The sequence below is a fragment of the Mesorhizobium sp. B2-1-3A genome (genome assembly GCF_006442655.1).
GTDB lineage: Bacteria > Pseudomonadota > Alphaproteobacteria > Rhizobiales > Rhizobiaceae > Mesorhizobium.
Genome location: NZ_VFWK01000003.1, coordinates 279411 through 508691 on the forward strand (window position 1 = coordinate 279411; position 229281 = coordinate 508691).

The 229281-nt window shown below is 63.6% G+C and carries 214 protein-coding genes and 2 tRNA genes (2 of these 216 running past the window's edge); 113 read left to right on the top strand and 103 right to left on the bottom strand.

Annotated features, from left to right (window positions below):
* Together FJ977_RS12680 and gltB are read right to left on the bottom strand one after the other, a co-directional pair.
* On the bottom strand, positions 1 to 750 hold the 5' portion of the coding sequence (locus FJ977_RS12680; protein ID WP_140771850.1) for a glutamate synthase subunit beta. 705 nt of this gene lie to the left of the window's left edge; 750 of the gene's 1455 nt are visible here — the first part of the coding sequence; the start codon lies at positions 748 to 750; the stop codon falls past the left edge of the window.
* Between the two features lie 143 nt (positions 751 to 893).
* Positions 894 to 5624, bottom strand: coding sequence for a glutamate synthase large subunit (gltB, locus tag FJ977_RS12685; RefSeq protein WP_140771852.1), 4731 nt, complete (start codon positions 5622 to 5624; stop codon positions 894 to 896).
* Positions 5625 to 6116: 492 nt separating this feature from the next.
* On the opposite strand from gltB, the gene FJ977_RS12690 reads away from it, so the two are divergent.
* Positions 6117 to 7169, top strand: a complete 1053-nt coding sequence (locus FJ977_RS12690; RefSeq protein ID WP_140771854.1) for a low specificity L-threonine aldolase — start codon at positions 6117 to 6119, stop codon at positions 7167 to 7169.
* Between the two features lie 68 nt (positions 7170 to 7237).
* On the opposite strand, the gene FJ977_RS12695 is transcribed toward FJ977_RS12690, so the two are convergent.
* A complete protein-coding gene (locus tag FJ977_RS12695) occupies positions 7238 to 7705 on the bottom strand; it encodes an Hsp20 family protein (RefSeq protein WP_013893124.1) in 468 nt (155 codons plus the stop codon).
* Between the two features lie 476 nt (positions 7706 to 8181).
* On the opposite strand from FJ977_RS12695, the gene FJ977_RS12700 reads away from it, so the two are divergent.
* From FJ977_RS12700 to FJ977_RS12710, 4 genes are all read left to right on the top strand, one after another.
* Positions 8182 to 9159, top strand: a complete 978-nt coding sequence (locus FJ977_RS12700) for an alpha/beta hydrolase (protein ID WP_140771856.1) — start codon at positions 8182 to 8184, stop codon at positions 9157 to 9159.
* Positions 9160 to 9322: 163 nt separating this feature from the next.
* Positions 9323 to 9478 carry a hypothetical protein gene (locus FJ977_RS35780; RefSeq protein ID WP_181179803.1) on the top strand — a complete coding sequence of 52 codons (156 nt, stop codon included), beginning with the start codon at positions 9323 to 9325 and terminating at the stop codon, positions 9476 to 9478.
* 3 nt (positions 9479 to 9481) lie between these two features.
* Entirely contained in the window at positions 9482 to 9727 is a 246-nt protein-coding gene (locus tag FJ977_RS12705) for a DUF1127 domain-containing protein (protein WP_140771858.1), read from the top strand.
* A 107-nt stretch (positions 9728 to 9834) separates the two neighbouring features.
* Entirely contained in the window at positions 9835 to 10665 is an 831-nt protein-coding gene (locus tag FJ977_RS12710) for an AraC family transcriptional regulator (protein WP_140771861.1), read from the top strand.
* A 6-nt stretch (positions 10666 to 10671) separates the two neighbouring features.
* Here the strand turns inward: FJ977_RS12710 and hisN are convergent, their stop codons facing one another.
* The gene (gene hisN, locus FJ977_RS12715) at positions 10672 to 11445 is read right to left on the bottom strand and encodes a histidinol-phosphatase (protein ID WP_140771863.1); all 774 of its coding nucleotides are present in this window, start codon (positions 11443 to 11445) and stop codon (positions 10672 to 10674) included.
* Between the two features lie 368 nt (positions 11446 to 11813).
* Positions 11814 to 12755: an N-formylglutamate amidohydrolase gene (locus tag FJ977_RS12720; protein ID WP_140771865.1), complete on the bottom strand. Its 942-nt coding sequence runs from the start codon at positions 12753 to 12755 to the stop codon at positions 11814 to 11816.
* Between the two features lie 163 nt (positions 12756 to 12918).
* On the opposite strand from FJ977_RS12720, the gene FJ977_RS12725 reads away from it, so the two are divergent.
* Complete coding sequence (locus FJ977_RS12725; RefSeq protein WP_006199474.1) at positions 12919 to 13281, top strand: response regulator; 363 nt, start codon at positions 12919 to 12921, stop codon at positions 13279 to 13281.
* A 106-nt stretch (positions 13282 to 13387) separates the two neighbouring features.
* A tRNA-Val gene (locus FJ977_RS12730) sits at positions 13388 to 13462 on the top strand.
* Here the strand turns inward: FJ977_RS12730 and FJ977_RS12735 are convergent.
* On the bottom strand, positions 13451 to 13669 hold the full coding sequence (locus FJ977_RS12735; protein ID WP_140771867.1) for a hypothetical protein: 219 nt from the start codon (positions 13667 to 13669) through the stop codon (positions 13451 to 13453). The two genes, FJ977_RS12730 and FJ977_RS12735, sit on opposite strands and share 12 nt — an antisense overlap.
* Before the next feature lie 1274 nt (positions 13670 to 14943).
* Here FJ977_RS12735 and FJ977_RS12740 point away from each other — a divergent pair.
* Positions 14944 to 16185 (top strand): sulfatase-like hydrolase/transferase, encoded by a 1242-nt coding sequence (locus FJ977_RS12740; protein ID WP_181179805.1) that lies wholly within the window; start codon positions 14944 to 14946, stop codon positions 16183 to 16185.
* Positions 16186 to 16322: 137 nt separating this feature from the next.
* On the opposite strand, the gene FJ977_RS12745 is transcribed toward FJ977_RS12740, so the two are convergent.
* The 5 genes from FJ977_RS12745 to FJ977_RS12765 form a co-directional block, all read right to left on the bottom strand.
* Positions 16323 to 17741: a tetratricopeptide repeat protein gene (locus FJ977_RS12745; protein ID WP_246683047.1), complete on the bottom strand. Its 1419-nt coding sequence runs from the start codon at positions 17739 to 17741 to the stop codon at positions 16323 to 16325.
* Between the two features lie 101 nt (positions 17742 to 17842).
* Positions 17843 to 19279, bottom strand: a complete 1437-nt coding sequence (locus tag FJ977_RS12750; RefSeq protein ID WP_140771871.1) for a hypothetical protein — start codon at positions 19277 to 19279, stop codon at positions 17843 to 17845.
* A 6-nt stretch (positions 19280 to 19285) separates the two neighbouring features.
* Entirely contained in the window at positions 19286 to 20260 is a 975-nt protein-coding gene (locus FJ977_RS12755; RefSeq protein WP_140771872.1) for a GDP-L-fucose synthase, read from the bottom strand.
* Positions 20261 to 20273: 13 nt separating this feature from the next.
* Positions 20274 to 21335 carry a GDP-mannose 4,6-dehydratase gene (gene gmd / locus FJ977_RS12760; RefSeq protein ID WP_140771874.1) on the bottom strand — a complete coding sequence of 354 codons (1062 nt, stop codon included), beginning with the start codon at positions 21333 to 21335 and terminating at the stop codon, positions 20274 to 20276.
* Positions 21336 to 21434: 99 nt separating this feature from the next.
* Positions 21435 to 22589, bottom strand: coding sequence for a dihydrodipicolinate synthase family protein (locus FJ977_RS12765; RefSeq protein WP_140771876.1), 1155 nt, complete (start codon positions 22587 to 22589; stop codon positions 21435 to 21437).
* A 239-nt stretch (positions 22590 to 22828) separates the two neighbouring features.
* Between FJ977_RS12765 and FJ977_RS12770 the strand changes: the two genes are divergently transcribed.
* From FJ977_RS12770 to FJ977_RS12840, 14 genes are all read left to right on the top strand, one after another.
* Positions 22829 to 23887 (top strand): LacI family DNA-binding transcriptional regulator, encoded by a 1059-nt coding sequence (locus tag FJ977_RS12770; protein ID WP_140771878.1) that lies wholly within the window; start codon positions 22829 to 22831, stop codon positions 23885 to 23887.
* Positions 23884 to 24900: a Gfo/Idh/MocA family oxidoreductase gene (locus FJ977_RS12775; RefSeq protein ID WP_140771880.1), complete on the top strand. Its 1017-nt coding sequence runs from the start codon at positions 23884 to 23886 to the stop codon at positions 24898 to 24900. Before FJ977_RS12770 ends, FJ977_RS12775 begins: the two co-directional genes overlap by 4 nt.
* Positions 24897 to 26498: an acyl CoA:acetate/3-ketoacid CoA transferase gene (locus FJ977_RS12780; protein WP_140771882.1), complete on the top strand. Its 1602-nt coding sequence runs from the start codon at positions 24897 to 24899 to the stop codon at positions 26496 to 26498. Before FJ977_RS12775 ends, FJ977_RS12780 begins: the two co-directional genes overlap by 4 nt.
* Positions 26491 to 27267 carry an enoyl-CoA hydratase/isomerase family protein gene (locus FJ977_RS12785; RefSeq protein ID WP_140771884.1) on the top strand — a complete coding sequence of 259 codons (777 nt, stop codon included), beginning with the start codon at positions 26491 to 26493 and terminating at the stop codon, positions 27265 to 27267. Before FJ977_RS12780 ends, FJ977_RS12785 begins: the two co-directional genes overlap by 8 nt.
* A 13-nt stretch (positions 27268 to 27280) precedes the next feature.
* A complete protein-coding gene (locus FJ977_RS12790) occupies positions 27281 to 28792 on the top strand; it encodes an aldehyde dehydrogenase family protein (protein WP_140771885.1) in 1512 nt (503 codons plus the stop codon).
* A 58-nt stretch (positions 28793 to 28850) separates the two neighbouring features.
* Positions 28851 to 30104 (top strand): ABC transporter substrate-binding protein, encoded by a 1254-nt coding sequence (locus tag FJ977_RS12795; RefSeq protein ID WP_056595179.1) that lies wholly within the window; start codon positions 28851 to 28853, stop codon positions 30102 to 30104.
* Positions 30105 to 30257: 153 nt separating this feature from the next.
* Entirely contained in the window at positions 30258 to 31214 is a 957-nt protein-coding gene (locus tag FJ977_RS12800; protein ID WP_140771886.1) for a sugar ABC transporter permease, read from the top strand.
* A complete protein-coding gene (locus FJ977_RS12805) occupies positions 31211 to 32155 on the top strand; it encodes a carbohydrate ABC transporter permease (RefSeq protein ID WP_140771888.1) in 945 nt (314 codons plus the stop codon). The genes FJ977_RS12800 and FJ977_RS12805 overlap by 4 nt, the downstream gene beginning before the upstream one ends.
* Before the next feature lie 21 nt (positions 32156 to 32176).
* Positions 32177 to 33292 carry an ABC transporter ATP-binding protein gene (locus FJ977_RS12810; protein ID WP_140771890.1) on the top strand — a complete coding sequence of 372 codons (1116 nt, stop codon included), beginning with the start codon at positions 32177 to 32179 and terminating at the stop codon, positions 33290 to 33292.
* 88 nt (positions 33293 to 33380) lie between these two features.
* Positions 33381 to 34883, top strand: coding sequence for a GMC family oxidoreductase (locus tag FJ977_RS12820; RefSeq protein WP_140771894.1), 1503 nt, complete (start codon positions 33381 to 33383; stop codon positions 34881 to 34883).
* On the top strand, positions 34880 to 35641 hold the full coding sequence (locus tag FJ977_RS12825; protein ID WP_140771896.1) for a 3-ketoacyl-ACP reductase: 762 nt from the start codon (positions 34880 to 34882) through the stop codon (positions 35639 to 35641). The genes FJ977_RS12820 and FJ977_RS12825 overlap by 4 nt, the downstream gene beginning before the upstream one ends.
* A gap of 11 nt (positions 35642 to 35652) precedes the next feature.
* On the top strand, positions 35653 to 37281 hold the full coding sequence (locus tag FJ977_RS12830; RefSeq protein WP_140771898.1) for a choline dehydrogenase: 1629 nt from the start codon (positions 35653 to 35655) through the stop codon (positions 37279 to 37281).
* 11 nt (positions 37282 to 37292) lie between these two features.
* Positions 37293 to 37610: a Dabb family protein gene (locus FJ977_RS12835; RefSeq protein ID WP_140771900.1), complete on the top strand. Its 318-nt coding sequence runs from the start codon at positions 37293 to 37295 to the stop codon at positions 37608 to 37610.
* Between the two features lie 88 nt (positions 37611 to 37698).
* On the top strand, positions 37699 to 38916 hold the full coding sequence (locus FJ977_RS12840; RefSeq protein WP_140771901.1) for an MFS transporter: 1218 nt from the start codon (positions 37699 to 37701) through the stop codon (positions 38914 to 38916).
* A gap of 6 nt (positions 38917 to 38922) precedes the next feature.
* Here FJ977_RS12840 and FJ977_RS12845 read toward each other — a convergent pair whose 3' ends face one another.
* The 3 genes from FJ977_RS12845 to FJ977_RS12855 form a co-directional block, all read right to left on the bottom strand.
* The gene (locus FJ977_RS12845) at positions 38923 to 39768 is read right to left on the bottom strand and encodes an EamA family transporter (protein ID WP_140771903.1); all 846 of its coding nucleotides are present in this window, start codon (positions 39766 to 39768) and stop codon (positions 38923 to 38925) included.
* A gap of 7 nt (positions 39769 to 39775) precedes the next feature.
* Positions 39776 to 40684 (bottom strand): endonuclease/exonuclease/phosphatase family protein, encoded by a 909-nt coding sequence (locus tag FJ977_RS12850; RefSeq protein ID WP_140771905.1) that lies wholly within the window; start codon positions 40682 to 40684, stop codon positions 39776 to 39778.
* A gap of 216 nt (positions 40685 to 40900) precedes the next feature.
* Positions 40901 to 42454: a sodium:proton antiporter gene (locus FJ977_RS12855; RefSeq protein WP_140771907.1), complete on the bottom strand. Its 1554-nt coding sequence runs from the start codon at positions 42452 to 42454 to the stop codon at positions 40901 to 40903.
* 123 nt (positions 42455 to 42577) lie between these two features.
* Here FJ977_RS12855 and FJ977_RS12860 point away from each other — a divergent pair, with 123 nt between their 5' ends.
* Positions 42578 to 43204 (top strand): glutathione S-transferase family protein, encoded by a 627-nt coding sequence (locus FJ977_RS12860; protein ID WP_140771908.1) that lies wholly within the window; start codon positions 42578 to 42580, stop codon positions 43202 to 43204.
* 20 nt (positions 43205 to 43224) lie between these two features.
* Here FJ977_RS12860 and FJ977_RS12865 read toward each other — a convergent pair whose 3' ends face one another.
* The 9 genes from FJ977_RS12865 to FJ977_RS12905 form a co-directional block, all read right to left on the bottom strand.
* Positions 43225 to 44289: an ABC transporter ATP-binding protein gene (locus FJ977_RS12865; protein WP_140771910.1), complete on the bottom strand. Its 1065-nt coding sequence runs from the start codon at positions 44287 to 44289 to the stop codon at positions 43225 to 43227.
* A 16-nt stretch (positions 44290 to 44305) separates the two neighbouring features.
* The gene (locus tag FJ977_RS12870) at positions 44306 to 45097 is read right to left on the bottom strand and encodes an ABC transporter permease (RefSeq protein ID WP_140771912.1); all 792 of its coding nucleotides are present in this window, start codon (positions 45095 to 45097) and stop codon (positions 44306 to 44308) included.
* Positions 45094 to 45888, bottom strand: coding sequence for an ABC transporter permease subunit (locus FJ977_RS12875; RefSeq protein ID WP_244735529.1), 795 nt, complete (start codon positions 45886 to 45888; stop codon positions 45094 to 45096). Before FJ977_RS12875 ends, FJ977_RS12870 begins: the two co-directional genes overlap by 4 nt.
* A gap of 187 nt (positions 45889 to 46075) precedes the next feature.
* Positions 46076 to 47182 carry an ABC transporter substrate-binding protein gene (locus FJ977_RS12880; protein WP_140771915.1) on the bottom strand — a complete coding sequence of 369 codons (1107 nt, stop codon included), beginning with the start codon at positions 47180 to 47182 and terminating at the stop codon, positions 46076 to 46078.
* Positions 47183 to 47424: 242 nt separating this feature from the next.
* Positions 47425 to 48597 (bottom strand): iron-containing alcohol dehydrogenase, encoded by a 1173-nt coding sequence (locus FJ977_RS12885; RefSeq protein WP_140771916.1) that lies wholly within the window; start codon positions 48595 to 48597, stop codon positions 47425 to 47427.
* Positions 48598 to 48615: 18 nt separating this feature from the next.
* A complete protein-coding gene (locus tag FJ977_RS12890; RefSeq protein ID WP_140771918.1) occupies positions 48616 to 50004 on the bottom strand; it encodes an aldehyde dehydrogenase family protein in 1389 nt (462 codons plus the stop codon).
* Positions 50005 to 50182: 178 nt separating this feature from the next.
* A complete protein-coding gene (locus FJ977_RS12895; protein WP_056577936.1) occupies positions 50183 to 51553 on the bottom strand; it encodes a glutamine synthetase family protein in 1371 nt (456 codons plus the stop codon).
* Positions 51554 to 51640: 87 nt separating this feature from the next.
* Positions 51641 to 53200, bottom strand: coding sequence for an amino acid permease (locus tag FJ977_RS12900; RefSeq protein ID WP_140771919.1), 1560 nt, complete (start codon positions 53198 to 53200; stop codon positions 51641 to 51643).
* Between the two features lie 21 nt (positions 53201 to 53221).
* Positions 53222 to 54040, bottom strand: coding sequence for an N-formylglutamate amidohydrolase (locus FJ977_RS12905; protein WP_140771921.1), 819 nt, complete (start codon positions 54038 to 54040; stop codon positions 53222 to 53224).
* A 136-nt stretch (positions 54041 to 54176) separates the two neighbouring features.
* On the opposite strand from FJ977_RS12905, the gene FJ977_RS12910 reads away from it, so the two are divergent.
* The 3 genes from FJ977_RS12910 to FJ977_RS12920 all read left to right on the top strand — a co-directional run bounded on the left by FJ977_RS12910 (position 54177) and on the right by FJ977_RS12920 (position 59477).
* Positions 54177 to 55004 (top strand): MurR/RpiR family transcriptional regulator, encoded by an 828-nt coding sequence (locus FJ977_RS12910; protein ID WP_135881356.1) that lies wholly within the window; start codon positions 54177 to 54179, stop codon positions 55002 to 55004.
* A gap of 184 nt (positions 55005 to 55188) precedes the next feature.
* On the top strand, positions 55189 to 56349 hold the full coding sequence (locus tag FJ977_RS12915) for an efflux RND transporter periplasmic adaptor subunit (protein ID WP_140771923.1): 1161 nt from the start codon (positions 55189 to 55191) through the stop codon (positions 56347 to 56349).
* Positions 56346 to 59477 carry an efflux RND transporter permease subunit gene (locus tag FJ977_RS12920; protein ID WP_140771925.1) on the top strand — a complete coding sequence of 1044 codons (3132 nt, stop codon included), beginning with the start codon at positions 56346 to 56348 and terminating at the stop codon, positions 59475 to 59477. Before FJ977_RS12915 ends, FJ977_RS12920 begins: the two co-directional genes overlap by 4 nt.
* A 63-nt stretch (positions 59478 to 59540) precedes the next feature.
* Here FJ977_RS12920 and FJ977_RS12925 read toward each other — a convergent pair whose 3' ends face one another.
* From FJ977_RS12925 to FJ977_RS12950, 6 genes are all read right to left on the bottom strand, one after another.
* On the bottom strand, positions 59541 to 59951 hold the full coding sequence (locus FJ977_RS12925) for a GtrA family protein (RefSeq protein WP_140771927.1): 411 nt from the start codon (positions 59949 to 59951) through the stop codon (positions 59541 to 59543).
* Complete coding sequence (locus tag FJ977_RS12930; protein ID WP_140771928.1) at positions 59948 to 60763, bottom strand: ChbG/HpnK family deacetylase; 816 nt, start codon at positions 60761 to 60763, stop codon at positions 59948 to 59950. The genes FJ977_RS12925 and FJ977_RS12930 overlap by 4 nt, the downstream gene beginning before the upstream one ends.
* Positions 60760 to 61746, bottom strand: a complete 987-nt coding sequence (locus FJ977_RS12935; RefSeq protein ID WP_140771930.1) for a glycosyltransferase family 2 protein — start codon at positions 61744 to 61746, stop codon at positions 60760 to 60762. Before FJ977_RS12935 ends, FJ977_RS12930 begins: the two co-directional genes overlap by 4 nt.
* Positions 61739 to 62935: a glycosyltransferase family 87 protein gene (locus FJ977_RS12940; RefSeq protein ID WP_140771932.1), complete on the bottom strand. Its 1197-nt coding sequence runs from the start codon at positions 62933 to 62935 to the stop codon at positions 61739 to 61741. The genes FJ977_RS12935 and FJ977_RS12940 overlap by 8 nt, the downstream gene beginning before the upstream one ends.
* Before the next feature lie 220 nt (positions 62936 to 63155).
* Positions 63156 to 64193 (bottom strand): zinc-binding dehydrogenase, encoded by a 1038-nt coding sequence (locus tag FJ977_RS12945; RefSeq protein ID WP_140771933.1) that lies wholly within the window; start codon positions 64191 to 64193, stop codon positions 63156 to 63158.
* 52 nt (positions 64194 to 64245) lie between these two features.
* On the bottom strand, positions 64246 to 65487 hold the full coding sequence (locus FJ977_RS12950) for an acyl-CoA dehydrogenase family protein (RefSeq protein WP_140771935.1): 1242 nt from the start codon (positions 65485 to 65487) through the stop codon (positions 64246 to 64248).
* A gap of 120 nt (positions 65488 to 65607) precedes the next feature.
* Here FJ977_RS12950 and FJ977_RS12955 point away from each other — a divergent pair, with 120 nt between their 5' ends.
* The 6 genes from FJ977_RS12955 to FJ977_RS12980 all read left to right on the top strand — a co-directional run bounded on the left by FJ977_RS12955 (position 65608) and on the right by FJ977_RS12980 (position 69942).
* On the top strand, positions 65608 to 66423 hold the full coding sequence (locus FJ977_RS12955; RefSeq protein WP_140771936.1) for an SDR family oxidoreductase: 816 nt from the start codon (positions 65608 to 65610) through the stop codon (positions 66421 to 66423).
* A gap of 39 nt (positions 66424 to 66462) precedes the next feature.
* The gene (locus FJ977_RS12960; protein WP_281406818.1) at positions 66463 to 66948 is read left to right on the top strand and encodes a MaoC family dehydratase; all 486 of its coding nucleotides are present in this window, start codon (positions 66463 to 66465) and stop codon (positions 66946 to 66948) included.
* Positions 66945 to 67979: a phosphotransferase family protein gene (locus FJ977_RS12965; protein ID WP_140771938.1), complete on the top strand. Its 1035-nt coding sequence runs from the start codon at positions 66945 to 66947 to the stop codon at positions 67977 to 67979. Before FJ977_RS12960 ends, FJ977_RS12965 begins: the two co-directional genes overlap by 4 nt.
* A gap of 12 nt (positions 67980 to 67991) precedes the next feature.
* The gene (locus tag FJ977_RS12970) at positions 67992 to 68768 is read left to right on the top strand and encodes an SDR family oxidoreductase (RefSeq protein ID WP_140772783.1); all 777 of its coding nucleotides are present in this window, start codon (positions 67992 to 67994) and stop codon (positions 68766 to 68768) included.
* 92 nt (positions 68769 to 68860) lie between these two features.
* Positions 68861 to 69505 carry a TetR/AcrR family transcriptional regulator gene (locus FJ977_RS12975; RefSeq protein ID WP_140771940.1) on the top strand — a complete coding sequence of 215 codons (645 nt, stop codon included), beginning with the start codon at positions 68861 to 68863 and terminating at the stop codon, positions 69503 to 69505.
* A gap of 188 nt (positions 69506 to 69693) precedes the next feature.
* Positions 69694 to 69942, top strand: coding sequence for a DUF680 domain-containing protein (locus FJ977_RS12980; protein ID WP_140771942.1), 249 nt, complete (start codon positions 69694 to 69696; stop codon positions 69940 to 69942).
* A 131-nt stretch (positions 69943 to 70073) separates the two neighbouring features.
* Here FJ977_RS12980 and FJ977_RS12985 read toward each other — a convergent pair whose 3' ends face one another.
* From FJ977_RS12985 to FJ977_RS13025, 9 genes are all read right to left on the bottom strand, one after another.
* A complete protein-coding gene (locus FJ977_RS12985; RefSeq protein ID WP_140771944.1) occupies positions 70074 to 71123 on the bottom strand; it encodes a Gfo/Idh/MocA family oxidoreductase in 1050 nt (349 codons plus the stop codon).
* Positions 71123 to 71908 carry a ThuA domain-containing protein gene (locus FJ977_RS12990; protein WP_140771946.1) on the bottom strand — a complete coding sequence of 262 codons (786 nt, stop codon included), beginning with the start codon at positions 71906 to 71908 and terminating at the stop codon, positions 71123 to 71125. Before FJ977_RS12990 ends, FJ977_RS12985 begins: the two co-directional genes overlap by 1 nt.
* A 78-nt stretch (positions 71909 to 71986) precedes the next feature.
* Positions 71987 to 72220, bottom strand: coding sequence for a hypothetical protein (locus tag FJ977_RS12995; RefSeq protein WP_140771947.1), 234 nt, complete (start codon positions 72218 to 72220; stop codon positions 71987 to 71989).
* 59 nt (positions 72221 to 72279) lie between these two features.
* Positions 72280 to 72864, bottom strand: a complete 585-nt coding sequence (locus tag FJ977_RS13000; protein WP_140771949.1) for a sarcosine oxidase subunit gamma — start codon at positions 72862 to 72864, stop codon at positions 72280 to 72282.
* Positions 72857 to 75865, bottom strand: a complete 3009-nt coding sequence (locus tag FJ977_RS13005) for a sarcosine oxidase subunit alpha (protein WP_140771951.1) — start codon at positions 75863 to 75865, stop codon at positions 72857 to 72859. Before FJ977_RS13005 ends, FJ977_RS13000 begins: the two co-directional genes overlap by 8 nt.
* The gene (locus tag FJ977_RS13010; protein ID WP_140771952.1) at positions 75862 to 76173 is read right to left on the bottom strand and encodes a sarcosine oxidase subunit delta; all 312 of its coding nucleotides are present in this window, start codon (positions 76171 to 76173) and stop codon (positions 75862 to 75864) included. Before FJ977_RS13010 ends, FJ977_RS13005 begins: the two co-directional genes overlap by 4 nt.
* Before the next feature lie 11 nt (positions 76174 to 76184).
* Positions 76185 to 76607, bottom strand: coding sequence for a hypothetical protein (locus FJ977_RS13015; protein ID WP_140772785.1), 423 nt, complete (start codon positions 76605 to 76607; stop codon positions 76185 to 76187).
* A 2-nt stretch (positions 76608 to 76609) separates the two neighbouring features.
* On the bottom strand, positions 76610 to 77863 hold the full coding sequence (locus FJ977_RS13020) for a sarcosine oxidase subunit beta (protein WP_140771954.1): 1254 nt from the start codon (positions 77861 to 77863) through the stop codon (positions 76610 to 76612).
* 127 nt (positions 77864 to 77990) lie between these two features.
* Positions 77991 to 78731, bottom strand: coding sequence for a hypothetical protein (locus tag FJ977_RS13025; protein ID WP_140771955.1), 741 nt, complete (start codon positions 78729 to 78731; stop codon positions 77991 to 77993).
* A 196-nt stretch (positions 78732 to 78927) separates the two neighbouring features.
* Between FJ977_RS13025 and FJ977_RS13030 the strand changes: the two genes are divergently transcribed.
* The 7 genes from FJ977_RS13030 to FJ977_RS13060 all read left to right on the top strand — a co-directional run bounded on the left by FJ977_RS13030 (position 78928) and on the right by FJ977_RS13060 (position 84721).
* Positions 78928 to 79686, top strand: coding sequence for an SDR family oxidoreductase (locus FJ977_RS13030; protein ID WP_140771957.1), 759 nt, complete (start codon positions 78928 to 78930; stop codon positions 79684 to 79686).
* 110 nt (positions 79687 to 79796) lie between these two features.
* Positions 79797 to 80183 carry an SET domain-containing protein-lysine N-methyltransferase gene (locus FJ977_RS13035; RefSeq protein WP_140771958.1) on the top strand — a complete coding sequence of 129 codons (387 nt, stop codon included), beginning with the start codon at positions 79797 to 79799 and terminating at the stop codon, positions 80181 to 80183.
* Between the two features lie 176 nt (positions 80184 to 80359).
* Positions 80360 to 80626, top strand: a complete 267-nt coding sequence (gene rpsU / locus FJ977_RS13040; protein WP_010911429.1) for a 30S ribosomal protein S21 — start codon at positions 80360 to 80362, stop codon at positions 80624 to 80626.
* 192 nt (positions 80627 to 80818) lie between these two features.
* Positions 80819 to 81658, top strand: a complete 840-nt coding sequence (locus tag FJ977_RS13045; protein ID WP_140771959.1) for a tetratricopeptide repeat protein — start codon at positions 80819 to 80821, stop codon at positions 81656 to 81658.
* 206 nt (positions 81659 to 81864) lie between these two features.
* Entirely contained in the window at positions 81865 to 82410 is a 546-nt protein-coding gene (locus FJ977_RS13050) for a DUF992 domain-containing protein (RefSeq protein WP_246683054.1), read from the top strand.
* A gap of 95 nt (positions 82411 to 82505) precedes the next feature.
* The gene (locus FJ977_RS13055) at positions 82506 to 82991 is read left to right on the top strand and encodes a DUF992 domain-containing protein (protein ID WP_140771961.1); all 486 of its coding nucleotides are present in this window, start codon (positions 82506 to 82508) and stop codon (positions 82989 to 82991) included.
* 293 nt (positions 82992 to 83284) lie between these two features.
* A complete protein-coding gene (locus FJ977_RS13060; RefSeq protein WP_140771963.1) occupies positions 83285 to 84721 on the top strand; it encodes an MFS transporter in 1437 nt (478 codons plus the stop codon).
* A gap of 26 nt (positions 84722 to 84747) precedes the next feature.
* Here the strand turns inward: FJ977_RS13060 and FJ977_RS13065 are convergent, their stop codons facing one another.
* The 6 genes from FJ977_RS13065 to kdpF all read right to left on the bottom strand — a co-directional run bounded on the left by FJ977_RS13065 (position 84748) and on the right by kdpF (position 92920).
* Positions 84748 to 85437, bottom strand: a complete 690-nt coding sequence (locus tag FJ977_RS13065) for a response regulator transcription factor (RefSeq protein WP_140771964.1) — start codon at positions 85435 to 85437, stop codon at positions 84748 to 84750.
* On the bottom strand, positions 85437 to 88166 hold the full coding sequence (locus FJ977_RS13070; protein ID WP_140771966.1) for a sensor histidine kinase KdpD: 2730 nt from the start codon (positions 88164 to 88166) through the stop codon (positions 85437 to 85439). The genes FJ977_RS13065 and FJ977_RS13070 overlap by 1 nt, the downstream gene beginning before the upstream one ends.
* Before the next feature lie 58 nt (positions 88167 to 88224).
* Complete coding sequence (kdpC, locus tag FJ977_RS13075; protein WP_140771967.1) at positions 88225 to 88788, bottom strand: potassium-transporting ATPase subunit KdpC; 564 nt, start codon at positions 88786 to 88788, stop codon at positions 88225 to 88227.
* 11 nt (positions 88789 to 88799) lie between these two features.
* Complete coding sequence (gene kdpB / locus FJ977_RS13080) at positions 88800 to 90893, bottom strand: potassium-transporting ATPase subunit KdpB (protein WP_140771969.1); 2094 nt, start codon at positions 90891 to 90893, stop codon at positions 88800 to 88802.
* Between the two features lie 213 nt (positions 90894 to 91106).
* Positions 91107 to 92810, bottom strand: a complete 1704-nt coding sequence (kdpA, locus tag FJ977_RS13090; RefSeq protein WP_140771971.1) for a potassium-transporting ATPase subunit KdpA — start codon at positions 92808 to 92810, stop codon at positions 91107 to 91109.
* Between the two features lie 20 nt (positions 92811 to 92830).
* The gene (kdpF, locus tag FJ977_RS13095) at positions 92831 to 92920 is read right to left on the bottom strand and encodes a K(+)-transporting ATPase subunit F (protein WP_019861144.1); all 90 of its coding nucleotides are present in this window, start codon (positions 92918 to 92920) and stop codon (positions 92831 to 92833) included.
* A 362-nt stretch (positions 92921 to 93282) separates the two neighbouring features.
* On the opposite strand from kdpF, the gene FJ977_RS13100 reads away from it, so the two are divergent.
* Positions 93283 to 93780 (top strand): ferritin-like domain-containing protein, encoded by a 498-nt coding sequence (locus FJ977_RS13100; protein WP_181179807.1) that lies wholly within the window; start codon positions 93283 to 93285, stop codon positions 93778 to 93780.
* A gap of 101 nt (positions 93781 to 93881) precedes the next feature.
* Here FJ977_RS13100 and FJ977_RS13105 read toward each other — a convergent pair whose 3' ends face one another.
* Complete coding sequence (locus tag FJ977_RS13105) at positions 93882 to 94601, bottom strand: Crp/Fnr family transcriptional regulator (protein WP_140771974.1); 720 nt, start codon at positions 94599 to 94601, stop codon at positions 93882 to 93884.
* Between the two features lie 220 nt (positions 94602 to 94821).
* Between FJ977_RS13105 and FJ977_RS13110 the strand changes: the two genes are divergently transcribed.
* Both FJ977_RS13110 and FJ977_RS13115 read left to right on the top strand, forming a co-directional pair.
* Positions 94822 to 95058 (top strand): hypothetical protein, encoded by a 237-nt coding sequence (locus FJ977_RS13110; RefSeq protein ID WP_140771976.1) that lies wholly within the window; start codon positions 94822 to 94824, stop codon positions 95056 to 95058.
* 153 nt (positions 95059 to 95211) lie between these two features.
* Positions 95212 to 95409, top strand: a complete 198-nt coding sequence (locus FJ977_RS13115) for a hypothetical protein (protein ID WP_140771977.1) — start codon at positions 95212 to 95214, stop codon at positions 95407 to 95409.
* Positions 95410 to 95564: 155 nt separating this feature from the next.
* Here FJ977_RS13115 and FJ977_RS13120 read toward each other — a convergent pair whose 3' ends face one another.
* Complete coding sequence (locus FJ977_RS13120; protein WP_140771979.1) at positions 95565 to 95867, bottom strand: DUF982 domain-containing protein; 303 nt, start codon at positions 95865 to 95867, stop codon at positions 95565 to 95567.
* Positions 95868 to 96124: 257 nt separating this feature from the next.
* Between FJ977_RS13120 and FJ977_RS13125 the strand changes: the two genes are divergently transcribed.
* The 3 genes from FJ977_RS13125 to FJ977_RS13135 all read left to right on the top strand — a co-directional run bounded on the left by FJ977_RS13125 (position 96125) and on the right by FJ977_RS13135 (position 98105).
* Positions 96125 to 96958 (top strand): methyltransferase domain-containing protein, encoded by an 834-nt coding sequence (locus FJ977_RS13125; protein WP_140771981.1) that lies wholly within the window; start codon positions 96125 to 96127, stop codon positions 96956 to 96958.
* A gap of 500 nt (positions 96959 to 97458) precedes the next feature.
* The gene (locus FJ977_RS13130; protein WP_140771982.1) at positions 97459 to 97854 is read left to right on the top strand and encodes a metalloregulator ArsR/SmtB family transcription factor; all 396 of its coding nucleotides are present in this window, start codon (positions 97459 to 97461) and stop codon (positions 97852 to 97854) included.
* Between the two features lie 152 nt (positions 97855 to 98006).
* Positions 98007 to 98105 carry a putative RiPP precursor gene (locus FJ977_RS13135; protein WP_140771984.1) on the top strand — a complete coding sequence of 33 codons (99 nt, stop codon included), beginning with the start codon at positions 98007 to 98009 and terminating at the stop codon, positions 98103 to 98105.
* Between the two features lie 246 nt (positions 98106 to 98351).
* Here FJ977_RS13135 and FJ977_RS13140 read toward each other — a convergent pair.
* Positions 98352 to 98441, bottom strand: a tRNA-Ser gene (locus tag FJ977_RS13140).
* Between the two features lie 402 nt (positions 98442 to 98843).
* Between FJ977_RS13140 and FJ977_RS13145 the strand changes: the two genes are divergently transcribed.
* The 4 genes from FJ977_RS13145 (at position 98844) to FJ977_RS13160 (ending at position 102010) form a co-directional block, all read left to right on the top strand.
* Complete coding sequence (locus tag FJ977_RS13145) at positions 98844 to 99527, top strand: hypothetical protein (protein ID WP_246683056.1); 684 nt, start codon at positions 98844 to 98846, stop codon at positions 99525 to 99527.
* Positions 99528 to 99657: 130 nt separating this feature from the next.
* Entirely contained in the window at positions 99658 to 99981 is a 324-nt protein-coding gene (locus FJ977_RS13150; protein ID WP_140771986.1) for a hypothetical protein, read from the top strand.
* A gap of 39 nt (positions 99982 to 100020) precedes the next feature.
* The gene (gene msrA / locus FJ977_RS13155) at positions 100021 to 100683 is read left to right on the top strand and encodes a peptide-methionine (S)-S-oxide reductase MsrA (RefSeq protein ID WP_140771987.1); all 663 of its coding nucleotides are present in this window, start codon (positions 100021 to 100023) and stop codon (positions 100681 to 100683) included.
* A 337-nt stretch (positions 100684 to 101020) separates the two neighbouring features.
* Positions 101021 to 102010, top strand: a complete 990-nt coding sequence (locus FJ977_RS13160) for a BMP family ABC transporter substrate-binding protein (protein ID WP_140771989.1) — start codon at positions 101021 to 101023, stop codon at positions 102008 to 102010.
* Between the two features lie 113 nt (positions 102011 to 102123).
* On the opposite strand, the gene FJ977_RS13165 is transcribed toward FJ977_RS13160, so the two are convergent.
* Together FJ977_RS13165 and FJ977_RS13170 are read right to left on the bottom strand one after the other, a co-directional pair.
* Positions 102124 to 102555 (bottom strand): hypothetical protein, encoded by a 432-nt coding sequence (locus tag FJ977_RS13165; protein ID WP_140771990.1) that lies wholly within the window; start codon positions 102553 to 102555, stop codon positions 102124 to 102126.
* Between the two features lie 17 nt (positions 102556 to 102572).
* Positions 102573 to 102782 (bottom strand): SlyX family protein, encoded by a 210-nt coding sequence (locus FJ977_RS13170; protein WP_056577711.1) that lies wholly within the window; start codon positions 102780 to 102782, stop codon positions 102573 to 102575.
* Positions 102783 to 102998: 216 nt separating this feature from the next.
* Here FJ977_RS13170 and FJ977_RS13175 point away from each other — a divergent pair, with 216 nt between their 5' ends.
* The 6 genes from FJ977_RS13175 to deoA all read left to right on the top strand — a co-directional run bounded on the left by FJ977_RS13175 (position 102999) and on the right by deoA (position 109440).
* Positions 102999 to 104531: an ABC transporter ATP-binding protein gene (locus FJ977_RS13175; protein ID WP_140771992.1), complete on the top strand. Its 1533-nt coding sequence runs from the start codon at positions 102999 to 103001 to the stop codon at positions 104529 to 104531.
* The gene (locus tag FJ977_RS13180; RefSeq protein ID WP_140771994.1) at positions 104528 to 105667 is read left to right on the top strand and encodes an ABC transporter permease; all 1140 of its coding nucleotides are present in this window, start codon (positions 104528 to 104530) and stop codon (positions 105665 to 105667) included. The genes FJ977_RS13175 and FJ977_RS13180 overlap by 4 nt, the downstream gene beginning before the upstream one ends.
* A 1-nt stretch (position 105668) precedes the next feature.
* Positions 105669 to 106739 carry an ABC transporter permease gene (locus FJ977_RS13185; RefSeq protein ID WP_140771995.1) on the top strand — a complete coding sequence of 357 codons (1071 nt, stop codon included), beginning with the start codon at positions 105669 to 105671 and terminating at the stop codon, positions 106737 to 106739.
* Positions 106740 to 106905: 166 nt separating this feature from the next.
* Positions 106906 to 107298, top strand: a complete 393-nt coding sequence (cdd, locus tag FJ977_RS13190; protein WP_140771997.1) for a cytidine deaminase — start codon at positions 106906 to 106908, stop codon at positions 107296 to 107298.
* A gap of 13 nt (positions 107299 to 107311) precedes the next feature.
* Positions 107312 to 108121, top strand: a complete 810-nt coding sequence (locus tag FJ977_RS13195) for a purine-nucleoside phosphorylase (protein ID WP_140771999.1) — start codon at positions 107312 to 107314, stop codon at positions 108119 to 108121.
* A complete protein-coding gene (deoA, locus tag FJ977_RS13200) occupies positions 108121 to 109440 on the top strand; it encodes a thymidine phosphorylase (protein ID WP_140772000.1) in 1320 nt (439 codons plus the stop codon). The genes FJ977_RS13195 and deoA overlap by 1 nt, the downstream gene beginning before the upstream one ends.
* Here the strand turns inward: deoA and FJ977_RS13205 are convergent, their stop codons facing one another.
* From FJ977_RS13205 to FJ977_RS13215, 3 genes are all read right to left on the bottom strand, one after another.
* Complete coding sequence (locus FJ977_RS13205) at positions 109441 to 110004, bottom strand: TIGR02281 family clan AA aspartic protease (protein WP_140772002.1); 564 nt, start codon at positions 110002 to 110004, stop codon at positions 109441 to 109443.
* 120 nt (positions 110005 to 110124) lie between these two features.
* The gene (gene upp / locus FJ977_RS13210) at positions 110125 to 110754 is read right to left on the bottom strand and encodes a uracil phosphoribosyltransferase (RefSeq protein WP_010911460.1); all 630 of its coding nucleotides are present in this window, start codon (positions 110752 to 110754) and stop codon (positions 110125 to 110127) included.
* 148 nt (positions 110755 to 110902) lie between these two features.
* Positions 110903 to 111877 (bottom strand): adenosine deaminase, encoded by a 975-nt coding sequence (locus FJ977_RS13215; protein WP_056577727.1) that lies wholly within the window; start codon positions 111875 to 111877, stop codon positions 110903 to 110905.
* 134 nt (positions 111878 to 112011) lie between these two features.
* On the opposite strand from FJ977_RS13215, the gene ubiE reads away from it, so the two are divergent.
* From ubiE to coaBC, 3 genes are all read left to right on the top strand, one after another.
* The gene (ubiE, locus tag FJ977_RS13220) at positions 112012 to 112788 is read left to right on the top strand and encodes a bifunctional demethylmenaquinone methyltransferase/2-methoxy-6-polyprenyl-1,4-benzoquinol methylase UbiE (protein ID WP_056577729.1); all 777 of its coding nucleotides are present in this window, start codon (positions 112012 to 112014) and stop codon (positions 112786 to 112788) included.
* A gap of 67 nt (positions 112789 to 112855) precedes the next feature.
* The gene (gene ubiB, locus FJ977_RS13225) at positions 112856 to 114430 is read left to right on the top strand and encodes a 2-polyprenylphenol 6-hydroxylase (protein ID WP_140772003.1); all 1575 of its coding nucleotides are present in this window, start codon (positions 112856 to 112858) and stop codon (positions 114428 to 114430) included.
* A gap of 90 nt (positions 114431 to 114520) precedes the next feature.
* Positions 114521 to 115993, top strand: coding sequence for a bifunctional phosphopantothenoylcysteine decarboxylase/phosphopantothenate--cysteine ligase CoaBC (gene coaBC, locus FJ977_RS13230; RefSeq protein ID WP_210243837.1), 1473 nt, complete (start codon positions 114521 to 114523; stop codon positions 115991 to 115993).
* Between the two features lie 63 nt (positions 115994 to 116056).
* Here coaBC and FJ977_RS13235 read toward each other — a convergent pair whose 3' ends face one another.
* Together FJ977_RS13235 and FJ977_RS36665 are read right to left on the bottom strand one after the other, a co-directional pair.
* Positions 116057 to 116635, bottom strand: a complete 579-nt coding sequence (locus FJ977_RS13235) for an invasion associated locus B family protein (RefSeq protein ID WP_140772005.1) — start codon at positions 116633 to 116635, stop codon at positions 116057 to 116059.
* Positions 116636 to 116670: 35 nt separating this feature from the next.
* On the bottom strand, positions 116671 to 124530 hold the full coding sequence (locus FJ977_RS36665) for an autotransporter outer membrane beta-barrel domain-containing protein (RefSeq protein WP_281406819.1): 7860 nt from the start codon (positions 124528 to 124530) through the stop codon (positions 116671 to 116673).
* A gap of 21 nt (positions 124531 to 124551) precedes the next feature.
* Between FJ977_RS36665 and FJ977_RS35785 the strand changes: the two genes are divergently transcribed.
* From FJ977_RS35785 to FJ977_RS13255, 4 genes are all read left to right on the top strand, one after another.
* Positions 124552 to 124869 (top strand): hypothetical protein, encoded by a 318-nt coding sequence (locus tag FJ977_RS35785; RefSeq protein WP_181179809.1) that lies wholly within the window; start codon positions 124552 to 124554, stop codon positions 124867 to 124869.
* A 398-nt stretch (positions 124870 to 125267) separates the two neighbouring features.
* Positions 125268 to 125651 carry a hypothetical protein gene (locus FJ977_RS13245; RefSeq protein WP_246683058.1) on the top strand — a complete coding sequence of 128 codons (384 nt, stop codon included), beginning with the start codon at positions 125268 to 125270 and terminating at the stop codon, positions 125649 to 125651.
* A gap of 127 nt (positions 125652 to 125778) precedes the next feature.
* Positions 125779 to 126255: an NUDIX hydrolase gene (locus FJ977_RS13250; protein ID WP_140772008.1), complete on the top strand. Its 477-nt coding sequence runs from the start codon at positions 125779 to 125781 to the stop codon at positions 126253 to 126255.
* A 387-nt stretch (positions 126256 to 126642) separates the two neighbouring features.
* Positions 126643 to 129141, top strand: coding sequence for an EAL domain-containing protein (locus tag FJ977_RS13255; RefSeq protein ID WP_140772009.1), 2499 nt, complete (start codon positions 126643 to 126645; stop codon positions 129139 to 129141).
* A gap of 16 nt (positions 129142 to 129157) precedes the next feature.
* On the opposite strand, the gene FJ977_RS13260 is transcribed toward FJ977_RS13255, so the two are convergent.
* Positions 129158 to 129691 carry a GNAT family N-acetyltransferase gene (locus tag FJ977_RS13260; protein ID WP_140772011.1) on the bottom strand — a complete coding sequence of 178 codons (534 nt, stop codon included), beginning with the start codon at positions 129689 to 129691 and terminating at the stop codon, positions 129158 to 129160.
* 222 nt (positions 129692 to 129913) lie between these two features.
* On the opposite strand from FJ977_RS13260, the gene FJ977_RS13265 reads away from it, so the two are divergent.
* A complete protein-coding gene (locus FJ977_RS13265; protein WP_140772013.1) occupies positions 129914 to 130369 on the top strand; it encodes a DUF2214 family protein in 456 nt (151 codons plus the stop codon).
* Here FJ977_RS13265 and nth read toward each other — a convergent pair.
* Positions 130363 to 131169, bottom strand: coding sequence for an endonuclease III (nth, locus tag FJ977_RS13270; RefSeq protein ID WP_140772014.1), 807 nt, complete (start codon positions 131167 to 131169; stop codon positions 130363 to 130365). The genes FJ977_RS13265 and nth overlap by 7 nt on opposite strands.
* A gap of 22 nt (positions 131170 to 131191) precedes the next feature.
* Here nth and FJ977_RS13275 point away from each other — a divergent pair, with 22 nt between their 5' ends.
* Positions 131192 to 131686: a DUF2244 domain-containing protein gene (locus FJ977_RS13275; RefSeq protein WP_140772016.1), complete on the top strand. Its 495-nt coding sequence runs from the start codon at positions 131192 to 131194 to the stop codon at positions 131684 to 131686.
* 2 nt (positions 131687 to 131688) lie between these two features.
* Here the strand turns inward: FJ977_RS13275 and FJ977_RS13280 are convergent, their stop codons facing one another.
* Positions 131689 to 132504: a class I SAM-dependent methyltransferase gene (locus tag FJ977_RS13280; protein WP_140772018.1), complete on the bottom strand. Its 816-nt coding sequence runs from the start codon at positions 132502 to 132504 to the stop codon at positions 131689 to 131691.
* Positions 132505 to 132619: 115 nt separating this feature from the next.
* On the opposite strand from FJ977_RS13280, the gene FJ977_RS13285 reads away from it, so the two are divergent.
* From FJ977_RS13285 to FJ977_RS13320, 8 genes are all read left to right on the top strand, one after another.
* Positions 132620 to 133498, top strand: coding sequence for a bifunctional helix-turn-helix domain-containing protein/methylated-DNA--[protein]-cysteine S-methyltransferase (locus FJ977_RS13285; RefSeq protein WP_140772019.1), 879 nt, complete (start codon positions 132620 to 132622; stop codon positions 133496 to 133498).
* Between the two features lie 221 nt (positions 133499 to 133719).
* Positions 133720 to 134190, top strand: a complete 471-nt coding sequence (locus FJ977_RS13290) for a hypothetical protein (RefSeq protein WP_140772021.1) — start codon at positions 133720 to 133722, stop codon at positions 134188 to 134190.
* Between the two features lie 22 nt (positions 134191 to 134212).
* On the top strand, positions 134213 to 134605 hold the full coding sequence (locus FJ977_RS13295) for a hypothetical protein (RefSeq protein WP_140772022.1): 393 nt from the start codon (positions 134213 to 134215) through the stop codon (positions 134603 to 134605).
* Positions 134572 to 135099, top strand: a complete 528-nt coding sequence (locus FJ977_RS13300) for a hypothetical protein (protein ID WP_140772024.1) — start codon at positions 134572 to 134574, stop codon at positions 135097 to 135099. Before FJ977_RS13295 ends, FJ977_RS13300 begins: the two co-directional genes overlap by 34 nt.
* Entirely contained in the window at positions 135074 to 135556 is a 483-nt protein-coding gene (locus tag FJ977_RS13305) for a hypothetical protein (protein WP_181179811.1), read from the top strand. Before FJ977_RS13300 ends, FJ977_RS13305 begins: the two co-directional genes overlap by 26 nt.
* Positions 135557 to 135707: 151 nt before the next feature.
* Positions 135708 to 136613, top strand: a complete 906-nt coding sequence (locus tag FJ977_RS13310; RefSeq protein WP_140772027.1) for a ribokinase — start codon at positions 135708 to 135710, stop codon at positions 136611 to 136613.
* A gap of 1 nt (position 136614) precedes the next feature.
* Positions 136615 to 138060, top strand: a complete 1446-nt coding sequence (locus FJ977_RS13315) for an amidase (protein ID WP_140772028.1) — start codon at positions 136615 to 136617, stop codon at positions 138058 to 138060.
* Between the two features lie 107 nt (positions 138061 to 138167).
* Positions 138168 to 138782: a LysE family translocator gene (locus tag FJ977_RS13320; RefSeq protein ID WP_140772029.1), complete on the top strand. Its 615-nt coding sequence runs from the start codon at positions 138168 to 138170 to the stop codon at positions 138780 to 138782.
* A gap of 154 nt (positions 138783 to 138936) precedes the next feature.
* On the opposite strand, the gene FJ977_RS13325 is transcribed toward FJ977_RS13320, so the two are convergent.
* Positions 138937 to 139878, bottom strand: coding sequence for a nucleoside hydrolase (locus tag FJ977_RS13325; RefSeq protein ID WP_140772031.1), 942 nt, complete (start codon positions 139876 to 139878; stop codon positions 138937 to 138939).
* Positions 139879 to 140181: 303 nt separating this feature from the next.
* Between FJ977_RS13325 and FJ977_RS13330 the strand changes: the two genes are divergently transcribed.
* Positions 140182 to 140607, top strand: coding sequence for an Hsp20 family protein (locus FJ977_RS13330; protein WP_096450220.1), 426 nt, complete (start codon positions 140182 to 140184; stop codon positions 140605 to 140607).
* Between the two features lie 64 nt (positions 140608 to 140671).
* The gene (locus tag FJ977_RS13335) at positions 140672 to 140929 is read left to right on the top strand and encodes a DUF1150 family protein (protein WP_140772032.1); all 258 of its coding nucleotides are present in this window, start codon (positions 140672 to 140674) and stop codon (positions 140927 to 140929) included.
* A 111-nt stretch (positions 140930 to 141040) separates the two neighbouring features.
* Here the strand turns inward: FJ977_RS13335 and ptsN are convergent, their stop codons facing one another.
* The 6 genes from ptsN to lptC form a co-directional block, all read right to left on the bottom strand.
* The gene (gene ptsN / locus FJ977_RS13340; RefSeq protein ID WP_010911486.1) at positions 141041 to 141505 is read right to left on the bottom strand and encodes a PTS IIA-like nitrogen regulatory protein PtsN; all 465 of its coding nucleotides are present in this window, start codon (positions 141503 to 141505) and stop codon (positions 141041 to 141043) included.
* 60 nt (positions 141506 to 141565) lie between these two features.
* Positions 141566 to 142150 carry a ribosome-associated translation inhibitor RaiA gene (gene raiA, locus FJ977_RS13345; RefSeq protein ID WP_027043252.1) on the bottom strand — a complete coding sequence of 195 codons (585 nt, stop codon included), beginning with the start codon at positions 142148 to 142150 and terminating at the stop codon, positions 141566 to 141568.
* Between the two features lie 368 nt (positions 142151 to 142518).
* Complete coding sequence (gene rpoN, locus FJ977_RS13350) at positions 142519 to 144045, bottom strand: RNA polymerase factor sigma-54 (protein ID WP_140772033.1); 1527 nt, start codon at positions 144043 to 144045, stop codon at positions 142519 to 142521.
* A 259-nt stretch (positions 144046 to 144304) separates the two neighbouring features.
* On the bottom strand, positions 144305 to 145123 hold the full coding sequence (lptB, locus tag FJ977_RS13355) for an LPS export ABC transporter ATP-binding protein (RefSeq protein WP_010911489.1): 819 nt from the start codon (positions 145121 to 145123) through the stop codon (positions 144305 to 144307).
* Positions 145123 to 145728: an LptA/OstA family protein gene (locus tag FJ977_RS13360; protein ID WP_140772035.1), complete on the bottom strand. Its 606-nt coding sequence runs from the start codon at positions 145726 to 145728 to the stop codon at positions 145123 to 145125. The genes lptB and FJ977_RS13360 overlap by 1 nt, the downstream gene beginning before the upstream one ends.
* Complete coding sequence (lptC, locus tag FJ977_RS13365) at positions 145715 to 146428, bottom strand: LPS export ABC transporter periplasmic protein LptC (RefSeq protein WP_140772036.1); 714 nt, start codon at positions 146426 to 146428, stop codon at positions 145715 to 145717. The genes FJ977_RS13360 and lptC overlap by 14 nt, the downstream gene beginning before the upstream one ends.
* A gap of 335 nt (positions 146429 to 146763) precedes the next feature.
* Here lptC and sppA point away from each other — a divergent pair, with 335 nt between their 5' ends.
* From sppA to FJ977_RS13385, 4 genes are all read left to right on the top strand, one after another.
* The gene (gene sppA / locus FJ977_RS13370; protein WP_140772037.1) at positions 146764 to 147720 is read left to right on the top strand and encodes a signal peptide peptidase SppA; all 957 of its coding nucleotides are present in this window, start codon (positions 146764 to 146766) and stop codon (positions 147718 to 147720) included.
* An 80-nt stretch (positions 147721 to 147800) separates the two neighbouring features.
* Positions 147801 to 148085 (top strand): integration host factor subunit beta, encoded by a 285-nt coding sequence (locus tag FJ977_RS13375; RefSeq protein ID WP_006200394.1) that lies wholly within the window; start codon positions 147801 to 147803, stop codon positions 148083 to 148085.
* A 53-nt stretch (positions 148086 to 148138) separates the two neighbouring features.
* Positions 148139 to 148507, top strand: coding sequence for a DUF1049 domain-containing protein (locus FJ977_RS13380; RefSeq protein WP_140772039.1), 369 nt, complete (start codon positions 148139 to 148141; stop codon positions 148505 to 148507).
* A gap of 36 nt (positions 148508 to 148543) precedes the next feature.
* On the top strand, positions 148544 to 149509 hold the full coding sequence (locus FJ977_RS13385; protein ID WP_140772040.1) for an ornithine cyclodeaminase family protein: 966 nt from the start codon (positions 148544 to 148546) through the stop codon (positions 149507 to 149509).
* Here the strand turns inward: FJ977_RS13385 and FJ977_RS13390 are convergent.
* From FJ977_RS13390 to FJ977_RS13400, 3 genes are all read right to left on the bottom strand, one after another.
* On the bottom strand, positions 149506 to 149943 hold the full coding sequence (locus tag FJ977_RS13390) for an EVE domain-containing protein (protein ID WP_140772042.1): 438 nt from the start codon (positions 149941 to 149943) through the stop codon (positions 149506 to 149508). The two genes, FJ977_RS13385 and FJ977_RS13390, sit on opposite strands and share 4 nt — an antisense overlap.
* Positions 149940 to 150320 (bottom strand): VOC family protein, encoded by a 381-nt coding sequence (locus tag FJ977_RS13395; protein WP_140772043.1) that lies wholly within the window; start codon positions 150318 to 150320, stop codon positions 149940 to 149942. The genes FJ977_RS13390 and FJ977_RS13395 overlap by 4 nt, the downstream gene beginning before the upstream one ends.
* A 73-nt stretch (positions 150321 to 150393) precedes the next feature.
* Positions 150394 to 151083: a YafY family protein gene (locus tag FJ977_RS13400; protein ID WP_140772045.1), complete on the bottom strand. Its 690-nt coding sequence runs from the start codon at positions 151081 to 151083 to the stop codon at positions 150394 to 150396.
* Between the two features lie 135 nt (positions 151084 to 151218).
* Between FJ977_RS13400 and FJ977_RS13405 the strand changes: the two genes are divergently transcribed.
* From FJ977_RS13405 to FJ977_RS13430, 6 genes are all read left to right on the top strand, one after another.
* Complete coding sequence (locus FJ977_RS13405) at positions 151219 to 152304, top strand: class I SAM-dependent rRNA methyltransferase (RefSeq protein ID WP_140772046.1); 1086 nt, start codon at positions 151219 to 151221, stop codon at positions 152302 to 152304.
* Between the two features lie 17 nt (positions 152305 to 152321).
* Positions 152322 to 153179 (top strand): RNA methyltransferase, encoded by an 858-nt coding sequence (locus tag FJ977_RS13410; RefSeq protein WP_140772048.1) that lies wholly within the window; start codon positions 152322 to 152324, stop codon positions 153177 to 153179.
* Positions 153180 to 153204: 25 nt separating this feature from the next.
* Positions 153205 to 153732 carry a signal peptidase II gene (gene lspA / locus FJ977_RS13415; protein WP_140772049.1) on the top strand — a complete coding sequence of 176 codons (528 nt, stop codon included), beginning with the start codon at positions 153205 to 153207 and terminating at the stop codon, positions 153730 to 153732.
* Between the two features lie 57 nt (positions 153733 to 153789).
* A complete protein-coding gene (locus FJ977_RS13420; protein ID WP_140772051.1) occupies positions 153790 to 154779 on the top strand; it encodes an MDR family oxidoreductase in 990 nt (329 codons plus the stop codon).
* 142 nt (positions 154780 to 154921) lie between these two features.
* Positions 154922 to 157210: a PAS domain-containing hybrid sensor histidine kinase/response regulator gene (locus tag FJ977_RS13425; RefSeq protein ID WP_140772052.1), complete on the top strand. Its 2289-nt coding sequence runs from the start codon at positions 154922 to 154924 to the stop codon at positions 157208 to 157210.
* A gap of 285 nt (positions 157211 to 157495) precedes the next feature.
* Positions 157496 to 158371 (top strand): GNAT family N-acetyltransferase, encoded by an 876-nt coding sequence (locus tag FJ977_RS13430; protein WP_056577807.1) that lies wholly within the window; start codon positions 157496 to 157498, stop codon positions 158369 to 158371.
* A gap of 75 nt (positions 158372 to 158446) precedes the next feature.
* Here FJ977_RS13430 and FJ977_RS13435 read toward each other — a convergent pair whose 3' ends face one another.
* Complete coding sequence (locus FJ977_RS13435; RefSeq protein ID WP_140772054.1) at positions 158447 to 159085, bottom strand: trimeric intracellular cation channel family protein; 639 nt, start codon at positions 159083 to 159085, stop codon at positions 158447 to 158449.
* A gap of 141 nt (positions 159086 to 159226) precedes the next feature.
* Positions 159227 to 159859 carry a nucleotide exchange factor GrpE gene (grpE, locus tag FJ977_RS13440; protein WP_056577811.1) on the bottom strand — a complete coding sequence of 211 codons (633 nt, stop codon included), beginning with the start codon at positions 159857 to 159859 and terminating at the stop codon, positions 159227 to 159229.
* Between the two features lie 227 nt (positions 159860 to 160086).
* On the opposite strand from grpE, the gene FJ977_RS13445 reads away from it, so the two are divergent.
* Positions 160087 to 160287, top strand: a complete 201-nt coding sequence (locus tag FJ977_RS13445) for a hypothetical protein (RefSeq protein ID WP_140772055.1) — start codon at positions 160087 to 160089, stop codon at positions 160285 to 160287.
* Between the two features lie 134 nt (positions 160288 to 160421).
* A complete protein-coding gene (locus FJ977_RS13450; protein ID WP_140772057.1) occupies positions 160422 to 161444 on the top strand; it encodes a fatty acid desaturase in 1023 nt (340 codons plus the stop codon).
* Positions 161445 to 161483: 39 nt separating this feature from the next.
* On the opposite strand, the gene FJ977_RS13455 is transcribed toward FJ977_RS13450, so the two are convergent.
* The 7 genes from FJ977_RS13455 to cysG form a co-directional block, all read right to left on the bottom strand.
* Entirely contained in the window at positions 161484 to 162104 is a 621-nt protein-coding gene (locus FJ977_RS13455) for a DJ-1/PfpI family protein (RefSeq protein WP_140772059.1), read from the bottom strand.
* 184 nt (positions 162105 to 162288) lie between these two features.
* A complete protein-coding gene (locus FJ977_RS13460) occupies positions 162289 to 163896 on the bottom strand; it encodes a GMC family oxidoreductase N-terminal domain-containing protein (protein ID WP_140772061.1) in 1608 nt (535 codons plus the stop codon).
* Between the two features lie 96 nt (positions 163897 to 163992).
* A complete protein-coding gene (locus tag FJ977_RS13465) occupies positions 163993 to 164526 on the bottom strand; it encodes a DUF934 domain-containing protein (RefSeq protein ID WP_140772063.1) in 534 nt (177 codons plus the stop codon).
* Between the two features lie 163 nt (positions 164527 to 164689).
* Complete coding sequence (locus FJ977_RS13470; RefSeq protein WP_140772065.1) at positions 164690 to 165454, bottom strand: phosphoadenylyl-sulfate reductase; 765 nt, start codon at positions 165452 to 165454, stop codon at positions 164690 to 164692.
* Positions 165429 to 167099, bottom strand: a complete 1671-nt coding sequence (locus FJ977_RS13475) for a nitrite/sulfite reductase (protein ID WP_140772067.1) — start codon at positions 167097 to 167099, stop codon at positions 165429 to 165431. The genes FJ977_RS13470 and FJ977_RS13475 overlap by 26 nt, the downstream gene beginning before the upstream one ends.
* Before the next feature lie 45 nt (positions 167100 to 167144).
* A complete protein-coding gene (locus tag FJ977_RS13480; protein ID WP_140772068.1) occupies positions 167145 to 167438 on the bottom strand; it encodes a DUF2849 domain-containing protein in 294 nt (97 codons plus the stop codon).
* Positions 167435 to 168886, bottom strand: coding sequence for a siroheme synthase CysG (gene cysG / locus FJ977_RS13485; protein WP_140772070.1), 1452 nt, complete (start codon positions 168884 to 168886; stop codon positions 167435 to 167437). The genes FJ977_RS13480 and cysG overlap by 4 nt, the downstream gene beginning before the upstream one ends.
* Between cysG and FJ977_RS13490 the strand changes: the two genes are divergently transcribed.
* The 3 genes from FJ977_RS13490 to FJ977_RS13500 all read left to right on the top strand — a co-directional run bounded on the left by FJ977_RS13490 (position 168887) and on the right by FJ977_RS13500 (position 171770).
* On the top strand, positions 168887 to 169117 hold the full coding sequence (locus FJ977_RS13490; protein ID WP_140772072.1) for a hypothetical protein: 231 nt from the start codon (positions 168887 to 168889) through the stop codon (positions 169115 to 169117). It abuts the gene before it with no gap.
* 198 nt (positions 169118 to 169315) lie between these two features.
* Positions 169316 to 169765 carry a host attachment family protein gene (locus FJ977_RS13495; protein ID WP_140772791.1) on the top strand — a complete coding sequence of 150 codons (450 nt, stop codon included), beginning with the start codon at positions 169316 to 169318 and terminating at the stop codon, positions 169763 to 169765.
* A 220-nt stretch (positions 169766 to 169985) separates the two neighbouring features.
* On the top strand, positions 169986 to 171770 hold the full coding sequence (locus tag FJ977_RS13500) for a cation:proton antiporter (RefSeq protein ID WP_140772073.1): 1785 nt from the start codon (positions 169986 to 169988) through the stop codon (positions 171768 to 171770).
* Here FJ977_RS13500 and FJ977_RS13505 read toward each other — a convergent pair whose 3' ends face one another.
* Positions 171771 to 172577 (bottom strand): helix-turn-helix transcriptional regulator, encoded by an 807-nt coding sequence (locus FJ977_RS13505; protein ID WP_140772075.1) that lies wholly within the window; start codon positions 172575 to 172577, stop codon positions 171771 to 171773.
* Positions 172578 to 172681: 104 nt separating this feature from the next.
* Between FJ977_RS13505 and FJ977_RS13510 the strand changes: the two genes are divergently transcribed.
* Positions 172682 to 173602 carry a zinc-binding dehydrogenase gene (locus FJ977_RS13510; protein ID WP_140772077.1) on the top strand — a complete coding sequence of 307 codons (921 nt, stop codon included), beginning with the start codon at positions 172682 to 172684 and terminating at the stop codon, positions 173600 to 173602.
* A 9-nt stretch (positions 173603 to 173611) separates the two neighbouring features.
* On the opposite strand, the gene FJ977_RS13515 is transcribed toward FJ977_RS13510, so the two are convergent.
* From FJ977_RS13515 to FJ977_RS13555, 9 genes are all read right to left on the bottom strand, one after another.
* The gene (locus FJ977_RS13515; protein WP_027023639.1) at positions 173612 to 174364 is read right to left on the bottom strand and encodes an SDR family oxidoreductase; all 753 of its coding nucleotides are present in this window, start codon (positions 174362 to 174364) and stop codon (positions 173612 to 173614) included.
* A gap of 91 nt (positions 174365 to 174455) precedes the next feature.
* The gene (locus FJ977_RS13520; protein WP_056577840.1) at positions 174456 to 176714 is read right to left on the bottom strand and encodes a transglycosylase domain-containing protein; all 2259 of its coding nucleotides are present in this window, start codon (positions 176712 to 176714) and stop codon (positions 174456 to 174458) included.
* A gap of 341 nt (positions 176715 to 177055) precedes the next feature.
* Positions 177056 to 177439 carry a hypothetical protein gene (locus FJ977_RS13525; RefSeq protein WP_140772078.1) on the bottom strand — a complete coding sequence of 128 codons (384 nt, stop codon included), beginning with the start codon at positions 177437 to 177439 and terminating at the stop codon, positions 177056 to 177058.
* 75 nt (positions 177440 to 177514) lie between these two features.
* Positions 177515 to 178564, bottom strand: coding sequence for a lactonase family protein (locus FJ977_RS13530; protein ID WP_246683065.1), 1050 nt, complete (start codon positions 178562 to 178564; stop codon positions 177515 to 177517).
* 274 nt (positions 178565 to 178838) lie between these two features.
* Positions 178839 to 178985, bottom strand: a complete 147-nt coding sequence (locus tag FJ977_RS13535) for a hypothetical protein (RefSeq protein WP_027031097.1) — start codon at positions 178983 to 178985, stop codon at positions 178839 to 178841.
* A gap of 25 nt (positions 178986 to 179010) precedes the next feature.
* Entirely contained in the window at positions 179011 to 179265 is a 255-nt protein-coding gene (locus FJ977_RS13540; RefSeq protein WP_027056594.1) for a GlsB/YeaQ/YmgE family stress response membrane protein, read from the bottom strand.
* Between the two features lie 108 nt (positions 179266 to 179373).
* Positions 179374 to 179577, bottom strand: coding sequence for a hypothetical protein (locus FJ977_RS13545; RefSeq protein ID WP_140772080.1), 204 nt, complete (start codon positions 179575 to 179577; stop codon positions 179374 to 179376).
* A 143-nt stretch (positions 179578 to 179720) separates the two neighbouring features.
* On the bottom strand, positions 179721 to 180341 hold the full coding sequence (locus tag FJ977_RS13550; protein WP_140772082.1) for a ribonuclease D: 621 nt from the start codon (positions 180339 to 180341) through the stop codon (positions 179721 to 179723).
* A 77-nt stretch (positions 180342 to 180418) separates the two neighbouring features.
* Positions 180419 to 181804, bottom strand: a complete 1386-nt coding sequence (locus FJ977_RS13555; RefSeq protein WP_140772083.1) for a M20/M25/M40 family metallo-hydrolase — start codon at positions 181802 to 181804, stop codon at positions 180419 to 180421.
* A gap of 422 nt (positions 181805 to 182226) precedes the next feature.
* On the opposite strand from FJ977_RS13555, the gene polA reads away from it, so the two are divergent.
* Positions 182227 to 185187 (top strand): DNA polymerase I, encoded by a 2961-nt coding sequence (polA, locus tag FJ977_RS13560; RefSeq protein WP_181179865.1) that lies wholly within the window; start codon positions 182227 to 182229, stop codon positions 185185 to 185187.
* A 10-nt stretch (positions 185188 to 185197) separates the two neighbouring features.
* Positions 185198 to 185818: a LysE family translocator gene (locus FJ977_RS13565; RefSeq protein WP_140772795.1), complete on the top strand. Its 621-nt coding sequence runs from the start codon at positions 185198 to 185200 to the stop codon at positions 185816 to 185818.
* Between the two features lie 95 nt (positions 185819 to 185913).
* On the opposite strand, the gene FJ977_RS13570 is transcribed toward FJ977_RS13565, so the two are convergent.
* Positions 185914 to 186318, bottom strand: coding sequence for a Fur family transcriptional regulator (locus tag FJ977_RS13570; RefSeq protein WP_140772085.1), 405 nt, complete (start codon positions 186316 to 186318; stop codon positions 185914 to 185916).
* 245 nt (positions 186319 to 186563) lie between these two features.
* Between FJ977_RS13570 and FJ977_RS13575 the strand changes: the two genes are divergently transcribed.
* The 5 genes from FJ977_RS13575 (at position 186564) to amrB (ending at position 194736) form a co-directional block, all read left to right on the top strand.
* Positions 186564 to 188765 (top strand): caspase family protein, encoded by a 2202-nt coding sequence (locus FJ977_RS13575; protein ID WP_140772087.1) that lies wholly within the window; start codon positions 186564 to 186566, stop codon positions 188763 to 188765.
* Positions 188766 to 188883: 118 nt separating this feature from the next.
* Positions 188884 to 189264, top strand: coding sequence for a hypothetical protein (locus FJ977_RS13580; protein ID WP_140772088.1), 381 nt, complete (start codon positions 188884 to 188886; stop codon positions 189262 to 189264).
* On the top strand, positions 189261 to 189977 hold the full coding sequence (locus FJ977_RS13585) for a hypothetical protein (RefSeq protein ID WP_140772090.1): 717 nt from the start codon (positions 189261 to 189263) through the stop codon (positions 189975 to 189977). Before FJ977_RS13580 ends, FJ977_RS13585 begins: the two co-directional genes overlap by 4 nt.
* A 2-nt stretch (positions 189978 to 189979) precedes the next feature.
* Positions 189980 to 193012, top strand: a complete 3033-nt coding sequence (locus tag FJ977_RS13590) for a caspase family protein (RefSeq protein WP_246683073.1) — start codon at positions 189980 to 189982, stop codon at positions 193010 to 193012.
* A gap of 59 nt (positions 193013 to 193071) precedes the next feature.
* Positions 193072 to 194736: an AmmeMemoRadiSam system protein B gene (gene amrB, locus FJ977_RS13595; RefSeq protein WP_140772091.1), complete on the top strand. Its 1665-nt coding sequence runs from the start codon at positions 193072 to 193074 to the stop codon at positions 194734 to 194736.
* A gap of 154 nt (positions 194737 to 194890) precedes the next feature.
* On the opposite strand, the gene FJ977_RS13600 is transcribed toward amrB, so the two are convergent.
* Together FJ977_RS13600 and FJ977_RS13605 are read right to left on the bottom strand one after the other, a co-directional pair.
* Entirely contained in the window at positions 194891 to 196696 is a 1806-nt protein-coding gene (locus FJ977_RS13600; protein WP_246683075.1) for a hypothetical protein, read from the bottom strand.
* Positions 196697 to 196867: 171 nt separating this feature from the next.
* Complete coding sequence (locus FJ977_RS13605) at positions 196868 to 197962, bottom strand: serine protease (protein WP_140772095.1); 1095 nt, start codon at positions 197960 to 197962, stop codon at positions 196868 to 196870.
* A 400-nt stretch (positions 197963 to 198362) separates the two neighbouring features.
* Between FJ977_RS13605 and FJ977_RS13610 the strand changes: the two genes are divergently transcribed.
* Positions 198363 to 199460 (top strand): trypsin-like serine protease, encoded by a 1098-nt coding sequence (locus tag FJ977_RS13610; protein WP_140772097.1) that lies wholly within the window; start codon positions 198363 to 198365, stop codon positions 199458 to 199460.
* 91 nt (positions 199461 to 199551) lie between these two features.
* Here FJ977_RS13610 and mgrA read toward each other — a convergent pair whose 3' ends face one another.
* From mgrA to FJ977_RS13645, 7 genes are all read right to left on the bottom strand, one after another.
* Positions 199552 to 200598, bottom strand: a complete 1047-nt coding sequence (gene mgrA / locus FJ977_RS13615; protein WP_140772099.1) for an L-glyceraldehyde 3-phosphate reductase — start codon at positions 200596 to 200598, stop codon at positions 199552 to 199554.
* A 136-nt stretch (positions 200599 to 200734) separates the two neighbouring features.
* A complete protein-coding gene (locus FJ977_RS13620; protein WP_140772101.1) occupies positions 200735 to 201877 on the bottom strand; it encodes a Gfo/Idh/MocA family oxidoreductase in 1143 nt (380 codons plus the stop codon).
* A gap of 11 nt (positions 201878 to 201888) precedes the next feature.
* Entirely contained in the window at positions 201889 to 202635 is a 747-nt protein-coding gene (locus FJ977_RS13625) for a sugar phosphate isomerase/epimerase (protein ID WP_140772103.1), read from the bottom strand.
* A gap of 51 nt (positions 202636 to 202686) precedes the next feature.
* On the bottom strand, positions 202687 to 203790 hold the full coding sequence (locus FJ977_RS13630) for an ABC transporter ATP-binding protein (RefSeq protein ID WP_140772105.1): 1104 nt from the start codon (positions 203788 to 203790) through the stop codon (positions 202687 to 202689).
* Between the two features lie 2 nt (positions 203791 to 203792).
* Positions 203793 to 204728 carry a carbohydrate ABC transporter permease gene (locus tag FJ977_RS13635; RefSeq protein WP_140772107.1) on the bottom strand — a complete coding sequence of 312 codons (936 nt, stop codon included), beginning with the start codon at positions 204726 to 204728 and terminating at the stop codon, positions 203793 to 203795.
* Positions 204721 to 205614: a sugar ABC transporter permease gene (locus FJ977_RS13640; RefSeq protein ID WP_140772109.1), complete on the bottom strand. Its 894-nt coding sequence runs from the start codon at positions 205612 to 205614 to the stop codon at positions 204721 to 204723. The genes FJ977_RS13635 and FJ977_RS13640 overlap by 8 nt, the downstream gene beginning before the upstream one ends.
* A gap of 82 nt (positions 205615 to 205696) precedes the next feature.
* Positions 205697 to 206935, bottom strand: a complete 1239-nt coding sequence (locus FJ977_RS13645) for an ABC transporter substrate-binding protein (protein WP_140772111.1) — start codon at positions 206933 to 206935, stop codon at positions 205697 to 205699.
* Positions 206936 to 207330: 395 nt separating this feature from the next.
* Here FJ977_RS13645 and FJ977_RS13650 point away from each other — a divergent pair, with 395 nt between their 5' ends.
* Positions 207331 to 208374, top strand: coding sequence for a LacI family transcriptional regulator (locus FJ977_RS13650; protein ID WP_140772113.1), 1044 nt, complete (start codon positions 207331 to 207333; stop codon positions 208372 to 208374).
* Between the two features lie 58 nt (positions 208375 to 208432).
* Here FJ977_RS13650 and gndA read toward each other — a convergent pair whose 3' ends face one another.
* The 6 genes from gndA to FJ977_RS13680 all read right to left on the bottom strand — a co-directional run bounded on the left by gndA (position 208433) and on the right by FJ977_RS13680 (position 214430).
* A complete protein-coding gene (gene gndA, locus FJ977_RS13655) occupies positions 208433 to 209860 on the bottom strand; it encodes an NADP-dependent phosphogluconate dehydrogenase (protein WP_140772115.1) in 1428 nt (475 codons plus the stop codon).
* A 181-nt stretch (positions 209861 to 210041) separates the two neighbouring features.
* Positions 210042 to 211649: a copper resistance CopC/CopD family protein gene (locus FJ977_RS13660; RefSeq protein ID WP_181179813.1), complete on the bottom strand. Its 1608-nt coding sequence runs from the start codon at positions 211647 to 211649 to the stop codon at positions 210042 to 210044.
* Between the two features lie 74 nt (positions 211650 to 211723).
* Positions 211724 to 212242, bottom strand: coding sequence for a YcnI family protein (locus FJ977_RS13665; protein ID WP_140772119.1), 519 nt, complete (start codon positions 212240 to 212242; stop codon positions 211724 to 211726).
* Between the two features lie 38 nt (positions 212243 to 212280).
* Complete coding sequence (locus FJ977_RS13670) at positions 212281 to 212817, bottom strand: copper chaperone PCu(A)C (RefSeq protein ID WP_140772120.1); 537 nt, start codon at positions 212815 to 212817, stop codon at positions 212281 to 212283.
* Between the two features lie 96 nt (positions 212818 to 212913).
* Positions 212914 to 213270, bottom strand: a complete 357-nt coding sequence (locus tag FJ977_RS13675; RefSeq protein ID WP_140772799.1) for a DUF2946 family protein — start codon at positions 213268 to 213270, stop codon at positions 212914 to 212916.
* A 257-nt stretch (positions 213271 to 213527) separates the two neighbouring features.
* Positions 213528 to 214430, bottom strand: coding sequence for a GntR family transcriptional regulator (locus FJ977_RS13680; RefSeq protein WP_140772122.1), 903 nt, complete (start codon positions 214428 to 214430; stop codon positions 213528 to 213530).
* A gap of 253 nt (positions 214431 to 214683) precedes the next feature.
* Between FJ977_RS13680 and FJ977_RS13685 the strand changes: the two genes are divergently transcribed.
* The 6 genes from FJ977_RS13685 (at position 214684) to FJ977_RS13710 (ending at position 222465) form a co-directional block, all read left to right on the top strand.
* Positions 214684 to 216189 (top strand): altronate dehydratase family protein, encoded by a 1506-nt coding sequence (locus FJ977_RS13685; protein ID WP_140772124.1) that lies wholly within the window; start codon positions 214684 to 214686, stop codon positions 216187 to 216189.
* Between the two features lie 123 nt (positions 216190 to 216312).
* The gene (locus FJ977_RS13690; protein WP_140772126.1) at positions 216313 to 217311 is read left to right on the top strand and encodes an aldo/keto reductase; all 999 of its coding nucleotides are present in this window, start codon (positions 216313 to 216315) and stop codon (positions 217309 to 217311) included.
* Between the two features lie 329 nt (positions 217312 to 217640).
* On the top strand, positions 217641 to 218636 hold the full coding sequence (locus FJ977_RS13695; protein ID WP_056577892.1) for an ABC transporter substrate-binding protein: 996 nt from the start codon (positions 217641 to 217643) through the stop codon (positions 218634 to 218636).
* Between the two features lie 167 nt (positions 218637 to 218803).
* Positions 218804 to 220357, top strand: a complete 1554-nt coding sequence (locus tag FJ977_RS13700; protein WP_140772128.1) for a sugar ABC transporter ATP-binding protein — start codon at positions 218804 to 218806, stop codon at positions 220355 to 220357.
* A complete protein-coding gene (locus FJ977_RS13705; protein WP_056577896.1) occupies positions 220354 to 221322 on the top strand; it encodes an ABC transporter permease in 969 nt (322 codons plus the stop codon). Before FJ977_RS13700 ends, FJ977_RS13705 begins: the two co-directional genes overlap by 4 nt.
* Before the next feature lie 123 nt (positions 221323 to 221445).
* A complete protein-coding gene (locus tag FJ977_RS13710; RefSeq protein ID WP_140772129.1) occupies positions 221446 to 222465 on the top strand; it encodes a zinc-binding alcohol dehydrogenase family protein in 1020 nt (339 codons plus the stop codon).
* A gap of 289 nt (positions 222466 to 222754) precedes the next feature.
* On the opposite strand, the gene phnF is transcribed toward FJ977_RS13710, so the two are convergent.
* The gene (phnF, locus tag FJ977_RS13715; protein WP_140772131.1) at positions 222755 to 223504 is read right to left on the bottom strand and encodes a phosphonate metabolism transcriptional regulator PhnF; all 750 of its coding nucleotides are present in this window, start codon (positions 223502 to 223504) and stop codon (positions 222755 to 222757) included.
* Between the two features lie 121 nt (positions 223505 to 223625).
* Between phnF and phnG the strand changes: the two genes are divergently transcribed.
* The 8 genes from phnG to FJ977_RS13755 form a co-directional block, all read left to right on the top strand.
* The gene (gene phnG / locus FJ977_RS13720; RefSeq protein WP_140772133.1) at positions 223626 to 224087 is read left to right on the top strand and encodes a phosphonate C-P lyase system protein PhnG; all 462 of its coding nucleotides are present in this window, start codon (positions 223626 to 223628) and stop codon (positions 224085 to 224087) included.
* Positions 224087 to 224698, top strand: a complete 612-nt coding sequence (phnH, locus tag FJ977_RS13725; protein ID WP_140772135.1) for a phosphonate C-P lyase system protein PhnH — start codon at positions 224087 to 224089, stop codon at positions 224696 to 224698. The genes phnG and phnH overlap by 1 nt, the downstream gene beginning before the upstream one ends.
* Position 224699: 1 nt before the next feature.
* Positions 224700 to 225812 carry a carbon-phosphorus lyase complex subunit PhnI gene (locus FJ977_RS13730; protein WP_140772137.1) on the top strand — a complete coding sequence of 371 codons (1113 nt, stop codon included), beginning with the start codon at positions 224700 to 224702 and terminating at the stop codon, positions 225810 to 225812.
* On the top strand, positions 225809 to 226228 hold the full coding sequence (gene fosX, locus FJ977_RS13735; RefSeq protein WP_140772139.1) for a FosX/FosE/FosI family fosfomycin resistance hydrolase: 420 nt from the start codon (positions 225809 to 225811) through the stop codon (positions 226226 to 226228). Before FJ977_RS13730 ends, fosX begins: the two co-directional genes overlap by 4 nt.
* Complete coding sequence (locus FJ977_RS13740; protein ID WP_140772141.1) at positions 226225 to 227124, top strand: alpha-D-ribose 1-methylphosphonate 5-phosphate C-P-lyase PhnJ; 900 nt, start codon at positions 226225 to 226227, stop codon at positions 227122 to 227124. The genes fosX and FJ977_RS13740 overlap by 4 nt, the downstream gene beginning before the upstream one ends.
* Complete coding sequence (phnK, locus tag FJ977_RS13745) at positions 227121 to 227897, top strand: phosphonate C-P lyase system protein PhnK (RefSeq protein ID WP_140772143.1); 777 nt, start codon at positions 227121 to 227123, stop codon at positions 227895 to 227897. The genes FJ977_RS13740 and phnK overlap by 4 nt, the downstream gene beginning before the upstream one ends.
* 69 nt (positions 227898 to 227966) lie before the next feature.
* The gene (gene phnL / locus FJ977_RS13750; protein ID WP_140772145.1) at positions 227967 to 228674 is read left to right on the top strand and encodes a phosphonate C-P lyase system protein PhnL; all 708 of its coding nucleotides are present in this window, start codon (positions 227967 to 227969) and stop codon (positions 228672 to 228674) included.
* A protein-coding gene (locus FJ977_RS13755; RefSeq protein ID WP_140772147.1) for a DapH/DapD/GlmU-related protein crosses the window boundary here: on the top strand, positions 228671 to 229281 show its 5' portion. 7 nt of this gene lie beyond the right edge of the window; 611 of the gene's 618 nt are visible here — the first part of the coding sequence; the start codon lies at positions 228671 to 228673; its stop codon lies beyond the right edge, outside the window. Before phnL ends, FJ977_RS13755 begins: the two co-directional genes overlap by 4 nt.

Here is a 229281-nt window from a genome sequence, read left to right on the forward strand (position 1 = left end):
TCCCGGAATATTGGCCGCGCGCGGCGTTTCCGAGCCACCGCAATAGAGCACGGCATCATGTTCGGCGAGCAGTTCGGCGACAGGCTTGTCGACGCCGACATTGACGCCGCAATGGAAGGTCACACCCTCGCCCTGCATCTGCTCGATGCGCCGATCGATATAGTGCTTCTCGATCTTGAAGTCGGGAATGCCGTAGCGCATCAGCCCGCCCGGGCGGCTCTCGCGCTCATAGACATGGACGTCATGGCCGGCGCGGCCGAGCTGCTGGGCAGCCGCCATGCCGGCCGGGCCGGAGCCGATGATGGCGACCCGCTTGCCGGTCTTCTTCTCCGGCGGATAGGGCCTGATATGGCCGGTCTCATAGGCCTTGTCGGCGATCGCCTGTTCCACTGTCTTGATGGCGACCGGAATGTCCTCGAGGTTCAGCGTGCAGGCTTCCTCGCAAGGCGCGGGGCAGATGCGGCCGGTGAATTCCGGGAAGTTGTTGGTCGAATGCAGGTTGCGGATCGCGTTGTCCCAGTCCCGGTTGTAGACGAGGTCGTTCCAGTCGGGGATCTGGTTATGGATGGGGCAGCCTGTCGGCCCGTGGCAGAACGGAATGCCGCAATCCATGCAGCGCGCGGCCTGTTTCTCGACCTCCTTGTCCGACATCGGCAGCGTGAATTCGCGGAAATGCCGGATGCGGTCGGAGGCCGGCTGGTACTTGTGCACCTGCCGGTCGATTTCGAGAAAGCCTGTTACCTTGCCCATAGTCCAGTTCCTGCTGTCCAGATGGTGCGGTTCTCGCCGCACCCGTTAACCTCTTGAGGCAGCCATGGCAACCTTGCCCCGGAGGTCAAACTGTCGATGAAGGTGGGCCGGGAAGCCTGGGCTCCCCGGCAGTTCTCATAGGTCTATTCGGCCGCGACGCCCATGCGCATGCGCTCCATCTCGATCAGCGCGCGGCGATATTCGACCGGCATGATCTTGCGGAATTTCGGCCGGAACGTCGTCCAGTCGTCGAGGATCTCGCGGCCGCGCACCGAACCCGTGTAGTGCACGTGGTTCGAGATCAGCTGGTAGAGCCGCTCCTCGTCATGGCTGGTCATGTCGCCCGTGACATCGACACGCCCCTTGTGGTCGAGGTCGCCGCCATGGTGCAGCAACTTTTCCATCAAATCGTCTTCTTCCGGCACTGGCTCCAGCTCGACCATCGCCATGTTGCAGCGCTCGGCGAAATCACCCGCCTCGTCCAGCACATAGGCGACACCGCCCGACATGCCGGCGGCGAAGTTGCGGCCGGTCTTGCCGATGACGACGACGACACCGCCGGTCATGTATTCGCAGCCATGGTCGCCGACGCCTTCGACGACGGCAGCGACGCCCGAATTGCGCACCGCGAAACGCTCGCCGGCGACACCGGCGAAATAGGCTTCGCCCTCGGTAGCGCCATAGAGCACCGTATTGCCGACGATGATTGAGTCGGCAGCGACGATCCTGGCCTCTTCCGGTGGCCGGATGACAAGGCGTCCGCCCGACAGGCCCTTGCCGACATAGTCGTTGCCGGCGCCGACGAGTTCGAACGAGACGCCGCGCGCCAGGAAGGCGCCGAAGGACTGGCCGGCGGTGCCGGTCAGCTTGACCTGGATGGTGTCCTCGCGCAGGCCCTTGTGCTTGAAGCGCTTGGCGACTTCGCCCGACAGCATGGCGCCCGTCGAACGGTCGACATTGCGGATGTCGACCTCGATCTTGACCGGCTGCTTGGCCTCTAGCGCGGGCCTGGCCAGTTCGATCAGCTTGCGGTCGAGCACGTCGTCGATCGGATGCTTCTGGCGTTCGGTCCAGTGCGCCGCTTCATGCGGCACATCGGGCTTGTAGAACATCTTGGAGAAGTCGAGGCCCTGCGCCTTCCAGTGCTGAATCACGTCGCGCTTCTCCAGAAGGTCGGCGTCGCCGATGATCTGGTCGATATGGGTGAAGCCCATTTCGGCCAGCAGCGCCCTCACCTCTTCCGCCACGTAGAAGAAGAAGTTGATGACATGTTCGGGCGTGCCCTTGAAGCGCTTGCGCAGCACCGGGTCCTGGGTGGCGACGCCAACCGGACAGGTGTTGAGGTGGCACTTGCGCATCATGATGCAGCCGGCCGCGATCAGCGGTGCGGTCGAGAAGCCGAACTCGTCGGCGCCGAGCAGCGCGCCGATGATGACGTCGCGCCCGGTGCGCAAGCCGCCATCGACCTGCAGCGCGACTCTGCTGCGCAGACCGTTGAGCACCAGCGTCTGGTGCGTTTCGGCCAGGCCCATTTCCCACGGGGAGCCGGCATGCTTGAGCGAGGTCAGCGGCGAGGCACCCGTGCCGCCATCATAACCCGAGATGGTGATGTGGTCGGCGCGCGCCTTGGCGACACCCGCCGCGACCGTGCCGACACCGACTTCCGAGACCAGCTTGACCGATACATCGGCCGCCGGATTGACGTTCTTCAGATCGTAGATCAGCTGCGCCAGATCCTCGATCGAATAGATGTCGTGATGCGGCGGCGGCGAGATCAGGCCGACGCCAGGCGTCGAGTGCCGGACCTTGGCGATGGTCGCGTCGACCTTGTGGCCGGGCAACTGACCGCCCTCGCCAGGCTTGGCGCCCTGCGCGACCTTGATCTGCATGACATCGGAATTGACGAGGTATTCTGCCGTCACGCCGAAGCGGCCCGAGGCGACCTGCTTGATCGCCGAGCGTTCCGGGTTCTTGCCGCCGCCAGGCAGCGGCAGATAGCGATCGGCCTCTTCGCCGCCCTCGCCGGTGTTCGACTTGCCGCCGATCTGGTTCATGGCGCGCGCCAGCGTGGTGTGCGCCTCACGCGAGATCGAACCGAACGACATCGCCCCGGTCGAAAAACGCTTGACGATGTCGGCCGCCGGCATGACGTCGTCGAGCGCGACCTTCTTGCGCCCGGTCTCGTCCGCCAGCCTGATCTTGAACAGGCCACGGATGGTCTGCGCGCGGGCCGTCTCGCTGTCGATCTGCGCGGAATAGTCCTTGAACGTCTCCCACGAGCCCTGGCGCACGGCGTGCTGCAAGGTGGCGACCGCGTCGGGCGACCACATATGCGCCTCGCCGCGCATGCGGAAGAGGTACTCGCCACCGACATCCAGGCTGCTGCGCAACACCGGATCGCTGCCGAAACCATCGGTATGGCGGCTGACCGTCTCGCCCGCGACCTCATCCAGCCCGACGCCTTCGATCAGCGTCGCGGTGCCGGTGAAATACTGCTGCACGAAATCGGTCTTGAGCCCGATGGCGTCGAAGATCTGCGCGCCGCAATAGGACTGGTAGGTCGAGATGCCCATCTTGGACATCACCTTGAGGATGCCCTTGCCGATCGACTTGATGTAGCGCGACACGACCTCGTAGGCATCTACCTCTTCCGGCAGCTCGCCGCGCTTGTGCATGTCGAGCAGCGTGTCGAAGGCAAGGTAAGGGTTGATCGCTTCGGCGCCGTAGCCGGCGAGACAGCAGAAATGATGCACTTCGCGCGGCTCGCCGGATTCCACGACCAGGCCGACGGAGGTGCGCAGCCCCTTGCGGATCAAGTGATGATGCACAGCGGCCGTCGCCAGCAGGGCGGGAATCGCGATCCGATCCGGCCCGACCTGGCGGTCGGACAGGATGATGATGTTGTAGCCGCCGGCAACCGCCGCCTCCGCGCGTTCGCAGAGCCGGTCGATGGCGCCCTGCATGCCGGCGGCGCCTTCGTTCGAACCATAGGTGATGTCGATCGTCTTGGTGTCGAAACGGTCCTCGGTGTGGCCGATGGAGCGGATCTTTTCGAGATCGCCATTGGTCAGGATCGGCTGGCGCACTTCGAGCCGCTTGCGGCGCGAACTGCCCACAAGATCGAAAATGTTCGGCCGCGGCCCGATGAAGGACACCAGGCTCATCACCAGCTCCTCGCGGATCGGATCGATGGGCGGATTGGTGACCTGGGCGAAGTTCTGCTTGAAATAGGTGTAGAGCAGCTTCGACTTGTCCGACATCGCCGAGATCGGCGTGTCGGTGCCCATCGAGCCGACGGCTTCCTGGCCGGTGGTCGCCATCGGCGACATCAACAGCTTGGTGTCTTCCTGGGTGTAGCCGAATGCCTGCTGGCGATCGAGCAGGCTCACATCCTTGCGCAGCGCGCGCGGTTCGACCGGCTTCAGATCTTCCAGGATGAGCTGCGTGTTGGCGAGCCAGGTCTTATAGGGATGCTTGGTGGCGATCTCCGACTTGATCTCCTCGTCAGGCACGATGCGGCCCTTGGCAAGGTCGATCAAGAGCATGCGGCCGGGCTGCAGCCGCCACTTCTGGACGATCTTCTCCTCCGGCACCGGCAGCACGCCGGCCTCCGAAGCCATGATGACGCGGTCATCGTCGGTGACGATGTAGCGTGCCGGGCGCAGGCCGTTGCGGTCGAGCGTGGCGCCGATCTGGCGGCCATCGGTGAAGGCGACCGCGGCCGGCCCGTCCCACGGCTCCATCAGCGCCGCATGGTATTCATAGAAAGCCTTGCGGTCGGCATCCATGAGCTTGTTGCCGGCCCAGGCTTCCGGGATCAGCATCATCATGGCGTGGCTGAGGCTGTAGCCGCCCTGGAACAGGAACTCGAGCGCATTGTCGAAACACGCCGTGTCGGACTGGCCGTCATAGGAGATCGGCCACAGCTTCGAGATGTTGTTGCCGAACAGTTCGGAATCGACGGACGCCTGGCGCGCAGCCATCCAGTTGTTGTTGCCGCGCACCGTGTTGATCTCGCCATTGTGCGCGACCATGCGGTAGGGGTGCGCCAGCTTCCACGACGGGAAGGTGTTGGTCGAGAAACGCTGGTGCACCAGGATCAGCGCCGTCTCGAACCGAGGGTCCTTGAGATCCTTGTAATAGGCGCCGACCTGATAGGCCAGGAACATGCCCTTGTAGACGATGGTGCGCGCCGACAGCGACACGCAATAGGCGCCGATATCCTTGTTGTCGTTCTCGGCATAGATGCGGCCCGAAATGACCTTGCGCAGCAGATAGAGCCGGGCCTCGTATTCCTCATCATCGGGAATGTCCGCCGTGCGGCCGATGAACACCTGGCGGTGGAACGGCTCGGACGCCACGATGTCGGGCGCCTTCGACAGTGACGAATTGTCGACGGGCACGTCGCGGAAACCGAGCAGAGGCAGCCCCTCGGACTGCGCCGATTCGGCGATGATGTCCTCGATATGGGCGCGCAGCGCCGCGTCCTGCGGCATGAACCAGTGCCCGACGCCATACTGGCCAGCCGGCGGCAGTTCGATGCCGTTGGCGGCCATTTCCTCGCGGAAGAACTGGTCGGGAAGCTGCACCAGCACACCCGCGCCGTCGCCGACCAGCGGGTCGGCGCCGACGGCGCCGCGGTGCGTCAGGTTTTCGAGCACGGCAAGGCCGTCCTTGACGATCTGATGCGACTTCACGCCCTTCATGTTGACGATGAAGCCGACGCCGCAGGCGTCATGCTCGTTGCGCGGATCGTAGAGGCCCTGAGAGGCAAAACCGGTTCGGCCAATGTCGGTTCGAGGTGTATTTTTGACGGCAGCCGCTTTCGTCTGCGCGGCCTGGCCGTTCGTCGCAGAGAGCGTCATGTCCGTCATTGTCCTGTCCTCCATTCCAGCCCTTCAGGCGCTGGCCATTCTTCGGTCGCTAATTTGCCTCGGCAAGCGCTTGGCTCACCCTGATCCTTGCGGCACGTCTTGCGAAATCCTTGCCGAACCAGGCGGCTTTCCGCATGGTTCGCATCTGGTATCGTACAGGCCAGCGTCTGGCCGTCCACCTGTCGCTCGCGGCAACAGCCGGAGAGGCCAATATTTTACGCCAATCCAGCCTGTTTTGTGCGACAAAATAAGACAGCACTACTGTCCTAAATTTTTATGGCAGAATTCCCTGGCGCACACAAGACCGATTCACAAAAAACTTGAGGCTTCCGCGACATAAAATTACGTGAAGTTGAGAGAAAACGTAAGCTTCAGTCGTCGCTTCCCGCCTGCCGCCACGGCTGGCTTTAACGGTTTTCCAGCATCTGGCTCTTGCGGTTGACGCGTTAAACCGGTCAACTCCGCGCCGATTTCCCCAACACAGGCAGATGCATGTTCTTCGCTTCCGACAATTGGGCAGGCGCCCATCCCAATATCGTTGCCGGCCTGTCGGCCGCGTCCGCCGGCTTTGCCGCCGCCTACGGCGACAGCGCGCTCGACCAGGCAGTCTACCAGCGCTTCAGCGAGATTTTCGAACGCGAGGTCGCGGTGTTCTTCGTGGCGACCGGCACCGCCGCCAATTCGCTGTCGCTGACCACTTTCAACAAGCCTGGTGGTATTTCCTTCGCCCACCGCGAATCGCATGTCATCGAAGACGAGTGCGGTGCACCGGAATATTTTTCCGGCGGCGCGCGGCTGCATGCCATCGACGGCGCGCTAGGCAAGATCGACCCGCACAATCTGGAGCGAACCATTGGCCGCTTCGCGCCCGAAATCGTCCATTGGGGACGGCCGATGGCGGTTTCGATCACCCAGTCGACCGAGGTTGGCACCATCTATGGTCTGAATGAGATCGAGACGATTTCGGCCATCGCCAAACAGCATTCCGTGCCCTTGCACATGGATGGCGCCCGCTTTGCCAATGCGCTGGTTGCGCTCGACACGACGCCGGCCGAAATGACCTGGAAACGCGGTGTCGACATCCTGTCCTTCGGCGGCACCAAGAACGGCTGCTGGTGCGCCGAGGCGATCGTGCTGTTCGACCTCGACCGCGCCAGGGAGTTGGCCTTCCTGCGCAAGCGCGCCGCCCAGCTGTTTTCCAAGTCGCGCTTCGTCGCGGCGCAGTTCGAAGCCTATTTCAAGGACGATCAGTGGCTCGATACCGCGCGCCACGCCAACGCCATGGCCGCACGCCTCGCGGCGGCAATCGAGGATTCGGCCCATGCGAAGTTGGCCTGGCTGCCGCAGGCCAACGAGGTGTTCGCGGTGATCAAGAAAGCCGAAGCCGACAGGCTGCAGGCCGCCGGTGCCGCCTTCTACGACTGGCACAAGCCGCATGGATTTGACGGCCATGTCGGCGAGGACGAGCTGCTCTATCGCTTCGTCACCAGCTTTGCGACGTCAGCCGAGGAAGTCGACCGCTTTGGCCAGTTGATCGCCGGATAGGCGACCTGCGGACAACAAAAAAGCGGCGCCTTTCGGCGCCGCTTCCGTCTCGGGAGGAGACTTAAACGTTAGGCAGCGGTCTTGGCCTCGATCTGCTTGGCCTTGGCCGGGGCCGAGGTGATCGCGATCTTGCGCGGCTTCAGTTCCTCGGGAATGTTGCGCTTGAGATCGACGAAGAGCAGGCCGTTCTTCAGCGCGGCGCCGACGACTTCAACGTGGTCGGCAAGCTGGAAGCGGCGCTCGAAGGCCCTGGAGGCAATGCCGCGATAGAGCAGCTCGGAGCCTTCGCCGGTGCCCTCGTCCTTGCGCTCACCCTTGACGGTCAGCACGTTGCGGTGGGCTTCAATCGAGATCTCTTCGTCCGAGAAGCCGGCGACAGCCATCGAAATTCGGTAGGAATCCTCACCGGTACGCTCGATGTTGTAGGGCGGATAGGTCTGCGCGCCATCCGGCTGCGCAAGCGAATCCAGCATGGTGAAGAGACGGTCGAAGCCGACGGTCGAACGGTAAAGCGGGGAAAAATCAACGTGACGCATGAGGTGTTCTCCTGTTGAGCAACATGGTTTGCGTATGGTCGGTGCGAAACCCTTGAGCGGCGTTTCGGGAAGACCAGCGGCCCCGACATTGGCGACCGCATTCCACATTTGGGGAGCGCCCGAATGCATTTCAAGTTTCGCCGAATGGCAAAAAACCACGCCGCCCGCCCCCTTGATGAACGGCAGATGAACCGGACCTTCGGCGCGCGTTCAGACGTGTGCCGCTAGAGTGACCTCAAGATCAAGGATTGGCGGCGCTAGTTTTCGCAAAGGCGCCGCAACGAGGCCGAACCGGGTGTTAACGTCCCTTCCTCCCGGATCGACAGGGGCCGGAAGTACGCTCTCAAGCGGCTTCCGGCTTTCCCGTTGCCGGTCTCCCCTCGCCCGGAATTCCTTTGCTTTTGACGCATTGGCGTCTATCACCTTGACGAGGCCAGCCGCGAAAGGCTGGTGAGACGCCGAGCACAAAGCGCCGAATGACGGACCTTCTCCACGACACGCCGCTTTTCCACGAAACCGAGGGCAATCCGCGACCGGAAAACGCCACCGGCGGCTTCTTCGTCACGCGCGATCGCAAGAAGATCCGCTATGGCCTGTTCGCGGCGGTGGCGCGGCCGATGCGCGGCACGGTGGTGCTGCTGTCCGGCCGCAACGAGTGCATCGAGAAATATTTCGAGACCATCCGCGACCTTGCCGCCCGAGGCTTTGGTGTCGCCACGCTCGACTGGCGCGGCCAGGGCGATTCCGACCGGCTGATCCGCGATCGCCAGCGCGGCTATGTCAGGTCCTTCCGCGATTATACCGCGGACCTCGAGCAGTTCTTCGAGGAGATCGTGCTGCCTGACTGTCGCGGGCCGTATTATATCCTGGCCCACTCGGCGGGTGCGGTGATCACGCTGCTTGCCGCGCCGTCCATGGTGAACCGTGTGCGCCGCATGGTGCTGATCGCGCCGTTCCTGACCTTGCCCGACCTGCCGGTCTCGATCGGGACGGTCCGCCGTGTGTGTTCGTTTTTCTGTGCACTGGGGCTCGGCCGGCTCTACGCCGCCTGGGGTCCGCGGCCGAGACAGACACTGCCATTCGAGGCCAACAAGGTGACGTCTGACCCTCAGCGCTATCGGCGCAACACGCGCATCTATGAAGAGCATCCGCAATTGGCGCTTGGCGGCCCGACGATCCGCTGGCTGCAGGCAGCGGCGAAGGCGTCGGAAGCGATCAGCGACCCCGACTTCATGGCCCGGATCCAGGTGCCCTTGCTGATCATCGCCGCCGGTACCGACCAGGTCGTCTCGACCAAGGCGGTCGAAACCTATGCCAGAAGCCTGCGGCTCGGTTCCCTGCTGATGATCGACGGTTCCAAGCATGAAATCCTGCAGGAAGTCGACCTCTACCGCGAGCAATTCCTGGCCGCCTTCGACGCCTTCATTCCCGGCTCCGACGACCCGACGGCCTGACCATGGCGCTGTCCTCCATGGGCAGGCATAGCTGACACAGCGTTGTCAGGAAGGGGGCTTCGGCCAGCCGAGCAGCACGCAAAGTGCTAAAGATTCTGACAGCCCGGCCCATCTGGGAATGCTCATCTGAATGCGTCGAATTGAACGCCATGGAGATGAGATCATGACCGAGAAAACCTGCGCCGCCTGCGATTGCCAGCTGGACGCCAACCCGATCCGCGTCAAGGTCGGCGGCAAGACCGTCGAGGTCTGCTGCGAGGAATGCGCCAAGGCGCTGAACGAAGCCGGCGCCTCGGCGTCCGGCGTGAGCGAGGGTTGAGCCATGCGCCCCGATCATGCCGCGGCGCAACTTCTGGCTGGCCCAGGCCCGGCGCCGGCAATCCGCACCGAAACCCTCCGGCGAACCCTGCTCGCCCAATGCGTTGCCGTGGCCAGATGGCTTGGCCGTCAGATGGAGAAACGCCGAAGCCGCCTTGCCTTGCTCGAAATGAGCGATGAACAGCTCAAGGACATCGGCCTGTCACGCGGCCAGGTCTATTCGGAGTTCAAGCGCCAATTGCGGAACTGAGAGGCGTTTTCGAGAAGTCTCCTGACAGGAATGGGCAGGCCGTTCGCGTAAAGTGCCCATCGCGATGCCGGAGTGATTTTTCGGCGTGAGAAGAAAGCGCAACGGCCATGTCGCAATTCACGGTTCAGCCGCTTCTCGATACCGGCATCGTCAAGGTGCGGGACGTCGTCTGCAGCGGCGAATGCCGTCACAGGAGCGATGAGGAATGCACGTCGTCCACGCATTTGGTGTTTCCTTATCGCGGCGTCTTCGTGCGCCATGTCGGCCGCAATGACGCTGTCGCGGAAGCCAACCAGCTGCTGTTCTTCAATGAGGCCGAGCCCTATCAGGTCAGCCACCCCGTCGAGGGCGGCGATGCCTGCCTCGATCTCGTCATGGAGGAAGGCCAGTTGCGCGAACTGGCGCCGAAGGAGCAGTTGCGCCCAGCCGACCGACTGGCGTTTCGGCGCCAGCGCCGGCGCATCGACCCGCGTGCGCAGGCACTGGTGGCAATGCTGCGCCACAGCCTGAGCCGCAATATCGCCGAAACACTGGAAGCCGAGACGCTTGCCCTGACACTGGTGCGGCGCTCGCTCGGCGAGCGCACCTCGCATGTCGCGGGTGCCAGCCCGGGACGGCAGAAGCTGGTCGACCGGGCCAAGCTCGTGCTGTCGTCGGATCTGTCGCGGCGCTGGACGCTGGCCGGGATTGCCGCCGAGGTCGGCGTTTCGCCGGTCTATCTGACCCAGGTGTTCCGGCAGGTCGAGGCCATGCCGCTCTATCGCTATCATCTGCGCCTGCGTCTGGCGCGCGGGCTCGACCTGCTCGGCCGCTACGACAATCTGACCACGCTGGGCATGGACCTCGGCTTCTCCAGCCACAGCCATTTCAGCGCGTCGTTCAAGCAGGTGTATGGCCGTACGCCCGCGGAATTCCAGCGCTCGATCAGATCGCGCTGAAGCCGATCAGCCGCGCAGGGCAGCCATGGCTGCCGCGTGAAGCTCCGGCGTCGCCGCCGCCAGCACATCGCCACCCTTTTCCGCCGGTCCGCCGTCGAAGGTGGTGACGACACCACCCGCCTTCTCGATGATCGGGATCAGCGCCACGATATCGTAGGGCTTCAGGCCGGGGTCGGCGACGATGTCGACGCTTCCCGAGGCGATCATGGCGAAGGCATAGCAATCGGCGCCGTAGCGGGCGAGCTGGACTTGGCTTTCGAACGCGTCATAGCGCGTGCGCGCCTCGCCCTTGAACAGCGCCGGCGTGGTGGTGAACAGCGTTGCCTCGTCGAGCCTTGTCGTCTTGCGGGTGGAAAGTTTGCGCGGTCCGCCCGGCCCTTCATAGTGCGAACCGGAGGCGTTGGCGTAGAACAGTTCGCCGGTGAAGGGCTGCGCCATCATGCCGGCAACCGCGTCGCCGTCGACCGTCAGCCCGACCAGCGTCCCCCACACCGGCAGGCCGGAGATGAAGGCCCGCGTGCCGTCGATCGGATCGATCACCCAGACATGCCGGCTGGAGATGTTCTCGCTGCCGTGCTCCTCACCGAGAATGCCATGGTCGGGATACTGCGCCGATATCAGCGCCCTGATGGCGCGTTCCGTCTCGCGATCGGCTTCCGTGACCGGATCGAAACTGCCCTGCTCCTTGTTGGCCACCGCACCCTGGACGCGAAAGCGCGGCAGGGTTTCCGCCGCTGCCGCCTGCGCGATGCGGCGCATGAAATCGATGCTGACGTCCAACTGATTCTCCCGCATTGCAGAGTGCCCAACCGGGCTCTGCCGACACTTTCCCGCCAAAACAAGCCTGTTTATCGATTTATTCGTCGCGACGGCTGTTGCCCAAATGTCACATCAACGTCATCGAAACGCAGTTTCCACATCACTCTGAATTAAAAAAGCCTGAAGATCGCTTGACATTTGTGCACCGCACAATACCCTCGACCTCGGACAGGTTTTCCTGTCCATGCCCTCCTTGGGCGTTTCCTCCCTAGACTTCGACCGTATCGTGCAAACGATGCGGTCTTTTTTTACACTGCGGTTTCAATGGCATGTCACCCAAGAGCCCCTGGCGGTTTCGGGACAACGACATGCACGGACAAGACCCGATTTCACTCCGCCGCCAGCGGCAGGTCGATGAAGTGATGGTCCGGCATTGCCATCAGATCCGCTGAAAATCGCGTCAGGTCATCGGCCAGCGCGTCGAAGCCGGCGGCCTTCTCAAACGTCCGCTCATTCATGTAGAGCCCGCGGTTGACCTCGATCTGCAACGCATGCAGATGGCGCGCCGGGCGGCCATAGTGCTCGGTGATGAAGCCGCCTGCATAAGGCTTGTTGTGGGCGACGGTATAGCCCATGGCGGTCAGCAGGCCGATCGCGGTCTCGGTCAGGGCAGCGGTGGCCGAAATGCCGAAGCGGTCGCCGATTATGAAATCGGGCCGCAGTCCGCTGTCGCCGACGCGGATGCTCGCCGGCATCGAATGGCAGTCGATCAGCACGGCAAAGCCGAAACGGGCATGGGTCCTGGTCAAAAGCCGCTTCAGCGTTTCGTGATAGGGTTTGTAGACGGCCTCGATGCGGGCAACGGCTTCGGCCAGCGGCAAGCGACCGGAATAGATGTCGAGCCCCTCGCCCACCAGCTTCGGCACGGTGCCAAGCCCGCCCGCCACCCGCGCCGAGCGGATGTTGCAGAAGGATGGCACCGGCTCGGCGAACATGCGCGGGTCGAGTTCCCATGGCTCGCGATTGACGTCGAGATAGGCTCGCGGGAAATTCGCAGCCAGCATCGGCGCGCCCAGCGCCACGGCGCCGCCGAACAATTCATCGACGTAGCAATCCTCCGAGCGGCGGATGGCGTTGCGGTCGAGCCTTGCCATGGCAAGGAAGCGTTCCGGATAGTAGCGGCCGCTATGTGGTGAGTTGAACAGGAAGGGGACGCGCTGCTCGGCGCCCGATCGGATTTCGAAGGGTTGAACGACCGAAAAATCCTCGGCTGCCGTCTTCAATTTGCACGAACCCGAAAACACCAATGCATCATCGCATGAAAGTGCCACCTTGCTGGCCGCATGTCCAGCATTTCGCCATCCTCATCGCCTTGCCAAATGCGGATAATGCTTCGCCGCGTTCACTTGATGTTTACCGTCACCTCCTCATATACAGGATGGTTAACGGGCTGCCCGGGCGGCAGTCTCGGGCGGGTGATTCGGACGGGATATCATGGCACGCATTCTTCTGGCGGAAGACGACGACGATATGCGTCGGTTCCTCGTCAAGGCGCTGGAACGCGCCGGCTACCAGGTCAGCGATTTCGACAACGGCGCCAGCGCCTATGAGCGGCTGCGCGAGGAACCGTTCTCGCTGCTGCTGACCGACATCGTCATGCCGGAGATGGACGGCATCGAGCTGGCACGACGCGCCACCGAGATCGATCCCGACCTCAAGGTCATGTTCATCACCGGTTTCGCCGCCGTTGCGCTGAACCCGGATTCCAAGGCGCCGAAAGACGCCAAGGTGCTGTCGAAGCCCTTCCACCTGCGCGATCTCGTCAATGAGGTCGAGAAGATGCTGCAGGCGGCCTGAGCCGCTTTCCACAAGGGCATCGCCGCTGCGGCGAGACGACGCCTTCTTTCCTTTTTTCCTGCTATTGACGCGCCGGACCAAAAGTGGTGTATGCGCGGCTTCGGATGGGCGTGTAGCTCAGCGGGAGAGCACTGCATTGACATTGCAGGGGTCACAGGTTCAATCCCTGTCACGCCCACCATCCTTTCAGATACTTGGCCAAGACCTTGTGCCGGTTGGCCCAGAAACCCGGTCCAAACCTCGGCCGCGTTCTTCTGAAGATCAACGTGGTGGTGGCCACGGACCTCATCGCCATGCCGCGCCCCATTTGGCTCACGACATTCAGATAGATCGATACGGGTTCACCGGCCTGCCCGGCGGCTTCGTCACGCGCGATGTCGTCGAGCATCTTCCATCGGCGCAAGTGTGCGCTGATTCGCCCTCCCGGCCGCACCGGCGGCTGACGCTTGTTCGTTTCCGCAACGCCCCTCCCCAATGCATCGCGCCGCATTGGCTGCCGACCCGACCCACTCTTTTCGCTTGGGGTCCAGGTAGAGGCGGCTGTCGCGAAAACCAGCAGCCGGGGGATCGCACACCGGCCTCCTTCATATGAATGAAGCTGCGGGTTTCAGATCAGCACATATTGCTGGAACTGAAGGCCCATGAGGCATCAGGTTAGTTAGGCTGCTAAAGGCCCACCCGCCATTGCGTGGCCGCCGGACAACCGCATACGCATGGCAGGTGGCTGCAGACTATGATTACCTGGTGGAGCACGGAGCATACCGGAAGACCAACCTCGCCAACTGATCAAGCGCAATGGCAGCGATCTTGAAACGCTGATGCTACGCCAAGGGATCGGTTCAACGTGGCGAGGAGCATCGCGGCTGGAGTTCAAAGAACTGCAGCGCATGCGAGCGTTTGGCCAATGGTTCCGTCGTCGGTCGACGCACGAACCAAGCTGTACCAGCGAACGCTTCGCTGACCGCCGGTCACCGAATAAGGCCCCGATGCGGGGCGGCAGCTTCTTGGAACGCTGTCTGAACGGCCGTCGTCCAGGGGCGGACGAGTGGGTTGTCCGCAGTTCGGAATCGTCTCCGAGACCGGTGCACGTCCAACGCAACGATCACCGCGGCCTTGTCGTCAAAACTCTACAAAATACGGGGGGTCGTCATGCCTGGCGCGGGTGAACGCATCGATCAGGCTCCGGCCCATCATCGCAGTCGCCGGGGCGTTACAGCCATATGTGTCAAATTGACCATGATCGCCATTTTCGTCGCGGTCACCAATTTCGATTTCTGGGATCGCGTCGGGAATCTGTTCGCCAACGGGCGCTTCACCACGCTGGCTCCATTCCTCGCAATCTGGGGACTGGCCATGGTGGCGTTGTTGTTTGCGTCATTCCAGCCCCGGCTCGTCACACGCCTGCTATGGGCCGTGCCGCTTGCACTGTCGAGCGCGGCAGCCTGGGTCTATTTCCAGGTAAGTCACGCCGATCTGTCGGTCTTCGATATCCTTTCCCTCTGGGCAAGTCGCAATTCCATCGGCGAGGCCGCCGGTTTCTACGATCGGCTGATCTGGCCCGCCGTGGCGATCATGGCCTTTGGCGTGACGTCGATTTCGATTCCACCGGCAGTGACAGGCGCCCGGCTCTCGATATGGGTAAGGCGCATGGCGTGGCTCCCGTTGCTGCCGATCCTGATTATCGCGGCCGTGGTCTATGCCAAGGACGGAGGCGGCTCCTCCGGCCTGCCGAAGCAGTTTGCTCCGCTGGCTCTGTCCGCAATGGCCGCGGAGCGGATCGTGACACAAGGCGCCCCGGAGCGCCGCGCCGTCACATGGAACGCCACGGCGCAGGCCAAGCCTCGCAACATCGTCATGATGATCGACGAAAGCGTTCGCGCCGATTTCGTCGATCTCTCGCCTGGCAATTTGTACACACCGAACATCGCCGCCCTAGCCGACAGATTCGTCGATTTCGGTCCCGCCGTGTCCGGCGGCGACTGCAGTGTTTATTCGAACGCCATACTGCGCCTCACGGCGTCGCGCCGCGATCTCGCCCATTCCGTCAACACCAACCCAACGATCTGGCAGTACGCGAAGAAGGCCGGATACCGGACGGTATATATCGACGCGCAGTCGACCGCCAAGGCAGCCGTCCTCCTGGGGAGCACGAATTTCATGACGGTGCGAGAAAAGCGCGACATCGACAAGACCTATTTCATGGACGACGTACGGATGGACCGCGCCGATTTCCGGTTGATCGACATCCTGCGCGGCGAGCTGGCCGGCAGCCAGCCAGTCTTCATTTACGCCAATAAGAACGGCGCTCATTTTCCCTATGACTGGTCCTATCCTGCATCGGAAGCCGTCTACGGACCGACAGTCGTGTCGGCCGGCAAGGACACGGCCATGACACGCTTGGCGTCGTACCGCAATGCGGTCCGCTGGTCGGTCGACCTCTTCATGAAAAAGCTGTTCGAGAGCGCCGATCTTTCGAATACCGCGATGATCTATACGTCCGACCACGGACAGGCGCTGAACGTCGGCAAATCGACCCACTGCACCATCTATGATCCCGATCCGCGTGTGGGTCTTGTTCCATTGATGGCCTATACCGCGGATCCGGCGCTGAGGGCGCGTTTCGCAGTCGGCGCCGCGGCCAATCGCGACAAGGCGAGCCATTTCCAGATCGTCCCCACCGTGCTGGAGCTGATGGGCTATAGTCCCGCCGACATCGCTTCCGAATACGACGAGTCGCTCTTCGCCGCGACGTCCCGCTCCCCGCAATTCACCAGCGGTGACATCTTCGGGTTGTTCTCCGACTCCGTGCATTGGAATTCGATAGATCTGTCAATGAACTACCTCGAGCCTGACGCACAAAGATTGCTGCCGGATATGGCATCAGCGAAGGCTGATGGCCCCTGACGGGGGTTACATTGCAATGAGCTTGGCAGGCTTGATCCCGGACACCTGATCACGCCAGTGGGCCAGCAGATGGTACCTGTATCGCCTGTCATAGATCGGGTCTCCGATGCGGCGCTCGGCAATCGCACCGTGAGGCGTCAGATCCACAACGTCTTCAGCCGGCCGAGCCGCCACCGTGCCTTCGCCAGCCGACCGGATTTCGGCTTCTTGCCAAGCTCGACCCGCCGCCTGATTCTCCTGAAGATCGCATTTCCAGGCTCGATCTTCACCAGCCTTGCCGCCATCTCCACCGCCGACTTCCTGTCGTCCAGCACTTCGAGCAGGACATAGGCCGAGCACGCCATGGCGTAGGGATAGCCGGCCCTTGCCGCCGCGAGGAAGACCTCGAAATCCCTGGCCATCGTCAGGAAGCCGCCAATCCGGTCGGTCAGGATATCCATCATCGGCAACGGAATTTTGGAGCGCAGCCGGGATTGGCTGATCATCAGCGATTTCAGCATGGCCTCGCCGGCAGGATAGTTGCCTTCGCGGAAATGCGCCGCCGCCAGCTTCAGGTCATAAGCGTCGTTTTCCGGATCCAGCGCCTGGGCCTTTTCCAGCAACTCCCTCGCCCGCGCCGGATCGATCTTGTCTTCCAGCGACAGGAACGACCATTGGTAGCCAAAGGCGGCTTCAAGGGCATGATAGTCGGCTTGATGCGCCTGCAATTCCTGCATGATGATTTCCGACGCGCGTGGCTTGCTGAACAGCGCGCTGATGTCCAGGCACGGGACCTCGCCCATGACGGACGCCACCGCCGCGTAGATACTGTTGCCGGCATGGATCTGCTGGCACCTTGCCATCAGCGCCATCTCGAAGAATGCGCTAAGCGCCTCCTCTCCCTTGAAGTCCGCGGCACCGAAATCGTCAGTCCGCATTGCCCCGGTATGCGCGCTGACATAATCGAGCGTCGCGCGGTCCTGGCCGACAAGGAGCGTCGTCAGGCCCTTCGACGAGAGCTCCGACACAACAGCCTTGGCCAGGGTCGAAGGGATGACCTTGTCGGCGAAAACCAGCCTTCTGCGATGGTGGCCGTAGACGATGTCGCCACTGCGAAGATGCAAGGCGGCCATCGGGCCGGGAAAGCGGCATTTGCCGGCGGCATCCAGGGCCTGCCGCACGGCCGGCGCGAACCCGAAGGCCCGCAGCGCTTCGGACCGATCCGGTTGAACACCCTGGTCACGGAAGAAATCGAGAACGTCGAAGTCGTCGCAGATCCAGCCGCGCAGCTTTCCCCCTCTTGCCGCCGCTTCAAGGTCCGACGGTGCGAAGGCCGTGCCGCCGAGGACACCGAAGTCGGCAGGCTTGATCGTATCGCCCAGCCAGTGCTTGTCGATGAAGTCCGCGGAGAAGATCTTCCCGACGACGTCTACCGTATGCGATTCCTGATCGATGATATCCCGGCTGCTCCAGATGAAACCGAAGCGGTAGCCGAGCCTGTCGGCAAGGGCCTTCGCATTGGCCATCGCCAGCAGTCGGCCGCCCAGCCCATCTTCCCTGTTGACGACAATCAGCATCGATCCTCCGTCACGCGGCCCCGAGCCGGACGTCGCCCTTTTCAATGTGGCGGAGAAACCATGCATATGTCTGTTCCAATCCACCGCGAGGTCCGAACGCATCAACCGCCGGCCAGCTGCCGCACGGACGAGCTGTCATTGGCCGTCGCGCTTGCCCGGACCGCCGATTCGATTTCCTGGAAAAGCCGATTGGCGGGTTCCGCCTTGAGGGACAGCGCAGCCATCGCCAAGGCGGCCTCGGTTCTGCCCAGAGCCGTGTGAAGGATCTGGGCCGAGCATGCCGCGGCATAGGGATACCCTGCCTTGGCCGCGGCAAGGTAGAGTTCGAAGTCACCGGCCATGATGTGGCCACGCGCCGAGGGGCGGGTCAGAACCTGCAGAATCCGCATCGGATTTTCGGCGCGGGCGTCGACCTCCTTGAGCATGAACGCTTTCAGAACCGCCTCGCCGCCTTTATAATTCCGGTCTCGAAAATAGCCGGCCGCCATCTTCAATGCATAGGCGGGGTTTTGTGGATCGAGCGCGGCCGCCTTTTCGAGAATTCCCCTCGCCTGCGCCGGGCTGGTGCTGTGTTCCGTCAGCACGAAGGCCGACTGATAACCAAAGGCGGCCTCCAGCGGATGGTAATCGGATTGCCGAGCCTTCAATTCGTCGAGAATGACCGTCGCTGTCCCGCGATTGCCGAACAAGGCTCTTGGCCTGATGACCCGGATGCCGCCCATCACCGACGAGATCGTCGCGAACACGCTGCTTCCCGCATGGATCTGTCGACACCGAGCCATCAATGCCATTTCGAAAAACGCCTTAAGCGTCTCGTCTTCAAACCGGTTCGCGCCGAAATCGTCGGCGAGGAAGGCTCCGGTCTCCGATTTCAGATAGTCGAGCGTTGCCCGGTCCTGGCCGATCACCAGCGTCGCCAGGCCTTTCGACGCCAGTTTCGATACGATCGCCTTGGCTAGAGGTGCGGGAATGACCTTGTCGCAAAACTCCAGTTCCGAGCGATAATTCCCGTGGATGATGTCGCCGCTGCGCAGATGCAGCGCGGCCATCGGCCGGGAAAACCGAGGCTTGCCGGCGGCGGCGATCGTGGCTCTCACGGATTCGGAAAAGCCAAACGTGCCAAACGTCCGATGCCTCGATCGGGCCGACCTGTTGGCGGGCAGCATCGTCCTGAACCAGCCCTGCCGGAACGATCTCAGGATGCGGAAATCATCGCAAATCCATCCCTGGAAGCCGTTTTGAAGGGCGTCGGCCGCCAGGCTGGACCGGGTAAAGCGGGTTCCATCGAGGACGCCGAACCGGGCAGTGTCGATCTTCTCGCCCAGCCAGTGTCTTTCGATGAAATCGGCCGCAAAAACCTTGTCGACGGAATCGACAATATGGAATTGTATGTCGTCGATGGACCGTCGATTCCAGGTGAAGCCGAAACGGCACCCCATTTTGTCGGCGAGACATTTTGCATTGACCATGGCAAGCAGGCGCCCTCCAAGGCCATCCGCCCTGGTCGCCGCCAATGTCTTCGTCGAGAAATCACTCAAGCGGCATCAACTTTCCAGTGTTGTCAGCCGGACCTGGCCGGCTTCGATATGCCGGAGGAACCATGCATAGGTCTGCTCCAGCCCGCTGCGCAGCGAGTACCGGGGGCGCCATCCCGTGGCAAACAGCCGCGAAACGTCCAGCAACTTGCGCGGCGTGCCATCCGGCTTGGTCGCATCGAACGTGATCTCCACGTCTCCGCCGACGATCGAGGCGACCGTCCTGGCCAATTCGGCGATGGTGATGTCCTGACCCGAACCGACATTGACATGGCTTTCCCCGTTGTAGGTTTTCAGGAGGGAGACCAGGGCATCGGCTGCATCGTCGACATGCAGGAACTCGCGCATCGGCGTGCCCGATCCCCACACCTGCAGGGTCTTGTGGCCGGCCTGCTTTGCTTCATGTGCCTTGCGTATCAACGCAGGTATGACGTGGCTGGATTCAAGGTGAAAATTGTCACCTGGACCATAGAGATTGGTTGGCATCGCCGAGATGTAGTTGACGCCGTATTGACGCCGATAGGCCTGACACAGTTTCAACCCGGCGATCTTGGCGATCGCATACCATTCATTGGTGGGTTCGAGCGGGCCGGTCAGCAAGGCCTCCTCGGGGATCGGCTGCGGCGCCAGTTTTGGATAGATGCAGGATGAACCGAGGAACAGCAATTTGCCCACTTCGGTGCGGAAGGCGCCCTCGATGAGATTGGTCTGCACCGCGACATTGTCATAGAGGAAATCGGCCGGAAATCGGTCATTCGCAAGGATGCCGCCGACCTTGGCCGCAGCCATCACCACGGCATCCGGCCGACGTTCAGCCATCCAGCGCCGCACGCCGGCCTGATCGAGGAGATCGAGTTCGGCGCGCGTCGCGGTCAGGATCTCGCAGTCCTCGACCGCCAGCCTGCGCACGACGGCGGACCCGACCATGCCACGATGCCCGGCCACGAAAACCCGCTTGCCTTTGAGATCGAAGGTCTCGTTCATCGCACTGCCTCCGTCAGGAACGGCCACTGGGCCTGTTGTCGGCGCGGGCCAGATCCGACCGCACCATCTCCGCCACCAGATCCTTGAACCCGGTCACATGCGACCAGCCGAGCCTGGTCCTGGCCTTGGACGGGTCGCCGACAAGCAGGTCGACCTCCGCCGGCCTGAAATAGCGCGGATCGATACGCACCAGAACGGCGCCCGAGCCGGCGTCGACGCCAATCTCGTCCACACCGTGCCCCTGCCAGCGAATGGTCCTCCCGGTCTCGGCAAAGGCCAGTTCGGCGAATTCGCGCACCGAGTGCTCCTCGCCGGTCGCCAGCACGAAATCGTCGGCCTCGTCGTGCTGCAGGATACGCCACATGCCCTCGACATAGTCGCGTGCATGACCCCAGTCGCGCCTGGCATCGATGTTGCCGAGATAGAGCGTTTCCTGGCGGCCATGGTGGATCGAGGCAACTGCTCGCGTGATCTTGCGGGTCACGAAGGTTTCCCCGCGGACCGGGCTCTCATGGTTGAACAGGATGCCGTTGGCCGCGAACATGCCGTAGGCCTCGCGATAGTTTACCGTCGCCCAGTAGGCATAGAGCTTGGCGGCCGCATAGGGTGAGCGGGGACGGAAGGGCGTCGTCTCGCGCTGCGGCACCTCGAGGGTCTTGCCGTAAAGTTCCGAAGTCGAGGCCTGGTAGAAGCGCACCGTCTTTTCCAGGCGCAGGATGCGGATTGCCTCGAGCAGCCTGAGCGTCCCCAGGGCATCGGCATTGGCCGTGTATTCAGGTGTCTCGAAACTGACCTGGACATGGCTCTGGGCGCCGAGATTGTAGATTTCGCAGGGCTGCGTCTCCTGCACCAGCCGGATCAGGTTCGTGGCGTCGGTGAGATCGCCATAGTGCAGGAAGAAGCTGGTGTCGCCTTCATGCGGGTCGACATGGATATCGTCGATACGCTCGGTGTTGAACGAGGACGAACGGCGCTTGACGCCGTGAACGATATAGCCCTTTCGCAGCAGCAACTGCGCGAGATAGGCCCCGTCCTGGCCGGTTACCCCGGTTATGAGGGCCACTTTGTCTGCCATCGGCTACTGGTCCACTGATCCGCGCTTCCCCAATACGGGCTGAGACCAATATCGCAAATCTCCCAAGCGGGGGATACTTCTAGCCGAATTTCATGCGGCTCAGACGCCCGCCACGGCGCACAGGCTCTTCATCCGCGATATGGCAAGGTCAGGATCGGCCAGCAGGCCTGCCTGGTCGGCAAGGCGGAAGACCTCCGCATAGTGGCGGATGCCGCGCGCCGACTGCATGCCGCCGATCATCGTGAAATGATCCTGGTGGCCGTTCAGCCAAGCCATGAAGACGATGCCGGCCTTGTAATATTCGGTCGGCGCCTCGAAGATCTTTCGCGACAGCGGCACCGTCGGCGCCATCAGCGCGTCATAGCCGGTCCGGTCGCCCTCGGCGAGCCTTGCCAGGGCGGCATTGGCGACCGGCGCGATGGCGTCGAAAATGCCGAGCAAAGCGTGCGAATGCCCACGGCCGTCTCCGGCGATCAGTTCGGGATAGTTGAAATCGTCGCCAGTGAACATCACGACGCCGTGCGGCAGCCGATCGCGGAGCGCAACCTCCTTGCCGGCATCGAGCAGCGATATCTTTATGCCTTCGACCTTGTTCGCGTGACGTTCGATGATGGCGACCACCGTATCGAGCGCGGTCTCGAAATCGTCGCTGCCCCAATAGCCCTTCAAGGCCGGGTCGAACATGTCGCCCAGCCAGTGCAGGATGACCTTGCCGGAGGCCTGGGCGAGAATCCGGTCATAGACGGCGGCGTAATCGTCCGGTCCCTTCGCCACCGCCGCCAATGCGCGGCTGGCCATCATGATCGCCTTGCCGCCTTGTCCTTCGATGAAAGCGAACTGCTCCTCATAGGCGGCGATCACATCGTCCAGTGTCCTGGCCGACGCCGGCGCCAGATGGTCGGTTCCGGCGCCCGAGGCAAGATCGGCGCCATCGACCGTGCGGGACTCGGCTATCGACCTGCGGATCAAGTCCCGTGCGCTTGGCCAGTCGAAACCCATGCCGCGCTGCGACGTATCCATCGCCTCGGCAATGCGGAAGCCGAGCCGCCACAGATGATGGCGGAACGCCATCGTCCTGTCCCAGTCGACCACGGGCCGCGACCATGGATCGGTCATTTCATGGGGATTGGCAACGACATGCGCGGCGGCATAGGCGACGCGCGAAAATCGCGCGCCGATTACCGGCTGCACCGGCTGTCCGACAAGCGCGTAGCGGCTGCTGTAGCCACCCTCACCAGGCAAGGCAATATCCATCGAGCTCTCCCTTTACCGCGCCTATAAATGGAACGTTCCAATAAATCAAGAACCTTTAAGATTCACGAGCGGCCGTCTGTAAAATGCTGCATCGCAGCACGCCGCTCGTTGCTGGACAGGGTCTATAGCGCCAAACTATCGATTCTTCAGGCCGGGAAAAAATCCCGATTGACTCTCGATTGGAGCAGTGATTAGAACGTTCCAATAAACTTGAACCGAAACCGGGAGGAGATATCGGGATGGCCAGCCGGGCCAAGGCGACGATCTTCGACATTGCCCGCGAGGCAGGCGTGTCCAAATCGACGGTGTCGCTCGTGCTCCAGGGCAGCGGGCTGATCCGGCCCGAGACGGCGGTCAAGGTGCGCAAGGCGATCGAGGATGTCGGCTATGTCTACAACCGCGGCGCCGCCAATCTGCGCAAGGCCCATTCCAACGTCATCGGCATGGTCATCAATGATCTCACCAATCCGTTCTTCGCCGAACTGGCGGTTGGCATGGAGCGCGTCTTCCAGTCGGCCGGCATCGTGCCCTTCATCGCCAATACGGCGGAGAATCCGGTACGCCAGGAAGAGGTGCTGAAGTCGCTGATGGAGCAAGGCGTCGCCGGCCTCATCGTGTCACCGGCGCGCGGCACCACGCCGGGCGCTTTCCGGCGGCTGGAGATGGCTGGCGTGCCGGTCGTCTTCGCCATGCGCCGCTTGCCTGAAAGCCGTATCCCGGTGATCGCGCCCGACAATCATCGCGGCGCCTATCTTGCCGCTGCTCATCTGATCGGCAAAGGCCATCGCCGGCTGGCCTTCTTCGGCGGCACATCGGACCTGGTGGTCTATCAGGAACGGCTGGGCGGCTTTCGCGAAGCCTGCGAGACGCTGGGCATCGCCACTCGCGACGTGCTCGTCATCGAGGGCGAGACCAGCCGCAAGGGCGGCATTGCTTGCCTGGAAACCGCACTCGCAATGGCCGAGCCGCCGACATCGGCGCTTTGCTTCAACGATGCCGTCGCCTTCGGCGTGATGCTGGCATTGCGCAAGCGCCGGCTTGAGCCGGGACCAGATTTCGCCGTCGTCGGCTTCGACGACGTGGTCGAGGCCGAACATTACATGCCGGCGCTGACCAGCGTCGCGGTTGACACAGCCGGTCTCGGCGAACGCGCCGCACACGTCATGCTCAAGATGATCCAGTCGCGCACCACGCGCGCCGAAGACCATATCGGCGCGGTCAATCTCGTTGTCAGGGAAAGCTGCGGCCCGGATCGCCGCACACGAAACAGGCCTGCAGGAACGGGAGGCGCGGCATGAGCGTCAAGTGGGGACTGATCGGCGCCAGCACGATCGCCAGGCAATTCATGATCAATGCCATTCGTGCGCAAGAGGATGGCGAGGTCGCGACGGTGATGAGTTCCAGCCCGGAACGCGCCACGGCCTATGCGCGGGAAAATGGCATTCCAGCCGCCGTGTCGAGCCTCGATGCCTTGCTTGGATCCGGCATCGACGCCGTCTACATCTCGACCACCAACGAGTTGCATCTCGAGCAGGCGCTTGCCGCCATCAAGGCCGGAAAGCATGTGCTGTGCGAGAAGCCGCTGGCGCTGACCAGCGCCGAAGCGCGCAAGATGGTCGCGGCCGCCAGCGCCGCCGGCGTCGTGCTCGGCACCAACCATCATCTGCGCAACGCCGGTGCGCATCGCGCCATGCGGGACGCCATCGCCACCGGCCGCATCGGCAAGCCGATCGCCGCACGCGTTTTCCATTCCGTCTACCTGCCGGAGAACCTGCAGGGCTGGCGCATCACCAAGCCGGAAGCGGGCGGCGGCGTGGTGCTCGACATCACCGTGCACGATGCCGACACGCTGCGCTTCGTGCTCGGCGACGATCCGGTCGAGGTCTCGACCTTCACGCAAGCCGCCGGCATGGCCGGTAGCGGGCTGGAAGACGGCGCCATGTGCATCTGGCGCTTCAAGTCGGGCCTTATCGCCCAGTCGCATGAGGGCTTCACCACCAAATTCGCCGGCACCGGTTTCGAGGTGCACGGCTCGGAAGGCTCGCTGATCGCCGGCAATGTCATGACCCAGAAGCCGGACGGCTCGGTGCTGTTGCGCACGGCCAAGGGTGAGGAGCAATTGAGCTTCGACCGCGAGGATCTCTACGTCAGGTCCGTGCGTCAGTTCCACGCCGCGATCCTCGGCAAGGGCCGGCCTGCCGCCACCGGCGAGGACGGCATCTGGTCGCTCACCGCGGCCGAGGCGGCATTGCAATCGGCTAGCTCCGGCAAGGCCGTCAAGATCGACCCGAAACTCGGGAGCCTGAAGTGAGCAAGGTCGTTTCCGCAACGCAGGCAGCCAGCCTGATCAAGGACGGCATGGTCGTGTCCGTGTCGTCATCGAGCGGCCTTGGCTGTCCGGACGCGGTGCTGGCCGCCATCGGCGAACGTTTCGACGCGGAAGGTCACCCGAAGAACATCACCACGCTGCACCCGATCGCCGCCGGCGACATGTATGGCATCAAGGGCATCGATCACCTTGCCAAGCCCGGCCTGCTGAAGCGCACTTTGTGCGGCTCCTATCCATCCGGCCCCTCCTCCGCCGAGCCGCCGCAGATCTGGAAAATGATCGGCGACAATTCGGTCGCCGCCTACAATGTGCCGTCCGGCATCCTGTTCGACATGCATCGCGAAGCCGCCGCCAAGCGGCCGGGCGTATTGACCAAGGTCGGTCTCGACACGTTTGCCGATCCGCGCCATCAGGGCTGCGCCATGAACGCGGCGGCAAGCGAGCCGATCGTTTCCGTGCAGCAATTCGACGGCGAGGAATGGCTCTATTTCCGCTCGATCGTGCCGCAGGTGTCGATCATCCGCGCCACCACGGCGGACGAGCGCGGCAACCTCACCTATGAGCATGAAGGCGCCTATCTTGGCGGCCTCGAGCAGGCGCTCGCCGCCCGCAACAATGGCGGCGTCGTCATCGCGCAGGTCAAGCGTGTCGTCGAGAACGGCACGCTGAAGCCGCATGATGTGCGCGTGCCCGGTGTGCTGGTCGACCATATTGTTGTCGCGCCCGACCAGTTGCAGACGACGCTGACGCCTTACGACCCGGCGATTTCGGGCGAGATCTTCCGGCCGCTGTCGACCTTCCGCAATGCCGAGATGAACGTGCAGAAGGTGATCGCCCGCCGCGTCGCCATGGAATTGCGCGATGGCATGGCCGTCAACATCGGCTTCGGTATCTCCGCCAATGTGCCGCGCATCCTTCTGGAAGAAGGCCAGCACGGCAAGGTCACCTGGGTGATCGAGCAGGGCGCGGTCGGCGGCGTGCCGCTGCTCGACTTCAAGTTCGGCTGTGCCTCCAACGCCGAGGCGATCATGCCCTCGCCGCACCAGTTCATCTATTTCCAGGCCGGCGGCTTCGACGCCTCGCTGCTGTCCTTCCTGCAGATCGACCGCCACGGCTCGGTCAATGTCTCGAAGTTATCGGCGCGGCCGCATGTCACCGCCGGCGCCGGCGGCTTTGTCGACATCACGTCGCGGGCGAAGAAGATCGTCTTCTCCGGCTTCTTCAATGCCGGCGCGAAACTCTCATTGGCCGATGGCGGCATCCGCATCGACCAGGAGGGCAAGGTCAAGAAGATCGTCAACGAGGTCGAGCATATCTCCTTCTCCGGCAGGCGCGCGGTCGCCCAGGGTCAGGACATCACCTATGTCACCGAGCGCTGCGTGATAAAGCTGACGCCTGACGGGCTGATGGTGACGGAACTGGCACCGGGGATCGATCTCGAGCGCGACGTGCTGGCGCAGTCGGAAACACCGCTTGGCGTCGCAAACGACCTCAAGGTGACTCCGGCCGCGCTCTACCAGGATCGACCAATCGGCCTGTCGCTCAATGGCGGCGCCTCGCTCGGAGGCGCGCATGGCTGAGCCTCTCGTCACCTTCGAGCAGGACGGCGCCATCGGCATCGTCACCTTGCGGCGGCCGGAAAAATTCAACGCGCTGGATATTCCGATGCTGCGGGCGCTGGAAACGGCGCTCGACACGGCCGAGGCCGCTGAAGGCGTGCGCGTCGTGCTGCTGCGTGGCGAAGGCAAGGGCTTTTGCGCCGGCGGCGACGTCGAGGCCTGGGCGCAGATGAGCGCCGCCGATTTCCAGGTGCAATGGGTGCGCTACGGCCACCGGGTGTTCGACCGGCTGGCGAGGCTGCGGCAACCGACGATCGCCGTGCTGTCGGGCCATGCGCTGGGCGGTGGGCTGGAACTGGCCGTCGCTTGCGATTTTCGCGTCGCCGAGGCGCAGGTGAAACTGGGCTTCCCCGAAACCTCGATCGGCGTCGTGCCCGGCTGGTCCGGCACGCAGCGCGCCGTACGCCGCTTCGGAGCCCAGACAGTGCGCCGCTTGGCTTTGGGTGGCGAGATACTTCTCGCCCCCGAAGCGCTGGCGCTTGGCGTGGTCGATAGGGTGGTTGAAACCGGCAACGGCTTGGCCGAGGCCAAAAGCTGGGCCGAAAAAATCGCCGAGCGTGGGCCGTTGGCGACCGAAGCCGCCAAGCTGATGATCGCCGTGGCCGAAGGCGAGGAAAGTGCGGCGGCAACGGAAGCACTGGCCAGCGGTTTCATCGCGCTCTCCGGAGACCTCAAGGCCGGCGTAAGCGCTTTCAAGACCAAGCAGAAACCAGCATTTTCAAGAAGCTAGAGAAAAAATCCCGATGAATGCCCCCCTCAACATCGCCATGCCCGCCGAGGCATCAGCCGCGCCAAGAAACTATCGGCTGCTGATCGACGGCAAGCATGTCGATGCGCGCGACGGCCGCACGATCGAGCGCAAGAGCCCCGGCCATGGCTTCACCGTTTCGCGCTATGCGCAGGCCGGCGAGGCCGAGGTGGAAGCGGCCGTGCAAGCCGCGCACAGGGCGTTCGAGACCGGCCCGTGGCCACGCATGAAGGCGGCCGAGCGCGCTGCGATCCTGTTCAAGGCGGCGGACCTGATCGAGACGCGGCTGGAAGACATCGCCCGGCTCGATGCACTGGAATCGGGCAAGCCGATCGCCCAGGCGCGTGGCGAGATCGGCGGCGCCGTCGACATCTGGCGCTATGCCGCCTCGCTCGCCCGCACGCTGCACGGCGAGAGCTACGCCAATCTCGGCGACGCCATGCTGGGCGTGGTCGTGCGTGAGCCGATCGGCGTCGTCTCGATCATCACGCCGTGGAATTTCCCGTTCCTGATCGTCAGCCAGAAACTGCCCTTCGCGCTTGCCGCCGGCTGCACGGCCGTGGTCAAGCCGAGCGAGATGACCTCGGCCTCGACCTTCGTGCTCGGCGACATCCTGCTTGAGGCCGGCCTGCCCGCCGGCGTCGTCAACATCGTTGCCGGCCTGGGCGGTGATGTCGGTGCGCCGATGGTCAGCCATCCCCTGGTCGAGATGGTGTCGTTCACCGGCTCGACCCGCGTCGGCAAGATGACGATGGCGTCCGCTGCGCAGTCGCTCAAGAAGGTCTCGATGGAGCTTGGCGGCAAGAACGGCCAGATCGTCTTCCCCGATGCCGATCTAGAAGCGGCCGCCGACGCGGCGGTGTTCGGCGGCTTCTTCAATGCCGGGGAATGCTGCAATGCCGGCAGCCGGCTGATTGTGCACGAGGCGATCGCCGACGATTTTCTTGCCACCGTAAAGGCACTTACGTCGAGAGTAGCAGTGGGAGATCCACTGGACGATCGAACCAAGGTCGGCGCGATGATCTCGTCCGACCATCTGGCCAAGGTGACCGGTTACGTAACGGCAGCTGCAAGCGGCGGCAGCAATGTCTACAGCGGCGGCCGGCAATTGGCCTCCAATGCCGGCCAATATCTCGACCCGACCATCATCCGCGGCGTCACCGAGGACATGGCCGTCGCACGCGAAGAAGTGTTCGGGCCGGTGCTCTCCGTGCTGACTTTTGAAACGATTGAAAAGGCGTTGCACATCGCCAACAACACGCCCTATGGTCTGTCGGCGGGCGTGTGGAGCGCCAGCATCGACACTTGCATGTCGGTGGCGCGTGGGGTGCGTTCGGGGACGGTTTGGGTGAACACATTCATGGAAGGTTATCCCGAGCTGCCTTTCGGAGGCTACAAGCAGTCCGGTCTTGGACGCGAACTCGGCAAACGCGCCGTCGAGGACTATACCGAGGAAAAGACAATCCAGTTTCATCGCGGCCAGCGCACAGGATGGTGGGTCGGCTGAGTTTGGAAGAACCCGGTGGGCTTCCACCGGTCGTGTAATGCAACAAGGGAGGAAGTACATGTTGCGCAAACTGCTTATCGGAACGGCTCTCGCATCGGGTCTGGCCTTCGCCGCCCATGCCGAGGACGTCAAGGAAGTGCAGATGCTGCATTGGTGGACGTCGGGCGGCGAAGCGGCTGCCCTCAACGTCTTGAAGGGCGATCTGGCCAAGGAAGGCTATGCCTGGAAGGACGTGCCGGTGGCCGGCGGTGGCGGCGACGCCGCCATGACCGCGCTGAAGGCAATGGTCGCGGCCGGCAATTATCCGACCGCCTCGCAGATGCTCGGCTACACCGTGCTCGACTATGCGGCGGCCGGCGTCATGGGCGACCTGACCGAGACGGCGAAGAAGGAAGGCTGGGACAAGTCGGTTCCGGCCGCCCTGCAGAAATTCTCGGTCTATGAGGGCAAGTGGGTCGCGGCTCCGGTCAACGTCCACTCGGTCAACTGGCTGTGGATCAACAAGGCCGTCATGGACAAGATCGGCGGCACCGAGCCGAAGACCTTCGACGACTTCGTTGCCCTGCTCGACAAGGCCAAGGCTGCAGGCGTGATCCCGCTCGCTCTCGGCGGCCAGAACTGGCAGGAAGCCACGATGTTCGACTCGGTCGTGCTGTCGACCGGCGGACCCGAGTTCTACAAGAAGGCCTTCAACGACCTCGACGACGCTTCGCTCAAGTCCGACACGATGAAGAAGTCGTTCGACAATTTGGCCAAGCTCGTCACCTATGTCGACCCGAACTTCTCGGGCCGTGACTGGAACCTTGCGACCGCCATGGTCATCAAGGGCGATGCTCTGGTGCAGGTCATGGGCGACTGGGCCAAGGGCGAGTTCCACGCCGCCAAAAAGACCCCGGGCACGGACTTCCTGTGCTACCGCTTCCCGGGCACTGACGGCTCCGTGATCTACAACTCCGACATGTTCGGCATGTTCAACGTTCCGGACGACCGCAAGGCCGCCCAGGTCGCACTGGCCACCGCCACTTTGTCGAAGAGCTTCCAGTCGGCCTTCAACGTCGTCAAAGGTTCGGTTCCGGCCCGTACCGACGTTCCCGACACCGACTTCGACGCTTGCGGCAAGAAGGGCATCGCCGACCTGAAGGCAGCCAATGACGGCGGTACGCTGTTCGGCTCGCTGGCTCAGGGCTATGGCGCGCCTCCGGCGGTCGCCAATGCCTACAAGGACGTCGTCTCGAAGTTCGTCCATGGCCAGATCAAGACCTCGGACGAAGCCGTGACCGAACTGGTCAAGGCGATCGACGACGCCAAGTAAGCGCCGGCCTCGAAAACACCTTCCCCGCTTCGGCGGGGAAGGTTTCATCCCACGATTGGCCGGCTCGACACCATGCCGACCAAGGACCCGTCCGCACGGGCCGCCTTGCCGCCTGACGGCAGCGCAGAGACGACCCGAAAACGGGAGGAGCTCATGAGCACGCTAGCAACAAGCCAGATCAAGCTGACGCCGGAGCATGCACGCCCCCGTGCCTCTGTGCGCTCGCGCCTGCAGGACGCCTTGCCGAAGATCGTGCTGGCGCCGAGCTTCGCCATCACCATCGTCTTCGTCTACGGCTTCATCCTGTGGACGATCTATCTGTCCTTCACCAATTCCAAGACCTTCCCGTCCTATGTCATCACCGGCGCGCGCGCCTATCAGCGGCTGTGGGGCTGGACCTTCGACACCGACCCGCCGTCGAGCTGGTACACGTCGATCACCAACATGGGCATTTTCGGCTTTCTCTACATCCTGATCTGCCTGGCGCTCGGCCTGTTCCTGGCCATCCTGCTCGACCAGAAGATCCGCGGCGAAGGCGTGCTGCGGCCGATCTACCTCTATCCCATGGCGCTGTCCTTCATCGTCACCGGCGTCGCCTGGAAATGGTTCCTCGATCCAGGACTCGGCCTCGAGCAGACCTTGCATCAATGGGGCTGGACGAGCTTCCATTTCGACTGGATCAAGAACAAGGATTTCGTCATCTACACGGTGGTCATCGCCGGTGTCTGGCAGGCCTCCGGCTTCATCATGGCGATGTTCCTGGCCGGCCTGCGCGGCATTGACGGCGAGATCATGAAGGCGGCGCAGATCGACGGCGCCACCACCTTCCAGCTCTACCGCCGCATCGTCATTCCGCTGCTCAGGCCGATCTTCCTGTCGGCCTTCATCGTGCTCGCCCACCTCGCCATCAAGTCCTACGATCTGGTGGTCGCGCTGACCAGCGGCGGCCCCGGCGGCTCGGCCTGGCTGCCGTCCAACTTCATGTATGAGTACACATTCAAGCGCAACGAGATGGCTGTCGGTTCGGCCAGTGCCGTGATCATGCTGATGACCATCGTCGCCATCATCGTGCCCTATCTCTATTCCGAACTCAGGGAGAAGCCGCGATGAGCGCTGTCACCACTCCCGCCCGCCAGGCTTCAGGCGGCGTCAACGTCAAACTCGTCAACCGCATCGTCATCTACGGGCTTCTGGCACTGTTTGCGCTGTTCTACCTGATGCCGCTGTTCGTCATGCTGGTCACCTCGTTCAAGACCATGGACGAGATCCAGAACGGCAACATGCTGGCGCTGCCCAAGGCGCCGACCTTCGACCCGTGGCTGAAGGCCTGGGGCGAGACCTGCGTCGGTCTCACCTGCGCCGGCATCAAGGGCTATTTCTGGAACTCCATCAAGATGGTGGTTCCGGCCGTGCTGATCTCGACCATGCTCGGGGCACTCAATGGCTACGTGCTGACCAAATGGCGTTTTCGCGGCGCGACACTGGTGTTCGGGCTGATGCTGTTCGCCTGCTTCATCCCGTTCCAGTCGGTGCTGCTGCCGATGGCGACGATCCTGGGCAGCCTCGGCCGCTTCGGCGTCTCGCTGCAGAACTCGGTCGGCACCAGCTTCGGCCTCGGCAACCCGACGGTCAACCTTGTCTTCGTCCATGTCGTCTACGGCATCGGCTTCACCACTTTGTTCTTCCGCAACTATTACGAGGCCTTCCCGACCGAATTGATCAAGGCCGCACAGGTCGACGGCGCCTCCTTCTTCCAGATCTTCCGCCGCATCATGCTGCCGAACTCGATGCCGATCTTCGTCGTCACCGTCATTTACCAGTTCACCAACATCTGGAACGACTTCCTGTTCGCTTCCGCCTACGCCGGCACCGGTGACGCCATGCCGATGACGGTGGCGCTCAACAACGTCGTCAACACCTCGACCGGCGTCGTCGAATACAACGTCAACATGGCGGCCGCGATGATCGCGGCTCTGCCCACCCTGATCGTCTATGTCGTCGCCGGCCGCTATTTCGTGCGCGGGCTGATGGCGGGCGCGGTCAAGGGCTGACCACATTCAGAAGGAACGACCATGGCTTTTCTGGAAATTGATGGGCTGAAGAAGCGCTTCGGGAATGTTGAGATCCTGAAGGGCATCAACGTCGAACTCGAAAAGGGCGGCTTCCTGGTGCTGGTCGGCCCGTCAGGCTGCGGCAAGTCCACTCTGCTCAACACCATCGCCGGCCTGGAGCAGATCACGGAGGGCGAGATCCGCGTCGACGGCCGCGCCATCAACGATCTGCACCCGTCCAAGCGCGACATCGCCATGGTGTTCCAGAGCTATGCGCTCTACCCGAACATGACGGTGGCCGGGAACATCTCCTTCGGCATGGAAATGCGCGGCGTGCCCGCCGACGAGCGCCAGAAGGCGATCGACAAGGTGGCCAAGGTCCTGCAGATCGGCCATCTCCTGCAGCGCAAGCCGAGCCAGCTCTCAGGCGGCCAGCGCCAGCGTGTCGCCATGGGCCGGGCGCTGGTGCGCGACCCCAAACTGTTCCTGTTCGACGAGCCGCTGTCCAACCTCGACGCCAAGCTGCGCGTCGACATGCGCATCGAGATCAAGCGCCTCCACGCCACGACAGGCACAACGATCGTCTACGTCACCCACGACCAGATCGAGGCGATGACGCTGGCCACCAAGATCGCCGTGATGCGCGACGGCGAGGTGCAGCAATTCGGCACGCCGGCCGAAATCTACAACAATCCGAGCAATGTCTTCGTCGCCGACTTCATGGGCTCGCCGGCGATGAACCTGATCCCGGCGACCATCGGCGGCAACGGCAGCGATCTGGCTGTCGTGCTCGACCGCGAGGCGCGTCAGCCGATCACTCTGCCGATGGCCAATGCGCCAGCCGGACTGTCGGCGTTCAAGGGCAAGCCGGTCATCTTCGGCGTCCGGCCGGAGGCCCTGACCGATCCGGAGGGCGCGGAGCGCAACGCCTCGCATATCGCCACCGCCGACTGCCACATCGAGGTTGTCGAACCGGCAGGCTCGGACACCTTCGCCGTCACCAATCTCGGCGGCAAGGGCGTGGTCGCGCGTCTGCGCGCCGACGCCAACATCCAGCCGGGCACCAACACGCCACTTGCCTTCAACCTGACCAAGGCTGTGTTCTTCGATCCGGCGACCGAGAACCGCATACGCTGATGTATGCCGCCCAAAAGTGGATCCGGTTTTGGGGCAACGATATGCATCAAAACAAAAACCTGAAGCGCGTCGGGACGCGATTTAGGCCATGACAAATCCGGACATCGTCATCATCGGCTCCGGCATCGGCGGCGCCACGATCGCCTCCGGTCTGGCCGGCAGCGGCGCTTCGATCCTGATGCTGGAGCGCGGCGAGCCCTTGCCGGCAACGCCGCATGCGCGCGACACGCGCTCCATCTTCGTCGACGGCCACTACCGGCCGAAGGAGATGTGGCGCGAAGCCGGCGGAGCCGCCTTCAATCCTGGCAATTACTACTATGTCGGCGGCAATTCGAAATTCTACGGGGCGGTGCTGATCCGCTACCGCAAGGAAGATTTCTCCGCCATGGAGCATTTCGGCGGGGTCTCGCCGGCATGGCCGTTTTCCTATGACGAGTTCGAACCCTGGTATTCGAAGGCAGAGCAGCTCTTTCGTGTGCGCGGCACGCTGGGGGAAGACCCGACCGAGCCGTTCCACTCGATCCCCTACGCCTACAAGCCGGTGCCCGACGAAGCGCCGATCGCGCGTGCGCGCGCCGAACTCAAGGGGCTGGGCCTGCATCCGGCCTCGCTGCCGCTCGGCGTCGACATCGACACCTGGCTGAAAGAAGGCAGAACCGGCTGGGACGCTTTTCCAAACACCGGTCAGGGCAAGATGGACGCCCAGACGGCACCGCTCGCGGCAGCGTTGAAAGACAGCAACATCCGGCTCGAGACCGGCTGCTATGTCGAATATCTCGAGGCGGCCCCCGATGGCAAAAGCATCGCCGCCATCCACTACCGCCAGAATGGCGAGCTGAAGAAAGTGTCGCCCAAGCTGGTCATCCTGTCCGCAGGCGCGGTCAATTCCGCCGTCATCCTGCTGCGCTCGCCCTCATCGGATGGCAAGGGCCTCGCCAACCGTTCCGACCAGGTCGGCCGCAATTTCATGAATCACAACTCCAGCGCCATGCTGGCCATCGACCCGCGCCGCAGAAATGATGCCGTCTACCAGAAGACGCTGATGCTGAACGACTACTACCTCTCGGACGGCAAGGGCGGCAAACCACTCGGCAATGTCCAACTGCTCGGCAAGATCGACGGCAACATGCTGAAGGCCAATGTGAAGACGATGCCGAGATTCGCGCTGGATTACATGGCCGGCCATGCCGTCGACTGGTACCTGATGTGCGAGGACCTGCCCGACCCCGAAAGCCGCATCATGGTCGACGGCAAGGACATCGTCATGCAGTGGCGGCGCTCCAACATGCAGTCGCTCGACGGGCTGACCAAGGTGATGCGCGAAAACTTCCGCGCCTGCGGCTATCCCATCGTGCTGTCGCGCCCCTTCGACAAACGCACGCCCTCGCACCAGTGCGGCACGATCAAGATGGGCGGCGATCCGGCGACCTCGCCGCTCGATCCATTCTGCCGGTCGTTCGACCACCAGAACCTGTTCGTCGTCGACGGCAGTTTTTTGCCGACATCGGCCGCGGTGAACCCGGCCCTGTCGATCGCAGCGCAAGCGCTGCGGGTGGCCGAACATATCCGCAAGAGCGAGCTTGCCGCATGACCCGCCCCGCGGCCATCGTCACCGGCGGCGCGCGCGGCATTGGTCTTGCCTGTGCCCAGGCCCTGGCCGATGCTGGCTTCGACATTCTGGTCGCCGATCTGGCCGAACAGGCGCCGGACGATCTGGCGACCGACATCACGGCACGCGGCGCGAAATTCGCTTATGTCCGTTGCGACATCGCCGATCTTGCCAGCCACGCCGCACTCGTCGATGCCACATTGCTTGCCTTCGGCCGCATCGACTGTCTCGTCAACAATGCCGGCGTCGGTGCCGTGGTGCGCGGCGACCTGCTGGAGCTGAAACCGGAGAATTTCGACCGTACGCTCGGCATCAACCTGCGCGGCACCGTGTTTCTCAGCCAGGCCGTCGCCAAGGCGATGCTGGCCACACCGGGCGACCGCATAAAGTCGATCATCACCATCACCTCGGTCAGCGCTGACATGGCCTCGCCGGAACGCTCCGACTACTGCATCTCCAAGGCCGGCCTTTCCATGTGGGTGAAGAACCTGGCGCTCAGGCTTGCCCCGGAGAACATCGGCGTCTTCGAGCTGCGGCCGGGCATCATCCGCACCGACATGACGGCAGGCGTGACCGCCAAATACGATGCCTTGATCGAGGGCGGACTGGTGCCGGCCAAACGCTGGGGCGAGGCTTCCGACATCGGCTCGGTGGTGGCGACGCTTGCCACCGGCAAGCTCGGCTTTTCGACCGGCTCGATCATCAATGTCGATGGCGCGCTCTCCGTGCCGCGATTGTAGGTGGAAACGACATGACCGATTACATCATCGTGGGCGCCGGCCCGGCCGGCTGTGTTCTGGCCAACCGGTTGAGCGAGGATCCGGGCAATTCCGTGCTGCTGCTCGAAGCCGGCGGCAAGGACTGGCATCCCTACATCCATATGCCGGCGGGCTTCGCCAAGATGACCAAGGGCATCGCGTCCTGGGGCTGGTCGACCGTGCCGCAGAAAAACATGAAGGACCGCGTCTTCTGGTACACGCAGGCCAAGGTGATCGGCGGCGGCTCCTCCATCAACGCCCAGATCTACACGCGCGGCAACGCCCGCGACTACGACGCCTGGGAGAAGGAAGACGGCCTCGCCGGCTGGGGCTATCGCGATGTGCTGCCCTACTTCAAACGCGCCGAGAACAACCAGCGCTACGCCAACGATTTCCACGGTGACCAGGGACCGCTGGGCGTGTCGAATCCGATCTCGCCGCTGCCGATCTGCGAGGCCTATTTCCGCGCCGGCCAGGAGATGGGTATTCCCTTCAATCCGGATTTCAACGGCGCTGCCCAAGAAGGCGTCGGCTATTACCAGCTGACGCAGAAGGACGCCCGGCGCTCATCCGCTTCGGTCGCCTATCTCAAGCCGATCCGCGCGCGCAAGAACCTCACCGTCCGAACCGACGTGCTGGTCACCCGCATCGTTGTCGAGAAGGGCCGCGCTATTGGCGTCGAGATCGTCGACAAACCGGGGGGCGAGAAGAAAATCCTGCGTGCCGAGCGCGAGGTGATCGTCTCGTCCGGCGCCATCGGCTCGCCGAAACTGTTGATGCAATCGGGCATCGGTCCGGCCGATCATCTGAAATCGGTCGGCGTCACGCCGGTGCACGACCTGCCCGGCGTCGGCTCCAACATGCAGGACCATCTCGATCTGTTCGTCATCGCCGAGTGCACCGGCGACCATACTTACGACAACTACGCCAAGCTGCACCGCACGGCCTGGGCTGGCCTGCAGTACCTGCTGCTCAAGAAGGGGCCGGTGGCTTCCAGCCTGTTCGAGACCGGCGGCTTCTGGTACGCCGATCCGACCGCCGCCTCGCCCGACATCCAGTTCCATCTCGGCCTGGGCTCGGGCATCGAGGCCGGCGTCGAGAAGCTGAACAACCCTGGTGTTACCTTGAACTCGGCCTTCCTGCGGCCGCGCTCGCGCGGCACCGTGCGGCTGAAGAGCGCCGACCCGGCCGACCATCCGCTGATCGACCCGAACTACTGGTCCGACCCCTATGATCGGGCCATGTCACTGAAGGGGCTGCGGCTGGCGCGCGAGATCATGCGGCAGAAGGCGCTTGCCCCCTACGTGCTGCGCGAAGTGCTGCCTGGCCCGTCGCTGGCCAGCGATGACGAGCTGGTCGACTATGCCTGCCGCACCTCGAAGACCGATCACCATCCTGTAGGCACCTGTCGCATGGGCCATGATGACATGGCCGTGGTGACACCGGACCTGCGGCTGCGCGGTATCGAAGGCTTGCGCGTCTGCGACGCCTCGGTGATGCCGCGCGTGCCCTCCTCCAACACCAATGCACCGACGATCATGGTCGGCGAAAAGGGCGCCGACCTGATCCTCGGTCGCGAACCGCTGCCACCGGCTGTGTTTTCCGGAAACCGGGCTGCTTGAAAGGAAAGAAAATGATCAGGCACTGCGTCTTCGTCCGGTTTCGCGATGATGTCCCCGACAGCGAGCGCGCGGCGATCCATGCCGACCTGGAAGCGCTGCGACAGGTGATCGACGGCATGGACACCGTCCACTTCAGCGGCAATGTCAGCCCCGAACCTTTCGCGCGCGGCTTCAATCATGGCTTCACCATCGATTTCCGCGATGCCGCCGCGCGCGACGCCTATCTCGTGCATGAGGCGCACCAGCGCGCCGGCGCAAGACTGGTCGCCGCACTCGAAGGCGGCACCGATGGATTGATGGTCTTCGATCTCGATCTTACGAAAAAGTGACCGGCGGCTCTTCGAAAGCCGGCTGATCGCTGTTCTCTTTTGCGAGCAGGGCGACATATCGTTCCTTTGGGGACCAAAGGAGGATGCCTTGAATCTCACTGGCGAGCAGAAGAAAACCGTTCTGGCCTCATTTCTGGGCTGGACGCTCGACGCTTTTGATTTCTTCCTTCTGACATTCCTGCTCACCGATATTGCGAGTGAATTCCACACAGATGTCCCGGCAGTCTCAAAGGCACTGTTCCTGACCTTGGCGACGCGCTTCATCGGCGCGTTCTTCTTTGGCATGCTCGCCGATAAATATGGGCGCAAACCCATGCTCATGCTCAACATCGTCAGCTATTCGGTGATCGGCGCGCTCGCCGCCTTCTCGCCCAATCTCGGCATTTTCCTGGCGCTGCGCGCTCTGTTCGGCATCGCCATGGGCGGCGAATGGGGGCTCGGCAGTTCGCTCGCCATGGAATCCATCCCGCCGAGTGCCCGCGGCATGGTCTCGGGCATCCTGCAATGCGGCTATCCGGCAGGTTACCTCTTGGCGGCGGTGGTCTATGGCCTGCTTTATCAGCAGACCATCGGCGGCTATACGATCGGCTGGCGCGCCATGTTCCTGCTCTCCTTCGTGCCGGCGCTGATCGTGCTCTTCATCCGCTCGCATGTGCCGGAATCGCCCGCCTTCGTCGAGGCGCAGAAATCGGTGAAGCCGGGGCTGCTGGAAACGCTGCAGAAGCACTGGGGCGTCGCGCTCTATGCCGTCGTCCTGATGATGTTCTTCAACTTCTTCAGCCATGGCACGCAGGATCTCTACCCGACCTTCCTGAAGAAGCAGCACGGCTTCGATCCGCACACCGTGAGCTGGATCACCATCGTCGCCAATCTCGGCGCCATTGTCGGCGGCCTGGCGTTCGGCGCCCTGTCCGAGAAGATCGGCCGCGTCAACGCCATCACTCTCGCCTGCCTGATCGCCCTGCCGTCGATACCGCTCTGGGCCTACAGCACGACGCCCTTCATGCTGGCCATCGGCGCCTTCGTCATGCAGGTCGCGGTCCAGGGCGCCTGGGGCGTCATCCCTGTGCATCTCAACGAACTGTCGCCGGGTGCGGTCCGCGCGACCTTGCCCGGCTTCATCTACCAGGCGGGCAATCTCGCGGCGTCCTATGGCGGCCCGTACCAGGCAAGCATAGCCGAGGCGCCCGGCGGCAGCTACGGCTACGCGCTGGCGCTTTTCGCCGGCGTGGTCGCCGTCTGCATCATCGTTGTCATCCGCTTCAGCCCGGAACGGCGCGGCCAGGTGATGACGGTGCTGAGTTAGAGGCGGCTAGCCCAGCCGCAGCGCAATGACACCCGCAACAATGCTGAGCGCGGCCGCGCCGCGCCAACCCGTCATCTTCTCACCGAGCGCGTAGACCGAGATCATCATGGCGAATAGGATCGAGGTCTCGCGCAGCGACGCCACCGAGGCGATCGGCGCCTTGGTCATCGCCCACATCACGATCCAGTAGGCCGCACCGCTGAGCACGCCGGTGAACAGCCCGGTCTTCCAGTCGCGCGCCAGAACCGGAAGCGCCTTGGGCCCACGAAAAATCAGGCACAGCACCAGCGCGCCAAAAGCATCGCAGATGAACAGCCAGGCGGCGTAGCTCTGCGCCGTTACCGCCAGCCGCGCGCCGCTGCCGTCGGACAGAGTGTAGCTGGCGATGAAGACCGAGGTGCCGAAGGCAAAACCGACCGCACGCAAATTGAGCTTCTCCAGATGCGCGCCGCCGCGAAACGACATCACCAGCGTGCCGGCCGACAAAAGCAGGATTCCGACAATGGCGAGCGGCGCGGGCACTTCGGCGACGACGAACATGCCTCCAATCGCGGCCAGCAAAGGTGCCGTGCCGCGCGCCAGAGGATAGGTCTGGGCGAAATCGCCGGCCTGGTAGGCGCCGATCAGGAATGTGCGGTAGCCCATGTGGAAGATGACCGAGGCGATGATGTAGGGCCACACCTCGGCCTTCGGCACTTCGACGAAGGGCAGCACCACGAGTGCGGCGGCACCCATGCCGAGCGTCATCAGCGTGATCGACAGGAAGCGGTCGAGATGGACCTTGACCAGCGCGTTCCAGATCGCGTGCATGGCAGCGGCGGCAAGCACCGCGAAGAAGACGAAAAGCGTCATTTCAGGCTTATCGACCTCCCAAGCCGAAGGGCGTCTCGAGATCGATATCGATCCGGACCGGGAAGTGGTCGGACGCAACCTCGCCTATGTCGGGTCCCACCGAGCGCACCCGTCCGGCGAACACCCCGCCGACGAAACAGTGGTCGAGCCGGCGCTTTGCCAGTCTGCCGTCGATGATCTTCTCATGCGTGTGGAAATCCGCCGCCGGTTCGCTGGCAACGGAAGCCGCATCGACGAAGCCGTCGAGATAGGCGGCACCGCGATGATAGGGCGTGCTGCCGACGATGCGGCGGTATTCGGCGCTGCCCGGCTCCATGTTGAAATCGCCCATCCAGATCGCGGCAAGCGGATTTTCCGGCTCGGCCTCGCCGCTGGTCCAGTTGCGCGAAGGTTCGTCATCAGCGCCGCTCCACGGCCCGCCGTCAGATGGCGCGCGGCGATGCTCGGCGAGCAGATAGTCGATCTGTTCGAGCCGCTCTTCCGCGGCGATATGGGCGAGATGCAGGGAAAACACCCGCACCGGGCCAGCGGGCGTGCGGATCATGCATTCGAGTGCCGCGTTGCGGGTGTTGAGCGGCCGCAGCGTCCGGCGCATCGGCAGCGCATGCAGCCGCGACCACACGATCGGCAGCTTCGACAGCACCATGGTGCCGAACTGCCGGCGCCGGTTGATCAGGCGGCCATCGCGCCGCTCGCTGGCATCCATGTCGAAGGCCGGCCCGTAAACCCAGTGATAGTCGGGCAGCAGGCGCGACAGCAGTTCCGGCTGGTCGTCGAAATTGCTGCGCTGCCAGTGGCGTTCGACCTCCTGAAGCGCAACGATGTCGGCACCGTCGACGATCCGTGCCGCGCGCGAAAGATCGTAGCGCCCGTCGCCGCCGAACCCGTACTGGATGTTGTAGCTGACCAGCTTCATTGCTTATCCGGCTCACTTTCGGTGATGGCAGTAGCGGTTCGGTGGATTGGTTGCAATGTGCAGGAGAATGGAAGCGGCTTGTGCCAGAAGCCTCCCCTGCGCCTGCTGTGCGATCATGCACCGATTCCGGATCGCTTCGGTATTCTCCGCGCGCCGGAAAACGCCGCGAGGCTTCTCGTGCCAACGCCGGCGGGTCAGGTCCGGCGGGGAACCGTCCTAATCCGTCGTCAGCGGCTGGAACCGGCCCGCCGGTGAGGCCGCCAGTTCCGCCCAGTCGATCTCTTCCTCCAGCCGATGATAGGCCTCGTCGCCGATCGTGCCGTTGCGGCGCAACTCCTCCAGCGTGTCGCGCTGGCGATTGATGGCATAGAGGCGCAACCGGTCATATTCGGTTGCCGCCTGTGCGTCCTCCGGGTTTTCCGCGATAACACGCTGGGCCTCGTACTGCTCGCGCACGACAGCCGCCGCGGCTGACGTCTTGCGGCTCAACACGTCGAGTGCGGCCTGCATGACCGCGACGCGCGCTTGCGCCACCTCATTGTCGACCGTTCTGTCCGGATCGAAGTTGAGTATCCGCAGCAAGGGCTTCAGCGTCATCCCCTGCAACACCAGCGTGCCCAAGACCACGGCGAAGGCGGCAAGCACGATCGGATCGCGGCCGGGAAAACCGGCCGGCAGGGCAATGGCCACCACCAGCGTCACAAGCCCGCGCATGCCGCACCAGCCGACAAGCACCGCGCCGCGAAACGTCGGCGCGTCCCGCCTCCGGTCTTCGCCGCCGAAGCGGGCGAACCACCGGATGATGGCAACGTAACTCGCCACCCAGACGAGGCGTGCCACAATGACGACAACCAGCACCGTCGCGGCAAAGAGAAAGGCTTCGCCCTGCCCTTCGCCGGAGAGCCGGCCGACGATCGAACGCGCCTGCAGGCCCATCAGCACGAAGGCGAGCACGTTGAGCACGAACACCGCCGACTCCCAGACCGAATAGGTGCTGACGCGGCGTCTCGCCGACATGCGGCGCGGCGCCCGGCGCGCGATGGTGATGGCGTAGACGACGATGGTGATGATGGCGGAAAGACCGAGCCTGTCGGCCAGGATCCAAACGCCGAATGTTCCGGCAAACTGCACCACGGTGCTGCTCGCCGCATCCTCGATGCGAGTGAGTGTCAGCAGCGAGAGGCGACCAAGCACATATCCCGCGACCAGACTGCCAATGGTCGACAGCAAGATCGTCGGAATGGCGTTGCTCAGCATGATCGAGCCGAGCGCCGCCGAAACGGCCAGCCGGTAGATCAGGAGGGCCGTGGCATCGTTGAGCAGGCTCTCGCCCTGCAGGATGGCGGTGATGCGGTGCGGCACCTTGAATTGCCCCAGTACGGCGGATGCCGCCACCGCGTCCGGCGGCGCGACGATGGCGCCGAGCGCGATCGCCGCCGCTATTGGCAGGCCGGCCATCTTCCAGCCGACGAAGGCAACGACGACAGTGGTGAAGACAACGGCGCCAAGTGCCAGCAGCACCAGCGACAACCTGTAGCGCTTCAGGTCGCGCAGCGAGGTGTCATAGGCGGCATCGAGAAGCACCGGCGCGATGAACAGCGCAAGCGCCAGCTCCGGATCGATCTCGATCATCGGCGCACCGGGCACGAAGGCGATCGCAACCCCGGCCAAGGCCAGCAGCGACGGATAGGGTATCTCCAGCCGCCGCGACAGCGCTGTCAGCGCGACGGCAGTCAAAAGCAGGACAAGCGTCAGTTCGAAAAGAGCCATGAGCGGTACTTCCGTGAGACGGGATTGCCGGCGCGGATATGCCTGCAGGATGCGGTGGATTGGCCATCAAACTCAAGCCCTCTGGCAGTAGGCGGCAAACCACCTCCCGCTTAAAAGACAGGTATGATCCTCATCGGCCAATATGACTCGCCTTTCGTGCGCCGTGTCGGCATCGCGCTGACCCTGTATGGCATCTCCTTCGAGCACCGTCCGTGGTCGGCCTTCGGCGATGCCGAGAAGATCCGTCCCTACAATCCGCTGACGCGGGTACCGACCCTGGTGCTGGACAATGGCGAGGTGCTGATCGAAAGCCATTTGATCCTCGACTATCTCGACAGCCTTGTTCCGGCCGATCGCAGGATGTTTCCGGTGAGCGAGCCCATGCGTCATCAGGCGCTGAAAGTGTCAGCCCTGGCCACCGGGCTCGGCGACAAGGCGGTCAGCCTGTTCTACGAGAAGCGGCTGCACGAGAAGATTTCCCATGTCTGGGTCGGGCGCTGCCGCATGCAGATAGAGGCGGTGCTCGCCGTGCTGGAGGCCGAACGGGCCGAACGTCCGACAGCGTATTGGTTCGGCGACCATATCGGTCATGCCGATATCGCGGTCGCGGCGGTGCTGCGTTTTATCGGCGAGGCGCATCCGGGCCTGGTGTCGCTGGCCGATTTCCCGGCCCTCGGCGCACACGCCAAGCGTATGGAAGCCTTGGCCGTCTTTCAGGAGATATCGCAGCCGTTCATTGCGCCGGCTTGAGGTCAGCGCTCAACGGCATTTCAATGAAGGACCAGCATATCCCCCGACGAGAACGAAATCTCGGCCTTCTCGCCGACAGCGGGCGGCGGGGTGGCGGAGTTGTTAAAGGTGTCGAGCGACACCGTGTTGCCGCCGATGCCGACGCGAACGCGGATCACCGAGCCGAGGAAGTGCACTTCGGAAATCTCTCCGGTCAAGCTGGAGTCTCGGCCGGGCTGGCGGCCGAGCGAGATCGCTTCCGGCCGCAGCGCCAGCGACAGCGTGTCGCCCGACTTCGAGCCGTTGAGCTTGCCCTTGAGCGAGACTTCCTGCGTGTTGACCTGCACCTTGCCGGACGCGGCATCGGTGACCTTGCCCTCGAGCACGTTCAGCGTGCCGACGAAATTCGCCACGAACTTGGTTGCCGGCCGGTTGTAGATCTCGAATGGGGTGGCGACCTGCTCGGCCTTGCCGCCATACATGACGGCGATGCGGTCGGAGATCGACAGCGCCTCTTCCTGGTCATGGGTGACGAAGATGGTGGTGATGCCGAGTTTCTTCTGGATGGAGCGTATTTCCTCGCGCAGCGACACGCGCACCTTGGCGTCGAGCGCCGACAGCGGCTCGTCGAGCAGCAGGAGCTTCGGTTTCGGCGCGATCGCGCGCGCCAGCGCGATGCGCTGCTGCTGGCCGCCTGAGAGCTGGTAGGGATAGCGGTCGGCCATCTGCGGCAGCTTGATCATGTCGAGCATCTCGGCGACGCGCTTGTCGGCATCTGCCTTCGACATGCCGGCGACCTTCAGTCCGAAAGCGATGTTCTGTGCCACGGTCAGGTTCGGGAACAGCGCGTAGGCCTGGAACACCATGCCGACATTGCGCTGGTTGGGCTTCAGCCGCGTAATGTCCTTGCCGGCCACGACGATCTTGCCGGCCGACGGCTCCTCGAAGCCGGCGACCATGCGCAGCACCGTCGTCTTGCCGCAGCCGGACGGTCCGAGGAACGAGACGAATTCGCCCGGCTCGACGTCGAGACTGAAATCCTGGACCACGGTGTTGGAACCGTAGGACTTTCGCACATGCTGGATGGACAGAAATGGCTCGGCCATGGCTTTTTCTCTCAGGTCAGTTCGGTCGGTTCGCCGATTTCGGCGCGAAGCGGGACAGGATCTGGATGAGCGACATGCAGCCCCAGGTAATGGCGAAAGCGATGATGGCAAGGGCCGCGGGCTCATAAGCACGGTTGGCGCCGATGTTCTGCAGGTAAGGACCAAAGGCCGGGCGGTTGAGCAGGCTCGCCATGGTGAACTCGCCAATGACGATGGCAAAGGTGAGGAAGGCGCCCGACAGCACGGCAATCAGGACATTGGGCAGGATGACACGGCCAATGATCGTGCCCCAGCCGGCACCCAGGATTTGAGCCGCTTCCGTCAACGTGCGCACATCGATGGTGCGAAGGCCGGTGTCGACGGCACGATACATGTAAGGCAGCGACAGCGTTGCATAACCGATGACCAGCAGGGCGTTCGCACCCATATTGCTTCCCAGGAACGGCAGCGGCGAATTCGAACCGTACATCCTGATATAGCCGAAAACGATGACGATGGCCGGAATGACCAGCGGCAGCAAGGTGATGAATTCGACGATCGGCCTGAGCTGCGGCAGACGCAGCCTTATCCAATAGGCAGCCGGCACCACGATCAGCACGCCGAGTATGATGGTGAAGATGGCCGCGATCACCGAATACAGGAAGGTCGACTGGAAGCGCGCGTCGCCGAGCACGATCCGATAGGCGTCGAAGGAATGAACGCCGCGGCGCATGCGCAACGAGAACTCGACCGTCGCCATCAGCGGTATGAAGAAATAAGCCGCGCCGACAACGAAGATGACCCAGGCCCAGAACTTACCCGACTTCATTTCAGCCACCTTTCGGAGCGAGTCCGGAACCAGATGTAGAAGACGTTGGCCAAGCCCGTGATGACGATCATGCCGAAGGCGATGGCATAGCCAAGCTGCGGATTGTGCAGCACGTCACCATTGATCTGCGAATAGAGCTTGATGGGAACGATGTTGAGCGCCGGGCCGGCAAACGCGTAAGCTGTGGCGATGGCGCCGAACGCATTGGCGAACAAGAGGATGACGGTGCCGAGAAAGCTCGGCCATATCACCGGGATGACCACCATGCGCCAATACTGCGACTGCGTGGCGCCAAGCGTGGCCGCCGCCTCGCCCCATTCCTTCTTCAATCCGTCGATGGCCGGCACGATGATGACCACCATCAGCGGGATCTGGAAGAACAGATAGACCGCGATCAGGCCCGATGTGGTGAGGAAATTGAAGCCCATCGCATAGATGTTGATATTGAGGACGTCACGCAAAAGCGTGGTGACGATGCCGACGCGGCCAAGCGTTGCCAGGAACGCGAACGCCAGCGGCAAGCCTGCGAAATTCGACGCGACGCCCGAAAAAGTCAGTGTCGCGGAGCGCGTCCAGCTTGGCAGCCCGCCACGCACGATCGCGATGGCTATTGCGAGGCCGGCAAAGGCGCCGATGATGGCCGACCAGAAACTGATCTTGATCGAAACCCAATAGGAGGCGCTAATCGACGGGTCGGTGACCAGCTGCAGGATGTTGTCCAGGGTGAACGAGCCGTCACCGCGTTGAAACGCGCCCAGCACGAGATAAAGCGTGGGCAGGATCAGGAACATCAGGGCAAAGATGAAGAACGGCGCCACGCCGATCCATTGCGTCGGCAGGCGGAAGGCGGTCGCCTCGTTCGGCGGCGCGGGTTTGGTGGCAAGTGCCTGATTTGAAAGCGTAAGATCGGTCATGCGCCGGCTACCGTCTTCGAGGGAAAGCCGGGCGGCCTCGCGGCCGCCCGGTGGATTTCAAGTCTTACTTGACGTTGGCGCCGACAACGGCGTCCCAGTTCTTGCTGATCGCTTCCTTGGCCTTGCCCTGCTCGTCGAGCGTCGGGAACGCGGCCGAGGCATAGGATTCCGCCGGCGGCAGCTTGGCCAGCACGTCCGCGGGGATCTTGCCGTTCTTGGCGAGATCGTTGAAGCGGATCGGGTGGCAATAGCCCTTCAGCCAGCCGATCTGGCCTTCGTCGGAATAGAGGTATTCCATCCAAAGCTTGGCTGCGTTCGGATGCGGCGCAAAGGCGCTGATCGCCTGGACGTAGACACCGGCGACCACGCCGGTCTTCGGCACGATGACGTCGACGGGCGGGTTGCCCTTCAGCGTATCGCGGCCGGCGAGCGCATTGTAGTCCCAGTTGATCAGGATCGGCGTCTGGCCCTGGGCGAGCGTTGCCGGCTTGCCGACGACCGGAACGAAATTGCCGGCGGCGTTGAGCTTCTTGAAGAAGTCGAGGCCAGCGGTGCCGGCGGCTTCACCGGCAGCCGCGCCACCGGAAAGGCCGGCAGCGTAGACGGCCTGGATGGCCTGGTTGGAAGCGCGCGGATCACCGGCAAGCGCCACCGAATTGGCGAATTCCGGCTTCAGGAGATCGGCCCAGTCCTTGGGCGATTCCTTGACCAGGTCCTTGTTCACCATGAACGAGAGAACGCCGTAATAGTCACCGTACCAGGCGCCATCTGCATCCTTGGCGCTATCCGGGATCGAGTCCCAGGTCGACACCTTGTAAGGCAGCAGCAGGCCATCGGCCTTGGCGGTCGGGCCGAAGGACAGGCCAACGTCGATGACGTCGGGTGCCTGCGGGCCCTTGTTGTCCTTGTTGGCCTTGATTGCCTCGACCTCGTCGCCGGAGCCGGCATCGGGGTTGAGCTCGTTGATGGTGATTTCCGGATACTTCGCCTTGAAGCCGGCGATGACGTCGCCGTAGCCGCACCAGTCGTGCGGCAGCGCGATGGTGGTGAGCTGGCCCTCGGCCTTCGCGGCCTTGACGAGATCGTCCAGCGAAGCCGCGGACGAAATCACCGACGACACCATGAGGGTCGCGGCCGAAAGGGAAAGCACCTTCCCCGTGAATTTGAACATGTGTTCTCTCCGTTGAACTGACGCTGTTGAACGCCTGCGATGCGGTATCGTTTTCATGTGACAGCCAGATGAAAGCTTTGTGAAACCCTTGGCCGGCAGCAGAAAAAGTTAACTCTTTTTAACCGACTGTAGCAATTAGCCGTCACTTATTTTTCCGGCTAATCACCTTGTGCCTTGCATTTCATCCTTCCCCCTTGGTTTGCCCTGATTTTCCAGATCAATTTTCTGGCAGTCACACGCCGTCAGATCGTGCCGGCGATCGCGTTTTCCAGCAGCGTCAGCGCCGCCTTCTTTGTCAGCTTGACCGGGTTGCCGCCGGCCGTCGGATCGACCACCGCCATGTCCGCGATCAGCGCCTTGCGCTTCTTGTCCATGTCGAGGCCCTTGATCAGGCCCGGCAGCGCGTGCGGCACCTTCAACTCCTTGCGCAGCTTGATGATGGCCTTGGCAAAGCCATCGAAGCCTCCCTTGATGCCGCAATAGGCGGCGAGCCGGGCAATACGCTCCTCGATGGAGTCGCGATTGAAGGCCAGCACATAGGGCATGAACACGGCATTGGTCATGCCGTGATGGGTATCGTAGAGCGCGCCGACCGGATGCGACAGCGAGTGGATGGCGCCCAGCCCCTTCTGGAAGGCGGTGGCGCCCATGGCGGCCGCACTCATCATATGGGCGCGCGCGACGAGGTCCTTGCCGTTGGCGAAGGCCTTCGGCAGGTTCTCGAACACCAGGCGAATGCCTTCCACCGCGATGCCGTCGGCCATCGGATGGTAGCCCGGCGCACAATAGGCTTCGAGGCAGTGGGCAAGCGCATCCATGCCGGTGCCGGCGGTGATGAAGCCAGGCATGCCAACCGACAGCTCCGGATCGGCGATCACGATCGCGGGCAGCAGCTTCGGATGGAAGATGACCTTCTTGGTGTGCGTCTCCTCATTGGTGATGACGCCGGCGCGGCCGACTTCCGATCCGGTACCAGCCGTGGTCGGCACCGCGATGATCGGAGCGATGGTGTCGGAGTTGGCGCGCGTCCACCAGTCGCCGACATCCTCGAAATCCCATACCGGCCGCGTCTGGCCCGCCTGGAAGGCGATCAGCTTGCCGAGATCGAGCGCCGAGCCGCCGCCGAAGGCGATGACGCCGTCATGCTTGCCCTTCTTGAACACGGCAATGCCGGCGGTGAGGTTGGACTCGACGGGGTTCGGCCTCACCTCCGAGAACACGCCGTAGGGCACCTTGGCATCGTCGAGAATCTTCAGCGTCGAGGCGACGACCGGCAGTTTCGCCAGGCCCGGATCGGTGACGAAGAGCGGCCGCTTGATGCCGGTAGCCGCCAACACCTCAGGCAATTCCTTGATGCGCCCGGCGCCGAAGCGGACGGTGGTGGGGTAGTTCCATTTGGAGATCAGCTTGGACATTGCTTGTCTTTCGAAAAATCAGATGGCTTCGCGCAGGTGGAAGGATTTCGGCCGGGTCAGATTGTCGTAGCCGATGGCTGACAGTGCCGCACCCTTGCCGGTGTCCTTGACGCCGGTCCAGACCAGGGCCGGATCGAGATAGTCGCAGCGGTTCATGAACACAGTGCCGGTTTCGACCCGGTTGCCGATCGCCACCGCATGCTCGGTATCCCTGGTCCAGATCGAGGCCGTCAGCCCATAGGGGCTGTCGTTCATCAGCGCGATCGCCTCCTCGTCATTGCGCACCTTCATGATGCCGACGATCGGGCCAAAGCTTTCCTCGCGCATGACGCTCATCTGATGATCGACTTGCGTCAGCACCTCCGGCGCCAGATAGGGCGAGCCCGCCCTGTCGTTAGCCACCTTCATGTTTATGTGCGCCTTGGCGCCCTTGCGCAGCGCTTCGGCCTTCTGCTCGCGGATCAGGTCGGCGAAGCGCGCTTGCGCCATCGGCCCCATCGTCGTCGCCTGCTCCAGCGGATTGCCGACGACATAGTTCTTGGTCTCGGCGATGAAGCCCTCGACGAACTCGTCATAGACCTTCTCGTGCACATAGACGCGCTCGATGCCGCAGCAGCACTGGCCGGAATTGTAGAAGGCGCCGTCGACCAGATTGGCGACAGCGTGATCCATCTTGGCGTCGGGCAGCACATAGGCCGGATCCTTGCCGCCAAGCTCAAGGCCGAGCGTCATGAAGGTACCCGCCGCCGCCTTTTCGATGGCACGGCCGCCGCCGACCGAACCGGTGAAGTTGACATGGTCGATCTTGCCCGAACCAAGCAGCTTTTCGGTCTGGGCGTGATTGAGCACGATATTCTGGAACACACCCTTGGGCAGGCCGGCCTTCTCGAAGGCTTGGCTGAAGCGCTCGCCGACCAGCAGCGTCTGCGCCGCATGCTTGAGGATAACGGCGTTGCCGGCCATCAGCGCCGGCACGATCGTGTTGACGGCGGTCAGATAGGGATAGTTCCAGGGCGCGATCACCATGACCACGCCGAGCGGATCCTTCTTCACATAACGCCGAAAGCCGTCCTTCGGGTTGGATGCCGGCACGGATTTCAGCGCCGCCTCAGCGATCTCGACCATGTAATTGGTGCGTTCCTTGACGCCGCCGAACTCGCCGCCATAGCGCACCGGACGCCCCATCTGCCAGGCGATCTCGGGCACGATCTCATCGGTCATCGCCACCAGCGCTTCGAGCATCGCAAGCATGTACTTGCCGCGCTCGACGATCGGCGTCTCGACCCATTTCTCCTGCGCCGCCTTGGCGCGCTCGACAGCGGCATTGATCGCCTGGTCCGTTGCCACGGGCCGCTCGGCATAGATCGAGCCGTCTATGGGGGTAATGAGTTTGACCGTTTCGGTCATTTTCTAAGTCCTCGCACTTTTACAACAATCGAAAATCACATTGCTTGGCGCTACCCCCATCCGCCTGCCGGCACCTTCTCCCGCAGTGGCGAGGAAGGTAAGCGCTCCAACGCTGGCGCACCCTTTCCCATTCTCGCCGGGAAAGAGTGAGGGGCAGCGCCAGGCGTTGGCTGCTACCCTAGTACCGCTCGAACCCTCTGTGCAGTTCCCAATCCGTAATGCGGCGGTCGTATTCGAACTGCTCCCATTTTGCCGTGTGGACATAATGTTCGAGCACATCTTCGCCGAGCGCCTGCTTCAGCATCTTCGACTTGGCCAGCGTCTCGGTGGCGTCGCGCAGCGTCTTCGGGATCTCCGGCAAGCGAGATGCCTGATAGGCATCGCCGACGAAAGGCTTCTGCAACTCCAGCTTCTCATCGATGCCGGCAAGGCCGGCGGCGATCAGCGCCGCGAAGGCGAGGTAGGGGTTCAGGTCGGCGCCGCCGATACGGCATTCCATGCGGATGCCCTTGGTGCCCTCGCCGCACAGGCGGAAGCCGGCGGTGCGGTTGTCCTCGCTCCACATGATCTTGGTCGGCGCGAAGGTGCCGGCCTGGAAGCGCTTGTAGGAGTTGATGTAGGGCGCCAGGAACCAGGTGAATTCCTTGGCATATTTCAGTTGCCCGGCCGCCCATTGCTGGCCGAGCGTCGACAGCGTCCAGTCGGCCTTCTTGTCGAAGAACAGCGGCGTCTTGCCGTCGGCGCTCCACAGCGAATTGTGGATGTGGCTGGAATTGCCGGCGAGCCCGTAATTGTACTTGGACATGAACGAGATCGCCTTGCCTTCGGACTCGGCGATCTCCTTGGCGCCGTTCTTCAGGATGACGTGCCGGTCGGCCATGTCGAGCGCTTCGGCGTAGCGCACATTGATCTCTTCCTGGCCCGGGCCCCATTCGCCCTTGGAGTTTTCGATCGGGATACCGGCCGCTTCCATCTCGTTGCGAAGCCGGCGCATGACGCCTTCTTCCTTGGTGGTGATGCCGATCTGGTAGTCGCCGATATAGGGCGAAGCGGTATCGAGGCCCTGCCAGTGCTTCTTGCGAGCGGAATCGTAGGTCTCGTTGAACAGATAGAATTCGAGCTCGGAAGCGAAATAGCCGATATAGCCGCGCTCCTGCAGCCGCTTGACCTGCTTCTTCAGGATCGCGCGCGGCGAATGCGGCAGGTCGTCATGGGTGTGGTGGTCAAGCACGTCACAGATCACCAGCGCGGTCTTTTCCAGCCACGGAATGCGCCGCAGCGTGGCAAGGTCCGGCTTCATGACGAAATCGCCATAGCCCTTCGACCAGCTCGCCGCCTTGTAGCCGGGCACCGGCTCCATATCGATGTCGGCGGCCAGGAGATAGTTGCAGCCATGCGTTTCGTCATGCGCGGAATCGACGAAGTACTGCGCCAGGAACCGTTTTCCCGCCAGCCGCCCCTGCATGTCGACGATGCAGGCCAGCACCGTGTCGATCTCGCCGCTGGAGACCGCTTTCTTCAACTGATCGAACGAGAAATTTCCGGCCATTCCTTTGGCGCTCCAATGCTTGGTCGTTGAAAGGGATAAACGAAACCATGGCCGGCACGATGCCGGCCATGGCCTTGATGGTCGAGATCAGTGACCGCCGGTTTCGCCGACCGCCTGTTCCGCCGCCTTGATCGCTGCCTGGCGCGCCGCGATGATGTCGCCGAGCGGCGGCCCCTGGAAGCGGTTGCGTTCGAAGGCGAACCACACGATCGCCGTCAGAATGAAGAAGCCGACGGTGATGTAGAGCGCCCAGTCGTTCGGCGGCTGGATGCCGATGATGAAGATCAGGATCATCGATACGATCGACAGGAAGGCGAACAGCATGAACACGCCGCGCCCCATGTTCCACGGCCCCATCTTGTCCCACTTCGGCGTGCCCCAGGCCAGCATCCCGAGCACGATCGGCACGGTGAAGGACAGGAACAGGAAGATGACGGTGCAGGACACGACGATGGTATAGGCCGAGGTGCCGGCGACCGAAACCAGCGTCGAGCCCCAGACGAACAGCACCGACAGGATCGATGCCGTCCAGATCGCCGCCACCGGCGTGCGGTAGGTCGGGCTGACCTTGGCGAGTGTCGCCGAGCCGGGCAGGCCGCCGTCACGCGAGAAGGCGAAGATCATGCGCGACGCCGAAGTGACGGTGGCGAGACCGCACAGAAGCTGCGCGATGAACACGACGAGATAGACGAACTCCTTGAGGCCGGAGGGAACGCGTTGGTCGAAGGCCCAGAAGAACACGTTCCAGCCCTGCTTGGCAGCATCGTCCATGTTCGGGATCATCAGCACGAAAGCGGCGAGGAACAGATAGCCGAAGAGGGCCGACCAGACGACCGACATGACCATGGCGCGCGGCACGGAAGAGGCCGCCTTGATGGTTTCTTCCGATGTATGCGCCGAAGCATCATAACCGGTGATCGTGTAGATCGGCAGCAACAGGCCGAGCGCGAACACCCAGGCATTCGACACCGACGGCCAGACACCGCCGCCTGCATCACCGGAGTAGTTGTGGAAGGTGAAGAGACGGCTGACGTCCCAATGCTCGGCGAAAATCAGGCAGACCACCGCGATCAGAATCGCGCCGAAGAAAATCAGATAACCGGAGAAGTCGGTCAGCTTCGCCGTCAGCTTGATGCCGAGATGGTTGATCAGCGCCTGGAGGCCGGTGATGACGACCAGGAAGATCATCTGGTTGGTCAGCGAGCCGTCAATTCCCAGCGCCGGCCCGAAAGCGCCGATGAAGAACGTCCAGGTGCCGACATTGATGGCGCCGAGAACGGTGATCAGGCCCAGCAGGTTAAGCCAGGCCGTGACCCAGCCGGTGCCGCGATTGCCGAGGATCGAACCCCAGTGATAGAGCCCGCCGGCGGTCGGATAGGCCGAGCTGATCTGCGACATGGCGACCGCGAAGGTCAGCGACACGAAGCAGCCGACCAGCCAGCCGATGCCGATGCCGATGCCGCCGGCACCGGAGGTGCCTTGCGCCAGCGAATTGATGCCGCCCGACAGGATGCAGATAATCGAGAAGGAAACCGCGAAATTCGAAAAGCGGCTGAGCCGCCGCTCCAGTTCCTGGGCATAGCCCATGCTGTGGAGGTGCTTTACGTCCTCCGCCTTGTCAACGTCTGTATAACCCGGTGCTGCCATTGGAAGTCCCCTGTTTGTTTTTCAGCTGGCCGATTGGACTGACTTTCTGACTGAATGCGATCTGGGCCGCGTGGCCTCCTCTGGTTCCAGATCCGAAAAAATGCCCGTGAGCAGATCCGCCCATTTCCGCTGCCCGGTCTCGCCGGAGATTTCATCGTTGCGGATTTCGATCATCGCGCAGGGCAGCCCGCGCGAGCGCGCATGCCGTTCCAGCGTGAAATAGACGCGGTCGGCTGGCGAATAGGGTTCGTTGACGCCGACGGTAATGCCGGCAAGCCGCCCGAGCGCCGATATCAGCGGCGAGGCCAGCCGGCGGTCCTCATCGTGGATGATGCCGATATGCCAGGGCCGGTTGCGGCCCTTGTAGACGGGCGTGAAGGAATGCACGGAAACCAGCCGGGTCTCCTGGCCGCGCGCCAGCCGTTCCTCGACGATGCGCTCGATGGCGCCGTGAAACGGCTGCCATGACAGGGCGACCCGCGCCGCGCGCTGCTTGTCGGTCAGGCCGGCATTGCCGGGAATGACCGTCGTTTCGCTGACCGGCGGCACCAGGTCCGGCGCATCGAGCGGCCGGTTGCAGTCGATGACGAGGCGCGAGATTCTGGTTTCGACCAGCGTCGCGTCCAGGGCCTGCGCCATGCGCAGTGCAACCGGCAGCGCGCCGGGATCCCAGGCGATGTGGCGGGACAGGTCCTCGGCGGCAAGGCCGAGCGTACCGAATTCGGCGGGCAGGAAATTGGAAGCGTGATCGCAGGTCAGCACGAAGGGGCTTGATCCGCCAGGGTTTGTCACCCCCACGGTATCAGACGATGCAAGGCTGGCGGGCCGTGCTTTCTCCATAGTCTGCCGTCCCCGGGGAGCGCTGTATCGTATGTTACGTATTTTGCCTCATTGCGTCCCTGTGGATGATTTCATACAGTTTGCCCGGCTTTGTCAAATGCGATCTCGTGGGCAGGGCCAGCGGGTGGGGGAAAACATGATTTCCAGCATTGCCGAACTGATCGCCGACCGCATCGGCGCGATGCCGGCCGGCGAACGGCGCGCGGCCCAGACGCTGATTGCGAGCTATCCGATGATCGGCCTGAAGACGGTCGCCGAATTCTCGGCCGCGGCCGGTGTCTCCTCGCCAACGATCCTGCGCTTCGTGGCCCGGCTCGGCTTCCAGAACTATCCGGAATTCCAGTCGACCCTGCAGGACGAACTGGCGGCGCAATTGCAATCGCCGGCAATACGAACCCTCAACCCGCCCTCGCCCGGCGGCGGCACGGTCTCGCCGATGCTGGAAGCGACGCTCGACAATATGCGCGAGACCTTCCGCCACCTCTCCGACAGGCAGCTTGCCGATATCGCGGCGCGGCTCGCCGATCGGCGTGGCAAGACATTTCTGATCGGCGGCCGCTTCACCGACCCGCTGGCGCGTTACATGGCCGCCCATCTTGCCGTTATCCAGCCCGATGTCTTTCACCTCGCCGGCCAGGAGAGCATGTGGCGCGACCGGCTGATCGACATGGGCAAGCGCGACGTGCTGGTGATCTTCGACATCAGGCGCTACCAGGACAGTCTCGTCCGCTTCGCCGAGAAGGCGCATCAGCGCGGCGTCCAGATCGTGTTGTTCACCGATCAGTGGCTGTCGCCGATCGCCCGGTTTGCCCGCCATGTCATCGCCGGACGAACCGCCGTGCCGTCGGCATGGGATTCTTCGGCGGCACTTTTCGTCGTCGCCGAAACGTTGATCGGCGCCGTCACAAGACAGCTCGAAGCCGACGGTGCCCGTCGCATCCGCGAGATGGAAGGCCTGCGTTAGGCATCCGCTCCAACCGGGCGCCGCGGATTTCACGTTACCGAGATTTAATGTGCACGATTGCGTGATAATTGCCATAAACCGGTGATATCGGGTGTGGCGTGGCCGGTTTTTGCTGCCAGCCCGTATCGTCGCTGCATCCGCTTCCACCTGGAACCGGCAGACGATTCTTGCCGCTGGAGTATCGATGCCGAGCTGGAAACAGATTGTCCTTGCGTTTGTGATCGTGGTCGCCGCCGCGGCCGCGTGGGCGCGCTTCTACCCCGGCGCTCCGCAAGTGCTGGCGCGCTGGGGTATCGACTGGGCCTATGGCGCGACACCTCCAACGAAGGAAACGGCGGCAGGTGGCTCCCGGCAGACGGGGGGCAACCGCGCCCAGATTGCCACCATCGTTGCATCGCCGGCCGCCTCGGCTGTTATCAACGATCGCCTGCAGGCGATCGGCACCGGCCGCGCCAACGCTTCGGTGACCGTCAATCCCTACAGTTCCGGCCGCCTTGCCGAACTGCTGGTCGAGTCCGGCAGCCATGTCGACAAGGGGCAGATCATCGCGACGCTCGATTCCGAGACCGAGGTCATCGCCCAGAACCGGGCGAAACTCGCTTTGCAGGATGCGCAATCCAAGCTCGATCGCGTCAAGTCGCTGCGCGCCTCGAATGCCGCCACCCCGGTGGCGGTGGCCGACGCCGAGGTGACCTTGTCGAATGCCAAGCTGGCGCTCCAGGACGCCGAGCTTGCGCTGCAGCGCCGCTCCATCCTGGCACCGATCGCCGGCACCGTCGGCATCCTGCCGATATCGGCCGGCAACTATGTGACCAACCAGTCGGCGATCGCCACCCTCGACGACCGCTCCTCGATCCTGGTGGATTTCCAGGTGCCCGAGCGCTTCGCCGCCGCCGTCAAGGTCGGCGCTCAATTGACCGCGACGCCGATCGCCAATCCCAGCAACGCCTATACCGGCACGGTTTCGGCCATCGACAACCACATCGACGAGAAGAGCCGCACGCTGCTGGTCAAGGCCAAGATAGCCAATCCCGCCGATTCGCTGCGCGCCGGCATGTCGTTCTCCATCACCATGAAATTCCCCGGTGAGACCTATCCGGCCGTCAGCCCGCTGGCGATCCTGTGGGGGTCGGACGGCGCCTATGTCTGGCAGATCGAGGACGGCAAGGCCAAACGCGTGCCGGTGCGCATCATCCAGCGCAACACCGAGACCGTTCTGATCGACGCGGAGATCGACAGCGGCGACATGGTGGTCACCGAAGGCACCCAGAGCGTCAGCGAAGGCGGTGAGGTCCGCATCGCCGGCCAGGAACAGCGCGCCGCCAACACCGCCGAAGGCTCATGACCGGATCCGCCAACGCCGCCAGCGATACCGGCTTCACCGCCCTGTTCATTCGCAGGCCGGTCATGGCCTTCGTGCTCAACGTGCTTATCGCGGTTGCCGGTCTCGCGGCCTTTTACGGCGTCGAAATCCGTGAATTGCCCGATGTCGACCGCGCGGTGGTCACCGTTTCGACCACTTTCGAGGGTGCGGCCGCCGAGACCGTCGACCGCGAACTGACCGACACGATCGAGGGCGCCGTCGCCCGTGTCTCCGGCGTCAAGTCGATCTCTTCTTCCTCCTCCTTCGGCTCGAGCCGTGTCACCATCGAGTTCAACGATGGTGTCGACCTCAATGTCGCCGCCTCCGACGTGCGCGATGCCGTTGGCCGCGTCGCCAACCAGATGCCGGACACGGCCGATCCGCCCCGCATCGTCAAGGCCGATGCCAATTCCGATGCAGTGATGCGCTTGGCGGTGACCTCGGACAACATGTCGATCCAGGACATGACCGTGGTGGTCCAGGACCAGATCGAGGATGAACTGGCCGCCGTGCCTGGCGTCGCCGACGTCCAGGTCTATGGCGACCGCGACAAGATCTTCCGCATCGACGTCGACCAGAACAAGCTCGCCAGCCTCGGCTTCACCGTGGCCGATCTCAGGGCAGCCCTTGCCTCGGTTGCTTTCGATTCGCCCGCCGGTTCGATCACCACGACCAACCAGGACCTGATCGTCCGCACCACCGCCGACGTGACCACGCCCGAGGAATTCGAAAACATCATCATCGGCGGCACGACGCGCATCCGCGATGTCGCCACTGTCACGCTCGGCCCCGATGTCGGCCAGACCACGCTGCGTTCCGATGGCAAGACCGGCATCGGTATCGGCATCATCCGCCAGGCGGAATCGAACACGCTTGATATTTCGACCGGCGTCCAGGCTGCCGTCGCCAAACTGCAGGAGAACCTGCCCAAGGGCATGGCGATCAAGATCACCAGTGACGACGCCGTCTTCGTCAAGGGCGCCGTGCACGAGGTCGAGATCGCGCTTGGCCTGTCGGTCACCATGGTGCTAATCGTCATCTACGTCTTCCTGCTCGACTGGCGCGCGACGCTGATCCCGGGCCTGTCGATGCCGGTCGCCATGATCGGCACCATCGCCGCCATCTATCTAGCCGGCTTCTCGGTCAACATCCTGACGCTGCTCGCCCTGGTGCTGGCCACGGGCCTTGTCGTCGACGATGCCATCGTCGTTCTGGAAAATATCGTGCGACGGCGCAACGAAGGCATGGGACCACGCGCCGCCGCCGTGCTCGGCGCCCAGGAGGTGTTCTTCGCCGTCGTCGCCACGACGTTGACGCTGGTTGCCGTCTTCGTGCCGATCTCGTTCCTGCCGGGCCAGACGGGCGGCCTGTTCCGCGAATTCGGCTTCGTGCTTGCCATGTCGGTGCTCCTGTCCTGCGTGGTGGCGCTGACGCTTTGCCCGATGCTCGCCTCGCGCATGCTGACAAACGCATCGCTTCACCATGAAGGCGGCCAGGGCATCGGCGCCCGTATCGGCGGTGCGCTGAATGCCGCCTACAAGCGCGCGCTGCACGCCTGCCTCGACGCGCCCTGGATCGTGGTTCTGGTCGCTGTGCTGTTTGCCGGCACCGCCTTCACTTTGTTCGGCACCATCCGCCAGGAACTGACACCAACCGAGGACCGCGCGGCGGTGCTGTTGCGCATCAATGCCCCTCAAGGCGTCAGCCTCGACTACACGACGCAGCAGATGCAGAAGATCGAGAAGCTGATCCAGCCGATGCGCGATTCCGGCGAGATCCGCTCAACCTTCGAGAATGCCGGCCAGAACGGTTCCTACAATTCCGGCTTCATGGTGATGACGCTCGCCCCTTGGAACGAGCGCAGCCGCAGCCAGCAGGAGATCATGGCCGAGATCAGCCAGCTGACCAAGCAGGTGCCGAGCGTGCGCATCTTCCCGGTGCAGCCCAACAGCCTTGGCATCCGAGGCGCCGGCAACGGCCTGCAGTTCGCGCTGGTCGGCAACGACCGCAAGGCGCTTGGCGACGCGGCGGTGAAGATCATCGGCGAGATGCAGAAGGACCCGCGCTTCCAGACGCCGCGCCTGTCGATCGACCCGACGCAGCCGCAGCTGGCCGTCGCCATCGACCGCGAGCGCGCCTCCGATCTCGGCATCGACATTACGGGGCTCGCCAACACGATGCAGGCCATGCTCGACGGCAATGATGTCGTCGATGTCTACATCGCCGACCGCAGCTATGGCGTGAAACTGGTCTCCACCACCAACCCGATCAACGATCCGACCGATCTGGAAAACGTCTTCCTCAAGACGGGCGACGGCCGCTTCGTGCCGATGTCGACCATCGCCAAGCTGACCGAACGCGCCGTGCCGCCGTCTCTGTCGCGCGAGCAGCAGCAGCCATCGGTGGCCATCACGTCCAACCTCTCGGGCAATTTCGCGCTTGGCGACGCGCTGACCCGCGCCGAGGAGATCGCCACGCCGCTGCTGCCGCCGGGCAGCCGCATCCTGCCGCTGGCCGAAGCCGCGACGCTGGGCGAGACCAACAGCGCCATGGTCACCATCTTCGGCTTCGCGCTGGTCATCATCCTTCTGGTGCTGGCCGCGCAGTTCGAAAGCTTCGTCAGCGCCGTCATCATCATGGCGACGGTGCCGCTCGGCCTCGCCTGTGCGATCTTTGCCTTGCTCTTGTCCGGCACCAGCCTCAACGCCTACAGCCAGATCGGCCTGGTGCTGCTGGTCGGCGTCATGGCCAAGAACGGCATCCTGATCGTCGAATTCGCCAACCAGCTGCGCGACCGTGGGCTCGGCGTGCGCGAAGCGATCGAGCAGGCTTCGACCATTCGCTTGCGGCCGGTGATGATGACGATGATCTGCACCATACTTGGCGGCGTGCCGCTGGTGCTGGCCGCCGGCGCCGGTGCCGAGGCGCGCGTGGCGCTCGGCTGGGTGATCGTCGGCGGGTTGGGGCTGGCCACCATCTCGACGCTGTTCCTGACGCCCGTCGCCTACCTCCTGCTTGGCCGCTTCGTCACCCCGAAGACCCATGAGGAGGCACGCCTCAAGCGTGAGCTCGAGGAAGCCGCCTACACCAATATGGAGCCGGCGGAGTAGGCAATATCCGGGAAGCGGGATGGCTGTTTTCCGCCCGCGGCTTCGTCAGACAAGACAGGGCCGCTATTTCAGCAGCCGGCCTTCGATCGACCAGCGCGCGGCGAGGAAATTCAGCACTGCCGCCACGATGACGCCGCCGATCTTCGCCGGCCACACACCGGCGATGCCGGCGAAGAGTGCGATCGACAGGCTGGAAACGCCGAGCGAAATCAGCGCCCCAAGCGAGACGAAACGCAGGAAAGCGTCATGCAGCCGGATGGCGTGGTTGCGCTCGAACGACCAGAAGCCATTGGCCACGAAAGAGAAGACGACGGCGATGGACCATGAGACGACATTGGCCGGCAGCGGCGGGACATGCAGCTTGAGCAGCAGGAAAAAGCCGGCAAGGTCGATGGCCGTGTTCGCCAGCCCGACAATGGCAAAGCGCACGATCTTGCTGCCGGTCGAACGGCGGGGCTGCTCCGCGCCGCTCATCCCTTGCCGTCCATGATCTCGACACCGGCGCGGGCCAGGCTCGCGCCGAGAGCGTCCGAAGCCAGGACCGAGAATTCCACCTCGCGCACGCTTTGCATCGGGTCGCGTGCCCGCAGCGTCTCGTCGACGTGGCCGGGATGGCACATGAACAGGCCCCGTTGCGGCATTGCTTCGACGGCAGCTTGCAGAACCGGAGCAAATCTCTCGGGTTGCCGCCAATCGTAGATGCCGGCGAGCGGCTCGAAGATGATGAAGCCGGCCCGCGCCATCGACCGGTTGAAGCCGGCGGCCAGGGCAGCGATTGCCGCGACTTTAGGCGCCACGGCGGCCTTGCCAATCGCCGGAGCACCGCGCAACGCCGGCCTGGCGCCTTCGGAAAAACGTGCCCGCAGCCATGCGCGCACGGCCGGCAGGAAATGCACGTGCTGGTGCCCGTCTATGAAGTCAGGCTGGCGGCCCAACGCCTCGACGAAGCGGTTGTACTGCGCATCGAGTTCGGCATGGACGTCCCACGCGTCGACGCGGCCGCGCAGGACCGGCAATGCCAGCGAACGCAGCGGCGGCAGCCGGCCTTCCGGCGCCAGGCTCGACCGGCCGGTGATGGCCGGCTGGTCGGTAAGGGTCAGGTGCAGACCGACCGCCGCGCGGCCGCACAGCGGCTTGATACGCGCCGCCGCGTCAGGCCATTCCGGAAAGCCGGTCATGCAGCTGGTGCCGGTCAGGCGGCCGCGATCGAGCAGGTCGAGTATCCCGGCGCAGACGCCGGGCGCCAGGCCGTAATCGTCGGCGATCAGGCGGATGCGCCGCATCATGTTCCGGAAGCGCCCGGCGGCCGGTCGGGGGCCATCTCGCCGCGCATGACATCGCGCACGATATAGACCGGCCGGTCCTTGCTTTCCGAGAGCGTGACCCAGACATATTCGCCAATCAGGCCAAGCAAGGTGAGGTTGAGGCCGCCGAGCAGGACGACGGCGACCATAAGGCTGGGATAGCCGGGGACGGCGATGCCGTAGAACATCACCTCGAAGAAGACCTTGGCTCCGTAGACGAGGCCCGCCAACGCCGCCAGCATCCCGCTCAGGCTGATGATGCGCAACGGAATGACGGAAAAGGAGGTAAACCCTTCCAGCGAGAAGGCGATCAGGTTGAGCCGACTCCATTTCGACGTCCCGGTGACACGGTTCTCCGGCGAATATTGTATGGCTTTCTGGCGGAAGCCGGCCCAGGCGAACAGGCCCTTGTTGAAGCGCCGCTTGTCGCGCAGGCTCGTCAGCGCGCGCACCACGGCACCACGCATGACGCGAAAATCTCCCGCATTCTCGGGAATGTCGAAACGCTGGCTGCTGTTGATCAGGCTGTAGAAAAGCCGCGCCAGCTGGCTGCGCCGCCAGCTCGCCTCGCGGCGGTCGTTCTGCGCGTAGACCACATCGATATCGGGGTTTTCCACCAGCTCTGCGATCATCTTCAGGCTGGTGTCCATCGAATGCTGGAGGTCGGCGTCCATGACCAGCGCCATGTCGCCGCGCGACCGGTCGAGGCCGGCGAGCACCGCGACCTCCTTGCCGAAATTGCGGCTGAGCCGCACGATCTCCCAGGAACCCGACAGCGCCCGCGAAAACCGCTCGGCGCCATCGTCGCGACTGCCGTCGTCGACCAGGATCTTGTGGAGTTCCATGCCGAAACGCTGCGCTACCGCGGCTTCAAGCTTGTCGAGCAATGCGGCAAAAGCCGATGCCGATTGCGCCTCATTGAGGAACGGTGCCACGATATCGAGAACGGGCCGCGACTCAGCCATTTGCGACAGGCCTTTCATTCATCACCTTGTCTCGCCTCATCATGTCTCGCGCCCCCTTGTCACCGGATCTCGCCCAAAACCACCAGATCAGGGAACCGGCGATAAGGGTGACCGCGATCGGCCGGAACCAGGGGTACGTGAAATCCTGGATATGGCGCTCGACGCCCGTCAATCCTGTCAGGAGCAGCATAACGGACAGCACCGAGGCCAACATGCCGCCTCGTTCCTCGCGCCACAACAGGGCAATAGCGAGGCCGGCGGGCACGGCGATCATGGCATAGGTGTTGGGCTCGACGCGCGGGTTGAAGACGCACATGTAGAACGTCGCCGTCAGGAAGATGGCGAGACCAGCCGTTCCGCGTTCGAGCTTGCGGTCAAACCAGATGACGGCTGAGAGCGTAAACAGGGCCATGACGATGCGCACGATCGTGGCGCCGAATTCCGGGATGGGCAGCCCCATTTTGGTGAACGGTGCCGTGAAGTCGGTGGGGACAAAATGGCTGGTGTTGTCGACCGCCATCGCGGTCAGCATCCCGGCGAAAGCACGATATTGGTCGTTGAGATAGCCGGCGGGCGCGAAAGCGTAGGGTAAGGCGAGCACGAACAGTACCGCCAGCACGAGCACCGGTATCAGCCGGAAACGCAGGGCTCCCACCAGCAAGAGCATGATGATCGCGGTCGGTTTGGCTATGATGGCAAGCGAAGCCCAGAAGAAGGTTTCGGCGCGCCGCCCTTCGAGCGCCGACAAAGTGACAAGCCAGCAGGCACCGGTCAAAAGGATTGTCGCCTGGCCGTTACGGATCGCACCCAGAGCCATCGGCAGGGCAAGGAACAGCCCGAAGGAAAGCAGCCACGGCAATTCCCCGCCGCCGAGTTTGCGCACCTGCCGCATCGCGGCGAAGGTCAGCGCCGCGAAACCGATAGTATGCCACACCAGGCCGCCCAGATGCGGGCCGAGCTTCACCACCGGAACATAGAGCGCGGCAAAGGCCGGCGCATAGAGATATCCCATCTCGGACTGGATATTGTAGAGCGGCCGGCGGGCCAGCAGCGCCTCGCTGCCGTCTATATAGGCTTGCCAGACCGTCCGCGTATGGGGTGACCACAAGACCAGGACAAGAACGACCAGGAACGCTCCGATCCACAGGCCAAATCCCAAACGGTCGAAAACCGGCTTGGACATCGTCATCAAGACACCCCAACAACATCCGGGACAGGCTCAGTCCAGCACCGTCCCGGCATTCGATGGCGGCGGCATATCACGGACAAAGCTGCACGGCATAGGGGGCTGAAAGACGCGGCCATCAACTTCGCGGGACGTCGCGGATGGTCGGGCATGGCAACGATCTCGCTGGGAAAGGTGTTCAGAAAGCCTTCTTTTTCGCGCTTTCGCACGCCTTCGAACGGCATCAAGGCCGGATGAAAACCTTGCCGTTAGGCTTGGCGAGTTCCGCCGGCACCCGCGCGATTGCCTCGGCGAGCGGCACGACGGCCGTGACGTCGGTCGACCAGCGTCCGTCGGAAAACCGCTTCTGCGCTTCCAGGATCGCGGGAGCGCGCCGCTCCTTGAATTGCCGCATCCATTCGCTCAGCCAGAAGCCTTCGATATGCTTGTGCTGGAAGATCAGTTGGCCGGGCTCGCGGATGACGGTGGCGTCCGTGTCGAGCCGGCCATAGATGATCCAGCGCGCCCGTTTCGGCATGGCATTGAAGATGGCGGAAGCCAGCGGCCCGGTGACAGCATCGAGGAAGATTCGCGGCTGTTCGGCCTTCATCACCTCGCGCAGCGTGGCCTCGAAATCCGGCGCCTTCTCGTTGAGCACATGGACAGCGCCGATCTCCTTCAACAGCGCGATCTGCTCGTCGCGGCGCACGGTGACGATAGGCCGGAAGCCTTCCTCCCTGGCGAGGCCGATGATCAGCTTGCAGAGCTGGCTGGCGCCGGCGGTCATGACGAAGGCCTTTTCGCCCTCCTGTTTGACGATGTCGAACATGGCGATCGCGGTGAGCGGATTGACGATCATCGCCGCGCCGTCCTCATCGCGCACCGTGTCGAGCAGCGGAATGCAGGCCGCTGCCTCGGCGACGGCATATTCGGCCCACGAGCCCCAGTTGCTGAGGCCGGTGGCGAAGGCGACGCGCTTGCCGACGAGGCTTTTCGGATAAGGCTCGTCGCCACCGGCGACGATGGTGCCGACCCCCTCGAAGCCGGCCGGCCGGCCCTTGGCGCGCGGCTGGCCGTACTGGCCCTTGATGAAGGCGACGTCGGATGGATTGATCGAGGCAAGGCTGACCTTGATCAGCACCTGGCTCGGTCCGGGCGCCGGCACCGCGATGCTACCCGGCTCGAGATAGGGTTCCATCGCCTCGAGCACGCTGCCGCTCGGTGTCCTGGTGTAGCCGTCACCGACCAGGAGCAGCGCCTTCATTTCGGAGGGAATGGTCATTGTCACACTCCTTGTTCGTCGGCGAAATCCGCAAATGCGGCGGCCGAGCTGCTCAGATCTTCTCCTGCGTGTATTTCCTCAGCTCCGTCCGCGCCACCTGGCGGCGATGCACGGCGTCGGGGCCGTCGGCGAGACGCAGCGTGCGCAGATGCGTCCATGAGCGCGCCAGCGGCGTGTCCTGGCTTATGCCTTTCGCGCCGAACATCTGCACCGCCTCGTCGGTGATCCTCAGCGCGACGCGCGGCGCGATGACCTTGATCTGGCTGATCCAGGGGGCGGCCGCGCGCGCATCGCCCTGGTCGATCATCCACGCCGCCTTGAGGCAGAGCAGCCGGGCCATCTCGATTTCCATGCGGCATTCGGCGATGATGTCGAAATTGGCGCCGAGTTTCGCCAGGGGCTGGCCGAAGGCCTCTCGCCGCACCGAACGCTGGCACAGCATCTCCAGTGCCATCTCGGCCTGGCCGATGGCGCGCATGCAGTGATGGATACGGCCGGGGCCGAGCCGTCCTTGCGCGATCTCGAACCCCCTGCCCTCGCCAAGAATGAGGTTCGAGGCCGGGACCCGGACATTGTCGAAGCGAAGGTGCATGTGGCCATGGGGCGCATCATCGTCGCCATAGACCTGCATGGCGCGAACCTTGGTCACGCCCTTTGTATCCGAAGGCACCAGGATCATCGAATGGCGGCGGTGCTGCGGTTCCTCGTCACCACCGGTCCGCACCATGACGATATAGATCGCGCAGCGCGGGTCGCCGGCGCCTGACGCCCACCACTTTTCGCCGTTGAGGACGTAGTCGTCGCCCTGCCGCTCGCAGCGCATCGAAATGTTGGTGGCGTCGGATGACGCCACGTCCGGTTCGGTCATCAGATAGGCCGAGCGGATCTTGCCCTCGAGCAACGGTTCCAGCCACGCTTTCTTGTGGTCGGCCGAACCGTAGCGTTCCAGCACTTCCATGTTGCCGGTGTCGGGCGCCGAGCAGTTGAAGGTCTCGGCACCCAAATGCGCCTTGCCCATCTCCTCGGCCAGATAGGCGTATTCGACAGTGGAAAGACCGTAGCCGCGATCCGAGCCGGTCAGCCAGAAATTCCACAGGCCGCGCTCCCTTGCGGTCTTCTTCAGCCCTTCGAGAATCTCGCTTTGGCGCGCGCTGTAGACCCAGCGGTCGCCTGCCTTGCCCACTTCGCCCAAGAATTCCTTGTCGAGCGGCATGATCTCGTCGCGCACCATGGCCGCGACGCGTGCGTGGATCGGCTTCAGCCGCTCGGTCATGCCGAGATTCATCTCCGTCATCGGTCGCTAACCCTTCATGCAGGCCGGGCATTTTACCCGTGGCAAGGATGACCGTACTTCGGATAGCCTTGTCAACGCGAACTCTTTGCCCGACGACGAGGCGAAGCGTGGAGGATTGGAATGGCCTATCTCGACGAGCTGTTTTCTGTGGCCGGCAAGACGGCTCTGGTAACGGGAGCGGCAACGGGCATCGGCCGCATGGCGGCAACCGCGTTGGTGAGAGCCGGCGCCAGCGTGATGATCGCTTCGCGCAAGGGTGAGGATTGCATCAAGGTCGCCGCCGAACTGAACGAGCTTGGCGCACCGGGCCAGGCCGAGGGCTTTGCCGGCGACGTCTCAAGTGAGGCCGGCATCGCCGCACTCGTCGCCGAGGTCAAGGCGCGGACCGGAAAACTCGATATTCTGATCAACAATGCCGGCGTTTCCTGGGGCGCGCCGCTGGAAAGTTTCCCTTATTCGGCATGGGCGAAGGTTTTCGGCGTCAATGTCACCGCGGTCTTTCATCTGACGCGCGAATTGCTGCCGCTGCTCGAAGCCGCCGCCAGCGATAGCGATCCGGCCCGGGTGATCAATCTGGGTTCGGTGATGGGCACGCAGCCGCTGGCCGACGATGCCTATTCCTACACGGCGTCCAAGGCGGCGGTGCATCACCTGACGCGTACGCTCGCGCTCGAGTTCGCCGCCCGCCGCATCACCGTCAACGCCTTTGCCCCCGGCCCCTTCCAGAGCCGCATGACGGCTTTCGCCACCGGCACGGATGAACAGGCCAGCCATGTCGGCGGCCACGTTCCGATCGGCCGTATCGGCGCACCGGATGACATTGCCGGCGCAACACTCTATTTGTGCAGCCGTGCAGGCAGCTATGTCACCGGCGCCATCCTGCCGATCGACGGCGGGCAGTCGGTGCAGCATGGATTGACCTTGTTCAAGGAATGACATTTTCCGGCCGCAGAAGCCGGAGGTGAACTGGAGGACATGAGCGTGGAACCAATCAGTCTCGATGTGCTTCTGGCCAGTGTCGGCAAGGAAGTCGGCGTCTCACCGTGGCGGGTGGTCACGCAACGCATGATCGACCAGTTCGCCGACGCCACCGATGACCACCAGTTCATCCACTGCGACCCCGAGCGGGCCAAGCGCGAAACGCCTTTCGGCGGCACCATTGCGCATGGCTTCCTGTCGCTGTCGCTGCTTTCGGCGATGACCTTCGAGACCATGCCGCCGCTGGAAAACGGCAAGATGGGCGTCAACCATGGCTTCGATTCGCTGCGCTTCCTGGCCCCGGTGAAGACCGGCGCGCGCATCCGCACCCGTTTCGTGCTGGCCAATGTCAAGGTGAGACCCTCGGGTTGGGTGCAGACGGCGCACGACGTGACGATCGAGATCGAGGGCTCGAAGAAGCCGGCGCTGACCGCTCGCTGGCTGACGCTGACCCTGATCGAACGCCAGCCCGAGACCGCATGAGCGACGCCAACGCGCTCGACCAGGCAGCGCTTGCGCCTTATCTCGAGGCGGAAATCCCGGGCTTTTGCGGGCTCGCGTCAATCGAAAAGTTCAAATCCGGCCAGTCCAACCCGACCTATCTCCTGACGGCGGCCAGCGGCCGCTACGTGCTGCGTGCCAAGCCGCCCGGGCAATTGCTGAAATCGGCGCATCAGGTCGACCGCGAATTCCGCGTGATGAAGGCGCTGGCCGTCACCGCCGTGCCGGTACCCGAAATGCTGCATCTGTCGGCGGAGGACTCGCCGATCGGCCGCATGTTCTACGTCATGGATTTCCTCGACGGCCGCATCTTCTGGGATCCGGCGCTGCCTGAAGCGCGCGACAATGATGAGCGCGCCGCGATCTACGACGCCATGAACTCCACGCTCGCGGCCCTGCACGATGTCGAGGTCGAGGCCGTGGGTCTCGCCGATTTCGGCAGGCCGGGCAATTATTTCGAACGGCAGCTGGCACGCTGGACCAGCCAGTATCGTGCCTCGGAGACCGGCACCATTGCCGACATGGACCGGCTGATTGCCTGGCTGGAGACGCACATGCCCGCGGATGACGGCCGTGTCTCTCTGGTGCATGGCGACTACCGGCTGGACAATCTGATCTTCGCGCCGGACCAGCCAAGGGTTCTGGCGGTGCTCGACTGGGAACTGTCGACGTCAGGCCATCCCTTCGCCGACATCGCCTATCAATGCATGCAATGGCGTCTGCCGCATGCTTCCGGCTTTCGCGGCCTGGGCGGTATCGACCGCGCCGCGCTCGGGCTCCCCTCCGAAGAGGCCTATGTCGCCGCCTATTGCCGCCGGCGCGGGCTGGATGGCATCGGCAACTGGACCTTCTTCCTCGCTTTCTCCTTCTTCCGGTTGGCGGCGATCTGCCAGGGCGTCTACAGGCGCGCGCTGGATGGCAATGCCTCCAACCCCGAAAAGGCCAGGACCTATGGCGAGGCGGTGAAGCTGCTTTCGCGTCTCGCCGCGGAACTGATCGACAAGCAGAGATGATGGGGTGCCATGATGGGCCGCTTTGACGGAGCAACGGTGCTGATCACGGGTGCCGCCGGCGGGCTCGGCCGTGGTGCCGCGAAAGGCTTTGCCGCCGAGGGAGCGCGGCTGGTGCTGTCGGACATCGACGAAAGGGCGCTCGCCGATCTTGCCGCGACCTTGCCGTCCGAAACGGCGATCCTGGCCGGCAACATCGCGGACGAGAAACTGTCCGAGGATCTGGTCGGGCTGGCGGTCGAGAAATTCGGCCGGCTGGATGTCGCCGTCAACAATGCCGGCATCGTCCAGAGTTTCGTGCGCCTGCCACAGGTGCCGTCGGACGAAGCCCGCCGCGTGCTGGAGATCGACCTGCTTGGCGTCTTCTACGCCATGAAGCACCAGATCCCGCAGATGGAACGACAGTTCAGGTCTACGGCCAGGGGCGGCGCCATCGTCAACATCGCCTCGGCCGCCGGCCTGTCCGGCGCGCCGAAACTCTCGATCTACGCCGCCGCCAAGCATGGCGTCGTCGGCCTGACCCGCTCGGCGGCAATCGAATATGCCAGCAAGGGCTTGCGCATCAACGCCATCTGCCCGGCGCATACAAGGACGGCGATGGTGGACAGTTTCGTGCGCGTCTCCGGCGCATCGGAGGCGGAAGCCCTGGCCGAGCTGACACGCGGCGTACCGATGCGGCGCGTGGCCGAGGTCGACGAAATCACCACCGCCATCCTGTTCGCCGCCGACCCGGCCAACTCGTTCATGACCGGCCATGCACTGGCCGTCGACGGCGGTGTCGGTGCCATCTGACGCCTGCCGTTTGGGAACCTGCGACGCCCTTGTCCGTTTCCGTACAGCGTATATAATTTAGCCACGCACCAACCCAACGAAGGCACGGGATCTTGCCGCCGAGCGTCCAGACACGCCGCGAAAAACAAAAGGCCGAGCTGCGCTCCGAACTGGTCGAGGCCGCGCACAAGCTTGTCCAGGAAGAAGGCTATGAAGGCCTGACCATTCGCAAGCTGGCCAAGCGGGTCGGCTATGCGCCGATGTCGGTCTATTCCTACTTCGCCGACAAGCAGGACATCCTGTTCGCGCTGGCAGAGGACGCCTTCGAAACGCTTGCCCGCCGCATCGAGGAGCATCCGTCCGACGATCCGATCGAGGCCTTGCAGGCGGTGATGACCGAATATGCCGCCTTCGGGCTCGGCAATCCCAATGAATACCGCACCGTTTTCATGACCGAAAAGACCAGGCCGCCGGAAGGTCGGAGTTTTCAAGAAATGCACGAGGCCAACCCGGCGATGAAGGTGCTGATCACGCGGGTCGAAGCCTGCGTCGCCGCCGGAAAATTGCAAGGCGATCCGCGCGCCATCGCCACCATGCTGTGGGCGGTCGGCCACGGCACGATCTCGCTGCTGATCACCTTTCCCTTCTATCCCTTCGGCGACCCGCATGCTTTCGTGAAACGCATGTGCGATTTCCAACTGGCCGCACTCAGCACGCAGAACGTGCCGCCATTGACCGACGCACCGGTCAACTGCTGAACGACATCTGCTTCGTTTTCACGCTTCCTCGCCACCCTTTCGAACCAAACCGAGGGCAGATTCTTGGTTAACAAAAAATTTATCGTACGCGTACGATCTTGACTTGCACTTCGCGATCGGCGGTCGTATTTGTACGTAATACCGTACATGTACGAAAAAAATTCAACCGTCGAAATCGGAGACTGACGATGAAAAAGGCACTCCTCACCCTCGCCGCAGTGCTGGCCCTTTCCGGATCGGCCTTCGCCGCCGGTGCCACCCAGCCGGTCAAGCACCTGCCGGCCGCGACCTGCGTCGACACCAAGACCAATGTGAAGCTCGATTGCGCATCGACCGGCTCGGTCGAGAAGAAGGCCGCCACGGAAAACAAGGCCGAAGGCAAGGGCCCGCGCCTCGGCATCAGCATCAATCCCTGGATCGTGCCTAGCGCGTTCTAAGAGCAACTCCAGGGAAAGTGTGCAGCGGTTTTCACGGGACAAGCGCGTAGCGCTTGCCCTTGGGAATTGCTTCCAAACAAGAAGTTACGCCGAAACGCGCCTGGCCGGCGCAAGCCGGCCGGGCGGCCATGTCAGCCTGTTGCAATCGGCAGCTTGGCAACTGAACTCTCGAAGGCGGCGTCGATCAGCCTCTGCATGTCGGCGGCGCGCCGGAAGGACGGATCGCCGTTCTGCCGGCTATCCAGCGCATCGGCGAAGCGCCGGGCGTTGCGCTTGACGTCAGGCGGCGCCAGCGTCCGCCAGCGCTGCTCGTCGACATCCGCGCCAAGGCACGCGGACAGGCTCGATGCTTTGCCGTCGGTCTCGACCTTGATGGCCCCGTTGGTGCCGTGCAGCGCCAGCGACAGATCATTGGCATGGCCTGTCGTGTAGCGGCTCGCAACGATCGTGGCGAGTGCGCCGGACGTCAGCCGCGCCGTCATCGCCACGCTGTCATTGGCGTCGAGTACGTAGTCACCGATCTGGTCGCCTTCTGCCTTCGGAAACGTCACCAGATCGGCATGCAGGCTGACGATATCCTGAGCGGCGCCATAGGTGGCGAAGTCGAGGATGTGGATGCCGACATCGCCCAGCACGCCGGTCGAACCGTGCCGGCTCGACAGGCGCCACAGCCATTTGTCCTCGACCCGCCAGTCACCCCAGGATTTGCTGACCAGCCAACTCTGCCGGTAGCTCGCCTCGACATGACGCAACGCGCCGATCTTCCCGGCCTGCACCATGCGCCGCGCTTCCTGGATCGCCGGCGAATTGCGATAGGTCAGGTTGACCATGTTGATGACGCCGGCCGCTTCGGCCGCTTCCGTCATCGCCAGCGCGTCGGCATGGTTGGGCGCCAGCGGCTTTTCGCAGAAGACATGCTTGCCGGCGGCCAGCAGCGCCAGCGTCGTTGCCTTGTGCACACCGTCCGGCGTCGCGTTGATGGCGGCGTCGAACGCGCCCCAGGCGATCGCCGCCTCCAGGCTCTCGAAAAAGTCGCCGATCCTGTTGGCGGCCGCGAATGCAGCCGCGCGGCCCGGCACCTGATCGACGCAGGCGACGATGATGCAGCCGGGTAACGTTGCGAACTCCTCGACATGATGCCCGGCAATGCCGCCGGTGCCGAGCAGAAGAAGTCGATGCATCAGTTGAGGCCCTTGTCGCCATCGGCATGCAGGCGCAGGCCCTTCTGCACGATCTTCTCCTTGGCCTTGTCCGTCGGCACGTTGGGCGCATTGGTGATGCCCGACCATGCGGGCGCCGGATTGTGCGCCCAGTGCACGGCGTTACGCAGCACCTGCTGCACGCCCCCGTTGTGATAGATCGGATAGGTCTCGTGGCCGGGCGAGAAATAGAAGATGCGGCCCGCGCCGCGCTGGTAGGTCAGCCCGGACCGGAACACCTCGCCGCCCTCGTACCAGGAGATGAACACCGTCTCCAGCGGCTCCGGCACCGCGAACGGCTCGCCATACATTTCCGTTTCGCCGATCTCCAGGCATTCGCCGATGCCTTGCGCGATCGGGTGGCCGCGGTTGATCGCCCAGACGCGCTCGCGTTCGCCCGCCTCGCGCCATTTCAGCGAACAGGGCGTGCCCATCAGCCGCTTGAATATCTTCGAGTAATGGCCGGAATGCAGCACGATCAGCCCCATTCCTTCCCAGACCCGCTTCTGCACCCGCTCGACGATCTCGTCCTTGACCTCGCCATGCGCGGCATGCCCCCACCATAAAAGCACATCGGTGGCGGCGAGGCGCTTCTCGCTCAAACCGTGTTCGGGTTCCTGCAGAGTTGCGGTGGTCGCCTCGATGCCCTGGTCCTGGTTGAGCGCCGCGGCAATCGTGCCATGCATGGTCAATGGATAGAGGTCGCGCACGGCGGCATTGGTCTGCTCATGGACGTTCTCGCCCCAGACAACAGCTTTTATCAGCATTAGTCCTCTCCAAAGCGCTTTGAATATCGCATCTGCGGAGGCATTGGGAAGATGCCTAGCGACCAAAATTACGGAAAATCAGGGCTTGCGGGTTTTCCGGCCAGGCACGGTCTTGGCCTTGCCGGGCTTGGCGGGCGCGCCGGGGATAGCCGAACTGGTGATCGACACCGGATCGCTGGCGGGGAAAGTATCCTCCAGGCCTTCCTCGAGTTCCTCTTCGGCGTCGGCCTCACGCCGCTCATGTTCGAGCGAGCGGACCGCCGCGGTCTTGGCTTTGGACTGCGGCGACTTCGGCGCGGACTTCGACGGCATCGGCGTTTCTCCCTCGAGCTGTCGCCGCACAACGGACGCGGGCGGCAAACGTTCCGGGGTCAGCCAGCCGCGTCGCGGGCTCCCTCGGAGAGGAAAGTAAAGACATAGTCCGAGAAGGAACGCCAGCACTCGACCCGGAAGGTATCATCGGCGGTGCGCAACAGCACGATCTCGGCCTTGCCCAGGATGGTGCGCGAGGCCGCCCCGACCGGGAAGGCTTCGAGCGACAGATCCTGCGGGCAGCCCGAATTGATCGTGGTTTCGGCCGCCGGGCCGGCGACGGATATCGCGATGTTGCGGTGCGAGATGCCGACCGCCGAATGCAGCGCGGCAACCCCTGCGCAATCAGCGAGTGGATCGTTGCCAGCCTCGTCGATCACCAGCCACTCGTCAGGGCCGAGCCACAGCGCGGCGCGCCCGCCCTTAGAGACGGAAGTTTTCGGCTTCTTCGGCAAGGCCAGGCCAAGCGCCTTGGAAAGCGCGGCGACCGAAGCTTCCGGCGCACGCAGCGAGATACGCTCGGCCGGCGGCAGCACTTCAACCTTCACGCCGGCCCCCGATGTGGCGCGGCCGGCCAATGCCGGGCGGCGGTCCACCGAAGGCGATGCGGCCGCAGCCGTCTTCTTTGCAGCAGCCTTAGCCATTGAGGCGGCCTCCCGTCTCGTCGAAGAACACCATGCCGGTAACCTCCACTTCGATCACCCCGTTCGGCATCGGCACGTAGAGCGTATCGCCCATGCGTTCGCGACCGCCGGCGACCAGCGCCAGCGCGATCGAGCGGCCGCAATTCTGCGACCAGTAGCTGGAGGTGACATGGCCGATCATCTTCATCGGGATCGCCTGCTTGGGATCCTCGACGATCTGCGCCCCCTCTTCCAGCACCACCTTGGGATCCTTGGTTTTCAGGCCGACCAGCTGCTTGCGTCCCTTGGCGACCAGGTCCGGCCGCGCCATGCCCCTGATGCCGACGAAGTCGGCCTTCTTCTTGCCGACCGCCCAGTCGAGACCGGCATCGTTCGGCGTCACCGTACCGTCCGTATCCTGGCCGACGATGATGTAGCCCTTCTCAGCGCGCAGAACGTGCATGGACTCCGTGCCGTAGGCGGCAGCGCCATGTTTCTGGCCCTCGGCCCACAGCGCCTCCCACACGGCCTGGCCATAGTCGGCCGGCACATTGACCTCGAAGCCGCGCTCGCCGGTGAACGACATGCGGAACAGCCTTGTCGGCACGCCGCAGATCTTGCCTTCGCGCACTGACATATGCGGCAGCGCCTCGTCCGACATGTCGATGCCTTCGACCAGCGGCGCGATGATGTCGCGCGACTTGGGACCCTGCACCGCGATGACCGCCCACTGTTCGGTGATCGAAGTCAGCCAGACATTCAAGTGCGGGAACTCGGTCTGGAGATAGTCTTCCATATGGTTCATGACGCGCGGCGCCCCGCCCGTCGTCGTCGTCACATGGAAGCGGTCCGGCGCCAGCCTGCCGACGACACCGTCATCATAGATGAAGCCGTCCTCGCGCAGCATGATGCCGTAGCGGCAACGGCCGGGCTCCAGCTTCTCCCACGGATTGGTGTAGAGCAGCTCCATGAACTTCGCCGCATCCGGCCCGACCACCTCGATCTTGCCGAGCGTCGAGGCGTCGAACAGGCCTGCCGTCGTGCGGACCGCGACGCACTCGCGGTCGACCGCCGCATGCATGTCCTCGCCCGCCTTGGGTAAATACCAGGCGCGCTTCCACTGGCCGACATCCTCGAACACGGCGCCTTGCGCTTCGGCCCACGGATGCGTCGCCGTCTTGCGTGTCGGATCGAACAGCGGACCGCGCGCATGGCTGACGATCGCGCCGAAAGTGACCGGCGTATAGGGCGCACGGAAGGTGGTCAGGCCGACTTCGGGGATCGGCTTGCCCAGCGTCTCGGCGGCAATGGCCAGGCCATGCATGTTGGAGGTCTTGCCCTGATCGGTGGCCATGCCATTGGTGGTGAAGCGCTTGACGTGCTCGATCGAGCGCATGCCTTCATGCACCGCCTGGCGTATGTCCTTGGCGGTGACATCGTTCTGGAAATCGACGAACGCCTTCACCGTCGTGTCCGGCCCGGCGCCGGGTGCGGCACCCAGCATGCCGCGCGACCAGCTCTCCGAGGCATCGACCTTCGGCTTGGTGCCCTTGGCAGTCTTCGCACCATAATCCCTGGCATTGGCATCCTTCGCCGCCTTAGCACCGGCGGCATAGGCCTCGTCCACCGTCGCAGCCAGCCCATCCGTGCCATTGCAGGCGCCGACCGAGACGCAGTCCTGCGCATAGGTGCCGGGCACGAAGCGCTTGGTCTCGTCGTTGAAGGCAACCTTGCCGCGCGACTGCGAGAACAGATGCACCGACGGTGTCCAACCGGCCGACATCAGGATCGCATCGACGGGAATGGTACGCTCGCCGCCACCATTCTTCGGCTGCACCGTCATCGACGACACGCGCAATTTGCCGCCGGCGCGGATCACGGCGCGGCCGAAATTGATCTCGATGCCAAGCGCCCGCGCCTCGTCGATCACCGGCCCAGTCGGGTTGTCGCGCAGATCGACGATCGCCGCGACGTTGACGCCGGCCTTCTTGAGGTCGATCGCCGCCGCATAGGCTGAATCATTGGCGGTGTAGACGCCGACATTCCTGCCGACCGCGACGCCATAATGGTTGAGGAAAATGCGCGCCGCGCCCGCCAGCATGATACCCGGCCGGTCATTGTTGGCGAACACCATATGGCGCTCGATGGCGCCGGAGGCCAGCACGACGCGCTTGGCACGGATCTGCCACAGCCGCTCGCGCGGCAGGTCATGGCCGGGGGCTTTCAGGTGATCACTGACGCGCTCGACCAGGCCGACGAAATTCTGCGCGTAGTAGCCAAAGGCCGTCGTGCGCGAGAGCACGCGGACATTGTCCATGGTGGCGAGCTTCGCCACCGCCGCTTGAGCCCAGGCAAAACCGTTCTGTCCGTCGATCTTCGCGCCGGTCTCGAAACGCAGGCTGCCGCCGAAATCGGCTTGCTCGTCGGCCAGGATGACGCGCACGCCGGTTTCGGCCGCGGCCAATGCCGCAGCGATGCCGGCGGCACCACCGCCCAGCACCAGCACGTCGCAATGCGCGTAGCGCGAGGAATAATGGTCGGGATCAGGCTTGTCCGGGGAAACACCAAGACCGGCGGCTTCGCGGATCTTGGGCTCGTAAAGGCTCTTCCAGGCCGCTTTCGGCCACATGAAGGTCTTGTAGTAGAAGCCGGCCGAAAATAGCGGCGACGCCAGGTCGTTGACCGCGCCGACGTCGAAGGACAGCGACGGCCAGCGGTTCTGCGAGTTGGCGGCGAGCCCGTCATAGAGTTCCTGCACGGTGGCGCGCACGTTCGGCGTCTTGCGCGCATCGTCCCGCACGATCTGCACCAGTGCGTTGGGCTCTTCCGCGCCGGCCGACAGGAAGCCGCGCGGGCGGTGATACTTGAACGAGCGGCCGACCAGATGCACGCCATTGGCAAGCAGTGCCGACGCCAGCGTATCACCCTCGATGCCGGTATGGGACTGGCCGTCGAAGCTGAACCGCGCCGTCTTGGCCTGGCTGAGGCGACCGGCGCCCGGAATGCGGAACGCGCCGCTCATTTGGCAACCACTTCGTTGGAGTTTTTGGGCAGCTTGGCGGGTTTGGGTTCGCCGGCCTTGTAAGTCATGATGAACTTGTCGGTGACGGTGTCGCGCACGGCATTGAAGAAGCGCGCGCAGCCATGCATGTGCCGCCAGCGTTCATAGATGATGCCCTTGGGGTTCGAGCGGATGAAGAAGAATTTCTCGAAGTCGTCGTCGCTCTCGCCGGCCATGTTGGCTGAGCGCGCTATATGCGCCTCGCCGGCGTTGCGGAATTCGAGTTCCGGGCGCTCTTCCTCGCAATAGGGGCAGCGGATGAGAAGCATTCTGTTCGTTCCTACAATTCGCCGTGGCCGACGCGGGCGCCGGGGGGTTGGTCGCAAAGCTTCTGGCCCATTGCCGCAAACGGCGCGACGAGCCGGATGCGCTCCTCGACACTCGCGGCCGGACGAAACAGGTCGCGATACGCCATGTTGCCGATGGTGAGTTGCACCGGATCGGTCGTGACGATGACGCGGCGTGGCTCGAATGGATCGTCCTCGCCGAGATCGGCAGGCCTGTTCTCCACGAACATCACCACCTTCTGGCCGCCGCTCCACACGCAGGCCAATATGCCGTCGTCAACGGAAAACGGCCAGTTGGCCTCGTTTCCGGCGCGGCTGATCGGCTGCGTGCGCACCTCTTCTGGCGACGGCAAATGGAACATGCCCTGTTCCCCCGCCAGCATCAGCGGCATCGCGACAGCCATTTCGGCCATCATCATCAGTGCGCCACCGCCGCCGCCGCCGCTTCGTCGATCAGGCGGCCGGTGCGGAACCGCTCGATGGTGAAGGGCGCGTTGATCGGGTGCGGATCGTCCTTGGCGATGGTGTGGGCAAAGACATGGCCCGAGCCGGGTGTTGCCTTGAAGCCGCCCGTGCCCCAGCCGCAATTGACGTAGAGGCCGGGCACCGGTGTCTTAGCCAGGATCGGCGAGCGGTCGGGCGTCACGTCGACGATGCCGCCCCAGGAGCGCAGCATCTTCATGCGCGTGAAGATCGGGAACATTTCGCAGATGGCGTCGAGCGTATGCTGCAGAATGTGCAGGCCGCCGGTCTGCGAATAGGAGACATACTGGTCGGTGCCGGCGCCGATCACCAGCTCGCCCTTGTCGGACTGCGAGATGTAGGCGTGCACCGTGTTCGACATCACCACGCAGGGCACGACCGGCTTGATCGGCTCCGACACCAGCGCCTGCAGCGGATAGCTTTCCAGCGGCATGCGCACGCCGGCCATATTCATGATGACCGAGGAATGGCCCGCGGCAACCACGCCGACCTTCTTGGCGCCGATGAAGCCGCGCGTCGTGTCGACACCCATGACCGCGCCGTTCGGCGCGCGCTTGACGCCGGTGACCTCGCAATTCTGGATGATGTGGACGCCGCGCGCCGAGGCGCCGCGCGCATAGCCCCAGGCAACGGCGTCGTGGCGCGCCGTGCCGCCACGGCGCTGCAGGGCAGCCCCGACGACCGGGTAGCGTGCGTCCTTCGAAATGTTGAGCGGCGGGCAGAATTCCTTCGCCTGCTCCGGTGTCAGCCACTCATTGTCGATGCCGTTCAGCCGGTTGGCATGGACATGGCGCTTCAGCACCTGGATGTCGTGCACATTATGCGCCAGCATCATGACGCCGCGCGCTGAATACATGACGTTGTAGTTGAGCTCCTGGGAGAGCCCATCCCACAGCTTCAGCGCGTGGTCGTAAATGCCGGCGCTCTCGTCATAGAGATAGTTGGAGCGGATGATGGTGGTGTTGCGGCCGGTGTTGCCGCCGCCGAGCCAGCCCTTTTCCAGCACCGCGACATTGGTGATGCCGTGCACCGTGGCGAGATAATAGGCGGTGGCCAGGCCATGGCCGCCGGCGCCGACGATGATGACGTCGTATTCCTTCTTGGGCTCGGGCGAGGACCATTGCTCCTCCCAGCCCTTGTGGCCGCGCATGGCCTCGCGGGCGATGGCGAATACCGAATATTTTTTCAACGTCCCAGCCTCGCAAATGGCGGCAGGGCGTTTCACTCAGCCCCAGCGCGCGAGGTGTATCACTAGCGAAACGACGCTTCCACCCTTGCGCTGTTTGCGACGGCGCTTGCCGTTTTGCGCCACACCTTCAACGGCCGGCGTTTTGAGCTTCGCCTTTTGGTGTTTCAGCCGATGCTCGCGTCAAGATTGACGGCCTTATTGCATAGGTGGGCCGCAGAAAACCCTGACGGCAATCAGCGGCGATCTTGCGAACTTCCGCATCGTCCGACTGCTCCACCATGGCCACGAAGCGCTCGACGATCACCTCGCGCGGCCTGATAGCCACCGCCGCTGCAAAGCGCCGCAACACCGCATCCGGATGCGCGAGCAACCGCGGCAGGTCCTTGGCGCTAGGCATGACGTAGTGACCATAAGCACTGATCAGCATCTTGAAAGCCGAGTCCGGCCGCAGCGCAGCGGCATTTTCCACCGCAAGCCTTAGCTGCCAGCGCTCGGCAAGGCAGATGAACTGAACGACCCTCCACCGAACGCCGGCGTGTTCGTCATCGAGCCGCAGCATGAGGCGACCGAGAACGGTGCCATCAGCCGGCGTCGTGCATCCCAGAAGCGCCTCGATTGCGTCGAACCTGATGCCCGAAACTTCGCTGTCGAGCAGATCGGCTATCTCCGCGACGACGCAATTCATCTTGTAGATTATTTTGGAACTGGCTTCGGCCACCAAGTAGGCGGCGGCGGCCTGCGTATGAAGGTTGTCGGACGTCAGCAGCGGTCGCAGGTTTTCGAGCGGAAAGCCTTTGTCAAATGCCGATTGAAGAGCGAACGTCAACTCGCTGTCGCCCTCGAAGCCGGGGGCCAACAACTTGCTCATTATGTCTTGGGGGGTCATTGAAATGGGTGGCGCGTCCACCCGCAAGGTTGAATGGCGACTTGGTAGCCCGGTGTCCATCCGGCGTCAAGAATCTTCGCCGATGCCTTCGCAGGTATCGGGTGGCTCGCGCCGCCCTAGGCTGCGATCAACATCCCGATTGCCGGCAAGATCGGCACGAAACAGGGATGCAAAAAAGATGCTCGCACTCGCCAACAAGATCGCCATCGTCACCGGCGCCAGCTCCGGCATCGGCCGCGCCACCGCGAAACTCTTCGCCGAGGAAGGCGCGAAGCTTGTCGTCTCCGCCCGCCGTCAAGCCGAGCTCGACACGCTGGTCGCCGAGATATCGGACGCGGGGGGCACGGCCGTCGCCCTTGCCGGCGACGTCAGGGACGAAGCCTATGCAAAGGCTCTTGTCGATCTGGCGGTCGAAAGCTTCGGCGGCCTCGACATTGCCTTCAACAATGCCGGCGCCGTCGGCTTGATGGCGCCGCTGCCCGACATGATGCCGGCGACATGGCACGAGACGATGGACATCAACCTGACCAGCGCCTTTCTCGGGGCGAAGTACCAGATACCGGCGATGCTGGAGCGCGGCGGCGGTTCGCTGATCTTCACCTCGAGCTTTGTCGGCTACACTGCCGGCATGCCGGGCATGGCCGCCTACGCCGCCGCCAAGGCCGGCCTGATCGGCCTGACACAGGTTCTGGCCGCCGAATACGGGCCGAAAGGCCTGCGCGTCAACGCATTGCTGCCCGGCGGCACCGATACGCCCGGCGCGACGACGACGACACCCGAGGCCCGCGCTTTCGTCGAAGGCATCCACGCCTTGAAGCGCATGGCGCAGCCGCAGGAGATCGCCCGCTCGGCGCTTTACCTCGCCTCCGACGCCTCGAGCTTCACCACGGGAACCGCGCTGTTTGCCGATAGTGGCGTCTCGATCAACCGGACGTGAAGGGTTTTTGCCGCCAACAGTCCTGTTCGTCCAAGTGACACGGTTCGCCGGTCTTGCTTTTTGCGCGCGATTTGGCGATTCCGTCTCCTGTCGAAACGAGTCCCGAAACCATGATGCTGATCCGAACCTATGTCGCCGCGAGCGCAATCGAGGGCGTCGGCATGTTCGCCGCCGAACCGATCCGGAAAGGCGCCTCGATCTGGCGGCTCGACCCGGATTTCGACCGGCTGATCCCGATGGACAAATATGAGGCCGCACCCCAGCCTCTCAAGGAATTGCTCGACCGCTACGCCTATCCGAGTCCGGATCGGCCGGATTTCATGGTCTATGAGGTCGACAATGGCCGCTTCATGAACCATTCGGCGACGCCGAACACCGACTTTTCGCAGTATGGCGGCGCGACCGCGACGCGTGACATCGCCGCGGGCGAGGAGATCACCTGCGACTACGGCGAATTCTTCGAGGATTTCGAGCGGCTGCACCTGGCCACGGCGTAGTCGGCGCCCTATCTCGGCGCTGCCGTGGCAATTTGACAGACGTCCTGCATTTCGACTGTGGACAGCGCGGCCTGATTCTGCTATCAGCCGCCACAATTCGTGGTGTCGACCGCCGCGGAGGCTAGTGGCTATGGCCACTTGCCTGATGATATCAAACCCGAAAGACAGGATTGCCCGTGCAGGTACTCGTCCGCGACAATAACGTTGATCAGGCGCTTCGCGCGCTCAAGAAGAAGATGCAGCGCGAAGGCATTTTCCGCGAAATGAAGATGCGCGGCCACTACGAGAAGCCTTCCGAGAAGCGCGCCCGCGAAAAGGCCGAGGCCGTCCGCCGCGCCCGCAAGCTGGCCCGCAAGCGCGCCCAGCGCGAAGGCCTGCTGCCGATGACGCCGCGTCCGGTGGCTGCCGGCGGCGCTGCCGGTGCAGCGCGTCCGCCGCGCTGATTATCGCCAATATTTCGTCCTTTTCGAAGGATACTGAGGTGGCGCGATGCGGAATCGCCGCCACCTTTTTGTTTAGAGCGACTCGCGACCATCTGGGCGCACAAATCACGCTCTGACAGTTTATGACATTGTGACCCGGCCCGGAGGGGGGAACCGGACCTGAACGACGGCGCAAGTGAGGACAGGGCAGACATGAACGCAACAAGCGTGGAGCGCGGGACCGCATTGCGTGGTTTCGCCCTGACAGCGGCCCTGCTTTCCCTGGTGCTTGCCGGCTGCCAGACATCGGGCCCGACCGGCGAGTTCAACAACATCGACAAGGCGCAGGGATCGAGCGAGAACATCTCCTCGCTGTCGACGGTGATCCAGCGCAATCCCCAGGATCCGGAAGGCTACAATGTGCGCGGTTCGGCCTATGGCCGTGGCGGCCAGTACCAGGCGGCGCTCAAGGACTTCAACCAGGCCATCCAGCTCAACCCGAATTTCTACCAGGCCTATTCCAACCGGGCTCTCATCCAGCGCTTCCTCGGCAACCAGGAAGCCGCTCTCGCCGACTACAACCGATCGATCCAGATCAACGGCAATTATGATGCCGCCTATATCGGCCGCGGCAATCTCTACCGCAAGGCGGGCCGGACCCAGGATGCTTTCAGCGACTTCCAGAAGGCGATCCAGCTCGATACGACGGACGCCCGCGCCTATCACAATCGCGGCCTGATCTATCAGAGCCAGGGCCAGCACAAATTCGCCATCGAGGACTTCTCGACCGCCATCTCGCTGGCGCCGGATGCGGCAGAGCCCTACAACGGCCGTGGCCTCTCCTATCTGGCGACGGGCGACGAGGACAATGCCTTCTCCGACTTCAACATGGCCATCAAGCTCGACGGCAAGAACGCCGAGGCCTGGGCCAACCAGGCGCTGATCTACGAGCGGCGCGGCGACAAGGCCAAGGCGGCGAAATCCTATCGCGAGGCCGTGCGCCTCGACCCCAGCTATCAGCCGGCCAAGGATGGCCTCGCCCGCGTCAGCTGACCTCGGCTTCGGCCGATCCCGATATTGCAGCGCCATCCCGCGTGTCCAAAAGGACACGCGGCGCTGAAGATCGCCCGCAATCCGGCAACCGTGCATTAACCCCTGCGGCAGGCCGTTAACCCTTGCCTTGTTCGCGCCAAGTTTTCAGCGGAACGGTCTGGCCATTCAAGCCGTTATTTCCAAGCGATTTGCGAAAGGACCCTCCCATGATCAAGAAACTCGTCTGCGCCGCTGCCCTTGCAACGACCGTGTTCGCTGCCGCCCCGGCCAGCGCCGGCAGGCTGCAGCTCGGCACGCTCGACTGCACCATCGACGGCGGCACCGCCTATATCGTGGCCTCCAACAAGGGCGTGTCCTGCGTCTTCCGTCCTCACCATCACGGACCGTCGGAGATTTATACCGGCGTCATCTCCAAGATCGGCGTCGATCTCGGCCAGACGCATCAGGGCCAGCTCGTCTGGGCCGTGCTGGCCGCAACCCGCGACCGTGACGCTGGTGATCTTGCCGGCAGCTATTATGGCGTCAACGCCGAGGCGAGCGTCGTCACCGGCGGCGGCGCCAATCTGCTGGTCGGCGGCTTCGACAGCGCCTTCATGCTGGAGCCGCTCAGCGTCCAGGCGCAGACCGGCGTCAACCTCGCCGTGGCTGTCACCTCGCTTCAGCTGATCACTCGCTCAAGTGATCGCAAGGAGCTACTCGCTCCTCTCTACCTTGCGGCGCGGAACCATATAGGATGGTTCCGCGCCGTTTGATTTTTCGAGCAATTCCAGGAAAAGTGTGAAACGGCTTTCCGTCTGGAATCGCGTCACAAAAAGATAGAGCGGTTCCGAACCGCCCGGGGAACGCCATGCCGAAGACAGCCATCGCCGCTGCCGTGATTGCACTCGTGCTTGGCGCGGCACCAGCGCAGGCGCAGGACCGCGGCATCGAACTCGGTACCCTTGAATGCGCCATATCAGGCGGCACCGGCTTCATCTTCGGTTCGTCCAAGGACCTCAGTTGCACCTTCACTCCGGCCGACAAGACCTTCGCGCCTGAGGCCTATTTCGGTGCCGTCAACAAATACGGCCTCGACATCGGCACGACCAAGCAGGCGGTGATGCAATGGCTCGTGCTGACGCCGCTGAAGAACATCTACGCGCCCGGTGCGCTGGCGGGCGACTATATCGGCGCCAGCGCGGAGGTCACGGCGGCCGTTGGAGCCGGCGCCAATCTTCTGGTCGGCGGCTCTTCGCAGGCTTTCACCCTCCAGCCACTCAGCCTGCAGACCCAGACCGGCGTCAATCTCGCCATCGGCGTCAGCCAGTTCCAACTGCGCAGCATCGAGAACTGATCGCGTCAAGGGCGGTCGCTTGTCGTTTCGTCATCAACTCTGAGGAATGGTGGCGTCTCTGAGCCTGGCGTTTAGGGTGACGACGAAGTTGCGAGGCTTCGGCCAATCTCGAACGTTGCGATGATCCACCGAAACGAACCGCTTGAACTCAACCGTGGTTGAGGTCTTACAAACCTGCCCCGACTGAGCAGCGCCTGGATACGGCGCTATCGCCGCGCATGGTCCTGCCGGAAAGCCTTGCTGGCTTCTGGTGCCGTACGCCGCGATCGAGATATGCAAAGCATAGGGTGGATATGACTGAAATTAGCACAAACAGGGTCGACTGGCGCGCATTGTGGGCGAGCGGCGACCTGGCGCGCTTCTGCTTCATCAGCCTCGGCATCCTGCTGCACGCTACCAATGAGACGATGGTGGCGACCGTCATGCCGGCCATGGTCGGTGAAATGGCCGGCGTACAGCTCGTCGGCTGGTCGCTGGCGGTCTACGAACTCGGCGCCATCGTCGCCGGCGCCGCGGCCGGACGCATGGTGAGCTATGTGGCGCTGCGCACCAATATGGTCGTCGCGGCCCTGCTCTATGCCGCCGGCGCGCTGATCTGCGCCACCTCTCCCTCCATGCAATTGTTCCTCGCCGGCCGCCTGATCGAGGGCCTTGGCGGCGGCGCGCTGGTGTCGCTGGCCTTCGTCTCGGTCGAGCGGCTGTTTTCACGCGCCATCTGGCCGCAGCTTTTCGGCATCATGTCGGCGATCTGGGGCGTCGCCGCCTTCAGCGGCCCGTTGCTGGGCGCGATCATGACCGAGCTTCTGTCGTGGCGCTGGGCCTTCGGCGTCTTCACCTTCGGCGGCACCGCCATGGCTCTGGCCAGCTTCCTCGTTCTGAACACTCCGGAAGCAAAGCGACCCATCGCCGGCGCGGGCAAGGCACCCCCCTTCCCGTTCGCTGCGCTTGGCTGTCTTGCCGTCGCCGTGGTGCTGATCGCCTCGGCCGGCGTTGATATCGCGCTGCTGCGCTCCTCGCTGCTGATCGTGCTGGGCCTGGCCGGCCTGGCGCTGTTCTTCTACGTCGACGCGCTGAAGCCGCGCTCACGGCTTTTCCCGGCGCGGCTGTTCTCGTGGCGGACGCCGGTGGGCGCGGGCATGACCATGGTCGCCGCCTTTTCCATCGCGACCTGTTCCTTCGGCGTCTACGGACCGCTGCTTTTGACCAGCCTGCATGACATTCCGCTGCTGACCACCGGCTACATTATCGCTGCCGAATCTATCGCCTGGTCGATCCTGTCGATCCTTGTCGCCAACGCCCCGCCTCAGCGCGAGCGGCTGATCATTGTGTGCGGCGCCTTGATGATCGCGGCAGGCATCGCCGGCTTCGCCTACACGATACCGCTCGGCTCGATCCCGCTGATCCTGCTCTGCGCCCTGCTGCAAGGCGGCGGCTTCGGCATCGCCTGGCCGTTCCTGACCCGCGTCATCGTCGCCTCCGCTCCGGACGACGAACAGACCATCGCCTCGGCCGCGGTGCCGACCATGCAGCGTATCGGCTATGCCGTGGGCGCCGCTCTCGCCGGCATCGTCGCCAATGCCAGCGGCTTTTCGCAGGGGCTGAACCACGACGCGGCGGCCAATGTCGCGAGCTGGCTCTTTCTGGCCTTCGTCCCGCTTGGCATTCTCGGCTGCCTGGCGGCCTTGCGGGCATCATCGACGGCAAACCGGCCGCTGGAAGCCATTGGCTGACTCGGGGTCAATCGAAGGAGATTGTCCTACTCGACCCGCAAACGATAGCCGACACCGGTTTCGGTGGTGATGTAGCGTGGCTGGTCCGGGGTCTTCTCGATCTTCTGCCTGAGCTGCCTGACATAGACCCTGAGATATTGCACGTCGGTCGAGTCCCCCCAGATCTGCTTCAGGATGAAGTGGTGGGTCAGCACCTTGCCGGCATGCTGCACCAGGATGCGCAATATGTCGTATTCCTTCGGCGAGAGCTTTATCTCCTTGCCCTCGACCTTGACGATGCGCTTGACCAGATCGACGCTGAGGTCACCGCTCTGGAAAATCGGCTTCTCGCCCTGCTGCTGGAATTTGTGCCGCAGCGCCACGCGGATGCGCGCCACCAGTTCGTTCATGCCGAATGGCTTGGTGACATAGTCGTCGGCGCCGAGTTCCAGCGCGTTGACGATACCGGCCTCATCGGTGCGGCTGGAGAGGATGACCACGGGAATGTCGACGCCCTCGTCACGCCATTTGCGCAGGAGATCATGCCCCCCCATGCCGGGCAGGCCGAGGTCGAGCAGCACCAGGTCCGGCTTTTCCTGTTCCATCAGCTCGATCGCCACCTTGGCGTTCGGCGCCTCGCTGACCGAATAGCCCTGGCTGCCAAGCCCGACCCGCAGCAGCTTGCGGATCGGCGGCTCGTCATCGACAACCAGTATCCTGACATTCGAGTTGGTCATCACGGCTGATCCACGCTGGTCTCTTCGCCACGATTGTCGGCATCGGGCATTTCCGCCGGCACCGGCATCCTGATGGTGAAAGCAGCACCGGGGCGGTCGGTCCGGTTGGCGGCCGAGATCGTGCCACCCATCGATTCGACGAAGCCACGGCAGATCGACAGACCAAGCCCGGTGCCGGCGCGCACCTGGTCACCCTTGCGCACCCGATAAAAAGTGTCGAAGACGCGTTCCAGGTCCTGCGCCGGGATGCCTGGTCCCTCATCCATGATCTGCACGATGACGGACCCATTGTCGGCCCATCCCTGCACGCGGATCGTCGAGCCGGGCGGGGAATATTTCGACGCATTGTCGAGAAGGTTGAACAGGACCTGTTCGAACAGCACGGGATCGAGCTTCAGCATCGGCAGATCGGATGGAATATCGACCTCGATCTTGTGTTCGCTGGTGATCTTGCGGGCGCGGTTGAGCGCCGTGCCGACGATATCCCCGACATAATGGAGGGCGTAATTCGGCTCCATCGCACCGGATTCGATCTTGGTCATGTCGAGCAGGTTGGCGATGAAGCGGTTCAGCCGCTCCGATTCGTCGATCACCGTCGACAGAAGCTCCACCCGGTCCTGCTCGGGCAGATCGGGCGCGAATTCCTTGAGCGTGCCGGCCGCTCCCATGATGGCCGAGAGGGGCGTTTTCAGATCATGCGAAATCGAAGTCAGCAAAGCCGAGCGCAGCCGGTCGGCTTCGGCGGCGAGCTTGGCGCGGTCGACATCGGCGACGAGTTGGATGCGTTCGATCGCCACCGCCGCCTGATCGGCCAGCGCGTCGAGCAGGCGCTGTTGCTCGGGCGTCAGCAGCGGGCCCTGCTTGTCGTTGTCGAGGCCGACGACACCGATCGCGGTGCGCCCCGTGCGCAAGGGAAGGTAGAGGCGCTTGGCGCCAGGCAGCGTGTCGGCGCCGCGCCCGGCGGCGCGGTTGTGCTCCCATGCCCAGCGGGCTGCGGCGATGTCGGCCTCGGCCAGCGTATCGTCGGGCGGATAGCCGGCCTTGACGGTAATCGAGCCGTCTTCCGGCAGCAGCAACACCACGCGCAGCTTCAGCATCGAAGCGATCTGGAAGGCGGTGGCCCACAGCACATCGTCGAGCGTGCCGGCGCCGGCGAGCTTCTTGGAGAAGAGATAAATATCTTCCGTCGCCCGCGCCCGCGAGCGGGCGGCGACCGCCTGGCGCTGCACGCGCGCCGTCAGGTTGCTGGCAATGACGGCAACGACCAGGAACACGCCAAGCGCGACAATGCTCTCCGGATCCCGGATCGTAAGCGTATAGCGTGGCTCGAGGAAGAAATAGTTGAAGGCAAGGGCGCTGACGACACAGGCATAGAGAGCCGGCCAGAGGCCACCGGTCACCGCCGATGTCAGCACCCCGATGAGGAAGATGATGGCGAGGTTGCGAACGTCGAGAAACTGGTCGAGCAGGACGGCGAAGGCCAGCGAGCCGGCGACAAACCCCGTAGCCTTGAGATAGGGCCATATCTGGAATTGCCATTGCTCGTCGGCCGCCCTGACGCTTCTCGAACTAGCCTCGGCGTCCGGCTCGGTACCCGAAATGACGTGGACGCTGATATCGCCGGCATTGCGGATCAGGTCATAGGTAAGCGAGCCCTCGATCAGCTCGCGCCAGCGCGACCGCGTCGGCCTGCCGACCACGATATGGGTGAAATTGTTCGCCGTCGCATGGCGCACAATGTCCTGCGCGACATTCTGGCCGGGAATGGTCGTCACCTCGGCGCCGAGTTGCTCGGCAAGGCGCAGGAGCGTGGCGAGCCGGTCCTTGTCTTCCTCGGACATGCCGGCCGAGCGAGGCGTATCGACATGAAGCGCCGTCCATGGCGCACGAAGCCGGTCGGCCAGCCTGCGTGCGTAGCGAATGCGGGCCGCACCGCCCGGTCTTGCGTCGACGCAGACGAGCACCCTCTCGCCCGCGGCCCAGGGACCCTGGATGGCATGGGACTGCATGTGATTGAGCAATTGCTCGTCGACACGCTGGGCCGTGCGGCGCAGCGCCAGTTCCCGCAGTGCCGTCAGATTGCCTGACGAGAAATAATTCTCGATGGCGCGTTGCGCGGTGTTGGGGAAATAGACCTTGCCCTCCTCCAGTCGCTTGATCAGGTCGTCGGGCGTCAGATCGATGATTTCGACGTCATCGGCCTGGTCGATGATGGAATCGGGAACCGTTTCACGCACCCTGACCCGCGTGATCTGCGCCACGACGTCATTCAGGCTTTCGACATGCTGGATGTTGAGCGTCGTGTAGACGTCGATGCCCCGCGCCAGGATCTCCTGGACGTCGAGATAGCGCTTGGGGTGACGGCTGCCGGATGCGTTGGTGTGGGCGAGTTCGTCGACGAGAACCAGCGCCGGGCGCCGGGCGAGGATGGCGTCGATATCCATCTCCTCGAGGATGCGCCCCTTGTAGTCGACCTTGCGGCGGGGGATGACTTCATACCCCTCGACCAGGGCCTGGGTTTCCCTGCGGCCATGCGTCTCGACGATGCCGATCACCACATCGATGCCGTCGGTCAGCCTGGCGCGGCCCGACATCAGCATTTCGTAGGTCTTGCCGACACCGGGCGCGGCGCCGAGGAATATCCGCAGCCGGCCGCGCCCCTCCCGCTCGGCATGCTCGAGCAGCGCGTCGGGGGAAGGTCTGTTTTCGCTGCTTCTTTCTTCCGGCATCAAGAACCGATCATGAATGGCGCCGGGGATGCTGTCGATCCCCGGCACCGGCCATCGCTTATTTCGCGGCGTCCAGCGCCATGTTGAGCGTCAGCACATTGACCGCCGGCTCTCCCATGAAGCCGAGTTCCCTTGCCTCGACCTGGCCGTCGACAAGCGCCTTGACCTTGGCCTCGTCGAGGCCCCTGGCCTTGGCCACACGCGGCACCTGGAAATAGGCGGCCTGCGGGCTGATCTGCGGATCGAGGCCGCTGCCTGACGTCGTCACCAGGTCCATCGGCACGGGTTGGTTCGGATTCTCCGCCTTCAGCTTCTCGGTGTCGCCCTTGATGCGGTCGATCAGCTTGGGATTGGTCGGGCCGAGATTGGAACCGCTGGAGGCGCCGGCATCATAGCCGTTGCCGGCGGCCGAAGGCCTGCCATGGAAATACTTGTCGCTGGCGAAGGCCTGGCCGATCAGCTCGGAGCCGATGACCTTGCCGTCCTTCTCGATCAGGCTGCCATTGGCCTGACGCGGGAATAGCGCCTGGGCGATGCCGGTCATGCCCAGGGGATAGACCAGGCCGGTCAGCACGCTGAAGAAGACGATCATGATGATCGCGGGTCTGATTTGCTTGAGCATCGGAATGATCCTTATGCAAGGCCAAGGGCCGTGACGGCCATGTCGATTATCTTGATGCCGACGAACGGCACGATGATGCCGCCGAGGCCGTAGACGAGAAGGTTGCGGCTGAGCAGCGCGCCGGCACCGATCGCCCGGTATTTGACGCCGCGCAGCGACAGCGGGATCAGCGCGATGATGATCAGCGCGTTGAAGATGATGGCGGACAGGATGGCACTCTGCGGCGTCGCCAGATGCATGATGTTGAGCGCCTGCAGCGGGCCGGTTGTCTGGCCGGGCGCGACATAGAAGACGGCGAACATGGCCGGGATGATGGCGAAATACTTGGCCACGTCGTTGGCGATCGAGAAGGTGGTCAGCGAGCCGCGCGTCATCAGCAGCGCCTTGCCGATCTCGACGATCTCGATCAGCTTGGTCGGATCGCTGTCGAGGTCGACCATGTTGCCGGCCTCTCGCGCCGCCACCGTGCCGGTGTTCATGGCGACACCGACATCGGCCTGCGCCAGCGCCGGCGCGTCGTTGGTGCCGTCGCCGCACATGGCAACCAGCTTGCCCTTGGCCTGCTCGTCGCGGATCAGCTTCAGCTTGTCCTCGGGCGTCGCCTGGGCAAGGAAATCGTCGACGCCGGCCTCCGCCGCGATTGCCGCCGCCGTCATCGGGTTGTCGCCGGTGATCATCACCGTGCGGATGCCCATCTTGCGCAGCTCGGCGAAACGCTCGCGTATGCCGCCCTTGACGATGTCCTTGAGGTGCACGATGCCGAGCAGGCGCCCGTCCCGCTCGACCGCCAGCGGCGTGCCGCCAGACTTGGCGACCTCGTCGGCGATTGCCTGCAGATCCCTGACCGTATCGCTGTTCGGCCGCGTCGGGTGGCCGGCTGATGTCGACTGGTTGACATGGGCGAGCACGGAATCGACCGCGCCCTTGCGCACCGAGGAACCATCGATGTCGACACCGCTCATCCGGGTCTGCGCCGTGAAAGGCACGAAGGTGGCGTGCAAAGTCGCCATGTCGCGGGCGCGGATGGCATATTTCTCCTTGGCCAGCACGACGATCGAACGGCCTTCCGGCGTCTCGTCGGCGAGCGAAGCAAGCTGCGCGGCGTCGGCCAGTTCCTGTTCGGTGACGCCCTTGACCGGACGGAATTCCGTCGCCTGGCGGTTGCCGAGCGTGATCGTGCCGGTCTTGTCGAGCAGCAGCGTGTCGACATCGCCTGCGGCCTCCACGGCACGGCCAGACATGGCGAGCACATTGAAGCGCACCAGCCGGTCCATGCCGGCGATGCCGATGGCCGACAGCAGCGCTCCGATGGTGGTCGGGATCAGGGTGACGAACAGGGCAACCAGAACGGTCACCGAGATATAGCCGCCCGAATAGGAGGCAAAGCTCGGGATCGTCGCCGTGGCCAGCACGAAGATCAGCGTCATGCCGACCAAGAGGATGTTGAGCGCGATTTCGTTGGGCGTCTTCTGGCGTTCGGCACCTTCGACCAGCGAGATCATGCGGTCGAGGAAGGTGTGGCCGGAGGCGGCGGTGATGCGCACGCGGATCCAGTCGGACAGCACCTGCGTGCCGCCGGTGACGGCCGAGCGGTCGCCGCCGGATTCGCGGATGACGGGGGCCGACTCACCGGTGATCGCCGCTTCGTTGACCGAGGCGACGCCTTCGATCACCTCGCCGTCCGACGGGATGATGTCTCCAGCTTCGACCAGGACGATGTCGCCGACCTTCAGGCTGGTGCCGGGCACGAGCTTGAACTTGGTCCTGTCTTCGCCGGCCAGGAGCTTTGCCTGGGTCTCGGTGCGCGCCTTGCGCAGTGAATCCGCCTGAGCCTTGCCGCGCCCCTCGGCGACGGCTTCGGCGAAATTAGCGAACAGCACCGTGAACCACAGCCAGATGATGATCTGCAATGTGAAGCGCAGATCGCCGCCGCCGACGATGAGATCCCTGATGAACAGCACCGATGTCAGCGCCGAGACGACGGCGACGACGAACATCACCGGGTTGCGGGCAAGCGTACGCGGGTCGAGCTTGCGGAAGGCACCGCCAATGGCGGGCCAGAGAATGCCGGCATCCATGATGCTGGCCGATTTCGTGTGACTCATTTTGAAGCTCCGGCTTCAGTGTTGGTGGGCGGCACCGGTCGGTTGGATGCCGAAAAGGGTGGGCCGTAGACCAGCAGCCAGATCACGATCATGACCGCCGCAATGCCAAGGAATGTGGACACGGTCGGGAAGGGAGGAGGCTTCGCCTCCCCCTCATTGCCGGCTGGCCGCCGGGTCCTGCGGCGCATGGTGCTGAACCAGGGCATGATCGCCTCAGAAGGTCTGCCCGTGGATCATCGCCAGGTGCTCGACGATCGGCCCGACGGCGAGCGCCGGGAAGAAGGTCAGGCCGCCAACGATCACGATGACACCGACCAGCAGCCCGACGAACAGCGGACCGTCTGTCGGGAACGTGCCGGCCGAGGCGGGCACCGTCTTCTTGGCCGCCAGCGCGCCGGCGATGGCAAGCGCGGGGATGATGACCAGGAAGCGGCCCATCAGCATGCCGATGCCGATGGTGATGTTGTACCAGGGTGTGTTGCCGGTGAGGCCGCCAAAGGCCGAACCGTTGTTCGCCGCGGCCGAGGTGTAGGCATAGAGCACTTCGGAGAAGCCGTGCGGGCCGCCATTGGCCATCGAAGCCACGGCGCTGGGCAGGACAACGGCGATAGCCGTGAAGATCAGCATCGCCAGCGGCAGGCACAGTATGGCCAGCATCGCCATCTTGACCTCCTTGGCCTCGATCTTCTTGCCGAGATATTCGGGCGTGCGGCCGACCATCAGGCCGGCAACGAAGACGGCGACTACGATGAACATCAGGATGCCGTAGAAGCCGGCGCCGACGCCGCCGACGATGACTTCGCCGAGCTGCATGTTGATGAGCGGGATCATGCCGCCAAGCGCGGTGAAGCTGTCATGCATGGCGTTGACCGCACCGCAGGATGCGGCCGTCGTGACGACAGCGAACAGCGCCGAGAGCGCGATGCCGAAGCGGGTTTCCTTGCCTTCCATGTTGCCGCCGTCGATGCCCAGCGCATGGACCAGCGGATTGCCCGCGGCCTCCGCCCAGTAGCAGACGGCGACGCCGGCGATGAACAGCGCGCCCATGGAGGCGAGGATCGCCCAGCCCTGGCGCTGGTTGCCGACCATGCGGCCAAAGACGTTGGTCAGCGCGGCACCCAGCGCGAAGATGGTCACCATCTGGATCAGATTGGAGATCGCGTCGGGATTCTCGAACGGATGCGCCGCATTGGCATTGAAGAACCCGCCACCATTGGTGCCGAGCATCTTGATGGCGACCTGGGAGGCGACCGGGCCGAGAGCGATCGTCTGCTTGGCGCCTTCCAGCGTGGTGGCGTCGACGTAAGGCCCAAGCGTCTGCGGCATGCCGAGCCAGACATAGACAAGCGTCAGCACGATGCACAGCGGCAGGAGCAGGTAGAGCGTGCAGCGGGTCATGTCGACCCAGAAATTGCCGATCGATTTGCCGGAGGCACGGGCAAATCCACGGATCAGCGCAACCGCAATCGCGATGCCGGTGGCCGCCGAAACGAAATTCTGAACGGTCAGCCCCGCCATCTGCACGAGATAGGACATGGTGCTTTCGCCGCCATAGTTCTGCCAGTTGGTGTTGGTGACGAAGCTGGCGGCGGTGTTGAAAGCAAGCGCCGGATCGACCGCGCTCATGCCGGCCGGGTTGTAGGGCAGGCTGCCCTGCAGGCGCTGCAGGAGGTAAAGCACCAGGAAGCCTGCAACGTTGAAGAGCAGCAGGGCCACCGCATAGCTGGTCCAGTGCTGCTCCTCGCGTTCGCTGGTGCCGCAAACGCGGTAAAGTCCGCGCTCGAGCGGGCCGAAGATCGGCGAAAGCAGTGTGCGATCGCCGTTGAAGACGCGGTGCATGTAGAAGCCAAGCGGCTTCGTCAGCAAAACGATGATCCCGCAGAAGACCAGGATCTGTATCCAACCGTTGAGTGTCATGGCTGTGGCTTTCCGTGCCTTCAGAAGCGTTCTGGACGAACGAGCGCATAGGTCAGGTAGGCGAGCAGGAACAAGGTCACGCCGCCACCGAGGATGTAATCGAAAAGCATGATGCGATCCTTCAGCTCAAATTCTGTCGCAGGCTTTGACGTAGACCAAGGACAGGGCGAAGAACAAAAGCCCTATCCCGACAACAATGATGTCCATTGTGCTTCTTCCTTGCTTCCGCTTTTTACTTCGCACCTGCCGGATGCAGGTGGAGAATTACGTGAAACGGCGTGCCGCACTTCGAGCAGTGACAGCGTTAGACGTTTTTCAATAGGGAATATGGACCCGATCGCCATAAAGGTTCGAGACGGCCAAGGGCGGAAAGAAATAGGAATTTTATAAAGGTTTTCCGTTTCGCAACGGCGGGAACGAATCTTGCGGCCGGAGATTGTCGGCCTTGAGGGGATCACCAAAGGAGATGACAATGGCAAAGCAGAAAATGCTCGACGACCTCTTTCACGACACGTTGAAGGACATCTATTTCGCCGAAAAGAAGATATTGGCGACGCTGCCGAAAATGGCCAAGGCCGCGCAGAGCGCCGAATTGAAGGCCGCCTTTGAAAAACACCGCACCGAGACCGAGGGCCATGTTGCGAGGCTGGAGAAAGTCTTCGGCGTCATCGGCAAGAAGCCGGTCGGAAAGACCTGCGCGGCCATCATGGGTATCACCGAGGAAGGTGCCGAAATCATGGAGGAGTACAAGGGATCGCCCGCGCTCGACGCCGGCCTGCTGGCCGCCGCGCAGGCGGTCGAACACTATGAGATGTCACGCTATGGCACGCTGAGGACGTGGGCCGGTGAACTCGGCCTGACCGAGGCCGTGACACTGCTCGAAGCGACGCTGAAGGAAGAGAAGGCGACTGATGAAGCGTTGACGCAGATCGCGGAGTCGGCGGTCAACGTCGCGGCGGAAGCAGCATAGATCCGCAAAGATCGGGGCAGCCCTGAGGCGTGTAAGATTCAGGTCAGGCCGCGCGGAAAGCCATCCTTTGCAGGCCGGCCTCACCTGGACATCAATATACCTTAGCGTGGTTCCCGCATCATGCTGAGGTAGGTTGGATCGAACTCGGCGATTTCCTGCAGCCGGTGCCAGTCGAGGATGGTCACCGTGTGGTTCGCCCAGCTGACGACGCCGACCCTTCGCAGGGCGCCGATGACCCGGTTCATGTGCACCACCGACAGGCCGAGCACGTCGGCCATCTCTGCTTGCGAGAGCGGCAGATGGAAGCTCATCCCGTTGGTCCGCTGCACCACTTGCAGCCGCACGAAAAGCTCACAGACGAGATGGGCCAGATGCGAGGTCTTGGAGCGCCGCCCCATGGCGACGATCCATTCACGGTGAATGGCGCCGTCGACCAGCGTGTCCAGCCATAGCAGCCGTGTCAGGTGCGGCGCCTGCTCGGTGATGGTGCGAAGCCGGGCGTGATCGGCGAACATGACATGGCAAGGCGACAAAGCGACGATGCCGTGATCCATGGTCTTCAGCAGGAAGGCGTGGAGATCGACGAAGTCGCCGGGCACCTGCAGCGAGGTGAACTGCCGGCCGCCATCCTCCAGCACCTTGTAGCGCGCCGCCAGCCCGTCAAGGATCAGCGTCGAATAGGTCGGCCGCGATCCGGAAGCGACGATGTCCTGGCCGATGGCGAAATGCCGTTCGAAGGTCATGGCGCCGGCCAGCAGCGCCTTCTCGGCGTCTGACAGCGCGTCATGCTGGCCCAGGTTGAGGTAGAGGGATTCAAGCACCGCAATCTCCCGCGAAAGGGCTTCGGAAGCCATCGCCATGTGTTCTGTTCGGGAGCAAAGGCGGCTCGGGATGCACTAAGCCTTTGGCCGCTGATAGGCATTAACATTTGTTAGGGCTGCTTGTTCCACAGCAAATGCCGCCGCTGATGGAACAACTGTCCAGTCTGCGAATTGTCGATTGAATATTTCGCCATTTCATCAGTCTGAGGTCCAGCCCATCATGCCTCGATATTATCTTGACCTTTACAATGGCGACGGTCTCACGGTGGATGATGACGGCCAGGTCTTCGAAACGCGCGAACGCATGCGGCGCGAGGCAATCCGCATCCTGCCTGACATCGTCCGCGACGAGATCATCGAAAACGACCATACCGCCATCACGGTCAAGGTACGCGACGAGGGCGGACGCCAGATCTTCGAGGCGTCGCTCGTCGTCTCGTCCGGTTGGTGTGACTGACAGCTCTTCGCTTCAGGCATCGGCGGCAAAAAGTCTACCGACCATCATTTGTAATCGCGACCCTTGCCGCAACGCTGCACCATGCGGAGCCGGCGGATGATGGAGGCGGCGATTGTTCCGAACCAACGCCCCGTGGGATGGAGGTAGCAGCACATGGTCCGTGCAAAGGTCGACACCCAGCGTGACGAGCGCGCCAAGCGTGAATCGCAGATCGTGATTGACGCCGAGCGCGAGGCTCGCGAGGCAAAGACAGCCAGGCTGAGAGAATTGCGCCTTGCGGCGCAGTCAGCGCCGGGGCCTGATCCGGCGAGGCCCAAGCCGACGCGCCGGGACGCACATTCGAAAGGTTGATGCCCCAAAGGCGCCGCGCAACATTAGCGGTAAATAGCTATACTCTTTGCGATCTTCGCGCGACAAAGGCGAAAGCCCGGCTCGGGAGGGCCAAGCCGGGCTTTCCATTGATGGTCGATGCGGAATTGGCCACCACAACGGAGGTGGCCTCGAACTCAGGCGGCGTAGCCGCCATAGCCGCGCGCGACGGCGCGCGCCACGATGACCGGCTCGATCTCCGGCCGGAGGATGCCGGCGGCTTTCGCGAATTCGACGAGCGCATGGCGCGCCTCATCCCTGGTGATGCAGCCTTCCAGCGCGAGGCCGCACGCCTCGACGGCATTGCGATGGAGGGGACCGCGGCGCGAGGTCGTCCAATTGGTCAGGAAGTCGTGCATTTCGGCCAACGAGGCGATCTCGCGCTTGAAGCCGAGGCCGACGGTCAGTGCGACCGGTGAATGAAACAGCTTGTCGTGCATGAAGCGGGCTCCTGATTGTCGCAGCGCCAGGAGAGATATCCGGGCTGGTCCACGAATGGGACGCCGTGAAACGCGCGGAGGGCCAAGAGGTTCCGGGCCAGGAGTTGCCAGTCGAGAAAACGGCGATTGCCCGCTTGCCGCTTTTCGGCAGCCACCGTTCGCGCCAGTCAGGCGTATACAAAACCTCGCTCGCCTGGCCCGGCCACGCACACGGTGGAGCCGGTTGAGATGTCGCCGGCTATCGGCTATCGACAACCATGAGGGACTTTCAGGCTTGGAAAATTTCCGGGTTTTGCCCGATTTGCCAGAAAAATACGGAATTTGTGGCAAAGGGCGCCTGGCTGCGTGACGAGTTGGTCTGCACATCCTGCCCGCAGGGATCAATCCCCCGGGAACGAGCACTGGCGCTCGTCCTCAACGAGCTGAGACCCGACTGGCGCGGCTTGCATATCCATGAGTCTTCGCCCGTAAGCGGGGGCATATCGGCGGTCATGAAACGTGACGCGCGACACTACATTGCGTCTCAGTACTTCCCGGATCTGCCATTTGGCTCGATGCACAAGGGGGTCCGCAACGAGGATCTCGAAAATCTGACTTTTGGTGATTGCAGCTTTGATATCACGGTGACGCTTGACGTGATGGAGCACGTGTATCATCCGGACAAGGTAGTTTCCGAGGTCTTCAGAACTCTGAGACCCGGTGGAATTTACATCTGTACTTTTCCGGTCCGGAAATCTCAGACCAGCGCGTGGGAACGCAGGTTCATCCAGCATGAGGATGGAACGAGAGAGCATTTGAAGGAGCCGGAAATCCACGGAAATCCGGTCAGCAACGAAGGTTCGATCGTGACCGTCGACTACGGCTACGATCTGCATCTGGCCATCGCGGAGTGGGCGGCATTTGATGTTCGCGTGTATCGCTTCGCCGATCGCACGCACGGCATCCTTGGCGAATACACAGACCTGATCGTCTGCACAAAGCCTGCTTCAGCCAAGGGAGACAGGACGGCAATCGAACGAACGCGGCCGGAAACGAGGCTTGATCGCTGGCTTGATCGCCTTGTCAAACGGGCTCGCTCACTTGGCCGTTGATCAACCGGTCCGTCAGATTGCCCACGCGCATCCCCAAATCGACCGCGGAGCCAACCCCTTCCGGCGAACCAACCACGATATCACAAGCGTGAAAAACGGTGCTGCTGAGGCCATCTGGCGCGCACTGTGGGGTAGCACCTCACATCATCTGTTCAGGAAGCCAATTCTTGACCGCGAACCATATCGCCACCGCGATCAGCGCAACGATTGCCGTGTATTCTATTAGACGACGAGGAGCAGGCATGAACGACGCTCGGGCTGAATAGGACTGCTTGGAGACATAGGCCTGCATGCCGAAAGGGGAATAGCCGATTCGGCTTGTTGGGTTGCGGTGGTAGTCGCAACCAACTCCGCGGCTGCTCGTTGACCTATGCTGGTTGATCCCAGCACTCGGACCCTGGCCCGCTGCCATTACCTATCCGGCAGTGGGCCTTTTTGACCCCTGTTGACTCGCGAAGCCGGGGCAACGATTTTGCTCCGCTGCGGACAGGGACATAAAAATGGCCTCATACGTCAGGCAAAGACTTGCGGAAATCAAGGCAAACCCCGCTCTGCGGTGGCGCCGGACCAAACGCCTTACGCTGCGCAAGCAGGCGGGCGTCGCGGCGCGGTGGGTAGCTGTCCTGGCGCAGGACAAGCGCTTGTTGATAGTTATTCATTTGGTGGATCAGGAAAGAACGGTGACCGATCTGGTCTCCCGGGTGGGCGGCAGTCAGACCACCCTTTCAAAACATCTCAGCGTGCTTGTTGAACACGGGATTGTGGAATGCCGCGCCGAAGGCACCTGGCATTACTATTCCTGCAAGTCGGAAGACGCCAAGGCTGTCATCCGGCTGTTGGATGATCTGGCCCGAAATGACATGCTTCCCGGGGCACCCTCAAATCCGCCGGGTTGACAATTTTGGCGCGCAAGGCACGTTGCCGGCTTGAGGGACAACCGGGGGATTCCCATGAAGAAAATTTACGAGAAGCCGATCCTGACCAGACGCGAGCGTTTGGCGGCGGTAGCGGCGCAGGCAGTTTCACCAACGTCTAAGGGGTTCTAGGAATGAAGAAAATCTACGAAAAGCCGGTGCTCACGAAACGCGACCGCCTTTCGACCGTCACTGCTGCATCGGGTCCTTCAACCACACCGCCGCTTGGTTGATCTCTTAGGGCAAAGCATTGAAGGCCCGCCGGCTCCGACCGTCGGGCTTTTTGCGTTTGGGCTGCGCATTGATGCTTGCTGCTGGCGGCTTCATCGCGATTGGCGCGAATTTCCCGCCGAAGGCAATGCCTGGAATTGCCAAAGGGCGCGCTCGCAGTACCGATCATTCACAGCGAAGCTCGAATTTTTAGGTGGGAAGCGAAACACCGTTTACTTCGACGGCTATGGCTTGCGGTTCCTGTGGAATGGCGGAGAGAGCGGGATTCGAACCCGCGTTACGGTCTCCCGTAAACACACTTTCCAGGCGTGCGCCTTCAACCACTCGGCCACCTCTCCGTCCTTGCCTTCGCGCCGGCCGGTTTCGCCGCGCGGGTTGGGGAGATGCTCTCCCTCGGGCCTCGGTGCGGAATGTCCGCGCCGTGGACGCCGCCCAACCAGCGGACATCCTTCCCCGGCACCTGAGCCGTCAAAGCAACAGGCGCGGGGCTCATCTAGTCGATCCCGCGCCGAATGCCAAGCCATAACGGCAGTCTATTCGCTTTGCCGGCCACATGGTGTTTCGCAAGGCCGCTGTCGCGCCCGTTTTCGAGGCGCCCGCGCCGCGAATGATGTGCACAGCCAAGCCAGCAAGGCCTGCCGTGCTTGACTTCGCCGCCGGCCGCCTGTCGAGTGAAGCTGAGGCTTTGCGGGGGGCATCGTCCGGACATGACATCAGGTGAGCAACCGGGCAGTGGACAGATGCCGGCCGGGCGCGCGGGCAACGACCTGTCCTACGTCCCCGTGGGCTGGCTCATCTTCGTCATGGCGTGGTCGGTCTATGGCCTGGCATCGGCCTGGTGGCTGGTCGGAAATTCCGGCCTGCCGGACAAGATCTTCTATTTCCTCCTTGGCGGGCTCGTCGCCAATGTCATCACCATCCTGTGGGGTCTTTATCTGCTCGGCCTCGCCTTTGGCCGCTCCGGGCGCTTCCCACGCCATTTCACCATCTGGCAGGTCGCCACCATCGTGTGGCTGCTGGCAAGGCAGGCCTATGTGCTTACCGTGCCGGATTTCGTCTTCTCCGCCAGGGGCCTGAGCATCACCGCCATCGAGATCGGCATCGGCCTGCTGTGCATCTACCTGCTGCGCCGCGGCTCCGGCGCCGAGACCGTTTATGCCAAGCAGCGAACCGAGGCGCCGCCGGTTTTCGTTTCGATTGTCGCCGCCTTGCTCGGCATCATCCTCGGCGCCGTTGTCGGCGCCCTGGGCGGCTTCTTCGCCGGTTCCGTGATCGCCGAGGTCGCCGAGGTCAGCTGCTTCGAGGGTGGCTGCGGCTATTTCGCCGCCTTCATCGGCTTGGCCGGGCTGGTGGTCGGCGCGATCGGCGGCGGTATTCTCGCCGTCTGGTTCGTTCACCGGCGCGGACGCAAGCCGATGGCGTAGGGGCGGAAGGCCCAAGCCTTCAAATTCGCGTATCGCGGTTGCGGGCAGGTCCAGCGCATTCTATTTCTCGTTCGGGACACGTGCCGGAGATCCCAGGGAAAGCGTCTGGGATCGGCCGGGGGAGAGCTTGATGTTTCGCTTCATTTTTCGTCTTGCCGCCATGATCGCGCTGTCGGTCTCCGTCATCATGGCGGTGCTCGACACGACGCGCACGGTGGCGGCTTCGGCCCTTGTGCTGACCCCGCTCAACGCCAGCTGGCTGGCCGTCTCGCCGGACACGCGGGCGGCGTTCGAAACCTTTGTCCGCGCCAAGGCCGGCCCGCTTCTGTGGGATGGCGCCGTCGCCTGGGTGCTCAACCAGCCGGGCTTTGCCGTGTTCGCGGTGCTGGCCTTCCTGCTTTACGCCATCGGCTACAGGCGCCAGCGGCGCACGGGCCAATTCGCCACCAATTGATCGATTTCTTGCATCCCGCCAAGGGAAGGAAGGCCGCGCATGTTCTTTCTGAGCGACATGCTGAACCGGAAAATCAATCTGCCGAAGCCGTCCGAGGCGCTGCCCGGCCGCGCCAGGGCGATCGCGACCGCGCCCAGGCACTTTGTTTCGAAACGGCCGCTCAAGGGCCCCTATCCCGATGGGCTTGAGACGGCGATGTTCGGGCTCGGCTGCTTCTGGGGCGCGGAGCGCCTGTTCTGGCAGACCGAAGGCGTCTGGGTCACGGCCGTCGGCTATGCCGGCGGCATCACGCCCAACCCGACCTATCAGGAAACCTGCACCGGTCTGACCGGCCATGCCGAAGTGGTGCTGGTCGTCTTCGACCCGGAAACCGTCTCCTATGCCGACCTTCTGCGGCTGTTCTGGGAAAGCCACGACCCGACTCAAGGCATGCGCCAGGGCAATGATGTCGGCACCGCCTACCGCTCCGCGATCTACACATCGGGCGATGCGCAATTCCAGGCGGCGGGCGCTTCGCGCGAGGCCTACCAGGCCTCGTTGCGGGGTGCCGGCCACGGCGGTATCACCACCGAGATCGCACCGGCGCCCGCCTTCTACTTCGCCGAAGCCGACCATCAGCAATATCTGGCGAAAAACCCTCACGGCTACTGCAACCTCAAGGGGACCGGCATTGCCTGCGCCATGCCGGCCGCCGCCTCCTGACGGCCAGGGCAATTCCAGGAAAAGTGCGAAGCGGTTTCCCAGGCAAAGCGCATGGCGCTCTGCCAACAGGAATTGCGTCAAAACACGAAGTTAGAGCGGTTCGGCGTATCCGTGAAACGATGAACCGCTCTATCGCGCAAGGATCGGACTGCTGCACGGCCTGCCCGTGGCACGCTTTTCCAAAAGGTCAAAATTCCGCGTGAATTTTGTTTCGGGCCGTGCCAGATTGCCGCCGAGCGGGAGGAAATACACTCCTGGCTGACGTCGCATGCCTGCCGCAGAACCGGGCGGGCAGGCGAGGCGTAACGGAAAAAATAACCGACAGGGTGTGGATCACATGAAACGTATCGTTCTCGGCCTCCTGGCCGCAACCGCAATGGTTCTTCCGGCTTTCGCCGCCGATGTCCAGCCGGCCATCCTCTATGATCTGGGCGGCAAGTTCGACAAATCCTTCAACGAGGCCGCCTACCATGGCGCCGAGAAGTTCAAGGCCGAGACCGGCACGCCCTATGTCGAATTCGAGGTGTCCAACGCCTCGCAGCGCGAGCAGGCGCTGCGCCGCTTCGCCGAGGACGGCCACAACCCGATCGTCATGGCCGGCTTCGCCTGGGAGGACGCGCTGAAGAAGGTCGCGGCCGAATATCCCGATCTCAACTTCGCCATCATCGACGATGCCGTCGACCTGCCCAATGTCCGCTCGCTGGTGTTCAAGGAGAATGAAGGTTCCTACCTCGTCGGCATCATGGCCGCGATGGCATCGAAGTCCAAGAAGGTCTCCTTCATCGGCGGCATGGACATCCCGCTGATCCGCAAGTTCGAATGCGGCTATGTCGGCGGCGCCAAGGCGGCCGGCGCGACCGAAGTCATCCAGAACATGACCGGCGACACGCCGGCGGCCTGGAACGATCCGGCCAAGGGCGGCGAAATCGCCAAGACGCAGATCGACCAGGGCTCCGACGTGGTCTACGCTGCGGCCGGCGGCACCGGCGTCGGCGTGCTGCAGGCGGCGGCTGATGCCGGCAAGCTCGGCATCGGCGTCGATTCCAACCAGAACGGCCTGCAGCCCGGCAAGGTGCTGACCTCGATGATGAAACGCGTAGACGTTGCCGTCTACACCGCCTTCATGGACGGCAAGAACGGCACCTTCAAGGGCGGTCTCGAGAACCTCGGCCTCAAGGAAGGCGGCGTCGATTATGCCATGGACGACAACAACAAGGCGCTGGTGACCGACGAGATGAAGGCCGCCGTCGAAAAGGCCAAGGCCGACATCATCGCCGGCAAGATCCAGGTGCACGACTATACGGCTGACAACGCCTGTCCGTATTGATCGGCAGACACCAGTTTGCGAACCGCCGGGCCTGTCCCGGCGGTTTTGTTTTTGGGGGCTGGAGGTTGGGGCAGGCCAGTGGCAAAGGACAGCGTCGGGAGCGCCCTATGCGATTATCCTGGAGGTCGAGGCAGGAACGCACTGCCCGTCGACCAAACCCCCACGAGGTAGCCCAGCGCGAAGACCGCGATCAGCACGATGGCGATGACGGCGCCGCGCCGGCCGCCAAGCGAATGCACGCCGATGCCGTTAGGCCGGCGCTCCAGACTGCGGATCACCGGCGTTGATTTCGACCCGTCCAGCCCAACACTGCGCATCTGCGGCAACTCGGCGAGGCGTTGCGTGACCAGCGCCCAATGATTGGCGGGCAAGGCGGGTTTTTCGACGCGGTCGAAAACATGCATGCGTTCGGCAAGCCGCACCACCGCGTCGCGGAAGGCAGGATCGATCTCCAGATCGCGCTCTGCCCGTTCACGCTCGGCATCGTTCATCAGGCCGAGCACATAGTCGCCGGCCCGTGCGATGCGATCGCTTTCACTGGCCATGGCTCCCGCCCCCTCCCCTACCAGTGCGGCGGCTTGGTCACAGGCACATCGGGTGCCGCCTGTTCCTCCAACGCCAGGAAGCGTTCGGTCAGCGCGTCAAGCTTGCGCTGCATGCGCTCGATCACCGTCCACTGCTCGGCGATCTGGCCCGACAATTCCTCGATGGTCTTCTCCTGCTCGGCGGCGCGGATTTCCAGCGTCGTCAGCCGGTCGGCGGGCATGGTCATGCAAAGTCCCCAGTTTCGTACCGCGATGCCTTGCGCCACAAGTGTCAAAGCGGCTTCGCCATATTAGCGAATGTGAGAGCGTCGGCCACGTTCGAAATTGACAAGCGCGCGGGGATTTGTCGAGAGTGGGCTCTGCTCGGGCCAATTGGCATGAGCGCAGCGTCATGCTAGGCATTTTGACCAAGCGATAAAAAAATAAGAGTGGGACAAGGCTGCATGGTGCAAGCGGCAATCGAACTGATTGGCATCAACAAGAGTTTTGGCGCGGTTCGCGCCAACCGCGACATCAATCTGGAGATCGCGCGCGGCACCATCCACGGCATTGTCGGCGAGAACGGCGCCGGCAAGTCGACGCTGATGTCGATCCTCTATGGCTTCTACCAGGCCGACAGCGGCGAGATCCATGTCGGCGGCAAGCCGGCTTCGATCAAGACACCCAATGACGCCATCGCGCTCGGCATCGGCATGGTGCACCAGCATTTCATGCTGGTCGACAACTTCTCGGTGCTGGAAAACATCATCCTCGGCGCGGAGAACGATGCTCTCCTCAAGAGCAGCATCGCCAAGGCGCGTTCGGAACTGGAGCGGCTGGAGCGCGAATACGGACTGGAGGTCGATCCCGACGCCATCATCGAGGAACTGCCGGTCGGCCTGCAGCAGCGCGTCGAGATCCTCAAGGCACTCTATCGCGGCGCAGAGATCCTGATCCTCGACGAGCCGACAGGTGTGTTGACGCCGGCCGAGGCCGACCACCTGTTCCGCATCCTCAGGCAGTTGAAGGAACAGGGCAAGACGGTGGTGCTGATCACCCACAAGCTGCGCGAGATCATGGCCATCACCGATACCGTGTCGGTGATGCGCCAGGGCACGATGGTGGCGACCAGGGAGACGAAGAAGACCACCGTCGAGGAACTGGCCGAACTGATGGTCGGGCGGCGCGTGCTCTTGAGGGTCGAGAAGGGCGAGGCGCAAGCCGGCGCCGTCAAGCTCGCGGTCGAGAAGCTGACCGTCAAGGATACGCGCGGCGTCACCATGGTCGACGACATCTCCTTCGACGTGCGAGCCGGCGAGATCGTTGGCATTGCCGGTGTCGCCGGCAATGGTCAATCCGAACTGCTGGAGGCGATTTCCGGCATCAGGCGCGCCGTTTCCGGCTCGGTCATGCTCGACGGCAAGCCGATCGACCTGACCGGGGCGGCAGATCCCGGCGAACTGCGCGACCGGGGATTGGCGCATGTGCCGGAGGATCGCCACCATGTCGGCCTGGTTCTGGCCTTCGAGGAGCACGAGAATTCGATCCTCGGCTATCACGACGACCCCCGCTATCTCAAAGGGCCGTTCCTCAACGTCGATGCCATCATGGCCGATGCCAGGGACAAGATCGAGAAATACGATATCCGTCCGGGCAATCCACGCCTGAAGACCGCCAATTTCTCCGGCGGCAACCAGCAGAAGATCGTGCTGGCGCGGGAGATCGAACAGGATCCCGGCGTGCTGATCGTCGGCCAGCCTACGCGCGGCGTCGATGTCGGCGCCATCGAATTCATCCACAAGCGCCTGATCGCCATGCGCGACCAGGGCAAGGCAGTGCTGGTTGTATCGGTCGAGCTCGACGAGATCCGCTCGCTCTCCGACCGCATCCTGGTGATGTTTGCCGGCCGCATCGTCGGCGAGCGCGGTCCGGAGGCGACCGAGGGCGAGCTTGGCCTGCTGATGGCGGGTGTCGAGCACCAGGAGGCCGCCCTTTGAGCACGCCTTACGCCAAATTGCCGGCCTGGGCCGACTATGGGCTGATCCCGCTGATCAACCTGTCGGTGGCCTTCATCGTCGCCGGCTTCGTCGTGCTTCTGGTCGGCGAAAATCCATTCCGCGCCGCCGTCATCCTGGTCGAGGGCGCCTTCGGCAAGGGAACAGGCATCGCCTTCACCCTGTTTTATGCCACCACCTTCATCTTCACCGGGCTTTCGGTGGCGGTGGCGGCGCATTGCGGCCTGTTCAACATCGGCACCGAGGGGCAGGCCTACATTGCCGGTCTCGGCATCGCCATCGTCTGCCTGTCCTTCGACAGCGTGCTGCCCTGGTGGCTGACCTTCCCGCTGGCCATCGTCGCATCGGCGCTGGTGGGCGCCTTGTGGGCGCTGATCCCCGCCTATCTGCAGGCCAGGCGCGGCTCGCACATCGTCATCACCACCATCATGTTCAATTTCATCGCCGCCTCGATCATGGTCTACCTGCTGGTCGGGCCGTTGAAGCCGGCCGGGTCGCAAGCCCCGCAAACCCGCAACTTCCTCGCCGGCGCCGAACTGCCGAAGCTCAACTGGATCATCGAACTGTTCGGCGCCAAGATCCGTTCGGCGCCGCTCAACGTCACCTTCCTGCTGGCGCTGGTCATGGCCTTCCTGGTCTGGCTGCTGATCTGGCGCACCAGGCTCGGCTACGAGATGCGCACCTATGGCCACAGCCCCAAGGCGGCGCGCTATGCCGGCATCTCGGAAACCCGCATCATCATCACCGCGATGATGATCTCGGGCGCGCTGGCCGGCATCATGGCGCTCAACCCGGTGATGGGCGACCAGCACAATGTCGCAATCGACTTCGTCTCCGGCGCCGGCTTCGTCGGCATCGCCGTGGCGCTGATGGGGCGCCTGCATCCGGTCGGCATCGTGCTGGCGGCGATCCTGTTCGGCATGCTCTATCAGGGCGGCGCCGAACTCGCCTTCGAGATGCCGGCCATCAGCCGCGACATGATCGTCATCATTCAAGGCTTGGTGATCCTGTTCGCCGGCGCGCTCGAACACATGTTCAGGCCCTATATCCAGGTCCTGTTCGCCTCGTTCAGTCCGCGGTCGGTCGGCATGGAAGCGGTCAAGGGAAAGGGCGCCTGAGATGGATCTTCTCAACGCTGTCGTCCAGGTTCTCGACTCCACCATCCGCCTTTCGGTGCCGCTGCTGCTCGCCTGCCTTGCCGGCCTCTTCTCCGAGCGGTCCGGCATCTTCGACATCGGGCTGGAAGGCAAGATGCTGGTCGGCGCCTTCGCCGGGGCCGCCGCGGCCTCGGTCTTCCACTCAGCCTTTCTCGGCCTTGGCATGGCCATCCTGATCTCGGTCGCCTTCGCCATGGTGCACGGCTTCGCCTCCATCACCCATCGCGGCAACCAGATCGTCTCCGGCGTGGCCATCAACTTCATCGCCGCCGGATCGACCATCATCCTGGGCCAGGCCTGGTTCCAGCAGGGCGGGCGCACCCCGGCCCTGCAGCCGAGCGAACGGTTTGAATCGATAACGGCTGATGTGATCTCGAACTTCCTGTCCACCTACAGCTTCAGCACCGCAAGCCTCGCCGATGTCCTGGCTTCGATCCGCGGGCTCATCCTTTACCTGCCGGCGCTGCTGTTCGATGCGCTCGCCAGGATCCCCGGCTTCGGCCCGGTGTTCGCCGAGCTTGTGCTTGGTCATTCCATCCTCGTCTACTTCGCCTTCGCGATGGTGCCGTTCACCTGGTGGGTGCTGTTTCGCACCCGCTTCGGCCTCAGGCTGCGCGCCGTCGGCGAGAACCCGGCCGCAGTCGACACCGCCGGCATCTCGGTCGCCTGGCTGCGCTATCGCGCGCTGATCTGCACCGGCATCCTGACCGGCATCGCCGGCGCCTATCTGTCGATGGTGCAGAATGGCGGCTTCGTGAAGGACATGACCGCCGGCAAGGGCTACATCGCGCTCGCAGCACTGATCTTCGCCAAATGGAAGCCGGTCAACGCCATGTTCGCCTGCCTGCTGTTCGGCTTCCTCGATGCCGCGGCAATCCGCCTGCAGGGCTCGCCGCTGCCGATCATCGGCAAGGTGCCCGTGCAGTTCATGCAGGCGCTGCCCTATATCCTCACCGTCATCCTGCTCGCCGGCTTCATCGGCAAGGCAATCCCGCCACGCGCCGGCGGCGTGCCCTACGTCAAGGAACGCTAATGCATGTCGCCCAAAAGTGACCTCGGTTTTGGGAGAACGACATGCACAAGACAAAAAGTTGAAGCGCGTCGCCTGGATCCGTTTCGACGCGACGCGCTTTAAGGGCCGACGGCTCGGCGCAAGGATGCGCCGGGTTTTGGACACGATCATCGGAGAGAACAACTGAATGTCGCATGATCTGTTCGAAGCGGCCAGGACCGCCATGGCCAAGGCCTATGCGCCCTACTCGAAATTTCCGGTGGGTGCCGCCTTGCGCACCGAGGACGGACGCGTCTTCACCGGCGCCAACATCGAGGTTGCCTCCTACCCGGAGGGCTGGTGCGCCGAGACGACAGCGCTTGGCCACTACATCATGGCTGGCGGCGGCAAGATCGTCGAAATCGCCGTCCTTGCCGAACGCATGGCCAAATGCTCGCCTTGCGGCGGCTGCCGCCAGCGGCTGGCCGAATTCTGCCAGCCGGACACAAAACTCTATCTCTGCGACAATACCGGCGTCGTCGAGACCGTGACCATGGGCGACATGCTGCCTTATGGTTTTCGCGGCGACATCTTGAAATGATGGGCTGGCTGCAATGACCGAAAAGGCGGTGGACCATCTTATCGAAAGGCTGGACGGGCTGGCGCCGTCGACGGCGCTGGTGCTGGGTTCGGGCCTCGGCGGGCTTGTCGACCGGATCGAGCATCCGGTACGCGTGTCCTATGCCGACCTGCCTGGCTTTCCCAGGAGCGGCGTCAGCGGCCATGCCGGCGAGGTCGTGGCGGGACTGTTTGCCGGCACGCCGGTGCTGATGCTGTCCGGCCGCGCCCATTACTACGAGCATGGCAACGCGGCAGCGATGCGCCCGGTGCTGGAAGTGCTCGCCGGCATCGGCATCACGAGACTGATCCTCACCAATGCCGCCGGTTCGGTCGATCCCGACATGTCGCCGGGATCGGTGATGCTGATCACGGACCACATCAATTTCTCGGGCACCAACCCGCTGATCGGCGAGCCGAGCGACCGCCGCTTTGTCGGCTTGACCGAAGCCTATGATGCCGGCATCCGCAAGGCCATCGAGCGCGCGGCCAAAGCGACCGGCACCGCATTGCACAAGGGCGTCTATATGTGGTTTTCCGGCCCGTGTTTCGAAACGCCGGCCGAAATCCGCATGGCGCGCGTCATGGGCGCCAACGCCGTCGGCATGTCGACCGTGCCGGAAGTCATTCTCGCCCGCTTCCTCGGGCTGCGCGTCGCCGCCTGCTCGGTCATCACCAATCTGGCCGCCGGCATGACCGGAGCCGAGCTTTCACACCAGGAGACCAAGGATATGGCGCCGGTTGGCGGCTCGCGGCTGGCAACGGTCCTGCAGCGCGTGTTCCGCGACGGACTGCTGGAGAGCTGATGCTTCCCCAGGAAATCATCCGCCACAAGCGAGACGGCCAGAGGCTGCCGGCTCGTGAAATCGCCGCCTTCATCGACGGTGTGACATCGGGCGCCGTCACCGATGGCCAGGCTGCGGCTTTCGCCATGGCAGTGTTCTTCAACGGCATGAACCGCGACGAGGCCGTGGCGCTGACGCTCGCCATGCGCGATTCCGGCGACGTGCTCGACTGGTCGGACCTGCCGGGGCCTGTCACCGACAAGCATTCGACAGGCGGCGTCGGCGACAATGTCTCGCTGATGCTGGCGCCGATCGTCGCCGCCTGCGGCGCCTATGTGCCGATGATCTCGGGCCGCGGCCTTGGCCATACCGGCGGCACGCTGGACAAGATGGATGCGATATCAGGCTATGTCAGCCAGCCCGACATCGCGCTGTTTCGCCGGGCGGTGCTGGAAACGGGCTGCGCCATCATCGGCCAGACCGGCGATCTCGCGCCTGCCGACCGCCGGCTCTATGCCATCCGCGACGTCACCGGCACCGTGGAATCAGTGCCGCTGATAACCGCCTCGATCCTGTCGAAGAAGCTGGCAGCCGGCCTGGGCTCACTTGTGCTCGACGTCAAGGTCGGCAATGGCGCCTTCATGGAGAAGTCGCGCGACGCGACCGCGCTCGCCAACAGCCTCGTAGAGGTCGCCAGCGGCGCCGGGCTGAAGGTTTCGGCGCTGATCACCGGCATGAACGAACCGCTGGCCTCGGCGGCCGGCAATGCCGTCGAAGTCCGCAACGCCGTCGACTTCCTGACCGGCCGTCTGCGCGACCGGCGCCTGGAGGATGTGACGCTGGCGCTGGCCGCCGAAATGCTGCAGTCGGCGGGACTGGTGTCGTCCAATCAGGATGGCCTGCGGCGCGCCACGGAAACACTTACCAGCGGCCGCGCCGCCGCCACCTTCGCGCGCATGGTGGCTGTGCTCGGCGGTCCCATCGATTTCATCGAGAAGCCGGAAAAGTATCTGCCGGAACCGGCAACGGAATTCGCGGTCAAGGCAACGGCGGACGGCTTCGTCACCGGCATCGCCACCCGCGACATCGGCCTTGCGGTGGTTGGCCTGGGCGGCGGGCGCACAAGGCCTGACGACAGGATCGACCCCAGCGTCGGCATCACCAGGCTGCTGCCCATAGGTGCGGAAGTCCATGCCGGAGATGCCCTGGCGCTGGTCCACGCCCGCTCGCCCTCTGACGCGGAGGCCGCCGCCGCTACTGTGGTTTCGGCCTATGCCATCGGCACTTCGAAACCACCGGCGGACAAAACCGTCATCCGGCGGATCCTGCCGCGCGGCTGACTACTGGACGAGCAGCAGAGTGCCGTTCTCGGCCTGGTATTTGCCGAGCCGGTTGAGGAAGCTCATGCCGATCAGGTTGGTGCGCAACGCCTTGTCGTCGAGCACGATGGCCTGCACGTCGTCGACGCTGATGCTGCCGATCTGCAGGCGATCGATCATCACCACGGCCGCCTTGATCGAGCCGTTGGCGGTGCTGACCTCGTGGCTGAAATCGGACGGGTTGAGCGACAGCCCGATCCTGCGCGCCGTCGACGTGTTGACCGCGACCAATGTCGCGCCGGTGTCGATCATGCCGTCGACCTGACGGCCGTTGAGTTTGAAGGTCGACGAGAAGTGTCCGCGCCCGTCCGCGGCGACGACGACCTTGCGGCCGGTCGGCAGCGGCGCCACGGGCTTGTCGGGAACCGACGCCAGATTGGCATCCGGTTGCGTCTGCGCCTCGGGCCTGGCCGTCACCGTCGATTTCAGCAGGTTTTCGAAAATCTGCGGATTCGATTGATAGACGACAGGGATCGATGCCGACGTACCGGCAAAGACGCTGAAGATGAGAAGCTTGCGCAGCATGGATCGGCCTTTGTTACCGTCGATCCTTTAACGCCGGATGGTGTTTGCCGCTTTAACGCGCCGCGAAACCATGTCTTTGCGTAAACGCTTGGTAAATCCTGCCAGGCAACTTTGCCTGTATTATTTCGTCCCGTACATGCGATCGCCGGCGTCACCGAGACCCGGCATGATGTAGCCCTTCTCATTCAGCTGCCGGTCGATGGACGCGGTGAAGACCGGAACGTCCGGATGCGCCTTGGTGAAGCGCTCGATGCCTTCGGGTGCCGCCAGCAGGCACAGGAAACGGATGTTGGTGGCGCCGCGCCCTTTCAGCTTGTCGATCGCCGCGATCGCCGAATTGGCAGTCGCCAGCATCGGGTCGACCACGATCACCAGCCGGTCGGCAAGATCGCTTGGCGCCTTGAAGAAATATTCGACCGCCTCCAGCGTCTCATGGTCGCGATAGAGGCCGATATGGGCAACGCGCGCCGCCGGCACCAAATCGAGCAGGCCTTCCAGCAAGCCGTTACCGGCGCGCAGGACAGAGGCGAACACGAGCTTCTTGCCCTCCAGCGTCGGCGCTTCCATGGTTTCGATCGGCGTTTCGATGGTGGTCGTCGTCAGTTCGAGATTGCGCGTGACCTCGTAGCCGAGCAGCAGCGATATCTCGCGCAAGAGCCGCCGGAAGCCGGCCGTCGAAGTCTCCTTCTTGCGCATGATGGTCAGCTTGTGCTGGACAAGCGGGTGGTCGACGACGGTGACGCCCTTCATGATGCTCTCCTGATGCGTGTCGCCCGAAACCGCGCGCATGGATCCTTTCGGACGTGTCGCGCTTCAAGCTATCTCGCCGAACCCTAGCGACAATGGACCGGCCAAGGAACCGCTTGGCCGCCGCCGACCACAGCTTTGTCGGAAGAAATCAGCGCGCCGCGCCGTTCAGCCGGGCCAGAAGTGCCGCCTTGGTCTTTCTGTCGACGAAGGCGGCCTCGATGGCGGTCCTGGTGACGGCTGTCAGCGCCTTCTCGTTCATCGAGAAATGCTCCGCCGCGATATCGTATTCGCGCTTCAGCGAGGTCCAGAAATAGGGCGGATCGTCGGAGTTCAGCGTCACCTTGCAGCCTGCCGCCTGCAGGGCGGGAAACGGATGATCGGCAAAACTGTCGAACACCTTGAGCGCGATGTTGGAGCCGGGGCAGCATTCCAGAACGATGCCTTCGTCGGCGATACGCCGGACAAGGTCCGGATTCTCGATGGCACGCACGCCGTGGCCGATACGGGAGGGCTTGATATGGTCGAGCGCCGCCTGCACGGTTTCCCACCCCGTCAGTTCGCCGGCATGGACGGTGATGCCGAGCCCGGCCTCGCGGGCGATCTCGAAAGCCCTGACATAGTCCTCCATGTCGCCCATGCGCTCGTCGCCGGCGACGCCGAAGCCGGTGACCAGCGGATGCCCGCAGCGCGCCGCGAAGCGCGCGGCCTGTTCGATCGACTCGACGCCGACATGGCGCACGCCGGTGACGATCATGCGGCCCTCTATGCCGGTCTTGGCCTTGGCGCGAAGCATGCCTTCGCCGAGCGCGTCCGTATAGGCCTTGGGCGACAGCCCGGCTTTCGTCGCATGGTCCGGCGAAGTGAACACTTCGGAGTAGATCGCCCCGTCGCGGGCAAGGCTGGTCAGATAGTGGTCGGCCAGCCGCGCATAGTCCTCCTCGGTGCGGAACAGGTCGGCGGAAAAGTCATAAGCGGCGAGAAACGAGGTAAAGTCGTGCCAAACGAAGGAGCCGTTCTGGATATAGGGCGAAGTGTCCTTGCCGTATTTCTGCGCCTGCCGGATGACGAGTTCGGGCGCCGCTGCCCCTTCCACGTGGCAGTGCAATTCCGCTTTCAAAGGCATTCAAACATCCCGTCGGTCAGTCCAGGTCTTGAAAACCCACCACCTGGAAGCGCGGCTGAACACCGCGCCTTAAACAATAGCGCCCACAGCATCGATCGGCTATGGTCCCGCCGGTTTTATGACGGATCAAAAAAATGTCAGTTGAGAGAACCACGGCCGCGGGCGGCATGGAAACCTCCTATGGTTTCAAGCGTGTGGGGGAAGGCGAGAAGCAGTCCCTGGTCAACGATGTTTTCCACAAGGTCGCCAACCGCTACGACCTGATGAACGATCTGATGTCGGGCGGCCTGCACCGGCTGTGGAAGGACGCCATGGTCACCTGGCTCAATCCACCGAAGCGCGCCGGCTGGAAGGTTCTGGATGTGGCCGGCGGCACCGGCGACATCGCCTTCCGCATCGTCGATGCCAGCCATGGCAACGCGCATGCGACCGTGCTCGACATCAACGGCTCGATGCTCGCCGTCGGCCGCGACCGGGCACAGAAAAAGGGCTTGTCCGGCAACACCGATTTCGTCGAGGCCAATGCCGAGGAATTGCCCTTCGCCGATGCCACATTCGACGCCTACACCATCGCTTTCGGCATCCGCAACGTGCCGCGCATCGATGTCGCGCTGAGCGAAGCGTTCCGCGTGCTGAGGCCCGGGGGCCGGTTCCTGTGCCTCGAATTTTCTGAGGTCGAGATGCCGCTGCTCGACAAGGCCTACGAAGCCTGGTCGTTCAACGCCATCCCCAAGATCGGCAAGATGGTCACCGGAGACGGCGAACCCTATGCCTATCTGGTTGAATCGATCGCGAAATTCCCCAACCAGCAGAACTTCGCGGCAATGATTTCCCGCGCCGGTTTCGATCGCGTTTCCTTCCGCAACTATTCCGGCGGCATCGCGGCACTGCATTCGGGCTGGAAGCTTTGAGGCTGCACCGCATTTCCCATCCTCGGTATAACTCGTGCCGGTCGCAAGGACCGGCCAAGGTGCAGCCATGAGCAGCGTCGGGGCTGGTTTCAGGCTCGCACGCGCCGGCTGGGTGCTGGTGCGCGAGGGTGTTATCGCCGCCTTGCCGGGCGAGGAACTGTCCGGCCTGCCGAAGTTCGGCTGGCGGCTGGCGCGGCTGTTCACCCGCCGCCGCGCTCTGGACTATGAGCGCAGCGACCGCTTGGCCAAGGCCGTGGTCAGGCTCGGGCCCTCCTATGTTAAGCTCGGCCAGTTCCTGGCGACACGGCCCGACGTCGTCGGCAACGACATGGCACTCGACCTCGCCATGTTGCAGGACAAGATGCACACCTTCCCGAAGGCCGAGGCGGTGGCGGCGATCCAGGCCTCGCTCGGGCGCAAGGTGGGCGATCTCTACGCTGAATTCGGCGACCCGGTCGCCGCCGCTTCCATCGCCCAGGTCCATACCGCCGAAACCATCCATGACGGCACTGCCACCAAGGTGGCGGTGAAGGTGATCCGGCCTGGCGTGCGCCGCCGCTTCTTTCAGGACCTCGAAAGCTATTTCCTCGCCGCCCGACTGCAGGAGAAGTACATCCCCTCCTCACGCCGGCTGCGGCCCGTCGAGGTCACCGAGACGCTGGCGCAGACCACCAAGATCGAGATGGATTTGCGTCTCGAGGCGGCGGCACTCTCCGAACTTGGCGAGAACACGAAGGATGATCCCGGCTTTCGCGTGCCCTCCGTCGACTGGGAACGCACCGGCCGCGACGTGCTGACCATGGAATGGGTCGACGGCGTCAAGATGAACAACATCGCAGGCCTCGAAGCCGCCGGCCACGACCTCAAGGCGATCGCCGCCAACCTCATCCAGTCCTTCCTGCGCCACACTTTGCGCGACGGCTTCTTCCACGCCGACATGCATCCCGGCAATTTGTTCGTCGAGGCCAACGGCACGATCGTCGCCGTCGATCTCGGCATTGCGGGACGCCTCGGCAAGAAGGAGCGCCGCTTCCTCGCCGAAATCCTCTACGGCTTCATCACGCGCGATTATCTGCGCGTCGCGGAAGTCCATTTCGAGGCCGGCTACGTGCCACGCCAGCACAATGTCGCGGCTTTCGCGCAGGCCATCCGTGCCATTGGCGAGCCAATCCACGGCCAGCCGGCCGAGACCATTTCGATGGCCAAGCTTCTGACGCTTCTGTTCGAGGTGACCGAACTCTTCGACATGGCGACCCGGCCCGAACTGATCCTGCTGCAGAAGACCATGGTGGTGGTCGAGGGCGTGGCGCGTACGCTCGACCCGGCCTTCAACATGTGGAAGACGGCCGAACCGGTGGTTGGCGGCTGGATCGCCGGAAATCTCGGCCCCCGCGGCATGATGGTCGACGCGCGCGACGGCGCCAAGGCGCTACTGACGCTCGCCCGCCAGGCGCCCGAGCTTGCCGCGCGCACCGACCGGCTATCGCGCGAGATCGACCTGATGGCCGAGCACGGCCTGCGCTTCGATGAGACCACCGCACGCGCCATCGGCAAGGCCGAAGCTCGCTACAGCCGCTCCGGCCGGGTGGCGCTGTGGGTGATCGCGCTGACGCTAGTCTATATCGCCTGGAAGATTCTTTAGGCCCGACCGTCGAGGCTTGGTCCGCAACTTGCGGCGATTTGATTGCATCGCTATCATTGCTATCGATATAGATGAGCAGAGTGCAATCAGATGGCAAGCATCACGATCCGCAACCTTGATGACGAGGTCAAGGAACTGCTGCGCCGATTGGCGGCGGAAAATGACCGTTCGATGGAAGAGCAGGCGCGGGTGATGATCCGGGCCGCTGTCGAGGGCCGATCAGGGCAGGCGGACCGCATCGAGCAGATCGAGCAGACGCTGCGTGCGCTGGCAGGTTCAGACCATCAAGCGACTGCGGCTATCGCGGCTTCCGGCAAGACGTCACCGCGTGGTTCCTTGTCCGGCAAGCGCATCCTGCTCATCATTGGCGGCGGCATTGCTGCCTACAAGGCGCTCGACCTGATCCGCCGGCTACGCGAGCGCGGCGCGGCGGTGCGGGTGGTGATGACAGCGGCAGCACAGGAATTCGTCACCACGCTCTCTGTCGGCGCGCTCTCGGCCGACCATGTCTTCACCGAACTGTTCGACCGCAACGATGAACACGATGTCGGCCATATCAGGCTGTCGCGTGAGGCCGACCTGCTGGTGGTGGCGCCCGCCACCGCGGACCTGATGGCCAAGCTCGCCAACGGCCATGCCAACGATCTTGCCTCGACCGTGCTCATCGCCACCGACAAGCCGGTGCTGATGGCGCCGGCGATGAACCCGAAAATGTGGTCGCATGCCGCAACACGCCGCAATCGCGCGACATTGGGCAAGGACGGCGTCAGCTTCGTCGGCCCGGCCAAGGGCGAGATGGCCGAGAGCAATGAGGCCGGCGAAGGCCGCATGGCCGAACCGCTGGAGATCGTCGCCGCGGTCGAGGCACTGCTCGATGCCGGCCCAAAACCGCTGGCGGGGCGCAAGATCATCGTCACCTCCGGCCCGACACACGAGCCGATCGACCCTGTGCGCTATATCGCCAACCGTTCGTCCGGCAAGCAGGGCCACGCCATCGCCGCGGCATTGGCAAGACTCGGCGCCGATGTGCGCCTCGTCTCCGGTCCCGTGAGCATTGCCGATCCAGCCGGCGTGAAGACCATTCATGTCGAACGTGCGCAGGAGATGCGCGATGCGGTCGAACAGCTTTTGCCCGCCGACGCCGCAGTGTTCGTTGCCGCCGTCGCCGACTGGCGCAGCGAGAATTCAGCCGGCGAGAAAATCAAGAAGGTGGCGGGTGAAGGCCCCCCGGTGCTGCGCATGGTGGAGAACCCAGACATCCTTGCCGGCGTCGGTCATCACAGCCAGCGGCCTGGCCTTGTCGTCGGCTTCGCCGCCGAGACGCAGGATCTTCTGCGCAACGCCGAGGCCAAGCTGAGGAAGAAAGGCGCCGATTTCATCGTCGCCAACGATGTGTCGCACGAGAGCGGCATCGGCCCTTCCGGCGTCATGGGTGGCGATCGCAACCGGGTGCGGATCGTGTCGAAGGCCGGCGTCGAGGAATGGCCTGAAATGACCAAGGACGAGGTGGCGAAGCGCCTCGCCGCCCTCATCGCCGAGCGGTTGAAAACAACAGTCGTTTGACGCGCAACGGATAAGATACGCGGCGCCTGTTGGACGCCGCGTACCAGATACCGCTCTGAGCCGTCAGTTTGACAAGAGTTCCGATGTGCGGGCGAGCGCCCCGCTGAAGCCGTTGAGCGGAATGGAAAAGCTCACCGCTTGCCCGGTATCGGCCGCGAAGGCGTCGATCTTCAGCGTGGTGCCGTTCTTGAGCAGCGGCGTGATATTGGCGTCGAACGCCACCGGCACCAGGCAGCCGACCACCTGGCAGGTGTTGAACGCCAGGCTGCCGTCCAGCTTCTGGTCGTCGATTGTCAGGGTGACACCCTTGGCGAGCGCCAGTCCAAACGGCAGGGCGAGCGTGCCGGTCGCATCGTCGCCGGTCTTGCTCGACAGCTCGATCGCCAGCAGCCGCTGGTTGCTCTGCTTGTTGAACTGCTGATGCGACAGGCTGCAGACCTTGGCTGTGCCCGATATCTGGCAATTGACCGTCCAGTCGCCATGGGTTTCGGACAAGGCCGATGCACCACCCGGCAGTTGCGGCGCATCGGCGGCGGGCGGCTTCGCCACCACCTTGTCACCCTTGGTCTGCGCGGCCATGGCCGGCAGACCGACAATGCAGGCCGCACTCAGCACTGCCGCGAAATACGCGTATTTCCTCATCAAGACCCCTCCCGCCCGGCTCGGTCCCGGGCCAGCTAGAAGCTGACCTTGAGAGACGCGCTGACTGCGTTCTGTTTCACCATTTCGCCGAAGGCGCCGTTGTACCTGACGGACATGCCGACGCCATTGACGCCATTCAGCTCAAGCCCGGCGCCAACCCGATAGAGCGGCGAATCGACCGTTTCCGTCAAGTGCAATGCGGGGTTGCCGGGCAGATTCTGCGCCGCCGCGAAACCGCCTTCGATTTCCCAGTCCTTGTTGGAGAACTCCACCCCGGCCTTTCCGTAGAGGCGAAGGCTGGCAATATCGCTGAGCGCGATGTCGGTGCCGATCTCGAGCGCGGGTGTCGCCGAATAGTATGTATTTGCACTGCCGTCGAAGTTGAAGGCGGCGACCGAGCCCTCTTCCTTTCCGGAAACGCGCAGCCAGCGCGCGTCGAACTGCAGAGTGGGCTGCAGGTAGAACGCACCCATCTGCTGGGTAAGGCCGAACCGCGCCGAGCCGCCGAACATGGCGGTTTTCTGGGTGTAGGTAACGCTGTTGCCGATGCCCGGCAGCATTTCCTCGTCCAGATAGTGCCCGTCCAAAGTCTCGCCGGGGATGAAGAACGCCGGATCGATGTGGGTGTCGCGTTCGCCGTTGAACGAACCAGTTCCGCCGCCAAGCGCAAAGTCGGCAAAATAGTTATGGTTGGCGTATTTGGCCAGCGCGTAAGCCTGCCAGGCTTCACCGGTGGTCTGTGAGAGCAATTGTCCGTTGAACCCGATCTTGGAATCGAACTCTGTACGCCCGATCGTGGCACCGAGAGACCAGTTCTGGCCGACCTCGCCGATGCCGCCAAGCGACATCGTCTTCAAGACGTCATCACGGCTTGTGGTTCCAGCACCCGCATCGCGGCTGTACTCGGCTTGCGGGCTGATCGACGCCCAGATGCAGCGGCCATCGGCGTTCTTGTAGGCTGGCACGCCGGTGCACGCGCGCGCCGCCTCCAGCATCATGTCGGTTTCGCGATTGATCATGTCGAACGTATGCACGGCATAGTGCGGCGTAAGCCGGGTCAACGCCTCGCCAATCTCTGCTTTGCTTGGCAAGAAGCGCACCAGATTGATCAGCCGCGCCATCGGATTGTCCGGGCTGGACGACGCCTCGACGTCATCGAGATATTGCGCCATCTGGTACACGCCCGGATCATTGACGCCGGACTGCGGATCGTGCGCGAGTTGCAGGAAGGTCTGGTTGTCGGTGGTCAGTACCAGATCGGTACCGTGTTCGACCTTGAATATGAAATTGAAGCCCGCCGCCGGATGGCCCACGGGCATCGTTGCCACGATCTGCGAATTCCCCGCCATGGAAGAGCCCGTGGCTATCGTATAGGCGGTAAACAGCTTGTCGATGGACAGGAAGTTGAGCGGCGCGGTGCCATCGAACTTGCCTGCTCCTGTCAACGCGAGAGCATCAGTGGTCTGGCTGTTGAGGTCGATGTCGGTAACGAAACGGCCGGAACCGTCCTGGGTAAATCCGCCGCCGACGCCGACCTTCGCAACCACGCCGATGCCCTGGTTGGTATACAACCCGTCATTGGTGTACATCCCGCCGCCGAGATTGATGGTCTTGAGCCCGACCATCGAGGCATCGGCGAAATTGTGGAAGCTGTTGTTGCCGCCGCCGAGATCGATGTTGCCGATGACGCGTCCGAGCGTGTCGCCCAGCGGCGAATTGTCGACATGGTCGTCACCCGAAGTGCCGGTGATGGCCAGCGGGCTGAAATCGTCGAGCAGGGATTCCAGGATTGCATTCGTCGGCACCACCGGACCTGGCGCCAGCAGGAACGTCTGGAACGCCTGGAACTGCGAAGCCTGAATCTCGAATGTCGGCGTCGCTCCCATCGCATAGAGCAGGCTGTGGTTGGTCAGCGTGTTGTTCGCGCCGCCGACGAGCATGGCCGCGACGCCGGTACCGGCGCCACCGATCGTGTATTGGCCGTTCAGGCTTATGGTGATGTTGCCTTTTGCGCCCTTGGCCGTGCTCTCACCATAGACGGCCACAGAATCCGCGCCCTGCGCGAACAGGCTGTCTCCGGCGGTCAGATCGACCGCGTGCGCATCACCGTCGCCGGTCGCGCTCTGTCCAAACATCGCATACGAACTCGCACCCTTCACCCAGACCTGGCTCATGGCCGTTGCCGACGCCGCCGCCGCGTCGCCGATGCCACCGCCGGATCCGGCGGCGCCGGTGGAGAGCGTGCCGGCCAGACCGCCGCCGCCGCCGACCGCCTGGGCCACGATGCCATGTGCCCGCTCGCCATCAGTGACGATCGCGCCATCTTGCTCGATGGTCACCGTGCCGCCATTGCCCTTGGCACCTGCAAACGTATTGAACCCGATGGTGTTGTTGTCGATGCCGCTGCCGCCATCCGCCGTGGCCCCGAAGCGCCCGAAGCCGGCGCCGCCGATGCCGCCGCCGCCGCCGACCGACTGCGCGATGATGGCGACCGCATCGACACCATGCGTGGTGATTGTACCGGTGCGGATCACGGTCACATCGCCGCCATCGCCACCGTTGCCACCAAGGCCGCCGATGCCGAGCGCGTTCGAGGTTTTGCCTTTTGCGTCGCCGCCCACACCGCCGCCGCCCCCGACCGACTGCGCCACGACACCATGCGCGCGGTCGCCAAAGGTTTCGATCGAGCCGGAAACCTCAACCCTGACATCGCCGCCATCACCGCCATTGCCACCCTTGCCGCCGAGGCTGAGGGCAAAGGAATCGGACCCGGCGAAGTCGGACGAAACCGTTCCGCCATAACCGCCGCCGCCGCCGATGGACTGGGCGAAGATGCCGTATGAGCCATCCTTGTGTGTGATGATCTCGCCATCGTTGGTGACGGTGACCTTGCCGCCATCGGCCTTGTTGTCGGGGCCGCCGATTACCGGGATCGGAATTCCGTTGGGTATGCTGGCGCCGCCACCGATTGTCATGTCCGCTTCCGATGCGCCGGTCGCGGCACCCGAAGCGCCGCCGCCGCCGCCGACCGACTGGGCAAAGATGCCGTGCGAGATATAGCCCAGCGTTTCAATCCTGCCGGAGTTGTTGACCTCGACCTCGCCGCCGGTGCTGCCGCTGCCGCCTTGGCCGCCGATATACATGGTGACTGCCGTCTCGGCCTTGCCGGTCTCCGTCGAGCCCGCGCCGCCCGCGCCGCCGCCGCCGCCCACCGACTGTGCGAAGATACCGTGCGAGTTGTCGTCCTGTGTCAGGATCGAGCCGCTCTTCAAGTTCTGGACGTGAACCTTGTCGCTGCTACCGCCGGCACCGCCGGCGCCACCGAGGCTTAGCGTGATGGCGATCTTCGAATCGTTGGATGACGTGCCCGACGCGCCGCCGACGCCGCCGGAGCCGCCGATCGACTGCGCCAGGATACCGTGGGAATTGGCCTTGTCGGTTTGAATGATGCCGCCGTTTTCGACATTGACCTTGCCGCCATTGCCGCCGACGTCACCCGCGCCGCCAAGCGACAGGTTTACCGCGACTTCACCGCCATCGCTCTTGCCCTTGCTTTCGCCGGCACCACCTGCGCCGCCGCCGCCACCGACCGACTGTGCGAAGATGCCGATTGAACGCTCCTGCTTGGTCCATATCGTTGCGCCGGCCATGTTGGAGACATCGACCTGGTTGCCATTGCCACCCTTGCCGCCCGCGCCGCCGAGCGAGCCGCCGATAGCGTAAGTACCGAGCACGCCAGAGCTGGACGATCCGCCGACCCCGCCGCCACCACCGATCGAATTGGCGCTGATGCCATAGGAATCGGCGCCGTCCGTGATGATCAGATTGCGGTTGGTGACCGAAACCGTGCCGCCGTTGCCGGCGCCGCCGGCGCCGAGCGCGATCGCCGCGCCGATACCAACCGAGGTTTCCCCGGCGTCGCCTTTGCCGACGATGTCCTCTTTGGTCGAAGCCGAGCCGCCACCGCCGCCGCCGCCGCCGATCGACATGGCGAGGATGCCGACCGAGTTGAACCCGCTCGTGCGGATCTCGCCCGAATTGTCGACCGCGACACCGACCTTGCCGTCGAAACAAGTGGCATTGCCGCCCGTATCCGCGGCGCAGGCGGCATCGTTGCCTTCGCCGCCACTGCCGCCGATGCTGACATTTGCGGTAACGCTGGTGCCGGCGGTGCCGCCGACATGAAATGCCTGCGTGTTTGTTGCACCGCCCATGCCGCCGCCGCCGCCGATCGATTGGGCAACAATGGCGGACGAATAATCGCCGTCGGTGGTCAGATTGGCGGAGTTCGTGACATCCACGGCACCGGATTTGTTGCCTGTGCCACCCGCGCCACCGACAGCAACATTGGCCGCGACGTTGACGCCATTTTCCGTGCCGAGATCGGCCGTCGCGCCATTGGTCGCCCCGCCATTGCCGCCGCCGCCGCCAATCGACTGGGCAACGATCGCGGCGCTCATGTCGCCGCCCGTTTTGATCGTCATGGCGTTGTGAACAGACACATCGCCACTGATGTTGCCCTTGCCACCGCCGCCGCCGATGGTGACCGTCGCATTGATACTGGCATTGACCCCGAAGCCGCCCGCGGCTCCCCAGGAATCGCCGCCATTGCCGCCGCTGCCCGCCACCGATTGTGCGAGGATGCCGATCGCGTTGGCGCCTTTGGTAACGATGCTGCCGCCGCCATTCATGCCGCTGTCGACGATGACGCGGTCGCTCTTGCCACCATCACCACCCCAGCCGCCAACCGTGACACCGAGTGAAACGCTGACCCCGGTGCTGGCTGCACCCGAAATCGTAGCGGCGCGGCCGCCATTACCGCCGCCGCCGCCAATCGACTGGGCGACGATGCCGCCGGAACCGGCTGCGTCCGTGTCGGCAATCAGGTTGCCATCGGCCCGAACCGTTACCTTGCCGCCATTGCCTCCGTTGCCGCCCTCGCCGCCCACGGCAACCCCGACCGAGGCGGACACGTAGAGACCGGCGCTGACCGCGCCTGAATAGGCCGAGCCGCCATTGCCGCCACTGCCGCCTACCGATTGCGCGAGGATGGCCTTCGAGCCCATGCCGCCGACATGGATGTCACCTTTGTGGGTAACCGTGACCTGGTTGCTGAGATTGCCATCGCCGCCACCGCCGCCGATCGCCACGGAAGCAGCGCCGAACACACCGACCGCAAACGTTCCGACAGATCCGCCGTTGCCGCCACCGCCGCCGACCGACTGAGCCAGGATACCGTGAGAGAGAGACCCCTTCGTCGTGATGTTGGTGGTGTTCTTGACCTCTGCCTCGCCTGCGGCACCGCCGGCCCCGCCTTTACCCCCGATGCCTACCGCGGCAAAGGCGCCGGCCGCCATCGCGAACCCGCCATCACCGCCCGAGCCGCCGACCGACTGCGCGAAGATGCCGATCGACATATCCCTGTCTGTGTTGATCTGGCCTGTGTTTTCGACATAGACCTTCTTGCTTCCACCGCCCGACGCGCCATCGCCGCCAAGCGAGAAGGACGGCCCGCCAATCGAGACGGCAAAGCCGCCTGAACCGCCGCCGCCACCGATCGATTGCGCCAGGATGCCGTGAGACTGGACACCTTCGGTGTGAACTGTCGCGCCATTGGTGACATCGACGGTCCAGCCCGCACCGCCGCCGCCGCCCTTGCCACCAATGGTGACGTTGGCACCGAGGCCGGCCGAGGCCGTGCCGCCGCCATTGCCGCCACCGCCACCGATCGACTGGGCGATGATGCCGGTGGAGCGGTCGCCCAAGGTGTGAATCAATCCTGAATGGATGCCGACCGTCACCGCCTTGGCATCGCTGGCCGTGCCGGCCTTGCCGCCAATGCTGACTGCAGCCACCAAACCTGCGCCATTCAACGAAAAGCCGCCATTGCCGCCGCCGCCGCCCACCGACTGCACGATGACGCCAGCCGAATCCGACTGATGGGTCGTGACATTGAGTGCTGTCGTCGAGAAGAATTTTGCCGTCCCGGCTTCGCCGCCCCCGGCACCTGAACCACCGATGCCTACGCTTGCATTGACGCTCAGGCCGAACTGGCCGCCGCCATTACCGCCACCGCCGCCGATCGACTGCACGATGATACCGGCTGACCTCTCGCGAAAAGTCTCGACCGAACCGTTATAAGTGGCTTCCGTCGCCACCCCCTTGCCGGCAGCGCCACCTTTTCCGCCCATGCCGAAGCCGGCAATCGCCGACAACGTGCCGGCAAAGCCGCCATTGCCGCCACCGCCGCCGACCGACTGTACGATCAGGCCAGCCGAATCCGCGCCGTCCGTGATGATCGATTGCATCGCGCCCTCGGCCGTGCGCAGCGTGACGGTATCGGCATCGCCGCCGCCTGCACCGTTGCCGCCGATCCCCACACTGGCGCCGAAGCTGGCAGCGCCGGAAAAGCCGCCATTGCCGCCGCCGCCGCCGATCGATTGGGCGACGATGCCTGTCGCGCGATCACCGGACGTGTTGACGCTGCCGCCGACCGTCGCGTCGACGACGCCGCCCTTGCCTGCAGCGCCGCCACTGCCGCCGACACTCACTGCCGCGGCTGTAGAGCCGGAAAGCGCAAAACCGCCATTGCCGCCGCCACCGCCGACCGACTGCACGAGCACGCCAATGGAATCGTCCCCGAGCGTGGTGACCTTGGCGTTCGCAACTTTATAGTTCACGCTGTCGCCGTCACCGGCGGCATTGCCCGAGCCGCCTACCGACACGCCCACCAAACCGCCGATGGCAACGGCGCCGCCGCCATTGCCGCCGCCGCCGCCAACCGACTGTGCGATGATGCCGCTCGCGGAACGGCCGTTCGTTTCAACGGTCACACCGGCGCCGGCTTGGTTGACGTTGACCACGCCACCCTTGCCGCCAGTGCCGCCACCGCCACCGATGGCGACCGAGATCGCGGGGGCTACGCCGATGGCATAACCGCCATTGCCGCCGCCGCCGCCAACCGACTGGATCAGGATGCCATGCGCGCCATCGCCGCCGTTTCCATCGACGCCGGTCTTGATGACGCCGCCAATATTGCCGGTGGCCGTACCGCCCTGGCCGCCGCCACTTGCCTTGCCACCGATCGAAACGAGACCGAATGCGCCGCCGCCATCGCCGCCGCCGCCACCAACCGACTCGACCAGCATGCCAATGGCGCCTAGGCCGCTGGTGGTGATGTTGCCGGTATTGGTACCCGTTGCCGTCCGGCCGTCATTGCCATCCGTACCCGCGCCACCCCCGCCGAACAGACCGAGGCCGCCGCCGCCATCGCCGCCGCCGCCGCCAACCGACTGCACGACCATGCCGCTGGCAAAATCTCCCCGGGTGGTAATGGTCCCAGAATTTATCCCCTCGGCATCGCCGCCGATTGTCGGCACACCGCCGTTGCCGCCCTCGCCGACGATACCGAAACCACTTGCGCCATCACCGGCGACACCGCCCGCCGAACGCACAAGCATGCCCTTCGAGAAAGTCCCATCCGTGGAAATGGAGCCGGCATTATCGCCTTTTGCGTCCCCGCCATTGCCACCGTTGCCGCCATCGCCGCCCTTGCCGGCACCGATCGCACCACCCAAACCGCCATTGCCACCGCGCCCACCGCTGGAATTGACGGTGATGCCGTTCGAATTGTTGCCATGCGTGATGATGTTGCTTTCGGTCGTGGTGGTGACGGTCGCCGTTCCGCCATCGCCACCTCGCCCGCCGACACCGCCCTTGCCGCCGACCGCGACGGCGAATGCCCATGCACCGTTACCGCCATCGCCACCGCTGGCGTCACCCGATATGCCGGGAGCATTGTCTCCTGATGTCTCAAGGGCTCCAGATGCATTGTTTGTTATATCGACCGTTCCGCCCTTCGCGCCGTCGCCGCCTTTACCGCCCTTGATCTCCACAAAAGGCGGGACGGCAGTTGCATGGACAGCCGAGCCGCCATCTCCGCCGCGCCCACCCCGGGCGCTGCCCACGAACGCGGCCTCGCCAGAGGTCGTGCGGCCAACACTATTCGTACCCATGGCCGGCGCGGTCGGCGACTTGCCGCCCTCGGCGTCGGCACTACCGATCCCGTCGTCACCATCATCGCCCCGCGCCCCATCCGTATTGATGGACAATTGTTGCGCATCGGCCGGGGACTGAGCGTGAAGCGAAACGAGCCCGACGAGCGCCGTCGCGCCGAGCAGAAGGGCAAGTCGTCTTTGAAGAACGGCAGGATGCTTGCCCACCTGCCCGGATAACCCCTCTTGCGGGACCTGGCGGGTCTGACCCGACTTGTTTGGGTCTCCGCCAGCCAAGCCACAAGGCCAGCGCGCAACAGTACGCTTTGAAAACAAAGCCATGCACTTCCCCCTTTAGGCAGGCGCTCTCAATCCCTCCTTGAGTTTGGTGCCCCCGCCATGGTCAGCCCACGCAATATGCCGGCATCCTGCAATAAGGTTCGATGCAGCGAGGCCGGCGTATCCGCATTCCCACTTGTGGAGTTCTGGCTCAATTAGACCATGTTAACTTGTGCCAGATGAGATCGAGAACTTACGTAAGGGACACTGACCAAAGCCTTCGGCCTTTCATAGTCGTCATATGACGGCAATCTGCGGTCACGGACCGGATGACGGTATGATTGATTTATGGGAGATCCATGTATGGCCATGGCATCGCCGACAGGCCGCCCTATATATTGGGAATGAACAAGATCTTTTCGCAGAATGGGCGCATGTCCGCGCGTAGACCACCGTTGATTGTGGCATCGGCTTCGCTGGTCGCGGTGGTCATGGCGGGCCTTGCCCTGCCCGCTTCCGCGCAGGTGCTCAATCCCGCTGCCAAAAGTAACGCGCTGATCCAGCAGAATGACCTGCAGACCTTGCAAAACAGGATTCAGCGGCAGCAATTTCAGCAGCAGCAACAGCAATATCGTGCCCAGGATCGCGTGATCGTCCAGCAGCCGCAGCCGGTGGTGCCGCAGGTCAGGCCGAGCTGCCAGACCCAGATAATCGGCAGCACCGCCGTGAGCACCTGCCGCTGACAGGCCGACTACCCTTTTATTTAGCCGACTTACATGATAGGGGCGTTCGGGTACCCCTGCGGCAGTTTGGGTTTTGCAAAGGCGCCGTATCACGCTATGGGGCACTGCACCGACTGGATTTTTACGAATGGCAGCCACCAAGAAAAAGGCCGTGCGCAAGGCCAAGAAAGGCGAGCGAATCCGCCAGGTCGCGGCGATCCCCTTTCGGTTGACCGCAACCGGTGATTTCGAAGTCATGCTGGTCACTTCGAGAACGACGAGACGCTTCATCGTTCCCAAGGGTTGGCCTATGAAAGGCAAGAGTGGACGCAAGGCAGCCACCATAGAGGCGCAGGAGGAAGCCGGCGTGCTCGGCAAGGCGCTGAGGGAGCCGGCCGGCACCTATTCCTACTGGAAACGGTTGGCCAACCGCTTCGTCCGCGTCGACGTCATCGTCTATCTGCTTGAAGTGACCGAAGAGCTTGCTGACTGGCAGGAGGCCAAACGCCGCCAGCGCGCCTGGCTGGCGCCGGCCGACGCGGCGATGCTCATCGACGAACCCGATCTGTCGACGCTGGTGAAGACCCTGAAGCTTCCCGAACCCATGCCGCCGGGCCAAGCGTAAGCAATTCGAGAAGCCTGGAACGGTTTTCCAGGGAAAAGCGCATGGCGTTTTCCCCTGGGAATTGCGTCGAGGCAAGAAACTCTGAGCGTCACTCGCCAGCCTCATTCGGCGGAGGCGCAGCCCTGACCCGCTCGGTTACGGGCCCGAAAAGGATCGATAAGCTTCGAATACAAACTGATTCAACTTGAAGCAGTCACTTGACGTTGCGTAATATTCAGCCGCCCAAATCTAGAAATGGCTTTATAGGAACGGAACTATTTATTTGCTGTTAAGTCCCCCGTGATACCCGGTTGTTGTCGCCATTTGCGCGACATGAGGGGAAGAAAATCGTCTCAACCGACAGGTGAAACAGTCGGACAGACACGCTGACAGGATCATGGCACGTCCGTGAATTCGAAGACGCCGTCATCGATGGATGCCAGCCCCCGTCTTCTCGGGCTCGTCTGGCCGTTCATCGCCGTCGTGCTCATCCAGGCGCTGGTCGCCAGCCTCAGCCTGTACACGCTTTCGGCGGTTCGCGCCTATGTCGGCGGGGAGAGCCAGTGGTCCAAGGGGCAAAAGCACGCCATCTATTTCCTCAGCCTGTATGCGGACACCGGCAATGAGGAGTTCTTCACCGAGTATCGCGAGGCGATCGCCGTTCCGCTGGCCGATCGCTCGGCGCGCTTGGCGCTCGAGCAGCCCGAGCCCGATACAGAGGCAGCGCGCGCAGGCTTTCTGCAAGGCAGAAACCACCCGGACGACGTCACCGGGCTGATCTGGCTGTTCCAGAATTTCCGGAAGTTCAGCTATCTCGATACCGCTATTCGGCACTGGGCGGCGGCCGACACGATGATCCTCGCCATCCAGCGGCTCGGCGACACCATGCATGCGATGCTGGGCAAGGGGCCGGCGTCGGCAGCCGAGATCAGCGCCTGGAAAGCGGAAATCCATCGGCTCGATCGCCAGGTCACCCCATTGTCCAAGGCCTTCTCGGACAGTCTGGGCGAGGGATCGCGCTTCATCCGGATGCTGCTCACCTTTGCCAATCTCGTGACCGCCGCCCTGCTGATCCTGCTGGCCGTGTGGCGCACCCGCAAGCTTCTGGCACAGCGCCAGGCCTTCCAGCTGGCGCTCAATGCCGAGCGCGAGCGCGCCCAGGTTACGCTGGCTTCGATCGGCCAGGCCGTCATCAGCACCGGCCGTGACGGGCGGCTGGACTACATGAACGCGGTGGCCGAGAAACTGCTGGCCTGCCCGCTCGGCATTGCCAGGGGAAAACCGGTCGCATCGCTGTTTCGCCTCGTCGACAAGGATACCAGCGTCGAGGATTCGCAGCTGGTCGAGCGTCTCCTGGCCGGCGAACCACGCCGTTCCAGCGCCCGTCCGCAATTGCTGCAGCGGCTGGACGGCTCTGTTGTTCCCGTCGCGCTGACCGGCGCGCCGCTGATCGTCTCCGGTGAAATCGTCGGCGCGGTGCTCGCCTTCCACGACATGACGCGCGAAGAGGACTACATCGAGCGGCTTTCATGGCAGGCTTCGCATGACGCGTTGACCGGGCTCGCCAACCGGCGCGATTTCGAAAGCCGGCTGGAAAGGACGATCGTCGAACTGCAAGGCAAGCCCCGTCAGCACGCCTTGATGTATCTCGATCTCGATCAGTTCAAGCTGGTCAACGATACGTGCGGCCACGCCGCGGGTGACCAGTTGCTGCGCCAGATTTCCTCATTGCTGACCCGCGAATTGCGGTCCGGCGACGTACTCGCCCGGCTGGGCGGCGACGAGTTCGGCGTGCTGCTGGTTGATTGCGATGCCACCAACGCAGCCGACATCGCCGAAAGGCTGCGCACGGCGGTGCAGGATCTGCATTTCGCCTGGGACGGAAGATCCTTCAACACCAGCGTCAGTATCGGCATGGTGGAGATCGCCAACGCGCAGGTGACGATCGAAGAGACGCTGCGGGCCGCCGACGTCGCCTGCTACATGGCCAAGGAAAAGGGCCGCAACCGCGTCCAGATCCACAGCGATGGCGACATGGCCTTGCGCGAGCGCTTCGGCGAGATGGCCTGGGTACAGCGACTGCACGCCGCGCTGGAGCAAAACCGCTTCAGGCTTCACGCCCAGGAAATCTGGCCGCTCAACGACGACGTCGTCGAGGCGGGAGCGCATATCGAGATCCTGCTGCGGCTGACCGACGAAGACGGCAGCTTCGTCACCCCGCAGAGCTTCATTCCCGCTGCCGAGCGCTATGGCCTGATGCCGTCGATCGACCGCTGGGTGGTGCGCAACACCTTCCGCATCCTGGCCACCCGGCAGGCCGATCCGCGCACGCCGCCGATCGCCACATGCGCCATCAATCTTTCCGGAGCGACTTTCGGCGACGAGACGTTTCTCGGCTTCCTGCGCGAGCAATTTCTCGTCCATGGCATTTCGCCTGCCATGATCTGCCTGGAGATCACCGAAACCAGCGCTATCGCCAATCTCACCAACGCCATGCGTTTCATTGCCGATCTGCGCGGCCTGGGCTGCCGCTTCGCGCTCGACGATTTCGGCTCCGGCATGTCATCCTTCGCCTATCTGAAGCACCTGCCCGTCGACTACCTCAAGATCGACGGCAGCTTCGTCAAGGACATGCTTGACGACCGCATCGACCGCGCCATGGTCGAGATGATCCACCACATCGGCAAGGTCATGGGCAAGCGTACCATCGCCGAGTTCGTCGAGAGCGACGACATCGCCGCCGCTCTGAAGACCATCGGCGTCGACTATGCCCAGGGCTATGGGATCGCCAGGCCAACACCGTTCGATGCCTCGACGGTGCTGCTGGGCCGGAGCTTCACACCGGCCGCGCAGAGCGCCGACCCATGGGCCGACCTTGCGCGGAAACTTCGCCGCAAGGCGGGGTAGAGGCCCCAATTCCAGTTCAGGACAGCCGCTCCAGCAGCACTGTCGGGGCGTCATGATAAGTGGTCCGCAACACTTCGCGATAGCCAACCTTGCCAGCGACATTCAACGATGCTGTGTTCTCCGGATCGATGATGCAGACGGTTTTCGTACGTCCAAAGGTTTCTTCCCCCCAGGCCAGCACACGGCCGACCACCTCGGTGGCGAGACCGGCGCCGTGCACGGCCGGAGCCAGTGCCCATCCGGCCTCGGGAATGCCTTCGATCGACGGTTCCATGTCACGCTTCAGATCGTGAAACCCGGCCTCGCCGACGAAGCGGCCCGTCGCCTTCTCTTCGATCGCCCAGAAACCGTAGCCGAGCAGCGACCACAGGCCGGCATGACGCAGGAAGCGCATCCAGCTTTCCTCGCGCGTGCGGGGCTTGCCGCCGATGAAGCGGGTGACGGTCGGGTCTGCCCACATCGTGGCATAGGCGTCGAAATCCTCCAGCCGGTGCGCCCTTAGAATGGTTCGTTCCGTCTCGATGACCGGAGCGCCGTGCGGATTGTTCATGGGATTGCCTCGCTGAAGTTATCCGCGCTTAGCAAATAGCCCCCGCGGTGCAAGGGCCAGCGCGAAACGCGCCATCATCCAGAAAAGCCGCATGGCCGGTACTGTGGCTCCGCTATGGGAATTCCGGCCGACGGTGTTATTTTCCCGGCAGGCTGATTTCAGCACACACTGCGACGCGATCTTCTCCGACGCGGGCTGGTGCTCAAACCCAAGGAAAGAAGCATGGACACGACCGATCTTGTGCTTGCCATTGTCCATCATCTGCTGGTGTTTTCCCTGGCGGGGATAATCGGCGCCGAATTCGTGCTGATCCGCGGCGACCTGCCCGCCACAACGCTCAAGCGGCTCGCCGGCATCGACCGCCACTATGGCATAATCGCCGCGCTGATCATCATCGTCGGCACCGGCCGCGTCTTCTGGGGCCTCAAGGGGTGGGAATTCTACGTCTACAACTGGGTGTTCTGGGCCAAGATGGTGGCCTTTGGCATTGTCGGCCTGCTGTCGATCGTCCCGACCGTGCGCTTCATTTCCTGGAACAGGCAGGCCAGCGCCAACCCCTCCTTCGCCGTGCCGGCAAGCGAACTGGCCTCGGTGAAGACCTACATCCGCGCGGAAGCCTTCGTCTTCCTGCTGATCCCGGTCTTCGCGGCGGCGATGGCGCGCGGTTACGGCTACTGATCGTCAGTTGGTGCGGTTTCAAGTGGAGCGATCGGCACCAGGGGCGCCGGAATGCTGGTCGTCTTCTCCTCGGCCTTGCAGATATCGGCGATGACACAGGCCGGGCAGTCCGGCTTGCGCGCCTTGCAGACATAGCGGCCATGCAGGATCAGCCAGTGATGCGCATGGCGCATATACTCGTCCGGGATGACCTTCAGCAGCCCCTGCTCGACCTGTTCCGGCGTCTTGCCGGGCGCAAGGCCAAGCCGGTTGCCGATTCGGAAGATATGCGTATCGACTGCCATCGTATGCTGGCCGAAGGCCATGTTGAGCACGACATTGGCGGTCTTGCGCCCGACGCCCGGCAGCTTGACCAGCTCATCGCGGTCATCAGGCACCTCCCCGCCATGGTCGCGGATCAGCGCCTCCGACAGCGCGATGACGTTCTTGGCCTTGTTGCGCCAGAGGCCGATGGTCCTGATGTATTCGCCGACCTTGGCCTCACCCAGAGCCGCCATCTTCCATGGCGTATCGGCGGCCTTGAACAGCGCCCGTGTCGCCTTGTTGACGCCGGCATCCGTCGCCTGCGCGGACAGAACCACAGCCACCAGAAGCGTGAAGGCGTTGACATGTTCGAGCTCGCCCTTCGGCTCCGGCCGCTGGACAGAAAAGCGCCGGAAGATCTCATGCACTTCCGCCGGCGTATAGCGTGACGTCCGCCGCACGGGCCGTGGACGCGGCTTGGCGTTCGATCCGTCACGTCGTCCGGCCGGCAGCTTTTTTTCGGGCATGGTAGAATCTTTGGACTTGGGGCTCGCCATTTCCCTCCTATAATATCCCGTCATGAGCGACACAAACGCCTCGTTCCAGGCTGACGAGCCCTTCTTTCACGCATTGCTGACCCCACACCGGTCGCTGGGCAGGACGGGCTTCCTGATCCTGATGGGCGCGCTGCTGTTCGGCTGGCTGGTGACAGGCGCGTTTTTCCTGTCGCGTGGTGCATGGCCGGTGTTCGGCTTCTTCGGCCTCGACGTGGTCGCCGTCTACATCGCCTTCCGTGCCAATTATCGGGCCGCCCGCGCCCGCGAGGAGGTGTCGGTGTCCCGCACCAGCCTCGACATCCGCAAGACAGCCCCTTCGGGAAAATCGGAAGCGCATCGCTTCAATCCGTTCTGGGCACGATTTTCGGTCGCCCGTCACGCCGAGATCGGCATCACCAAGATGATCGTGGAAGCGCAAGGCCAGAACGTGCCGATCGGCGGCTTTCTCGATCCTGATTCCCGCGAGAGCTTTGCCACCGCCTTTTCGCGCGCATTGGCGACCGCGAAGGCGCGCTGAATCTAGAAGCGATAGCGCAGAAGCCTGCCTACCTTTCGCAGCGCCGGAATGTGTTTCCACAGGCGAACGAACAGCTTGGCGGACCAGCCCATGCGGGCGGCGTGTTCAGGCTTGTAGGCGGAAATATCCTCGACGAACCGCAGTTTCGGAACCGCCAGTTCCAGCTCGTGCGGATCGTCGATCGCCCAGTGGACCTCGGCACCCGTGACCTTGATGGTCGGATTGAGGCGAAGCAGCGTCAGGCCGAAACGGCTGTAGGCGTCGAACATCAGCTCGCCGCCGGCAAGATGCGAGACAAGCCGCGAAACCAGGCGCAACCCCTCGTCGGCGGGGAGATAGGGCGTCAGCCCTTCCGCCACCACGATGGCCGGGCGGTTGCGCGGCACCTCGGCCAGCCAGCCGGGTTCGGTCACCGACGAAGCGATGAGATGGTAGTGGTCGCGGGACGGGTAGAGCTTGCGCCTGAGTTCGATGACCTGGGGATAGTCGACGTCGAACCAGTCGACGCCTGGCGGTGGATCGACACGGAAGACGCGCGTATCGAGCTCGCAACCCAGATGCAGCACGATGGCACCGGGATTTCTGGCCAGGAAGTCCTCAACGCGGACATCCAGTGTCTTGGCCCGGATCGCCAGGCCGATGCCGAGATTCTCATCGACCTTGAGCCTGGAGAAATCATAGTCGATCTTGCGCACCGCCTCGTCGGCGAAATGATCCGCAAGCAGTGAATGGGGCAGCCGGCTCTCCAGCGCCTTGCCGTAGAGCGTCATCAGCAAGGTTTCCCTTGCCCCGGTCAGGTGCACTTTCTGGCCAGCCATGAGCGACTCCTGGACACGAGCCCCGAATCTATCTGGGCATGCGCGGCAAGAAGGCAAGTTTCGGGTGGCGGTCGCCGCCCCAAGGGGCGATATTCCTGGCCAAGGAGATCGTTCGATGAGCACACACACAGCAGTCCTCAAGAAGGACATCACACCGCAAGGCAGCGACTACGAGATCGTGCGCCGCGCCATCGAGAAGATCAGCCTCGACTATCGCGACCAGCCCTCGCTCGAGGAGCTTGCGGAAGAGGTCGGGGAGACGCCGACAGGCCTGCAAAAACTCTTCACCCGCTGGGCCGGCCTGTCGCCAAAAGCCTTCCTGCAGGCGGTGACCCTCGACCACGCTCGCCGGCTGCTCGATTCCGGCATGCCGCTGCTCGAAACCTCGTTCGAACTGGGCATGTCCGGCCCCGGCCGGCTGCATGACCTGTTTGTCACCCACGAGGCCATGTCGCCGGGCGACTACAAGACGCGCGGCGCCGGCCTCACCATCCGCTACGGCTATCACCCCTCGCCTTTCGGCACCGCCCTGATCATGGCCACCGACCGTGGCCTTGCCGGCCTGGCCTTCAGCGACCCGGGCGAGGAACGTGCGTCTTTCGCCGACATGTCCAGCCGCTGGCCGAACGCCGTCTATGTCGAGGACATGGCCGCGACCGGCCCTTACGCCGCGCGCATCTTCGATCCGACATTGTGGCGGCCCGACCAGCCGCTGCATGTCGTCATGATCGGCACCGACTTCCAGGTCCGGGTCTGGGAGGCGCTGCTGCGGATTCCGATGGGCAAGGCCCGGACCTATTCCTCGATCGCCGCCAGCATCGGCGCGCCGAGCGCCAGCCGCGCGGTCGGTGCCGCCAATGGCGCCAACCCGCTCTCCTTCGTGGTGCCTTGCCATCGCGCCATCGGCAAGTCCGGCGATCTCACCGGCTATCACTGGGGCCTGACCCGCAAGCGCGCCATCCTGGGCTGGGAGGCAGGGCAAGTGTCGTCGTGAAATATCGTTTTTCCGGTTTTCGCCGGAAAAATTTACAGATATTACGTGATGAAAAGTATTACTTGAGTTTTATCCGAAATTCATGACACAACCGAGGACAACCTTTGGTTTTTCATGAAACGTTATTTCCGCAACTTATTTAAGTTTACGCTAAATTAACCACGATAAAGCGATCATGACTCCTATCACTTCGGGTTGATCCGACTTGGCAGGAGGTCTCGATGAAATTGTTGCGCACCGCCTTCGGTGCGGCCTTGCTGGCCGCGTGCCTGGACCAGGCCGCAATGGCCACAACGCAAAATGTCATTTTCAATGGCACGATCACTCCGACCTGCACGCTCGTCATTGCCACCAACGGCACGATGACGGTGAGCCCCGACCTCCAGTCGCTGAGTTCCCACAACAGCGGCGGCTCTGCCGGAACCGTCACGCTGACGACGACAGGCGGCGTGTCGCTGAGCGTCGACCCGGTTACCACCACGACGGTGCCGTCGGCCGACACGACATCGACCACCTGGACACCAACCTATTCCTCCGCCGGTGCGCACTCCATCGTCGAGACCGGCTCGGCGACCCCCATCACCACACCCGGCGCCGACCTTGTCTCGGTCCATCTCGCCGGCACCAAGGGCGGCAGCAACCGCTTCGCCAACGGGAACTACCAGGCAACGGTAACGCTGCGCTGCGAATAGCGCCGTCGCGAAGGAGAGGGTCTTGAAACATGCACGAATCCTGGCGACGGCACTGGCCGTCGGGCTGGCACCTATTGCCGCCAAGGCGCAGTCGATGTCGCCCATGCGCGGTGAGGTCAACAGTTTCACCGATGCCTTCGCGGTTCGCGTCTTCCCGGCCAATCCATACGATCAGAAGATCAGGGTCGAAATCCATGTCTACGACCAGGATTTTCAGCCAGTGGACGCCAGGATCTCTCCAAGTGTGTTCCAGCTGGGTTCCCAGGCTTCCCGTCCTGTCCTCGTGGTCGTGCCCTTCGGCGGCGCTGCCGAGCGTAAAGTGCGTATCTGCACCGAAAGCATCCCCTTTCCCAATCAACAGACGCAGATAAGGGCACAGATATGCGGAAAGTTTTTTGGGCACCGCAAATCCTGACGCTGGCGCTCGCGGTTGCAGTCACAAACACGGTTCCAACCCTGGCCCAGGACCAGATCTACAATCTCAATCAGAACGAGAACGGCTTCAATTTGCCCGGTGTCACCTTGCCCCAGGGCCAGGACGAGGTCCATGCCGCGGACGGCACCACCTGCCGCTCCGCCGTTTCCGGTTCCGGTGCCTATGTCGATCTCGGCGTTATCAGAGGCAACAACCAGACGGACAACGGTGTCGCCACCTACGGCCGGGTGGTGATCCCGATCGGGCGTACGCCGAAGCGTCTCGACTGCAGCCGGCTCTACGAACTTGAGGTCCAGCGCCTGCAACTGGAGCTGAAGCTGCTCAAGATGGGTCTCGGCGGCGACGGCCAGACGGCCAGCTTGGCCGCGGGCGCTCCTGCTCCCGGTTCTGCGGCCGCATCACCCGGATGGGCCAATGAAGGCTGGAGCCTCAGGACCGGAAATGGCGATGGCAAGAAAAAGAAGAGGAAATAACCGCGCGCTGCTTGCGGTGGCGGCACTTGCCGGCTTCAGCCAGCCTGTGTCGGCGGCAATCATCGGCACCTGCACCATCATGGTCGGGGCATCGGGAACGATGGCCGCAAATCCCGCCATCAGTATACTGAGTTCCAAGCAGGCAGGCGGATCGAGCGCCAGCGCCACCGTGGTGGCAAGCTCCCTGGTGTGCTCCCTGCTCAATCTGCTGGACTGCTATTCGGTTTCGGCGCCGGCGCCGGCCGCGTTCTCGTCCGCGCCGAGCGGCGGCGGCACAAACGTGACCTTCGCCTCGGTCTTCCGCCTCGACGGCTCGGGAGCCGACATCAACGGAAGTGTGCCGCAGAAGCTTGTCAATGGCACCCACGCCATGCAGATCGACCTCATCGCCACCAAATCGAGCGGTATCTTTCCCGCCGGCAGCTATCAGGGCACCGTCACCGTGCGTTGTGAATAGGCCACGATACCACAAAGCGAGCTGGACCATTCGCGTGGTCTGGCAAGCCGCGACCTTACAGGTTAGCTTCCCGCGCGATTGGAACGCATCTTCGCCCCCACGCGCCGTGGACGTTCCAGAACCTTGAATTCATGCTGGCAGGAGGCCTTGCTTGATTATCGTCATCGGCTCGATCAACCTCGACCTTATCGCCAAAGTCGACCGCCTGCCGAGCCCCGGCGAAACGGTGAGCGGCTCCGGTTTCGCCACGGCGCCCGGCGGCAAGGGCGCCAACCAGGCGCTGGCCGCCGCACGCGCCGGTGCCCCGGTGCGCATGGTCGGCGCCGTCGGCAAGGACAGTTTCGCCGGAGAGGCGCTGGCATTGCTGCGCGAGGCCAAGGTCGACCTCTCGGGCGTGGGCGAAACCTTTGCCTCGACCGGAACGGCGCTGATCATGGTCGGTGACGACGGCGAGAACATCATCGCCGTGGTCCCCGGCGCCAATGCTTCCGTGGTGCCCGGCGACCTTTCCAAGGCCTTCCTGAAAAAGGGCGACGTCGTGCTGCTCCAGCACGAGATCCCGCTGGCGACCGTCGATGCCGCGCTCGACCAGGCGCGGGCGGTCGGCGCCATCACCGTGCTCAACACCGCTCCTTTCCAGGGCGACGCGGCGGCTTTCCTCGGCAAGGCCGATTATGCCGTCGCCAACGAGACCGAGTTCGACCTTTATGGCGAGGCGCTGGCGCTGAACGGCCGCGACCGTGCGGCACGCATGCGCGACTTCGCCGCGAAAACCGGCCGCACCATCGTCGTCACGCTCGGCGGCGACGGCGTCATGGCGGCGACGCCGACCGACTTTCTGACCGTTGCGGCCATGAAGATCACTCCTGTCGACACGGTCGGCGCCGGTGACACCTTCTGCGGTTATTTCGCTGCCGGCCTGTCGTCCGGCCTCACGCTCGAAAAGGCACTGGCGCGCGCCGGTGCGGCTGGCTCGCTGGCCTGCCTGAAGCCGGGCGCCCAACCGGCGATCCCGCTGGCCAGGGATGTCGATCAGGCCTTTCAGAAAGTCAGCTGAGATGATGCGTCCCCGGACCAAACATGCCGTGCCGCCGGCCGGCGACATCTGCCGCCTGTCCGCTGTCGAACTGGCCGACGCGATCCGCCACAGGAAGCTTTCGGTACGTGAGGTGGTCACGGCCTTCCTCGACCGCATCGACGCGGTCAACCCGCAGGTCAACGCCATCGTCTCGCTGCGCGATCGCGGCGACATCCTGCGCGAGGCGGATGCTGCCGATAGCAGGCAGGCGAGTGAAACCGGAACGCTCTTCGGCTTGCCGATCGCCATCAAGGACCTTGCCTCGACCACTGGGCTCAGGACCTCCTTCGGCTCGCCGATCTTCGCCGATTTCGTGCCTCAGGAAGACGATTTCTTCGTCGAGCGTATCCGCGATGCCGGCGCCATCATCATCGGCAAGACCAATGTCCCCGAATTCGGACTTGGCTCCAACACCTACAACAACGTTTTTGGGCCGACGCTGAACGCTTTCGATCCGGCGCTCACCGCCGGCGGGTCGAGCGGCGGCGCGGCAGTGGCACTGGCGCTCGACATGGTGCCTGTCGCCGACGGCAGCGACTTCGGCGGCTCGCTGCGCAACCCGGCCGCCTGGAACAATGTCTACGGCTTCCGCCCGTCGCAGGGGCTCGTGCCCGCCGGGCCGGACTTCGAGGTCTTCCATGCGCAGATGGGCGTCGAGGGTCCGATGGGCCGCAATGTCGCCGACATGGCTATGCTGCTCGACGTGCAGGCGGGTTATCATCCGCAGGCACCACTGTCCTATGAGAAACCGGGCGCGTTCCTCGAAGGGCTCGCAACGCCTTCGACTGGCGGCCGCGTCGCCTGGCTCGGCGACCTCGGCGGCCATTTGCCGGTTGAACCCGGCATCCTCGAACTGTGCGAGGCAGCGCTCGGCCGGCTCGCGGGCCAGTCCTTCGTGATTGAACCCCTGCTGCCCGATTTTGACTTCGAGGCGCTGTGGCAGGCCTTCGTGACGCTGCGCCAGGCCAGCAGCGGCTGCGCCCTACAGGCCCACTACGACGACCCCTCCAAGCGCGGCCTGCTGAAGCCGGAAGCCATATGGGAAATCGAGAACGCAATGCGGCTGACGGCGCCGCAAATCCGCGCGGCCTCGGTCATCCGCACTTCCTGGCATCGCACGCTGCTGTCGATCTTCGACCGCTTCGATCTCATCGCGCTGCCGACGGCGCAGGTCTTTCCCTTCGATGTCACCACGCACTGGCCAAGCAAGGTCGCCGGACGGCCGATGGACAGCTATCACCGCTGGATGCAGGTTTCCGCCTTCGCCACGCTGGGCGGCTGCCCGGCGGTCAACGTGCCGGTCGGCTTCGACGAAAAGGGCCGGCCAATGGGCATGCAGCTGATCGGCCGGCCGCGCGGCGACCTCGCGGTGCTGAAGGCCGCGGCTGCCTATGAGGCGACGCTACCCTGGCAGGCTGGCGCCTGACCCGCGTGCAACAACGCACCACTTCGCCCATGTCTTGCGCGGAGGCTGTCGTCATGCATTGATTGTCCCCAGTCGCGCCGCGTCAGCGGCATTCCAAGGGAAAAGCCATGTCGCTGGAACTCTACGCCGCCTATGTTCTCGCTTGCATCGTCATCATCCTGGTTCCCGGTCCGACGGTCACGCTGATCATCGCCAACAGCATCCGCCACGGAACCCGCGCCGGTCTCGCCAATGTCGCCGGCACGCAGGCTGGCCTTGCCATCATGATCGCCATTGTCGGCATCGGCCTCAACACGCTGATCGCGGGCATGGGCCACTGGTTCGAATGGGTGCGGCTGATCGGCGCCGCTTATCTGATCTGGATGGGTTTGCAGATGTTCCGCTCCAAGGGCACGCTGAATGCCGACGGAACGGCGCGGAAGCCGCGTGGCGGTTTCTTCCTGCAGGGCCTGCTGGTGGCGCTCAGCAATCCCAAGACGCTGGTGTTCTTCGGCGCGTTCTTTCCGCAGTTCATCGCGCCGCAAGGCAACTACTCGCTGCAGATCGTCGTCATGGGCCTCACCGCCATGATCTTCGCCGCCATGTCGGATTCGACCTATGCACTCGCCGCCGGCCGCGCCGGGCGCCTGCTGTCGGCCAGCCGCATCAAGTTCATGTCCCGGATCAGCGGCAGCTTCCTGGTCGGCGGCGGCCTGTGGCTGGCGTTTTCGAGGTCGAAGTAACGGCGCCCCTTCCCTCGCCCCGTTCACGGGGAAAGGGTGGTCGCGAAGCGATCGGGTGAGGGGCAGCGCTGAGGATGCAGGCGCAATATCGACGTTTGCCGCCCCTCATCTCCCTGCCGGGGCCTTCTCCCCGTGAACGGGGAGAAGGAAGTTTTCACAGCCGGCCCAGCCTCTCCACCAGCAGGGCGAAGAAGCCGTCATGGTCGATGTCGCGCATCACCATGGCGTTCTTTTCCCGCTTGGTCACGCCCCACCAGTCGATCACGGTCATGCCCATGGTCAGCTCGGAGCTGGTTTCCACGCTGACATTGCAGTTGCGGCCCTTGAACAGGTCCGGCTTCAACAGATAGGCGATGACACAGGGATCGTGCAGCGGGCCGCCATCGGTGCCGTACTTGCCCTCGTCGTAGCGTTCGAAGAATTCCAGCATCTCGGCGGTAGCCGTACCGACCTTGGTGCCGAGCTTGCGGAAGGCCTGCGTGCGCTTGGCGGTGGTCAGCGCCTTGTGGGTGACGTCAAGCGGCATCATCACGATCGGGATGCCGGATTTGAACACCAGATCGGCGGCCTGCGGATCGACATAGATGTTGAATTCGGCCGCCGGAGTGACGTTGCCGCCCTCGAAGAAGCCGCCGCCCATCAGCACGATTTCCTTGATGCGCGGAGCGATGCGCGGCTCGCGGATCAGCGCCAGCGCGATGTTGGTCAACGGCCCGAGCGGGCAGAGCGTGATGGTGCCGCTCTCTTCCTTCATCAGCGTCTCGACGATGAAGTCGACGGCATACTGCTCCTGCAGCTGCATCGCGGGTTCGGGCAATTGCGGCCCGTTGAGGCCTGTCTTGCCATGCACTTCCTCGGCGGTGACCAGTTGGCGCGCCAGGGGGCGGATGGCCCCGGCATAGACCTTGATATCGGGCCGGCCGGCCAGTTCGCAGATCTTGCGGGCATTCTTTTCGGTGAGCTTCAGCGGCACGTTGCCGGCAACGGCGGTGATGCCGACGATCTCCAATTCGCTGCTGCCAAGTGCCAGCAGAATGGCGACGGCATCGTCCTGGCCGGGGTCGGTGTCGATGATGATCTTGCGTGGTTGGGGCATTTCAATTCCTTGTTTGGGTGGCCGTGAGCTCACCGGACCGATCGCACGCGTGAAGGGCGCCGAACCGGCTGCAAGCTGCCGAAGCGACCGACCGGGAACGGTCCCGGCCCCGGCGCTTCTCCCTGCATCCGCGCGTCGCTTCAAGCGCCATCTCGATTATTCCTGTGAGTCCAAGGCCTGGTCTTTTTGGGCGGGTCTTCTGGTGGCTTGAACTTGGTCGCGGGGCGGACCATATCAAGAGCATCGGGAAAAATGCCATCCGGGTTTTTCCAGTTTATGTCGCTCTTGAGAGGACAGTGTAACATGAGCCGAATGACGCCTTTCTCCAGCCCGCTTCTCCTTGGTTTCGATGCCATGGAAAAGACCTTGGAGCGCTTGGCGAAATCCGGTGACAGCTACCCTCCGTACAACATCGAGCGCCTCAGCGGCACTGACGGTAAGGCCGAAAGGCTGCGCATCACGCTCGCCGTCGCCGGTTTCGCCGAAAGCGATCTCGATGTGACAACGGAGGAAAACCAGTTGGTCGTGCGCGGCCGTCAGACCGACGACACCGAGCGCGAATTCCTTCATCGCGGCATCGCCGCGCGCCAGTTCCAGCGCTGTTTCGTGCTGGCCGACGGCATGCGGGTGATCGCGGCGGAGCTGAAGAACGGCCTTTTGTCGATCGACCTCGATCGGCCAGAGTCCGAACGGCTGGTACGGAAAATAAACATATCGGTGAAAGACTGATCTTTACCGATGGCTCTCATGCGGGATGGCCTTGAGCGGCGTCCTCGCGCCAAGGAGGCTTGAAATGACCAGAACTGAAGAGAATATCACCATGACCAGCGGTGAATTCGCCCATCTCGGCGAAGGCTCGGTCGCTTATCTGCGCAAGGTCTCGAGCGACGACCTGCTCGGCCGCTTCCCGAACATCGGTGAAATCGCGCCCGGCCTGGAACTGTGGGCGCTGTTTTCCGCCAACGGCCAGCCGATCCTGCTTTCCGATGCGCGTGACCGCGCACTGGCCGGTGCCATGGAAAACGACCTGACCACCGTCGCCATTCACTAAAGCGCCATTCACCACGGCGGCCATCCATCAGGGCGGCCATCGACCAGGACGATTGGCTGAAACGAAAAGGGCCGCTCATGGCGGCCCTTGGATATTCCATTCAAAATGGCCTCAAGCCGCGTGCGAGGCCTGCGTGTCCGACAAAAGCGCGTGGATCGCCGTGGCGTCGCGCGTCCCCCTGATCTTGGCGACCGTGTCGGCGTCACGCAGCACGCGGGCGATGCGCGACAGGGCCTTGAGATGATCGGCGCCCGCCCCTTCCGGCGCCAGGAGCAGAAACACTAGATCGACAGGCTGGTCATCCAGCGACTCGAAATCGACCGGCGTTTCCAGCCGGGCGAAGACACCGGCGATGCGCTTCACGCCGGCGAGCTTGCCATGCGGAATGGCGATGCCGTTGCCGACGCCGGTCGAGCCCAGCCGTTCGCGCTGCAGGATGGTGTCGAACACTTCCCGCTCCGGAATGCCCGAAATCGCCGCCGCCCGTTCGGACAGCAATTGCAGAAGCTGCTTCTTGGAGTTCGCCTTCAACGCCGGCAAAATCGCCGGAACGCTGATAAGATCGCTCAGATCCATGCTTGAAAATCCCTTGTTCGCCTGCCGTAGCCAGTCCCCACCCCTCGTGCGGCTGGCTTTTTATCCCTGTGCGACCTTGGTCGTGGACGGGTCGATCCAGCCAATGTTTCCATCGGGCCGGCGATAGACGATATTGAGATGGTCGGTTCCGGCGTTACGGAAAACGAACACCGGACTGTCCTTGGTATCGAGCTCGATGACCGCCGAGGCCACCGACATGGTCTTCAGCGTCATGGTCGATTCGGCGACGATGGCCGGCGCGAAATCCTCCGGGATTTCCTCGTCGTCATCGGCGAGCGGCGCCATCACCGTATAGGCGATGTCGGTCAACTCACCATTGCCATTGCCTGAATTGTGCGATTTGAGACGGCGCTTGTAGCGCCGAAGCCGGGTCTCCAGCCGGTCGGCCGCGGCCTCGAAGGCGAGCGTCGGATCCTGGGCGTCGCCGGTAGCCTGCAGTGAGGCGCCGGAATCCAGCCGGATCATGCAATCCGCCGAATAGCGCGAGCCCGATTTGATGACGGTGACGTGTCCGGCAAAGCCGCGATCGAAATATTTGCCGATCGCTTCGCCGACACGATCGTTGATGCGCGTGCGGAACGCATCGCCGATATCCATGTGTTTTCCCGATATGCGCAGATTCATCTGAAAACTGACCTTCCTTGCTCAGGCTTCAAACTGGCCTGAGTTTATACTTGTGGTCCGTGCGCACAAGCTTTGCGGCGTCACTGGCGCCGATTTAAATCCGAACTTTCCGGTTGATCACAAGCCGCCTTTTTGACCGTCCCGAGGCCATTGTCGTGACGGACCATCCGCTAGCGGGCATCGGGCCCGTCTCATGCGGGCGGGCTTCTAGCCACTTCCCCAGGGCTTGTCAATGAAGCTCGAAAGCTGTGGAAAATCAGGAGCGCATGGAGCGGTTCATCGTTTCACGGAAACGCCGAGCCACTCCACCTCTTTGCCTTGACGCGATTCCTGTGGGAAAACCGCTTTACACTTTTCCTGGAATTGCCTTAGCGGCCGGCGCTGGCGAGTGCCCGCTTTTCGCGCCGGCGCTGCACGGAAGACGGAATATTCATGCCTTCCCGGTACTTGGCGACCGTGCGCCGAGCGATATCGACCCCGCTTTCCCGGAGCATGTCGACGATCGCGTCGTCGGACAGAACGTCGACCGGCTTCTCCTCGTCGATCAGCTGCTTGATGCGGTCCCGCACCGCTTCCGAGGAATGCGCGTCGCCGCCGCCCGACGCGGCGATCGAGGCGGTGAAGAAATAGCGCAACTCGAACACGCCGCGCGGGGTCAGCATGTATTTGTTGGCGGTGACGCGGCTGACGGTCGATTCGTGCATGCCGATGGCGTCGGCCACCGTGCGCAAATTGAGCGGCTTCAGCTGGCGCACGCCATGGACCAGGAACGCATCCTGCTGGCGCACGATTTCCGAGGCCACCTTGAGGATCGTCTTTGCCCGCTGGTCGAGGCTGCGCGTCAGCCAGTTGGCGTTTTGCAGGCACTCGGCGAGGAAATCCTTTTCCGCCTGGTTCTTCGCATGCGGCGACACCTGGGCGAAATAGATATGGTCGACCAGCACGCGCGGCAGCGTTTCGGCGTTGAGTTCGACGGTCCAGCTGCCGTCATTGGCCGCGCGCACCTCGACATCGGCGACGATGGCGTCGCTCGCACCGCCAGAAAACGCCATGCCCGGGCGCGGATCGAGGGCCCGGATCTCGGCCAGCATGTCGAGCAAATCCTCCTCGTCGACGCCGCAGATCCGCTTCAGCGTCTGGAAATCGCGCCGCGCCAGGAGCTCCAGATTGGCGACCAGGGCCTTCATCGCCGGGTCGAGGCGGTCGCGCACGGCAAGCTGCAGCGAAAGGCATTCGGCAAGGTCGCGGGCGAACAGGCCGGCTGGTTCGAAAGTCTGGCACACCGCCAGCACCTTGGCCACGCTCGCAGCGTCAGTGCCCAGACGCGTGGCGATCTCCGCGAGATCGACCCTGACATAGCCGGTCTCGTCGAGGCCATCGGCGAGTTCGCCTGCGATCAGCCGCGCCGCGGGATCGGCAAAGGCCAGTGCCACCTGCTCGCCGACATGGTCGCGCAAGGTGATGGCGCTCGCCGCCATGTCGCCGGCGTCGAGCCCCTCGGACGACGGGCCGCCGCCACTGCCCGAAGCCGACTTCCATTGCGCCGTCAGGTCAGGTCCGAGCCGCTCGCTGGTGCCGGGATCGTCGGGAAACAGGTTTTCCAGCGACGTATCGAGTTTTTCCGAAATCGCCTCGGCACTCCATCCCGCCTCCTTCTCGAACCAGTCGCCATCGGCGGCCGCCTGCGGCTCCGCGTCGATCTTCTGCGCCTGGTCGCTCGCGGCGTCGTCCTGCGGCTCGGCGCGCTCCAGAAGCGGGTTGCGCTCGATTTCCTCGTCGATGAAGTGCTCGAGCTCGACATGGGTGAACTGCAGCAGCCGAATCGACTGCATCAGCTGCGGCGTCATCACCAGCGACTGCGACTGTCGGAGCTGTAGTTTCGCCGCCAACGCCATGGTTCGGTTTCAAACGCCTCCTCTACGCGTCCGGACGCCCGGAATGAATTTCACGGCCGGCCATAGAAACTGGCCCGGCTTTTGCTTGTCAAGGCAAAGCTAGCAAAAGCCGCTTACCGGAGCGTTATGCCGGAGCAAAATCACCGAAAATCAGGCTCTCACGCGCAAAAAATCGTGTCAGGAAACAAATTTCACGCCCAAGGCAATTCCGGACGGACAACCGCGTCAGGGCTTCCCGTCCCGAATTGCGCGGGAAAAGTCAGAGCGTAAAACCCTCGCCGAGATAAAGCCGCCGCACATCTGGGTTCGCCACCACTTCGTCGGCGCGGCCATGGGTCAGCACCTGACCGGCGTGGATGATGTAGGCGCGGTCGATCAGACCGAGCGTCTCGCGTACATTATGGTCGGTGATGAGGACACCGATGCCGCGCGCCGTCAGGTGGCGGACCAGTTGCTGGATATCGGCGACGGCGATCGGATCGATGCCGGCAAAGGGCTCGTCGAGCAGCATGTAGGCCGGGCGCGTCGCCAGCGCGCGCGCGATCTCCAGGCGCCGCCTCTCGCCGCCGGAAAGCGACATGGATGGCGCCTTGCGCAGATGGCTGATGTGGAATTCCTCGAGCAGTTCGTCGAGATTGCGCTCGCGCACCTTGCGGTCCTTTTCGACCACTTCGAGCACGGCACGGATATTCTGCTCGACGTTGAGGCCGCGGAAGATCGACGCCTCCTGCGGCAGATAGCCGATGCCGAGACGCGCACGGCGGTACATCGGCATCGAGGTGACGTCGAAGCCGTCGATCTCGATCGTGCCTTCATCCACCGGCACAAGGCCAGTGACCATGTAGAAACAGGTCGTCTTGCCGGCGCCATTGGGGCCGAGCAGCCCGACGGCTTCGCCGGCACGCACGCCAAGCGTGACGCCACTGACCACCTTGCGGCCCTTGTAGCTCTTGGTCAGCCCCTTGGCGATCAAGGTTCCCTTGAACTTCGTCTTGTCGACGGTGATCGTGGCCGGAGCCGAAACCTTAGCCGCGGCTCGTCCCGGAAGACGCGCCGTCAGCGATGACAGGCTGGCCATCAGGGGTTCGTCGCTCCGGATTTCGGCGCATCCGACTTCGGCGGCGGGGTGATCGACATCTGGACACGTTGGCCAGCGCATGGATCAACCTGGGCCAGCCCGCTTTTCATCTGCACGGTGAGCTTGCAGCCGACCAGGACGTTGTCGTTCTGAGACAGAACGACCTTTTTGCCCGAAAGCACCAGCACCTGGCTCTTCATGTCGAAGCTGCCCTGATCACCGGTCGCGACCTGCTGATCCGACTTGATGTAGACCTTGTCGGAGATCTCCAGATGGTCGATGTTGGCCGAGCCGGTCATCGCCGCGCCGGCGGCTTCCGTGCCATTGGCCGCGGCATTGGGATCCTTGATGTAATAGACCATCATCTTGCCGGCCTTCATCAGCGTCGGCCCTTGGACGACGGTGACATTGCCCGTGAAGATGGCGACATTCTCGGCCTGCCGGACTTCCAGCTTGTCGCTTTCGATCTGGATCGGCTTGTCGCCCGCCAGTTTCAGGCCCGACACCTGACTGGTGGCGCCGGACTGTGCCAGCGACGGCACCAGGCCCAGCAGGAGCATCGCCGAAGTTGCGGCCGCAAGCCGTGTCGAACTATTGAGCCACATTCGCTTCTTCGCCCTTTGCCTCAGCCGCCTTCAGAGCGGCGGGATCGATGTTGACGCGCACCCTGTTCTCGAACACCAGGACCTTGCCATTGTCCTGGACCGTCAGGGAATTCGCTGTGATCTGTGACCCGCCACGGCTGACATCGACGGGATCATCCGTCTTCATAGTGCCTTTGCCCATGTCGAGGAAGACCGATTTGAACTTGGCTTGCATGCCGTCGGTCGTGGTGATCACGACGTCGCTGTTCAACTTCATCGTGTTGCCGTCGCGATCGTAGGTACCGCGCGACGCTTTGACCGCAGCCACATTGTCAGGCCCGACCGGCACTTTGGCGTCTATGCCTTCGAGCTCGATGATGCCTTGCGTGCTGACGTCCTGGATCGCCCGCAGGGCCGTCATTGAATAGGGCTGCTTCTGTTTGGTGAAACCGTTGAGCTTGGGATTGGCCATCACCAGCTTGCCGTTGGAAAAAGCGGTGCCGTCCGCCTGCACCGCGACGGAGACGGGTGCGGCCAGATAGGAATAGACCGGGAAGGCGACGGCGATCAGCGCCGCGGCCAGGGGCACGGCGAATTTGAGCACACGCACGCGACGCGAATGACGCTGGGCGCGGTCGAACGCCTCGCCCCGCGTCCAGCCATCCGCCGGGGGAGCCAACTCCATCTCGGGGCTGGTCGGTTCATTCGATCGCGCTAACATGACTGCTTTCTTCTAGACCCCTGCCCGCCAGGGAGCACCGCCTATAGGTGGGGGGCCGGCGCCTTCAAGCAAGCACAAGCCCATGAAAACCGCAAAAATGTGACAACTGTGGTTGTACAAACGAAAACGAGGTCAGCACAACAACCGATACTTCATAGCAGAAATGCACGTCCTTGCGCCGTTTTTTCATCACTGCCGTCTCTCCCCTTACCTTGCGTCCCTTGCGCAGGCCAGTCACAAAACAGACAGCGTTGGGATTGCCGAAGACGGAACTGCTTCCCGATAAGGACATCATGGTCTAAAAGCGTCTCTTCCCGCCGACTGTGAGGCTGACCATGGCATTGAGAGCCGACGACCTGATCGACCGCCGCCGCTTGCGGCGCAAGCTGACATTCTGGCGTGTTGTGGCCATCGGCATCGTGGCACTCGGGGTGATTGCGCTGTCGGCCTGGCTCTACGGCGACGATCTCGGCGGCTCGGCCGTCGACCATATCGCCAAGGTCAGGATCGAAGGCACCATCACCGAGGACGAGGAACTGATCAAGCGGCTGGAGAACATCCGCGAGTCGTCGAAGGTGAAAGGCGTGATCCTGGCGATCGATTCACCCGGCGGCACCACCGTCGGTGGCGAATCGATCTACGAGGAAGTGCGCAAGCTGGCCGCCGACAAGCCGGTGGTGGCGGAAGTCGGCACGCTCGCCGCATCGGCGGGCTATATGATTGCCAGCGCGGCCGACCACATCGTAGCCCGCAAGACCTCGATCGTCGGCTCGATCGGCGTGCTGATCCAGTACCCTGACGTCAGCGGCCTGATGGACAAGCTCGGCGTCAAGCTGGAGGAAGTGAAATCCTCGCCGCTCAAGGCTTCCCCCTCTCCCTTCAAGCCGACCAATGACGACGAGCGCGCCATGGTCCGCAAGCTTATCCTCGACAGCTACGACTGGTTTGTCGGCATCGTCGCCGAGCGCCGCAAGATGACGCACGAACAGGCGCTGGCGCTCGCCGACGGGTCGATCTTCACCGGCCGCCAGGGTGTTTCCAACGGATTGATCGACGCCGTCGGTGGCGAGACCGAGGCGATCAACTGGCTGGCGACCAAGGGGGTCGACGCCAAGCTCAAGGTGGTCGAGTGGAAGGACACGGAACGGCGCGGCAGTTTCCTGTGGTCAAAAGCCATGGTGAAAACGATCGGCAGCGCCCTCGGCCTGCCGGATTACAGCGGTGACGTCATCCACGAACTTGGGGCCGACCGCTTGTTTCTTGACGGCCTCGTTTCCGTCTGGCACCCTTGAGCGCCGTTTGGGACAGCTGAAAAAGCCAATAAAATCATCCTCATAATTTTGACCGAACTGCTTTCACGGGGACCCGTCTGATGATCAAGTCCGAACTTGTGCAGATTATTGCCACGCGCAATCCGCATCTTTTCCTGCGCGATGTCGAAAACATCGTCGGCGCGATCTTCGATGAGATCACCGACGCCCTTGCCGAAGGCAACCGGGTCGAGCTGCGCGGCTTCGGTGCTTTTTCGGTGAAAAACCGCCCCGCCCGCACCGGCCGCAACCCGCGCACCGGCGAATCCGTCGAGGTCGAGGAGAAATGGGTGCCGTTCTTCAAGACCGGCAAGGAACTGCGCGAAAGGCTGAACGGCGGCAAGTAGGCGCGGCGTCAGCGCCAGACGGCCTTATCCGGCCCGCTTGCACGGAAGAAATCATGCTCAATCGCTTCATGCTCATCGTGGTCTTCGTACCCCTGGCGATCATCCTGATCGCGCTTGCCGTCGCCAACCGCGAACTCGTCGCCTTCACGCTGGACCCGTTCAATCCCGGCAATCCGAAGCTGACGCTTACCTTGCCGCTGTTCATTTTCCTGTTCCTGGCGCTTGCCATCGGCATGATCGTCGGCAGCCTGGCAACCTGGGTCAAGCAGGGCCGCTACCGCAAGCTGGCGCGCCAGCGCGGCGTCGAGGCGGAAAACCTGCGGCAGGCAATCAGTCGCACTCCGTCGGCAACACCGGGACCGATCCAGGGCTCGGCCCAGGGATCGGCCCAGGGATCGGCATTGCCAAAACCGACCAATTGAGCGGCCTGCCGGCGCCTTTCCTCCACGGAGCTTTTCATGCTGACCATTTCGGCCGCCGAGGTCGACCGTGCGCTGACCTTTCCCGGATTGGTCGAGACGTTGCGCGCGGCTTTCCGTGACGGGGCGGTACAGCCCGTCAGGCATCATCACGCGGTCGAACGGCCCGACGGCGAGGCCTCGACCCTGCTGCTGATGCCGGCATGGACCGATTTCAACGCCGCCGGCACGTCTTCCGGTGGCCATATCGGCGTCAAGATCGTCACCGTCTCGCCTGACAACAACGCCATCGGCAAGCCCGCCGTGATGGGGCTTTATCTCCTGCTCAACGGCAGCACCGGCGAACCGGAAGCCTTGATCGACGGCCAGCGCCTGACTCAGTGGCGCACGGCTTGTGCTTCGGCGCTGGCGGCGTCCTACCTCGCCCGCGACGATGCCTCGCGACTGCTTGTGATCGGTGCTGGCGCCCTGTCGCCGTTCCTCGCCAGGGCGCATTCGGCGGTGCGGCCGATAAAAACCATCCGCATCTGGAACCGCACCCCCGCCAACGCTGAGAAAGTCGCGGCCGATTTGTGCGCCGAAGGCTTCGCCGCCAGCGCCGCGACCGACCTCGATGCCGAGCTTGGTCAGGCCGACATCGTCTCCTCGGCGACAATCACCACCACGCCGCTGATCAAGGGCGCGCTGCTGCGGCCTGGAACCCATGTCGACCTGGTCGGCGGCTTCACCCCGACAATGCGCGAAAGCGATGATGACGCGGTCGCCCGTGCCCGGGTCTATGTCGACACCCGCGCCGGCGCCACCAGGGAAGCCGGCGACATCGTCCAGCCACTGGCTTCCGGCCTGCTGAAGCCGGACGCCATCGTCGCCGATTTGCACGAACTGGCGCGCGGCCAGAAGAAAGGCCGCACACGCCCTGACGAGATCACGCTGTTCAAATCGGTCGGCGCGGCACTCGAGGATCTCGCCGCCGGCATTGCCGTTTATAACGCGCTGAAGGCCTAGCTCACCGCCCCCCGCTTTTCGGCAGCCATCGCGTCGGCGATCAGGCGAAAATCGTGATCGGTGACTTCGAACAGGCCGAAGCGCAGCTGATATCCCCAGTTCGCCTTGCCGGCGGTGAAGTCCAGCCGGTCGAGCAGCGGCTTGATCGGCGCTTCTTCAGCCGCCATCCACTCGACGTCGCGGCGGAACGGCGTGAAGCCGCCGCCCATTTCGCCTTGATAAGGCTCTCCTTCCCGCACGGTGCCGATTGCGGTGAAAGCCTGCAGGCCATCCTTTTCGCCCAAAACCGTGGTCGGCGAATAATAGATGACACCATCGCCGGGCTTGACGCGACGCAACGGCGCCGCCTTGCCGTGGTTGACCTGCATGAAGCCGTCCGTGCGGCCGCGCCGGACATGTTGCGCCGACGCCACTGCGATCCAATACACGCTCATTTCTGTTCCCCATCCGACAGCCAGTAGACACGCAGGCGGTGATTGTCGGGATCGAGCGCAACGAAAGTGCGGCCGAAATCCATGTCGGTCGGCGCCTGCAGGATCTTCAAGCCACGCCCCGACCAGTCGGCATGGGCGGCGTCGACCGCATCCGGCGTCTTCAGTGCAAACACGATCTCAGCGCCGCCACCCGCCGCCTCTGCCGCCGGCTCCACGGTATGACGCGACCAGAGGCCGAGCTTGAAGCCGTTGTCGAGCACGAACATCACGAAGGTCGGCGCGCTTTCGACCGGCTCGCGACCAAGCAGCGCGCTGTAGAAGGCACCGCTCCGCAGCGGCTGGTCGACATAGAGTATGACGAGATTCGGGGTGGTCATGTGTGCTCTCCAAAGTTCAGCGTTTCGATGCGCCGAACCTAGAATAGGATACTGTCAGATTCTGGCAGTAGCCTTATGGCCCGCGCGGCTTGTCGAGTGTCGCCCGCCATTCCATGAGCAGCACCTGGCGGCGACGCGGATAGCGCGTATCGATGGGGTTGAGGCCGGATATGCGATCGGTGCGAAAATGCCGGAAATCCTGCCGCATCTCGCACCACGCCACCACCACCCGCACCTTGTCGAAGAAACCGAGTGCGAACGGCCAGACGATACGTTGCGAGGCCACACCGCCGGCGTCGCGGTAGAGAAAGCCGAGTTTTCGCTCGTTGCGGATGGCCTGCCGCACCGTGCCGAGATCGATGCCCTCCATGGCTTGCGCCGGCGGCCCGACCAGCAGGGTGGAGGCGTCGAGATCCTCACGCAGATCATCCGGCAGCACGGCCGCGATCTTGGCCAGCGCATTGGCGGCTGCGGCCGAGAGACGCTGGTCCGGCTGCTTGGCGACCCAGCGCGAGCCGAGCACGATCGCCTCGATCTCATCGTCGCTGAACATCAGCGGCGGCAGCATGAAGCCAGGCTTGAGCACATAGCCCAGGCCCGCCTCCCCCTCGATCGGCGCGCCCTGCCCCTGCAGCGTGGCGATGTCGCGATAGAGCGTGCGGATCGAAATCCCGAGCTCATCGGCCAGCGCCTGTCCGCTCACCGGCCGGCGGTGTCGGCGCAGGCACTGGATGAGGTCGAGGAGGCGTTCGGAGCGGGACATCCAGCAGATTTGCCTGTTTCTTTGACATCGGTCCATCTCTGACCGACATGAACGGGAGCGGCGGCAGCGGCAGACTTGGTTGCGAAGCTGGTTGCCCTATGCCAAAAGCGGCACGCCGCTCGGAGATGCCCCCGCTTGAAGTCTTTTCGCGACAAACGCCGCGACAGCCGCCCGCCCGCCAAAGGCGGAGCCGGAGAGGTGCGTCCGCACGAGGCGCGTGGCACGGCACGGCCGGACGCCAGGCCGCGCGAAGCGCGTGACTTGAAAGCGGAGAGCCAGCCCGCGCCGAAGTCGGCACCGCGCATCCTTGCCCGTCGTGACGGTGTCCTGCCGGCCGAGCAGCTTCCGCTCATCCTCGAAGTGGCCCCGAATGCCGATTATGCGCTGCTCGACAGCGGTGCCGGCCAGAAACTTGAACAATACGGCCCCTACCGCATCGTACGGCCCGAGGGGCAGGCGATCTGGCAGAAGGCCCTGCCGGCCAGGGACTGGGAACGCGCCGACGCCATCTTCACCGGCGACACCGACGAGGAAGGCATCGGCCGCTGGCGTTTCCCCAAGACGCCGCTTGGCGAGACCTGGCCGATGAAGCATGACGGCATCGACTATCTCGGCCGTTTCACCTCGTTTCGCCATGTCGGCGTGTTTCCCGAACAGGCCTCGCACTGGGACCACATGGCCGGGCTGATCGCGGCGGCCAGGCGGCCGGTCAAGGTGCTCAACCTGTTCGGCTACACCGGTCTTGCCTCCTTGGTGGCGGCCCGCGCCGGCGCCGAGGTCACTCATGTCGATGCCTCGAAGAAGGCGATCGGCTGGGCGCGTGAAAACCAGGAGATGGCCGGACTCGGCAGCAAGCCGATCCGCTGGATCGTCGACGATGCGGTGAAATTCGCCGAGCGCGAGGAGCGCCGCGGCAGCCGCTACGACATCGTGCTTTTCGATCCGCCAGCCTATGGCCGCGGCCCCAAGGGCGAGGTCTGGCAATTGTTCGAGGACCTGCCGGCGCTCACCGACCTCTGCCGCGCGATCCTGACGCCGAAACCGCTTGCCGTGGTGCTGACCGCCTATTCGATCCGCGCCTCCTTCTTCGCCATCCACGCTTTGATGCGCGACACTTTTGCCGGCATGGGCGGCAAGGTTGAATCGGGCGAGTTGATCATCCGTGAAAAGTCCGCCGGCAGGGCGCTTTCGACCTCATTGTTTTCGCGTTGGGTGGCCTGAATGCCCGGGAGTCCTGAATGAACGAGCGGCACGCAGGCGCACCCGGCCAGGTGAAGGAAGTCACCAGCCTCGCCAACCCGCTGGTCAAGGACATCAAGGCTCTCGCCCTGAAGAAATTCCGCGACCAGCAGAACGCCTTCATGGCCGAGGGGCTGAAGCTGGTCATCGATGCGCTCGACCTTGGCTGGCAGATCAGGACGCTCGTGTTCGCCAAGGCAGGGCGTGGCAACGCGGCCGTGGAAAAGGTCGCGGCACGCACGGTTGCCGCCGGCGGCACGGTGCTCGAAGTGTCGGAGAAGGTGCTTGTCGCCATCACCCGCCGTGACAATCCGCAAATGGTGGTCGGCGTCTTCTCGCAGAAATTCCTGGCCCTGAAGGACATCCGCGCTGACAATGGCGACGTCTGGGTGGCGCTCGACAGGGTGCGCGATCCCGGCAATCTCGGCACCGTCATCCGCACCGTCGATGCCGTCGGCGCCAAGGGCATCATTCTGGTCGGCGACACCACCGACCCGTTTTCCGTGGAAACGGTGCGCGCCACCATGGGGTCCATTTTCGCCGTGCCGGTGGCCAAGGCGACGACAGAGGCTTTCCTGGCCTGGCGTGGCGGGTTTTCAGGCCTCGTCGCCGGCACGCATCTGAAGGGTGCCGTCGATTACCGCTCGGTCGATTTTTCCCGTGGGCCGGTTCTGCTGATGATGGGCAATGAGCAGCAGGGCCTGCCCGAAAGCCTGGCGGCGAGTTGCGACCGATTGCTCAGAATCCCGCAAGCGGGCCGTGCCGATTCGCTCAATCTCGCCGTCGCCACCGGCATCATGCTGTTCGAGATCCGGCGCGGCGCGCTGAAGCTCGAGCCAATCGCCGACCAGCAATGAAGCCAGCAATGAAGGTTGCCAGCCCGTGAGATCATGGTCCCCCTACGCGCTGCTCGTCGTCGCGGCCATAGCGCTCGATCAGTGGATAAAGCACCTGGTCGAGACCGGCCTGCCGTTTCAGGAAAAAGTCGATCTGGTGCCGTTCCTGGCGCTGTTTCGCACCTATAACACCGGCATCGCCTTTTCGATGTTTTCCTCCTTCGGCGACACCGGCCTGGTGATCATCGCCGTGCTGGTCGTTGCCTTCGTGCTCTATCTCGCCACCCGCACGCCATCGGGCCATGTCATCGCCCGCACCGGCTTCGCCCTGATCATCGGTGGCGCTCTGGGCAATCTGATCGACCGCGCCGTCTACGGCCACGTCATCGATTACATCCTGTTCCACACGCCAGTCTGGTCCTTTGCCGTCTTCAATCTCGCCGACGCCTTCATTTCCGTGGGCGCGGCCCTGGTCGTCTTCGACGAACTCATCGGCTGGCGGCGCGAGCCCAAGTCTTCGAACGCCAAGTCTTCGAACGCCGAGTCTTCGAACGCCAAGCCTTCCAAAGATTGACCCCGCGCGGCCATCGCCGCACAGTCCAGACCGACAAGCAAGCTCGCGGAGAAAAAGATGTCCGAAACCTTCAAAGCCATCCTCATCTCGCGCGACGCCGACAAGAAACAGTCGGTCGCCGTGACGGATCTCACCGAAGCCGATCTGATGGAGGGCGACGTCACCATCGCGGTCGAGGCGACGACAGTGAACTACAAGGACGGGTTGGCCATCACCGGCAAGGCGCCGGTGGTCCGCCGCTGGCCCCTTGTGCCGGGCGTCGATCTCGCCGGAACAGTGATTTCGTCCTCCAATCCCGACTGGCGCAAGGGAGACAAGGTCATCCTCAACGGCTGGGGCGTCGGCGAAACGCATTTCGGCGCCTATGCGGAGCGCGCCCGCGTCAAGGGCGACTGGCTGGTGCCGCTGCCGGATGGCATCAGCGCGCACGACGCGATGGCGGTCGGCACCGCCGGCTATACCGCCATGCTCTGCGTCATGGCGCTGGAGCGGCACGGCATCCTGCCCGACCGCGGCCCGGTTGTGGTGACCGGTGCCGCCGGCGGCGTCGGTTCGGTCGCGGTCTCCATCCTGTCCAGCCTCGGTTACCACGTCATTGCATCGACCGGCCGCAATGCCGAAAGCCCTTATCTGATCAACCTCGGCGCCGCCGAGGTGATTTCGCGCGACGAGCTCAGCCAGCCCGCCAAGCCGCTGGCCAAGGAGCGTTGGGCCGGCGGCATCGATTCGGTCGGCAGCCATACGCTGGCCAACGTCCTGTCGATGACCTCCTACGGCGGCGCCGTCGCGGCCTGCGGCCTGGCCGGCGGCATGGACCTGCCATCGAGCGTCGCCCCCTTCATTCTGCGCGGCGTCTCGCTGCTTGGCATCGATTCGGTGATGGCGCCAAAGGCCGTGCGCCTCGAGGCCTGGCGCCGCATTGGCTCCGATCTCGACCTGCAGAAGCTTGCCAGCCTGTCCACAACCATCGGCTTCGACGGCATCGTCGACACGGCACGCGACATCGTCGACGGCAAGATCCGCGGACGCGTCGTCGTCGACATGTAACGTCCTCGCGGATCGCCGCCGGCGGGCTGAATTGCCAAATCCGGTGGCGAAGCCGCCGCTACCGGGACAAAAACGCCCTATCCGCTAAAATTCGAACGATCCGCCGCAATTTTCCATAATCTCTGTCTGGCAAGGGTTTCGCATGATCGCGGAATCCGACAGCCAGCAGGCAAGCAAGGGCGACGACGTCGATGCGGTGGCCGCGCCGACGGCGGCGCGGCGCTTTATCGCCGCGCCGCCGCTGGTGCCCGAGCAGCAATTGGCCAGGCGCGAAGGGCTGCCGCTGCTCACCTTCGTTGCCATCATGATACTGGCCGGCCTTGCGCATCTGACCGGGGCGCCGATCTTCATCAGCCTCGCATTGCTGGCAACCGGCCTCGCCGGCCTTGCGCTGCATCTGCATGCCAGACGCAGCGTCCATCGCACCGTGGTGCTGCTGGACGAGACCACCGCCCGCAGCCGCGCCGAGATCGAGACGCTCGCCGACCGCATGTGGGAAATGCAGGAAAGCGAGGAGCGCTTTCGCGGTCTCATCGACGCGCTTGGCGATCTCGTCATCCATCGCGATCGCGACGGCAATATCGTCTATGCCAACAAGGTGTTCGCCGATCTCGTCGAAGCCGATCATCGCGATCTTGCCGGCAAGACCCTGGCCGAACTCGGCATCGAGGTCGGCATCGTTCCCGATGCCGCCTTTTCCGATCACGAGTGCCTGAGTTCCACCGATGTCGCCATCCGCACGCCGGGTGGCTCGCGCTGGTTCTCGTGGATCGAACTGTCGGTGCGCGACAAGGACAGCGGCGCAGTTTCGCATCGCGCCATCGCCCGCGACATCACAGCCCGCAAGCGCGCCGAATCCTCGCTGATCACCGCGCGCGAAAGAGCCGAATTCGCAAGCCAGGCGAAATCGCGCTTTCTCGCCACCGTCAGCCATGAAATCCGCACGCCGATGAACGGCATCATGGGCATGGCCAGGCTGCTCGCCGACACCAGCCTGTCGCCGGAGCAGCAGACCTATGTCGGCGCCATCTCGACCTCGGCCAGTGCCTTGCTCGCCCTGATCGAGGACCTGCTCGACTATTCCAAGATCGAGGCCGGTCGCTTCGATCCGGAACCACAGCCGATGTCGGTGCGCGAGATCGCCGACAACATTATCGAATTGCTCGCCGCGCGCGCCTTCGCCAAGGATATCGGCCTCGGCTGCCATGTCGAGCCGGATGTTCCGCAGATGATCACCGCCGACCCGGGCCGGGTCAGGCAGGTGTTGCTCAACCTCATCGGCAACGCCATCAAGTTCACCGACAGCGGCGGCGTGCTGGTCAGCGTCGCGCGCGCCCGCACCGAGACCAGCGATCGCATCTGCTTCACCATCGCCGACACCGGTCCCGGCCTGCGCGACGAGGACATGGAGCGCATTTTCGAGGAGTTCGAGCAGGCCGACGGCACCTCGACGCGCACGCATGGCGGGGCGGGACTGGGACTTGCCATCTCCAAGCGCCTGGTGACTGCCATGGGCGGCACGATTTCGGTCTCCAGCCGGCTTGGCCAAGGGTCGGAATTCGTCTTCGAAATCCCGGCCACGGAGGCCACCGACGCGCCGCAAGGCCGGCAGAATGCGCTTGCCGGCAGGCACGCGGTGATCCTGTCCAGGAACGCCGTCGAGGCCGACGCCATCGCCCGCACCATCCGCGCCAATGGCGGTACGGCCGGTATCGCCGCCACCGTGGCGCAGGCCGCGTCCCTGGCCGACGGCTGTGACGTGCTCCTGGTCGACGCCGCCATGGAAGAAAGCGATGGGAGGCTGCTCAGGCGGCTGCGCCTAAGCGGCTTTTCCGATTGCGAAGCCGTCACGCTGATAGCGCCGACGGACCGCGGCATGCTTGGCGAGTTCCGCGCCAGCGGCTACGCAACGTTCCTTGCGCGGCCGGTGCGTGGGGGAACACTTTTACGTGTCCTTTTGACCAGCCATGGGCCGGCGCTTGCGCAGCCGCAGCCGGAAAAGCGCCGCGCCCCGGCGCTCCGCACCTCGACCGACCGACAGCAGGGCCTGTCCGTGCTGATCGCCGAGGACAACGACATCAATGCCATGCTGGCCCGCGCCACGCTGTTGAAGGCAGGGCACCGCGTCAAGGTGGTCGGCAATGGCAAGGCCGCCGTCGAGGCCGTCACCAGCGCCGGGCACAAGCATCGCTTCGACGTGGTGCTGATGGACCTGCACATGCCGGTCATGGATGGGCTGGACGCGATTGCCGCGATACGCCGCCATGAGGAGGAAATGTCGGTCCCGCCGGTGCCGATCATGGTGCTGTCGGCCGACAGCCAGGAAAAGACCCGCCATGCGGTGCTCGCCCACGGCGCCAGCGGCTTCGTCACCAAGCCGCTCGACCCCGATGCGCTGGTCAACGCCGTCGAGGGCCAGGTCGCCGCTTGAACCGGTTTTCTGGCCCGCGTCCGATGCATGTCAACCAAAAGTGACCCCGGTTTTGCCGGGAGGACATGCATGAAAACAAGGAGCCTGAAGCACGGCATCGCGGCCCGCGTAGGCGCGACACGCTTCATGTCTTCTCATCTAACGTAGCCGGTTGACCGTTTTCGCCAGCCGACGAAGTATTGCCCGCGACGCCGTATCACGGTACTGTCACAATCCTGTTGCACCTACACCGTATCCCCGTGCCAAGAGGGATGGCTCGAAGGAGAATCACTCGTGCATACAGTTATGCCGGAATGTGACACTCGGCCGAACGCCAGCAGCGCCTTGCTTGCCGGACGTAATGTCGATTCCGTCATAAAAGGCGCAGCGCTCGGCCGTATAGGCAACCTCGAAGTGCGGCTCGCCCGCAACGAGGCCGAGATCGCGGCCGCGCAGGAAGTGCGCTACCGGGTATTTTACGACGAGCTTGGCGCCAGGAAGGACCTGTTCCAGGCGCAGGATCGCCGCGACGCCGACCGGTTCGATCCGCTCTGCGATCACCTTCTGGTCTTGGACACCACGCTTTCCGGCCCCGAACATCGTCGCATCGTCGGCACGTATCGGCTGCTGCGGCAAGAAATCGCGGCCACCGCCGGAGGCTTTTATTCCGAAGGCGAATTCGAGCTGACCAAGCTCATCGCCCGCCATCCCGGCCAGCGTTTTCTCGAACTCGGCCGCTCCTGTGTTTTGCCGCAATACCGCTCGAAGCGCACCATCGAGGCGCTGTGGCAAGGCATCTGGGCCTACATCAATCACTACGAAATCGGCGTGATGACCGGCTGCGCTTCCTTCCACGGCACTGTGCCGGCCGCGCATGCCGAGGCGCTGACCTATCTTGCCCATCACTGCCGTACCAACTCCGCCTGGGACGTGCGCGCGGTTTCCGATCGATACTGCTCCATGGACCTGATGCCGATCGAGGCGGTCAACGCCAAGGCGGCGATCGCGGCGATGCCGCCTCTGGTCAAGGGCTATCTGAGGGTCGGCGCCCGCATCGGCGACGGCTGCGTCATCGACCGTGAATTCTCGACGGTCGACGTGTTCGTGGTGATGCCGGTCAAGGAGATCGGCGCCCGCTACGTCAACTACTATGGCGGGGAAGCGCAGCGTTTCGCGGCTTGAAGTGAGCGGTGAGTAGTGAACGCTACGCCGCGACATCACGGGCTGCCTATCGACTACTGACTATTTCCTACTCACTCACGGAATATCCTCCGGCCGCCTTCCCGGCCGGCTCCTGTACGACGGAAACGACCAGCCAAAACGCAGCGCGCCACCGCGCACGGCAAACGCCACGACGAAGCCGGCCAACCCCGAGACAATCTGCGGCAATCCGGCGACATCGCCCAGAGTGAAGATGGCGGCGCCGGCCAGGGCCGCCGTGACGTAGATTTCCGGCCGCAGCAGCACGGAAGGCTCACCGGCCAGGAGATCGCGCAATATGCCGCCAAAGGTCGCGGTCAGCATGCCGGTGATGATCGAAACCACGGGCGAACCGGTGATTGCCAGGCCCCTTGCCGCGCCCATCACCGAAAAGGCGGCCAGCCCGATGGCGTCGAGCCACAGCAGCAGCTTGTAGCGGGATTCGACACGGTGCCCGGTGAAGAAGACCAGGACCGCAACGACAGCGCAGATGAGCACATAGTCGCGGTTTCCCACCCAGAAGACCGGCACATTGAGGATGAGGTCGCGAAACGTGCCGCCGCCAATGCCGGTGACGCTGGCCAGGAACAGGAAACCGATAATGTCGAGTTGCTTGCGCGACGCAGCCAACGCCCCGGTCGCCGCGAAAACGGCAACGCCGGCATAGTCGAGAAGGGCGATGGGATTTAAGGGCATGAGGCAATAGGGGTTAGGCAGTAGGGCTTTGCACGTATGAATAGCACGAAGCCGCGCGATTGATACGACTGCCTTACTTCCCCTACTGCCTACTGCCTACTGCCTACTGCCTACTGCCTACTGCCTACCGACTACTGCCTATCAGGCATCTTTCTCCGCCTGCTCATTCACCGGCCCCGGCTCGACCGGCGCCTCGGCGGCGATTTTCGGGCCACCCTTGGCGACGCCCACCATGGCCGGGCGCAGCACCCGTTCGCCGATCGAATAGCCCGGCTGCACGACCTGGACCACCGTGTTGGCCGGAACGTCGGGATTGGGCACTTCGAACATTGCCTGGTGGAAATTGGGATCGAACTTTTCGCCTTCCGGCGCGAGTTTCTTGACCCCGTGCCGTTCCAGTGCCGACAGCATGGCGCGCTCGGTCAGGTCTACGCCCTCGATGAGCGCCTTGAAGCCGGCATCACCCGACGCCTTGGCCTCGGCGGGAATGGCGTCCAGTGCGCGGCGCAGATTGTCCGACACCGACAGCATGTCGCGGGCGAAATTCGCAACCGCATAGGTGCGCGCGTCATGCACGTCGCGTGCGGTGCGGCGGCGCAGGTTCTCCATCTCGGCCGCGACGCGCAGCGCGCGGTCCTTCAGCTCCTCATTTTCCTTCAGCAGCCGCACAAGCGCTTCATAATCGCCGTCGATACTGCCTTCCGTGCGCTCGGCATTGGCCTCTGCCGCCTCGACTTCACTGGGCGCGCGTTCGTCTTTTGCCTGGTCGCTCATCGCCGTTTCCCGTCATCTCGAATGGTATGGATTTTGAGCCCGATATCGAGGTTTGGCGGCCAAAAATCAAGGGGTAAGCCACCGGACCGGCCTGAACCGTGACCAATGGCGTTACTTCGATTTTAATTCAAACTTTACCTTACCTGCCGGCTTCGCTTGCCACAGAAGCGTGATGCGGGAACCATTCCCTTGCTGGAGGAGTTTCGAAGCCGACACAGGATTTTGAAATGATGACTCGCGACAAGGCAGAAAAAGGAGAAAAGCTCGCCACCGAAGTCAGGCGCCAGTTCGGTGCCGAGGCGATGACACGCTTTCTGCGTACCTTGCCTTCTTTCCGCACCGAAGCCGACATTCCCAACCGATTCAGCGAGTTGCTTGACCGGCTGGACCGGCTGGAGAGAAACAGCCTTGGTGGCGGCCGCCGATAGCCACCTGGCCGGCCTCCGCGCATTGCGGAATTTGGAAGACCAGGCAGGAATGGCGTGTCGCGCGACAATTACACACAGTAATTTCGCGTGACTGCCATCTTGCGGGAGGGGAGCGCCTCCGACTATGCTTCCTGATGAACATGATTTCCCCCGACGCGGCCGCCAACAGCAAGCGGGCCTGGCTGAAGATCCTGGCGCGCTACAAGAAGCCGGACCGGCGGCGCAGCGCCGTCGAACTCGCGATCACCCTCATTCCTTTCGCCACGCTCTGGGCCATGTCCGCGGCCGCTTATGCCTACGGCCATTGGTGGGGGCTGGTCCTGATCCTTCCGGCGGCCGGGTTCCTGGTGCGGATCTTCATGATCCAGCATGATTGCGGCCATGGCTCCTTCTTCGCCAACCGCTATGCCGACGACTGGATCGGCCGCGCACTCGGCGTCCTGACGCTGACGCCCTACGATTGCTGGCGCCGCGCCCACGCGACCCATCATGCCAGCGCCGGCAATCTCGACGAGCGCGGCATGGGCGACATCCTGACGTTGACCGTTGCCGAATATCGCGGATTGTCCTGGCGCGGGCGCCTTGGCTATCGTCTCTATCGCCACCCGCTGGTGATGTTCGGTCTGGGACCGATCTGGCTGTTCATCTTTTCGCAAAGGCTGCCCGTCGGCATGATGCGCGGCGGCTTGACGCCCTGGGTATCATCCATGACCACCAATCTCGCCATCGCGCTTGCGGCGGCCCTGCTCATCTGGGCCGTCGGCCCCGGAGCGTTCCTGGTGGTCCATTTACCTATCGTCGTTCTCGCCGGCTCGGCCGGCATCTGGCTGTTCTATGTCCAGCACCAGTTCGAGGAGACGGAATGGGCAAAGGATGACGATTGGGAATTCCAGCATGCCGCCCTGCATGGCTCGTCCTATTACGACCTGCCGCCGGTGCTGAACTGGTTCACTGGCAATATCGGCGTCCACCACGTCCATCACCTCTCAGCCAAGGTGCCGGGCTACCGGCTGCAGGAAGTGTTGCGGGATTATCCGGAACTGCGCGGCATTGGCCGTGTCACGCTGCTCGACAGCCTGCGTTGCGTCAAACTGGCATTGTGGGACGAAAACCGTCGCAAGCTGGTGTCGTTCCGTGAGGCCCGAGCTGCGGCGTAGGAAGACTGCCGCGCCATGGCGCGACAGTCTGCCACCTGATCAAGCTGCCTGGCGCTCGTCGCGCATCAGGATCTCGCCGTGGCGGATCTCGGTGCCCAGCACCTTCAGGCATTCCCGGATGAAGTTGGACAGGCCCGGCCAGCCCTTCGCTGAAACGAGATTGCCATCGACATGGGCACCGGTCGGCGCGACATCGATGTAGATGCCGCCGGCCAGCGTCACCTCCGGCTCACAATAGTGCAGCGCCGCGACTTCCCTGCCCCGCACCACGCCGTCGACGGCAATCAGGATCTGCACGCCATGGCAGATGGTGAAGATAGGCTTGCCGGCCTCGTGGAAATGCCGCACCAGCGCCTGCACGCGCTTGTCGATGCGAATGTATTCGGGACCGCGTCCGCCCGCTGCGTAGACGGCGTCGTACTTGGCCGGATCCACCTCGGAAAACGTCTTGTTGAGGATATAGTCGTGGCCGGGCTTTTCCGTGTAGGTCTGGTGACCCTCGAAGTCGTGCAGCGAGGTCTTCAGCACATCCCCGGCCTTCTTGTCGGGGCAAACGACATGCACGGTGTGGCCGACGGCATGCATGGCCTGTTCAAAGACGAAAATCTCGTATTCCTCGCTGAATTCGCCAACGAGCATCAATATTTTCTTGCCAGCCATTCCCGGTTCCTCCCTTGCGGCCCATTTATTTCGGGTCGTGAAATAATAGACTTATCCTAAGGGCAGGACGACAAAAGGAAAAGCGCAAATCGCACAATTGGTATGACCAGTTTTCTTCCCCGGAGGGCGGAGCAAGCCCTTCATGACGCACGAAAACAGTATCCCGGGCCGGCCTGAACCGGAGTCAAGCGGCTGCCCTGATCATATCCGCCGCCTTTTCAGCGATCATGATTGTCGGCGCGTTGGTGTTGCCGCCGATCAGCGTCGGCATCACCGAGGCGTCGACGACCCGCAACCCCTGCAGTCCGCGCACCCGCAATTGCGGATCGACCACCGCCATCTCGTCGACGCCCATCTTGCAAGAGCCGGCCGGGTGATAGATCGTGTCGGCGCGGGCACGGATGTGGGACATCAACTCCGCGTCGCTCGAAACACCGGCGGTGTAGATTTCCTTGTGGCGATATCTGGCCAGCGCCGGTGCCTCCAGGATAGAGCGCATCATCCTGGCCCCCTTGAGCAAAAGCTCGGCGTCGCGTTCGTCCGAAAGAAAGCGTGGATCGATACGCGGTGGTGCCACGGGATCATGCGTCGACAGCCCGACCTCGCCGCGCGAATGCGGCCGCAGCACACAGACATGGCAGGAAAAGCCATATCCCATATGTAGCTTGCGGCCATGATCATCGACGATCGCGATGCAGAAATGCAGTTGCAGGTCGGGCCGTTCCATCGCCGGATCGGATTTGAGGAAGGCGCCGCCTTCGGCATAGGGCGTGGCGATCATCCCGCCCCCATCTTTCCGCCAGCGCAGCATGTGCCGCAGCAGGCCAGGCAGGCCGCGCAAGCCGATGCCCATCATGTCGGCATCCTTCGACGTCCAGCCCATGATGAAATCGAGGTGGTCCTGCAGGTTCTTGCCAACACCGGGCAGTTCATGGATGAGCGGAATACCATGCATGGCAAGCTCGGCGGCCGGGCCAATGCCTGACAGCAGCAGGAGCTGAGGCGAACCGAAGGCGCCACCACAGACGATCACCTCGCGCCTTGCTTTCGCAACGGCTTCGCCCTTCCCCGCGCGATACCGCACGCCGGTGGCGCGCTTGCCGTCGAGGATGACCGCAGTGGCATGTGCTCCGGTGATGACGGTGAGGTTCGACCTGTTCATGGCCGGTTGCAGATAGGCAGCGGCCGCCGAGCAGCGCTCGCCATTGCGGCGTTCGCCCCAGAATTGCGTCACCTGATAAAGTCCGGCACCTTCCTGCTCGGCCCCGTTGAAATCATCGTTGCGGCGGATCTGGTTTTCGCCGCAGGCCTCGACAAAAGCCCGGGAGAGCGGACGGGGCTCTTGCTGCTCGGCAACCCGCAGCGGACCGTCACCGCCATGCAGGGCATCAGCGCCGCGTTGATTGCCTTCCGCCCGCCGGAAATAGGGCAGCACCTCGTCCCATGACCAGCCGTCGCAGCCGAGGTCGGCCCATTCGTCATAGTCGCCGCGGTGCCCGCGCGTATAGAGCATGGCATTGATGGCGCTGGATCCGCCCAGCGCCTTGCCGCGCGGCTGGTAGCCCTTGCGGCCGCCAAGCCCCTGCTGCGGCACCGTCTCGAACGCCCAGTTGTTGATCTTCGGCCGGCCCGGCAACAAGGCGATGATGCCTGCCGGCGCGCGGACAAGCAGGTTGCTGCCCGTGCCGCCGGCTTCGATCAGGCAGACCGTTTTCGATGGATCTTCGGACAGCCGCGCGGCAAGCGTGCAGCCAGCGGACCCACCGCCGGCGATGACATAGTCGAAATCCATGACTTCCTCCCTTGCACCCGGCGGATGTTTCCGTCCGGATGACCAAGAGAAAGCTCGATTACGGCCTATGTAAAGACGTGCGGAATTACCGCAACGTCAGCTGTTGCGAAGGCGCCGCCAGGAATATTTCGGGCCCTTGGGCTCCGGCACGGCGGCTGGCTGATAGTAAAGACCCAGCCCGCCGGTGCGGCCTTCCTCCAGGCGTTTCAGCAGCACGGGATTGGAGATCTCGAACTCATCGAAACCAAGGCGCAGCATATGCGGCAAGGGATCGACCAGCACCTGGCCGGTGGCGCGAACGGCACCTTCGAAATGATAGCGGCTGCGCAGCAGTTCGGCCTTGGAGAAGGAGCGCCCGTCGCTGAAGGCCGGGAAGACCAGCGCCACCAGCGACAGCTGGTCGAGCAGGTCGGCGATCTTCTCGAGCTGATCGCCTGGCTGCAACACGACACCGAGCCGCTCCTTGGCGGACCGGCGCACCTCCGGATCAAGGTCGAGGAATGCCTGCAGCGACAGGATGAAGCGGCCATTGCCGGAAAGCGCGTCCGCATTCTCGGCATGAGCCCACTCGTCCTCGCGAAACCCCTCCGGGGTCCAGAGCCGGATCTCCGGTGTCGTCGTTTCGGTCATCAAGAATTCCTAAATATTCAAACGAGCCAAGGATGTTGAGACTGAGGTCAGGCTGCACCGAGAATGGCGGCTTCCGAAGCGGAGCGTAGTTGAAGTACGTGAGCACCGGAAGCGCGGCAAGCCGCCGTTGGCAAGGCCAGCCTCACCTGATTATCAGCATATCCTATAGGGATGCGTCGGTCAGCGACTTCTCCAGCCCCGACAGGTGAATGCCGCACTCGGTCTTGGCGTGACCGGCCCAGCGGCCGCTGCGCGCGTCCTCGCCCGGCTGTACGGGCTGCGTGCACGGAAAGCAGCCGATCGACAGATAGCCATAGGCGACCAGCGGATTTTCGCGCAGCACATGGGCGCGCATGTAGTCGGCCTGGTCCGATGTCGTCCAGTGCGCCAGCGGATTGATGCGGATGCGCGCGCCGACCGCCTCGAACACCGGCAGCGCAGCCCGCGTCGAGGCCTGGAAGCGCTTGCGGCCGGTCAACCAGGCGCGGAACGGTGCCACGCCGCGCGCCAAGGGCTCGACCTTGCGTACATCGCAGCAGGCATCGGTGCTGCTCTGGTGCAGATTGCCTGTCGGGTCGATCCGCTCGAGTGCTGCTTCCTCGGGCTTGATCACCTGGATGTTGGTCAGCCCGAAATCGGCAACGAGCGCGTCGCGGTAGCCGAGCGTCTCCTCGAAATGCTTGCCGGTATCGAGGAAGATGACGGGCAGCGACCGGTCGATCTCGGCGATCATGTGCAGCAACACAGCCGAGTCCGCGCCGAATGACGACACGGCGGCGATCTCGTCGTGAAACAGTTCGCGAACCGAGTGTTCGATGATCTCGAGCGGCTTCAGATGACCGTAAAGCGCATCGAACCCCGCCGCCTTGGCGGCGACGCCGTCATCGACATCGGCGATACGGTCAAGCGGCCTTGGCTTCGCCAGCATAGAGCGCCTCCTTGAACGGCGCGGGACCGACACGGCGGTAGGCGTCGATGAACTTTTCCTGTGGGTTGAGCCGAAGGCCGAGATAGGTCTCGACGATCTGTTCGATGGCGTCGGTGATCTCTTCCGACGAGAAGCCGCGGCCGATGATCTCGCCGACCGACGTGTTTTCGTCGGCCGAGCCGCCCAGCGTCACCTGATAGAGTTCGGAGCCCTTCTTCTCGACGCCGAGAATGCCGATATGGCCCACATGGTGATGGCCGCAGGCATTGATGCAGCCGGAGATCTTCAGCTTCAACTCGCCGATTTCGCGCTGCCGTTCAAGCGAGGCAAAGCGTTGCGAGATTTCCTGCGCGATCGGGATCGAGCGTGCCGTCGCCAGCGCGCAATAGTCGAGGCCCGGGCACGAGATGATGTCGGATATCAAATTGGAATTGGCTGTCGCCAGCCCGATATCGACCAGCGCGTCGTAGACCGCCTTGAGGTCGGCGCGCGCAACATGCGGCAGGATCAGGTTCTGCTCATGGCTGACGCGCAGCTCGTCGAAGGCATATTTTTCGGCGATGTCGGCGACCGCTTCCATCTGGCTGTCCGACGCATCGCCCGGCACCTCGCCGATGCCCTTGAGCGAGATCGTCACCGCCGCGTAGTCGGGATGGCGGTGGGTCACCACGTTCTGGTCGAGCCATTCCGAGAAACCCTTGGAATCGAGACGCGCCAGCTTGACCGCTGCGTCGCCGTTCGGCCGCTCGGTCAGTTCCGGTGGCGCGAAATAGGCTTCGATGGCACGGATGTCGGCTTCCGGCAGCTTCAGTTCGGCGTCCTTCAGCTCCTGCCACTCGGCCTCGACCTGACGGGTGATCTCATCGACGCCGGTCTCGTGGACGAGGATCTTGATGCGCGCCTTGTACTTGTTATCGCGGCGGCCATAGAGATTGTAAACGCGCAGGATCGCCGTGCAGTAGGATAGCAGGTCGGCTTCCGGCAGGAAGTCGCGGATCTTTCTTGCCACCATCGGCGTGCGGCCCTGGCCGCCACCGATATAGACGGCAAAGCCCAGCTCGCCGGCCGCGTTCTTCTTCAGGTGCAGGCCGATATCATGGGTCTGGATGGCGGCGCGGTCGCGCTCGGCACCGGTCACCGCGATCTTGAATTTCCTGGGCAGGAACGAGAATTCCGGATGCACCGACGACCATTGCCGCAGGATTTCCGCATAGGGGCGCGGGTCGGCGGCTTCGTCGGCCGCGGCACCGGCGAAATGATCGGCGGTGACATTGCGGATGCAGTTGCCGCTGGTCTGGATGGCATGCATCTCGACGCTTGCCAGATCAGCCAGGATCGCCGGAATGTCCGACAGCGCCGGCCAGTTGAACTGGATGTTCTGGCGTGTGGTGAAATGGCCGTAGCCCTTGTCGTACTTGCGGGCGATGTGGCCAAGCATGCGCAACTGCTTGCTGTTCAGCGTGCCATAGGGCACCGCGATGCGCAGCATGTAGGCGTGCAGCTGCAGGTAGACGCCGTTCATCAGCCTGAGCGGCCGGAACTGGTCCTCTGATATCTCTCCGGACAGCCGGCGCTGGACCTGGTCGCTGAACTCGGCGACGCGGGCCTGGACAAAATCGTGGTCGAACTCATCGTAACGGTACATGCTTCGTCTTTCAGGGCGCGTCCGCCCGTTTCATCTAATTCCTGGCTATGCGGCCCGCTCGGCCTGCTTGCCGAGATCGCCGCGAATGGTCGGCCCGGCGGCGCGGATCTTCTCGCGCAATCGCACCGGCTCGACCACGCCGTCGACGACGTCCGCGTCGATCAGATTGACGTCGACCACTTCATTGTCGGCATAGGCCTTGGCGCCGATCGCCTCCAGGCGGTCCTCGGCAGCCTTGTCATGAGCAAGGTCCGCATGGCCCACCGTCTCGGCCCAGCCGCCATCGGCGTACCAGACGGCGATGCCATCGGTCAGGCGGTTGGCGGTCAGTATCTTCATGGCTGAACTCTCTCAGTGGCAGCGGTTGCCGCACCCGCATGTTTGTGTGCCGCGAGCGGCTCGGACCGCTCGAAATTGGCGCCGGCGACGGCATCGCCGATAATGGTCATGACCGGCCCGGAAAGATCGCCACGCGCTTCCAGCGATGGCAGGTCGGCCAGCGTGCCGTGGAAGCGGCGCCGGTTGGCAAGGCTGGCATTCTCGACCACCGCGACCGCCGTGTCCGGCGACAGCCCGGCCTCGATCAGGCGGCCGGCGACTTCGGCCGCGACCGAGCGGCCCATATAAACGGCAACGGTGGCGCCGGAAATCGCAAGCTTGGCCCAGTCGGGCAACGAATTGCCCTTGAGGTCGTGGCCGGTGGTGAACACCATCGACGAGGACACTCCGCGCAAGGTGAGCGGCAGTTCGAAATCGGCGGCGGCGGCGAAGGCCGCGGTGACACCGGGAACCACCTCATAGGCGATGCCGGCATCGCGCAGCGCCGCCATCTCCTCGCCGGCGCGGCCGAACACCAGCGGATCGCCCGACTTCAGCCGCACGACGCGCTTGCCCTCCCGGCCGAGCTCGACCAGCAGCGCGTTGATCTCGGCCTGGCTCTTGGTGTGGCAGCCCTTGCGTTTGCCGACACCCAGGCGCTCGGCATCGCGGCGGCCCATCGCAACCACCGCCTCCGGCACCAGCGCGTCATGGACGATGACGTCGGCTTCCATCAGCAGGCGGTGCGCCCGCAGCGTCAGAAGGTCCTCGGCACCCGGACCGGCGCCCACCAGGGCGATGTGGCCCGAAGCCGGTGCGTTCGACAACAGAAGATCCACGGCGGCGTCATGCGCCCGCGACAACTGGCCGGCTTCCACGGCATGGGCAGGCGCACCTTGGAAAAAACTGCTCCAGAAGCGTCGGCGGGCATTGCCTTTCGGCAGCAATTTCTCGGCGGCACCGCGCAGTGAAGCGGCAAGCGTCGCCAGCGATCCAAGCGACGGCGACAGCATCTGGTCGATGCGGCCACGCAGCATCTGGGCCAGCACCGGGCCCGCACCCTCGGTGCCAATCGCGATGGCGACCGGCGCGCGGTTGACGAGCGCCGGGGTGAAGAAATCGCAGAGCTCCGGCCGGTCGACGGCATTGACCGGAATGCCCAGTTTGCGCGCATCGGCGGCGACGCGGCGGTCGAGCGTCTCGTCGCCGCTGGCGGCAAATACCATGACCGCGCCGTCGAGCTGCGAGGCATCGTAAGCCGCCGCGACATGGCTGGCGCCGGACTGAGCGATGAAGGCGAGCAGTTCCGGCTCGGCATTTTCGGTGATGATGCGCAAGACCGCGCTCGACTGTCCGATCAGCCGTGCTTTGGCCAGGGCTTCCTCACCGCCGCCGACAATGGCCACGGCTTCGCCCTCGACCCGCACGAAGACGGGGAAGGCATTGAGCTTGGCATTGGCCTGCGGCATGTGAAAAGCAATCCGGGAACAGTGTCGCAGTTTTACGCCCGGGCGCGAAAAACCAGAAGCAAAGCACTCGCGCATCCTGTGATGGCAGGCAATCGCTTTTTCGCAACTGCGAAAGGCAGGAGAAAAATATTCCACATCCTGGGTGTGGGCGAACTCAAGTCGCTGAAGCAGGCCTTGATTTCAGGTCTTTTTAGCCGCCGGCTCGCTATCTCGCAAAACAGTTTTTTCTAATTTCTACCAATTTAGTAGATTAAAGCCGCCAGCCAACAATTCTCAACCTTCGGCCTCGGGCAGCGGGCGTTCAACAGACCTTGGCGGTGGGAACATTACCGCTTCGCAAGGCGTTCCCATCTCGCCCGCCATCCAAAACCGAAACCGCGGCGGAGTGCCGCGCAGGGCATCATGCAGCAGAGAAAGGAACCCGTCATCATGGGCACGATCAAGCTGAAGCACGGCATCTGGATCATGGTGGCCGATGGCGAAAAAGCGCTCTTCCTCAAGAATATCGGCGACAACAAGTTTCCCAACCTTGAGGTCGTGCAGATGATGGAGCAGGACAATCCGCCCACCCGCGAACAGGGGACCGACAGTCCAGGCCGGTACAATGACGGCCCGTCTGTGCATCGCAGCGCCGTCGAGGAGACGGACTGGCACCGGATCGGCAAGGAACGCTTCGCCGATGACATTGCCGCCCGGCTCTACAAGCTCGCGCATGGCGGGGCATTCGACGAGATCGTCCTTGTCGCGCCGCCAATGGTGCTAGGGACCATGCGCAAGAAATTGCACAAGGAGGTCGAGGGCAAAGTGGCCGCCGAAATTCCCAAGACGCTGACCAACCACGCCATATTCGAGATCGAGGCCTTGCTGCGGGCCGCCTGATCGCCGGCGGCAGACTAGCGCGAAACCGGGCGACAACATCGCGGGACTTCCGGCAGGCCGGCGGCTTTTCAGCCGCCGGCCGAGTATTTGCCGCCGCACCGTCGATTTTCGCGGCCTGCGGGTTGCATCAACGTCACCCCTTCCACCATATTGCAAAACAGGCGACGGCTTCGGGCGGCGCATATCCGACATCGCTAGCTTGAAAGGCGCTCCATAGACAATGCCGCATGACACGCCCCTTATCGCCACCATCGTCGCCGGTCTGGGGCTGGCTTTCGTCTTCGGAGCTCTCGCCAATCGGTTCCGAATTCCGCCGCTGGTCGGTTATCTCGTAGCCGGCGTGCTGGTCGGGCCGAACACGCCCGGTTTCGTCGCCGATGCCGGCCTTGCCAATGAACTGGCCGAAATCGGCGTCATCCTGCTGATGTTCGGCGTCGGCCTGCATTTCTCGCTCAAGGACCTGCTGTCGGTGCGCGCCATCGCCGTGCCCGGCGCCATCGTCCAGATCGGCTTCGCCACGGCACTCGGCGCCGGGCTGTCCTGGATGCTCGGCTGGTCGGTGGGCGCGGGCCTGGTGTTCGGCCTGGCGCTGTCGGTCGCCTCGACCGTGGTGCTGCTGCGCGCGCTTCAGGAACGCCGGCTTATCGAGACCGAGCGCGGCCGCATCGCCGTCGGCTGGCTGATCGTCGAGGACCTGGCCATGGTGCTGGCGCTGGTGCTGCTGCCGGCCCTTGCCGGCGTGCTGGGTGGCCAGGAACAGGCCGAAGCCCATGTCAGCGGCCTGCTGTCGTTGCCGGCCAGCTACGGCATCTGGGGCATCGTCGGCGTTACGCTGGCCAAGGTCGCCGCCTTCGTCGTCGTCATGCTGGTGGTCGGCCGCCGGGTCATTCCCTGGATCCTGCACTACGTCGCCCATACCGGGTCTCGCGAACTGTTCCGTCTCTCCGTGCTCGCCATTGCGCTCGGCGTCGCCTTCGGCGCGGCAAAACTGTTCGGCGTCTCGCTGGCGCTCGGCGCCTTCTTCGCCGGCATGATCATGAGCGAGTCCGAGCTCAGCCACCGCGCGGCGGAAGAATCGCTGCCGCTGCGCGATGCATTCTCGGTGCTGTTCTTCGTTTCGGTCGGCATGCTGTTCGACCCGTTCAGCCTGATCAGCAACGGCCTGCCGATCCTGGCGACGCTGGCCATCATCGTCATCGGCAAGTCGCTGGCCGCGTTCGTCATCGTCGTCGCCTTCGGCTATCCCCTGGCCACGGCCCTGATGATTTCGGCAAGCCTTGCCCAGATCGGCGAATTCTCCTTCATCCTGGCCGAGCTCGGCGTCGGGCTGAAACTTCTGCCCGAGCAGGGCCGCGACCTGATCCTGGCCGGCGCCATCCTGTCGATCGTGCTCAACCCGCTGATGTTCCTGATCATCGACTGGATGAAACCTTGGCTGGAAGCCCGCGCCGCCAAGACGGCACCGCCGGCGGACGCAAAGCCCGTCGGCCCGGCGACGGAACCAGGCCAGGTGGCTTCGGTTGCCGCCACGTCCAGGAAGGAAGACGGCCCGCCGCCGAGGACGACACTTGCCGGCCATGCCATCCTGATCGGCTACGGCCGTGTCGGCAGCCTTGTCGGTGCCGCGCTGAAAGATGCTGCCCTGCCCTTCCTCGTCATTGAGGACGCCGACAAGACGCTGGCCAGGCTGAAAGCGGACGGCATCGAAACCGTCGCCGGCAATGCGGCCAACGCCGAAGTGTTCGCCGCCGCCAATCCCGAAGGCGCCAGCCGGCTGATCCTCGCCATCCCCAACGCGTTCGAGGCCGGCCAGATCGTACTGCGCGCGCGCGCCGCCAAACCCGGCATCAACGTCGTCGCCCGCGCCCATTCCGATGCCGAGGTCGAGCATCTCAAAGGGCTCGGCGCCGACACGGTGATCATGGGCGAACGGGAGATCGCGCGCGGGATCGTGGAAGAGGTGCTCGGTAACAAGCCATCCGCGACTGAACCGTCCGCCGCCTGATCACGCCACGAAAGCAGACCCGCCATTGCGTGCGATGCTGCTGAGATACTGTGCGGGAGGCTTGCCGAGCGCCTTTTTGAACATGGTGATGAAGGCGGTGACGGACTCATAGCCCAGATCGCCCGAAACCCGCTGAACGCTTGCCCCGGAAGCCAGCTCCCTTATCGCGACGATCAAGTGCAATTGCTGGCGCCAGCGGCCGAAGCTTAAGCCAGTCTCCTTTACGACGAGACGGGCGAGACTGCTCTGGCTGAGTGCAACGCGGCTGGCCCACTCCGCCAGCGTGCTGCGGTCAGCCGGATCGTCCGCCAACGCTTCGGCGATCCGCCGCAAGCGCGGCTCGGAAGACAGAGGCAGATGCAATTGCTGGACCGGCATATCAGGCAGTTCGGCGAGCAGGAAATTCCCCAGGAAAGCGCACCTCGCGTCGTCAGGTGCGCAGTCCGACAGTTCGATGATGAGTTCACGCAGCAGCGGCGAGATCGAAAGCGTACAGCACCGATCCGGCAGTTCGGCCGCGCCCGGCTCGATGTAAACGAAGAAAATCCGCGCATTGGCCGTGGCGATGTTGCTGTGCCGCATGCGGCTTGGCACCCACACGCCGCAATGTGGCGGCACCATCCAGAGGCCACTGGGAACGCGGCAGGTGACGCCGCCGCCGAGCGCGAAGACGAGTTGTCCCTTGCGATGCCAATGCTGCGACACCTCGGCCTTGGTTTCGGTGACGTCGACGCGCACCGCGATCGCCGGAGCAAGGACGTCGTCGACATCGAAATCGAGCCATGGGTATCGGAGAGGTTGTCTCATGATTGCCCGTTTTTAGCGATCGATTGATTTTATATCTAGATTATTCGATCGCACAAATCGGTAGGCTCGGGGTCGTTTTCGCCACCATTGGCAAAGGTGTACCCATGCTCGCGCTCACCGTCTGTTCCGACAACGCAGCCAGATTGAAACTCACCGAGGTGGACGAGCCACGCCCTTGCGCGAACGAAGCGCTGATCGCCGTCCACGCAACCTCGTTGAACCGCGGCGAACTGCGCCTGCTGGCCATACGCGCGAACGGCTGGATACCTGGCCAGGACGTCGTTGGGGTCGTGGAGCAGGCGGCGGCCGATGGCTCCGGGCCGGCCGTCGGCACAAGGGTCGTGGCCCTGGTCGACGAAGCCGGCTGGGCCGAACGTGTCGCCGTTCCGACCGATCGTCTCGCCGTCCTGCCCGATGAGGTCGGCTTCATCTCGGCGGCCACGCTTCCGGTCGCGGGCACGACGGCGCTGAGGACGTTGCGCCATGGCGGTGACCTCGCCGGCCTAAAGGTCCTGATCACCGGCGCGAGCGGCGCGGTCGGCCGTTTCCAGATCCAGATCGCCCGCGAGCAAGGCGCCTCGGTGACCGCGATCGCAGCCGCCCGGCATGCCGGGGATCTCCGCGATCTCGGCGCCCAGCAGATGGTCGAGGCGATCGAACTGGCCGAAGGTCCTTTCTCGCTGATCACCGAGTCGGTCGGCGGCGAGAGCCTCGCCCACGCGATCGAACGCGTCGCACCCGGCGGGACCATCGTCATGTTCGGTTCGAGCAGCGGCGAACTCACGCCGGTTGGCTTCCGCCAGTTCGTTCCAGGCCATGAGGGGGCGAGGCTTCAGACCTTCGCCTACTACACGTCCGGCTCAGGCATCGGCGCCGACATCGCCGCTCTGCTCGCCCTGGTCGCGGCTGGTCGGCTGGAAACCCGCGTCGCCCTGACCGTGCCGTGGAATGATATCGCCCAGGCCCTGGACGCCCTGCGGCAGCGCAGCTTCAGCGGCAAGGCCGTTCTCACGATCGCAGGATGAGCCCCCGCCTCACACGTGCTGGCCACCATTGATGTGGATTTCCGAGCCGGTCACATAGGAGGCCTGCTGCGAGCACAGGAAGAAGATGATGTCCGCGACCTCGGCCGTGGTGCCGAGACGCCTGAGCGGAATGGTCTCGACGATCTTGTCCGTGCCCGGCGACAGGATCGCGGTGTCGATCTCGCCCGGCGCGATGGCGTTGACGCGGATGCCGTGCGGGCCGAAATCATGCGCCATCTCGCGCGTCAGTGAGCCGAGAGCCGCCTTCGAGGTTGCATAGGCGGTACCGGCAAAAGGATGCACGCGCGTGCCGGCGATCGAGGTGACGTTGACGATCGAGCCCTTGGCCGCGGCCAACTCCTTGAACAACCCCCGCGCAAGCATGATCGGCGCGAAGAAATTGACTTGGAACACGTCGCGCCAGACATGCATCGGCGTGTCGATCGAGTTCATACGGCTGTTGCCGTCCTTGAGCTTGGGCGAGATACCGGCATTGTTGACCAGCGCATGCAACTGGCCGCCATGCGCTTCCAGCCGATGGCGGATCTCCGAGACGGCGATGCCGACATCTTCCTGGTCGGCAAGATCGACCTTGATGTGGTCTTCCGGACCGGCCGGCCACGGGCAATCCTCGGCGAAAGCCTGGCGCGAGCAGGTGATGACGCGCCAGCCCTCGCGCGAAAAGCGCTTGACCGTGGCGTGGCCGATGCCGCGGCTGGCGCCGGTCAGCACGATGGTTTTTCTAGTGTCGAGTTCAGCCATGTCACGGTCTCCGGGCCGGAGATGTAGCCGAACACCGTGGCGCTGGCGAGAGGCGGATTGACGCCGCTGCAAACCGCCGAGGCCGTCGCCGTCAGCCGCCGCCCAGAATATCCAGGATCGAGGTCTGCCGCTTCTTGAGCGGGCCGCCGACACTGCCTGGTGGCACGGGATGCCCGACCGAAGCGGTGGTGCCGTCATCCGCGGGCATGTTGAAGCCGTCGGCATCGACGGTCTGGGCAGGCCGCGCCACGCGGGCCGGCGCTGCTGGCTGGGCGGCCGGCGCCTGTTGGCCAACGGATACCGACGGAACCGGAGCCTGCTGGTTGTTGTCGGCCGAAGGTATGTCGTCGGGCACGATTGTATCGGCCGGCGTCGACTTCCAAGTGCCGGGCAGCGGCCGCACCGGTACGCCTTCATGCGCGGCGACCATGAACTCATGCCAGGCCTGCGCCGGCAGAGCGCCGCCGGTCACCTTCTTCATCGCCGTGCCGTCATCATTGCCGAACCACACGCCGGTGGTGAGATTGGCGGTGTAGCCGACGAACCAGGCATCGCGCGAATTCTGGCTGGTGCCGGTCTTGCCTGCCGACGGCCAGGCGAAGGCCGCCTTCTTTGCCGAGCCGAACTCGACCGTGCCCATCATCATCGAATTCATCATGCCGACGATCTCGGGCTTGACGACACGCGGCGCGTTGCCGCCACCGCTGTCATAGAGCACCTTGCCCTCGGCGGTGGTGATGCGGCGGATGAAATGGATGTCCGGCTTGTAGCCGCCATTGGCGAACGGCACATAGGCCGAGGTCAGTTCCAGCGGCGTCACTTCCGAAGTGCCGAGCGCAATCGAGGTGTTGGCCTGCAAATCGGACTGGATGCCCATGCGATGCGCGGCCTCGACCACCGCGTTCGGCCCGACCTCCATGGTCAGCTGCGCGGCGACCGAGTTCAGCGATTTGGCCAGCGCCGTCGCCAGCGTCACCTTGCCAAAGTACTTGCCGCCGTAATTGTCGGGTGTCCAGTTGCCGATCTTGATCGGCGCGTCGTTGCGCACACTGTCGGGCGTGCGGCCCGCCTCAAGGGCGGCCATATAGACAAACGGCTTGAACGCCGAGCCGGGCTGGCGGCGCGCTTCCGAGGCGCGATCGAACTGGCTGGTCGAATAGTCATAACCGCCGACCATGGCACGCACCGCGCCGGAATCGTCGATCGACACAAGCGCGCCCTGGGTGACGTTGAGCTTCTTGCCGCTGTCGTCGATCAGTTTGCGGATCGATTGCTCGGCAAGTTTCTGCAGGTTCAGGTCGACGGTGGAGTCGATGACGATATCGCCGCGCACATCGCCGATCAGGTCGGGCAGTTCTTCCATGATGGCGTCGGCGACATAGTTTTCCGAGCCGGTCCAGTAGGACGGCGAGCGCGTCGCCGGCGCGCTGAGCGCCGTCTTCAGCTCCTTGTCGCTGATCTTGCCCTCCTCGCGCATGGCGGCGAGCACGAGTTGCGAACGTTCCTCGGCGGCCTTCGGATCGCGCGCCGGCGACAACCGCGACGGCGCTTTCAGCAAGCCGGCCAGCAGGGCTGCTTCCGACAGGGTGACGTCGCGAGCGCTCTTGCCGAAATAGCGCCGCGAAGCCGCCTCGACGCCATAGGCGCCGGAGCCGAAATAGACCCGGTTGAGGTACATTTCGAGGATCTGGTCCTTGGTGTGCTTGTGCTCCAGCCACAGCGCCAGAAGCACCTCCTGCACCTTGCGCTCCAGTGTGCGGTCGGGCTTCAGGAACAGGTTCTTCGCCAATTGCTGCGTCAGCGTCGAGCCGCCTTGCGAGAAATGCCCGCCGAGCAGGTTCGTCACCATGGCGCGCGAAAGGCCGATCGGGTCGACACCGAAATGCGAATAGAACCGGCGATCCTCGATGGCGATGACGGCTTCCGGAATATAGGGCGACATTTCGTGCAGGCCGACGGCTTCACCACCGCTCATGCCGCGATTGGCGAGCAACTGGCCATCGGCCGAAACAATCTTGATATTGGGAGCGCGGTCGGGGATCGACCAGGTCGTGGCCGCCGGCATCTTGGCCCCGTAGTAGATAACGACGCCGGCCACCGCGATGCCGCCCCAGATGGCGAGCACGAAGCACCAGTAGAACAGCCGGCCGAGCACGCCGAACAGGCCGCGCCGGCTTCTGCCACGCCCACCGCGCGACGATTTCGCCTTCGACGATTTGCGTTTGGCGGAGGCTTTGCGGTTGCTTGGCACGACGCGATCCTCCTCGCTCACCGAAAGACCCGGTTGGGATCGCGCCTGTGGCGGTCCCTCGAAACTGGGCTCGATGCGGCTGTCTCTGCGGTTCGCCATGCGCTGTGCTTGATATCCCCGGGGCCAATGGCGTCCGGGTTGAAGAGTAGATGCGGCGATTTAAGGGCGGGTTAAGTCGGAAAAATTCAAAACGATTGATAGTCAAATGCCTGGGATCCGGCATTTAGCGCTCGGTTCGAGACCTGCTTTTGCCGCTGGCAGGCGGCCCACCACGATGGAACAATCCTCGCCGTGGCATTTTTGCCTGGGGCCACTCTCAACCGCGACCAAGACGGTCGCGGACATGTTCCGCGTTAGGGCGCGATCGCAAATGGTTGCAACTTCGCGTTCGACCGCGCCCTAAATCACCCGTCATCAGGTGATCACCTGGTGGACATGCGTCAGCCGATCGCCGCACGAACCGAGAGCGCTGCCCTGGACGATTGCATAACCTCGCCGACATGGCAGTAACAGACGATCTCGTGCAGTTGGTGGTCGGTCAGCTCGAAGAAGCGCTTGGCTTCGCCATAGCTGTCGTCTTTCAGACCCTCGTCGTGCAATATGGGGTCCGTGAAGGCAACCGCTATCGGCGAGCCATCGCCTCGCATGACATCGCGCTCGGGCGGCGCACGGTATTCTGTCCCGGCAAGCGCGGTGAGCAGCCGGCTGGGCTCACGTTCAAGAAGTTCTGCCCAACGGACAAGACGCTGGGTACGACTCATTACCGGCTGTGTGGTGCTGACCTCGGCAACTGCATGCAGTTGGTCCAGTGTTTGGTGCTTCATGGCAACCTCCTACTCGTTAGGTTGGTTGGCCCCAAACGCCCTATACCGACATCATAGCGCCGAAGCGTCGATCCGTCATTCTAATTCCATGTCGGAGTGATCGCTGTTCCGGTGCCACGCCGATGCAATGGCCTCGCCTTGCCGGCAATTTTCAACGCCACCGAGTATCGACGACAGAGCGAAAAAGGCCAGCGTCCGCTCCTCGCAGGTCACCGCCACGACACTGTTCGACCGGTCGATGTCGAGGCCTTTCGGGCCGCCTTCCTCGGGGCTGGCCCTGCCGCGCAGGAAGGTTTCCTCGTCGAGCACGGCAACCGAGCGCACCGGCGCGCGATGCCCGCTCCAGCCACTGTCGCCGGCGTAGACGTTCACGACCCGGCTGCCTGCATCGGCGACGATGATATGCCGGTCATCCCTGGTGAAACGCACACCATGCGGATAGCCCGCGTTCCGTAGGACCCCGGCGGGTTCGGTATCAGGCCCAAGCGACGCGGACATACGGTAGAGTTTCACGTCCTGGGTGCCGTGGCTGCTGACCGCGATCCACCGGCCGTCATGGCTGAGCGCAATACCGTCCGGTATATCGAGACCACGCTCCAGCAGCCGCTGATTGCCTGTCGTGCGATAGCCAAGCCACCGGTTGATCACATGGCGGGTCACCAGATGCGTGTAGTTGTTGCAGACCAGAAGGCTGACGCGGCCGCGCGACTCGGGCCTGACGGCAATCGAACCCGGCGAATTCAGTTTGCAAAGCCGCCTGCCCCGGACTCGGCGAATGGCTGATATCTCGCGGCTTTGACCGGCCGGCTCCTCGCGGGGCAACCCGAATATAGCGACCATCCCGTCGCGGTTGGCAATCGCCAGGGTGCGGTCATCGATGAAATCCAGGCCATGGATTTCGCCCATATTATCTGACGTCAGCTGCATGAAATCGCGGATCGTCACATCGGGACCATCAGATCCGGCCTCGATGTCGATGCGCAGGACCAACAAGCGCTTGCGCGCATAGCCGGCAATTGCCAGCAATCGATTGTCCGGTGAAAAGCGCAGGTCTTCCGTGCGTCCGATCGCCGAAAGCGCCGCCCGCACCGCCGCGTTCGCCTTGAAGTCTATTCCGGCGATCATCCGTTCTCCGCACGGGAGGTCGAACGATGGAGGAAATAGAGAATTGTCTTGCTGCCCCCGGCCCATTTGATGGCTGTCTGCCCCCGCTTTTGCCGGCGCCGACTAAGCCTGATGGCGCCCTGGACGGTCAAGCGGAATGCGGGAACCCTGGGGCGACGGCAATGCCGCGCAGCCCCGGATTTCGGGCCGCCAGCCACGTCCCCCGCCTTTATCGATCAACTCTGCCCGCCATCCGGAAATCAAGCGGCATGACAACCCCAAATCGGCGGCTGGCTCAGTTCTGCTGGATCGAAATGCCCTTGTCGTCAATCTTGAGCTCGACGCCTTTCGGCTTCGTCTGCTCGCGGTAGACATAGGCGCCAAGCGCGATGACAACGACGACGAGCGCGCCAATGAGGAGGTAGAGTGTGTTCTGCTTCACGGCGCGCCCTTTGTCGTTTCGAGCCTCAGGCTCGCTTCAGAACCTTGACCAGCACCAAAAGGATGATGGCGCCGATCGTGGCGTGGATGATGGAAGCTATGATGCCGCCGCCGATGGAGAAACCGATCCGCGGGAACAGCCAGCCGGCGATGAAGGCGCCGACGATGCCGACGATGATGTTGCCGATCAGGCCGAAGCCGAAACCGGAAACGATGAGACCGGCAAGCCAGCCGGCGATGGCACCAATGATGATGAAGACGAGAAGGCTTTCGACGCCCATGGCGATTTCCTCCGAGCAGGAGGGCGAACGCGGAGCGGAAGGCTCCGAATCGGCCCCGATATCAACGGCTTCAGGCTATTCGAAAGCAGCTGGTCCCGCCAGCGGCGCTCATTGATCGTCGTCGTCGCTGGAAGTCGGCCGCCAGCTGGTCGGCTCGACCTTCTTTTGCGTATGGCTGTCGGTATAGACCCACCAGCCGTCATCGCGGTATTGCCCGATGGATTCGTTGAGCACGCCGTCGCTGTCCTTCCAGGTGATGGTGACCTTGGAGCCATCGGTCGGCGCGGTCGATATCGGCTTCCTGTCCACCATTTCGTCCCCCTTTTCGAGCAATTCCGGGACGTGTGTAGCGGTATTTCGTCCGGAATCGCGAAAGCAAGTAATTCAAGCCCACAGAACGCGACGGCCGGCATCTGGTTCCAACCGGCCGGAGGCGCGGGTCGCCGCGAAGACGGTCAGCTGTGAGCGAAGATATCCTCTTCGTCCCAGCCCATCAGGTCAAGCTTGGCCCGCGTCGGCAGGAAGCGGAAGCAGGCATCGGCCTCCTTGGTCCGCCCATCGCGTGCCAACCGCCCGGCCAGCACGTCGCGCAGCCGGTGCAGATACAGCACGTCGGAAGCGGCATATTCGAGCTGTTCGGGAGACAGCGTCTCAGCCGCCCAGTCGGACGATTGCTGCGCCTTGGACAGGCCGACGCCGAGCAACTCGTAGCAGATGTCCTTCAACCCGTGACGGTCGGTATAGGTGCGCGTCAGCCGCGACGCGATCTTGGTGCAGAACACCGGCTCCGGCATCACCCCGAAGGCATTGTAAAGCACGGCGAGATCGAAGCGCCCGTAGTGGAACAGCTTCGTCACGCTGCGGTTCCTGAGCAGGCTGACGAGGTTCGGCGCCTTCTTCTGGCCGGGTGCGATCTGGATGACGTCGGCGCTGCCGTCGCCGGGCGAGATCTGCACCACGCAGAGCCGGTCGCGATGCGGGTTCAGCCCCAGCGTCTCGGTATCGATGGCCACTGCCCCGACATTGTAATGCGAAAGGTCGGACAGATCCTGCTTGTGGAAACGAATGTCGGCCATTGTCTTCTCCGGTCGCGGCGTACCCCGTCCTCGCCGCGATCCGGTGAAAAATCAACAGGAAAACGACTTTCCCGCGCTCAGCGCGTCAGCGCGTCCAGAATGCGGGCCCAGGAGCGCTGCCCCTTGTGGAAGGAGTTCAGCTCGTATTTCTCGTTGGGCGAGTGGATGCGGTCGTCGTCGAGGCCAAACCCGACCAGCAGCGATTCCATGCCGAGATAGGTCTGGAAGTCGCCGACCACGGGGATCGAACCGCCGCTGCCGGTCGTCACCGCGGGCTTGGGCCATTCGTCGGACAGCGCATCCTTGGCCTTTGCCAGGAACGGCGAATCGTAGGAAAGCTGGATTGCCGGCGAACCGCCATGGGCGTGGAATTCGACCGAGCAGTCGGCCGGGATGCGGTCTTCGACGAACTTGCGGAAGGCGGCGCGGATTTTCTTCGGATCCTGCTTGTGGACGAGGCGGAACGACACCTTGGCGGAGGCTTCCGCCGAGATCACAGTCTTGAACCCCTTGCCGGTGTAGCCGCCAATGATGCCGTTGAACTCGGCTGTCGGCCGAGCCCAGGTCAATTCCAGCACCGAGCGGCCCTTTTCGCCTGATGGGATCGACAGGCCGACAGGTCCAAGGAAGGTCTCGGCCGTCTCGCCGAGCGTCTCCCAGGATTTCAGCACCTGCGACGGCGTCTCCTCGACACCGTCATAGAAACCCGGAATGGTGATGTGGCCATCCTTGTCATGGATGTCGGCCAGCACCTTGGCAAGGATGCGGATCGGGTTGGCGGCGGCCCCGCCATAGAGCCCCGAATGCAGGTCGCGGTCGGCGGCCTTCATCGTGATCTCCTCGCCGACAAGCCCGCGCAGTGCCACGCAGATCGACGGCGTGTCACGGTTCCACATGCCGGTATCGCAGACCAGCGCGAAGTCGGCCTTGAGCTCTTCGGCATTGGCCTCAAGGAACGGTTTCAGCGACGGCGAGCCGGATTCCTCCTCACCCTCGAACAGGATGGTGATACGGCACGGCAGGTTGCCATGCTCCTGCTTCCAGGCGCGGCAAGCCTCGACAAAAGTCATCAACTGGCCCTTGTCGTCGGCCGAGCCACGCCCTGTGATCACCTTGTGGTCGGGGCCGACCTCCTTGATCGCTGGCGCGAACGGATCGTTTTCCCAGAGTTCGATCGGATCGACCGGCTGCACGTCGTAATGGCCATAGAACAACACATGCGGCGAACCGGCCGGCCCATCATGATGCGCAACCACCATCGGATGTCCTGGCGTGTCGCGCACGCTGGCATCGAAGCCGATCAGCTTGAGTTCCGCCACCAGCCATTCCGCCGCTTTGCGGCAGTCGGCGGCATAGGCGGGATCGGTGGAGATCGACTTGATCCTGAGCAGGCCGAACAGGCGCTCCAGGCTCTGGTCGAGATTCTGGTCGAGGCGGTCGAGGACGGGGGAAACTGCGGACATTTGGCAAGCCTTTCGATTCAGTGCCAGAACCGTAAAGGCAGAGCGGCGAAACGAAAAGCCCGTGACCATTGGACCACGGCCCGCAACGGCCGCCACAAGGCAAAAAAAGACCGCCGTGGTGGAGGGGGAACCACGGCGGCCTCGTACTCGAAACGATGCGGCAGCCCGGAGAGGGGGGGATAGGCTGCCGCAGTTGTCCGGGATAGGCGGGGGACGGGCCTTGCTCCGGACTTCGGCGAAAACTGCCGATGACGTGTATTTGGGTCTGTGAAGGTGGCGATTCAAGGGCATCAACGTTACACTTTTGTAACGTGCCCGTGAGCGGATCTGTATAACCCAATCTGTCAGGGTGTTGACGGAACCGATATCCGGCGATGTCTTTGGCATGGACCAAGCCATCGCGCCGCGCTATCCCTGCCGGCATGAAAAAAGGCGACCATCTCTTCCTCATCGACGGTTCCGGCTACATCTTCCGGGCCTATCACGCCCTGCCGCCGCTGACCCGCAAGTCCGACGGCCTGCCGGTCGGTGCCGTTTCCGGTTTCTGCAACATGCTGTGGAAGCTGATGCAGGATGCCCGCAACACCGATGTAGGCATTGTGCCGACGCATTTCGCGGTCATCTTCGACTATTCCTCGAAGACCTTCCGCAATGATCTCTACCCCGAATACAAGGCCAACCGTTCGGCGCCGCCCGAGGACCTGATCCCGCAATTCGGCCTGATCCGCCAGGCGACCAAGGCGTTCAACCTGCCCTGCATCGAGATGGAAGGCTTCGAGGCCGACGATCTTATCGCCACCTATTGCCGGCTGGCGCGCGAAGCCGGCGGCGACACCACCATCATCTCCTCCGACAAGGATTTGATGCAGCTGGTCGGCGATACGGTCGGCATGTACGACCCGATGAAGGATCGCCAGATCGGCATTCCCGAGGTCATCGAGAAGTGGGGCGTGCCGCCGGAAAAGATGGTCGATCTGCAGGCGTTGACCGGCGATTCGGTCGACAATGTGCCTGGCGTGCCGGGCATTGGGCCGAAGACGGCGGCGCAGTTGCTGGAGCAGTTCGGCGACCTCGACGGGCTGCTGGCCCGCGCCGGCGAGATCAAGCAGGACAAGAGGCGCGAATCGATCATCGCCAATACCGACAAGGCGCTGATCTCGCGCCAGTTGGTGACGCTGAAGAACGACGTGCCGGTGGCCGAGGGGCTGGACGATTTCGTCCTCCACGCGCCGGACGGGCCGAAGCTGATCGGTTTCTTGAAGACCATGGAATTCACCTCGCTGACCCGCCGCGTGGCGGAAGCGACCGGCACCGAGGCAGGCGACGTCCAGGCCGTCGCGGTGACCGTCGAGCGCGCCGACAATGCACATGGCCCCGATGTGGGCGCCGGATCGCCGGTTGTGGCCCGGAGCGGTGCCACTGGGCCAGGTCAAGCCGAGGACGCAACGGCGCCCGCGACGGACATTGCGAAGCAAGGCGATACACCTTCCCTGCTCTCGGCCTTGCGGCTGGAGCGCGCGGCAACCCGCAAGATCGACACCTCGGCCTATCCCTGCATTCGCGATATCTCGACGCTGAAAGCATGGGTCGCCGAGGCGCGGGAGGCCGGCGTCGCCGCCTTCGACGTCAGGGCGACGTCGGCAGATCCTATGCAGGCCGAACTGATCGGCATGGCGATCGCCACGGCGCCCGGCCGCGCCGGCTACATTCCCTTCGCCCACAAGAGCGGCAATGGTGATCTGCTCGGCGGCGGCACGCTCGAAAACCAGATCCCGCTTCGCGAGGCTCTGGCGGCGCTGAAGCCGCTGCTCGAGGACAAATCGGTCCTCAAGATCGCGCAGAACCTGAAATACGACCTGGTCATCATGAGCCGCTACGGCATCGATGTCGCGCCGTTCGACGACACCATGCTGATCTCCTACGTCCTCGATGCCGGCACCCCGCATGGTCACGGCATGGACGCGCTGGCCGAGAAATGGCTTGGCCACACCCCGCTCCAGCTCAAGGATGTGACCGGTTCGGGCAAGAGCTCGGTCGGTTTCGACCAGGTCGACATCGACAGGGCGACCGCGCACGCCGCCGAAGACGCCGACGTGACGCTGCGGCTCTGGCTGGTGCTGAAGCCCCGACTTGCCGCCAAGGGCCTGGTCTCGGTCTATGAGCGGCTGGAGCGGCCGCTGGTGCCGGTGCTGGCGCGCATGGAACAGCGCGGCATCTCGGTCGACCGGCAGATCCTGTCCAGGCTGTCGGGCGAACTGGCGCAAGGTGCCGCCCGGCTCGAAGAGGAAATCTATCAGCTCATCGGTGAACGCATCAACATCGGCTCGCCCAAGCAGCTCGGCGACATATTGTTCGGCCGCATGGGCCTGCCCGGCGGCTCCAAGACCAAAACCGGGCAATGGTCGACCTCGGCGCAGCTGCTGGAAGACCTTGCCGCCGAAGGCCACGAGCTGCCGCGCAAGATCGTCGACTGGCGCCAGCTCACTAAGCTGAAATCGACCTATACCGATGCGCTGCCCGGCTTCATCCATCCCGACACAAAACGCGTCCACACCTCCTACGCGCTGGCCGCGACGACGACGGGCCGGCTGTCATCCTCCGACCCGAACCTGCAGAACATTCCGGTGCGCACCGCCGAAGGCCGCAAGATCAGGACCGCCTTCATCGCCGACAAGGGCAATCGGCTGGTCTCGGCCGACTACAGCCAGATCGAACTGCGCGTGCTTGCCCATGTCGCCGAGATCCCGCAGCTGCGGCAGGCTTTCGCCGATGGCGCCGATATCCACGCCATCACCGCATCGGAAATGTTCAACGTTCCCGTGGAAGGCATGCCTTCCGAGATACGCCGCCGCGCCAAGGCGATCAATTTCGGCATCATCTACGGCATCTCGGCCTTCGGCCTCGCCAACCAGCTGTCGATCCCGCGCGAGGAAGCCAGCAACTACATCAAGAAGTACTTCGAACGCTTCCCAGGCATCCGCGATTATATCGAGGAAACCAAGGCCTATGCCCGTGAGCACGGCTTCGTCGAAACGATCTTCGGCCGCCGCATCCATTATCCCGATATCCGCTCGTCCAACCCGTCGCTGCGCGCTTTCAACGAGCGCGCCTCGATCAACGCCCGCCTGCAAGGCACCGCCGCCGACATCATCCGCCGCGCCATGGTGCGCATGGAGGAAGCGCTGGAGAAGGCCAAGCTGTCGGCCCGCATGCTCTTGCAGGTGCATGACGAACTGATCTTCGAAACGGTCGAGGCGGAAGTCGAGGCGACGATCCCCGTCGTGCGCCACGTCATGGAAAACGCGGCAATGCCGGCGGTGTCGATGTCGGTCCCGCTGCATGTCGATGCGCGGGCGGCGAACAACTGGGACGAGGCGCATTGACGTGGGGGCAATGCTGCCGTTCTCGACGGCCACATTCCTGTCGTTCACGCTTGCGTCCCTGCTGATCGAACTGACGCCAGGCCCCAACATGACCTATCTGGCGCTGGTCTCGGCGAGCGACGGTCGCCGCGCCGGCTTCGCCACCGTGGCCGGCATCGCGGTGGGCCTCGCGTTCATCGGCGGCATCGCTGCCTTGGGCGTTGCCGAACTGATCCAGGCTTCATCCTTGCTTTACGAGGGGCTCCGCTGGGCAGGCATACTGTTCCTGCTTTATCTCGCCTGGGAGGGCTGGACCGCTGGGACCGATGTGGTCTCGAGCGATAGCGATCCGGGCGGGAAATATTTCTTGCGCGGGCTTGTCACCAATCTCCTCAATCCGAAGGCGGCGATCTTCTATGTCGCCGTACTGCCGACCTTCGTCGAGGCTGGACGACCGATACTTGCCCAAACTGTCGTGCTGACCTTGATCTATGTGGCTGTGGCGACCGCCATCCATGCACTGATTGTCATATTGGCCGGAGCCCTGCAGCCATTCCTAAACGATCCACGGCTGGAGCGGACCAGCCGACGGCTGCTTTCGGCCTTGCTGGCGCTCGTTGCAGTCTGGTTCGCCTGGTCGACCGCGCGTTAAGGCATGATGCTGAAAAGCGGAAACCGGTTTTCGCAAGAGATCGGGCTGAAACAAGGAAAGAGCCTCATCCCGATTCCATCGGCATGGAACAGGCCCTAGGCCGCTTCGGCCCGGCACTTGGCACATGTGCCGCGAAACTCGATCACCGCCTTCTTGGCGGCGAAGCCGGTCGAACTCACCCATTCGTTCAGCCGGTGGTCGACGTCGTGATCCGACATTTCGTTCACCTGCCCGCACGTGTCGCAGATCGCGAAAGCTGTCATCGAATGACTGTGGTCGTGCGGCTCGGCGCAGGCGACGAAGGAATTGATGCTTTCCAGCCGGTGCACGAAGCCGGACTTCACCAGCGTGTCGAGCGCGCGATAGACCTGCAGCGGCGCGCGGAAGCCGCGCTCACGCAACTGGTCGAGCAAGGTATAGGCACTGAGCGGTCCGCTGGCGGTCTCGAGCTTCTCGAGCACGCACAACTGGTTTTTCGTCAGCACATCCCTCGCAGCCATGGTCCTGTTCCAACTTGTTCTGCGCCATCCGCAGGCTGTTTGCCGGTGCAAACGTTCCAATGCCATTCAGATAGCGACGAACCGTCGTCTTTGCTACTCTTCTGTTGTTGTCCAGAACCAATCGACGGCGTTCCGGCACATTTGATGATGGCAGGCCTGATGGCGTAGCGACATTCAAAATACTGACAAAATCCTCAACGAGGGTAATCTCGCTTGGGAAATTCGATCGGGCTTGGGGAAGCAATATGATCAAATTGACACGTCGGACGCTGCTTGTCGGCACGTCCGCGCTGATGGCGGCCGGTACGGTTTCGTTCCGGGCACTTGCGGCATCGCGCACCTATCATGCGCTGCTGGTGGCCTGCACCGAATATCCTGCCCTGCCGCAGAGAAACTGGCTGATCGGGCCGAAGAACGATGCCGGCCTGGTGCACGAATATCTGCTGAAAAACGTGCCGGACCCGGTGCGGTTCGCGCCGGAGAACGTCACGCTGCTCGCCAAGGATGTGCCCGGCGCCAAAGACTTGCCGACCCATGCGGCGATCAAGGCGGCCCTGGCAGACCTTGCGGCCAAGGTTCAGCGCGACGATTTCGTCTATCTGCATCTGTCGGGCCATGGCGCCCAGCAGCCTGAAATGGTCAAGGGCGACGAGACCGACGGGCTCGACGAGATTTTCCTGCCGGTCGACATCGAGAAGTGGATCAACCGCGATGCCGGCGTGCCGAACGCGCTGGTCGACAATGAGATCGGCGACGCGCTCGATGCGATCCGCGACAAGGGTGCGTTTGTCTGGGCCGTGTTCGACTGCTGCCATTCCGGCACTGCGACCCGAGCCGTCGAGGTCGATGACGAGTCGGAGCGCAAGGTCGAATTCGCCGATCTGGTCGGCGGCGACGAGGCCGCAAGGGCGGCGGCCGTCAAGACCTATGAGGACACTGTCGCAAGCGCGTCGCGCGGCCTTGACGAGAATGGCGCGCGCAAGCCCGCCTTCAACCTGACGCCGACCGGCGCCGAGCCGATCACCAAGGGCAAGCTGGTTGCCTTCTACGCCGCTCAGACGGTGGAGACGACGCCGGAGATGCCGCTGCCCAAGGGTACGGCGGACGCGCCACGCTTTGGCCTTTTCACCTTCACCATCCTGTCGAAGCTCGCCGAAAATCCAAACGTCACCTATCGCCAGCTTGGCCAGGCCGTTCTGCAGCAATATTCGGCCGACAGCCGCACCCGGCCGACGCCGCTGTTCGAGGGCGAACTCGACGCGCGCGTCTTCGGCACCGACAAGACGGACGCGGTCATGCAGTGGCCCATCGTCGTCAAGGACGGTGAGGCGTCGATCGGCGCCGGGCTGCTGCATCGCCTGACGCCCGGCAGCAAGCTTGCCATCCTGCCTTCGGCGCTGTCGCCGCTATCCGACGCAGTCGGCTATCTCGAAGTGCGGTCGGCAAAGAACCTGGAGAGCCAGGTCAAGCCGGTCGAGTTCGAGAAGAAGCCTGCGCTGAAGCTCGCCGACATTCCCGCCAACGCCTATGCGCGGGTGGCGGAGATCGCCGTCGACTACAAGCTCACCGTGGCGCGGCCGGCCGCGACCAAGGGACTGGAGAAGGAAACCACGCTGGTCAATTCGGTTCTCGACGAACTGGCCGCGGCGCAGGAAACCGGCTTCAACATCGAACTGGTCGATCCCGGCAAGAGCGCCGAGTTGCGCTTCGCCGTGATGCGCGAGAACGCCATTGCAGGCGCCGCCGGGGACGCCACCGACAAACCGGCGCTGTGGTTCCTGCCGGCGTCCGGCGACGTGACCTTGAAGGACGGCAGCAAGCCGCCGCTGGTCATCATCCATCGCGACGACCGCCAGAAGCTGGTCGACGCCACGACCAGGAATTTGCGCACCATCTTCCGCGCCACCGGCCTTTCGCGGCTGGCGGCGGCCTCCGATTACAAGCCCGAGGATGTCGACGTCCAGTTCCAGGTCAAACGCCGCGACAAGGATGGGCTCGAACCCTTGCAGGCTTCCGCGGTGCCGCGCGTCTCACCCGGCGATGAGGTGCATGTGCTGGCCAAGAACAGCTCGGACCAGCTGGTCGACATCAACGTACTCTATGTCGGCAGCGACTATTCGATCACCCACATCGTCGCCGAGCGCCTCGCGCCGCGGGCCACGCTGGAGGAAGGGCTGCTCGCCTTCACCGACACCAGCTTCGGCATGGAGCGGATGATCGCGGTGCTGACCGAGGCGCCGCCGGAAAGCGAAAAGGAAGATCTGAGCTTCCTGGCGCAGGAAGGCGTCACGTCGATAACGCGCGGCCTCGGTCCCGCCAGTTTCTCCGACATGCTCGCCGATATCGGCATGGCGCCGCCGACCCGCTCGGTGATGCGGCTTGCCGACAAGGGGGGCCCGAAGGGCGCGGTGATGATCTTCCCGATGGAGACGGTGCCGCGCGCCTGAGCTCCGCCACCGGGCCGCACGGCCCTGGTGCCGGCTCTTGCGCGATTGGCGCGATATGAGAACATTCCCAGCCGCGGCCAAGAGCCTAGGCGGCAGGATGAAGCAGATAGGATCGATTGTGACGAAGTCTATTTTCTCCTGGCGCGGAACGGTTGCCGGACTTGCCGGCGGCCTGTTGCTGATTGCCAATGCCTCGGCCCAGGACAGCTGCGGCCTCTGCGCCAAGCAGGTGATCATCAATTCGGAACTGGCAACGTGCTTCCTCGACCAGTACGACCAGTTCGCCAAAACCAGCAGTGACGCGGTAGTGGTGGATCTTTCGAGTTGCGCCTCACGCGGCGTGGTCGAAGCCTTGCCGTCGCCCAACAAGGCGCCGGCGGAGCCGGACGTGCAGTTCATTGTTTCGCGCCCGCAGCTCGCATGCCTGAAAAAGCAGCTTGAGGCGCCCGGCGTGGTGCTTGATCCCTCCGTCACCATCGAACTGGACAGCTGCAAATGAAGAAGCCGGGGGGCACGACAAACACGACGAAGCAGACACAGGCGGCCGCGCCCGCCAAGACGCCGGCGGCGAAGCAGACGTTGCCGGAGACGACGGAAGGTTTTCCCTGGCCAAGCAGCCATGAGATCAAGAAGGAGAGCAATCCCTTTACCGATCGCGACTGGCGCATGCTCGTCTATGCCTGGTCGGGCATGCTGGTGCGTTTCGCCATCATCTTCACCCTGGCATTCTCGGTCTACCAGTTCCTGGCCAACCAGGAACAGAAGCGCGTCGAACAGACCATGTCGCTGGTCGAACTCTGGGAAACCAAGGACTACCAGCAGGCGCAGCGGGCCTTGAAGGATCGTCTCTCTGCCCTCAACGCCAAATACGACAATCTGCTCAGCGCCAACCCCTCGCCGACGGAAGAACAGGTTTTCCGGCAACGCATCGGTATCGAGGCGATGACAGCCTCGGGTGGTGACATGCCCCTCGCCGATTTCGGCGAGAATTTCGACCGCATCGTCTACTTCCTCAACCGCCTATCCTTTTGCGTCGATGGCGACCTGTGTTCGCGCAAGGTGACCGACGCTTATTTCCGTGACTATGCCGTCTCGTTCTGGAGTTATTTTGCCGGCTATATCGACAAGCAGCGCAAGGCGGGTTCGCCTACTTTCGCCACGGCGATCGAGGCTTATGTTCGCAACGGGCAACCGGCGGCTGAAGCGAAATAGCGATGGGAAAAGCCAGGATCAGCGTCCGCCTCATGCGTGCCTGCTGCTGGTTGGCCATGGCTGGAGCGTTGCTCACGGCCCCGGTCGCCCGCGCCGAGGACGCCCCGGATTTCCACCTCGACCTCGATACCGGAGGCCATACCGCACGGATTGCCGACCTCGCCTTCACTCCTGACGGCGAGGACCTCGTCTCGGCATCCGACGACAAGACCATCCGCATCTGGGATTGGCAGAGCGGGGTGACGCTGCGCACCATACGCGGCTATCTCGGCGGTGGCAGCGACGGCAAGATCTTCGCGGTGGCCGTCTCGCCGGACGGCAAGACGATCGCCGCCGGCGGCTATTTCGGCGTCGGCCTCGGCGACAAGCCGCCCTATGGCGACATCAGGCTGTTCGACTTCGCCACCGGCAAGATCAAGGCCGTGCTCAAGGCCGCCGACTACGCGACCTATGACCTCGCCTTCTCTCCCGATGGCAAGACCCTGGCTGCCGGTGGTGGCGACGGCGTCGTCTATCTCTGGCGGCTCGACGACAAATCAGCAAACGGCTGGACGCTGGACAGGAAGCTCGATGCCGATTCCTGGCACATCGACAAGCTGGCCTTCGGCGCTGCGGGAACCCGGCTGGCGGCAACGACGACCGACAACGGCGTCCGGCTCTGGGATATCGCCAAGGGCGAGGAAATTGCCTTGCCTGATGAGGCCGAACAACTGCGGGACGTCAGCGTCCTGGCGCTGGCTGTCTCGCAGGATGGCAGCCTGTTCGCCACCGGCGGCAAGGACGGGCAGGTCCAGCTTTGGCGCGCCGCCGACGGCACGCTGGTGCGCGCCATGCCGAAGCAGGATTTCCTCATCGGCTCGCTGACTTTTGCAAAGGGATCACGGCTGGTCGCCTCCTGCGGCTACCGCTGCGCCGACAAGCACCGCTCCACCGTCTGGAACACCGACACCGGCGAGATGCTGCTCGACTACAGCGGCCATGACGGCAGCGTCTATGCCAGCGCCGTCAATGCCGACGGCTCGCTGGTGGCGACCGCCGGCGGCACCCGCAACGCCATCCAGGTCTGGGACCCGGCGACCGGCGAACGCAAGGCCTTGCTGCAGGGTTTGGGCGAACCGGTGACCGCGATCGGCATCGATCCGACAAACGGCGTCATCGCCTGGGGCAATACCAACCCCTGCCCCGAGCGCGTGGCTTGCCCGGAGCAGCTGGGCGCATTGGACAAAAGGCTGGAACTGCCCACCACCGAGCGGTTCTTCGATGACCCTCAGCCCCTCACCGAGCCAGGCTCGTTTACCCGTGCAGCACTTGCCGACGGCCAGTGGTCGCTGCACGCCGCGGCAGGCGGCAAGGACGCGCTGGAAAATGCGGTGCTGGAGATCGTCAATGGCGGCAAGGTGGTGCACTCGATCGAGAACGATGCCACCAACGGCTTTGCCCATTCCGCCTTCACGCTGATCGATAGCGGGCTTGGCCTGATCACCGGCGGCAGTGACGGCACGCTGCTGGAATACAGGGCCGCGACCGCCAGGGTCTCCGGCGAATTCACCGGCCATACCGGCGAAATCAATGCCATGGTCGCGTCGGAGAAAGCCGGCCTGCTCGTCACCGGCAGTGCCGACCAGACAGTGAGGTTGTGGAACCTGAAGACGCACGAGCTGATCGTGTCGATGTTCTTTGCCGGCTCGCAATGGATCGCCTGGATGCCGCAGGGCTACTATTATTCCTCCGACGAAGGCGACAAGCTGATCGGCTGGCACGTCAACCAGGGCCGCGACCATGAAGGCCGCTTCATCCGCGCCGGCCAGTTGAAGAAATACCTCTGGAGCCCGGAAATGGTGCGCCGGGCGATCATCCTGCGCAGCGCCAAACAGGCGGTCAAGGAGATGCGGCCGGGCGTCGACAACGAGCTGCAGAAGCTCCTGCAGCGCAAGCCGCCGGAATTCGGCATCCGCCTCGCCGCCGACCAGAGCAAGGTTCGCGACGGTTACGTCGCCGTCGAGATAACAGGCGCCAAGGAAGCCGGCACCGATGTCGCCGGCTTCTCGATCCTGTCGAACAGCCGCAATGTCGGCGACATCGCCACGCGCTCGGCGGACGGCAACGGCACCATCGTCGAGGTGCCGGTCGAGGATGGCCAAAACACCATCCGCATCACCGGCACCAACGAGTATGGCTATCTGACCGAACGCAGCGTGACGGCGCTGGCGAGAAAGACCGAGAAGGCCGAGGCCAAGGGCAAGCTCTATGTCGCGGTCATCGGCGTCGACAAATATCCGTTCCTGACCGACGCCTGTTCCGGCCGCGCCTGCGATTTGCGCTACCCCGTCGACGATGCCACCGAGTTCCTCAAGGTGGTCGCACAGAAATCGGCGCCTTTGTTCTCGTCGATGGAATCGCTGGTGCTGGTCAACCGCGAAGCGCTCGACGAGAACCCCGACAAAGCCCAGCAGACCTACACGGTCGCCAGCGCCGACACCATCATGGAGCCGGATTCGCATACGATCGACGACCAGCTTGCGGACTTTCTCGACAAGCCCGGCGAGCACGACACCACCATCGTCTTCGTCGCCGGCCATGGCATCAACATCGACGAGGACTACTATTTCATCCCGACCGACGGCCGCAAGCAGGATGCCGATCGCTGGAAGCGCTCCTCGCTTGTCGACTGGGGTGACATCCAGAAATCGGTCGAGCGGGCCAAGGGCATGCGCTTCATGCTGCTCGACACCTGCCATGCCGCCAACGCCTTCAACCCCCGCCTGGAAAAGGATGCGCAGGACGCACGCATCGTCGTCTTTTCAGCCACGGCCGCCAACAACACCGCCGCGGAACTGCCGGAGCTCGGCCACGGCGTCTTCACCTATTCGATCCTCGAAGGCTTGCGCGGCAAGGCAAGAACATCCGATGGCGGTGTGACGCTGTTTGGGCTTGCCGATTTCATTTCACGCGAGGTGGTGCGGCTGACCTCTTCGAAGCAGAAGCCGTTCTACTATGTCGGCGGCGTGGAGAATATCGTGTTGGCCGAGCCGTGAGCAGGCCGGGCCTGCGCCAAGGCATCCCCCTCGCGCGATCGTGGCCCGGTATCGCGGCAATGCTGCTATTGCTTCTCACGCTGCCTCTCCCCACCTTCGCCGCCCCTGTCGTCTGCCCACCCGGCACGGAAGACTTTCCGCCTTTCTACGACGACGCGACACTCTTCAGAGATGCCGTCGCCAGCGTCGCCGATGTCCAGCCATCCAGCCAGCGGCTGACCGGCATCACGGTACCGCATCATCTGCTGGCCGCCGACTTGGTGGCGCTTGGTTTCCGAGCCGCGTCCGGCTTCCGCTACAAGCGCATCGTCATCCTGTCGCCGGACCATTTCCACAAGACGAACAAGCTCTACGCCACCACGGCGCGCGGCTTCGACACCGTGCTCGGCCCCGTGGCAGCCGACAGCGATGCGGTGCGCCTTCTGGAAGCACATGGCGACATGGTCGAAGAGTCCTGCCTGTTCGACAAGGAACATGGCGTGCGCGCCATGCTGCCGTTCCTGCATCACTATTTCCCCGAGGCGAAGATCGTGCCGGTGGCGATGTCGGTGAAGGCGAAACGCGGCGACTGGGACAGGCTGGCCGAGGCGCTCAAAGCCATCGTCGATCGGGACACGCTGATCGTCGAATCCACCGATTTCTCACACTATCTGCCGCAGCATGACGCGCGCCGCTTCGACCAGCAGACGCTGAACATGCTGGCCGCAGGCTCGCTCGACGGCGTCGCCGCGCTTCGCCAGCCCGATCATGCCGATTCCGTCGGCGCGCTCTACATCCAGACCAGGCTGCAGCGTGAATTGTTCGGCGCCCAGCCGCTGGTTGTCGCCAACGAGAATTCGCAGGAACGCACGTCCGACTATGTCGAGCGGACCACCAGCTATGTGGTGGCGCTGTTCGGAGCCTTCGGCCCCGGCTTCAACAACCCGGCGCGGCCAAAGGACAGGATCTACTATATCGCCGGCGACGTGAATTTCGGCCGCGCCATGAAGAAGATCCTGCTGCGCGACACCGTTGCCGACAAGATCGTCGACAGTGTCCTGGCGCTGACCGGATCGCGGCCGCTGATCGTCAATCTCGAAGGTGTCATCCTGCCCAACGTGCCGGAAGCGATCGACGACATGACGCTGGCCATGCCGGAGGATCTCGCCACCAGCATGCTGAAGCGGCTGCATGTTGCCGGCGTCGGCCTGGCCAACAATCATGCCTACGATCTCGGCCCATCAGGCTATGCCGAGACTCTGCGTGCCCTGGACGTGGCCGGCATCCCGCATTTCGGCCAGGGAGAAACGCTGGCGCTTGCCGATCTCGATCTTGTCGGCCTCACCGACATCGACACCAACGGCTCGAAGAACACCGACCTCTTGACCCCTGCCTTGCTCGACCGGCTGCTGCACGACAATGCGCGGCGTCCGGTGGTCGCCTTCGTTCATTGGGGCCGTGAGTACAAGACAGAACCGTCGCTGCGCGAAGACATGCTTGCCGACCAGATGCGCCTGCGCGGCGTCTCGGCCATTGTCGGCGGCCATCCGCATGTGTCGAGCGAGGCGATCGTCCCGCTTGCCGGCGGCGACGTGGCGGAGGTCTATTCGCTCGGCAATTTCCTGTTCGACCAGAGCGCGCAACGCTCGTCAGGATCGATGCTGGAACTGCGCGTCTTCCCCCAGGGCACGATCTTCACCAGGCTCATCCCGCTGCCCAACTATTTCGAGATGGGCCGGACGTAGCATTGCCCGATCAAGGTATGTTGAGATTCAGGTCAGGCCGAGCCGAAAATGGCTGATACCGAGAACCGGAGCGGAGCGTACTTTTCGTACGTGAGCACCGGAAGCGCAGGTATCAGCCATTTGCAGGCCGGCATCACCTGAATATCGACATACCTTAGCAACTGCCCATCTGGCGGGGCAGATAGCACGCCGCTGGTTCGGTCCTGGTCTCGAACAGCGACTGCTTCGGCCGGAAATAGAAGAAGGTCACCGGCTTGCTCTCGCGCACGCTGCCGTCGGCAAAATGCGCGGCGATGCTGAAACGATGGATCGACGACATCGCCGACCACATCTTCAGCCGCGCCGTGTAGGCGCTGACATTCTTGTTGCCGCGCACTGGCATGGCGATCGTGTAGTCATGCTTGCCGATCGGGAATTCGATGTTCTGGTAGCGCATCGCTTCCGGGTTGCCGCCACCGCCATCACCGCATTCGGCCATCGATTCGGGAATCTCGAAGACCGCCATGGTCATCTGGGCACGGAAGGGCTCGCTCTGCTGGAAGACTTTGCCCTGATCGTCGGCCCAGGAATAATCGAACTTGCCGATCGCGTTCAGCGTCATCGCCTGGTTGAAATTGCCGAGATAGTCGCCGACTTCGCCGAACTTGACCTTGTTGGCGAGCTGGCTGCGGCAGACGTTCAGGCTGTCGGCCGAGGGGCAGGAAAAACGCCCTGTCTCCAGGCTGGCCGTATCGACGCCGGCCTCGTCGAGCACGCTCTTGATCGACACGTCGACGCCCTCGCCGAAGCCGCCGATGTCCTTGGTGAACATGCGGCTTGGCTGGCCGGTCGGATTGCCCTCCTCGTCCACGGCGGTGAACTGGATCGACATCTTCATGTCCTTGGCATCGCCCCAGCCATTGTTGATGATCGAGAAATCCGGCCTGAAGCCGATGCAGCCGAAATGTTCCGAGATCGACAGCATCGGCTTGCGATAGGCGTCGCTGGCGGCGACCTTCATTTCCAGACTGTCGAGCTTGACCCTGGACTGATCCTTGGTGCCGAGATCGACTTCGGCAAAGGCCGGGCTATTCTCCCAGTCCGGACCGTCATAGACATTGCCGGTCCTGACCTGCCCGGTGCCGTTCCAGGCATCGTTGTAGAGGTTGTCCTCCGGATAGATCGCGATGTCGTCGTCGCGCACCAGATGCTGGTATTTCAAGTCGGCCTGCTGGGTCATGCGCTGATCGACCACAACGCCGATCTCGACCTTGTCGGCGTCGCCGCCACCCGCCTGCGCCTTGAGCAGGCCGCCGACCCTGGCATCGGCCAGCACGTCGGGACGCGAGCCTCCGACCTCCTTGCCCATTACCCACTGCGATGTATAGACCGTGCCGCCGGCGAGCCGTGTGGTACCTTTGCCGTTCTTCAATCCATCGACAAAATAGCCGGCAAAGATCTCGCCGGTTTTCGACAGCAACCGGCCCCCGCCATTCGGGACGCCGCCAACGAATTGGCCCTCATAGCGGTTGCCGTCGGCATCGACACGAATGCCCTGCCCGTTGAGTAGCCCGGCGGACCAGTGCCCCTCGAACACCTCGCCCGAGCGCAGGTCGAGCCGGCCCTGCCCATCGGGGCGGCCGTTTCTGACGTCCCCGAAATAGCTGGAATAGACCGTCTTCGGGTCATAGCTCGCCGAGCCACGCACCCGCCACACCAACCTGCCCTTGCCGTTGATGGTGCCGTCTTCGGCTATCGTCCGGTCGGGCGACTGGCCGGCCGCCGGCTCCCAAACGAAATCGAGGTTCTTCTCCGGATGGAAATCCCAGACACGCACGGTCCTGCGCAGCACGGAGCGTGTGTCGGCCTGATAGAGGATCTGCACCCGCTCCGCCCAGGCACCGCCGACAGAGGCGGGATCGGCAAAAGCCGTCGAAAGCATCAACGCGCCCAGCATCGATGCGGCCACGACCCCTAACATTGCCCTTGCCCGCGCCATCCTCTTGAACCCCCTGGATGCCTCGCCCCCTTGGCAGGCCAAGCGTAATCGGCGAGCCTGCCTCGTGCAAGAGAAGCCCGTGCTGAACGATCGGCACGAAAAAAGGCGACGGGATTGATCCGCCGCCTCTTTTCGCAACCGCGCGAGCGCGTGTTATTTATACAGGCTGTTGATCCACTGGACGTTTGCGGCGTTCAGGCGCACGGCGGTATTCGCGTCGGGGCTTTCCGCCACGTTGACGCCGGTGATGATGCGCTGCTTGGAGTTGGTGTCATAGGCATAGACCGAGCTGCCGCTCGACCCCGGGAACGTATCGCAGTCATACTGGAAATATTCCGGAGCGATGTTCTCGGCATGCACTTCGCAGCTTGTCTTCCACATCGTGCCCATAGGCTTGTCACCGGGGTAGCCGACGAGGTTGGCGGTGAAGTCACCGAGATCGTCATAGTTGGAATAGCCAAGCCAGCCAAGGTTGGTGCCGACATCCTGCTTCAGCGTGATGATGCCCAGGTCCCAAGGGATCACCGAGCCATAATAGCCCTGGTAGTTGTCGATGAAGCCCTGCAGCACATAGGCGCTTTCATAGCTGAAGGCACCGAAGGGTGCGTCGTCGGCAGTGCTGCCATTGAGGCCCGGCACGAACAGATATTCCGAGAGCCAGTCCTTGTCCTCATGGCTGTAGAGGCAGTGCGCTGCGGTGAGCACCGTGCGCGGGCCAATCAGCGTTGCCGAGCAGCTGCCATAGCTGCCGGTCTTCGGCGACTTGGCTTCGAGATAGCCGATTGCCGAGAACGGATAGGTCTTGGTGTTCTTGACCTGCTCGCGATCATCGGGGCCGAAAACCTGACGGCCGGCTTCGCCCTCGCCGAGCCCGGGGTCTTCGGTCTTGCGCTGGACCCCATCCGCTCCATTGGCCGGAGCGTTCAGTTCTTTGATGATGAGATCGCGCAGAGCTTCGCTCGGCTCGATCTTGATCTCCTTGCCATCGGCGGACCGTCCGACGATGCCATAGGATTTGACAGCCGTCGCCTCGTCGGCAAGCGGCGCGGCGCGGCTGTCTTCGTCGGTAAGCTTCGGCGTGGTGATCGGTTTTGCCCGACCGGCCTTGAAGTCGCCTGAAGATACATCCCGCATACTTTCGCCATTGCCGGCACTGGCGGAGCCAGGATCGGCGGCGAAGACCGGGACCGTCCACATTGCGGTGGAAAGCAATGCGGACGCTATCATAAGGTTTGTCAGTTTTGTCATGGTGAGACTCTCCCAAAAGTCAGCAAGGACTGGATCAAAATACAGAAATATTGTCGAGATCGTGGTGACGCCGAAAAATGAGTTTGCTCGCCGGCATCCCCTGCGGGCGTTCTTCTAGGCTGTCATTTTCAAGGCCCCCGCCAAAAAAATTCTGCACGGGTATATTGCCTAAAATAATCCAAGATTGGCAATGACAAATCGCTTCCACGTAGCCCGTGGGGGGCTATAGGATTTTGTGCGGGTTCTGCTCGCGGGCACGGTTAGCAAAAGTGGGATTCGGTTTTGTGACCGATCGCGCACCGTTTCGATGCGGCGCGCGTGCGGATCGTTGAACCGGCAACACCTCCTTGCACAATGCCCGGCGTCGATCCGCACGGGAGAAATGTCTCAGGAGGTTCAGGTGCACATCACAAATCGGTTCGGGCCAATCGCTGCCGCATCGCTGCTTGGCGTTGCTGCTACCGTTGCATTCATCAACACCGTTCGGGCGGACGAGAGCACCGTCAGGCCGGAAGCGGCCATCTCGCCGATGCAGCGGGTGACCGATGCCAGGGCCAAGGCAGCGGCGGAGAACCCCGACGGCGCCGACCGCGTCTATGGCGGCAACCAGGCCGAAAAGGGCGCCTATCCGTTCCAGGTCGCGCTGCTCACCACCGCCAGGCTGGACGAGAACCCGGCTTCGCAGGCCAATGCGCAATTCTGCGGCGGCAGCCTGATCGCGCCGCAATGGGTGCTGACGGCGGCGCACTGCCTCAACGACAAGGGCGAGCCGATCTCGCCGGACTCGGTCACGGTGCTGACCGGTGCCACCGACCTCAGCGAAGGCAAGCGCCACAAGGTGGTGGAGGTCATCGTCAACGAGGGTTACAGCGAGCAGACGCTCGACAACGACCTCGGCCTGCTCCGGCTTGCCGAGCCGGCCGACGCGCCGACCATCAAGCTTGCCCGCGAGGCGACCCCCGACAACGGCAAGACCACCGTAACCGGCTGGGGCAAGATGCAGGACGGAACGTTCCCGACCACGCTGATGGTCGCCGATCTCGATCTGCAGCCGAACAGTGCCTGCAACAGCGGCATCAAGGCCATCTACGCGCATGACCTGAAGGCGGCACTTGGCGATCTGTCCCATCGCATGCGCTACTCCGAAAAGGGCATTGATGCCGCCGCCAATGCGATCGCCGCCGACATGACCGATCCGTTGACCGGCAACATGATCTGCGCCGGTACCACCAGTGGTGTGCGTGATGCCTGCAATGGCGACAGCGGCGGCCCGCTGTTCATGACCGGCGCCGACGGCCCGGTCCAGGTCGGTGTCGTCAGCTGGGGCGAAGGCCCGGCCGACGGCAGCGCGGCCTGCGGCCACAAGGACGCCTATGGCATCTACACGCGGCTGGCCAACTACAGTGGCTGGATCGAGGCGAAGATGAAGACCCCAGCTCCCGCGCCGGCAAAGCCGAAGGCAGGGCTGGGTACAGCCCAGAAACCAGCCACGCCCTGAGGCCCGGCCATTTGCGTCCACGTCAAAACGGCGGGACATGTCCCGCCGTTTTGTTTGCCGGCTTGCCAGGCGAGCCCATTTCCTGGCGAGCCTACTTTCTCGCCGGGCCTTTGCGCTCGGCGGAGGCCGCCCACAGATTGATGTCGGATTCGCGCGCGTAGCCATCGATCTCAGCCAATTCGGCGTCGCTGAAGTCAAGCACCTTCAGCGCGCCGACGCAGTCTTCGACCTGTTCCGGCCGGCTGGCGCCGATCAGTGCCGACGTTACCTTGCCCTTGCGCAGCACCCAGGCCAGCGCCATCTGCGCCAGCGTCTGGCCGCGCTTGCCGGCAATGACGTTGAGTGCCTTGATGTTGGCGATGGTCTTGTCATTGATGAAAGCTGTCTTCAGCGACTTGCCCTGCGTGGCGCGGCTGCCCTCGGGGATACCACCGAGATATTTGTCGGTCAGCATACCCTGGGCCAACGGCGAGAACACGATCGAGCCGACGCCGAGCCCTTCCAGCGTGTCGAGCAACCCATCTTCCTCGACCCAGCGGTTCAGCATCGAATAGCTCGGCTGGTGAATGACACAGGGTGTGCCGAGCTGCCTTAATATGTCGGCCGCCTCGCGGGTGCGCTGCGAGTTGTAGGACGAGATGCCGGCATAGAGCGCCTTGCCTGAGCGCACCGCATGGTCGAGCGCGCCCATGGTTTCTTCGAGTGGCGTGTCGGGATCGAAGCGGTGCGAATAGAAGATATCGACATAGTCGAGCCCCATCCGCTTCAGGCTCTGGTCGAGGCTGGCCAGCATGTATTTGCGCCCGCCCCATTCGCCGTAGGGCCCGGCCCACATTTCATAGCCTGCCTTGGTCGAGATAATCAGTTCGTCCCGGTAGCCGTCGAAATCGGTGCGCAGGATTTCGCCGAAGGCGGTCTCGGCCGAACCGGGCGGTGGCCCGTAATTGTTGGCGAGGTCGAAATGGGTGATGCCGAGATCGAACGCCTTGCGGACGATCGCCTGCTTGGTCTGGTGCGGCGTATCGTTGCCGAAATTGTGCCACAGACCGAGCGAGATCGCCGGCAGCTTGAGGCCGGACCGTCCGCAACGGTTGTAGATCATTTTTTCATAGCGATTTTCGGCGGCGACATAGGGCATGGGGAAATCCTCGGATTTGAAAAAGGACGGGCACGGCAATTGCGTGCGCAATGGCCAAGCCCAGCGCCCCACCCTTTAGCCTCTCCCCGAGCAAACGGGGAGAGGGGCACCCAAAATTATCGATAATCCTTGCGGCCTACTTCTTCTTCGCCAGCAGCTCCTTGGCTGCCTTGACGCCAAGCGCGGCCGGCCGGTCGCAAGTCGTCTGCATGACGACGAACTTGCCGGTTTCGCCGGAGCGCAGGATACCGGTCATGACATCGACGGCATGCAGCGCCAGTTCCATCGAACAGCGGTGCGGCCGCTCCTCGACGATCGCCAGCGCCATGTCGGCGAGGCCTGACGTGCGATAATTGGCCATCATGCCCTGGCCGTGCATTTCATTCGGGACGCCAAGCGGGTGCTTCCATTTCGGCAGCTTCTTGACCGGCTTGCCCTCCTCGGTGAAGCCTACGTCGCCGCCGAAGAAGTTCGGATCCGGCACGAAGACCGTGCCCGCCTCGCCATAGAGCTCCATCGGCGCGTGGCCATGGGCCCAGACATCCCAGCTGGTGTTGAGCGTCACCACGGCACCGTTCTCGAATTCAAGAACGGCATGGATAGTGGTCGGCGTGTTGACCGGGATTTTTTCGCCCGCGCGCGGTTTCGATGAAATCGTCCGCTCCTTGGCAGGCGTCGTCGCGAAGGCCGCCACCTGCTTCACCGGCCCGATCAGCTGGATCAGGTTGGTGATGTAGTACGGCCCGATGTCGAGCACCGGTCCGGCGCCCGGCTGGAAGAAGAAATCCGGATTCGGGTGCCAGTGTTCCATGCCGTGGCCCATGACATGGCAGGTACCGCTGGTGATCTTGCCGAGCTTCCCCTCATCGATCAGCTCACGCACCAGCTGGTGCGCGCCACCGAGGAAAGTGTCGGGCGCCGAGCCGATGCGCAGCCCCTTCTTCTCGGCGCGTGCCTTGAGATCCTGGCCCTCCTTGAGCGAGAGCACGAACGGCTTTTCCGAATAGACGTGCTTGCCTGCGTCGAGCACCTGTTTCGACACTTCGTAATGCACCGCCGGGATCGTCAGGTTGACGATGATATCGATGTCGTCGGCCTTGAACAGGTCCTCGACGGTCTCGGCGCGCAGCTTGAATTCCTTCGCCCGCGCCCTGGCCGCGTCCATGTTGATGTCGGCGCAGGCACGCATCTCGATGCCGCGAAACAACGGCGCCAGCGAGAAATACGCCTTCGAGATGTTGCCGCAGCCGATAACGCCAATACCCAGTTTCTTTGCCATGGTGATCGGTCCTAGTAATTCTTGACGGTTGCGATCGAACGTCGGGCGAAACGCTCGATGTCGTTGGGGTTGTCCTGTTCCATGACAAAGTATTCTGCCGCGCTCCTGGCCCGCAGCAGCTTGATCAGGCCTGCCCAGTCGATGGTGCCGTGGCCGACATCCGACCAGCCGTCCTCATCCAGGCCTTCGCCCGGCCTGGCGATGTCCTTCACATGCACGGCGACGATGCGCTTGCCATGCTTTTCGATCCAGGGCTGTGGATCGGCGCCGCCGCGCACCACCCAGGCGAGATCCATCTCCCAGCCGATACCGGGGGCGGAAGACAGGATGTGATCCTGCGGCACCGAGCCGTCGGCAAGTGCCTTGAACTCGAAATCATGGTTGTGCCAGGCAAAACCATAACCGGCCTTCGAGGCCGCCTCGCCAACCTTGGCCAGGCGCTCGCCGAAGCCGCGCCAGCCGGCGGCGTCCGACGGCCTGTCCTCCGCCATCAGATAGGGGCAGATCAAAAGCTTGATGCCGAGCGCCTCGGCGATCCTGCGCACGCCGTCGAAATCCTTCTCCAGCGCATCGATGGAGAAATGCCCGGTCGGCATGGAAAGGCCGTTCTTGTCGAGTTCGGCGCGGAAGGCCTTGGGATTTTCATAGACACCGCCGAAGCCTTCGACTTGCGTGTAGCCGAGCTTGCCGAGTGTGGCGAGCACGCCCTCCCAGGGTTGGAAATTGCGGGCGCTGTAAAGTTGGAATGACCAGTTCATCGTCTCTGTCCGTTTGCTTGTGGAGTGTCTTTGGAAGGATGGTTCTGGAAGCTACATACGGTTGCCGGATGGGGTATCGAACAGCGAGGCGCGGGCCGGGTCGAAGCCGATCCGGACCGGGTCGCCGGTGCGCAGCGTCTTTTCCGCCTCGACGCGGAAGGAAAAATTACGGCCGCCGAGCTTTGTCCACACCAGTGTATCGGAGCCCATCGGCTCGACGATCTCAACCGCCGACTCGGCCGTGAATGGCATTGCCTTGGCCGCATCTCCAAAGGCGATGTGCTCGGGCCTGATGCCGAACACGCAGGGTTTGCCGGCGCCGCCGCCATCCTTGTCGAACTCATATCGGTCGAGCCGTATCGAAACGCCATCGGCGGCGAACGCAGGGCTATCGCCCGTTTCCAGTTGACCCTCGATGAAATTCATCGCCGGCGAACCCAGGAACCCGGCGACAAACCGGTTGACCGGCCGGTTGTAGATGGTTTGCGGCGCGTCCAACTGCTGGATGACGCCGCCCTTCATCACCGCGATGCGATCGGCGAGCGTCATCGCCTCGATCTGGTCGTGGGTGACGTAGATCATGGTGTTCTGCAATTTGCGGTGCAAGAGCTTGATCTCGACGCGCAGTTCCGAGCGCAGCTTGGCGTCGAGGTTGGACAGCGGCTCGTCGAACAGGAAGACATCGACATCGCGCACCAGTGCCCGCCCGATCGCAACGCGCTGGCGCTGGCCGCCGGAAAGCGCGGAGGGCTTGCGTTGCAGCAGCGGCTCGATCTGCAGGATCTCCGCGGCGCGCGCGATGCGCCTGGCGATCTCGTCCCTGGGCACGCCCGCGACACGCAGGCCGAAGGACAGGTTCTTCTCCACCGTCATTTGCGGATAGAGCGCATAGGACTGGAACACCATGCCGATGCCGCGATCCTTGGGCTCTTCCCAGGTGACGTTCTTGCCCTTGATGAACACGCGGCCCTTCGAAATGTCGAGCAACCCGGCAATGCAGTTGAGCAAGGTCGACTTGCCGCAGCCGGAGGGCCCCAAAAGCACGATGAACTCGCCCTCGGCGATATCGAGATTGAGTGTCTGCAGAACCGACACCGCGCCATAGTTCAGCGACAGGTCCTGGATCGATACGCTGGGGTTTGCGATTTCGGCCATCCTCACCCTTTCACCGCGCCGGCAGCGATGCCACGCACGAAAAGCCTGCCGGAAATGAAGTAGATGACGAGCGGGACCAGTCCGGTCAGGATGGTGGCCGCCATGTTGACGTTGTATTCCTTCACGCCCTGCACCGAATTGACGATGTTGTTGAGCTGCACCGTCATCGGATAGGTGTCGGGGCGCGTATAGACGACCCCGAACAGGAAGTCGTTCCAGATGCCCGTGACCTGCAGGATGACGGCGACGACGAAGATCGGCAGCGACATCGGCAGCATGATGCGCAGGTAGATGCCCCAGAAACCGGCGCCGTCGACACGCGCCGCCCGGAACAATTCCTCCGGCATGGAGGTGAAATAGTTGCGGAACAGAAGCGTCAGGATCGGCATGCCGAAAATCGAGTGGACGACCACCAGTCCGCTGAGGCTGCCATAGAGCCCGATCTCGCGCAGGATGATGACGATCGGATAGATCATCACCTGGTAGGGGATGAAGGCGCCGACGATCAGGATGATGAAGAAGGTGTCGGCGCCCTTGAAGCGCCAGTTGGCCAGGGCGTAGCCGTTTACGGACGCGATCGCGATCGACAGGATCACCGAGGGGACGGTGATGCGAACGGAGTTCCAGAAGCCGCGCGAAAGCCCATCGCAATTGAGGCCGGTGCAGGCCGTCGACCACGCCTTGACCCACGGCTCGAAAGTGATCTCGAGCGGTGGCGAAAAGATGTTGCCGAGGCGGATTTCCGGCATGCCCTTGAGCGAGGTGACGACCATCACATAGAGCGGCAAGAGGTAGTAGAGCGCCACGACGACGAGCGTGCCATAGAGAAAGATGTTGCGGCGAGAGAACATGTGGCGCGGCTTCGACCCGCTCGGCCCCGAGGCGTCGGCACGAATGGCGCCGGACGGCGCGGACAGGGAAACGGCATGGTCAGACACGCTTCCTGCCTCCGAATTCGAGATAGGCCCACGGCACGATGACGATCATCACCGAGAGCAGCATCATGGTCGAGGCGGCAAAGCCCTGGCCGAGATTCTGGGCGAAGAACATGTAGTCGTAGACATATTTTGCCGGCACTTCGGAGGCGATGCCCGGCCCGCCACTGGTCTGGGCGACGACGAGGTCATAGACCTTGACGATGCCCGACGCGATGATGACCAGCGTGGTGATGAAGACCGGCCGCATCATCGGGATGATGATGAACAGATAGGTCTTCCACATCGGTATCCCGTCCACCCGGGCGGCCTTCCAGATATCCTCGTCTATGCCGCGCAGGCCGGCCAGCATCAGGCACATGATGAGCCCGGTGCCTTGCCAGAGCGCCGCGATCGATATGCCGTAGATGACGATGCTGGAATTGTAGAGCGGATCGAAATTGAAGCTCGTCCAGCCAAGGCTTCGTATCACGCCCTGGATTCCGAAATCCGGATTGAGCAGCCATTGCCAGACAAGGCCGGTCACGATGAAGGACAACGCGAAGGGATAGAGGAAGATGGTGCGAAACGTGTCCTCGAAGCGGATCTTCTGGTCGAGCAGCGCCGCCAGGATGAAACCGATCACCAGTGAGAACACCAGCGAGATCACGCCGTAGATCAGAAGATTCTCGATCGAAACCAGCCAGCGCGGCGTCGCCCACAACCGGTAATACTGGTCGAGGCCGACGAAATTCAGCCGCGGCAGCAGCTTCGAATTGGTGAAGGAATAGAGCACCGTCCACGCCGTGCCGCCAACGAATACCACCAGCGCGGTGAGGATCATCGGGATCGAAGCGATCTTCGCATTGAGGTTGCGAAAAAGCTGGTTCGGGCGTTCGCTCTTGCTCATCTCGCCAGCCGCGTTGAAAGGGGTAAGGTGGTCACTCCCGGTCCTGCGCCTGCAAGACCGGGAGTTGGGAGGACCCGGGCGGTCAGTCAGCCGTGGCGATGATGTCGGCGAAGCGCTTCTGCGCCTCTTCCACGGTCATCTCCGGCTTGGCGAAGAACTCGGAGAACAGGTCCTCCTTCTGCTTCTGGCTGTCCTGCGAAAGCAGCTGGTCGGTCCAGGGGATGACGGCGCCCTTGGCCAGGATGGCGAGGCCTTTCTTCATGCAATCGTTGGCTGCGTTGAGGTCGACGTCGCCACGCACCGGCAGCGAGCCTTTCTTGAGATTGAAGGCGACCTGCGTCTTGGGATCGAGCAAGGTCTCGGCCAGCACTTCCTGCGCCTTGGCCTTCTCGCCATCCTTGAGCAACGGGAAGTAGAAGGCATCGCCACCGGTGGCGATGACCTCGTTCAGGCCAAGGCCGGGAAGGCAGGTATAGTCCTTGCCGGCGGTCTTGCCGGCGACCTGGAACTCGCCTTGCGCCCAATCGCCCATGATCTGGCCGCCGGCCTTGCCGGTGATGACCATGTTGGTGGCCTGGTTCCAGTCCTGCACATTGGTGTTCTTGGCCATCTTGCGCGCATCGTCGGCCGCTTTGAACACCTTGGCGACTTCCGGACCGGCCGCGAACTTGGCGTCCTTGTCCTTGTAGACCTTGAGGAAGGTGTCGGTGCCGCCGACCGCGGCAAGCAGCACGTCGAAGGCGCCGGACGACTGCCAGGCCTGCCCTCCCACCGCCAGCGGGACAATGCCTGCCTTCTCCAACGCCGGCGCCGCCGCCACATACTCATTCCAGTCCTTCGGCACCGGCACGCCGGCCTTCTCGAACGCGGCGTTCGACAGCCACAGCCACTGCCAGGAATGGATGTTGACTGGCACGCAGTAGATCTTGCCGTCGATGGTGCAGCTGTCGAGCAGGCTCTTCGGCCGCACGACCTCGGTCCATTTGCCCTTGGTGGCGACATCGGTCAGGTCGCGCATCAGGCCGGCCTGCACCAGTTCCTCCGCTTGCCGTCCGTGATTGAACTGGGTGGCGCCCATCGGGTCGCCGCCGGTGATGCGGCTGATCATGATCGGCCGTGCGGTGCCGCCGGACCCGGCAATCGCGCCGTCGACCCAGTGATTGCCTGTGGCATCGAAGGCTTTGGCGAGTTCCGCGACCGCCGCCGCCTCGCCACCGGAAGTCCACCAATGAGTGACTTCCAGGTCCGTCGCTGCCGCCGGGCCGGCGAACTGCAGCGCGGCCGTTGCCGCCAGCGCGGCGGTCAGAAATTTGTATCGCATTTCGGTTCCTCCCAGAATCTGAAACGTTACAGATTTTCGATACGGCAATTGCGAGGATGGCGCAACCCCAGGCGTAAACCCGACAGGTATTTTTTCGAGCCGCGAATAAAATGCTCCCATCGGCTGCTACATTGTGCGCCGCAATATGAGCAATCGCATCGCAAAACAGGCCGTAGGCTCATGAAAATCGGCAAGGAACATGCCGAAATGGCGTTTGACCTTAAATTCTCAAGGGAATTTCACGGCCACCCAAATTCGTCATCGGCGCGACGAGATTGGCAATCTGTAACGTTTCAGTATATTGACGCATTGCCGGGCTTGAAATCGTGCTTCGCGGCAATCGCGAAGATTGCCGGGCCGCCCGGCGACTGCTATGCGCCTGACGGGCGGGACGAATGGACAGACAGCGTACGGACAGGAACGAGGAAGCGTCGGCGCAGGAACGGCCGACGTTGAAGACGCTCGCCTTCATGACCGGGCTTGGCGTCACCACCGTGTCTCGTGCGCTGAAGGACGCGCCGGAGATCGGCGCCGAGACCAGGCGGCGTGTCCAGCTCGTCGCCAAGCAGATCGGCTACCGCCCGAACCGCGCCGGCGTCAGGCTCAGAACCGGCAAGACCAATGTCATCAGTCTTGTGCTGAACACCGAGCACGAGCTCATGAGCTTCGTCTCGGATATCATCTATGGCGTGACCGAGGTCATCGCCGATACGCCCTACCACCTGATCGTCACGCCATACTCGCGCTCGCAGGATCCGCTGGATCCGGTGCGCTATCTGGTCGAGACCGGATCAGCCGACGGCGTCATCATCTCCCGCACGCAGCCGAACGATCCCCGGGCCCGCTACATGCTGGAGCGCGGCATTCCCTTTGCCACGCATGGCCGCACCGACATGGGGCTGGTGCATCCCTATCATGATTTCGACAACTACGCCTTTGCGAACGAGGCTGTGCGCTATCTCGCCGGCAGGGGCCGCAGCCGCCTTGCCCTTGTCACGCCGCCCGTTGGCCTCACCTATTACGGCCATACGGTGAACGGCTTCGTCGATGCTCTGAGCGAAGTCGGCGCCAGCGAGGTGCCGTTCAACACCGTTTCCATCGATCAATCGATCGAGCAGATCAGGATGCGGACCGCGCAGTTGATGCGGCGCAAGGACCGGCCGGACGGTTTTGTCAGCAGCGCCGCCGCCGCCACGCTCGCCATCGTGGCCGGCATCGAGGATGCCGGCCTCAAGCTCGGCCGCGACGTCGACGTGGTGTCGAAACAATCCTCGGAGTTGCTGCATTTGTTCCGGCGGGAACTGCTCGTCGTCAACGAGAGCTTCCGGCTGGCCGGCTCCGAGCTTGCCCGCGCCGTGCTCGGCTGGATCGGTGGCGCCGCACCCGGCTCATTGCAGACGCTGAGCAAGCCGAGCGAGGTTTTGCCCTATCGCGGCTGACCTGGCGCGACCTGAGCATCAGCTCAGGCCAAACCGCCATCTACAGGCCGGCCCTGCTTCAGCCAGCCGCGCCGCTGCCCCAGGGACCGTGGAAAGCCCCCTGCTCGCCGATGCGTTCGAAGCCGTGCGCGCCGAAGAAGTCGCGCTGCGCCTGGATCAGGTTCGAGGTGCCGCGGCCCTGGCGATAGCTGTCGAAATAGGCAAGCGCGGAAGACAGCGCCGGCACCGGCGCGCCGGCTTCGGAAGCCCTTGCCACGATACGCCGCAGCGACGGATGCGCCTCCTGCATCAAGCTGATGAAAGCCGGCGCCATCAAAAGGTTGGTCGAAGCGCCGCCGCTGCTGAAGGCTTCTGCCATCGTATCCAGCATCTGCGAACGGATAATGCAGCCGGCGCGCCAGATCTTGGCGATGGTCGGCATCGGCAGGTTCCAGTTGAACTCCTTCGAGGCACCGCTCATCACGGCAAAACCCTGCGCGTAGGCGGCGATCTTGCCGGCGAACAGCGCCAGTTCGAGGTCTTTCAGCAGTGCGTCCTTGTCACCGGAAATCTTCGACACGCCGATAGTGCCATAGGCTTTTTCCGCCGCAAGCCGCTCATCCTTGATCGACGACAGCACGCGCGCCGCCACCGCGGCCTCGATCGCGGTTGCCGGAATGCCGAGCTGCTGTGCCTCGATGACGGACCATTTGCCGGTGCCCTTCTGCCCGGCACGATCGAGGATGATGTCGACCACCGGCTTGCCGGTCTTGGGATCGTCGGCCGCCAGCACCTTGGCGGTGATCTCGATCAGGTAGGAGTTGAGCCGGCCCTTGTTCCAGTTTTCGAAGACCGTGCCGATCTCCTTCGGCCCCATGCCCAGACCATCGCGCAGAATGCCGTAGATCTCGGCGATCATCTGCATGTCGGCATATTCGATGCCGTTGTGGATGGTCTTGACGAAATGCCCGGCGCCATCGGTGCCGAGCCATGCCGCGCACGGTTCGTCCTTGAACTTGGCGGAGATGGCGGTCAGCACCTTCTCGACCCGCTTCCAACTATCTTCCGTGCCGCCGACCATGATCGACGGGCCATGGCGCGCGCCCTCCTCGCCACCGGACACGCCCATGCCGATGAAGGTCAGGCCGGAGCCCGACAGCTCGGAGAAGCGCCGCATCGTATCGCGGAAATTGGCATTGCCGGCATCGATGACGATGTCGTTGTTGGACAGCACGCCGCGCAAGGCTTCGATCTGTTCGTCGACCGGCTTGCCGGCCAGCACCATGATGATGATCGGACGCGGCGGCCGGATCGCGGCGGCCAGTTCCTCCAGGCTGTAGCAGGGGACAACCATGTTCTTCAGCGCGCCGGCATTCTCGACGAAGGCGTCGGTGCGCGCCCGGGTGCGGTTGAAGACGGCGATGCGGTGCCCGTGTTCGGCGATGTTCAGCGCCAGGTTGGAGCCCATCGTGCCAAGGCCGATCAGGCCGATTTCGGCTTGTTCCATCGTTTCTTCCCTGCTTTCGGATCTTGTTGGTTGGAGCCGCGATTTGGTGGGATGCCCAGTCTTCCCAAGTTGCCCACTCTTCCCAAGATGATTGACGGCCCTTTCGGGCCGCGTCAACCGCCTCGCCGATTTGTGTTGCAAGCAGGACACTGGACCGCGTCGCAAGCGGCCATATAGACCATCACGGCCTGATGTCCACCGGCGCTTCGATCTTCACCATCTCGAAGTCCGAGACCAGTATGTCGAGGCGCACTGTCCAGCGGCCGGGAATCGGGATGACGAGGTTGTCCACGCGCCAGCTGCCGTCTCCGGGTTTGGTCGCCACGCGCTTCAGCGGTTCGATGCCGGAATCGGGTTTCGACAGCACCAGCGTCACTTCCTTGGCGTCGAGCGGCCCGAAATCACCGGTCATGATGATCATCGAGGCGGCGACCGAGCCAGCATGGCCCGGCGTGATGCTGAGATCGGCCATCGCCTGCAGCGTGTGGATGTGAACCGAGACCGGCTGCGCCGCCGCGATCGCCAGGGCGCGCGGCGGTGGCGTGAAGCGCCAGCCGGCAGCAACCCCGAAGATTGCCAGTACGATCAGCATTTCGGCGCCGATCGAGCGTGTGAGCCTGCGCTGCACCTCCGTTGATCCCGCCTCGGCCGAGGCGGTGAGCCTCCAGCGATTGATGGCGGCCAGCGTGAACAGGAAGATCAGCAGCACGAGCTTGACCAGCAGCAGCCGGCCATAGGCGGTGCCGATCAGCGCCGAGGGCGTCTGCACCTGAATGACGGCCAATACGATCCCGGCTACCGTGAGCATGGCCACGGCAGGCAGGATCGCCCGCGAGAAGCGACGCAGGAAACCGACAGCGTCGGTCGTCCGATGCTTGAGCGCGAGACCGAGCGGCACCAGGGCGCCGGCCCAGAAGGCGATGCCCGCGCCATGCACAAACACCATGGGCCGCGTCAGCCATTGCGGCTCGGCAGCGCTGGCGTGGCCGCTGGCGGCGAGCGCGGCGCCGACACCGGCAAGGCCGGCAAGGGCAAACGGCTTGGCCGCCACACGCGGTCCGGCCAGCGACAGCAGACCGAGTCCCAGCGCGATCAGGGCGACCAGCACCGTCCAGCCAAAGCTGGTGCCCAGCCCGGTCCGCCAGATCACCGGCTGCGCCAGATGGCTGAGCGGCGCTCCTAGCGCATCGAGCCCCTGAAAGCCGAGCGACAACGGTGCCGCCAGCAGCCCGCACAGGATCGCCGCCGCGACAAATCGCTGACCGGCGCGGCCATCCCCGGCCAGCCAGGCAAGGGCGAAAGCGCCGCCGACACCGAGGAAAAGGCCCGCATAGAGGAGGATCTTGCCGATCCAGATCGCCGATCGCTGCGGCCAGTCGACCGCCTCGGACACGACGGGCGGCTCGCTTGGCGCGCCGATGGAAAACAAGAGCGAGCCGCCAACCGGATGGCCGTCGGCGGAAATGACACGCCAGCTCAGCACATGCGTGCCGGATTTGAGGGCCTGCGGATTGTCGATCTCGACCGTCTGGTCGCTGAGGCGGAAGGATGTCAGCGCAACCGGCGTGCCGTCGGGCTTCACCAGCGTCAGCACCAGGGGCGAAACCGGCTCGCTGAAGGTCAGCGAAAACTGTGCCGGAGCCTGCATCAGCACCGCACCGTCGGCCGGGTCGGTCTTGATCAGCGCGGCATGGGCAAAGGCCTGATTTGTCGAAGCGATGACAATGAACGCCACGGCCAGCAGCCCGCAGGCGATCCAGCCTACGAGCTTGCCGGTGGTATCGGCCATCCGAAACGGTATTGCGGTCATGCCATGCCATGGGAATGCGGTGCGCTCCGGCAAGCAGAGCGCACCAGGGAAAGTTATTTCTTCGGTGTCAGCTTTATGCCGGGCGCCGGGTTCTCCAGTGCGTCTTCATCCTGCCCGGCTGCCGGGATCTCGATCCAGCGGTCGGTGGCGCCGTCGCATTCCTGCACCACGGGGAAATAGAGCATCTGGCCTACGGGCAGATCCGCCGTCAGCGTCGCGCGGAAGACGAACTCGTCATAGAATTCATCCGGCAGATTGCCGCCGCTCCAGTCGACTTCCTTGACGCCGTCGCTCACCGCCTGACCATAGAGCTGGTAGGATTTTTCATATTTGCCCTTCTTGGTCTGCAGCGTCCAGCCAGGCTTCGGCATAGGCTTCACCGCGATCACCCCTTCCGGAATCTGCACGCGCACGGCGGTCGTCGCCTTGCCGTCGCAGCCATGCGGCACGCGCAGCACTGCCTTGTAGGTTGAGCCGACGGGCGCCTCCTGGGTTTCGAGCGTGATGTGCGCGAAGGCGGCATTGGTCCCCAGCGCGAGAAGCGCGCCAGCCGCCAAAAGATACTTGTTCATGATGGTCCCTCTGATTTCAAAATTCTGGAATTGGCCAGTCAATTGGCGTGGTCGTCCATACCGCCGCCCATGCCCTCCACGGCGAACTCGATATTGACCGTGCCGGCCTTCTCGAAGGTCAGCGTGGCGGCGAATTTCTCGCCTTGCTTGGGTTGCCGCTTCAGGCCGATGAACATCAGGTGATAGCCGCCCGGCGCCAGAGCCACCTTGCCGCCGGCGGGGACATCCAGGCCGCCGGTAACCGGTCGCATGGTCATGACGCCGTCCTTGACGCCCATCTCATGCAGTTCGGCCTTGTCCGAAATGTCGGAGGAAATCGACACGAGCCGGTCCGGCGCGCTGCCATTGTTGATGATGGTGAAATAGCCGCCGGCCACCTTGGCGCCCGCCGGCGTGGCGCGCGACCAGGGATGCTCGATTTCGAGATCGCCGACCTTGAACTCATGCGCCAGGACTGACTGGGCGCCGACGAACATGATCGCAAAAGCCAGCGCGACACGGCCGAGATGCTCCCGGAAACGAGATAGAGTGCGGCTGAACAGAGTGCCCGCCGCTATGGGGGAAAAATGGGACATGGTTGCTCCATGAAGTGATGATCGCGCCGTCGCCGGTCGCGAGCCGTTTAATCTTTGGATGGGTGCGCCCGCGAAAGGTTCCGCCGGGCAAGCAGCTCAGGCCGCCAGCGGCGGCGCGCGCGGGTTCGACGGCGAGCGTTCGCGCGCCAAGTCGAGATGAATGCTCGCCGGAAAGACGAAGGCGACCGCTTCAAAGGACAGGCTGCCCAGGGCCAGCCCGGCATTGGCAGGCGGCGCGAAGGCCGATGAAAACATGCCGCAGCCAAGCGAGCAGCAGGCTGGCAGATGGGACGGGTGCTGGTCGCCGCCGGGGAGCTGGGTGGCACCGTCGCGGGTACAGATGACGTTGCCGAAAGCATCGAGCTGCGCGGCATTCGGGCCGGTGCCGAAGGCGAACGCGCCGAGCGTCGACTGGAGCAGCAGCAGACAGGCCGCAACAAGCGCGGCCGGCATGCTCCAGCGTCTCGCCTTCTTGCTCAAATGACTTGCCTGTTCAAACCATCTGCCTCTTCAAGCAGTCCTCGTAAGGATACCTATCACGCAACCGGCGACCGGAAAATCGCCAATTCGAGGCTGCGGCAACGCAGCACGACTGATCCATGTCGCCCAAAGCATGCCCTCGGGCCCGACCCGGGGGTGCGCAGCGGCATTGGGACAATGACACGCATAAAACAGAAATTCGAGCCGCGATGCTGCCTCCCCAACGCGGCTCAGGGTTTTTGCGGCAAACGGCTTTCGGGAATCGAGGTCAGCAATGTCTGGCGCGCCGACTTCAGGTGCTTGCGGCAGGCGGCGTCGACCTTGCCGAGGTCGCGCGACTTGAGCGCCTCGATATAGGCAAGATGCTCACCGACCGCGACTTCATTGCGCTCGCGCTCCTGCGCCTTGTTCCACTGGTAATGGTAATGGAAGATCATGGCGATGACGTCGTAGAAATCGACGATGAAGCGGTTGCGCGAGGCGCGGTGGATCAGCCGGTGGAAGCGCTCGTCCAGTTCCGAAAACTCGTTGAAGCGCGTGGCGATCTCGCGTGCCAGCTGGCGATGTTCGTCCTCCAGGCGGTCGAGATCTGCCCAGACCGGGCTGTCCTGCGGCAAAGCCGCGAAGGCAGCAGCCGAGCGCAGCTCGAACATTTCGCGAATTTCGGTCAGCTCCAGCGCGAAGGCCCGCGTAAAGCCCTTCAGCACCCAATGGCTGTTGCGGCGCTTCTCGATGAGGCCGAAGCGCGAGAAGCGGATCAGGAACTCGCGCACGCTGGTCGTGCCGACGCCGATCTCGCGCGCCAGTTCGAGCTCGTTGATCTGCATGCCGGCTTCGGCGCCGCCGGCGAGCAGCCGCCGCATGAACGATCGCTCGATGATCTCGGCCAGCGTGTCGGTCTCTTCCTCGGGGAAGAAATCGCCGGGTCCGGGGTCCCGCAGCACCGTCTTGGCGCGCTTGTTCCAGGCGATCAGCCCGGTTTCCTCCATGCGTGCCAGGATGCTTCGCACGGTGGTGCGGCTGACCCCGAGCAGCGCGCCCAGTTCCGGCTCCGACGGCAGGCTGCGCGTCTCGTCAAGCAGCCTGAGGCACCTGTTGTAGGCGTCCTTGTAGACGTTGTTGCTCTTCGACATCCCCTGACCCATTCATGCCGGCGCTTGCGGCGGTCGGCTTGAAGCGCAATATGACGTTCCCATGACCCTGAAAAGCAGGAATCGCTTTCGCCGGGTCCGGTCCATTGTTTGCGGCGCCACCATTTGCCCAGGAGCACCCAATACCGCCGCGAAAAAACAATTGACGCAAAACTGTTTTTTCACGATAAAAGACATTAACTCTTAACAGGCGCGTGTCAATCCGCGCATCCCAGGATCACCCAGGAAACCGCCCGTGAACGTGTCGAACACCATCCTTCTGTCCCCCGCCGACAATGTCGCCGTAGCCAATGGCCGCATCGAGATCGGCACCGTCCTGCCGGGCGGCGCGCTTGCCACCGCCGTCATCGAGCCCGGCCACAAGGTCGCGATCAAGCCTATTGCCGCCGGTGAAGCCGTGGTGAAATATGCCCAGGCGATCGGCCGCGCCACGCAGGACATCGCGCCCGGCGAGCATGTCCATTCGCACAATCTGGTTTTCGAGGCTGGCCGTTTGCCGGTGGTGCCGCCGAGCGAGGCCGAGCACGCGACCGAGGCCGATCGCGCTCGCACCTTCATGGGCTACCGCCGCGCCGACGGCCGCGCCGGCACGCGAAACTTCATCGGCATCATCGCCAGCGTCAATTGTTCGGCCACAGTCTGCCATTCGATCGCCGACACGGCCAACCGGACCTTGCTGCCGAAATATCCAGGCATCGACGGCTTCGTGCCAATCGTCCACGGCCAGGGCTGCGGCATGAGCGGCACCGGCGACGGCATGATGGTGCTGCACCGCACGCTCGCCGGTTATGCCCGCCACCCGAATTTCGGCGGCGTGCTGATGGTCGGCCTCGGCTGCGAGGTCAACCAGCTCACCCTTTACGGCCAGAAGGGCGTCGCCGCCGGCAAACGCCACTTCAACATCCAGGACGCCGGCGGATCGCGCAAATCGGTGGAAAAGGCGATGGGCGTGCTGGCCGAGATCGCCGAGGAAGTCGGCCAGTTGAAGCGCGAGCCGATCCCGGTCAGCGAGATCGTCGTCGGCCTGCAATGCGGCGGCTCCGACGGCATGTCGGGCATCACGGCCAATCCGGCGCTGGGTGCTGCGGTGGACATACTGGCCGGCGTCGGCGGCATCGGCATCCTCTCCGAAACCACGGAAATCTACGGCGCCGAGCATCTGCTCGCCTATCGCGCGGCGACGCCAGAAATCGCCAAGAAGCTCGATGGCTATGTGAAGTGGTGGGAAGATCATGTCGCCAAGCATGGCGCCTCGATCGACAACAACCCTTCGCCGGGCAACAAGCGCGGCGGCCTCACCACCATCTTGGAAAAGTCGCTGGGCGCGGTCGCCAAGGGGGGCCAGACGCCGCTCAACGGCGTGTTCGGCTATGCCGAAAAGGTCACCGGCAACGGGCTGGTGTTCATGGACACTCCCGGCTACGACCCGGTCTCGGCCACCGGCCAGGTCGCGGGTGGCGCCAATGTCATCGTCTTCACCACCGGTCGCGGTTCGTGCTTCGGCTGCCGGCCGACGCCTTCGATCAAGGTCGCCACCAACTCCACCATGTATCACCAGATGGAAGAGGACATGGACGTCAATTGCGGCGTCATCGCCTCGGGCGAAAAGACCATCGCCGGCATGGGCCGCGAAATCTTCGAACTGATCGTCGAGACGGCTTCGGGCCGCAAGACCAAGAGCGAGGATTTTGGCTATGGCGACAACGAGTTCGTGCCCTGGCATCTCGGCGCGACGCTCTAACTCTTTGTTTCTGCGCAATTCCCAAGGAAAACCGCTACACACTTTTCCTGGAATTGCTCAGCATTCACCTGACATGTGGTAGACTGCCGGGCGGGACAGCGGCCGGCAACGGGGAGGGTTTGCATGGAAAAACGCCGCATCGGCCAGACGGCGCTCGAGGTCACAGAGGTCAGCTTCGGCGGCGCCGCGATCGGCGGCCTCTACCGCACCTGCTCACGCGAGGCGGCGATGGAGACGCTGCAAGGCGCCTGGGAGGCCGGCCTGCGTTATTTCGATACCGCACCCTTCTATGGTTTCGGCCTGTCGGAGCGACGCTTCGGCGATTTCCTGCGCTACAAGCCGCGCGATTCCTACGTGCTGTCCACCAAGGTCGGACGCCTGTTCCGCCCGGTGCCTGAAGACCAGGTGCCCGATCACTCCTATGTCGATCCACTGCCGTTCGCGCTCGACTACGACTACTCCTATGACGGCATCATGCGGTCGGTCGACTTCAGCTACGCACGGCTTGGCCTGAACAAGATCGATATCCTGTATGTGCACGACATCGGCGTCTACACGCATGGCGTAGAGAAGACAAAACTGCACTTTCGCCAGCTGATGGACGGCGGGCTCAAGGCGCTCGAGGACCTGAAGCGGGCCGGCACGATTTCCGCTTATGGGCTCGGCGTCAACGAAGTCCAGATCTGCCTTGACGTGATGCGCCGGGCGCCGCTCGACTGCATCCTGCTCGCGAGCCGCTATTCCCTGCTCGACCGCAGCGCGGAAGCCGAATTGCTGCCGCTGTGCCTGAAGCAACAGACGTCGCTGGTGATCGGTGGCGTTTTCAACTCCGGCATATTGGCGACCGGACCGGTGCAGGGCGCGCATTTCGATTACCAGCCCGCGAGCCGCGATGTGCTCGACCGGGTCGATGCCATGGAGAAGATCGCCGGCGAAGGCGGTTATCCGCTGGCGGCCGCCGCCTTCCAGTTTCCCTTGCACGAGCCGACGGTCGCCACCGTGCTGACCGGGACCGCAAAACTTGCGAACCTGACCCGCAACCTCGAACTGCTCGACATCGACGTGCCGCAGACGGAATATCAGAAATATCGTCCCTACACGGTGGTGCAGGGCCTGGCGTGACGCCAGCATCCATCGGCCTTGACGGGAGGGGCTCGACTTCACAAATCCGCGACCCCGAAGAAAGAATGAATGTTCCATATTGACTAACACATGGAATTAATATTCCATGTGTTAGTGGAACGGAACGGGAGCGTTGGCCGCGTCCAGGGAGGAGCGGCATGAGTCTGTGCCTGCCATGGGAGGTCGGGTGCGAAACACCGCTTGCATCGTCCAGATCGATGCACTATCAAAACATCGTAAATGTTTTTTATTGATAAAGTTCTGTTTGGGCCGCGCCTATCCGAACGGAGCTTCCGTAACGTTCACCGGGCGACTTAGGGAGGAATCCTATGAAATTCGTGACCAGCATTCTCAACCGCCGTGCCGTGATGGCGATGGCAGCAGCTTCGATGCTCGCCGGCGTCATGCATTCGGCGCCGGTTTCGGCGGCGGACGTGACCATTCCGATCATCGTCAAGGACACCACGTCCTTCTACTGGCAGATCGTGCTCGCCGGTGCCCGCAAGGCCGGCAAGGATCTCGGCGTCAACGTGCCGGAACTCGGCGCCCAGGCTGAAACCGACGTCAACGGCCAGATCTCCATCCTCGAGAACGCCGTCGCCGGCAACCCGGCCGCAGTCGTCATCGCGCCGACCGAAGCCAAGGCGCTCGGCAAGCCGATCGACGAGGCCGCAAGCAAGGTCAAGGTCATCGGCATCGACTCCAGCGCCGACTCCAAGGCCTTCACCTCGTTCCTGACCACCGACAACGTCCAGGGCGGCCGCGTCGCCGCGGACGGTCTTGCGGCGGCCATCGGCGCGGCCAATGGCGGCAAGGTCGAAGGCAAGGTTGCCCTGATCACCGCACTGCCCGGCGCCGGCTCGCTCGAGCAGCGCGCCCAGGGCTTCAAGGAACAGCTCAAGGCCAAGTATCCCGGCCTCGAACTGGTCGCCGACAAATATGCCGACGGTCAGGCCACCACCGGCCTCAACATCGCGACCGACCTGATCACCGCCAATCCCGACCTGAAGGGTATCTTCGCCTCCAACCTGATCATGGCGCAGGGCGTCGGCCAGGCGATCGCCGAGAACAAGCTTGCCGGCAAGGTCGGATTGATCGGCTTCGACAGCGACGAGAAGCTGATCAAGTTCCTGAATGACGGTGTCATTTCCGGCCTCGTCGTCCAGGATCCCTACCGGATGGGCTATGACGGTATCAAGACCGCGCTCGCCGCTTCCAAAGGCGAGAAGGTCGAGGCCAATGTCGACACCGGCGCCAACCTCGTCACCAAGGCCAACATGAAGGATCCCAAGATCGACGCGCTGCTCAACCCGAAGCTCAACTGAGCCTCGGCGCAGCCGCACGGTTTCCGGGGCCTCGTGCCCCGGAAACAACAGCCATATCGCTTGGAAATCCGCCAGCCTGGGCTAGGCTGCTCCGGCGGGCGTTTTAAGAGCCTTGCCGCGCACCGGATTGTGAGACCAATCTGGGAGGCCAATCTGGGAGGATTGTCATGACATCGACGGCGCAAGACCTGCATCCTGCCCCCGTGCTGGAGCCTGGCAGGACGATCCTCGAACTGCGCGGCCTGGAGAAGAAATATCCCGGCACCCACGCGCTGAAGCCGGTGACGCTGGCCTTCAAGGCAGGCGAAATCCACGCCATCGTCGGCGAGAACGGCGCCGGCAAATCCACACTGATCAAGCTCCTGACCGGCGTCATGCCGCGCACCTCCGGCGAGGTCGTCTGGGAAGGCAAGCCTGCCGCGCTGGCGACCCCGCATGAAGCGATGGCGCTCGGCATCAACGCCGTGCACCAGGAAGTCGTGCTCTGCCGGCATTTGACGGTCGCCGCCAACATGTTCCTCGGCGAGGAGAATTCGCGCTTCGGCATCCTGCAGCAGCGCGCCATGGTCAAGGAAGCGCAGAAGATCATCGACGATCTCGGCTTCGACCTGCCGGCGCATGTCGTGCTCGGCGACCTCACCATCGGCCAGCAGCAGTTGATCGCCGCCGCCCGCGCCACCGTGCGCGGCACCAAATTCCTGATCTTCGATGAGCCGACCGCCTACCTCACCCGCAAGGAGGCTGACCAGCTCTTCACCCTGATCCGCCGGCTGAAGTCCGAAGGCGTGACCATCATCTACATCAGCCACCGCATGGAGGAAGTGTTCGAGCTGGCCGATCGCGTCTCCGTGCTGCGTGACGGCACGCTGGTCGGCACCAGGAACATCAGTGAGACCAACGACGCCGAACTGGTCAAGCTGATGATCAACCGCTCGATCGAGCAGGTCTATCACAAGGAACATTTCACCCCCGGCGCCGCGATCGTCGAGGCCAGGAACCTGTCGGGCAAGGGCTTCGAAAATGTCTCGATGACGGTCCGCGCCGGCGAGATCGTCGGGCTCTACGGGCTGATCGGCGCCGGACGCAGCGAGTTCGTCACCACGCTCTACGGCCGCCACCGCAAATCGGCCGGCGAGATTTTGTGGGAAGGCAAGCCGGTTCAGATCAACTCCGAGCATGACGCCATCAAGCTCGGCATGGCGCTGGCGCCGGAAAGCCGCCGCGACCAGGGCCTTTGCCTCAACCTGCCAGTCGGCCTCAATCTCAACCTGCCGATCTACAAGCGCATCTCCAACAACCTGCTGATCTCCGGCGCGCAGGAAAAGACCCAGGCCGACCGCCAGATCGCCGATCTGCGCATCAAGACGCCGACACGCAATGCGCTGGCCTCCAGCCTGTCCGGCGGCAACCAGCAGAAGATCGTCATCGGCAAATGGCTGGCGCATGGCGCCAAGCTGTTCATCTTCGACGAGCCGACGGTCGGCGTCGATGTCGGCACCAAGGCCGAAATCTACCGCCTGTTCGGCGCGCTCCTGTCGAAGGGCGCCGGCATCATCCTGATCTCGTCCTATCTGCCGGAAGTCTATGAACTGGCCGACACGCTGCATGTGTTCCGCCGCGGCAAACTGGTGGCGACACATGGGTTCCGCACCGCCGATCACGAGGAAATTCTGACACAGGCGCTCGCCGAGAAACAAGAAAAGCTGGGAGGAAAGATATGAGCACCGAGGCGATTCCTGCCGAAAAACCCAAGCGCAATTACAACGCCCTGTTCGGGCTGACGCTGCTGGCGCTGCTGGTACTGCTCTGGGTCATCCTGTCGCTGTCGACATCGAGCTTCGCCTCGGCCAACAACATCTCGAACCTTCTGCGTCAGGGTTCGATGATCGCCATCCTGGCGGTCGGCCAGACCTTCGTCATCATAACCGGCGGCATCGATCTGTCCGTCGGTGCCGTGGTCGGTTTTGCCACCGTCATCGCCGCGATGCTGATCAATGCCGGCATACCGGTTTTCCTGGCCATCCTGATCACGCTGCTGGTCGGCGTCGCCATCGGCCTGTTCCATGGCTTCGGCATCGTCAAGATGGGGCTGCCGCCCTTCATCATCACGCTGGCGACGCTGACCTCACTGCGCGGCATCGGCCTTTTGATGACCAACGGCAATTCGATCTCCATCAACAACGATGCCTTCCAGGAATTCTCGCGCAACTCCTTCCTCGGCGTCCCCAATTTGTTCTGGATGGTGATCCTGGTCGGCATTCCGGCCTACATCTTCCTGCATCACAGCCGCTGGGGCCGCTATCTCTTCTCGGTCGGCTCCAACGCCGAGGCCTCGCGCCTGTCCGGCGTTAACGTCCAGCGCACCATCTACATGGCCTATACGCTGTCGGGCCTCTGCGCGGCCTTTGTCGGCGTGCTCTTGGCCTCGCGCATCGGCATCGGCAACCCGACCCAGGCCGAAGGCTGGGAGTTGCAGGCGATCGCGTCCTCGGTGATCGGCGGCACCTCGCTGTTCGGCGCGGTCGGCTCGGTGCACGGCCCGCTGCTCGGCGCCTTCATTCTCGCCACCATCAACAACGGCGCCAACCTGCTCAACGTCAACGCCTTCTGGCAGCGCATCATCACCGGCGCGCTGATCATCGTCATCGTGTATTTCGACGGTCTGCGCCGCCGCGGCGGTAAATAGCAACAAACCGAAAGCGATCGCCGGCCTGTCTGAAGCATTCCAGGAAAGTGTGAAACGGTTTTCCGCGCGGAATTGCGTCAATCGTTTCAGGCCGGCGATTTCATTGGAGACTGGATTGAAAACATGAAAGCCGTCGTCTGCCGCTCGCCCGGCGAACTCGTCCTGGAAGACCGTCCCCAGCCTGGCGCGCCGCCTGCCGGCTGGGCGCTGGTCGGGGTCAGCCATGTCGGCATCTGCGGCACCGACTACCACATCTTCGAGGGCAAGCACCCCTTCCTCGCCTACCCCCGCATCATGGGCCATGAGGTGTCGGGAACCATCGTCGAGACCGGCGAGGGCGTCGACCTTGCCATTGGCGAACCGGTCGTCATCAACCCCTATCTCTCCTGCGGCAAGTGCATCGCCTGCCGGCACGGCAAGCCGAATTGCTGTGTCAGGATCGAGGTGCTCGGCGTCCACCGCGACGGCGCCATGTGCGAACGCATTCTTGTCCCGGCGCAGAATCTCTATCCGGCCGATGGCCTGTCGCTGGCCGACGCCGCCGCCGTCGAATTCCTGGCCATCGGCGCGCATGCCGTGCGGCGCGCCCGCGCCGATCCCGGTGCCCGCACGCTGGTTATTGGCGCCGGCCCGATCGGGCTCGGCACCGCCATCTTCGCCCGCATCGCCGAGCTTGATGTGACCCTGCTCGACATGAGCAGCGAAAGGCTCGCCTTCGCCGCAACCGAACTCGGCTTCAAGACCCTCGATGGCTCGCGCGGCGCGGTGCCCGATCTGGTCAGGGAAGCGACATCAGGCGAAGGCTTCGACATGGTCTTCGACGCCACCGGCAACACCCAATCAGTGCAGTCGGCCTTCGCCCATGTCGCCCACGGCGGCACGCTGGTGCTGGTCAGCGTCGTCAAGGACGACATCGTCTTTTCCGACCCTGAATTTCACAAGCGTGAAATGACGCTGATCGGCAGCCGCAACGCTTTGCGCGCCGACTTCGATCATGTCGCTGCCTCGATCCGCAACGGTGCCGTGCCATTGGCCAAGCTCGTCACACACCGCACCACACTAGACGGCACGCCGCGCGACCTCGCCCGCTGGGCGCATGAGAAATCCGGCCTGATCAAGGCTGTGATCGAGGTGGTGTCGTAATACGGCAAGCGGTGAACCCGGCCCGAATTGAGGACGCGCAGTGCAGTCGACCCCCACTCCGTCTCGGCTTCGCCGAGCCACCTCTCCCCCGATCGACGGGGTAGAGGAAGGGCACTAACCTATTGCAGCCACCGCTACTCCAGCGATGCGCCCTTCCTTTCCCTCCGGAGGGGGGAAAGGTGGCGCTGCGAAGCAGCGACGGATTGGCGGAAGCCGATCCTCGAACGAGCAGCCGCCGACAGTTAGGCACGACCGGGCTGGTCACGGTCTCGTAAAAGGCCGGCATTCCCTACAGCGCCGACAGCTTCAACTCCACCCTCTCGGCCGGAAACCGCGATTCGGAGAACTGGATCGGCTGGCCGTCCGGCGTGACGTTGACGGCCACCGTGACCAGCACGATGGCGCCGGGCTGCAGGTCCAGGTCGGCAAGATCGGCGGCATCGGCATGGCGCGCTGACAGCACGGTCGATTGCCGGAGATAATCGTCTATCCCGAAACGAGCCAGAGAGGCCGTGACAGACCCGGTCTCGGCCATCGCCTTGTCGATCCCGGTGAAGCGTCTGGCATCGAACCAGCCGGCAGCACGCGACACAGGCCGTCCGTCGGCTTCACCGCGTGTCTCGAGCCTGATCACCTCGGCACCCCTGGCCAACCCAAGGCCCTCGGCGACACGCTGACTTGCGGGCTCGATCGATGAAGCGAGCAACACGATATGCCGTTCCGATGTCTGCCCTTGCAGGCCTGTTGAAAAGCGTGTGCGCGCGCCGATCGGATAGGACAGCCGTTTGCGCGACAAGACGAAGGTGCCGCGCCCCTGCTCGGCCCGCAGCACCCCTTCCTGCACGAGCGCCGATATGGCGCTGCGCACCGTGTGACGGTTGACGCCATAGCGCTCGGCGAGCGCCACCTCCGGCGGCAGCGCGGCATTCTCGGCGAAATCCCCGATGGCGATCGCCTGCAGGATCCTGTCGGCGATCTGGCGCCACAGCGAGACGCCGCTGCGCCGTTCGATACTGTCGGCTTCCTGTCGTCCGGTCATGAATTTGCCCCCGCCTTCCATCGGCTGTCATCCACGCGTCATGGACTCGCGTTAGGTAATATGTATAATTTGTATAGTTGTCTATATCAATAGACAAATTTGGCAAAGAGGAATTCTGCTGATGCGAGGACAGGAAGCCCGCGACCAGGCCGAACGCAAGGCCGCCATGGCGACTTTGGCGCAGTCGAGCGGCGACGACATCGTCCGGCTCTGGAACGAGGCTGGCCTGCCTTCGCAAGCCGAACTGCTGCGTGGTCCCGAGACCGGGCTCGTGACGCTGCGCGGTCGTATCGGCGGCGGCGGCGCGCCATTCAATGTCGGCGAGGCGACCGTCACCCGCGCCACCGTCCGTTTGCCGTCCGGTCAGGTCGGCCATTGCTACGCGCTTGGTCGCGACAAGCAGAAGGCAAAGCTGGCGGCAATAGCCGACGCGCTGTGGCAGGACCCTGCCAGCCGCGCCGAAGTCGAGACCAGGCTGATCGCGCCTCTGAGGTCGGCGCTTGCCGCCGCCAACGAAAAACGCCGCGCCGAGACGGCGGCAACGAAGGTGGATTTCTTCACCATGGTTCGCGGAGAAGACTGATGGATATCGCAGCACAATCGATCGAGGGCGGCTTCGCCGATCCGGTCTTCAACGCCCAGACCGTGTTCCGCGCAATCATGGACGCGATGGCACGGCCAGGCAGCGTACAGCCCTTGCCTGTCCTGGCCCGTCCGCCGGCGCCGCTCTCGGCAACGTCAGGCGCGGTGGCACTGGCGCTGTGCGACAACGACACGCCGCTATGGCTCGACCCGGCCCTGCACACCTCCTCCGCGATCGGCTCCTGGCTTGGTTTCCATACCGGCGCGCCGATGGCCAACACGCCGGCCGACGCGCATTTCGCGTTTATCGCAACACCGGCCGAGATGATGGCGCTCGACGGTTTTGCGCAAGGCACGCAGGATTACCCCGACAGATCGACCACGCTGATCCTCCAGGTCAGCGACCTCGTATCAGGTGCGCCGCTCTTGCTTGAAGGCCCCGGCATCGAAACCAGCGCCGTGATCGCGCCGGCGCAGATGCCGCGTCATTTCATCGAGCAGTGGAAGCAGAACAACAAGCGCTTTCCGCGCGGTGTCGACGTCATCCTCGCCACATCGCAAGGCATAGCCTGCCTTCCGCGCACGACACGTATCAAGACGATGGAGGCGTAAGATGTATGTCGCGGTAAAAGGCGGCGAGGCCGCAATCGCCAATGCCCACAGCCTTCTCGCCGACCGCCGGCGCGGCGACCGTTCGGTGCCCGCGCTGCGCCTCGACCAGATCGTCGAGCAGCTGTCGCTCGGCGTCGATCGGGTGATGAGCGAAGGCTCGCTCTATGACCGTGAACTGGCGGCACTCGCCATCGTCCAGGCGCGCGGCGACATGATCGAGGCGATCTTCCTGGTGCGCGCCTATCGCACCACGCTACCCCGCTTCGGCTATTCCAGACCGATCGACACCGGCGCCATGCGGGTCGAACGGCGTGTGTCGGCAACCTACAAGGACTTGCCCGGCGGCCAGTTGCTTGGCCCGACCTTCGACTACACCCACCGGCTGCTCGATCCCGAGCTTGCCGCCGGCGCCGATGTCGCCGAACCGTTGCAGCGCGAGACTGAAGTGCAGGCCATGCCGCGCGTCTCGGCGATCCTCGCCCGCGAGGGCCTGATCGAACCGGATGGCGAGATGCCGCAGGATCATGTCCCTGGCGACATCACCCGCGAGCCTCTGGAATTCCCGATGGCGCGCGACATCCGCCTGCAGGCCCTGTCGCGCGGTGACGAAGGTTTCTTGCTGGCGCTCGGCTATTCCACCCAGCGCGGCTACGCCCGCAACCATCCCTTCGTCGGCGAAATCCGCATCGGCGAGGTCGAGCTGGAACTCGACATTCCCGAACTGCCCTTCGCCGCCCCGCTCGGTACGGTGCGGGTCACCGAATGCCAGATGGTCAATCAGTTCAAGGGATCGGCCAAGGCACCGCCGCAATTCACCCGCGGCTACGGCCTCGTCTTCGGCCAGAGCGAGCGCAAGGCGATGGCCATGGCGCTGTGTGACCGAGCACTGCGTGCCTCCGAGCTCGGCGAGGACATTGTCGCCGCCGCCCAGGACGAGGAGTTCGTCATCTCGCACTCCGACAATGTCCAGGCGACCGGTTTCGTCGAGCATCTGAAGCTGCCGCACTATGTCGACTTCCAGGCCGAACTCGACCTCGTGCGCCGCATGCGCGCCGAGTACGAGGCCCGGGAGCACCCCACAAAGGTGGAAGAAAAGCGGGAGGCCGCGGAATGATCGAAGGCCTGTCCCACATGACCTTCATCGTCCGCGATCTCGACCGGATGAGCGCCATCCTCGAGGGCATCTTCGACGCGCGCGAGGTCTATGCCAGCGACGCCGAACAGTTCTCGCTGTCGCGCGAAAAATTCTTCCTGATCGGCGACATCTGGATCGCCATCATGCAAGGCGAGGCACTGCCGGAGCGCAGCTACAACCACATCGCCTTCAAGATCGACGACGCCGATTTCGACCGCTACGCCGAGCGCATCGCCAGGCTGGGCCTCGACATGCGCCCGCCGCGTCCGCGCGTCGAGGGTGAAGGCCGCTCGATCTATTTCTACGACGACGACAATCACATGTTCGAACTGCACACCGGCACGCTTGCGGACCGCCTGGAGCGCTATGCCAAGGGATTGGAGGCAGCATCATGACCGACATCGCCACCTACAACTTCGCCTATCTCGACGAGCAGACCAAGCGGATGATCCGCCGGGCGATCCTCAAGGGCATCGCCATCCCCGGCTATCAGGTGCCGTTCGCTTCGCGCGAAATGCCGATGCCCTATGGCTGGGGTACCGGCGGCGTCCAGGTCACCGCCTCGATCATCGGCCCAGATGATGTGCTGAAGGTCATCGACCAGGGTGCCGACGACACCACCAACGCGGTCTCGATCCGCGCCTTCTTCAAGAAGGTCGCCAATGTCGCGGTGACCGCCGATACCGCCAGCGCCACCATCATCCAGACCCGCCACCGCATCCCCGAGCATCCGCTGACCGCGGGCCAGGTGCTGGTCTACCAGGTGCCGATCCCCGAGCCGCTGCGCTTCCTCGAACCGCGCGAAACGGAAACGCGGAAAATGCATGCGCTGGAGGAGTACGGCCTCATGCATGTGAAGCTTTACGAGGACATCGCCAAGCACGGCCGCATCGCCACCACCTATGCCTATCCGGTGAAGGTCGAAGGCCGCTATGTGATGGACCCCTCGCCGACGCCGAAATTCGACAATCCCAAGATGCACCGCTCGCCTGCCCTGCAGCTGTTCGGCGCCGGCCGCGAAAAGCGCATCTACGCGGTGCCGCCCTTCACCGAGGTCGTCAGCCTCGACTTCGAGGATCACCCCTTCGAGGTGCAGACCTTCGACCAGCCCTGCGCACTGTGCGCCGCCGAGAATGTCTATCTCGACGAAGTCATCCTCGATGACCATGGCGGCCACATGTTCGTCTGCTCCGACACCGACCACTGCGAGAAGCGGCGAGCCGACGGCCATCGCGGCCACCTTGCCCCCGATGCCCATCATGCCTCGGAAAAAATGGAGCCGGCACAATGACCGACGAACCGTTGCTGCGCGTCTCCGCGCTCTCCAAATTCTACGGTTCGCGCGTCGGCTGCGACAACGTCTCCTTCGACCTGTGGCCCGGTGAAGTCCTGGCTGTCGTCGGCGAATCCGGCTCCGGCAAGACGACGCTGCTCAACTGTCTGTCGACGCGGCTGCTGCCGTCCTCCGGCACCGCCAGCTACCGCATGCGTGACGGCCAGTTCCGTGAGCTCTACCGCATGAGCGAGGCCGAACGCCGCTTCCTGATGCGCACCGACTGGGGCTTCGTCCACCAGAACCCGGCCGATGGCCTGCGTATGACGGTATCGGCCGGCGCCAATGTCGGCGAACGGCTGATGGCGGTCGGCGACCGCCACTACGGCAAGATCCGCGCCACGGCCGTCGATTGGCTGTCGCGCGTCGAGATCGAGCAGGACCGCATCGACGACGAGCCCCGCGCCTTTTCCGGCGGCATGCGCCAGCGCCTGCAGATCGCCCGCAACCTCGTCACCGGGCCACGGCTGGTGTTCATGGATGAGCCGACCGGCGGCCTCGACGTCTCGGTGCAGGCGCGCCTGCTTGATCTGCTGCGCGGACTGGTCAACGATCTTGGCCTGGCGGCCATCGTCGTCACCCACGACCTTGCCGTCGCACGTCTTCTGTCGCAGCGCATGATGGTGATGAAGGACGGCCGCGTCGTCGAAAGCGGACTCACCGACCGCGTCCTCGACGATCCCCGCGCCCCTTACACGCAGCTTCTCGTTTCCTCGATTTTGCAGGTGTAGCCGCATGATCCCGAAAAGTGGAAGCCGGTTTTCGGACCGGATCATGCGGCAAGACAAAGGACACTGATCATGCCAACCCCGCTCGTTGTTTCCGACGTCGCCAAGAGCTTTACCATGCACCTGCGCGACGGCATCAAGCTGCCCGTCGTCGCTGGCGTCTCGTTCTCGATCAAGGCTGGCGAATGCACGGTGCTCGGCGGCCCGTCCGGTGCAGGCAAGAGCTCGATCCTGAAGATGCTCTACGGCAACTATGCCGTCGATGAAGGCCAGATCATCGTCAGGCACGACGACGGGCTGATCGATCTCGCCAATGCCAGCCCGCGCACCGTGCTTGCCGTGCGCCGGCAAACGATCGGCTATGTGAGCCAATTCCTGCGCACCGTGCCGCGCGTTTCGGCGCTCGATGTCGTCGCGGAGCCGCTGGTCGAACGCGGCGAGGAGCGCGAGGCGGCCAGAGGCAAGGCGCGCGCACTGCTGGCGAAGCTCAACCTGCCGGAAAAACTCTGGGCGCTGCCGCCGGCGACCTTCTCCGGCGGCGAGCAGCAGCGCGTCAACATCGCGCGCGGCTTCATCACCGAACACCCGATCCTGCTGCTCGACGAGCCGACCGCCTCGCTCGATGCCACCAACCGCGACGTGGTGATCGAACTCATCGCCGCCAAGAAGGCGGCGGATGTCGCCCTGCTCGGCATCTTCCACGATCACGATGTGCGCGAGGCGGTTGCCGACCGCATCATCGACGTCACCGCCTTTGCTCCGGGAAAACTCGCCGCATGACCAGGAAATTGTCGGAGACGCCGCTGGTCCACCCGACGGCGGAGGTACACAACTCGACGCTTGGCCGCTGGACCGAGATCGCCGACCGCAGCCGGGTCTCGGAAAGCGAACTCGGCGACTATTCCTACATGATGCAGGACTGCGCCGTCTGGTGCGCGACGATCGGCAAGTTCGCCAACATCGCCGCAAGCGTGCGCCTCAACGCCACCAACCACCCGACCTGGCGGCCGACGCTGCACCATTTCACCTACCGCGCGTCGGACTATTGGGACGATGCCGAGCATGAGAGCGAGTTCTTCGCCCAACGCCGCGCCAAGCGCGTCAGCATCGGCCACGACACCTGGCTCGGCCACGGTTCGACCGTCCTGCCCGGCGTTACTGTCGGCGATGGCGCCGCGGTCGGCGCCGGAGCCGTCGTGTCGAAGGATGTCGCGCCCTACACCATCGTCGCCGGCGTGCCGGCAAAGCCGATCCGCGAGCGCTTCGACCGCCGCACCGCCGAACGCTACCAGGCGCTTGCCTGGTGGGACTGGGACCATGCCAGGCTGCGCGCGTCACTTGACGATTTTCGCGAACTTTCGGCCGAGGCGTTCCTGGAGAAATACGG

Coding starts and splice junctions, on each gene's coding strand:
- gltB (WP_140771852.1), bottom strand. CDS start 5,624: ATGACGGACATGACGCTCTCTGCGACGAACGGCCAGGCCGCGCAGACG.
- FJ977_RS12690 (WP_140771854.1), top strand. CDS start 6,117: ATGTTCTTCGCTTCCGACAATTGGGCAGGCGCCCATCCCAATATCGTT.
- FJ977_RS12695 (WP_013893124.1), bottom strand. CDS start 7,705: ATGCGTCACGTTGATTTTTCCCCGCTTTACCGTTCGACCGTCGGCTTC.
- FJ977_RS12700 (WP_140771856.1), top strand. CDS start 8,182: ATGACGGACCTTCTCCACGACACGCCGCTTTTCCACGAAACCGAGGGC.
- FJ977_RS35780 (WP_181179803.1), top strand. CDS start 9,323: ATGACCGAGAAAACCTGCGCCGCCTGCGATTGCCAGCTGGACGCCAAC.
- FJ977_RS12705 (WP_140771858.1), top strand. CDS start 9,482: ATGCGCCCCGATCATGCCGCGGCGCAACTTCTGGCTGGCCCAGGCCCG.
- FJ977_RS12710 (WP_140771861.1), top strand. CDS start 9,835: ATGTCGCAATTCACGGTTCAGCCGCTTCTCGATACCGGCATCGTCAAG.
- FJ977_RS12725 (WP_006199474.1), top strand. CDS start 12,919: ATGGCACGCATTCTTCTGGCGGAAGACGACGACGATATGCGTCGGTTC.
- FJ977_RS12735 (WP_140771867.1), bottom strand. CDS start 13,669: ATGCTCGACGACATCGCGCGTGACGAAGCCGCCGGGCAGGCCGGTGAA.
- FJ977_RS12745 (WP_246683047.1), bottom strand. CDS start 17,741: ATGCTGATTGTCGTCAACAGGGAAGATGGGCTGGGCGGCCGACTGCTG.
- FJ977_RS12755 (WP_140771872.1), bottom strand. CDS start 20,260: ATGAACGAGACCTTCGATCTCAAAGGCAAGCGGGTTTTCGTGGCCGGG.
- gmd (WP_140771874.1), bottom strand. CDS start 21,335: ATGGCAGACAAAGTGGCCCTCATAACCGGGGTAACCGGCCAGGACGGG.
- FJ977_RS12765 (WP_140771876.1), bottom strand. CDS start 22,589: ATGGATATTGCCTTGCCTGGTGAGGGTGGCTACAGCAGCCGCTACGCG.
- FJ977_RS12770 (WP_140771878.1), top strand. CDS start 22,829: ATGGCCAGCCGGGCCAAGGCGACGATCTTCGACATTGCCCGCGAGGCA.
- FJ977_RS12775 (WP_140771880.1), top strand. CDS start 23,884: ATGAGCGTCAAGTGGGGACTGATCGGCGCCAGCACGATCGCCAGGCAA.
- FJ977_RS12785 (WP_140771884.1), top strand. CDS start 26,491: ATGGCTGAGCCTCTCGTCACCTTCGAGCAGGACGGCGCCATCGGCATC.
- FJ977_RS12790 (WP_140771885.1), top strand. CDS start 27,281: ATGAATGCCCCCCTCAACATCGCCATGCCCGCCGAGGCATCAGCCGCG.
- FJ977_RS12795 (WP_056595179.1), top strand. CDS start 28,851: ATGTTGCGCAAACTGCTTATCGGAACGGCTCTCGCATCGGGTCTGGCC.
- FJ977_RS12800 (WP_140771886.1), top strand. CDS start 30,258: ATGAGCACGCTAGCAACAAGCCAGATCAAGCTGACGCCGGAGCATGCA.
- FJ977_RS12805 (WP_140771888.1), top strand. CDS start 31,211: ATGAGCGCTGTCACCACTCCCGCCCGCCAGGCTTCAGGCGGCGTCAAC.
- FJ977_RS12810 (WP_140771890.1), top strand. CDS start 32,177: ATGGCTTTTCTGGAAATTGATGGGCTGAAGAAGCGCTTCGGGAATGTT.
- FJ977_RS12820 (WP_140771894.1), top strand. CDS start 33,381: ATGACAAATCCGGACATCGTCATCATCGGCTCCGGCATCGGCGGCGCC.
- FJ977_RS12825 (WP_140771896.1), top strand. CDS start 34,880: ATGACCCGCCCCGCGGCCATCGTCACCGGCGGCGCGCGCGGCATTGGT.
- FJ977_RS12830 (WP_140771898.1), top strand. CDS start 35,653: ATGACCGATTACATCATCGTGGGCGCCGGCCCGGCCGGCTGTGTTCTG.
- FJ977_RS12835 (WP_140771900.1), top strand. CDS start 37,293: ATGATCAGGCACTGCGTCTTCGTCCGGTTTCGCGATGATGTCCCCGAC.
- FJ977_RS12845 (WP_140771903.1), bottom strand. CDS start 39,768: ATGACGCTTTTCGTCTTCTTCGCGGTGCTTGCCGCCGCTGCCATGCAC.
- FJ977_RS12850 (WP_140771905.1), bottom strand. CDS start 40,684: ATGAAGCTGGTCAGCTACAACATCCAGTACGGGTTCGGCGGCGACGGG.
- FJ977_RS12855 (WP_140771907.1), bottom strand. CDS start 42,454: ATGGCTCTTTTCGAACTGACGCTTGTCCTGCTTTTGACTGCCGTCGCG.
- FJ977_RS12860 (WP_140771908.1), top strand. CDS start 42,578: ATGATCCTCATCGGCCAATATGACTCGCCTTTCGTGCGCCGTGTCGGC.
- FJ977_RS12865 (WP_140771910.1), bottom strand. CDS start 44,289: ATGGCCGAGCCATTTCTGTCCATCCAGCATGTGCGAAAGTCCTACGGT.
- FJ977_RS12870 (WP_140771912.1), bottom strand. CDS start 45,097: ATGAAGTCGGGTAAGTTCTGGGCCTGGGTCATCTTCGTTGTCGGCGCG.
- FJ977_RS12875 (WP_244735529.1), bottom strand. CDS start 45,888: ATGTTCCTGATCCTGCCCACGCTTTATCTCGTGCTGGGCGCGTTTCAA.
- FJ977_RS12880 (WP_140771915.1), bottom strand. CDS start 47,182: ATGTTCAAATTCACGGGGAAGGTGCTTTCCCTTTCGGCCGCGACCCTC.
- FJ977_RS12885 (WP_140771916.1), bottom strand. CDS start 48,597: ATGTCCAAGCTGATCTCCAAATGGAACTACCCCACCACCGTCCGCTTC.
- FJ977_RS12890 (WP_140771918.1), bottom strand. CDS start 50,004: ATGACCGAAACGGTCAAACTCATTACCCCCATAGACGGCTCGATCTAT.
- FJ977_RS12895 (WP_056577936.1), bottom strand. CDS start 51,553: ATGGCCGGAAATTTCTCGTTCGATCAGTTGAAGAAAGCGGTCTCCAGC.
- FJ977_RS12900 (WP_140771919.1), bottom strand. CDS start 53,200: ATGGCAGCACCGGGTTATACAGACGTTGACAAGGCGGAGGACGTAAAG.
- FJ977_RS12905 (WP_140771921.1), bottom strand. CDS start 54,040: ATGGAGAAAGCACGGCCCGCCAGCCTTGCATCGTCTGATACCGTGGGG.
- FJ977_RS12910 (WP_135881356.1), top strand. CDS start 54,177: ATGATTTCCAGCATTGCCGAACTGATCGCCGACCGCATCGGCGCGATG.
- FJ977_RS12915 (WP_140771923.1), top strand. CDS start 55,189: ATGCCGAGCTGGAAACAGATTGTCCTTGCGTTTGTGATCGTGGTCGCC.
- FJ977_RS12920 (WP_140771925.1), top strand. CDS start 56,346: ATGACCGGATCCGCCAACGCCGCCAGCGATACCGGCTTCACCGCCCTG.
- FJ977_RS12925 (WP_140771927.1), bottom strand. CDS start 59,951: ATGAGCGGCGCGGAGCAGCCCCGCCGTTCGACCGGCAGCAAGATCGTG.
- FJ977_RS12930 (WP_140771928.1), bottom strand. CDS start 60,763: ATGATGCGGCGCATCCGCCTGATCGCCGACGATTACGGCCTGGCGCCC.
- FJ977_RS12935 (WP_140771930.1), bottom strand. CDS start 61,746: ATGGCTGAGTCGCGGCCCGTTCTCGATATCGTGGCACCGTTCCTCAAT.
- FJ977_RS12940 (WP_140771932.1), bottom strand. CDS start 62,935: ATGACGATGTCCAAGCCGGTTTTCGACCGTTTGGGATTTGGCCTGTGG.
- FJ977_RS12945 (WP_140771933.1), bottom strand. CDS start 64,193: ATGACCATTCCCTCCGAAATGAAGGCGCTGCTCCTGGTCGGTGACGGC.
- FJ977_RS12950 (WP_140771935.1), bottom strand. CDS start 65,487: ATGACGGAGATGAATCTCGGCATGACCGAGCGGCTGAAGCCGATCCAC.
- FJ977_RS12955 (WP_140771936.1), top strand. CDS start 65,608: ATGGCCTATCTCGACGAGCTGTTTTCTGTGGCCGGCAAGACGGCTCTG.
- FJ977_RS12960 (WP_281406818.1), top strand. CDS start 66,463: ATGAGCGTGGAACCAATCAGTCTCGATGTGCTTCTGGCCAGTGTCGGC.
- FJ977_RS12965 (WP_140771938.1), top strand. CDS start 66,945: ATGAGCGACGCCAACGCGCTCGACCAGGCAGCGCTTGCGCCTTATCTC.
- FJ977_RS12970 (WP_140772783.1), top strand. CDS start 67,992: ATGGGCCGCTTTGACGGAGCAACGGTGCTGATCACGGGTGCCGCCGGC.
- FJ977_RS12980 (WP_140771942.1), top strand. CDS start 69,694: ATGAAAAAGGCACTCCTCACCCTCGCCGCAGTGCTGGCCCTTTCCGGA.
- FJ977_RS12985 (WP_140771944.1), bottom strand. CDS start 71,123: ATGCATCGACTTCTTCTGCTCGGCACCGGCGGCATTGCCGGGCATCAT.
- FJ977_RS12990 (WP_140771946.1), bottom strand. CDS start 71,908: ATGCTGATAAAAGCTGTTGTCTGGGGCGAGAACGTCCATGAGCAGACC.
- FJ977_RS12995 (WP_140771947.1), bottom strand. CDS start 72,220: ATGCCGTCGAAGTCCGCGCCGAAGTCGCCGCAGTCCAAAGCCAAGACC.
- FJ977_RS13000 (WP_140771949.1), bottom strand. CDS start 72,864: ATGGCTAAGGCTGCTGCAAAGAAGACGGCTGCGGCCGCATCGCCTTCG.
- FJ977_RS13005 (WP_140771951.1), bottom strand. CDS start 75,865: ATGAGCGGCGCGTTCCGCATTCCGGGCGCCGGTCGCCTCAGCCAGGCC.
- FJ977_RS13010 (WP_140771952.1), bottom strand. CDS start 76,173: ATGCTTCTCATCCGCTGCCCCTATTGCGAGGAAGAGCGCCCGGAACTC.
- FJ977_RS13015 (WP_140772785.1), bottom strand. CDS start 76,607: ATGATGGCCGAAATGGCTGTCGCGATGCCGCTGATGCTGGCGGGGGAA.
- FJ977_RS13025 (WP_140771955.1), bottom strand. CDS start 78,731: ATGAGCAAGTTGTTGGCCCCCGGCTTCGAGGGCGACAGCGAGTTGACG.
- FJ977_RS13030 (WP_140771957.1), top strand. CDS start 78,928: ATGCTCGCACTCGCCAACAAGATCGCCATCGTCACCGGCGCCAGCTCC.
- FJ977_RS13035 (WP_140771958.1), top strand. CDS start 79,797: ATGATGCTGATCCGAACCTATGTCGCCGCGAGCGCAATCGAGGGCGTC.
- FJ977_RS13045 (WP_140771959.1), top strand. CDS start 80,819: ATGAACGCAACAAGCGTGGAGCGCGGGACCGCATTGCGTGGTTTCGCC.
- FJ977_RS13050 (WP_246683054.1), top strand. CDS start 81,865: ATGATCAAGAAACTCGTCTGCGCCGCTGCCCTTGCAACGACCGTGTTC.
- FJ977_RS13055 (WP_140771961.1), top strand. CDS start 82,506: ATGCCGAAGACAGCCATCGCCGCTGCCGTGATTGCACTCGTGCTTGGC.
- FJ977_RS13060 (WP_140771963.1), top strand. CDS start 83,285: ATGACTGAAATTAGCACAAACAGGGTCGACTGGCGCGCATTGTGGGCG.
- FJ977_RS13065 (WP_140771964.1), bottom strand. CDS start 85,437: ATGACCAACTCGAATGTCAGGATACTGGTTGTCGATGACGAGCCGCCG.
- FJ977_RS13070 (WP_140771966.1), bottom strand. CDS start 88,166: ATGCCGGAAGAAAGAAGCAGCGAAAACAGACCTTCCCCCGACGCGCTG.
- kdpC (WP_140771967.1), bottom strand. CDS start 88,788: ATGCTCAAGCAAATCAGACCCGCGATCATCATGATCGTCTTCTTCAGC.
- kdpB (WP_140771969.1), bottom strand. CDS start 90,893: ATGAGTCACACGAAATCGGCCAGCATCATGGATGCCGGCATTCTCTGG.
- kdpA (WP_140771971.1), bottom strand. CDS start 92,810: ATGACACTCAACGGTTGGATACAGATCCTGGTCTTCTGCGGGATCATC.
- kdpF (WP_019861144.1), bottom strand. CDS start 92,920: ATGCTTTTCGATTACATCCTCGGTGGCGGCGTGACCTTGTTCCTGCTC.
- FJ977_RS13100 (WP_181179807.1), top strand. CDS start 93,283: ATGGCAAAGCAGAAAATGCTCGACGACCTCTTTCACGACACGTTGAAG.
- FJ977_RS13110 (WP_140771976.1), top strand. CDS start 94,822: ATGCCTCGATATTATCTTGACCTTTACAATGGCGACGGTCTCACGGTG.
- FJ977_RS13115 (WP_140771977.1), top strand. CDS start 95,212: ATGGTCCGTGCAAAGGTCGACACCCAGCGTGACGAGCGCGCCAAGCGT.
- FJ977_RS13120 (WP_140771979.1), bottom strand. CDS start 95,867: ATGCACGACAAGCTGTTTCATTCACCGGTCGCACTGACCGTCGGCCTC.
- FJ977_RS13125 (WP_140771981.1), top strand. CDS start 96,125: ATGAGGGACTTTCAGGCTTGGAAAATTTCCGGGTTTTGCCCGATTTGC.
- FJ977_RS13130 (WP_140771982.1), top strand. CDS start 97,459: ATGGCCTCATACGTCAGGCAAAGACTTGCGGAAATCAAGGCAAACCCC.
- FJ977_RS13135 (WP_140771984.1), top strand. CDS start 98,007: ATGAAGAAAATCTACGAAAAGCCGGTGCTCACGAAACGCGACCGCCTT.
- FJ977_RS13145 (WP_246683056.1), top strand. CDS start 98,844: ATGCCGGCCGGGCGCGCGGGCAACGACCTGTCCTACGTCCCCGTGGGC.
- FJ977_RS13150 (WP_140771986.1), top strand. CDS start 99,658: ATGTTTCGCTTCATTTTTCGTCTTGCCGCCATGATCGCGCTGTCGGTC.
- msrA (WP_140771987.1), top strand. CDS start 100,021: ATGTTCTTTCTGAGCGACATGCTGAACCGGAAAATCAATCTGCCGAAG.
- FJ977_RS13160 (WP_140771989.1), top strand. CDS start 101,021: ATGAAACGTATCGTTCTCGGCCTCCTGGCCGCAACCGCAATGGTTCTT.
- FJ977_RS13165 (WP_140771990.1), bottom strand. CDS start 102,555: ATGGCCAGTGAAAGCGATCGCATCGCACGGGCCGGCGACTATGTGCTC.
- FJ977_RS13170 (WP_056577711.1), bottom strand. CDS start 102,782: ATGACCATGCCCGCCGACCGGCTGACGACGCTGGAAATCCGCGCCGCC.
- FJ977_RS13175 (WP_140771992.1), top strand. CDS start 102,999: ATGGTGCAAGCGGCAATCGAACTGATTGGCATCAACAAGAGTTTTGGC.
- FJ977_RS13185 (WP_140771995.1), top strand. CDS start 105,669: ATGGATCTTCTCAACGCTGTCGTCCAGGTTCTCGACTCCACCATCCGC.
- cdd (WP_140771997.1), top strand. CDS start 106,906: ATGTCGCATGATCTGTTCGAAGCGGCCAGGACCGCCATGGCCAAGGCC.
- FJ977_RS13195 (WP_140771999.1), top strand. CDS start 107,312: ATGACCGAAAAGGCGGTGGACCATCTTATCGAAAGGCTGGACGGGCTG.
- deoA (WP_140772000.1), top strand. CDS start 108,121: ATGCTTCCCCAGGAAATCATCCGCCACAAGCGAGACGGCCAGAGGCTG.
- FJ977_RS13205 (WP_140772002.1), bottom strand. CDS start 110,004: ATGCTGCGCAAGCTTCTCATCTTCAGCGTCTTTGCCGGTACGTCGGCA.
- upp (WP_010911460.1), bottom strand. CDS start 110,754: ATGAAGGGCGTCACCGTCGTCGACCACCCGCTTGTCCAGCACAAGCTG.
- FJ977_RS13215 (WP_056577727.1), bottom strand. CDS start 111,877: ATGCCTTTGAAAGCGGAATTGCACTGCCACGTGGAAGGGGCAGCGGCG.
- ubiE (WP_056577729.1), top strand. CDS start 112,012: ATGTCAGTTGAGAGAACCACGGCCGCGGGCGGCATGGAAACCTCCTAT.
- ubiB (WP_140772003.1), top strand. CDS start 112,856: ATGAGCAGCGTCGGGGCTGGTTTCAGGCTCGCACGCGCCGGCTGGGTG.
- coaBC (WP_210243837.1), top strand. CDS start 114,521: ATGGCAAGCATCACGATCCGCAACCTTGATGACGAGGTCAAGGAACTG.
- FJ977_RS13235 (WP_140772005.1), bottom strand. CDS start 116,635: ATGAGGAAATACGCGTATTTCGCGGCAGTGCTGAGTGCGGCCTGCATT.
- FJ977_RS35785 (WP_181179809.1), top strand. CDS start 124,552: ATGGACAGCCGAGCCGCCATCTCCGCCGCGCCCACCCCGGGCGCTGCC.
- FJ977_RS13245 (WP_246683058.1), top strand. CDS start 125,268: ATGTATGGCCATGGCATCGCCGACAGGCCGCCCTATATATTGGGAATG.
- FJ977_RS13250 (WP_140772008.1), top strand. CDS start 125,779: ATGGCAGCCACCAAGAAAAAGGCCGTGCGCAAGGCCAAGAAAGGCGAG.
- FJ977_RS13260 (WP_140772011.1), bottom strand. CDS start 129,691: ATGAACAATCCGCACGGCGCTCCGGTCATCGAGACGGAACGAACCATT.
- FJ977_RS13265 (WP_140772013.1), top strand. CDS start 129,914: ATGGACACGACCGATCTTGTGCTTGCCATTGTCCATCATCTGCTGGTG.
- nth (WP_140772014.1), bottom strand. CDS start 131,169: ATGGCGAGCCCCAAGTCCAAAGATTCTACCATGCCCGAAAAAAAGCTG.
- FJ977_RS13275 (WP_140772016.1), top strand. CDS start 131,192: ATGAGCGACACAAACGCCTCGTTCCAGGCTGACGAGCCCTTCTTTCAC.
- FJ977_RS13280 (WP_140772018.1), bottom strand. CDS start 132,504: ATGGCTGGCCAGAAAGTGCACCTGACCGGGGCAAGGGAAACCTTGCTG.
- FJ977_RS13285 (WP_140772019.1), top strand. CDS start 132,620: ATGAGCACACACACAGCAGTCCTCAAGAAGGACATCACACCGCAAGGC.
- FJ977_RS13290 (WP_140772021.1), top strand. CDS start 133,720: ATGAAATTGTTGCGCACCGCCTTCGGTGCGGCCTTGCTGGCCGCGTGC.
- FJ977_RS13300 (WP_140772024.1), top strand. CDS start 134,572: ATGCGGAAAGTTTTTTGGGCACCGCAAATCCTGACGCTGGCGCTCGCG.
- FJ977_RS13305 (WP_181179811.1), top strand. CDS start 135,074: ATGGCAAGAAAAAGAAGAGGAAATAACCGCGCGCTGCTTGCGGTGGCG.
- FJ977_RS13315 (WP_140772028.1), top strand. CDS start 136,615: ATGATGCGTCCCCGGACCAAACATGCCGTGCCGCCGGCCGGCGACATC.
- FJ977_RS13320 (WP_140772029.1), top strand. CDS start 138,168: ATGTCGCTGGAACTCTACGCCGCCTATGTTCTCGCTTGCATCGTCATC.
- FJ977_RS13325 (WP_140772031.1), bottom strand. CDS start 139,878: ATGCCCCAACCACGCAAGATCATCATCGACACCGACCCCGGCCAGGAC.
- FJ977_RS13330 (WP_096450220.1), top strand. CDS start 140,182: ATGAGCCGAATGACGCCTTTCTCCAGCCCGCTTCTCCTTGGTTTCGAT.
- FJ977_RS13335 (WP_140772032.1), top strand. CDS start 140,672: ATGACCAGAACTGAAGAGAATATCACCATGACCAGCGGTGAATTCGCC.
- ptsN (WP_010911486.1), bottom strand. CDS start 141,505: ATGGATCTGAGCGATCTTATCAGCGTTCCGGCGATTTTGCCGGCGTTG.
- raiA (WP_027043252.1), bottom strand. CDS start 142,150: ATGAATCTGCGCATATCGGGAAAACACATGGATATCGGCGATGCGTTC.
- rpoN (WP_140772033.1), bottom strand. CDS start 144,045: ATGGCGTTGGCGGCGAAACTACAGCTCCGACAGTCGCAGTCGCTGGTG.
- lptB (WP_010911489.1), bottom strand. CDS start 145,123: ATGGCCAGCCTGTCATCGCTGACGGCGCGTCTTCCGGGACGAGCCGCG.
- FJ977_RS13360 (WP_140772035.1), bottom strand. CDS start 145,728: ATGTGGCTCAATAGTTCGACACGGCTTGCGGCCGCAACTTCGGCGATG.
- lptC (WP_140772036.1), bottom strand. CDS start 146,428: ATGTTAGCGCGATCGAATGAACCGACCAGCCCCGAGATGGAGTTGGCT.
- sppA (WP_140772037.1), top strand. CDS start 146,764: ATGGCATTGAGAGCCGACGACCTGATCGACCGCCGCCGCTTGCGGCGC.
- FJ977_RS13375 (WP_006200394.1), top strand. CDS start 147,801: ATGATCAAGTCCGAACTTGTGCAGATTATTGCCACGCGCAATCCGCAT.
- FJ977_RS13380 (WP_140772039.1), top strand. CDS start 148,139: ATGCTCAATCGCTTCATGCTCATCGTGGTCTTCGTACCCCTGGCGATC.
- FJ977_RS13385 (WP_140772040.1), top strand. CDS start 148,544: ATGCTGACCATTTCGGCCGCCGAGGTCGACCGTGCGCTGACCTTTCCC.
- FJ977_RS13390 (WP_140772042.1), bottom strand. CDS start 149,943: ATGAGCGTGTATTGGATCGCAGTGGCGTCGGCGCAACATGTCCGGCGC.
- FJ977_RS13395 (WP_140772043.1), bottom strand. CDS start 150,320: ATGACCACCCCGAATCTCGTCATACTCTATGTCGACCAGCCGCTGCGG.
- FJ977_RS13400 (WP_140772045.1), bottom strand. CDS start 151,083: ATGTCCCGCTCCGAACGCCTCCTCGACCTCATCCAGTGCCTGCGCCGA.
- FJ977_RS13410 (WP_140772048.1), top strand. CDS start 152,322: ATGAACGAGCGGCACGCAGGCGCACCCGGCCAGGTGAAGGAAGTCACC.
- FJ977_RS13420 (WP_140772051.1), top strand. CDS start 153,790: ATGTCCGAAACCTTCAAAGCCATCCTCATCTCGCGCGACGCCGACAAG.
- FJ977_RS13425 (WP_140772052.1), top strand. CDS start 154,922: ATGATCGCGGAATCCGACAGCCAGCAGGCAAGCAAGGGCGACGACGTC.
- FJ977_RS13430 (WP_056577807.1), top strand. CDS start 157,496: ATGCCGGAATGTGACACTCGGCCGAACGCCAGCAGCGCCTTGCTTGCC.
- FJ977_RS13435 (WP_140772054.1), bottom strand. CDS start 159,085: ATGCCCTTAAATCCCATCGCCCTTCTCGACTATGCCGGCGTTGCCGTT.
- grpE (WP_056577811.1), bottom strand. CDS start 159,859: ATGAGCGACCAGGCAAAAGACGAACGCGCGCCCAGTGAAGTCGAGGCG.
- FJ977_RS13445 (WP_140772055.1), top strand. CDS start 160,087: ATGATGACTCGCGACAAGGCAGAAAAAGGAGAAAAGCTCGCCACCGAA.
- FJ977_RS13450 (WP_140772057.1), top strand. CDS start 160,422: ATGAACATGATTTCCCCCGACGCGGCCGCCAACAGCAAGCGGGCCTGG.
- FJ977_RS13455 (WP_140772059.1), bottom strand. CDS start 162,104: ATGGCTGGCAAGAAAATATTGATGCTCGTTGGCGAATTCAGCGAGGAA.
- FJ977_RS13460 (WP_140772061.1), bottom strand. CDS start 163,896: ATGGATTTCGACTATGTCATCGCCGGCGGTGGGTCCGCTGGCTGCACG.
- FJ977_RS13465 (WP_140772063.1), bottom strand. CDS start 164,526: ATGACCGAAACGACGACACCGGAGATCCGGCTCTGGACCCCGGAGGGG.
- FJ977_RS13470 (WP_140772065.1), bottom strand. CDS start 165,454: ATGCTGGCGAAGCCAAGGCCGCTTGACCGTATCGCCGATGTCGATGAC.
- FJ977_RS13475 (WP_140772067.1), bottom strand. CDS start 167,099: ATGTACCGTTACGATGAGTTCGACCACGATTTTGTCCAGGCCCGCGTC.
- FJ977_RS13480 (WP_140772068.1), bottom strand. CDS start 167,438: ATGAAGATACTGACCGCCAACCGCCTGACCGATGGCATCGCCGTCTGG.
- cysG (WP_140772070.1), bottom strand. CDS start 168,886: ATGCCGCAGGCCAATGCCAAGCTCAATGCCTTCCCCGTCTTCGTGCGG.
- FJ977_RS13495 (WP_140772791.1), top strand. CDS start 169,316: ATGGGCACGATCAAGCTGAAGCACGGCATCTGGATCATGGTGGCCGAT.
- FJ977_RS13500 (WP_140772073.1), top strand. CDS start 169,986: ATGCCGCATGACACGCCCCTTATCGCCACCATCGTCGCCGGTCTGGGG.
- FJ977_RS13505 (WP_140772075.1), bottom strand. CDS start 172,577: ATGAGACAACCTCTCCGATACCCATGGCTCGATTTCGATGTCGACGAC.
- FJ977_RS13510 (WP_140772077.1), top strand. CDS start 172,682: ATGCTCGCGCTCACCGTCTGTTCCGACAACGCAGCCAGATTGAAACTC.
- FJ977_RS13515 (WP_027023639.1), bottom strand. CDS start 174,364: ATGGCTGAACTCGACACTAGAAAAACCATCGTGCTGACCGGCGCCAGC.
- FJ977_RS13520 (WP_056577840.1), bottom strand. CDS start 176,714: ATGGCGAACCGCAGAGACAGCCGCATCGAGCCCAGTTTCGAGGGACCG.
- FJ977_RS13525 (WP_140772078.1), bottom strand. CDS start 177,439: ATGAAGCACCAAACACTGGACCAACTGCATGCAGTTGCCGAGGTCAGC.
- FJ977_RS13530 (WP_246683065.1), bottom strand. CDS start 178,564: ATGATCGCCGGAATAGACTTCAAGGCGAACGCGGCGGTGCGGGCGGCG.
- FJ977_RS13540 (WP_027056594.1), bottom strand. CDS start 179,265: ATGGGCGTCGAAAGCCTTCTCGTCTTCATCATCATTGGTGCCATCGCC.
- FJ977_RS13545 (WP_140772080.1), bottom strand. CDS start 179,577: ATGGTGGACAGGAAGCCGATATCGACCGCGCCGACCGATGGCTCCAAG.
- FJ977_RS13550 (WP_140772082.1), bottom strand. CDS start 180,341: ATGGCCGACATTCGTTTCCACAAGCAGGATCTGTCCGACCTTTCGCAT.
- FJ977_RS13555 (WP_140772083.1), bottom strand. CDS start 181,804: ATGTCCGCAGTTTCCCCCGTCCTCGACCGCCTCGACCAGAATCTCGAC.
- polA (WP_181179865.1), top strand. CDS start 182,227: ATGAAAAAAGGCGACCATCTCTTCCTCATCGACGGTTCCGGCTACATC.
- FJ977_RS13565 (WP_140772795.1), top strand. CDS start 185,198: ATGCTGCCGTTCTCGACGGCCACATTCCTGTCGTTCACGCTTGCGTCC.
- FJ977_RS13570 (WP_140772085.1), bottom strand. CDS start 186,318: ATGGCTGCGAGGGATGTGCTGACGAAAAACCAGTTGTGCGTGCTCGAG.
- FJ977_RS13575 (WP_140772087.1), top strand. CDS start 186,564: ATGATCAAATTGACACGTCGGACGCTGCTTGTCGGCACGTCCGCGCTG.
- FJ977_RS13585 (WP_140772090.1), top strand. CDS start 189,261: ATGAAGAAGCCGGGGGGCACGACAAACACGACGAAGCAGACACAGGCG.
- FJ977_RS13590 (WP_246683073.1), top strand. CDS start 189,980: ATGGGAAAAGCCAGGATCAGCGTCCGCCTCATGCGTGCCTGCTGCTGG.
- amrB (WP_140772091.1), top strand. CDS start 193,072: ATGCTGCTATTGCTTCTCACGCTGCCTCTCCCCACCTTCGCCGCCCCT.
- FJ977_RS13600 (WP_246683075.1), bottom strand. CDS start 196,696: ATGTTAGGGGTCGTGGCCGCATCGATGCTGGGCGCGTTGATGCTTTCG.
- FJ977_RS13605 (WP_140772095.1), bottom strand. CDS start 197,962: ATGACAAAACTGACAAACCTTATGATAGCGTCCGCATTGCTTTCCACC.
- mgrA (WP_140772099.1), bottom strand. CDS start 200,598: ATGCCCTATGTCGCCGCCGAAAATCGCTATGAAAAAATGATCTACAAC.
- FJ977_RS13620 (WP_140772101.1), bottom strand. CDS start 201,877: ATGGCAAAGAAACTGGGTATTGGCGTTATCGGCTGCGGCAACATCTCG.
- FJ977_RS13625 (WP_140772103.1), bottom strand. CDS start 202,635: ATGAACTGGTCATTCCAACTTTACAGCGCCCGCAATTTCCAACCCTGG.
- FJ977_RS13630 (WP_140772105.1), bottom strand. CDS start 203,790: ATGGCCGAAATCGCAAACCCCAGCGTATCGATCCAGGACCTGTCGCTG.
- FJ977_RS13640 (WP_140772109.1), bottom strand. CDS start 205,614: ATGAGCAAGAGCGAACGCCCGAACCAGCTTTTTCGCAACCTCAATGCG.
- FJ977_RS13645 (WP_140772111.1), bottom strand. CDS start 206,935: ATGCGATACAAATTTCTGACCGCCGCGCTGGCGGCAACGGCCGCGCTG.
- FJ977_RS13650 (WP_140772113.1), top strand. CDS start 207,331: ATGGACAGACAGCGTACGGACAGGAACGAGGAAGCGTCGGCGCAGGAA.
- gndA (WP_140772115.1), bottom strand. CDS start 209,860: ATGGAACAAGCCGAAATCGGCCTGATCGGCCTTGGCACGATGGGCTCC.
- FJ977_RS13660 (WP_181179813.1), bottom strand. CDS start 211,649: ATGGCCGATACCACCGGCAAGCTCGTAGGCTGGATCGCCTGCGGGCTG.
- FJ977_RS13665 (WP_140772119.1), bottom strand. CDS start 212,242: ATGAACAAGTATCTTTTGGCGGCTGGCGCGCTTCTCGCGCTGGGGACC.
- FJ977_RS13670 (WP_140772120.1), bottom strand. CDS start 212,817: ATGTCCCATTTTTCCCCCATAGCGGCGGGCACTCTGTTCAGCCGCACT.
- FJ977_RS13675 (WP_140772799.1), bottom strand. CDS start 213,270: ATGCCGGCCGCGCTTGTTGCGGCCTGTCTGCTGCTGCTCCAGTCGACG.
- FJ977_RS13680 (WP_140772122.1), bottom strand. CDS start 214,430: ATGTCGAAGAGCAACAACGTCTACAAGGACGCCTACAACAGGTGCCTC.
- FJ977_RS13690 (WP_140772126.1), top strand. CDS start 216,313: ATGGAAAAACGCCGCATCGGCCAGACGGCGCTCGAGGTCACAGAGGTC.
- FJ977_RS13695 (WP_056577892.1), top strand. CDS start 217,641: ATGAAATTCGTGACCAGCATTCTCAACCGCCGTGCCGTGATGGCGATG.
- FJ977_RS13700 (WP_140772128.1), top strand. CDS start 218,804: ATGACATCGACGGCGCAAGACCTGCATCCTGCCCCCGTGCTGGAGCCT.
- FJ977_RS13705 (WP_056577896.1), top strand. CDS start 220,354: ATGAGCACCGAGGCGATTCCTGCCGAAAAACCCAAGCGCAATTACAAC.
- FJ977_RS13710 (WP_140772129.1), top strand. CDS start 221,446: ATGAAAGCCGTCGTCTGCCGCTCGCCCGGCGAACTCGTCCTGGAAGAC.
- phnF (WP_140772131.1), bottom strand. CDS start 223,504: ATGACCGGACGACAGGAAGCCGACAGTATCGAACGGCGCAGCGGCGTC.
- phnG (WP_140772133.1), top strand. CDS start 223,626: ATGCGAGGACAGGAAGCCCGCGACCAGGCCGAACGCAAGGCCGCCATG.
- phnH (WP_140772135.1), top strand. CDS start 224,087: ATGGATATCGCAGCACAATCGATCGAGGGCGGCTTCGCCGATCCGGTC.
- FJ977_RS13730 (WP_140772137.1), top strand. CDS start 224,700: ATGTATGTCGCGGTAAAAGGCGGCGAGGCCGCAATCGCCAATGCCCAC.
- fosX (WP_140772139.1), top strand. CDS start 225,809: ATGATCGAAGGCCTGTCCCACATGACCTTCATCGTCCGCGATCTCGAC.
- FJ977_RS13740 (WP_140772141.1), top strand. CDS start 226,225: ATGACCGACATCGCCACCTACAACTTCGCCTATCTCGACGAGCAGACC.
- phnK (WP_140772143.1), top strand. CDS start 227,121: ATGACCGACGAACCGTTGCTGCGCGTCTCCGCGCTCTCCAAATTCTAC.
- phnL (WP_140772145.1), top strand. CDS start 227,967: ATGCCAACCCCGCTCGTTGTTTCCGACGTCGCCAAGAGCTTTACCATG.